This window comes from Myxococcales bacterium, assembly GCA_016717005.1.
Taxonomy (GTDB): domain Bacteria; phylum Myxococcota_A; class Polyangia; order Haliangiales; family Haliangiaceae; genus UBA2376.
Genome location: JADJUF010000039.1, coordinates 57,672 through 287,446, shown reverse-complemented (window position 1 = coordinate 287,446; position 229,775 = coordinate 57,672). Strand labels below are relative to the sequence as shown.

The 229,775-nt window shown below is 73.8% G+C and carries 193 protein-coding genes, 1 tRNA gene and 6 pseudogenes (2 of these 200 cut by a window edge); 89 read left to right on the top strand and 111 right to left on the bottom strand.

All coding sequences use genetic code 11. The features are described 5' to 3' along the window. From IPL61_32245 to IPL61_32210, 8 genes are all read right to left on the bottom strand, one after another. Positions 1-2,163, bottom strand: the 5' portion of a protein-coding gene (locus tag IPL61_32245; GenBank protein MBK9035870.1) for a hypothetical protein. The gene continues 129 nt to the left of window position 1, outside the view; the window shows 2,163 of its 2,292 coding nt (coding positions 1-2,163); the start codon lies at positions 2,161-2,163; the stop codon falls past the left edge of the window. Continuing rightward, positions 2,157-2,642 carry a hypothetical protein gene (locus IPL61_32240; GenBank protein MBK9035869.1) on the bottom strand — a complete coding sequence of 162 codons (486 nt, stop codon included), beginning with the start codon at positions 2,640-2,642 and terminating at the stop codon, positions 2,157-2,159. Before IPL61_32240 ends, IPL61_32245 begins: the two co-directional genes overlap by 7 nt. Positions 2,643-3,130: 488 nt before the next feature. After that, positions 3,131-4,018 carry a hypothetical protein gene (locus IPL61_32235; GenBank protein ID MBK9035868.1) on the bottom strand — a complete coding sequence of 296 codons (888 nt, stop codon included), beginning with the start codon at positions 4,016-4,018 and terminating at the stop codon, positions 3,131-3,133. Positions 4,019-4,305: 287 nt separating this feature from the next. Then, positions 4,306-6,168 carry a S8 family serine peptidase gene (locus IPL61_32230; GenBank protein ID MBK9035867.1) on the bottom strand — a complete coding sequence of 621 codons (1,863 nt, stop codon included), beginning with the start codon at positions 6,166-6,168 and terminating at the stop codon, positions 4,306-4,308. 27 nt (positions 6,169-6,195) lie between these two features. Next, the gene (locus tag IPL61_32225; GenBank protein MBK9035866.1) at positions 6,196-6,435 is read right to left on the bottom strand and encodes a hypothetical protein; all 240 of its coding nucleotides are present in this window, start codon (positions 6,433-6,435) and stop codon (positions 6,196-6,198) included. A 7-nt stretch (positions 6,436-6,442) separates the two neighbouring features. Further along, on the bottom strand, positions 6,443-6,979 hold the full coding sequence (locus IPL61_32220; GenBank protein ID MBK9035865.1) for a hypothetical protein: 537 nt from the start codon (positions 6,977-6,979) through the stop codon (positions 6,443-6,445). Continuing rightward, the gene (locus IPL61_32215) at positions 6,976-7,410 is read right to left on the bottom strand and encodes a hypothetical protein (protein ID MBK9035864.1); all 435 of its coding nucleotides are present in this window, start codon (positions 7,408-7,410) and stop codon (positions 6,976-6,978) included. The genes IPL61_32220 and IPL61_32215 overlap by 4 nt, the downstream gene beginning before the upstream one ends. Next, positions 7,407-8,102: a hypothetical protein gene (locus IPL61_32210; GenBank protein MBK9035863.1), complete on the bottom strand. Its 696-nt coding sequence runs from the start codon at positions 8,100-8,102 to the stop codon at positions 7,407-7,409. Before IPL61_32210 ends, IPL61_32215 begins: the two co-directional genes overlap by 4 nt. Positions 8,103-8,494: 392 nt before the next feature. On the opposite strand from IPL61_32210, the gene IPL61_32205 reads away from it, so the two are divergent. Then, the gene (locus IPL61_32205; GenBank protein ID MBK9035862.1) at positions 8,495-8,917 is read left to right on the top strand and encodes a hypothetical protein; all 423 of its coding nucleotides are present in this window, start codon (positions 8,495-8,497) and stop codon (positions 8,915-8,917) included. 53 nt (positions 8,918-8,970) lie between these two features. Here the strand turns inward: IPL61_32205 and IPL61_32200 are convergent, their stop codons facing one another. After that, positions 8,971-9,633 carry a hypothetical protein gene (locus IPL61_32200; protein ID MBK9035861.1) on the bottom strand — a complete coding sequence of 221 codons (663 nt, stop codon included), beginning with the start codon at positions 9,631-9,633 and terminating at the stop codon, positions 8,971-8,973. On the opposite strand from IPL61_32200, the gene IPL61_32195 reads away from it, so the two are divergent. Then, on the top strand, positions 9,626-10,018 hold the full coding sequence (locus IPL61_32195) for a hypothetical protein (protein ID MBK9035860.1): 393 nt from the start codon (positions 9,626-9,628) through the stop codon (positions 10,016-10,018). The two genes, IPL61_32200 and IPL61_32195, sit on opposite strands and share 8 nt — an antisense overlap. Positions 10,019-11,420: 1,402 nt before the next feature. Here the strand turns inward: IPL61_32195 and IPL61_32190 are convergent. Together IPL61_32190 and IPL61_32185 are read right to left on the bottom strand one after the other, a co-directional pair. Next, on the bottom strand, positions 11,421-13,418 hold the full coding sequence (locus IPL61_32190) for a hypothetical protein (protein MBK9035859.1): 1,998 nt from the start codon (positions 13,416-13,418) through the stop codon (positions 11,421-11,423). A gap of 58 nt (positions 13,419-13,476) precedes the next feature. Continuing rightward, positions 13,477-14,013, bottom strand: a complete 537-nt coding sequence (locus tag IPL61_32185; GenBank protein MBK9035858.1) for a hypothetical protein — start codon at positions 14,011-14,013, stop codon at positions 13,477-13,479. Positions 14,014-14,194: 181 nt separating this feature from the next. Here IPL61_32185 and IPL61_32180 point away from each other — a divergent pair, with 181 nt between their 5' ends. Then, the gene (locus IPL61_32180; protein ID MBK9035857.1) at positions 14,195-14,446 is read left to right on the top strand and encodes a hypothetical protein; all 252 of its coding nucleotides are present in this window, start codon (positions 14,195-14,197) and stop codon (positions 14,444-14,446) included. 119 nt (positions 14,447-14,565) lie between these two features. Here the strand turns inward: IPL61_32180 and IPL61_32175 are convergent, their stop codons facing one another. After that, a complete protein-coding gene (locus IPL61_32175) occupies positions 14,566-15,729 on the bottom strand; it encodes a thiolase family protein (protein ID MBK9035856.1) in 1,164 nt (387 codons plus the stop codon). 11 nt (positions 15,730-15,740) lie between these two features. After that, positions 15,741-18,110, bottom strand: a complete 2,370-nt coding sequence (locus IPL61_32170) for a 3-hydroxyacyl-CoA dehydrogenase/enoyl-CoA hydratase family protein (GenBank protein MBK9035855.1) — start codon at positions 18,108-18,110, stop codon at positions 15,741-15,743. Positions 18,111-18,383: 273 nt separating this feature from the next. Between IPL61_32170 and IPL61_32165 the strand changes: the two genes are divergently transcribed. Continuing rightward, on the top strand, positions 18,384-21,242 hold the full coding sequence (locus IPL61_32165) for an insulinase family protein (GenBank protein MBK9035854.1): 2,859 nt from the start codon (positions 18,384-18,386) through the stop codon (positions 21,240-21,242). 157 nt (positions 21,243-21,399) lie between these two features. Here the strand turns inward: IPL61_32165 and IPL61_32160 are convergent, their stop codons facing one another. Beyond that, a complete protein-coding gene (locus tag IPL61_32160; protein ID MBK9035853.1) occupies positions 21,400-22,935 on the bottom strand; it encodes a sigma-54-dependent Fis family transcriptional regulator in 1,536 nt (511 codons plus the stop codon). A 450-nt stretch (positions 22,936-23,385) separates the two neighbouring features. Here IPL61_32160 and IPL61_32155 point away from each other — a divergent pair, with 450 nt between their 5' ends. From IPL61_32155 to IPL61_32140, 4 genes are read left to right on the top strand one after another with little or no spacing between them, the layout of a single operon-like run. Then, the gene (locus tag IPL61_32155; GenBank protein ID MBK9035852.1) at positions 23,386-24,600 is read left to right on the top strand and encodes an RtcB family protein; all 1,215 of its coding nucleotides are present in this window, start codon (positions 23,386-23,388) and stop codon (positions 24,598-24,600) included. 5 nt (positions 24,601-24,605) lie between these two features. Beyond that, a complete protein-coding gene (locus IPL61_32150) occupies positions 24,606-25,253 on the top strand; it encodes a peptide chain release factor-like protein (GenBank protein ID MBK9035851.1) in 648 nt (215 codons plus the stop codon). A 58-nt stretch (positions 25,254-25,311) separates the two neighbouring features. Then, the gene (locus IPL61_32145; GenBank protein ID MBK9035850.1) at positions 25,312-26,130 is read left to right on the top strand and encodes a hypothetical protein; all 819 of its coding nucleotides are present in this window, start codon (positions 25,312-25,314) and stop codon (positions 26,128-26,130) included. 40 nt (positions 26,131-26,170) lie between these two features. Next, positions 26,171-26,734 carry a hypothetical protein gene (locus IPL61_32140; protein MBK9035849.1) on the top strand — a complete coding sequence of 188 codons (564 nt, stop codon included), beginning with the start codon at positions 26,171-26,173 and terminating at the stop codon, positions 26,732-26,734. Between the two features lie 70 nt (positions 26,735-26,804). On the opposite strand, the gene IPL61_32135 is transcribed toward IPL61_32140, so the two are convergent. Further along, a complete protein-coding gene (locus IPL61_32135; protein MBK9035848.1) occupies positions 26,805-27,878 on the bottom strand; it encodes an acyltransferase in 1,074 nt (357 codons plus the stop codon). Between the two features lie 127 nt (positions 27,879-28,005). Here IPL61_32135 and IPL61_32130 point away from each other — a divergent pair, with 127 nt between their 5' ends. The 6 genes from IPL61_32130 (at position 28,006) to IPL61_32105 (ending at position 33,129) form a co-directional block, all read left to right on the top strand. Next, on the top strand, positions 28,006-28,668 hold the full coding sequence (locus tag IPL61_32130) for a response regulator transcription factor (GenBank protein MBK9035847.1): 663 nt from the start codon (positions 28,006-28,008) through the stop codon (positions 28,666-28,668). Beyond that, positions 28,665-30,110 (top strand): HAMP domain-containing protein, encoded by a 1,446-nt coding sequence (locus IPL61_32125; GenBank protein MBK9035846.1) that lies wholly within the window; start codon positions 28,665-28,667, stop codon positions 30,108-30,110. The genes IPL61_32130 and IPL61_32125 overlap by 4 nt, the downstream gene beginning before the upstream one ends. Positions 30,111-30,128: 18 nt before the next feature. Next, positions 30,129-30,731 (top strand): hypothetical protein, encoded by a 603-nt coding sequence (locus tag IPL61_32120; GenBank protein ID MBK9035845.1) that lies wholly within the window; start codon positions 30,129-30,131, stop codon positions 30,729-30,731. 183 nt (positions 30,732-30,914) lie between these two features. Then, positions 30,915-31,475 (top strand): hypothetical protein, encoded by a 561-nt coding sequence (locus tag IPL61_32115; protein MBK9035844.1) that lies wholly within the window; start codon positions 30,915-30,917, stop codon positions 31,473-31,475. Between the two features lie 42 nt (positions 31,476-31,517). Further along, the gene (locus IPL61_32110) at positions 31,518-32,504 is read left to right on the top strand and encodes a DUF3829 domain-containing protein (GenBank protein MBK9035843.1); all 987 of its coding nucleotides are present in this window, start codon (positions 31,518-31,520) and stop codon (positions 32,502-32,504) included. A 145-nt stretch (positions 32,505-32,649) separates the two neighbouring features. Further along, entirely contained in the window at positions 32,650-33,129 is a 480-nt protein-coding gene (locus IPL61_32105) for an FxsA family protein (protein MBK9035842.1), read from the top strand. A gap of 92 nt (positions 33,130-33,221) precedes the next feature. Here the strand turns inward: IPL61_32105 and IPL61_32100 are convergent, their stop codons facing one another. The 4 genes from IPL61_32100 to IPL61_32085 form a co-directional block, all read right to left on the bottom strand. Then, a complete protein-coding gene (locus IPL61_32100) occupies positions 33,222-33,653 on the bottom strand; it encodes an MgtC/SapB family protein (GenBank protein ID MBK9035841.1) in 432 nt (143 codons plus the stop codon). 101 nt (positions 33,654-33,754) lie between these two features. Beyond that, the gene (locus IPL61_32095) at positions 33,755-33,973 is read right to left on the bottom strand and encodes a hypothetical protein (protein MBK9035840.1); all 219 of its coding nucleotides are present in this window, start codon (positions 33,971-33,973) and stop codon (positions 33,755-33,757) included. Next, a complete protein-coding gene (locus tag IPL61_32090; GenBank protein MBK9035839.1) occupies positions 33,957-34,160 on the bottom strand; it encodes a hypothetical protein in 204 nt (67 codons plus the stop codon). The genes IPL61_32095 and IPL61_32090 overlap by 17 nt, the downstream gene beginning before the upstream one ends. Positions 34,161-34,233: 73 nt before the next feature. Beyond that, positions 34,234-35,058: an endonuclease/exonuclease/phosphatase family protein gene (locus tag IPL61_32085; protein MBK9035838.1), complete on the bottom strand. Its 825-nt coding sequence runs from the start codon at positions 35,056-35,058 to the stop codon at positions 34,234-34,236. A 148-nt stretch (positions 35,059-35,206) separates the two neighbouring features. Between IPL61_32085 and IPL61_32080 the strand changes: the two genes are divergently transcribed. Further along, a complete protein-coding gene (locus IPL61_32080) occupies positions 35,207-35,644 on the top strand; it encodes a hypothetical protein (protein ID MBK9035837.1) in 438 nt (145 codons plus the stop codon). 29 nt (positions 35,645-35,673) lie between these two features. Beyond that, positions 35,674-37,074 carry a hypothetical protein gene (locus IPL61_32075; protein ID MBK9035836.1) on the top strand — a complete coding sequence of 467 codons (1,401 nt, stop codon included), beginning with the start codon at positions 35,674-35,676 and terminating at the stop codon, positions 37,072-37,074. Positions 37,075-37,163: 89 nt separating this feature from the next. On the opposite strand, the gene IPL61_32070 is transcribed toward IPL61_32075, so the two are convergent. The 7 genes from IPL61_32070 to IPL61_32040 form a co-directional block, all read right to left on the bottom strand. Continuing rightward, positions 37,164-37,829: a glutathione S-transferase N-terminal domain-containing protein gene (locus IPL61_32070; GenBank protein ID MBK9035835.1), complete on the bottom strand. Its 666-nt coding sequence runs from the start codon at positions 37,827-37,829 to the stop codon at positions 37,164-37,166. A gap of 51 nt (positions 37,830-37,880) precedes the next feature. Beyond that, positions 37,881-39,470, bottom strand: coding sequence for a TolC family protein (locus tag IPL61_32065; protein MBK9035834.1), 1,590 nt, complete (start codon positions 39,468-39,470; stop codon positions 37,881-37,883). Positions 39,471-39,554: 84 nt separating this feature from the next. Next, positions 39,555-40,793 carry an ABC transporter permease gene (locus tag IPL61_32060; GenBank protein ID MBK9035833.1) on the bottom strand — a complete coding sequence of 413 codons (1,239 nt, stop codon included), beginning with the start codon at positions 40,791-40,793 and terminating at the stop codon, positions 39,555-39,557. Continuing rightward, positions 40,790-42,076, bottom strand: coding sequence for an HlyD family efflux transporter periplasmic adaptor subunit (locus IPL61_32055; GenBank protein ID MBK9035832.1), 1,287 nt, complete (start codon positions 42,074-42,076; stop codon positions 40,790-40,792). The genes IPL61_32060 and IPL61_32055 overlap by 4 nt, the downstream gene beginning before the upstream one ends. Then, a complete protein-coding gene (locus IPL61_32050) occupies positions 42,073-43,266 on the bottom strand; it encodes an HlyD family efflux transporter periplasmic adaptor subunit (protein ID MBK9035831.1) in 1,194 nt (397 codons plus the stop codon). Before IPL61_32050 ends, IPL61_32055 begins: the two co-directional genes overlap by 4 nt. Beyond that, entirely contained in the window at positions 43,263-44,468 is a 1,206-nt protein-coding gene (locus tag IPL61_32045) for an HlyD family efflux transporter periplasmic adaptor subunit (protein MBK9035830.1), read from the bottom strand. The genes IPL61_32050 and IPL61_32045 overlap by 4 nt, the downstream gene beginning before the upstream one ends. Next, positions 44,465-45,133, bottom strand: a complete 669-nt coding sequence (locus IPL61_32040; GenBank protein ID MBK9035829.1) for an ABC transporter ATP-binding protein — start codon at positions 45,131-45,133, stop codon at positions 44,465-44,467. The genes IPL61_32045 and IPL61_32040 overlap by 4 nt, the downstream gene beginning before the upstream one ends. A 345-nt stretch (positions 45,134-45,478) precedes the next feature. Here IPL61_32040 and IPL61_32035 point away from each other — a divergent pair, with 345 nt between their 5' ends. From IPL61_32035 to ylqF, 6 genes and pseudogenes are all read left to right on the top strand, one after another. After that, positions 45,479-47,449 (top strand): hypothetical protein, encoded by a 1,971-nt coding sequence (locus IPL61_32035; protein ID MBK9035828.1) that lies wholly within the window; start codon positions 45,479-45,481, stop codon positions 47,447-47,449. Next, positions 47,446-48,327 carry a serine/threonine protein kinase gene (locus IPL61_32030; GenBank protein ID MBK9035827.1) on the top strand — a complete coding sequence of 294 codons (882 nt, stop codon included), beginning with the start codon at positions 47,446-47,448 and terminating at the stop codon, positions 48,325-48,327. Before IPL61_32035 ends, IPL61_32030 begins: the two co-directional genes overlap by 4 nt. 32 nt (positions 48,328-48,359) lie before the next feature. Continuing rightward, positions 48,360-51,122, top strand: a complete 2,763-nt coding sequence (locus IPL61_32025) for a serine/threonine protein kinase (GenBank protein ID MBK9035826.1) — start codon at positions 48,360-48,362, stop codon at positions 51,120-51,122. Further along, a pseudogene (locus IPL61_32020) lies at positions 51,119-51,673 on the top strand (DTW domain-containing protein). The gene IPL61_32025 and the pseudogene IPL61_32020 overlap by 4 nt, the downstream one beginning before the upstream one ends. A gap of 655 nt (positions 51,674-52,328) precedes the next feature. After that, complete coding sequence (locus tag IPL61_32015) at positions 52,329-52,913, top strand: Uma2 family endonuclease (protein ID MBK9035825.1); 585 nt, start codon at positions 52,329-52,331, stop codon at positions 52,911-52,913. A 36-nt stretch (positions 52,914-52,949) separates the two neighbouring features. Continuing rightward, positions 52,950-53,810: a ribosome biogenesis GTPase YlqF gene (gene ylqF, locus IPL61_32010; protein ID MBK9035824.1), complete on the top strand. Its 861-nt coding sequence runs from the start codon at positions 52,950-52,952 to the stop codon at positions 53,808-53,810. Here the strand turns inward: ylqF and IPL61_32005 are convergent. Further along, positions 53,795-55,108 (bottom strand): serine/threonine protein kinase, encoded by a 1,314-nt coding sequence (locus IPL61_32005; GenBank protein MBK9035823.1) that lies wholly within the window; start codon positions 55,106-55,108, stop codon positions 53,795-53,797. The genes ylqF and IPL61_32005 overlap by 16 nt on opposite strands. Continuing rightward, complete coding sequence (locus IPL61_32000; GenBank protein ID MBK9035822.1) at positions 55,108-56,511, bottom strand: wax ester/triacylglycerol synthase family O-acyltransferase; 1,404 nt, start codon at positions 56,509-56,511, stop codon at positions 55,108-55,110. Before IPL61_32000 ends, IPL61_32005 begins: the two co-directional genes overlap by 1 nt. Positions 56,512-56,570: 59 nt before the next feature. Here IPL61_32000 and IPL61_31995 point away from each other — a divergent pair, with 59 nt between their 5' ends. Both IPL61_31995 and IPL61_31990 read left to right on the top strand, forming a co-directional pair. Then, complete coding sequence (locus tag IPL61_31995; protein MBK9035821.1) at positions 56,571-57,533, top strand: tRNA-dihydrouridine synthase family protein; 963 nt, start codon at positions 56,571-56,573, stop codon at positions 57,531-57,533. Between the two features lie 12 nt (positions 57,534-57,545). Continuing rightward, positions 57,546-58,880, top strand: a complete 1,335-nt coding sequence (locus IPL61_31990; protein MBK9035820.1) for a peptidylprolyl isomerase — start codon at positions 57,546-57,548, stop codon at positions 58,878-58,880. A 61-nt stretch (positions 58,881-58,941) separates the two neighbouring features. On the opposite strand, the gene IPL61_31985 is transcribed toward IPL61_31990, so the two are convergent. The 5 genes from IPL61_31985 to IPL61_31965 form a co-directional block, all read right to left on the bottom strand. Beyond that, positions 58,942-60,126: an HlyD family efflux transporter periplasmic adaptor subunit gene (locus IPL61_31985; protein MBK9035819.1), complete on the bottom strand. Its 1,185-nt coding sequence runs from the start codon at positions 60,124-60,126 to the stop codon at positions 58,942-58,944. 2 nt (positions 60,127-60,128) lie between these two features. Beyond that, on the bottom strand, positions 60,129-62,480 hold the full coding sequence (locus IPL61_31980) for an ABC transporter permease (protein ID MBK9035818.1): 2,352 nt from the start codon (positions 62,478-62,480) through the stop codon (positions 60,129-60,131). Next, the gene (locus IPL61_31975) at positions 62,480-63,196 is read right to left on the bottom strand and encodes an ABC transporter ATP-binding protein (protein ID MBK9035817.1); all 717 of its coding nucleotides are present in this window, start codon (positions 63,194-63,196) and stop codon (positions 62,480-62,482) included. The genes IPL61_31980 and IPL61_31975 overlap by 1 nt, the downstream gene beginning before the upstream one ends. Positions 63,197-63,312: 116 nt before the next feature. Continuing rightward, a complete protein-coding gene (locus IPL61_31970) occupies positions 63,313-63,777 on the bottom strand; it encodes a hypothetical protein (protein MBK9035816.1) in 465 nt (154 codons plus the stop codon). A 53-nt stretch (positions 63,778-63,830) separates the two neighbouring features. Continuing rightward, complete coding sequence (locus IPL61_31965) at positions 63,831-66,527, bottom strand: HAD-IC family P-type ATPase (GenBank protein ID MBK9035815.1); 2,697 nt, start codon at positions 66,525-66,527, stop codon at positions 63,831-63,833. A gap of 180 nt (positions 66,528-66,707) precedes the next feature. On the opposite strand from IPL61_31965, the gene IPL61_31960 reads away from it, so the two are divergent. The 3 genes from IPL61_31960 (at position 66,708) to IPL61_31950 (ending at position 69,795) form a co-directional block, all read left to right on the top strand. Next, positions 66,708-68,090 (top strand): spondin domain-containing protein, encoded by a 1,383-nt coding sequence (locus IPL61_31960; GenBank protein ID MBK9035814.1) that lies wholly within the window; start codon positions 66,708-66,710, stop codon positions 68,088-68,090. 84 nt (positions 68,091-68,174) lie between these two features. Continuing rightward, positions 68,175-69,275 carry a serine/threonine protein kinase gene (locus tag IPL61_31955; GenBank protein ID MBK9035813.1) on the top strand — a complete coding sequence of 367 codons (1,101 nt, stop codon included), beginning with the start codon at positions 68,175-68,177 and terminating at the stop codon, positions 69,273-69,275. Between the two features lie 118 nt (positions 69,276-69,393). After that, a complete protein-coding gene (locus IPL61_31950) occupies positions 69,394-69,795 on the top strand; it encodes a hypothetical protein (GenBank protein MBK9035812.1) in 402 nt (133 codons plus the stop codon). 40 nt (positions 69,796-69,835) lie between these two features. Here the strand turns inward: IPL61_31950 and IPL61_31945 are convergent, their stop codons facing one another. From IPL61_31945 to IPL61_31925, 5 genes and pseudogenes are all read right to left on the bottom strand, one after another. Then, complete coding sequence (locus IPL61_31945) at positions 69,836-70,987, bottom strand: glycosyltransferase family 4 protein (GenBank protein ID MBK9035811.1); 1,152 nt, start codon at positions 70,985-70,987, stop codon at positions 69,836-69,838. Positions 70,988-70,991: 4 nt separating this feature from the next. Beyond that, on the bottom strand, positions 70,992-72,149 hold the full coding sequence (locus IPL61_31940; GenBank protein MBK9035810.1) for a glycosyltransferase family 4 protein: 1,158 nt from the start codon (positions 72,147-72,149) through the stop codon (positions 70,992-70,994). Positions 72,150-72,304: 155 nt separating this feature from the next. Beyond that, the gene (locus IPL61_31935) at positions 72,305-73,645 is read right to left on the bottom strand and encodes a hypothetical protein (protein MBK9035809.1); all 1,341 of its coding nucleotides are present in this window, start codon (positions 73,643-73,645) and stop codon (positions 72,305-72,307) included. Between the two features lie 258 nt (positions 73,646-73,903). Continuing rightward, positions 73,904-74,971: a long-chain fatty acid--CoA ligase gene (locus IPL61_31930; protein MBK9035808.1), complete on the bottom strand. Its 1,068-nt coding sequence runs from the start codon at positions 74,969-74,971 to the stop codon at positions 73,904-73,906. Between the two features lie 94 nt (positions 74,972-75,065). Next, a pseudogene (locus IPL61_31925) lies at positions 75,066-75,455 on the bottom strand (acyl--CoA ligase). A gap of 90 nt (positions 75,456-75,545) precedes the next feature. Here IPL61_31925 and IPL61_31920 point away from each other — a divergent pair. After that, entirely contained in the window at positions 75,546-75,839 is a 294-nt protein-coding gene (locus IPL61_31920; GenBank protein MBK9035807.1) for a DUF3556 domain-containing protein, read from the top strand. 12 nt (positions 75,840-75,851) lie between these two features. Here the strand turns inward: IPL61_31920 and IPL61_31915 are convergent, their stop codons facing one another. Continuing rightward, positions 75,852-77,834 carry a VWA domain-containing protein gene (locus IPL61_31915; GenBank protein MBK9035806.1) on the bottom strand — a complete coding sequence of 661 codons (1,983 nt, stop codon included), beginning with the start codon at positions 77,832-77,834 and terminating at the stop codon, positions 75,852-75,854. Positions 77,835-77,922: 88 nt separating this feature from the next. On the opposite strand from IPL61_31915, the gene IPL61_31910 reads away from it, so the two are divergent. Continuing rightward, positions 77,923-79,098: a hypothetical protein gene (locus tag IPL61_31910; GenBank protein MBK9035805.1), complete on the top strand. Its 1,176-nt coding sequence runs from the start codon at positions 77,923-77,925 to the stop codon at positions 79,096-79,098. Between the two features lie 33 nt (positions 79,099-79,131). On the opposite strand, the gene IPL61_31905 is transcribed toward IPL61_31910, so the two are convergent. The 3 genes from IPL61_31905 to IPL61_31895 are packed head-to-tail and all read right to left on the bottom strand — an operon-like array spanning position 79,132 to position 81,048. Continuing rightward, a complete protein-coding gene (locus IPL61_31905) occupies positions 79,132-79,794 on the bottom strand; it encodes a spermidine synthase (protein MBK9035804.1) in 663 nt (220 codons plus the stop codon). 7 nt (positions 79,795-79,801) lie between these two features. Further along, positions 79,802-80,776 carry an NAD(+) synthase gene (gene nadE / locus IPL61_31900; protein MBK9035803.1) on the bottom strand — a complete coding sequence of 325 codons (975 nt, stop codon included), beginning with the start codon at positions 80,774-80,776 and terminating at the stop codon, positions 79,802-79,804. A gap of 8 nt (positions 80,777-80,784) precedes the next feature. After that, the gene (locus tag IPL61_31895) at positions 80,785-81,048 is read right to left on the bottom strand and encodes an acyl carrier protein (protein MBK9035802.1); all 264 of its coding nucleotides are present in this window, start codon (positions 81,046-81,048) and stop codon (positions 80,785-80,787) included. Positions 81,049-81,130: 82 nt separating this feature from the next. Here IPL61_31895 and asnB point away from each other — a divergent pair, with 82 nt between their 5' ends. The 6 genes and pseudogenes from asnB to IPL61_31865 all read left to right on the top strand — a co-directional run bounded on the left by asnB (position 81,131) and on the right by IPL61_31865 (position 88,535). Next, a complete protein-coding gene (gene asnB / locus IPL61_31890) occupies positions 81,131-83,092 on the top strand; it encodes an asparagine synthase (glutamine-hydrolyzing) (protein ID MBK9035801.1) in 1,962 nt (653 codons plus the stop codon). Positions 83,093-83,796: 704 nt separating this feature from the next. Continuing rightward, positions 83,797-84,054: pseudogene (locus IPL61_31885) on the top strand (hypothetical protein). 16 nt (positions 84,055-84,070) lie between these two features. Continuing rightward, the gene (locus IPL61_31880) at positions 84,071-84,982 is read left to right on the top strand and encodes a hydroxyacid dehydrogenase (GenBank protein ID MBK9035800.1); all 912 of its coding nucleotides are present in this window, start codon (positions 84,071-84,073) and stop codon (positions 84,980-84,982) included. Positions 84,983-85,109: 127 nt separating this feature from the next. Further along, complete coding sequence (locus IPL61_31875) at positions 85,110-85,790, top strand: succinate dehydrogenase cytochrome b subunit (protein MBK9035799.1); 681 nt, start codon at positions 85,110-85,112, stop codon at positions 85,788-85,790. Positions 85,791-85,802: 12 nt separating this feature from the next. Beyond that, positions 85,803-87,734 (top strand): fumarate reductase/succinate dehydrogenase flavoprotein subunit, encoded by a 1,932-nt coding sequence (locus IPL61_31870; protein MBK9035798.1) that lies wholly within the window; start codon positions 85,803-85,805, stop codon positions 87,732-87,734. A 15-nt stretch (positions 87,735-87,749) separates the two neighbouring features. Further along, the gene (locus IPL61_31865) at positions 87,750-88,535 is read left to right on the top strand and encodes a succinate dehydrogenase/fumarate reductase iron-sulfur subunit (protein MBK9035797.1); all 786 of its coding nucleotides are present in this window, start codon (positions 87,750-87,752) and stop codon (positions 88,533-88,535) included. Between the two features lie 116 nt (positions 88,536-88,651). Here IPL61_31865 and IPL61_31860 read toward each other — a convergent pair whose 3' ends face one another. The 3 genes from IPL61_31860 to IPL61_31850 all read right to left on the bottom strand — a co-directional run bounded on the left by IPL61_31860 (position 88,652) and on the right by IPL61_31850 (position 91,313). After that, positions 88,652-89,077 carry a type II toxin-antitoxin system VapC family toxin gene (locus IPL61_31860; protein MBK9035796.1) on the bottom strand — a complete coding sequence of 142 codons (426 nt, stop codon included), beginning with the start codon at positions 89,075-89,077 and terminating at the stop codon, positions 88,652-88,654. Next, positions 89,074-89,334, bottom strand: a complete 261-nt coding sequence (locus tag IPL61_31855) for an antitoxin (protein MBK9035795.1) — start codon at positions 89,332-89,334, stop codon at positions 89,074-89,076. Before IPL61_31855 ends, IPL61_31860 begins: the two co-directional genes overlap by 4 nt. Before the next feature lie 296 nt (positions 89,335-89,630). Beyond that, entirely contained in the window at positions 89,631-91,313 is a 1,683-nt protein-coding gene (locus tag IPL61_31850; GenBank protein MBK9035794.1) for a serine/threonine protein kinase, read from the bottom strand. 231 nt (positions 91,314-91,544) lie between these two features. Here IPL61_31850 and IPL61_31845 point away from each other — a divergent pair, with 231 nt between their 5' ends. Next, positions 91,545-92,351 carry a zinc-dependent peptidase gene (locus IPL61_31845; protein MBK9035793.1) on the top strand — a complete coding sequence of 269 codons (807 nt, stop codon included), beginning with the start codon at positions 91,545-91,547 and terminating at the stop codon, positions 92,349-92,351. A 73-nt stretch (positions 92,352-92,424) separates the two neighbouring features. Here the strand turns inward: IPL61_31845 and IPL61_31840 are convergent, their stop codons facing one another. The 4 genes from IPL61_31840 to IPL61_31825 form a co-directional block, all read right to left on the bottom strand. Next, positions 92,425-92,781 carry a hypothetical protein gene (locus tag IPL61_31840; GenBank protein ID MBK9035792.1) on the bottom strand — a complete coding sequence of 119 codons (357 nt, stop codon included), beginning with the start codon at positions 92,779-92,781 and terminating at the stop codon, positions 92,425-92,427. 35 nt (positions 92,782-92,816) lie between these two features. Then, positions 92,817-92,899, bottom strand: a tRNA-Leu gene (locus IPL61_31835). A 31-nt stretch (positions 92,900-92,930) separates the two neighbouring features. Next, positions 92,931-94,199: a hypothetical protein gene (locus IPL61_31830; protein ID MBK9035791.1), complete on the bottom strand. Its 1,269-nt coding sequence runs from the start codon at positions 94,197-94,199 to the stop codon at positions 92,931-92,933. Then, positions 94,196-95,551 (bottom strand): hypothetical protein, encoded by a 1,356-nt coding sequence (locus IPL61_31825; GenBank protein MBK9035790.1) that lies wholly within the window; start codon positions 95,549-95,551, stop codon positions 94,196-94,198. Before IPL61_31825 ends, IPL61_31830 begins: the two co-directional genes overlap by 4 nt. A 185-nt stretch (positions 95,552-95,736) precedes the next feature. On the opposite strand from IPL61_31825, the gene IPL61_31820 reads away from it, so the two are divergent. After that, positions 95,737-96,297: a fasciclin domain-containing protein gene (locus tag IPL61_31820; GenBank protein MBK9035789.1), complete on the top strand. Its 561-nt coding sequence runs from the start codon at positions 95,737-95,739 to the stop codon at positions 96,295-96,297. Positions 96,298-96,513: 216 nt separating this feature from the next. Here the strand turns inward: IPL61_31820 and IPL61_31815 are convergent, their stop codons facing one another. The 9 genes from IPL61_31815 to IPL61_31775 form a co-directional block, all read right to left on the bottom strand. Next, entirely contained in the window at positions 96,514-97,197 is a 684-nt protein-coding gene (locus tag IPL61_31815) for a hypothetical protein (protein ID MBK9035788.1), read from the bottom strand. A 30-nt stretch (positions 97,198-97,227) separates the two neighbouring features. After that, positions 97,228-98,067, bottom strand: a complete 840-nt coding sequence (locus IPL61_31810) for an ABC transporter permease subunit (protein ID MBK9035787.1) — start codon at positions 98,065-98,067, stop codon at positions 97,228-97,230. Further along, entirely contained in the window at positions 98,064-98,537 is a 474-nt protein-coding gene (locus tag IPL61_31805; protein MBK9035786.1) for a hypothetical protein, read from the bottom strand. Before IPL61_31805 ends, IPL61_31810 begins: the two co-directional genes overlap by 4 nt. Further along, a complete protein-coding gene (locus IPL61_31800; GenBank protein MBK9035785.1) occupies positions 98,527-99,405 on the bottom strand; it encodes an ABC transporter ATP-binding protein in 879 nt (292 codons plus the stop codon). The genes IPL61_31805 and IPL61_31800 overlap by 11 nt, the downstream gene beginning before the upstream one ends. A gap of 2 nt (positions 99,406-99,407) precedes the next feature. Beyond that, positions 99,408-100,745, bottom strand: a complete 1,338-nt coding sequence (nosD, locus tag IPL61_31795) for a nitrous oxide reductase family maturation protein NosD (protein ID MBK9035784.1) — start codon at positions 100,743-100,745, stop codon at positions 99,408-99,410. Between the two features lie 14 nt (positions 100,746-100,759). Beyond that, on the bottom strand, positions 100,760-102,718 hold the full coding sequence (gene nosZ, locus IPL61_31790; GenBank protein ID MBK9035783.1) for a Sec-dependent nitrous-oxide reductase: 1,959 nt from the start codon (positions 102,716-102,718) through the stop codon (positions 100,760-100,762). 56 nt (positions 102,719-102,774) lie between these two features. Continuing rightward, positions 102,775-103,191 carry a c-type cytochrome gene (locus tag IPL61_31785; protein ID MBK9035782.1) on the bottom strand — a complete coding sequence of 139 codons (417 nt, stop codon included), beginning with the start codon at positions 103,189-103,191 and terminating at the stop codon, positions 102,775-102,777. A gap of 219 nt (positions 103,192-103,410) precedes the next feature. Beyond that, on the bottom strand, positions 103,411-104,961 hold the full coding sequence (norR, locus tag IPL61_31780) for a nitric oxide reductase transcriptional regulator NorR (GenBank protein ID MBK9035781.1): 1,551 nt from the start codon (positions 104,959-104,961) through the stop codon (positions 103,411-103,413). Between the two features lie 65 nt (positions 104,962-105,026). Then, positions 105,027-105,959, bottom strand: a complete 933-nt coding sequence (locus IPL61_31775) for a D-alanyl-D-alanine carboxypeptidase (protein MBK9035780.1) — start codon at positions 105,957-105,959, stop codon at positions 105,027-105,029. Between the two features lie 165 nt (positions 105,960-106,124). Here IPL61_31775 and IPL61_31770 point away from each other — a divergent pair, with 165 nt between their 5' ends. The 3 genes from IPL61_31770 to IPL61_31760 all read left to right on the top strand — a co-directional run bounded on the left by IPL61_31770 (position 106,125) and on the right by IPL61_31760 (position 109,994). Continuing rightward, positions 106,125-107,942: a protein kinase gene (locus IPL61_31770; protein MBK9035779.1), complete on the top strand. Its 1,818-nt coding sequence runs from the start codon at positions 106,125-106,127 to the stop codon at positions 107,940-107,942. Positions 107,943-108,020: 78 nt separating this feature from the next. Then, positions 108,021-109,235, top strand: a complete 1,215-nt coding sequence (locus IPL61_31765; GenBank protein MBK9035778.1) for a hypothetical protein — start codon at positions 108,021-108,023, stop codon at positions 109,233-109,235. Between the two features lie 51 nt (positions 109,236-109,286). Then, on the top strand, positions 109,287-109,994 hold the full coding sequence (locus IPL61_31760) for a PH domain-containing protein (GenBank protein MBK9035777.1): 708 nt from the start codon (positions 109,287-109,289) through the stop codon (positions 109,992-109,994). A 34-nt stretch (positions 109,995-110,028) separates the two neighbouring features. On the opposite strand, the gene IPL61_31755 is transcribed toward IPL61_31760, so the two are convergent. Both IPL61_31755 and IPL61_31750 read right to left on the bottom strand, forming a co-directional pair. Continuing rightward, positions 110,029-111,141, bottom strand: a complete 1,113-nt coding sequence (locus IPL61_31755; GenBank protein MBK9035776.1) for a hypothetical protein — start codon at positions 111,139-111,141, stop codon at positions 110,029-110,031. Positions 111,142-111,245: 104 nt separating this feature from the next. After that, complete coding sequence (locus IPL61_31750) at positions 111,246-112,481, bottom strand: tetratricopeptide repeat protein (GenBank protein ID MBK9035775.1); 1,236 nt, start codon at positions 112,479-112,481, stop codon at positions 111,246-111,248. Between the two features lie 160 nt (positions 112,482-112,641). On the opposite strand from IPL61_31750, the gene IPL61_31745 reads away from it, so the two are divergent. Further along, positions 112,642-113,628 carry a hypothetical protein gene (locus IPL61_31745; GenBank protein MBK9035774.1) on the top strand — a complete coding sequence of 329 codons (987 nt, stop codon included), beginning with the start codon at positions 112,642-112,644 and terminating at the stop codon, positions 113,626-113,628. Between the two features lie 204 nt (positions 113,629-113,832). Here IPL61_31745 and hppD read toward each other — a convergent pair whose 3' ends face one another. Together hppD and IPL61_31735 are read right to left on the bottom strand one after the other, a co-directional pair. Further along, positions 113,833-114,879: a 4-hydroxyphenylpyruvate dioxygenase gene (gene hppD, locus IPL61_31740; protein MBK9035773.1), complete on the bottom strand. Its 1,047-nt coding sequence runs from the start codon at positions 114,877-114,879 to the stop codon at positions 113,833-113,835. After that, positions 114,876-116,003 (bottom strand): homogentisate 1,2-dioxygenase, encoded by a 1,128-nt coding sequence (locus tag IPL61_31735; protein MBK9035772.1) that lies wholly within the window; start codon positions 116,001-116,003, stop codon positions 114,876-114,878. Before IPL61_31735 ends, hppD begins: the two co-directional genes overlap by 4 nt. Positions 116,004-116,069: 66 nt before the next feature. Between IPL61_31735 and IPL61_31730 the strand changes: the two genes are divergently transcribed. The 8 genes from IPL61_31730 to IPL61_31695 all read left to right on the top strand — a co-directional run bounded on the left by IPL61_31730 (position 116,070) and on the right by IPL61_31695 (position 125,132). Further along, entirely contained in the window at positions 116,070-116,939 is an 870-nt protein-coding gene (locus tag IPL61_31730; protein ID MBK9035771.1) for a LysR family transcriptional regulator, read from the top strand. Positions 116,940-117,209: 270 nt separating this feature from the next. Next, on the top strand, positions 117,210-117,596 hold the full coding sequence (locus tag IPL61_31725) for an MAPEG family protein (protein MBK9035770.1): 387 nt from the start codon (positions 117,210-117,212) through the stop codon (positions 117,594-117,596). A gap of 33 nt (positions 117,597-117,629) precedes the next feature. Continuing rightward, complete coding sequence (locus tag IPL61_31720; protein MBK9035769.1) at positions 117,630-119,273, top strand: adenylate/guanylate cyclase domain-containing protein; 1,644 nt, start codon at positions 117,630-117,632, stop codon at positions 119,271-119,273. Positions 119,274-119,400: 127 nt separating this feature from the next. Continuing rightward, positions 119,401-120,129: a hypothetical protein gene (locus IPL61_31715; GenBank protein ID MBK9035768.1), complete on the top strand. Its 729-nt coding sequence runs from the start codon at positions 119,401-119,403 to the stop codon at positions 120,127-120,129. A gap of 131 nt (positions 120,130-120,260) precedes the next feature. Then, complete coding sequence (locus tag IPL61_31710) at positions 120,261-122,447, top strand: hypothetical protein (protein ID MBK9035767.1); 2,187 nt, start codon at positions 120,261-120,263, stop codon at positions 122,445-122,447. Continuing rightward, entirely contained in the window at positions 122,444-123,202 is a 759-nt protein-coding gene (locus tag IPL61_31705) for a ferritin-like domain-containing protein (GenBank protein MBK9035766.1), read from the top strand. Before IPL61_31710 ends, IPL61_31705 begins: the two co-directional genes overlap by 4 nt. 2 nt (positions 123,203-123,204) lie before the next feature. Then, entirely contained in the window at positions 123,205-124,917 is a 1,713-nt protein-coding gene (locus IPL61_31700) for a carbamoyl transferase (GenBank protein MBK9035765.1), read from the top strand. Beyond that, on the top strand, positions 124,914-125,132 hold the full coding sequence (locus tag IPL61_31695) for a hypothetical protein (protein ID MBK9035764.1): 219 nt from the start codon (positions 124,914-124,916) through the stop codon (positions 125,130-125,132). Before IPL61_31700 ends, IPL61_31695 begins: the two co-directional genes overlap by 4 nt. A gap of 13 nt (positions 125,133-125,145) precedes the next feature. On the opposite strand, the gene can is transcribed toward IPL61_31695, so the two are convergent. After that, the gene (can, locus tag IPL61_31690) at positions 125,146-125,781 is read right to left on the bottom strand and encodes a carbonate dehydratase (protein ID MBK9035763.1); all 636 of its coding nucleotides are present in this window, start codon (positions 125,779-125,781) and stop codon (positions 125,146-125,148) included. A gap of 146 nt (positions 125,782-125,927) precedes the next feature. On the opposite strand from can, the gene tig reads away from it, so the two are divergent. Then, positions 125,928-127,307, top strand: coding sequence for a trigger factor (gene tig, locus IPL61_31685; protein ID MBK9035762.1), 1,380 nt, complete (start codon positions 125,928-125,930; stop codon positions 127,305-127,307). Between the two features lie 128 nt (positions 127,308-127,435). On the opposite strand, the gene IPL61_31680 is transcribed toward tig, so the two are convergent. Both IPL61_31680 and arsM read right to left on the bottom strand, forming a co-directional pair. Further along, complete coding sequence (locus tag IPL61_31680; GenBank protein ID MBK9035761.1) at positions 127,436-128,170, bottom strand: hypothetical protein; 735 nt, start codon at positions 128,168-128,170, stop codon at positions 127,436-127,438. A gap of 187 nt (positions 128,171-128,357) precedes the next feature. Next, complete coding sequence (gene arsM / locus IPL61_31675) at positions 128,358-129,791, bottom strand: arsenite methyltransferase (protein ID MBK9035760.1); 1,434 nt, start codon at positions 129,789-129,791, stop codon at positions 128,358-128,360. Positions 129,792-130,185: 394 nt separating this feature from the next. Here arsM and clpP point away from each other — a divergent pair, with 394 nt between their 5' ends. The 3 genes from clpP to IPL61_31660 all read left to right on the top strand — a co-directional run bounded on the left by clpP (position 130,186) and on the right by IPL61_31660 (position 132,729). Beyond that, on the top strand, positions 130,186-130,803 hold the full coding sequence (gene clpP, locus IPL61_31670) for an ATP-dependent Clp endopeptidase proteolytic subunit ClpP (GenBank protein ID MBK9035759.1): 618 nt from the start codon (positions 130,186-130,188) through the stop codon (positions 130,801-130,803). A gap of 9 nt (positions 130,804-130,812) precedes the next feature. Then, a complete protein-coding gene (gene clpX / locus IPL61_31665) occupies positions 130,813-132,078 on the top strand; it encodes an ATP-dependent Clp protease ATP-binding subunit ClpX (GenBank protein ID MBK9035758.1) in 1,266 nt (421 codons plus the stop codon). Between the two features lie 186 nt (positions 132,079-132,264). Then, positions 132,265-132,729 carry a cupin domain-containing protein gene (locus IPL61_31660; GenBank protein MBK9035757.1) on the top strand — a complete coding sequence of 155 codons (465 nt, stop codon included), beginning with the start codon at positions 132,265-132,267 and terminating at the stop codon, positions 132,727-132,729. A gap of 549 nt (positions 132,730-133,278) precedes the next feature. Here IPL61_31660 and IPL61_31655 read toward each other — a convergent pair. The 6 genes from IPL61_31655 to IPL61_31630 form a co-directional block, all read right to left on the bottom strand. Continuing rightward, positions 133,279-133,848, bottom strand: a complete 570-nt coding sequence (locus tag IPL61_31655) for a metal-dependent phosphohydrolase (GenBank protein MBK9035756.1) — start codon at positions 133,846-133,848, stop codon at positions 133,279-133,281. A gap of 263 nt (positions 133,849-134,111) precedes the next feature. Beyond that, positions 134,112-134,939, bottom strand: a complete 828-nt coding sequence (locus IPL61_31650) for a hypothetical protein (protein MBK9035755.1) — start codon at positions 134,937-134,939, stop codon at positions 134,112-134,114. Beyond that, positions 134,936-136,240, bottom strand: coding sequence for a hypothetical protein (locus IPL61_31645; GenBank protein MBK9035754.1), 1,305 nt, complete (start codon positions 136,238-136,240; stop codon positions 134,936-134,938). The genes IPL61_31650 and IPL61_31645 overlap by 4 nt, the downstream gene beginning before the upstream one ends. After that, positions 136,237-137,037 carry a hypothetical protein gene (locus tag IPL61_31640; GenBank protein ID MBK9035753.1) on the bottom strand — a complete coding sequence of 267 codons (801 nt, stop codon included), beginning with the start codon at positions 137,035-137,037 and terminating at the stop codon, positions 136,237-136,239. Before IPL61_31640 ends, IPL61_31645 begins: the two co-directional genes overlap by 4 nt. After that, complete coding sequence (locus IPL61_31635) at positions 137,034-137,561, bottom strand: hypothetical protein (protein ID MBK9035752.1); 528 nt, start codon at positions 137,559-137,561, stop codon at positions 137,034-137,036. The genes IPL61_31640 and IPL61_31635 overlap by 4 nt, the downstream gene beginning before the upstream one ends. 543 nt (positions 137,562-138,104) lie before the next feature. Next, entirely contained in the window at positions 138,105-140,681 is a 2,577-nt protein-coding gene (locus tag IPL61_31630; GenBank protein MBK9035751.1) for an SUMF1/EgtB/PvdO family nonheme iron enzyme, read from the bottom strand. Between the two features lie 192 nt (positions 140,682-140,873). On the opposite strand from IPL61_31630, the gene IPL61_31625 reads away from it, so the two are divergent. The 3 genes from IPL61_31625 (at position 140,874) to IPL61_31615 (ending at position 144,741) form a co-directional block, all read left to right on the top strand. After that, complete coding sequence (locus tag IPL61_31625; protein MBK9035750.1) at positions 140,874-142,094, top strand: hypothetical protein; 1,221 nt, start codon at positions 140,874-140,876, stop codon at positions 142,092-142,094. A gap of 69 nt (positions 142,095-142,163) precedes the next feature. Continuing rightward, on the top strand, positions 142,164-142,766 hold the full coding sequence (locus IPL61_31620; protein ID MBK9035749.1) for a hypothetical protein: 603 nt from the start codon (positions 142,164-142,166) through the stop codon (positions 142,764-142,766). Between the two features lie 223 nt (positions 142,767-142,989). Then, a complete protein-coding gene (locus IPL61_31615) occupies positions 142,990-144,741 on the top strand; it encodes an ABC transporter ATP-binding protein (GenBank protein ID MBK9035748.1) in 1,752 nt (583 codons plus the stop codon). Positions 144,742-144,857: 116 nt separating this feature from the next. Here the strand turns inward: IPL61_31615 and IPL61_31610 are convergent, their stop codons facing one another. Both IPL61_31610 and IPL61_31605 read right to left on the bottom strand, forming a co-directional pair. Next, the gene (locus IPL61_31610; GenBank protein ID MBK9035747.1) at positions 144,858-149,951 is read right to left on the bottom strand and encodes a tandem-95 repeat protein; all 5,094 of its coding nucleotides are present in this window, start codon (positions 149,949-149,951) and stop codon (positions 144,858-144,860) included. A 96-nt stretch (positions 149,952-150,047) separates the two neighbouring features. After that, positions 150,048-150,647 carry a hypothetical protein gene (locus IPL61_31605; GenBank protein MBK9035746.1) on the bottom strand — a complete coding sequence of 200 codons (600 nt, stop codon included), beginning with the start codon at positions 150,645-150,647 and terminating at the stop codon, positions 150,048-150,050. A gap of 148 nt (positions 150,648-150,795) precedes the next feature. Between IPL61_31605 and IPL61_31600 the strand changes: the two genes are divergently transcribed. Continuing rightward, positions 150,796-151,503 carry a hypothetical protein gene (locus IPL61_31600; protein ID MBK9035745.1) on the top strand — a complete coding sequence of 236 codons (708 nt, stop codon included), beginning with the start codon at positions 150,796-150,798 and terminating at the stop codon, positions 151,501-151,503. Positions 151,504-151,530: 27 nt separating this feature from the next. Here the strand turns inward: IPL61_31600 and IPL61_31595 are convergent, their stop codons facing one another. Beyond that, positions 151,531-152,208, bottom strand: a complete 678-nt coding sequence (locus IPL61_31595; protein ID MBK9035744.1) for a DUF542 domain-containing protein — start codon at positions 152,206-152,208, stop codon at positions 151,531-151,533. Positions 152,209-152,267: 59 nt separating this feature from the next. Between IPL61_31595 and IPL61_31590 the strand changes: the two genes are divergently transcribed. From IPL61_31590 to IPL61_31560, 7 genes are all read left to right on the top strand, one after another. Then, a complete protein-coding gene (locus IPL61_31590; protein MBK9035743.1) occupies positions 152,268-152,603 on the top strand; it encodes a metal-sulfur cluster assembly factor in 336 nt (111 codons plus the stop codon). Next, entirely contained in the window at positions 152,600-153,670 is a 1,071-nt protein-coding gene (locus IPL61_31585) for a hypothetical protein (GenBank protein ID MBK9035742.1), read from the top strand. Before IPL61_31590 ends, IPL61_31585 begins: the two co-directional genes overlap by 4 nt. 75 nt (positions 153,671-153,745) lie before the next feature. Continuing rightward, positions 153,746-154,582, top strand: a complete 837-nt coding sequence (locus IPL61_31580) for a hypothetical protein (protein ID MBK9035741.1) — start codon at positions 153,746-153,748, stop codon at positions 154,580-154,582. A gap of 129 nt (positions 154,583-154,711) precedes the next feature. Next, on the top strand, positions 154,712-156,220 hold the full coding sequence (gene nirK / locus IPL61_31575; GenBank protein MBK9035740.1) for a nitrite reductase, copper-containing: 1,509 nt from the start codon (positions 154,712-154,714) through the stop codon (positions 156,218-156,220). 17 nt (positions 156,221-156,237) lie between these two features. Next, a complete protein-coding gene (locus tag IPL61_31570; GenBank protein ID MBK9035739.1) occupies positions 156,238-157,026 on the top strand; it encodes a formylglycine-generating enzyme family protein in 789 nt (262 codons plus the stop codon). Between the two features lies 1 nt (position 157,027). After that, positions 157,028-157,660, top strand: a complete 633-nt coding sequence (locus tag IPL61_31565; protein MBK9035738.1) for an SCO family protein — start codon at positions 157,028-157,030, stop codon at positions 157,658-157,660. Positions 157,661-157,670: 10 nt separating this feature from the next. Then, positions 157,671-158,426: a Crp/Fnr family transcriptional regulator gene (locus IPL61_31560; protein ID MBK9035737.1), complete on the top strand. Its 756-nt coding sequence runs from the start codon at positions 157,671-157,673 to the stop codon at positions 158,424-158,426. 2 nt (positions 158,427-158,428) lie between these two features. Here the strand turns inward: IPL61_31560 and IPL61_31555 are convergent, their stop codons facing one another. From IPL61_31555 to IPL61_31520, 8 genes and pseudogenes are all read right to left on the bottom strand, one after another. After that, a complete protein-coding gene (locus IPL61_31555; GenBank protein ID MBK9035736.1) occupies positions 158,429-160,336 on the bottom strand; it encodes a VWA domain-containing protein in 1,908 nt (635 codons plus the stop codon). Then, positions 160,333-161,106, bottom strand: coding sequence for a CbbQ/NirQ/NorQ/GpvN family protein (locus IPL61_31550; GenBank protein MBK9035735.1), 774 nt, complete (start codon positions 161,104-161,106; stop codon positions 160,333-160,335). Before IPL61_31550 ends, IPL61_31555 begins: the two co-directional genes overlap by 4 nt. Further along, positions 161,103-162,473 carry a cbb3-type cytochrome c oxidase subunit I gene (locus IPL61_31545; GenBank protein MBK9035734.1) on the bottom strand — a complete coding sequence of 457 codons (1,371 nt, stop codon included), beginning with the start codon at positions 162,471-162,473 and terminating at the stop codon, positions 161,103-161,105. The genes IPL61_31550 and IPL61_31545 overlap by 4 nt, the downstream gene beginning before the upstream one ends. 9 nt (positions 162,474-162,482) lie before the next feature. Then, a complete protein-coding gene (locus IPL61_31540; GenBank protein MBK9035733.1) occupies positions 162,483-163,166 on the bottom strand; it encodes a cytochrome c in 684 nt (227 codons plus the stop codon). 82 nt (positions 163,167-163,248) lie between these two features. Beyond that, on the bottom strand, positions 163,249-163,782 hold the full coding sequence (locus IPL61_31535; GenBank protein ID MBK9035732.1) for a hypothetical protein: 534 nt from the start codon (positions 163,780-163,782) through the stop codon (positions 163,249-163,251). A 168-nt stretch (positions 163,783-163,950) separates the two neighbouring features. Next, a pseudogene (locus IPL61_31530) lies at positions 163,951-165,586 on the bottom strand (fumarate hydratase). A gap of 37 nt (positions 165,587-165,623) precedes the next feature. Continuing rightward, positions 165,624-166,349 carry a metallophosphoesterase family protein gene (locus tag IPL61_31525; GenBank protein ID MBK9035731.1) on the bottom strand — a complete coding sequence of 242 codons (726 nt, stop codon included), beginning with the start codon at positions 166,347-166,349 and terminating at the stop codon, positions 165,624-165,626. Between the two features lie 4 nt (positions 166,350-166,353). Beyond that, positions 166,354-167,586 (bottom strand): LL-diaminopimelate aminotransferase, encoded by a 1,233-nt coding sequence (locus IPL61_31520; GenBank protein MBK9035730.1) that lies wholly within the window; start codon positions 167,584-167,586, stop codon positions 166,354-166,356. A 112-nt stretch (positions 167,587-167,698) separates the two neighbouring features. Here IPL61_31520 and IPL61_31515 point away from each other — a divergent pair, with 112 nt between their 5' ends. After that, positions 167,699-168,376 (top strand): hypothetical protein, encoded by a 678-nt coding sequence (locus IPL61_31515; protein ID MBK9035729.1) that lies wholly within the window; start codon positions 167,699-167,701, stop codon positions 168,374-168,376. Between the two features lie 8 nt (positions 168,377-168,384). Here the strand turns inward: IPL61_31515 and IPL61_31510 are convergent, their stop codons facing one another. Next, entirely contained in the window at positions 168,385-169,236 is an 852-nt protein-coding gene (locus IPL61_31510; GenBank protein MBK9035728.1) for a hypothetical protein, read from the bottom strand. Between the two features lie 153 nt (positions 169,237-169,389). Between IPL61_31510 and IPL61_31505 the strand changes: the two genes are divergently transcribed. Beyond that, complete coding sequence (locus IPL61_31505; GenBank protein MBK9035727.1) at positions 169,390-169,995, top strand: 2-hydroxychromene-2-carboxylate isomerase; 606 nt, start codon at positions 169,390-169,392, stop codon at positions 169,993-169,995. A 396-nt stretch (positions 169,996-170,391) separates the two neighbouring features. Here the strand turns inward: IPL61_31505 and IPL61_31500 are convergent, their stop codons facing one another. The 6 genes and pseudogenes from IPL61_31500 to IPL61_31475 all read right to left on the bottom strand — a co-directional run bounded on the left by IPL61_31500 (position 170,392) and on the right by IPL61_31475 (position 181,279). Then, positions 170,392-171,036, bottom strand: coding sequence for a hypothetical protein (locus IPL61_31500; protein ID MBK9035726.1), 645 nt, complete (start codon positions 171,034-171,036; stop codon positions 170,392-170,394). Positions 171,037-171,288: 252 nt separating this feature from the next. Continuing rightward, complete coding sequence (locus IPL61_31495; GenBank protein MBK9035725.1) at positions 171,289-173,760, bottom strand: hypothetical protein; 2,472 nt, start codon at positions 173,758-173,760, stop codon at positions 171,289-171,291. Further along, entirely contained in the window at positions 173,757-176,483 is a 2,727-nt protein-coding gene (locus IPL61_31490) for a hypothetical protein (GenBank protein MBK9035724.1), read from the bottom strand. The genes IPL61_31495 and IPL61_31490 overlap by 4 nt, the downstream gene beginning before the upstream one ends. A gap of 413 nt (positions 176,484-176,896) precedes the next feature. Then, positions 176,897-178,245: pseudogene (locus IPL61_31485) on the bottom strand (sigma-54-dependent Fis family transcriptional regulator). Further along, on the bottom strand, positions 178,245-179,498 hold the full coding sequence (locus IPL61_31480) for a HAMP domain-containing histidine kinase (GenBank protein ID MBK9035723.1): 1,254 nt from the start codon (positions 179,496-179,498) through the stop codon (positions 178,245-178,247). Before IPL61_31480 ends, IPL61_31485 begins: the two are co-directional and overlap by 1 nt. A gap of 146 nt (positions 179,499-179,644) precedes the next feature. Further along, a complete protein-coding gene (locus IPL61_31475) occupies positions 179,645-181,279 on the bottom strand; it encodes an acyl-CoA/acyl-ACP dehydrogenase (GenBank protein ID MBK9035722.1) in 1,635 nt (544 codons plus the stop codon). Positions 181,280-181,409: 130 nt separating this feature from the next. On the opposite strand from IPL61_31475, the gene IPL61_31470 reads away from it, so the two are divergent. Next, a complete protein-coding gene (locus IPL61_31470; GenBank protein MBK9035721.1) occupies positions 181,410-181,751 on the top strand; it encodes a DUF3060 domain-containing protein in 342 nt (113 codons plus the stop codon). On the opposite strand, the gene IPL61_31465 is transcribed toward IPL61_31470, so the two are convergent. Further along, on the bottom strand, positions 181,744-182,211 hold the full coding sequence (locus IPL61_31465; GenBank protein ID MBK9035720.1) for a low molecular weight phosphotyrosine protein phosphatase: 468 nt from the start codon (positions 182,209-182,211) through the stop codon (positions 181,744-181,746). The genes IPL61_31470 and IPL61_31465 overlap by 8 nt on opposite strands. Here IPL61_31465 and IPL61_31460 point away from each other — a divergent pair. Then, a complete protein-coding gene (locus IPL61_31460; protein ID MBK9035719.1) occupies positions 182,150-183,613 on the top strand; it encodes a hypothetical protein in 1,464 nt (487 codons plus the stop codon). The genes IPL61_31465 and IPL61_31460 overlap by 62 nt on opposite strands. After that, positions 183,613-184,782 (top strand): hypothetical protein, encoded by a 1,170-nt coding sequence (locus IPL61_31455; GenBank protein ID MBK9035718.1) that lies wholly within the window; start codon positions 183,613-183,615, stop codon positions 184,780-184,782. Before IPL61_31460 ends, IPL61_31455 begins: the two co-directional genes overlap by 1 nt. Before the next feature lie 89 nt (positions 184,783-184,871). Here IPL61_31455 and IPL61_31450 read toward each other — a convergent pair whose 3' ends face one another. Continuing rightward, positions 184,872-185,417, bottom strand: coding sequence for an HNH endonuclease (locus tag IPL61_31450; protein MBK9035717.1), 546 nt, complete (start codon positions 185,415-185,417; stop codon positions 184,872-184,874). 120 nt (positions 185,418-185,537) lie between these two features. Between IPL61_31450 and IPL61_31445 the strand changes: the two genes are divergently transcribed. Both IPL61_31445 and IPL61_31440 read left to right on the top strand, forming a co-directional pair. Beyond that, complete coding sequence (locus IPL61_31445; GenBank protein MBK9035716.1) at positions 185,538-185,762, top strand: ferrous iron transport protein A; 225 nt, start codon at positions 185,538-185,540, stop codon at positions 185,760-185,762. Between the two features lie 1,701 nt (positions 185,763-187,463). Continuing rightward, entirely contained in the window at positions 187,464-187,874 is a 411-nt protein-coding gene (locus IPL61_31440; protein ID MBK9035715.1) for a hypothetical protein, read from the top strand. A 24-nt stretch (positions 187,875-187,898) separates the two neighbouring features. Here the strand turns inward: IPL61_31440 and IPL61_31435 are convergent, their stop codons facing one another. From IPL61_31435 to IPL61_31420, 4 genes are all read right to left on the bottom strand, one after another. Continuing rightward, a complete protein-coding gene (locus IPL61_31435) occupies positions 187,899-188,828 on the bottom strand; it encodes a hypothetical protein (protein ID MBK9035714.1) in 930 nt (309 codons plus the stop codon). Between the two features lie 30 nt (positions 188,829-188,858). Next, complete coding sequence (locus IPL61_31430) at positions 188,859-190,469, bottom strand: NAD(P)/FAD-dependent oxidoreductase (protein MBK9035713.1); 1,611 nt, start codon at positions 190,467-190,469, stop codon at positions 188,859-188,861. After that, entirely contained in the window at positions 190,460-191,125 is a 666-nt protein-coding gene (locus tag IPL61_31425) for a hypothetical protein (protein MBK9035712.1), read from the bottom strand. The genes IPL61_31430 and IPL61_31425 overlap by 10 nt, the downstream gene beginning before the upstream one ends. Before the next feature lie 63 nt (positions 191,126-191,188). Next, the gene (locus tag IPL61_31420; GenBank protein MBK9035711.1) at positions 191,189-192,643 is read right to left on the bottom strand and encodes a PLP-dependent aminotransferase family protein; all 1,455 of its coding nucleotides are present in this window, start codon (positions 192,641-192,643) and stop codon (positions 191,189-191,191) included. A 176-nt stretch (positions 192,644-192,819) separates the two neighbouring features. On the opposite strand from IPL61_31420, the gene yedA reads away from it, so the two are divergent. After that, a complete protein-coding gene (gene yedA / locus IPL61_31415; GenBank protein MBK9035710.1) occupies positions 192,820-193,728 on the top strand; it encodes a drug/metabolite exporter YedA in 909 nt (302 codons plus the stop codon). On the opposite strand, the gene IPL61_31410 is transcribed toward yedA, so the two are convergent. Together IPL61_31410 and IPL61_31405 are read right to left on the bottom strand one after the other, a co-directional pair. Continuing rightward, positions 193,729-194,565, bottom strand: coding sequence for an SDR family NAD(P)-dependent oxidoreductase (locus IPL61_31410; protein MBK9035709.1), 837 nt, complete (start codon positions 194,563-194,565; stop codon positions 193,729-193,731). Then, positions 194,562-195,488 carry a metal-dependent hydrolase gene (locus tag IPL61_31405; GenBank protein ID MBK9035708.1) on the bottom strand — a complete coding sequence of 309 codons (927 nt, stop codon included), beginning with the start codon at positions 195,486-195,488 and terminating at the stop codon, positions 194,562-194,564. Before IPL61_31405 ends, IPL61_31410 begins: the two co-directional genes overlap by 4 nt. A 112-nt stretch (positions 195,489-195,600) precedes the next feature. Here IPL61_31405 and IPL61_31400 point away from each other — a divergent pair, with 112 nt between their 5' ends. Next, positions 195,601-196,320: a TetR/AcrR family transcriptional regulator gene (locus IPL61_31400; GenBank protein MBK9035707.1), complete on the top strand. Its 720-nt coding sequence runs from the start codon at positions 195,601-195,603 to the stop codon at positions 196,318-196,320. A 130-nt stretch (positions 196,321-196,450) separates the two neighbouring features. Here the strand turns inward: IPL61_31400 and IPL61_31395 are convergent, their stop codons facing one another. Together IPL61_31395 and IPL61_31390 are read right to left on the bottom strand one after the other, a co-directional pair. Continuing rightward, positions 196,451-197,560, bottom strand: coding sequence for a hypothetical protein (locus IPL61_31395; GenBank protein MBK9035706.1), 1,110 nt, complete (start codon positions 197,558-197,560; stop codon positions 196,451-196,453). Next, positions 197,557-198,906 carry a hypothetical protein gene (locus tag IPL61_31390; protein MBK9035705.1) on the bottom strand — a complete coding sequence of 450 codons (1,350 nt, stop codon included), beginning with the start codon at positions 198,904-198,906 and terminating at the stop codon, positions 197,557-197,559. The genes IPL61_31395 and IPL61_31390 overlap by 4 nt, the downstream gene beginning before the upstream one ends. A gap of 238 nt (positions 198,907-199,144) precedes the next feature. On the opposite strand from IPL61_31390, the gene IPL61_31385 reads away from it, so the two are divergent. After that, on the top strand, positions 199,145-200,101 hold the full coding sequence (locus IPL61_31385; protein ID MBK9035704.1) for a calcium/sodium antiporter: 957 nt from the start codon (positions 199,145-199,147) through the stop codon (positions 200,099-200,101). Positions 200,102-200,426: 325 nt separating this feature from the next. On the opposite strand, the gene lon is transcribed toward IPL61_31385, so the two are convergent. Continuing rightward, positions 200,427-202,847 (bottom strand): endopeptidase La, encoded by a 2,421-nt coding sequence (gene lon, locus IPL61_31380; GenBank protein MBK9035703.1) that lies wholly within the window; start codon positions 202,845-202,847, stop codon positions 200,427-200,429. A 259-nt stretch (positions 202,848-203,106) separates the two neighbouring features. Between lon and IPL61_31375 the strand changes: the two genes are divergently transcribed. From IPL61_31375 to IPL61_31360, 4 genes are all read left to right on the top strand, one after another. Then, complete coding sequence (locus IPL61_31375) at positions 203,107-204,747, top strand: PilZ domain-containing protein (protein MBK9035702.1); 1,641 nt, start codon at positions 203,107-203,109, stop codon at positions 204,745-204,747. Positions 204,748-204,914: 167 nt separating this feature from the next. Next, a complete protein-coding gene (locus tag IPL61_31370) occupies positions 204,915-206,078 on the top strand; it encodes a low temperature requirement protein A (GenBank protein ID MBK9035701.1) in 1,164 nt (387 codons plus the stop codon). Positions 206,079-206,145: 67 nt separating this feature from the next. Further along, on the top strand, positions 206,146-208,125 hold the full coding sequence (locus IPL61_31365; protein MBK9035700.1) for a DUF1592 domain-containing protein: 1,980 nt from the start codon (positions 206,146-206,148) through the stop codon (positions 208,123-208,125). Further along, positions 208,122-209,432 carry a DUF1552 domain-containing protein gene (locus IPL61_31360; GenBank protein MBK9035699.1) on the top strand — a complete coding sequence of 437 codons (1,311 nt, stop codon included), beginning with the start codon at positions 208,122-208,124 and terminating at the stop codon, positions 209,430-209,432. Before IPL61_31365 ends, IPL61_31360 begins: the two co-directional genes overlap by 4 nt. A 13-nt stretch (positions 209,433-209,445) precedes the next feature. Here IPL61_31360 and IPL61_31355 read toward each other — a convergent pair whose 3' ends face one another. From IPL61_31355 to IPL61_31330, 6 genes are read right to left on the bottom strand one after another with little or no spacing between them, the layout of a single operon-like run. Further along, positions 209,446-209,883: a hypothetical protein gene (locus IPL61_31355; protein MBK9035698.1), complete on the bottom strand. Its 438-nt coding sequence runs from the start codon at positions 209,881-209,883 to the stop codon at positions 209,446-209,448. After that, positions 209,880-210,605, bottom strand: a complete 726-nt coding sequence (locus IPL61_31350; GenBank protein ID MBK9035697.1) for a hypothetical protein — start codon at positions 210,603-210,605, stop codon at positions 209,880-209,882. Before IPL61_31350 ends, IPL61_31355 begins: the two co-directional genes overlap by 4 nt. Before the next feature lie 5 nt (positions 210,606-210,610). Beyond that, a complete protein-coding gene (locus tag IPL61_31345; protein MBK9035696.1) occupies positions 210,611-211,717 on the bottom strand; it encodes a hypothetical protein in 1,107 nt (368 codons plus the stop codon). A 29-nt stretch (positions 211,718-211,746) separates the two neighbouring features. Further along, positions 211,747-212,166, bottom strand: a complete 420-nt coding sequence (locus tag IPL61_31340; protein ID MBK9035695.1) for a hypothetical protein — start codon at positions 212,164-212,166, stop codon at positions 211,747-211,749. Positions 212,167-212,204: 38 nt separating this feature from the next. Further along, complete coding sequence (locus IPL61_31335; protein ID MBK9035694.1) at positions 212,205-213,725, bottom strand: matrixin family metalloprotease; 1,521 nt, start codon at positions 213,723-213,725, stop codon at positions 212,205-212,207. Next, positions 213,725-214,642, bottom strand: a complete 918-nt coding sequence (locus tag IPL61_31330) for a hypothetical protein (GenBank protein MBK9035693.1) — start codon at positions 214,640-214,642, stop codon at positions 213,725-213,727. Before IPL61_31330 ends, IPL61_31335 begins: the two co-directional genes overlap by 1 nt. 265 nt (positions 214,643-214,907) lie before the next feature. Here IPL61_31330 and IPL61_31325 point away from each other — a divergent pair. From IPL61_31325 to IPL61_31310, 4 genes and pseudogenes are all read left to right on the top strand, one after another. After that, positions 214,908-217,014, top strand: a pseudogene (locus IPL61_31325) (DUF4157 domain-containing protein). Between the two features lie 837 nt (positions 217,015-217,851). Beyond that, entirely contained in the window at positions 217,852-218,076 is a 225-nt protein-coding gene (locus IPL61_31320) for a hypothetical protein (protein MBK9035692.1), read from the top strand. Further along, positions 218,073-218,606, top strand: coding sequence for a hypothetical protein (locus tag IPL61_31315; protein MBK9035691.1), 534 nt, complete (start codon positions 218,073-218,075; stop codon positions 218,604-218,606). The genes IPL61_31320 and IPL61_31315 overlap by 4 nt, the downstream gene beginning before the upstream one ends. Before the next feature lie 140 nt (positions 218,607-218,746). Beyond that, positions 218,747-219,709, top strand: a complete 963-nt coding sequence (locus IPL61_31310) for a hypothetical protein (protein ID MBK9035690.1) — start codon at positions 218,747-218,749, stop codon at positions 219,707-219,709. A 238-nt stretch (positions 219,710-219,947) separates the two neighbouring features. On the opposite strand, the gene IPL61_31305 is transcribed toward IPL61_31310, so the two are convergent. Further along, the gene (locus tag IPL61_31305; GenBank protein ID MBK9035689.1) at positions 219,948-220,559 is read right to left on the bottom strand and encodes a DUF4333 domain-containing protein; all 612 of its coding nucleotides are present in this window, start codon (positions 220,557-220,559) and stop codon (positions 219,948-219,950) included. 80 nt (positions 220,560-220,639) lie between these two features. Between IPL61_31305 and IPL61_31300 the strand changes: the two genes are divergently transcribed. Further along, positions 220,640-221,005, top strand: coding sequence for a VOC family protein (locus tag IPL61_31300; protein ID MBK9035688.1), 366 nt, complete (start codon positions 220,640-220,642; stop codon positions 221,003-221,005). Positions 221,006-221,048: 43 nt separating this feature from the next. Here the strand turns inward: IPL61_31300 and IPL61_31295 are convergent, their stop codons facing one another. The 3 genes from IPL61_31295 to IPL61_31285 all read right to left on the bottom strand — a co-directional run bounded on the left by IPL61_31295 (position 221,049) and on the right by IPL61_31285 (position 223,354). Beyond that, positions 221,049-221,774, bottom strand: coding sequence for a hypothetical protein (locus IPL61_31295; protein MBK9035687.1), 726 nt, complete (start codon positions 221,772-221,774; stop codon positions 221,049-221,051). A gap of 102 nt (positions 221,775-221,876) precedes the next feature. Then, positions 221,877-222,662, bottom strand: coding sequence for a metallophosphoesterase (locus IPL61_31290; GenBank protein MBK9035686.1), 786 nt, complete (start codon positions 222,660-222,662; stop codon positions 221,877-221,879). Between the two features lie 20 nt (positions 222,663-222,682). Then, on the bottom strand, positions 222,683-223,354 hold the full coding sequence (locus tag IPL61_31285) for a hypothetical protein (protein MBK9035685.1): 672 nt from the start codon (positions 223,352-223,354) through the stop codon (positions 222,683-222,685). Positions 223,355-223,444: 90 nt separating this feature from the next. Between IPL61_31285 and IPL61_31280 the strand changes: the two genes are divergently transcribed. The 3 genes from IPL61_31280 to IPL61_31270 all read left to right on the top strand — a co-directional run bounded on the left by IPL61_31280 (position 223,445) and on the right by IPL61_31270 (position 226,532). Next, positions 223,445-224,377, top strand: a complete 933-nt coding sequence (locus tag IPL61_31280) for a haloalkane dehalogenase (protein MBK9035684.1) — start codon at positions 223,445-223,447, stop codon at positions 224,375-224,377. 270 nt (positions 224,378-224,647) lie between these two features. Further along, on the top strand, positions 224,648-225,475 hold the full coding sequence (locus tag IPL61_31275) for a hypothetical protein (protein ID MBK9035683.1): 828 nt from the start codon (positions 224,648-224,650) through the stop codon (positions 225,473-225,475). Between the two features lie 115 nt (positions 225,476-225,590). Next, entirely contained in the window at positions 225,591-226,532 is a 942-nt protein-coding gene (locus tag IPL61_31270) for a hypothetical protein (GenBank protein ID MBK9035682.1), read from the top strand. A gap of 67 nt (positions 226,533-226,599) precedes the next feature. On the opposite strand, the gene IPL61_31265 is transcribed toward IPL61_31270, so the two are convergent. After that, a complete protein-coding gene (locus IPL61_31265; protein ID MBK9035681.1) occupies positions 226,600-227,226 on the bottom strand; it encodes an outer membrane beta-barrel protein in 627 nt (208 codons plus the stop codon). A gap of 134 nt (positions 227,227-227,360) precedes the next feature. Between IPL61_31265 and IPL61_31260 the strand changes: the two genes are divergently transcribed. From IPL61_31260 to IPL61_31250, 3 genes are all read left to right on the top strand, one after another. After that, a complete protein-coding gene (locus IPL61_31260) occupies positions 227,361-227,942 on the top strand; it encodes a DTW domain-containing protein (GenBank protein MBK9035680.1) in 582 nt (193 codons plus the stop codon). A gap of 74 nt (positions 227,943-228,016) precedes the next feature. Beyond that, positions 228,017-229,576 carry a SpoIIE family protein phosphatase gene (locus IPL61_31255; GenBank protein MBK9035679.1) on the top strand — a complete coding sequence of 520 codons (1,560 nt, stop codon included), beginning with the start codon at positions 228,017-228,019 and terminating at the stop codon, positions 229,574-229,576. After that, positions 229,573-229,775, top strand: the beginning of a protein-coding gene (locus tag IPL61_31250) for a TonB-dependent receptor (GenBank protein MBK9035678.1). 1,813 nt of this gene lie beyond the right edge of the window; the window shows 203 of its 2,016 coding nt (coding positions 1-203); its start codon is at positions 229,573-229,575; its stop codon lies off the right edge, out of view. The genes IPL61_31255 and IPL61_31250 overlap by 4 nt, the downstream gene beginning before the upstream one ends.

Genomic DNA, 229,775 nt, shown 5'->3' with positions numbered 1-229,775 from the left:
TCTGTCTGAGCGTGAAGAAGATCGCGGTCGGGGACATCCCCGCGGCCATCGCCGGCTGGGTGGGCACCTTGGTCGGGATCCCCTGGTGGAAGAAGTGCACGTCGAGTGACAGCTCGGCGGTGGCGGGGGTGAAGCTGTTGTCGACTGTTGCCTTGCGCAGGCCGTCTTTGATGGTGGTGGAGACATGCGTTGTGCCGCCGCTCTGCCGTGGGCGCTTGTCATCGATCTGCCATCCCGCGATCTGCGCATCGGGGTCGGTGCCCGCGTAGAAGTCGGGGACGATCTCGTCGCGGTACTTCGGTGGGGCGTCGGTGGGGCGGGGCCGACGTGGGGTGACGGGGCGGCGGGGTCGCGGGCGAAGCGGCCGTGCGCGGGCGACCAGAGGCGCGGCGGGTGGCCGACGTAGCGGAGGGTGCCGTCGGGCGCGAGCTCCCAGCGGTAGCCGGGCTCGGCCTTGGCCCGGCCGCGGTAGGCGGCCTCGCGGTCGGCGTCCCAGGGCTTGGCTGGATCCGGGCGGGTGACGTCGGCGGGGCGGCGCTCGGCGCGGTCGCGGTGGTCCTCGAGGGCGTAGCCGAGGTCGACGGCGTCGATGGGCGAGCCGTCGGTGAAGTGCTCGGGGACCGTGAGGGCGATCCGGCCGTCGTCGTCGACGCCGGCGCGGACCTCGCCGCGGCCGGGGGCCTCGCGGACGACGAGCGCGGCGGGGTCGAGGCCGAGGATCGCGAGCGCCTGGGCGCGGGCGGCGGCGAGGAGCTGCTGGCGGGCCGACGGTGGGGGCGCGCTGCGGTCGTCGGCGGCGATGCGGCCGCGGGGCGTGGCGGCGTCGCGCAGGGCGGCCTCGTGCTCGGCGAGCTGATCGAAGAGACCGCGGACGTAGGCGTCGATGGCGGCCGGCGTGAGCGAGCCGTCGGCGAGGCCGGCGTGGACGCCGCGCATGTAGTCGGCGAGCTGCTTGGGCAGCTTCTCGAGCTCGACGCGGGCCTCCCAGGCGCGGGTCTTGCCGACCTTGAGGGACGGATCGCGGGCGAAGAAGGCGCGGGCCCAGTCGAGGAGCGTGCGGGCCTTGCCGAGGACGCCGGTGAACTTGAAGAGCTGGCGGGCGGTGGCGGCGTGGGCCGGGAGCTGGGCGGCGCCGGCGCGCGGGCCCAGGGCGATGTAGACCTCGGCGATGAAGCCGTAGGCGTCGAGCACGTACCGGACCTCGGCGGTCATGCCGGCGAGCGCGGGATCGACGAGGACCAGGACGTCGCGGCCGGCGCCGGCGCGCGCCTGGGCGTGGACCTCGGCGCTGGCCGGCTTGAGCTCGGCGGGGATCGAGCGCGCGCGGACGGGTGGCAGCTCGGTGCTGGCGGGCAGGACCTCGGGTCCGAGCGGATAGCGGCGCGGGTCGAGGCCCTCGTGCACCATCTGGCCGTAGGCGCGCATCGCCAGCGCGTGCCCGACCATGACGCCGTCGTTGACGAGCTTGTTGGCGACCGCCATCGTCATCGCCAGGCGGCGCTGGTTCGGGAGCAGCGACTCATCCCGCGCGATCGCCTCGAGCTCGTCGAAGAACTGGCTGGTGCCGAGGACCAGCCCGAGCCCGTCGGCGCCGTGGCCGGCGAACTGGACCACCTTCGCCAGCCGGGTCAGCTTGAGCGCGCCGGCGCCGGTCTGGCTCACGCCGAGCACCGAGCTGGCGATGTTGACGATGTCGAGCGCGGTCTCCATGTCCCACGCGAACGTGCCCTCCTCGTTCCGCTTGACCAGGCGATACGCCGAGGGGATGGCCCCGATCACGCCCAGCGGGATCAGCAGGGCGAGGCTGGCGCCGCCCGTGAACGGCGCCGCCAGGAGCGCGAGGATCGACACGACCAGCGCGCTGCCCTCGATCAGCTCGGTCATGAGCGACGCCGTGTCGAGATCGACCCGGAACGTCGCCCGCTCGTGGGCGTCGAGGCCGGACCGGCCGCTGGTCGGGACCAGGATCGTGCAGTAGCCGCGACCGTAGCCGGTCACGCTGTTCTCGAGCAGGCTCAACAGCGCCGCGCGGATCGCGCCCACGCGGGTCGTCGCGGTCCGCTGCTCCCAGCCGCTCCGGGTCGCGGTGGCGTCGACGACGTGGACCGTGGCCGACGTCGACGTGATCGTCACGTCGATGGCCTCGATCATCAAGGTCAGCACCGGGCCGGGTCCGTGACCAGGACCGCGAAGACGCGGTACGGGGTGCCCGTGGCGCGGGCCAGGTTGTCGCCGCGCTGGCGCAGGATGCGCGATCTCGTCGAGCCGCTTGCGGAGCCTCGATGCGCGCGGTCTCGGGGTCGGCGCTGGCCTGCCGCAGGACGCCGTCGTCGGCGAGCGCGCGCTCGAGTTCTTGCGCTGCAGGCCGTAGGCGCCGGCGCGCGGCCGTCGACCGCGGCCGGGATCGCCTCGATCGTGTCGCGCGCCTGCGCCAGTTCGTCGCCCGCGAGCGCGTCAGCGGCCACCAGGGCCTCGAGGTCGACGACGTCGAGCGCCTGCGTCCGCAGTCGCTCGAGCGCCGCCTCGGCCTGGCGGCGCGAGAGCTCGGCGGGTTCGACCACGTAGAGGAGCTGGTAGGCAGCGCTCGGCACCCGCACCAGCGCGCCGCTGCGGTCGGGATCGCCCGCCGAGCACCGCAGCACGTACAGGCCGGGACCGGGCAGGACCAGGCTCTTCTCGTACAGCTTCTCGAAAGATCGCGCGCAGGGCGTCGTGATGGCGGTGCCCGGCCATCCGCAGATGCCCGGCAGGCGGCGACGGTGATGGCCCCGATCCCCGTCGGCCCGTAGACGCTCGCGAACTCCCTGCGCAGGCGCTGGCAGTCGGTCCAGGTGTAGCCGACCTCGCGATCGAGCCGCCGCTTGAACGAGGTCCAGCCCGACGCGGACACGGCGACGAGGTCGGTCGGCTCGACCCGGGCGGTTCCCGCCAGTACCGGTGTCCCGCGGGCTGAACCAGTGATCGGCGCGGACGCCCATGATGGCGGCGACCTCGGCGCCCGGCAGGTTACAACGGGCCCGGCAGCGCGACCCGCCGCGGGCTCGGGAACAACGGCGTTGGCCCGGGCGATCGTGAACTCAGCGCGTCGTCGCCGGCGGCGCTCGGCGTGCTCCCAGTCGACGGCAGCGCCCTAAGTCCCCGCGGGCATGTCGACGAGGCTCGCGGCGCGCGCCTGGTCGTCGACCGCCCGCGCCGCCAGGGCGGCGTAGCGCCCGAGACAGACCTCGATGAACCGAACCCGCGCGGCGTGGCCGCTGGGCGGCTTGGGCTGCGCGTCCCCGGCTGGCGCCGCGGCCGTCGCGTCGACGATCTCCGGAAACAAGTAGTGCATGCCGGGGTGGGCGCGCAGGGTGGCGTCGCGCCAGGTGGCGTTGAGCGGATCGGCACCGCGGTTGAACTCGTCCCAGAGGGCGCCCATGGCCTGGTCCTGCGCGTCGAAGCTCGGCGTGCCGGCGCCGCTCGGGTGCGCATCGAAGGCCAGCATCGCGACCCGCAGCGCCTCGACCTTGGCGCCGAGGCTCCAGGCGATGTCGATGAACAGCGACCGCGACACCCACCAGTGGCGGTGCGTCGACGGGAACGCCGCGACGTCGGTGCGCACGACGCCGCCGGCCGCGGCGCCCTTGGTCTGGTCGTAGACCGTGATCCACGCGCGCTCCACGGCGACCGCGTGCTCGAGGCGGCGCAGGCGTCCGTCGTCGAGGCGGAGCGGCAGGCGCCGGTCGTCGCGCAGGTACCGCACCACCTCGAGGCCGACCATCGCCGTGGTCGTGCCGAAGCCGCCACGGTCACCGGCCATCGCCTCGCCGTCCTCGGCGAGCCCGGCGAGCCCGGCGATCTTGAGCCCGAGCTTGGCGGTCAGCTCCTCCGCCAGGAGCGGGGTGTAGGCGTCTCCGACCAGCGTCCGGACCCACGCGGCCAGCGCCTGCTGGGTCCGGTCGGCGCCGGTGACGTACCTGGCGTCGGCGCCCAGGCGCAGGAACATCCCGCGGCGGCCGACGTCGATCGTGCCGACCACGGGCGTGTCGAGGAACCCGCCGATCGCCTCCGCCGGCGCGGCGCTGCCGCCGCGCTTGGGCCGGCGTGGCGCTGCGCCGGGGGCGGAGCCGCTGGCGCGCCCGGGCCGGCGTATCGCTGCGCCCGGGGCCGATCGCCGTCGCCGACCGGCGAGGCCCGGGGGGCGCGCCGGCGACGCGAAGCGCCAGGCGGTCTGCGACCGCGGCTGCGCGGACGACCACGCGCGCGTGGCGGGGCGCCGTGGCGTCGGCCAGGTCGTCTGCAGCGAGGACGGTGAGCGCGGCACCGTCACCCCTCGCCGAGGGCGCGCTCGATGAGCCAGTCGCCAGGGCGGAGGTCGAGCGTCGGGGCCGCGCCGGCGGCCGCGACCAGCGCCACGTCGGGCAAGGCGAAGCGGGCGGCGGCGCGCGCTGGGGCGGTGAAGGCGTCGAACAGCGCGGCCGGTGCCACGCCGGCCGGCCCGTCGGGGGCGGCGCGCGCGGCGCGCACCGCGGCGGCGAGATCGATCGCCGCCGCCGCCCGTCCGGCGCGGATGCCGAGGAGGTCGCGCACCGCCGCGATCGTCAGCGGGCGACCGGCGGCCTCGTAGATCACGGCGACGGCGCCCGTGCCGTAGGGCGCGGCCATGCTGGTGCCGGACTTCCGCGTGAGCAGCGGGGCCGCGACCGCGTCGTCGGCGGGGGTCGATCGGGCGGCCACGATGCCCACGCCGGGCGCGAGCAGGTCGGGCTTGATCCGGCCGTCGCGGGTCGGGCCGGCGCTCGAGAACGGCGCGACCCGCCCGGTGGTCGCGTCGACGGCACCGACGACGATCGTGAAGTGGCCGTTGGCGATCGTGCCGGTCGTGGACGCCGGGCTCGCGTCGGGGGCGCGCAGGCGCGACTGTGAACCGCGGCCGGCCTCGTCACGCTCGATCCACGCGTGCCAGCGGTCGCCGGTCGCCGCGACGCGCAGCGGCTCGACCTCGACGCGCCAGCGCGCCGCGCTCCCACGAGGTTCGAGCACGAGGGCGACGTGATTGTCGCCGTTGTTGGGGTCGAGCGTCCGGTGCGCGAAGCGCCCGATGACGTCGCCGTCGTCGACGACCGGGCCGTGGCTGTCGGGCGTGGCCCGCGCGACCACGCGCCCGTCGTCCGCGCGGAGGCGCACCTCGAGCCGGTCGCGCCCCGGGTACCACAGGTCGAGCTCGTTGGTGGTCTCGTCGCCGGCGCTGACCACCCACTCGAGGACCGCGCGGTCGCCGCGGGCCAGCGCGCCCGTCGCATGGACCGGGGCCCGGCGGTAGTTTCCGGCGCTCTGGACGATCGCGCGGCCCGGGCGCGCGGTCACGAACGCGTCGAGCGCTTGCTCGACCAGCGTCGAGCCGTCGTGGGGGCCGGCGTGGCTGCCAAGGCTGAAGTTGACGACGCACGGCCGGTCGCCGGCGACGCGCGCGATGAAGTCGAGGCCCTCGAGGAGGCTGACCGAGTTGCCGATGCTGCGCGGGCCGGTCGGCTCGGACGCGAGGTGCACGAACACCAGCTCGGCGCCAGGGGCGACGCCGCCCGGGCCGATCCGCGGGGCCCCCGCGGCGATGTCGAGCACGTGCGTGCCGTGCGTGCCGTTGCCATCGACGTCAGCGTCCGCGGGGTCGTAGCCGAGCGTCGCGAACGGATCCCGGGCGCCGAGCGCGGCGTCGAGCTGTCGCCGGGACCAAGCGCGGCCGTAGCCGTACGGGGGCAGGCCGCCCGCGCGCCGCCGCCGTTGGTCCCACAGCGCGAGCAAGCGCGTGCGCCCGTCATCGCGCACGAAGTTGGGGTGCGTGAAGTCCACGCCCCAGTCGATGACCCCGACGACCACGCCCCGACCCGACGGCCCGGCCGCCAGGCCGCGCCGCGCCGCGCGTCCGAGGCGTCGTCGCGCGGCGGCCCCCGCGCCTGCGACCGCCGGCTCGGGGCGGAGCTCGCAGGCGGCCTTGAGGCTGACGACCACCGGATCGTCGTGGACCGCGATGATCGCCGAGCGCGCGATCCGTGCGGTCGCGACGTCGCCGAAGCGCGCGACGATCTCGAGCCCGCGCGGTGGCGCCGCGTCGGCGCGGAGCCGCACCAGCACCGCGACGACCTCGGTCGCGGCGCCGCCCTCGATCGTCTCCCACAGGGCGGGATCCATCGTCGCCTCTGCGGTGGCTGCGGCGGCCTACTTGGCGGTTGGTCGGTTGCCCAGCAGGTCGTCGAAGGCCGACTCGGTGCCCTTGGGATCGGTCGGCGCGGGCGCCGGCGTCGCCGGCTTCTCCTGCCGCGCCATGATCGCCGCGAGCAGCACGCCCTGGTACCCCGGCATCATGCCCGCGACGAGGCCGAGCTGCGTCGAGCGCTCCTCGCCGAGGTCACGGGTCACGGCCTTGCCGACCAGGAACGACATGACGTTCATGTTCATCGGGTCCTCACTTTCCGCTCAGGGCGAGCGCCAGCACCATCATCATCATGCTGTTGTCCGCACCGCCGGACGCGCCGCTCCCGGACCCGCCCATCCCGCCCATCATCATCAGGGGCAGGAGCATCGTCATGGTGTCGTTGCTGTCGACCATGAGCTTGGTCGCGTTGCGTTCGGCGGCCGGCAGCGCCGCCAGCTCGGCGACCGTCTTGGACTTCTTCATCAACATCGGCAGGAGCGCCATCATCTGGCTGCTCTGCGACGTCGTGTTGTTGACCTTCTTCAGCTCCTTGGCGAGCCGGTCCTCCAGATCCTTCTGCGTCGCGGCGAGCTTGCGCACGTCGGCCGCGACGCGGGCCAGGGCGGCCTGCATCTGGGTCTGGTTGACGGGGCTGTTGTCACGCCGCGGCGACGCGTAGCCGCGGCCGCGGACGCGCGCGCGTCGGCGCCGCCGGCGCTCGGACAGGTCGTCTTCGCTCAGCGCGTCGTCGATGTCCTCGTCGTCCATCTCGTCCAGGTCCTCGTCGATGTCTTCCGCCAGGCTCATTCGGTGCTCCCTTCCTTCGGTTGGTTCCGGGCCCGACGTCTCACCGCCGGGGTCACGAGTTCGTCGAACAGTCCGTCGTCGGGGGCGCGCCAGCCGGGGCCGCCGCGCCCGCGGCAGGTCGGGCACGCGTCGAGCTCGCCCCAGCAGTCACCACAGGCGCCGAGCGCCGCCGCGAGGTCGCCCAGCAGGCTGTGCGCGCCGGCGAGCGCGTCCTGCAGCTCGCGCACGTGCGTGCGCACGCGCTCGACCCTGGCCCGGCGCGTCTCCTCGCGCGACTCGGCCTGGCCGCGCTGAGCGGTCATCATCTGCATGACCATCGCCATCATCGGGTTGGCCGCCGCGAGCTGGCCGACGTTGGCCTCGGCGAGCTGGCGCGCGGCGTCTGGATCGCGCTGCATCAGGGCGAGGAGCTGGGCGGTGTCGTCGCTCATTCGGCCTCCAGTCGGTCGATGTCCTCGAGGTCGCGCTGGGCCATCGCCTCGCTCCACGAGTCGTCGACGTCCGCGAACTCATCGACGTCGGCGAGGTCGTCGTCGGCGGCGTCGGCGAGGAGCGCCACCAGCGCCTCCGCACGGGCCCGCGGCGCCGTCGCCCCGGCGCTGTAGGCGGGCGCGACCGCTGCTGGCGGGAGCGTGGCGTGATGCTGGGCCGCGGCCTGGTTGGCGAGCGTGCCGAGCATGTTCGCGAACGCGGCCACCGGCACAGGCGTGCCCGCGACCGGCACGCTGGCCGCGCCGCTCGAGCCCAGCGCCATGGCGCCGAGCGCCTGGATCACCTCGGGGCGCAGGATCGCGGCGAGCAACTGGATGGCCGCGGCGTTGCCGACCGACGCCGTGGTCGGTGCGCCCGCGGCCGGGGCGGCACCGAGGCGCGAGCCGACGCCGCCGATCACTGCACCCGCCGCGGCTCCGGCAGGCCCCCCGGCCATGAAGCCAGTCAACGCACCTTGCAGCGCGCCCGGCGCGGTCGCCTGCAGCTCGCGACCGACGGTCTTGATCCACTGACTGGCGCCCTCGATCAGCGCGATCGTGTCCTCGAGATCAGGGCAGTCGTGGAGCAGATCGTCGACGTCGTCGTACGCCTCGCCGATCGCCCCGACCACGACCGAATGCCGCATCGCCACGCCGAAACGCTAGCAGCGTCCCTGCGACGCCGATAGCCAGTTATGGTCCGAAAAAGCGCGCGCGTCGGCTCAAGGCAACAATGCCATTTTCAGGGTGACGTCGGCATCCTGATGCGCCACGTGATTACGGGCCTATGCCAGCGATCGTCGTCTGGCTGGATCACCCTTGATGGGTGATCTGCTTCCGGATCTGGAGCCGGACTCCCGCAGCGCCAGTCGCCGCCGCGGCCTTCACCACGCCGCGGTCGCGTCTCGATCTGCGCGGGCCCGTGGCCGGCTCGCCGGATGCGCCGTCGGGCGCCGCCGCCGAGGGCGCGGCGCGGCGCGACCGAGCGTCGTCCGGCCGGACCGGCCGCGGGCGTGTCGACGGGGCCAGTGCTACGTTCCGGCGCATGATCGACACGGGTGATGTGCGGATGAGGTGCGTCGCGGCGGGGCTCGTCGGCGGGCTGGTGGCGAGCGTCGGATGCTCGACGGCGGGTTCGGCCGGCCCGCGCGCGCCGACGTCGGCGGCCGCCGGGCCGACGGCGACCCGGCCGGTGTGCGGAGTCCTCATCGACCTCGCCTCGGCGGCCGACCCTGACCGCACGGCGTTCCTCTGGCCGACCGCATCCGACGCGCCCCAGGTCCGTCGGTACAACGTCGTCAACAAGACCCGTCACCCCGCGCCGCTCGTGGTCTACGCGGGCTGGTGGATGTGCGTCACCGCGGGGAAGATCATCGCCGAACCGGGGGATGACTACGCGCAGTACGGCACGATCGAGATCGCGGACTTCACGATCGATCAGTTCAGCCCCGAGCGTGGGCAGGAGTGACGAGCGCGCCGACCGGGTGATCGTCGTCCGTCCGACGGTGGCCGGTCCGATCGCTACGGTGCCCCGAGGGACTGGTGGGTCGCGCCGCCGACGTCCACGACCCCATCGCTGGTGAGGGCGTCGATCGCCAGCTGCGTGGCCGGTGTCATCGTGCCGGTCGCGGCCCCGGTGAGCTTGCCGTGCGCGATCAGCGCCGTCTGCACCGCCCGCACGTCGCTCGTCAGGTTGGCGGCGCGCTTGCCCCGGCCGACGGGCGCGTGGAGCGCGACCGCGCCCTTGGTGACCGCGGGGAAGATGGCCTCGACGGTGCTCTCGGGGAAGCTCTCTCGCCGAAAGCGCCCGGCGTGCTTGGCGACGCTCGAGATCGACTTCAGTCCCGCCACGAGGTCAGCTTCCGAATAGAGCTGGCGCAACGCCTGGTACATCGTGAGTCCGTCGGCGCGCTGGTAATGCCACCACTCCTGCTTGTTGTAGCCAGTGCCGGTCTTGGTCCAGCCGTCCTGGGCCGGGATCCGGGCCCAGCCGTGGCTGGCCGCCAGCGCCGTCACATCGACGAAAGGCCACGACGGATCGACCGTGCTCCACCAGGCGCTGTGGAACGTCGTGCCCTTGGGGAACGTGACGATGCCCGGCGGTGACGCGGCCGTCGTGAGGTCCTTGTGCCGCAGGTACAGCCGGAAGTACGTGTCGGTCCCAGAAGGCTCCTCGATGATCAACCACCGTGCGTCCTGCCACAGGTCGACCGTCCGCCCGGTCTTGTGCCAGGTGACCGTGTCGGCGCCGACCTTGGTCGTCGTGAACGTCAGCGCGCGGGTCGTGTCGCCAAAATCGCGGTCGAGGTCGACGTCGGTCGACGCCTTCACGTCCGCCGCGAAGTCGCGGAAGCTCTGCACGACGGCGTCGCTGAGCTTGCCGTTGGTCGGATCGGCCGTGTTGATGATCACCAGCTTGTTCGGCGCGGCGGCGGCAGTGGCGGCGGGCGCAGGCGTCACCGCGGGCGTCACAGGGGCGGGCTTCGGCGGCGCGGGCGCGGGCGACACCACGGGCGGCGCCGCGGCGGGCTTCGGCGGCGCGGGCGCGGGCGCTGACGCGCCGTCGTAGCGCGGCAAGGCCGTGATCTCGACCTGGTACTCGCTGGCGGAGTGGGCCTGCACGGTCACCTTGAAGCCGACCTCGGCGAGGGCGTCGGCCCGGCGCTGGGCGCTGGCCTTGAGGTCGAAGACGAAGCCCGCGTCGAGGCCCTTGGTCGTGGGCAGCGCCGGTCCCTCGGCCATCACGCGCGACACGCGGCAGTACCAGCTGCCGCCCCGGGCTTGCTGTTTGACCGCGACGACGAAGCCATAGGCGCGGAGCACGCGCGCGCGCCGTTCGGCGCTAGCTTGGAGCTTCCACAAGAGCGTGTCGTCGAATGGCGGCGACGTGGTCGGCACCGGATCGCGGTACTTGACCTGCCACGCGCCACTCGGCAGCTGCTCCAGTTCGAGATCCAGATAGCGCTGCTGGAGCGTCCGCGCTCGCACGACCGCGCCGCCGCGGTCGCTGTAGCTCATCGAGTCGGTCGTCCACGGATCGGCCTCGGCCAGGCGCGATCGCCTGCGGGTGGTCCGCCGCGGTGACCGCGGCGGCGCCGGTGGGTCGAGGTACCCCGACTCACCCAGGCGCGCCAGCGTCAGCATGTCGTGCAACTGGGCCTGTTCGTCGTGGCTCCGTGCCGACTGGCTGCGCGACCGACGGCGTGGTCGACGCCTCGACCAGGCCCGCGAGCTGCCGCGACGGGGCCGCGCGCACGCGCGGCGCGGACGCCGGCGCGCCGACGCTGGCCCCCACGACGCGACGAGCGCCCCGCGCGAGGCGCCGCGCCGGCACCTGCGCGACCCCCCGGCGCCGCGACGACACCGCCCACGCGCGCGCGCGCGCACGGCCACCGCCCGCCGAGCGCGGCCGTTCCAGATCGCGCCGGGCGATGGCAGGTCGGTGCCTTCGACGCCGCCGTCGCCGGGCCGGTGCCGCTGACGCGCACCGACGAGCCGGGGCTCCCCGACCTGCCTGGCCTCGCGTCCCCGGTCCGCGTCGAGGCCACCTGCTTCCTCACGCGCGGGCAGGGCGCCCTCGACGGCGATCTGTCGTTCGCGCTCGGGCTGGTCGCGCCGGTCATGGCCACCACGCCCGCCCAGGTCGCCGTCGCGTTCCGCGATCGGCGCGGCGCCCTGCTCGAGCGGAAGCGCCTCGACGTGATCCTGCCGGCCGACGGCAGCACGCGCGAGCCGCGCTGCGCGCGGCGCCGCGACGCCCGAGACCCGCGCCGCCGACCCCGCCGCCCCCGCCCCTGCCGGAGGGATCGCCGGCGAGGTGACGGCGGCGGCTCCGGGCGGCGCAGGCTCCTGGCCCGCCGCGAGATCCGGCACCGCGGCACCGGGTCGCGCGGTGCGGCCATCAGCCGGGCGGCGCGCGGGTCCGCGCGGACGAGCGCGAGGTCGGCGGTGTCGCGGCGGGACCCTCGGCGTCAGCGGCGCAGGCTGTAGACGAAGCTGGCCTTGGGCGCGCGCAGCCAGCGCTCGGCGATCGTCGCGCGCAGGTCGCCCCAGGCGTCGGCGCCGTCGACGAACGTGGCCTTCATCGCGAGCGCGTCCTTCTTGTCGCCCTTGCCCTTGGCGGCCAGGACCCGCGCGGCCAGCTTGTCGACCGCGGCCGGCCACGCGTCGAGGTCGAGCTCGAAGCAGCCGGTGTCGGTGCCGTTGGCGGCCTGGGCCTCGGGGTCCCACTGCAGCACGCCGGCGGCGAACAGCGTGCCGAGCTGGATCGCGGCGAGCTGCGAGTAGGTCTTGGGCGAGCCGTTGCTGGCGTACATGCCGTTGGCGACGTGGCCGAACGCCCACGCGACGTCGCGCACGTGCGAGGTGCCGACGAGGTCGGCCGGCAGCGCGCCCTGCTTGGCCAGCCAGTCGACGAAGTACAGCGCCGCGGTCTGGGCCTTGAGCTCCTCCATCATCGCCGCCATCGGGCCGCCGAAGATCGCGTCGTCGGTCTTGCCCTTGACCTTGTAGTCGTGGGACGGGCCGAGGTTGTGCGCGGCCTCGTGCAGGACCGTCGACATCAACGCCACCGACGGCTCGGTCGAGACCTTGGCCTGGGTCGCGGCGCAGAACAGCGACGAGGTCTGGGCGGTGAGGTTGGCCGCGCTGTCGGCGTCGGTGTAGAGGTTGGTCATCGCGACCGTGCGGCCGCCCGCGTCGGACACCTTGCCCCAGTTGGGCAGCGACTGGCCGATCGTCGCGCCGATGTTCGAGCGCGCGTCGCCCGCGTTGACGATGATGTCGATGAAGTCGGGCAGGCGGAAGCCGACCTTGCGGGCCTTGTAGGGCTTGCCGGCCAGCTTGGCCAGCGCCTGCTCCATCTTGTCCTTGAGCGGGGTCAGGCGATCGCGCCACTCGACCGAGCCCGGGTTGATGTACGCGAAGCCGAGGTGGAAGCCGGCCTTGAGCGCGCACGGCTCGTAGTAGACCTCGTCGGGGCCGACCCGCAGGTACCACTTCGAGCCGGCGTCGCCCATCGCGGCCCACGCCACGTCGGCGCGCTCCCAGTCGTTGTCGCGGAACGCCTGCGCGGCGGCGGTGAGGTAGGCCTTGAACGCGGCCTCGTCGTCGGTGGTGATCGCGGCGGCCGCGGCCTCGAGCTCGACCGCGATCGCCTCGAGGTCGTCCTTGTAGGCGACGTTGTAGGGTACGGCCTCGAGGCCCTTGGCGCCCTCGACCACGACCGCGAAGTGATCGGCGAGCGGGCCGGTCATCTTGGCGCAGAACTTGGGGTTGGCCTGGAGCGCGGCCGGGTACAGCCCGACCGGCGGCTTGGTGACGCCGGCGACCGCCGTGCAGGCCGGATCGCTCTCGGTCTTGGGCGCCAGGCACACCGGGCTCTGGTTGCGGAAGAACACCATGCGCGAGACGGTGTCGCCGGCCGGGATCTTGTCGGCCATGCCGAGCACGCCGTTCTGGCGAGCGTGGACGCGCTCGATCAGCGTCGCGGCCTTGGTGATGTGATCGATCAGCGCCAGGTCCTCCTCGGAGGCGGCCCGGAGATCGGTCTCGACCAGGGTCGGGGCGCCCTGGGCCAGCTCGGCCAGCAGCGCGGTCTGGCGCGCGCGATCGGCGGCGGGCGCGGCCGCGGGATCGATCGGCTTGGTCAGCGACGCGTAGATCGCCTCGAACGCCGGGGTGAAGGCGCCGCCCTTGATCAGCGTGTCGAGGGCCGGGCCGTCCCAGCCCCACAGCGCGACCAGCTCGTCGGGATCGAGCGTGTTGTCGCCATCGGCGTCGGTGCGCCAGAACAGCGGCAGCGCGCGGGTGGCGGCGCGCTGGTTGAAGTCGGCGCGGGTGACGGCGTCGTAGCGCACCGCCGGCTTGGGCGGCGGCGGCGGCTCGTTGGGGGTCTTGGGCTTGCCGGCGCCCGAGGAGCATCCGGCGGCGAGGGCGGTCGCGAGCAGTGCCTGAGCGACGAGCTTCATGGTCGGGGTGGTAGCGCATGTGGGCGCCGCGCACCACCGGCGGCGGCCGCCGTCGACGTCAGCGGCCCTCGGACCGGCACTCGAAGAACTGCGGCCAGCAGGCGCCGCTCGCGTCGCACACCTGCTTGTGCAGCGCGATGCAGTCGTTGCGGGCCGAGCACGACCACGAGTCGAGGCCCTCGCACGCGCCGGCCGAGAACGTCTGCGACAGCGAGAAGCAGCCGAGGAACGCGGTCAGCGCCGCGCAGTCCTGGGTGCCGGTGTAGCAGTCGTAGTCGTAGGCGGCGCGGCACTGGTCGTCGACCATGCAGTCGAGCTCGCCGAGCACGTCGCACGGCCCGCCGCACACGCCCCACCCCGGCGCCGGCGCCTGGTCGGCCGAGTCCGAGAGCGGGCACGGGCAGCCGGGCGGGCACTGACCGCCGCCGAAAGACACGCACTCCAGGTTGTCGGGGTTGCGCAGCTCGAGCGGGGGACCGGTGTCGACCGCGCCGCAGGCCTCGCCGGCGTCGGGGACCGCGTCGCCGCCGTCGTTGAAGTAGAGCGAGCAGCCGGCGAGGGCGGCGATCGAGAGCAAGGCGACGGCGCGGACCATGGCCGACCGTACAGCAAGGCGCGCGCCACCGTCGCGCCGGGCCAAGCGCGCGGGATCCGAGGGGACCGGGCCCGCCGCCGCGGTGGCGTTCCGTGACCGCGGCGCCGCGGCTCCTCGGAAAACTGAGGGCCGGGGATCGGGTGACGACGGTGCGCGGGGCGTGCGGTAGACTGGTCCCGCGATGCGCGCCGCGGACACCGCGGTCGAGGCCCACGCCGTCCAGATGGCGGTGCTGGCCGCGATGACGCCGTCGCAGCGCCTGGCGCTGGCGGTCGAGATGTCCGACGCCGCGCGGCGTTCGGCGCGCGGTGGAATCCGCGCCCGCCACCCCGCCTACGACCAGGCCACCGCCGTGCGCGCGCTGGTGCGGCTCCTGTACGGCGACGACCTGTGTCGGCGCGCGTGGCCGACCCAGCCGCTGCCGGAGCCATGACCGCCGGCGGCGTGGTCCGGGTGGATCGTCGAGACCACCCCTACCTCGACCGCTGGATCGCCGAGCTCGACCTGGCCGCGCTGTGGGCCGAGGCCCAGGCGCTGGCCGCGGGCTGACCGCTACGCCCGCTCGAACAGGCCGGCGGCGCCCTGGCCGCCGCCGATGCACATCGTCACGATCGCGTAGCGACCGCCGCGGCGGCGCAGCTCGTACAGCGCCGTCGCGGTCAGCTTGGCGCCGGTGCAGCCCAGCGGGTGACCGAGCGCGATCGCGCCGCCGTTGACGTTGAGCTTGTCGTCGGGGATGCCCAGCTCGCGCTGGCAGTAGACCGCCTGCGACGCGAACGCCTCGTTCATCTCGAACAGGTCGATGTCGGCGACCGTCAGGTTGGTCTTGGCGAGCAGCTTCTGCACCGCCGGCAGCGGGCCGATGCCCATGATCGCCGGATCGACGCCGACGGTCACGAACGAGCGGAAGTAGCCGAGCGGCTTGACGCCGAGCTCCTTGGCCTTGGCCGCCGACAGCACCAGCGCGGCGGCCGCGCCGTCGGAGATCGGCGAGGCGTTGCCGGCCGTGACCGAGCCGCCCTGCGCGAACGCCGGCGGCAGCTTGCCCAGGCCCTCGAGCGTGGTCTCGGGGCGCGGCAGCTCGTCGACGGTGAAGTCCCGGTAGACCTTGTCGCCGTTGGCGTCGAACGAGACCGCGCGCACCGGCACGATCTCGTCGTTGAACGTGCCCTTGTCGAGCGCGGCCTTGGCCTTCTGCTGCGACCACAGCGCGAACTTGTCCTGATCGGCCCGGGTGATCCCGAACTTCTTGGCGACGTTCTCGGCGGTGATGCCCATCGGCGTGTTGGCCGACGGCAACGACGCCATCAGCTCGGGCGAGGCCGAGATGTGGAAGCCGGTCATCGGCACGTAGGTCATCGACTCGACGCCGCCGGCGATGACCGCGTCGCACGAGCCGATCGCGATCGCGCCGGCCGCGGTGGCGATGGCCTGCAGGCCGCTCGAGCAGAACCGGTTGATGGTCTGGGCCGAGACCTCGATGCCGAGGTCGGCCGACAGCGCGATCAGGCGCGCGACGTTGAGGCCCTGCTCACCCTCGGGCATGGCGCAGCCCATGACCACGTCGTCGATGTGGCCCCGGGCCTGGGGCACGCGCGCGAGCAGGCCCCGCAGCACGTCCGCGGCCAGCTCGTCGGGGCGGCGCTGCGACAGCGAGCCCTTGTGACCGCGGCCGACCGCGGACCGAACAGCTTCAGCGATGATGATGTCGTTCATTGGTCGGCTCCTCAATTCCGAAGCGGCTTGTTGTTCATGAGCATGTACTGCATGCGCTCCTGGCTCTTGGGCTCGCCGCAGAGCGACAGGAACGCCTCGCGCTCGAGCTCGAGCATGCGGTCCTCGCCGACCGGGCCGACGCCGCCCGAGGCGCCGCCGCACAGCACGTTGGCCAGCTTCATGGCGATCTTGCCGTCGTGCTCGCTGGCGTAGCCGCCGGCGACGAGGGTGTTGACCATCATCAGGAGCGTGGCGATGCCGCTCTCGCCCGGGAGCTTGTAGGCGCGCGGGGTCGGCGGGTGGTAGCCGCTCGCGGCCAGGCCGATCGCGCGCTGCTTGGCCTCGTAGAGCTGACGGCTGCGATCGAACGACACGCCGTCGTTGCCGCGGAAGAAGCCGAACGCCTTGGCCTCCTCGGCCGAGGTCGCGACCTTGGCCAGCGCGATGTTCTTGAACGTCTGGGTGACGAACGCGTAGGTGTCGACCTCGACGCCCTCGGGCACGCCCTCGAGCGAGCGCCAGAGCATGTTGAGGGTGCCGGCGCCGCCGGGGATCAGGCCGACGCCGACCTCGACCAGGCCGGCGTAGGTCTCGAGCGCGGCCTGGACGCTGTCGCAGCCGTAGCAGAGCTCGAGGCCGCCGCCGAGCGTCATGTTGTACGGCGCCGCCACGACGGGCACGGTCGCGTACTTCATGCGCTGGGTCGCGTACTGGTAGCCGTGGATCATCTCGCGCAGGCCGTCCCACTGCTTCTGCTGCGCGGCCATCACGACCGCGAACAGGTTGGCGCCGACGCAGAAGAACTCGCCGGTGTTGGCGATCACCAGGCCGCGGAACTCGGCCTCGGCCTTGGCCACGGCGTCGTGCAGCATCTTGATGACGTCGGCGTCGATGCTGTTGGCCTTGGTCTTGAAGGTCAGGCCCAGGATGCCGTCGCCGAGATCCCACGCCTCGGCGCCGTTGTTCTTGAGCACGGGCGCCTCGCCGCGCCGCATGATCTCGAGCGGGACCTCGCGCGGGTCGGTGGCGCGGGCGACGTAGGCGCCGGCGGTGTGCGACCAGATCTCGCCGCCGCGGTAGAAGCCGGTGGCCCCGGCCGCGACCATCTGATCGACCCAGGCCGGCAGCGCGATGCCCTCGGCCTTCATGCGCGCGGTGGTCGCGGCGAAGCCGAGCGCGTCCCAGGTCTCGAACGGGCCGAGGTCCCAGTTGTAGCCCCACTTCATGCCGTCATCGATCGCGGTGACGTCGTCGCAGATCTCGCCGAGGCGCCGGGCCGAGTAGGCCAGGCTCTTCGACAGCGCCTGCCAGGCGAACTCGCCGACCACGCCGGGCGCGGCGACGAGCTTGCCGACGCGCTCGCGCACGTCCTCGATCTTGCCCAGGCCCTTGCAGGCCTTGATGATCGCCTCGGTGCCGCCCTTGGCGCGGTACTCGCCGGTGGTCGGGTCGAGCGTCTGGACGTCCTTGCCGACCTTCTTGTAGAAGCCGCCCTTGGTCTTGTCGCCGAGCTGGCCGCGCTCGACCATGGTCTTGACGTACGCCGGCAGCGTGAACACCTCGCGGTCCTCGTCGCTGGTCAGGCTGCGGTAGCAGTTGTCGACGACGTGGGCCAGGGTGTCGAGGCCGACCAGGTCGGCGGTGCGGAAGCTGGCGCTCTTGGGGTGGCCCATCGGCACGCCGGTCAGCGCGTCGAGGTCCTCGGGCGTCAGGCCCTTGTCGGCCATCAGGTGGATCGACGCCATCATCGCGTGGGTGCCGATGCGGTTGGCGACGAAGTTGGGCGTGTCCTTGGCCCAGACGATGCCCTTGCCCATCTGGTCCTTGCCCCAGTGGGTGACCCGGGCCTTGCAGGCGTCCGAGGTGTCGGGGCCGGCGACCAGCTCGAGGAGCTTCATGTAGCGCGGCGGGTTGAAGAAGTGGGTCACCAGGAAGTGCTGGCGGAACCGCTCGCTGCGGCCCTCGAGCATCTCGACGATGCGCAGGCCGCTGGTGTTCGAGGCGATGATCGTCTCGCCGGTCAGCAGCGCGTCGAGCTTGGTGAACAGCGCGCGCTTGATGTCGAGCCGCTCGATGATCGCCTCGACGATCAGGTCGCAGTCAGCGACCTTGGCGAGATCGTCGTCGAAGTTGCCGGTCGAGATCAGCGCGGCGTTGCGCACGTGGCTGAACGCCGCCGGGCGGGCCTTCTTGAGCTTGGCCAGCGCCCCGACGGCGATGCCGTCGCGCGCGTCCTTGGACCCGCGCTCGGCGTCGCTGAGCTTGGGCGGGACGATGTCGAGGAGGAGGACCGGGATCCCGGCGTTGGCGAGGTGGGCGGCGATGCCGCCACCCATGACGCCAGAGCCGAGGACGGCGACCTTGCGGATCGGTTTGGTCATGTGCGCTTCCGTGGTGCGAGACGTGGTCGGAGTGATCGGGCGCAGCCTACCGCAAGAAACCAGGGCCGCCGACGGGATCGCGGCGCTCGTGGCTGCGACGCAGCGGCGCGGGGCGGTCGAACCGGGCTCACACCGGCCGGCGACGGTCCGGGCCGGGCCACGCGCGGGTCGCAGGTGTCGCACGTGTCCCGTCGACGACGGGCCGCGCCTGGTCAGCCACTGTGATCTCGACTTGCGGGGGCGCGCTGGTAGGTTGCACGCCGCGTGTCACTCATGCCCAGGAACCCGATGCCCACGTCCCGCCGCCCCAGCCACCCGCGCACCCGCGCCTCTCTCGCCCTGACCGCGCTCGTCGCCGCCGCGGCGCCGGCGCTGGCCGCGCCGCCGCCCAAGGTGGAGATCGCGTACGACGAGTTCAAGCTGCCCAACGGGCTGCGGGTCATCGTCCACACCGACCGCAAGGCGCCGATCGTCGCGGTCAACCTCTGGTACCACGTCGGCTCGAAGAACGAGCCGCGCGGCCGCAGCGGCTTCGCGCACCTGTTCGAGCACCTGATGTTCCAGGGCTCGGAGCACCACGCCGGCGAGTTCTTCGAGCCGTTCGAGCTGGTCGGCGCCACCGACCAGAACGGCACGACCAACAGCGACCGCACCAACTACTTCGAGAACGTGCCCACCACCGCGCTCGACATGGCGCTGTGGATGGAGTCGGATCGCATGGGCCACCTGCTCGGCGCGATCGACCAGGCCGCGCTCGACGAGCAGCGCGGCGTGGTCCAGAACGAGAAGCGCCAGGGCGAGAACCAGCCCTACGGCCAGGTGTTCGATCTGCTCGGCGCCGCGAGCTACCCCGAGGGCCACCCGTACCACCACACGACGATCGGCTCGATGGCCGATCTCGACGCCGCGACCCTCGACGACGTCAAGAACTGGTTCCGGAGCTGGTACGGCCCCAACAACGCGGTGCTGGTGCTGGCCGGCGACATCGACGTCGCGACCGCCAAGGTCAAGGTCGCGCGCTACTTCGGCGACATCGCGCCGACCGCGTCGGTGCCGAAGATGAAGCCGCAGATCGCCGCGCGCAAGGCGTCGACCCGGGCCGAGGTCGCCGACCAGGTGCCGCAGACCCGGATCTACCGGGTCTGGAACGTCCCCGGGGCCGGCACCGTCGACGCCGACCGGCTGCAGGTGCTGGCGTTCGTGCTGGGCGGCGCGCGGTCGTCGCGCCTCGACCGCCGGCTGCTCCACGCCGACAAGCTCGTCGATCGCGTCAGCGCGGCGGCGTGGGCGTCGGAGCTGGGCGGCACGTTCTTCATCTCGGCCGACGTCAAGGCCGGCGGCGATCCGGCGGCGGTCGAGCGGGCCATCGCCGAGGAGCTGGCGGCGCTGGTCAAGGCCGGCCCGACCGCGGCCGAGCTGGCCCAGGCCAAGACCGTCATCGCGGCCAACTTCACGCGCGGGCTCGAGCGCATCGGTGGCTTCGGCGGCAAGGCCGACACGCTGGCCGAGTGCGCGGTCTTCACCGGCAAGCCCGACTGCTACAAGGCCAGCCTCAAGACCATCGCCGGCGTGACGCCGGCCCAGCTCAAGGCCGTCGGCAAGAGGTGGCTCAGCAAGGGCGACCACACGCTGGTCGTGCAGCCGGGCGCGCGCACGCCGCTGGTCGAGCCGGCGGCGATCCCGGACCTGCCGCCGACCAAGGTCGCGGCCGCGGATCGGCGGCTCAAGGCCGTGGCCTCGGACGTCGATCGCTCCAAGGGCGTGCCGACGACCGACACCTTCCCGGCGCTGGTGTTCCCGACGGTGGCCCGGGCCACGCTGTCGAACGGCCTCAAGGTGGTGCTGGCCGAGCGCCACGGCCTGCCGCTGGTGCAGCTGACCCTCGACGTCGTCGGCGCCGGCACGTCGTCGGATCCGGCCGGCAAGCAGGGCCTGGCGGCGTTCGCGATGGGCATGCTCGACGAGGGCGCCGGCGGCTACAGCGCGCTGGCGCTGGGCGATCGGATCGAGGCGCTGGGCGCGCGGCTCGGCGCCGGCGCGTCGCTCGACCAGGCCAGCGTCTCGCTGGCGGCGCTGACCTCGAACCTCGAGCCGTCGCTGGCGGTGATGGCCGACGTGCTGCTCCGGCCCACCTTCGACGCCGCCGAGCTCGAGCGCGTGCGCGCGACCTGGCTGGCCGGGCTGCAGCAGGAGAAGGCGCGGCCCAGCTCGCTGGCCCGGCGCGCGATGGCGCCGCTGCTCTACGGCGCCGGTCACCCCTACGCCGCGCCGCCGAGCGGCACCGGCACCGAGGCGTCGATCGAGGCGCTGACCCGCGCCGAGCTGCAGGCGTGGGTCAAGGCCAGGCTGACGCCCGACCAGGCGACCTTGATCGTCGTCGGCGACACCACGCTGGCCGAGCTCACGCCCAAGCTCGAGGCCGCGCTCGGCGGCTGGCAGGCGCCGGCGACGCCGAGCCCGGCGGTCGCGGTGCCGACGGTCAAGCTGCCGACCGCGCCGCGGGTGTTCCTGATCGATCAGCCCGGCGCGGTCCAGGCGACGATCACCGTCGCGCAGCTGGTCCCGTCGTCGAAGGACGCGCGCGCGATCGAGCTCGAGCTGGCCAACTCGGTCCTCGGCGGCGAGTTCAGCTCGCGCCTGAACATGAACCTGCGCGAGGACAAGCACTGGTCCTACGGCGCGTACTCGGGCGTCGCGGGCGCGCTCGGCCAGCGGCCGTGGGGCGCGAGCGCGTCGGTGCAGATCGACAAGACGATCGAGTCGATCAAGGAGCTCGACCGCGAGATCCGCGAGTTCGCGACCGGCAAGGCCCCGGCCAAGCCGGCCGAGGTCGCCAAGATCCAGGTCAACGAGGTCCGCGCCCTGCCGGGCTCGTACGAGACCGCGGGCTCGGTGCTGGGCACGCTCAGCGGCATCGTCCTGTACGGCCGGCCCGACGACTACGCGGCCAAGCGCGCCGCGGCGATCTCGGCGCTGACGCCGGCCCAGGTCCAGGCCGCGGCCGCGGCGATCAAGCCGGCGGCGCTGACCTGGGTGATCGTCGGCGACCTCGGCAAGATCGAGGCGGGCGTCCGCGCGCTCAAGCTCGGCACCGTCAAGGTGCTCGACGCCGACGGCAAGATCCTGCGCTGAGCGATCGGCGCGGTCAGCGGCGGCGCGCCGGCGTGGCCTTGAGCTTGCGCTTGAGCGTGTCGCGCTCGCCGAGGGACCGGCGCGGTCAGCGGCGGCGCGCCGGCGTGGCCTTGAGCTTGCGCTTGAGCGTGTCGCGCTCGCCGAGGGATCGGCGCGGTCAGCGGCGGCGCGCCGGCGTGGCCTTGAGCTTGCGCTTGAGCGTGTTGCGCTCGATCCCGAGCGCGCGCGCGGCCGGCGCCAGCTTGCCGTCGTGGGCGGCGAGGGCAGTGGCGATCGCGGCCTGCTCGGCGGCGTGGACCGCGGCGGCGAGCGTGGTCGGCGGCGGCGGCGCGGCGCGGGCGCGGGCCGTCGGCTGGGCGACGTGGCCGCGGAGCTCGGGCGCCAGATCGGCGACGTCGACCTCGTCGTCGCAGAACACCGCCCAGCGCTGGACCTCGCTGCGCAGCTCGCGGACGTTGCCGGGCCAGGCGTAGGCCGCGAGCGCGCGCAGCGCCGCGGGCGTCACCGGCAGGAGCCGTGCGCGCGGGCCGACGGTGGCCTCGTGCAGGAACGCCTTGATCATCGCGGGCAGGTCGGCGACCCGCTCGCGCAGCGGCGGCACCTGCACGACCGCGCCGCGCAAGCGGTAGTACAGGTCCTCGCGGAAGCGCCCGGTCGCGACCATCTCGGCGAGGTCGCGGTGGGTGGCCGCGAGGACCCGGACGTCGACGCGCAGCGGCTGCTCGCCGCCGACTCGGCGGACCGTGCCCTCCTGCAGCACCCGCAGGAGCATCGCCTGCACCGGCGCCGCCAGCTCGGCGACCTCGTCGAGGAAGATCGTGCCGCCGTGGGCCTGCTCGAACAGCCCGCGGTGGCGCGCGGCCGCGCCGGTGAACGCGCCGGCCTCGTGGCCGAACAGCTCGCTGGCCAGGACGCTGTCGGCCAGCGCGCCGCAGTTCTCGGCGACGAACGGCCCGGCCGCGCGCGGGCTGCCGTCGTGGATCGCCCGGGCGACCAGCTCCTTGCCGGTGCCGGTCTCGCCCAGCACCAGCACCGGGAGCTCGCTCCGCGCGACCCGCACCACCCGCGCCATCAGCGCGCGCATCGGCTCGCTGCCGGCGATCAGCCGCGCGTCGCGGACCCGGACCTCGGCCCGCAGCCGCGCGACCTCGGCCCGCAGCACCCGGATCTCGGGGAAGCCCTCGACGTCGAGCGACACCACCCGGACGGCGCGCGGGTGCGGGTGCGGCACGAACGCCGCCGGGATGACCTGCAGCATGCGCGCGCGCAGCACCGCGGCCTGGATCAGCAGCACCCAGACGGTCTGGGCCTGGGGCGTGCCGGCTGACAGCAGCACGTCGATCTGCTGTCCGCCCGGCGGCGCGGCGCGCTCGAGCTCGGCCGCCAGCGGCGTCAGCTGCCGCCACAGCGCCCGGTAGTCCGAAGGATCGTCGAGGGCGACCTCGCGCACCTCGACGGCGCCGACCTGCGCCGCCATGTCGCGCGCCAGCGCCTCGGCGCGGGTCCGGCCGCGCGGGATCGTCAGGACGATGGCGCGGTGGTAGCGGTGGCGGCGGTCGGTCTCGTCGAGCAGGCGCAGGACCGGGCCGCGATCGCCGGCGGGGCGGGCGGCCTGGTGCGCGGGCGCCGGACCGTCGATCCCGCGATCGGCCCAGGTGAGGAGCAAGCGCCGAGCTGGTTCACGATCGACCATGAATGGTTCACTATAGACCATTTCGAATGGTTCAAGATGAACCATATCGAGCAGTCGTCGTCGAGGATCCGGGAGGTTGCGGATGCGCGGCGGCCTGGCACGCGGCGCGCAATGCCGCCGGCCATGGACACCGCATCGAGCACCGACGCCGCGCGCGTGGCCCTTCCGGCCGCGCCCGCCACCGCCACGACCACGACCGCGCGCACCGCGGAGACCACCGCCATGACCACGCCGACCATCACCGCGACCACCGCGGAGGCCACCCCCGCGACCACCGCCGAGGCCGCCGCCATGACCACGCCGATCATCACCGCGACCACCGCGGAGACCGCCGCGGAGACCACCGCCATGACCACGCCGATCATCACCGCGACCACCGCGGAGCCCACCGCCATGACCCGCGCCGCGATCGCGCCGACCACGCCGACCAGCGCCACGACCACCACCGCCATGACCACCGCGACCACCACGCTCATCAGCGGCCCCGACGTCTGGATGGAGGGCGACGCGACCTACCAGCTCGCCGCGGTCGCGGGGCTCGCCGGCTGCGTGCGCGCGGTCGGCATGCCCGACCTGCACCCGGGCCGTGGCTATCCGATCGGCGCCGCGGTCGCGACCCGCGAGGTCGTGCACCCGCAGCTCATCGGCGGCGACGCCGGCTGCGGCGCGCGCCTGGTCGTGACCTCGGTCGCGCGGGTCACGCCCGATCAGCTCGAGCGCCGGCTGCGCGCGCAGTTCGAGGCGCCGGTCGTCGACGCCGCCGATCCGGCGGCGCTGTTCGCCGCGGTGTGGGCTCGGGGCGCCCGCGGGCTGGCCGAGGTCGAGGGCCTCCCGGACGGCTTGCGGTGGCTGGCCGAGCGCGAGCCGATCGACGAGGGCGCGATCGCCAGCGGCGACCCCGGGCCCTACGCGCTCGACGTCGCGCGCGTGCTCGGCACCGTCGGCGGCGGCAACCACTTCGCCGAGGTCGCGCGCGTGACCACGGTCGCCGACGCCCCGGCCGCGGCGCGCCTCGGGCTGGCCCGCGACGCGCTCGTGGTGCTGGCGCACGCCGGCTCGCGCGGGCTCGGCGCCGCGCTCGGCGTCCGCTGGGGCACGCGGCCGCTGCGCGACGCCGAGCGCGCGACCTACCTCGGCGAGCTCGCGGGCGCGTGTCGGTTCGCGCGGGCCAACCGCCTGGTCGTGACCTACCGCCTGCTGGGCGCGCTGGGCGCGCTGCGCGATCACACGCTGCGCGGCCGCCTCGATCTCACCCACAACGACGTGCGGGCCGAGCCGGTCGACGGCGCCGACGCGTGGATCCACCGCAAGGGCGTCGCGCCGGCCCACGCCGACGCCGCGACGATCGTGCTCGGCAGCCGCGGCGCGCCGTCGTGGATCCTGCGCGGCACCGGCGCCGAGGCCGGCCTGCGCTCGGTCGCCCACGGCGCCGGGCGCAAGATGAAGCGCAGCGAGGCGCTGGCCAAGCTCAAGGATCGCTACCGCCGCCGCGAGGTCGTGCGCTCGAGCCTGGGCGGCCGCGTGATCTGCGACGACCCGACGCTGTTGTTCGAGGAGCACCCCGACGCCTACAAGCCGATCGAGCCGGTGATCGCCGCGCTCGAGGCCCACGGCCTCGCGACCCGGATCGCGGCGCTGACCCCGCTCGTCACGGTGAAGCTGTGACCCCCGTGACCGCGCACATCCTCCAGATCAGCGCCGGGGTCGGGCCGGTCGAGGCCCGCCGGTTCGTCTCGCGCCTGGCCGCGCGGCTCGAGGCGCGCGCGCGCGCGCTCGGCCTCGACGTCGCCGAGGTCGTGACCCGCGGCGCCGCCGACGCGCCGCGCTCGATCGCGCTGCACCTGCGCGGCGACGCGACCGCCGGGCTGGCGGCGGAGCTCGGCACCCACGCGCTGATCGAGCGCAGCGCGCGCCGGGGGCGGGCCGCGCGCAAGCGCTGGTTCGCGGCGGTGACGCTGCACCCGGCGGCGGCGCCGCCGGTCGCGCGGGTCGCGCCGCCCCGGGCCGAGCTGATCATCACCGCGTGCCGCGCCGGCGGGCCCGGCGGTCAGCACGTCAACAAGGTGTCGTCGGCCGTGCGGGTCCAGCACGTGCCGTCGGGCCTGGCGGTGCGGAGCGCCGGCGAGCGCTCGCAGCAAGCCAACCTCGACCTGGCGCTGGCCCGGCTGGCGGCGCTCCTGCAGGACGTCGCGGCGGCGCGCGTGGCCGCGGCCGGGGCCGCTCGTCGGCGCGCGCACGTCCGGCTCGAGCGGGGCGCGGCGGTCCGGACGTACACGATCGGCGCCGACGGCGACCTGCTGGCGCGGAGCCGGCCGTGACCGCCGCCGAGCACGTGGCCGCCGCCGACGCCGCCGACCTGGTGGCGCGGAGCGAGCCGTGACCGGCGCCGCGCGCGCGGTCGCCGCCGACGCCGCCGCGAACGCGCGCGGGCTCAAGGTCCACCTGCGCCTGGTCGCCGTCGGTGGCGTGACCTACCGCGTGGTGTCGCCGCGCCCGGCGACGGTCGCGCGGTGGAGCACCAACTACTTCCACGACACCTGGCACATCCTCACCGGCGGTGCCGGCGCGCTGGTGCTGGGCCGGCTGCTGTGGGGCCTGGCGTTCCAGCGCCAGCCCGACACGCTGGTGGTGATCGATCGGCCGCACCTGACGCCGACGCCGTTCGAGGCCGACCAGGCCGACCCGATCGCGCTGATCCCGGCCGGGCTGACCGCCTTCGACGTCGACCGGCTGACGGTCGTGCGCCGGCGCTTGGCCGGGGTCGCACCGACGACGATCCGCTGGCACACGTTCGGCCTGCCCCAGGCGCTGGCGGCGCCGCGCGGCCCGCGGTTCGATCCGCACGCGGCCCAGCGCGGGCGCGAGCAGATGGCCCGGCGCGCCGGCATGGTCTGCTACACCGCGCCGCCGGCGATCCTGCGCGAGGCCGCGGTCGACGTCTACCGGCAGCGCGGGTGCGCGGACATGACGTACGTCCCGCTGGCCGAGGGTGATCGTCGACAGTGGCAGCCCGCGGGCGAGGTCCAGGTGTTCGGGCGCTTCGACGACGAGGTCGCCGCCGCCGTGGTCGCGCGCCGCGAGGTGGTAGCCGCGCCGGCGCGGCCGCTGTCCGACCAGGCGGTGCGCCACGCGGTGTGGGCACGGCGCGACGACGTGATCGCGCGCCGGCGCGCCGCCCGGGCCCGAGCGCGCTGAGGTCGTGCACCGCTCCGCGCCCGGTGGCACACTCGCGCCCGTGCCCACCGACGACGAGATCGTGAACGCCGCGAACAAGTTCTTCCGCACGGTCGGCAGCGCCGTCAAGAAGGCCGGCACCAGCGCGGTCAAGGCCGGCCAGTCGGTCACCGGGCTGGGCCGCGGCGACGTGCGCGTCACCCTCGACGCGCTCCGGGCCCGCGCCGGCGCCGAGCTGCGCGGCACGGTCGCGCTGGCGTTGACCGAGCCGATCGACGCGCGCCGCCTGGTGGTCGAGCTGCGCGCCAGCCAGCGCGGCGTCGAGACCCGCGGCGGCGTCCGCGCGCCGACCGCGACCACCCTCTACAAGTTCGAGCACGAGCTCGGCGGCGCCCAGCGCTACCACCGCGAGCAGCTCGCGTTCACGCTGCCGGTGCCGCGCGAGCTCGGCGGCGGCCGCGCCGCGCCGCCGGCCGGGCGCCTGGGCGACGTCGCCCGCGCGGTCTCGGCGGTGGTCGCGCCCACGACCGGCCCGGTCGAGTGGAAGGTGGTCGCGCGCCTGGTCGTGCCGCTCGGGCGCGACCTCGACCACGCGGTCGACGTGCTGATCGACGGGCTGGCGTGAACGCGCGCGTCATCCGCCGCGATGGTGCTGAGCGCGGACCGGCCGGCCGACCGAGGTCACGTGGACGTCGTCACGATGGCGTGAGCGGCGCCGCCGCCGCGCGCCTGCGGGCCGCGACCCGGCCGCGCCAGTCGAGGACCGGCTTCTCGATCAGGTAGTACGAGGTCACGGCGCACAGGCACGCGAGCACCAGGTTGAGCGGGTAGGCGTTGGCGAACGACCGCTGGTTGTGATCGAGGAACGGCTCCTGCCACAGGTACAGCGAGTACGACAGCGTGCCCACCCACACCAGCGGCCGCCAGTTGAGGACGCGGCCGAACGGGTCGTCGTGCATCCGCACGGCGCGATCGATGAACACGGCGATCGCCAGGTTCTCGATGGTGGTCCCGACGGTGTACTGCAGCGCCGGGTGGGCCGGGTACTGGGTCACCGCGATCACCACCGGCACCGCGAGGAACAGCGGCGAGCGCAGGAAGCGCTGGTACCACCCGGCGGTGTCGAGGCGGCCCTGGATCCCGGCCATCAGGCACCCGACGGCGATCGAGTCCATCACGCACGGGTAGGCCTCCTCGACCAGATCGTCGGACCGGAAGTAGAACCAGGCGGCGGCGCGGCACGCCAGCGCCAGGACGATGATCACCGTCGCGGTCGACACCACCCGGGCCCGGCCGGCCAAGACGAACAGGAACGGCCAGACCAGGTAGAACTGCTCCTCGATCGACAGCGACCAGATGTGGCCGAGCTGCCACGAGCGGTCGTAGTGGTAGTTCATCGTGTAGGTCACCGCCGCGATCAGATCGCGGCGCGACAGGTCGACGGCGCCGAGCTGCCACGCGACGACCATCGCGATGATGAACGCGTAGAACGCCGGGAAGATGCGCCAGACCCGCCGCACGTAGAACCCGCGCAGCGAGATCGTGCCGCTGCGGTCGTGCTCCTTCATGAGCAGGCGAGTGATCAGGTAGCCCGAGATCACGAAGAACACCTTCACGCCCAGATAGCCGAAGTCGCCCACGGTCCCGAGCGCGCGCGGGCCGTAGGGGAAGCCCTGGGTGCCCAGCAGGTGCGACAGGATCACCAGCGCGATCGACAGCGCCCGCAGCCCGTCCAGCGACGGGATCCGTTGGGGCGAGGCGGCGGACATCGTGGCGTGACCTAGCACGCGCGCGCCACGGCGTGCCAGGGTCCGACGCCAGGTCTGCGCGGCCGCCCCAGGCGCGCCCCCAGGACGGGTTAAGCTCCGCGTAGGATCACCGCTCCAGGGTCTTGCCATGGCCGACCGCGTGCTGCTCATCGAGGACGACCGCGAGCTGGGAGCCCAGATCGTGGCGACCTTGCAGCGCGCCGGCCTCGGCGTCACCTGGTGGACCGAGGGCCGCGTGCCCGACCCGGCCGAGATCGATCTGCTGATCGTCGATCTGATGCTGCCGGGCGTGTACGGCCTCGACATCCTCAAGGCGCTGCGCGCGCGCTCGGACACCCCGGCGCTGGTGCTGTCGGCCCGCAACGACACCAACGACAAGATCCGCGCGCTCAAGCTCGGCGCCGACGACTACATGACCAAGCCGTTCTGGCCCGAGGAGCTGGTCGAGCGGGTGCGCGCGCGCCTGCGCCGCCCGACGCTGGCGCGCAGCGACGTGATCGAGGTCGGCGACCTGCGCATCGGCGTCGCCGAGCGCCAGGCCTGGGTCGCCGATCGGGCGATCGAGCTGACCCGCGCCGAGTTCGATCTGCTGGCGGCGCTGGCGCGGCGGCCGGGCGCGGCGGTGACCCGGGCGGCGCTGGTCGACGCGGCGCTCGACGCCGAGCGCGACGGCGCCGAGCGCACGCTCGACGTGCACGTGTCGCGGCTGCGCAAGAAGCTCGGCGACGCCGGCCTGATCCAGACGGTGTGGGGCGTGGGCTATCGGCTGGCCACGAGCGCGCCCGCGTGAACCTGCGGCCGCGCCTGGCGCTGACCACGGCGGCGGTCGCGGTGCCGCTGGTGCTCGGCCTGGTCTGGCTCGACGCGCGCAGCCGGCACCGCGCGGCCGAGCAGGCGCTGGCGCACCTGGCGCAGAGCCGGGTCGAGCGGCCCGACGAGCAGGCGCGGTGCGAGGGTGATCCGGTCCGGTGGGGGCGACCGCTCGGCCTCGGGCCGGGGCCGGGCCGTCATGACGGGCCCGCACACCGACCGCCGCCGCCCGGGCCGCGCGCGGCGCCGCCGGAGTTCTTCGCCTACGACGCCACCCTGGCCAGCGGCGACGCCCGGGCGCCGGGGCTCGCGCCCGCCCGCGTGGCCGCGCTCGCGCAGCAGGCGTGGATCGCGATCGATCGCGCGACCTTCGACGAGCGGGTGTCGGTGCTGGTGCGGACGCCGTGGCCCGACGGGCCGTGCGCGTACGTGCTGGTGCGCGGCACGTCGCCGCGCGGGTTCATCGGCGCGATCTTGCCGGCCAGCGAGCTGTGGCTGGCGCCGCTGGCGGCGGTGCTGGTGGCCGTGCTGATCGTGGTCGGCCCGGTGGTGCGCCGGGTGCGTCGGCTCACGGCCGAGGTCCGGCGCTCGGCCGCCGGCGGCTTCGTCGACGCGCCCACGCCGACCGGCACCGACGAGGTGCGCGCGCTCGGCGACGCGTTCGTCGCCGCCTCGGCCGAGGTCCGCCGCCAGCTCGCGGCCCGCGACGATCGCGAGCGCGCGCTGCGCGAGTTCCTGGCCAACACCACCCACGACGTGATGATCCCGCTGACCGTGCTGACCCAGCACCTGGCCTCGCTGCGCGCCGGCGTGCGCACGCGCGAGCCGGCCGAGCTCGATCAGATCGTCGCGCAGGCGATGGACGAGGCCCACTACCTCGCGGCGCTGCTCCACAACCTGTCGGTGGCGGCCCGGGTCGACGTGGCCGAGCCGCGGCTCGAGCGCTCGCCGATCGATCTCAACGCCCTCGTCGCGCGGGTGATCGCGCGCCATCGCCCGGTCGCGGTCGAGCGCGGCATCGAGCTCGACAGCGGCGTGCCCGAGCGGCCGGTCATCGTCGACGCCGATCTGACGATGCTCGAGCAGGCGGTGTCGAACGTGGCCTACAACGCGATCCGGTACAACCGCCGCGGCGGCCACGTCGCGGTCGTGCTCGATCGCGCCGACGACGACTTCGTGCTGCGCGTGCTCGACGACGGGCCCGGGATCCCGCCGCCCGACCTCGGCAGCCTGATCGGGCGGGGCTTCCGCAGCGACGCCGCGCGCACCCGGACCACCGGCGGCCACGGCGGCCACGGCATCGGCCTCCACATCACCCACACGGTCGCCCGCCTCCACGACTACCGCCTGACGTTCCGCAACCGCGAGCCGACCGGGCTCGAGGTCGAGCTGGCGGGCGCGGTCGCGACGCGCTCGGTCTGACCGCGTACACTCGCGCCGATGGTCCGGCTCGCCACCTGTGCGCGCGCGGCGGTGCTCGGGCTGCTGATCGGCGCAGCCCTGGGGGGCTGCCGCGGCCGCCGTCGGCCGCCGCCCGACGCGCCGCTCGCTGTCGACGCCCCGCCGCCGGTGGTGCTGACGCCGGCGCTGATCGCGCGGCTCGCGAGCCTGGCCGTGCCGGGCCACGACGTGCGGGTCCTGGCCCGCGGCGAGCGCGACGTGGCGCTGGCCGTCAGCGCCGGCGACGTGCGCGCGACGGTCACGGTCGCCAGTTGCCTGGCGTGCGTCGCGATCGACGTCGCGGCGTGGCAGGCCGATCGGGCGGCGCTGGCAGCGTTGTGGGCCCCAGCGGCGGAGGCCGGACCCGCAGCGTCCGGCGCGGCGCTGACGCTCGCGGCGCTCGCGCTCGCCGACACGACCGCGATCACGATCGACGCCCGCCGCGGCGCCGGCGCCGGCGCGACCTACACCGGCTACTGGAACGACGGCGCGACCCAGGTCCTTGCGACGTGCGAGGTGCCGGCGCTGGCGGCGGGCGCGACGTCCCCGTGCGCGCCGGTGGTGGCGACGGCGCTGGCGGCGGCGGTCGCGGCCTTGCGGTGAGGACCCCCTGACGGGCGGCGTCGAAGGCTCGCCGGTGAACGGCTGACACTCGGGCGCAACCAATCGAGATCACTAGCCGGATCCACTGGTCCGACCTTCGCATCTCCGACGGGCATCATGCGCAACGTCCTCTCGCTTGTCGCCCTCGCGGTCGCTCTCGGCTCGACTGGATGTGATCACTCGATGGTGGTCGCGCGGCCCAAGGAGCAGAAGCTCGACTCGGCCTACACGACCATGTGGGTCCGCGATCTGCGCGCCCACGCGCAGGACGGTGACATCGTCCTGCGCCGCGGCTACGCCGTCTTGTCCGACGTCATCTTGCTGGTCACCGTCGGCGCGCCGATGAGCCACGCCGCGATCTACGACGGCGAGACCGGCACGCTCATCGACGCGGTGTCGAGCGGCGTGCGCGAGGTCCCGGCCGAGCGCTTCCTCGACGCGGCGCACCGGTGGATGATCGTGCGGCCGGCCAACCGGACGCCGGCGCAGCGGCGCGCGGCGGTCGCGCGGGCGCGCGCGTCGATCGGCACAGGCTTCGACTTCGCGGGCTTCGTCGGCATCGACAACCCCGACCGCTTCTACTGCTCGGAGCTGGTGGCCTGGGCGCTCGACGACCGCGACGGGCTGTTCGCCGACGATCTGCTCGTGACCCCGGCCGAGCTGACCGCGGTCGGGCCGACGATCTACGCCTCGGCCGACCGGGGCGGGCTACCGACGACCGAGGTCGACCCGTACTGGCGGTAGCCCTGCCAGCCCTTGCCGCACGGTCTCGGTTATCGTGCCGGCATGTCGCTCGTTCGCCACCGCATCATCACCGCCGTCATCGTCGCCGCCGCGCTCGCGGGCGGATGCAAGAAGCCCAACCCCGCCGCCAAGGATCAGCCCGAGGCCGAGGGCTCGACCAAGGACCTCGCGAGCGATCGCTCGATGCAGGTGATGAACTACTACGTCGAGTACTTCAACGACATGATCGGCGAGCTCCCGTCGCTGACGCGCAACTACTGGGATCGCGCCGGGGACGCCGGGCTCGACGTCGAGACCATGACCAAGTGGGGCAACGTGATCTGCGCCGGCACCGGCTGGATGAAGATGAAGCGCGACAAGGCCAAGGAGCGGGTCGCCCAGGTCGAGCGCCAGTCGAGCGGCGAGTTCGCGAAGATGCCGCCGCTGGCCAAGGCCATGTTCGAGACCGCCGTCGCCTACGCCGACCAGCGCGACGCCATGTGCGCGTACGTCAAGGGCGGCGGGTTCAAGGCCGACAGCGGCGCCAAGGCCAAGGCCATCCACGACGACCTCGGCAAGGCCCGCGACACCTTCGACGCGTCGGTCGAGGCGCTGGCGACCGAGCTCGAGCGGATCGAGGACGCCCAGAGCAACGCCGAGCTGGCCAAGCACGAGGCGGCCAAGAGCTACGGCTACTGGTTCCGGTTCGCGACCATCCGCGCCAACGAGTTCCTGCGCTTGGCGCGCCGGGACGCGGTCAAGGGCGAGGCGGTCCTGCCGCAGCTCGAGGAGGCGATGACCGGCTTCGCCGCGTTCACCACCGCCCAGGGCGCCAAGGCCCACGCGTCGTTCGTCGGCTTCGGCAAGCAGGTCGAGCGCATGCAGAAGGCGATCGCCAAGCTCAAGCCGGCGCTGGCCAAGGCCAAGACGCCGGCGGCCAAGGACGCGGCGATCGCGGCGGCGATGGACGATCTGCTGTCGATCTACAACACGATGGTCAGCCTCCACAACACGCTGATCGGGCTCGAGAGCACCGGCCAGCTCAAGTAGCCGACGGGCCGACGGACCGGCGCGCCGACGGGCCGACGGGCCGACGGGCCTGCGCCGACGGTGGCGGGTGGCCGACGCGGTCGCGCGCCCGTGCTGACCGTGGCGGGTGGCCGACGTGGCCGCGCGCCCGTGCTAAGGGATCAGCGTGCGCTACGTGGTCCTGTTCTTCGCGGCGATCGCGGCCGAGATCGCCAGCGTGGTGATCGCCGCCGACCTGATCGGCTGGTGGACGCTGGCGGCGCTGGTCGGCGCGGTCGGGCTGGGCGTGGTGGTGCTGACCGGCCGGGGCGTGATGATCGTCAGGGACGTGACCGCCGCGCTCGGCGCGGGCTCGTCGCCGACGCCGGCGATCGTCGACGGCGCGCTCGCGGCCGTCGCCTGGGTCCTGCTGATCACGCCCGGGTTCGCGTCCGACGCCGTGGCCCTCGCGCTCTTGCTGCCGCCGGTCCGCGCGCTGGTCCGCGATCGCCTGATCGCGCGGGTCCGCACCGGCCTTGAGGCCAACGGCGTGGTCACCGGCGGCGGGTTCGGCGGCGTCGGGCCCGACGGCGCGATCGACGTCGACGGTGTCGAGGTCCGGGTCGAGCCGCCGCCGCGCCCGACCTTGCCCGACGCGCTCAACTGAGCGACGCCTGGCGCGCGCCGCGGGCACACGGGCGGCACGCCCGGCCGGCGCCCGAGCAGCCCGGCGACCGGTGCTCCGGCGCGCAGGTCGGCTCAGCGATCCTGGTCCTTCTTGGAGATGTGCGGGATGCGCGGCACGACGATGGCGTAGACCGTCGCGCCGAGCGCGATCAGCAGCCAGCCGAAGCCGATCGCCATGCCGATCGCGGCGGAGAACCAGACGCTCGCCGCGGTGGTCAGGTTGGTGATCTTGCCGCCCTCGTCCTGCTTGAGGATCATGCCGGCGCCGAGGAAGCCGACCCCGCTGACCACCTGGGCGGCGATCCGCGCCGGGCTGGCGGGATCGATCGCCAGCGAGATGAAGGTGAACATCGCGGCGCCGCCGATGACGAACGAGTTGGTGCTGATGCCGGCGGGCTTGCCGCGGGCCTCGCGCTCGACGCCGATCGCGAAGCCGCAGAGGAGCGCCACGCCGAGGCGGACCAGGAAGTCGACTTCAAGGCCGGTGGTCAGTTCGAGCGTCACGGGCGTCACGTAGCACGATCCGGCGGCGTGGCAGGTCTCCGGGCCGGGCGGACCCCGGGCGACCATCCGTCGCGGCCAGGCGCTCGACTCGCCCGACGCGCTCACCGGATCGTCCACGCTCGCGAGCGCGCCGGCGCCACGCGCGAGCGCACTTCGACGACCGCGCCCGGAGAGGCCACGAGGAGCGAGCTCGCGCAGCTCTCGAGGAAGGCGGCCGTGGACGCCTGCCGCTCCGCCACGCGGAGCTCCTCTTCATAGCGCCGCTCGTCGGGGATGATGTTGACGAGCTGGATGTCGTTCGAGTTACGAATGAAGGTCATCGTCAGCAAGCGTCCAGGCCCGCGGGGCGTGCGCACCTGCACGATGTCCTCCCTCGCCGAGGCCGGTCGCGTCGGCCAGTGAAGGCTGGGAAGGTCGTCGCACCCACGCCTCCGGGCGCACGCTCCAGATCGCGTTCCAGCGCGCGAGCGTCCGCTGCACATCGAGCACGCGGATCGAGCGCAGCACCCCGGGGACCATGTCGTGACTCGATCAGCTCGACGTGCCGGGGCTCGTCGCCTGTCGATCGGGGACCGAGCGATCAGCCCGCGAGCGCGACCCGCGCGGTGACCGGGTTGTGGTCGGACAGGCCGCCGGCGTCGACGACGGCCGCCGCCAGGGGCCGCGCGCGCACCGCGATCACGTGGTCGATCGTCGTCGACTTGCCCGCGGGGTCGGTCCGCGGTCGCGTCGGCAGCGCGGGCTCGGCGGGCAGCGCGAACGCGTGCGCGAGGCCGAGCGCGGCGCCGACCGCGGCTCGGTCGGCGTTGAAGTCGCCGCCGATGATCACCGCGCCGGGGCCCGCGCCAACCGCCGCCGCCACCCGCGCGAGCTGCCCACCGAGGCGGCTGCCGTACGTGACGTGGGTCGACATCAGCAGCGCGCCGGTGTCCTCGAGCTCGACGGCGAGGTAGCCCTTGCCCGGATCGTCGTCGAAGGCGGCGGCGGCGCGCGGGCGCGCGGCCAGCCCGGCGCGACACACGATGACCAGGTGCTCGCCGGGGTCGCGCAGGGTCGCGCGGTGGGTGGTCCCGGCCCGCGGCGCCGGCACCCGGGGGTAGCGCATCGCGAAGACGCTCGCGCCCGGCGCCAGCGCCGCGCGCAGGTCGGCGAGCTGATCGCCGGAGACCTCCTGCAGCAAGAAGGCGTCGCCGCCACCAGCGAGCCAGGCCGCCAGGCGCCCGGTGATCGCCGCGACGCGCGCGTCCTCGTCGCCACGGATCCCCGGCACGTCCTCGCCCCAGTTCTCGGCGTGGATCCGGTGCAGGAGGTTCCACGTGACCAGCGCCAGCTCGGTCGCCGCGGCGGCGGTGGCAGCGGGAGCCCGAGGCGCGGCTCGATCGTCATGGCGGCGGTGCGTCGTCACCCTGGACTGGTACCACCTCGGCGCCGCGGTCGCCGAGCCTCGCGCCACCAGGTTCCGTTCCGGCTCCGGCTCCGGTTCCGGCTCCGGTTCCGGGTTTGGCTCCGGGTCGTGCACCGCCGGCACAAGGTTGCGCCGATCGTGCGCGACGGTGCGCCGCGCGGGCGCGCTCGTCGGCGCTGCGCGCGGATCCAGCGCGGTACGCGGCGTGCACTTACCGGTGCGCATGAAGCGAACTCCACCTGCGCGCCGCACCGCCGCGGCGTCCTTGCTGCGCCGTGCTCTGCCAGGGCTTGCCAGCCTGCTCCTGCTCGGCGCCGCCGGCGCGTGCGGCATCGTCCACCCCGACGCCACCGACGGCGGCCCGCCGCCCATCGACGCGCCGCAGGAGATCGACGCCGGCGTCGACGCCGCGCCCGACGCGACGCCGCAGCCCCCGCCGACGGCGAGCCGTGCGCTCGTCACCGGCGCCGGCCGCATGACCAGCGCGACCTACACGTTCGAGGTCGAGCTCGGGCACCCGGTCGATCAGCGACCGGCGCGCGGCGCCACCGTCACCCTCGAAGGCAACACGGCGATCGAGCCGTGACGTCGCAACGAACCCACGGAGCATCGACCATGACGTTGAAGACCCCGCTCATCGCGCTCGCGCTCATGCTCGCGGCCGGCACCGCCCACGCCGTCCCCGAGTCCACCACCTTCGCCGGCCGGCTGCGCACCGCCGCCGGCCCCGTCGACGGCGCCGTCGACGTGACGTTCACCTTCTACAGCACCGCGGTCGGCGGCTCGTCGCGGTGGTCCCAGACCCTGAACCTGACCGCCGACCAGGGCCTGGTGTTCGCGGTGCTGGGGTCCGCGAGCAACCCCCTCGACCAGACCGTGTTCGACGGCGGGCCGCGCTACCTCGAGCTGGTGGTCGGGGGCGAGACGCTGTCGCCGCGCCTGCCGATCGCGTCGGTCCCGTACGCGGTCCACGCCGGCGTCGCCGACTCGGCCGACCGCCTCGGGGTGCTGGCGCCCGACGACGTGCAGCTCCGGGTCGCGGGCACGTGCCCCGCCAACCAGGCGATCCGGGCGATCGGCGCCGACGGCACCGTGACGTGCGAGGTCGACGACGTCGGCACCGGTGACATCACCGCGGTGACCGCCGGCGCTGGCCTGACGGGCGGCGACATCACCGGCGCCGTGACCCTGGCGGTCGACCCGAGCTACGTGCAGCGCCGGATCAACGCCAGCTGCCCGGCCGGCCAGGCCATCCGGGCGATCGCCGTCGATGGGACCGTGACGTGCGAGGTCGACGACGTCGGCGGCAGCGGCGGCATCACCGGGGTGACCGCGGGCACCGGCCTCACCGGCAGCGGCACCAGCGGCACCGTCCCGGTCGCGATCGACGGCACCGTCGTCGCGCGCAAGGACGCGGCCGGCGGCAACCAGACCTTCGACGGCGGCACGCTGCACCTGGACTACGGCGCCAACCGCGTCGGCGTCGGCACCACCGCGCCGGGCTACCCGCTCGACGTCAGCGGCACCGTCCGCGCCGCCGAGTTCCGCTACGCCACGCCGCGGACCCACACGTACTTCGTCGCCGGCTCCGCGTTCACGCCCTCGCCCGATCTGTCGCCGTGGTCGGCCCAGCAGCTCAAGGGCCGGCTGCTGAGCGGCGCGTCGCAGCGCCTGCACGCGCCGGTGAACCTGCCCAACGGCGCGACGATGACCGACCTGAGCTGCTACGTGATGGACAACGAGCCGTCGGCCGATCTACAGGCCGGCACCCGCGCCTACCTGACGACCTGGCAGTACGGCGGGGCCGAGGTCATCAACAACCTGAACAACGTGGTGCTCGGCACCACCGGCGCCAGCACGACCACCCAGACCAAGTCGGTCGCGCTGGCGCTGGCCTTCAACAACACCGCGGCGGGCTACTTCCTGAACGTGAGCTACGCGTGGACCGCCAACACCACCGGCGCCAACGCGTTCTTCGGCTGCAAGATCACCTACACGACCGACGGCGCCGAGTGAGCGCGTCGCCTGCGGCCGGGAGCGCTACACCGCCGCGTGACCGCGGGGGCCGATGACCGTGGGCGCGAGCCAACCGCGGGCCGCGCGGCTCACTTGACGATGATCGACGCGCCGACCTTGGCGACGTCGTCGGCGGTGGGGCGCTGGGCGGTCGGCACCAGGACGCCGCGCTGGCACGCCGGGCGCTCGGCCATCGCCGCCATCCAGCGCTGCAGGTGGGGCAGCCCGTCGACGGTGACGCCCGACCACGGGTGGGTCCGCACCCACGGCCAGGTCGCGATGTCGGCGATCGAGTAATCGCCGGCCAGCCACTCGACCTCGCCCAGCCGACGATCGAGCACCTCGAACAGCCGCCGGCTCTCCTTCTGGTAGCGCTCGATCGCCGCCGGCAGCTTCTCGGGGAAGTACCGGAAGAACACGTTGGCCTGGCCCATCATCGGCCCGACCCCGCCCATCTGGAACATCAGCCACTGCAGCACCGTCGAGCGGCCCTTGGCGTCGGTCGGCATCAACCGGCCGGTCTGCTCGGCCAGGTAGATCAGGATCGCGCCCGACTCGAACACGACGAAGTCGTCGGCGCTGTGATCGACGATCACCGGGATGCGCCCGTTGGGGTTCAGCGCCAGGAACTCGGGCTGCTTCTGCTCGCCCGCGGCCAGCGACACCGCGCGGACCTGGTACGGCAGGCCCAGCTCCTCGAGCGCGATCGAGGCCTTGTGCCCGTTGGGGGTGGGCGCGGTGTGCAGCGTGATCATGGCGCGACCGTACCCCAGGCGGCGCCCGGTCGCCGTGACCGCGCCGCGCGCTCAGCGCGGCGCCGCGGCCAGGGTGATGCCGCGCTCGCTCAGGAGCACGCCGGTGGCGTGGAGGCGGGTGGCGGTGGCCTTCTGGTGGTCGAGCAGCGCGGTCAGCTCGGCGACCTGGGCGATGGCCAGCTCCTCTTGCCGCTGCGCGATCAGGAAGTTCGACGACGAGCCGTTCAGGAACTTCCGCTGCTCGAGCTCGAGGCCGTCCTCGGCCAGCTCGCGGAACCGCGCGGCGGCGGCGACCTGTCGGGCCGCGCTGGCCTGGATCCGCACCGCGTCGCGCACCTCGATCCAGATGCGCTGCAGCGCCGCCTCGCGCCGGGTCGCGACGATCTGCCGCTGGTGGCGCTGGATCTCGACGGCGGCGCCGCTGCGGCGGCCGAGCGGCGTCCAGGTGAGGTCGAGCATGACGGTCCACCCGCGGGCGTCGGCGCCGCCGAGATCGCTGAGGCTGGCGCCGGCCGACGGCGCCTGGCCGATGAGCGTGCCGGTCAGGCCGAGGTCGATCTTCGGCAGGCGATCGTTTTGGGCCTGGCGGACCCCGAGCCCGGCGTCCTGCACGTCGACGTCGAGCTGGGCCGGCTCGGGCCGGTTGGCCAGCGCCACCGCCAGCTCGTCCTCGGCGGTGAGCGGGCTGGGCGCGAACGCCGGGCGCTCGACCGGCACGATCGCGCGGCCCCAGTCGGCGCGCGGGAGGTTCATGACCGCGCGCAGCCGATCCCAGGCCGCGTCGACCGCCTGCTCGGCCTGCACCTGCTGGAGCTGGCGCTGGGCCAGCGTGCCCTCGGCGCTGATCAGGTCCGACGGCGGCAGCACGCCGGCGTCGATCTGGCGCTGGGTCAGCGCGAGCTGGTCCTCGGCGCGGCCGGCCGAGCGCACGCTCAGGTCGTGGCGGTACAGCGCCGCGACCACGTCCCAGTACGCGGTCTCGGTCCGCAGCACGACGTCGGCGACGACGACCTCGAGCTGGCGGCGCTCGCGATCCGACGCGAGCTTGGCGCGCAGGATCGACAGCCTCGGGATGACCAGGTCGAGCGAGAACCCGCGCAGGAGCGGCTGCGACACCCGCAGGTTCGCGGTCGAGCGCACGTTGAGGTCGGCGACCGCGGCGGTCGAGCTCGAGCGATCGCGCGCCAGGTCGAAGTCGGCGCTGAGCGTGAGGCCGGTGGCGAACCGCTGCTGGTAGGTGAGCGCGAGCGTGTCGGCGACCGAGGTGTTGATCGTGTCGGGCGAGCCCTCGAGGATGCTCGACGACGGCGACCGGACGTCGCCGTGGCGGTAGCTGACGCCGAGCACCGGCTCACGATCGCCCAGCGCGACGTCGATCCCGCGGGCGGCGATGGCCACGGCCTCGCGCTCGAGCACGACGTCGAGGTTGTTGCGGACCGCGACCTGGATCGCGTCGATCAGCTCGAGCTGCCACGCCGACGCCGGGTCGACGCCGGCCGGCAGCGTCGGGGCGGTCGTGACGAACTCGGGCGGCTGGTAGGGCGCGGGCGCGGTCGTCGCCGGCTGGGCCCCGGCCGACGGGACGGCGACGGCCGCGGCGAGCGCGGCGGCCAGGAGGTGGGCGCGGGGGACGAGAGGCATCACGAGCGGCTCCGGGGCGAGAGGGACGGCGCGGCGACGCGGGGCGGTCGCTGGGCAGCGCGGGGCATGGCTGGGCAGCGCGGGTCATTCGCTGTGCAGCGCGGCGATGGGGTCGAGGCGGGCGGCGCGCACCGCCGGGTACAGGCCCGACGCGACGCCGACGGCGATCGACACGCCCAGCGACAGCGCGATCGACCACGTGGTCACGACCGTCGGCCAGCTGGCGTAGGCCGCGACCGCGCGCGCGATGCCGACGCCGATCGCGACGCCGAGGAGGCCGCCCAGCATCGCCAGCGCGAACGCGGTGACCAGGAACTGGAAGCGGATGTCGGCGCGGCGGGCGCCGACCGCGCGCCGCACGCCGATCTCGCGGGTCTGCTCGAGCACCGACGCCAGCATGATGTTCATGATCCCGATGCCGCCGACCAGCAGCGAGATGCCGGCGATGAGGCCCATCACCAGGCTGAACAGCCGCTGGGTCTGCTCGCTGTGCTGGAGCAGCGCCTCGGGCACCACGATCTCGTAGTCGCCGACGCCGCCGTGCAGGCGATCGAGCAGCGTGCCGACCACCGCGCCGGTCTCGCGGGCGGGCGCGCGCGGCGTCAGCCGGACCACGATCTCGGTCAGCGGCGACTTGAGCGGATCGCGATCGAGCTTGCGCAGCGCGGTCGTCAGCGGCAGGTAGATCTCGCGCTCGGTCGAGCTGACCGCGATGCCCTGGACCGAGGTGGCGGCGGTCGGCTCGGGCGCGAGCACGCCGACGACCTCGACCCAGACGTCGTTGATCTTCAGATCGCGGCCCAGCGCCGGGTCGGCGCCGAACAGCTCGCGGCGGACCGCGGCGCCGATCACCGCGACCTGGGCGTGGTGGGTCTCGTCGGCGGCGTCGAAGAACCGGCCCTCGGACAGCGCGAACGGCGTGACCTCGCGGTGGCGGTGGCCGACGCCGTAGACCCGGGCCTTGGTCTTGCCGCTGCCCGACAGGATCTTGTAGGGCTCGATCTCGAGCCGGGCCGCGGCGAAGTCGACCCCGGGCACCGCCTCCTCGATCGCCTCGACGTCGCGCTGCGACAGGCCGATCGACTTCTTGCGGATCTCCTCGAGCTCGTCGGGCTTGTACGACTTGGCGCGCACGACCACGTTGCGGGTGCCGAGGCGATCGATCAGCGCCAGGGCCTGGCGCTCGGCGCCGGCGCCGATCGACAGCATCGCGATCACCGCGCCGACGCCGAACATCATGCCGAGCGTGGTCAGGAGCGTGCGCAGCTTGTGATCGGCGAGGTTGTCGAGCGCGACCCCGAGCGCGTCGAGCAGCCGCCTCACGGCGCGCCCTCGCCCGCGGCGGCGCCGGCCGAGCCCGAGCCCGAGCCGGCCAGGGCCGCGTCGGTCGTGACCGTGGGATCGCGCAGCGCGATCCGGTCGCCGGCGGCCAGGCCGTCCTTGACGACGACCCGGCCGGCGGTGGCGGCGCCGAGCACGACCGGCACCGGCTCGAACCCGCGCGGGCCCTTGCGGTAGACCAGGTTCTGCTCGCCCTTGCTGATCACCGCCTGGCGCGGCACCACCAGCGCGTCCTCGTCGGCCAGGGTCAGCGTCGACTGCACGCGCTGGCCCGGCTTCATGACCGCGCGCTCGGTCGTGTCGAGCTCGATGACGACCGCGAAGTACTGGACCGGCGAGCTGGCCAGGCGCGGCTTGGCCAGCTTGTCGACCAGGCGGATCTTGCCGGCGAAGACCCGGCCGGGCCGGGCCTCGATCGTGACCTCGGCCGGCTGGCCCTCCTTGAGCCCGCTGGCGTCGACCTCGAGCACGAACACCTCGGCCTCCATGTCGTCGAGCAGCGGGATCTCGGCCACGCCCTGGCCGGGCCACAGCTGGTCGCCGACCCGCGGCACGGTCCCGCGCCAGCCGCGGCGCAGCACCAGGATGCCGTCGTGGGGGGCGCGCACCTCCATCCGCTCGAGCGCGGCCTTGGCGTGGGTGATCGTCAGCTCGGCCTTGGCGCGCTCGACCCCGATGACGCCGGCCTTCGACCGCGACAGCGACCGCTCGATCTGCTTGACCTGCTCGGCGTGGGCCTGGCGCGCGCCGGCCAGCTTCTCGTCGATCTCCGACTCGACGATCTGGTTGTGCGAGAACACGTCCTGATCCTTCTGCTGGAACGCCCGGGTGCGGTCGAGCTCCTGCCCGGCCAGGGCCGCGGTGGCGTCGCGGCCGGCGACCGCGGCCCGCGACTTGATCTGCTCCTGGGTCAGGCGGGCGTCGGCGACCGCGAGGTCGGCCTGGCCGTCGCGCAGGGCCCGGGCCGGCTCGCTCTGATCGAACCGGATCACGACCTCGCCGGCCTTGACCAGCGAGCCGTCCTCGGCGAGCCACGCCAGCTTCATCGGGCCGCCGCCGCCGCCGCTCTGCGGGACCGACAGCGGCGTGGCCTTGACCGCGCGCAGCGCGCCCTCGGTCGTGACCTTGCGGACGAACCGCTCGCTCGTGACCACCACGGTCGGGACCTCGGCCGGCGCCGCGGTGCGCGTGACCCGGCGCCAGCCGGCCCAGCCGCCCGCGCCGACGAGCGCCACGACCACCAGCGTCAGCAGGACCTTCTTCATGGCGCGCTCCGGGCGGGATCGATCCGCGACACGCGGTCGCCGATCGCGAGCCCGGCCACGACCTCGATCGTCGTGGCGTTGCGGCGGCCCAGGGTCAGCGGCACCGCGGTGACGTCGTCGCCGCGGACCCGGTACGCGACCGGCCCGGCCGCGGTCACGAACACCGCCGCGACCGGGATGACGACGACGTCGGCGACGCGCGCGGTCTCGATCTCGCCCCGGAAGCGCATGCCCGGGCGCAGCGGCTGACCGTCGGTGTCGGTGAGCTGCAGCTTGACCTGGGCGACCTTGCTCGGATCGTTCTGCGACCGCGCGCCGACGTTCTTGGCGATCTTCTCGACCTGGCCGTGGAGCTGGACGTCGGGCAGGGCGTCGAGCCGCAGGCTGACCGCCTGGCCCTCGGCGACCCGGGCCAGGTCGACCTCGTCGACGAGCCCGCGCCCGATCATGCGGTCGAGGCTGACGATCTTGAGCACCGCCTGCATGCGCCAGACGCTGTCGCCGACCTTGCTCTTCTCGCCGCGCCACGTGGTCGGGTAGACGACGGTGCCGGCGCGCGGCGCGGTGATCGCCATGCGCGCGATGTTGCCCTCGACCCCGGCCAGGCGGCCGGTCGCGTAGGCGAGCTGCTCGGTCAGGCTGGCGAGCTCGGCCGCGTCGGCCCGCGTCGTGGCGGCGGCGTGGTTCTTGGCGCGCTCGAGCGCCATCTCGGCCAGCTGGTGGTCGGCGGCGAGCAGCTTGAGCTCGACCGCCGCGGTCTGATCGGCGATCGCGCCGGCCTTGAGCGCGGCCTTGCGCAGGTTGGCCTCGGCCTCCTCGAGCCGCAGCGCCTCGTCCTTGCGCGCGAGCGCCGCGTCGATGCGGCGCTTGGCCAGCTTCTTCGACGCGGCGTCGGCCTCGTTGCGCAGCGAGTCGAGCTCCTGCTCGAGGTTCGAGGCGTCGAACGCCACCACCGGCGCGCCGGCCGCGACCTCGTCGCCCTCGTCGGCGAGCTGCGCGATCTTGAACTCCCACACCTCGGGCAAGGGCGGGGGCATCACGTCGGTCGAGTCGACGGCCTCGAGCTCGCCGGTGACCTCGACGGTCAGGACCAGGTCGGCGCGCGCGATCACGACCAGCTCGTCGCCCGACGGCGCGCCGCCGCAGGCCGCGATCAGCGCCAGCGCGGCGAGCAGGCACCGGCGGCTCACGGCGCACCGCCCAGCTCGACCGCCTCGTCGACGGCGAGGCCGCGGGTCACCACGCACGCCTGGGCGTCGCACGCCCCCAGCTCGATCGCGCGGGTCGCGCCGCCGGGCAGCCGGGCGACGGCGCCGGCCGCGGTCACCCGGACCGCGCCGCGCGGCACCAGCGTGGCGCCGGTGATCGGCGGCGGCCGCAGCTCGACCTTGACCGACATGCCGGGCCGGGTCTCCTGCCCGGCCCGCGGCGTCAGCGCCAGCGTGACGTCGAACGTCTTGCGCAACGACGTCCGGCTCTTGCTGCGCGCCACCGGCGTGATCGACCGGACGGTGCACGGCAGGGCCGCGTCGGGGAACGCGTCGAGCACGCAGCTGCCGACCACGCCGACGTCGATCTTGCCGTCGTCGACGTCGGACAGCTCGGCCTTGACCTCGAGCCCGCCCGCGAGATCTGGCAGCGTGATCACCTGCCACCCGGGCTGGGTGGTGTCGCCGGTGTGCAGCTTGCGGCCCTCCCACGGGTGCTCGGCGACGACGATCACGCCGTCGCGCGGGGCCATCAGCACCAGCTCGCCCATCGCCTGGGTGGCGTCGTCGATCCCGCGCTGGGCCTTGGCGAGCTCGATCTGCTTGACCCGCAGGTCGAGGCCGGCGGCCTTCCTGGCCGCGGCCAGATCGAGCTCGGCGGCGGCGACCGCGGCCTCGGCGCGACGGAGCTCGAGCTGTCGCTCCTGGGCGGTGCGCCCGGCCAACAGCTCGGCCGGGACCGCCGCGAGCACCTGGGCCTTGGCCAGCGCCACCGATCGCTCGCGGACCTCGGCCTCCTTGTCGGCCAGGGACACCGCGGTCAGATCACGGTTGCTGCGCAGGTCCATCTCGGCCTGGCGCACCAGCAGCTTCTTCTGCTCGAGCTGGCTGGTGAACGCCGAGTTGTCGAACTCGAGCACGCGCTCGCCGGCCTTGACCAGCTCGCCGTCCTCGGCCATCCACCGGATCGAGAGCTGCCAGGTGTCGGTGCGCGGCGTGGTCAGCTCGATCGCGGTGGTCGCGCGCAGCTCGCCGGTCAAGACCACCCGCGGCGCCAGGTCCCCGGCGGTGACCCGGCCGCGTCGGGGCCCGGCGCCGTCGCCGTCGCCGCTGGCCCGCGCGCGATCGCACGCGCCGGCCGCGACCGTCAGCGCCGCCGCCACCAGCGCCCGCGTCGCGATCACGCCGGCACCGCCGCGTAGGCCACGTCCTTGCCAGGGCCGTCGGCGACGATGCGCCCGTCGGCGAGCCGGATCGCGCGCTGGCACCGGGCCGCGATCGCGGGCTCGTGGGTGACGATCAAGATGGTGTTGCCCTCGCCGTGGAGCCGGTGGAACAGCGCCATGATGTCCTCGCTGGTCGCCGAGTCGAGGTTGCCGGTGGGCTCGTCGCACAGGAGCAGCGACGGATCGGTCACCAGCGCCCGCGCGATCGCCGTGCGCTGGCGCTGGCCGCCCGACATCTGGTTGGGGCGGTGGCGGGTGCGCTCGGCCAGGCCGACCTTGGCCAGCGCCGCCGCGGCCCGGGCCAGGCGCTCGCGGGCCGGCACGCCGCGGTAGACCAGCGGCAGCGCCACGTTCTTGACCGCGGTCGAGCGCGGCAGGAGCTGGAAGCTCTGGAACACGAAGCCGATCTGCCGGTTGCGGGCGCGGGCGCGATCGTCGTCGGACAGGTCCTGCACGTCGGTGCCGTCGAGCCGGTAGTGGCCGCTGGTCGGGGTGTCGAGGCAGCCGAGGATGTTCAGCAGCGTGCTCTTGCCCGAGCCCGACGTCCCGATGATCGCGACCATCTCGCCGCGCGCGATCTCGAAGCCGACCCCGGCCAGGGCGGCGATGCGCTCATCCCCCATCTGGTAGTAGCGGGTGATGTCGCGCAGCTCGATCAGCGGTCCCGGCACGTCTCATCTCCAAGCATGCTCATCCAGTCCACATTCCCGTTGATCCCGTTCACTGCACACCGCACGGTCGATTTCGCCTCAAGCAGCGTTCGTGCCAGCGCTGGGGCCGCGCTGGGCCCGTGCGCGGCGCTGGCGCCCAGGCGACGGTGCCATTGTGGCAGACCTGAGGTCGACGTGTCGCCATCCGACACCGCGTACGACCAGCGGTTGCGCCGTCCGTGACGCAGGATACGGTGGGGGCCCGCGGAGCGCCTCGGGGCGGCGCCGGGCCGCGCGTTCCGGGGTAAGGTCCGCGCCGTGAGTCAGATGTCATTTGGTCCGCGCCTCGCGGCGGTGCTCCTCGGCCTCAGCGCCACGCTCCTCGGCTGCGGCGGTGACGGCGGCGGTGGTCCGATCTTCGCCGACGATCACCCCCGCATCTACCTGCAGCGCAACCGCGACCGCCTGGCGGCGCTGGTGACCGCCGACGCCGCGAGCTGGACCCGGTTCAAGCGCATCGTCGACCTCCAGCTCGATGGCGCCGACATCTACGCGTTCCAGGCCTGGTACGCGGCGCTGGTCGGCCAGCTCACCGGCGAGCCGCGCTACTGCGCCGCCGCGGTCGAGCAGATCGACGCGTTCGTGTCGGACGAGGAGGACAAGATCAGCGCCGGCGACCGGCCGGCCGCGGCGTTCGACAGCTACCTCGAGGTCGGCGCGCTGGTCGGCGATCTGGCGCTCACCTACGACTGGTGCTTCGACGCCACGTCGGCGAGCCAGCGCACCCGCTGGATCGCCTACGCCAACCAGGCGGTCTGGAACGTGTGGCACCCCGACGACGCCAACTGGGGCGGCCCGGTCATGGCGTGGAGCGGCTGGTCGATCGACAACCCGTCGAACAACTACTACTACTCGTTCCTGCGCGCGACGATGTTGCTCGGCATCGCCACCCGCGGCGAGACGCCCGAGGGCGAGCAGTGGATCGCCAAGTTCCGCGACGACAAGATCGGCGGCCAGCTCCTGCCGACGTTCGAGCGCGACCTGGTCGGCGGCGGCTCGCGCGAGGGCACCGGCTACGGCGTCGCGATGAAGAACCTGTTCGAGCTCTACGACTTCTGGCAGGGCTCGACCGGCGAGGCGCTGGCCGACACCACCGGGCACAGCCGCGCGTCGATGCTGCACATGATGCACGCGACCGTGCCGACCCTCGATCGGATCGCGCCGATCGGCGATCACTCGCGCGACTCCGAGGCGCTGTGGTTCGACTACCACCGCCACTACCTGCAGACCCTGACGTACCTGTTCGAGGACGACCCCCTCGCGGCCCGCGCCACCTCGTTCCTGGCGGCGACGTCGGTGCCCGAGATGGACCAGCCGTTCATGTACGTCTACGACTTCCTGTACTCGACGACGATCACCCCGGCGCCGTTCACCGATCTCGGCCGGGCCTACTACGCGCCCGGCGTCGGGCAGCTGTACGCGCGCTCGAGCTGGGCCACCGACGCCACCTGGCTGTCGTTCATCGCCGGGCCCTACACCGAGTCCCACGCCCACCAGGATCAGGGCTCGTTCATGATCTACAAGGGCGCCTGGCTGGCCTACGACGGCGTCGTCGACTCGCAGGACGGCCTGCGCCAGGAGCCCGAGGCCCACAGCCTGCTCCGGTTCGAGCGCGGCGGCGCGACGATCGGCCAGCGCGAGGGCACGACCTCGCAGATGGCGGCGGTCGCGCGCGGCCCGGGCTGGCTCCACGCCGCCGGCGACCTGACCGCGGCGTTCGGCAGCTCGGCGCCGATCGATCGGTGGCAGCGCGAGCTGGTGTTCCTCGAGCCCGACGTGGTCGTGATCTACGACCGGGTCACCGCCGCCGCCGACGTCGCCCAGGTGTGGCAGCTGGTGGCGCCGGCTAGCTTCACCGTCGCCGGCGCCGCCGCGACCACGACCAGCGGCGGCCACGCGCTCCGGGTGCAGCGCCTGCTCCCGGCGACCGCGACCGGCACCGCCGGCGGCCTCGGCGGCGACTTCACCGGCGGCTTCCGCTACGACGAGCGCTCGATGGGCACGACCCACCACCTGCACGTGGTCTCGCTCGACGGCGCGGTCACCGCGGCGACCGCCGCCGACGCGGCCGGCCAGGACGGCGTCGCGCTGACCCTGGCCGACGGCCGCACCGCGACGGTGCGCTTCAGCCAGGACGCGCTCGGCGGCACGCTCGCGATCCGCGGCGGCGCCGGCGACGTCGACGCCACCCTGCGCGCGGGCGTCACCGCGCTGCCCGAGCGCGAGTGAGCCTGCTGGCGGCCGGCGCGACCGTCGCGGCGCGCTATCGCGTGCGCGGCGTGCTCGGCCACGGCGGCATGGGCGCGGTCTACGCCGTCGAGGCCAGCGACGGCCGCCGGTTCGCGATGAAGACCGCGCTGCCAGATCTCGACGACGGCGGCGAGGCGGCGCGCCGGCTGGCGCGCGAGGCCAACGCGTTGCAGCTGCTCGAGCACCCCAACATCGTCGGCGCGATCGAGCTGGTCGTCGACGGCGGGCGGCTGTACCTCGTCGTCGAGCTGATCGAGGGCCGGCCGCTGTCGGCGCTCGGCGTCGACGGCGCGCTGCCGCCGCGCCGCGCGCTGGTGCTGACGCGGCAGCTGCTCGACGCGATCGAGCACGCCCACGGCCGCGGCGTGGTCCACCGCGATCTCAAGCCCGACAACGTCCTGGTCACCGCGGTCGGGCCGGCCGACGATCCGTTCGATCGGGTCAAGGTGCTCGACTTCGGGCTGGTCAAGCTGCTCGACGACGCGGCGGCGATCGTCGGCGGCGATCGCCTGACCCGGACCGGGATCGCGTTCGGGACCCCGGCGTACATGGCGCCCGAGGCCGCGCTCGGCCGGGCGATCGATCGCCGCGTCGACCTGTACGCGGTCGGCGTGATCCTGTTCGAGCTGGTCACCGGGCGGCTGCCGTTCGTCGGCGACGACGCGCTGACGCTCTTGCGCGCGCACGTCGGCCAGGCGCCGCCGCGGCTCGCCGACGTGGTCGGCCCGGCGCCGTGGTGCACGCCGGCGTTCGAGGCGCTGGTGGCCGGCGCGCTGGCCAAGGCGCCGGCCGATCGGTTCGCGTCGGCGACGATCATGCGGGCCTGCCTCGACGACGCGTTCCTGAGCCTGCCGTGACCGCGGGGGCGCGGGCGTAGTAGAGTCGACCTTTGCGGACGATCCTCGACGACACCGTGGCCGCGCCCGACGCCGGCGACACCGCGCGCGACGACACCGTCGCGGCCGACGACACCGCGCGCGACGACACCGTCACGGCCGACGACCCGTCGCTCGGTCGCGCCTCGTCGTCCCGGATCCGTCCGTCGACCGCGGCCCCGGCCGCGGCCCGGGCCGACTATCCGCAGCTGGTCGAGGTCGACCCGGCCCACTACGTGGTCGAGCGCGAGATCGCGCGCGGGGGCATGGGCCGGATCCTGGTCGCGCGCGACCGCCGGCTCGGGCGCGACGTCGCGGTCAAGGAGATGCTGGTCAGCACCGGCCGGGTCGCGCGCCGGTTCGAGCGCGAGGCCCGGATCTCGGCGCGGCTGCAGCACCCGTCGATCATCAGCGTCCACGAGGCCGGCACCTGGCCGTCGGGCGAGCCGTTCTACGCGATGCGCCTGGTGACCGGGCGCTCGCTCGATCAGGCGATCGCCGCGGCGCGGTCGTACGCGGAGCGGCTGGCGCTCCTGCCGAGCGTGCTGGCGGTGGCCGACGCGATGGCCTACGCCCACGGCCAGGGCGTGATCCACCGCGACCTCAAGCCCCGCAACGTCGTCGTCGGCGAGTTCGGCGAGACGGTCGTGATCGACTGGGGCCTGGCCAAGGAGCTCGGCGGCGCCGACCTCGAGGTCACGCCCGACCCCGACCGGCCCATGCCGGTGAGCGGCGGCGACGCCGGCCCGAGCGGCAGCGCCAGCTTCGGCGACACCGTCGTCGGCGAGGTCCTCGGCACCCCGGCGTACATGCCGCCCGAGCAGGCCAACGGCGTCGCGGTCGACGCCCGCGCCGACGTCTACGCGATCGGCGCGCTGCTGTATCACCTGCTGACCGGGCGGGCGCCGTACCAGGCCGACAGCACCGCCGAGCTGCTCGCGGCGGTGTTCGCGGGCCCGCCGGTGGCGCTGCGGGCGCTCGCGCCCGAGGCCGCGTCCGAGCTGGTCGCGATCGTCGAGCGCTCGATGGCGCGGGATCCGGCGGCGCGGTACCCGACGGCGCGCGACCTGGCCGAGGACCTGCGCCGGTTCCAGAACGGCCAGCTGGTCGGCGCGCACCGCTACTCGCTGCGGCACCTGGTCCGGCGCTGGATCCGCCGCAACCGGACCCTGCTGACAGCGGTGGCCGCGGCGGCGGTCGTCGCGATCGCGATCGGCGTGGTCGCGATCCGCCGGGTGGTCGCGGCCGAGCGCCAGGCCCGGGCCGAGCGGGCCAGCGCGGTGCGACACCAGCAGGACGCCGAGGAGCTCATGCAGTTCATGCTGGGCGATCTGCGCGAGAAGCTGGCGCCGGTCGGCAAGCTCGACCTGCTCGACGCGGTCGCGCGCCGGGCGGTGGCGTACTACGACGCCCGCGGCGGCGCCGACGCCGCCGAGGATCACTTCCTGGCGGCGACCGCGCGGATCGCGCTGGGCAGCGTGATCGAGGCCCGCGCCGATCTGCCGGGCGCGCTGGCCGAGTACGAGCAGGCCGCCGCCGTGCTGGCGGCGCTGGTCCGCGCGCACCCCGACGTCACCAAGTACGAGCAGCGCTCGATGGACGCCGACAACAGGATCGCCGACGTGCGCCAGGAGCAGGGCGACCTCGCCGGCGCGCTGGCCAGCTTCCTCGACCTGCGGGCCCGGGCCGAGCGCCAGCTCGCCCTCGATGCGACCGACGACAAGGCCCTGCAGGTGGCGGCCCTCTACCGCGGTCGCGTCGCCAAGGTGCTCGAGCGCCAGGGCGAGCTCGAGCCGGCGCTGACCGAGTTCCAGGCCGCGCTCGCGCTGGCGATGCGGCGGGCCGAGCTGGCGCCGTCGGCGTCGGCCGACAAGTCGCTGGTCATCGCGCACAGCCACGTCGCCAGGCTCCTGGCCGACGCGCGCCACGACCTGCCGGGCGCGCTCGCGGGCTATCGCACCGGGCTCGCGATCGGCGAGCGCCAGGTCGCGCGCGCGCCCACCGACCCGCGCTGGCTGCAGGACGTCGCGCTCAGCCACAACGAGGTCAGCGCGATCTTGATGGAGCAGCGGGACCTCGCCGGGGCCCTGGCCGAGGTCCAGGCCGCCCGGCGCATGATCGACCGGGCGATCGCGATCGATCCGACCAACATGGAGCGGCTGTCGACCGGCGCCACGATCGGCGAGCGGGCCGGCATGATCTACCTGGCGCAAGGGGACCTGACCAACGCGACCGCCGAGTTCACCGCGTGCGAGGCGATCTCGACCGAGCTGGCGGCGCGCGACCCGTCGAACCTTGAGTCGCAGCGCGCGCGCACGCTGATCGCCAACAAGCTCGGCGACGTGCGCATGAAGGCCAAGGACCCGCGGGGCGCGCTGGCGGCGTATCGGAGCGCGCTGCCGATCCGCGAGCGCCTGGTCGCCACCGATCCGACCAACGCCGGCTGGCGGCGCGATCTGTTCTACAGCCACTACAAGATCGCCAAGGCGCAGCGCGAGGTGCCTGATCGCGCCCAGGCGATCTTGTCGTTCCGCGCCGCGCTCGCGATCGCCGAGGTGACCCGGGCTGCGCACCCCGACAACGAGACCTTCGCGCGCGACGAGGCCGAGACCCGCGGCGAGCTCGCGCTCGACCTGCGCGCCGGCGGCGAGGTGGCCGCGGCGCGGGTCGAGGCCCGGGCCGCGCTGGCGATCGCGCAGCAGATGGCGGCGCGGCCCAACGCCAGCGCCGCGTGGGTGGGGGTGGTCGACGAGCTGACCAAGCTCGCGGCGCCGTGAGCCGGTGCGCGCGCTGCCGCCGGCCCGCGGCGATGTGCTACTGCGCGCTGCTGCCGCGCCTGCCGACGCGCACCCGCGTCCTGCTGCTGCAGCACACCCGCGAGCGCGACATGGCCCACGGCACCGCGCGCATGGCCAGCCTGTGCCTGCCCGACGCCGAGCTGCACGTCGGCGTCGACTGGGCCGCGCGGGCGCCGGTGGTGCGGGCCCTGTCCGATCCGGCGCGGCCGGCGATCCTGCTGTACCCGGGGCCCGACGCCGTCGACATCTTGACCGCGCCGCCGACCGGGCCGGTGACGCTGGTCGTCGTCGACGGCACCTGGGCCCAGGCGCGGCGGGTCGTGCGCGACAACCCGCTGCTCCAGGCGCTGCCGCGCTACGGCTTCGTGGCGCCGACGCCGTCGCGCTACCGCATCCGCCGCGAGCCCGCGGCGGCGTACTGCTCGACGATCGAGGCGCTCGCGCACGTGCTCGGCGTGCTCGAGGGTGAGCCGGTCCGGTTCCAGGCGTTGCTGGCGCCGTTCGAGGCGATGATCGACCGCCAGCTCGCGTGCGAGGCCAGCGGGCCGAGCCAGCGCGATCGGCGTCCACGCCCGCGGACCGCGCCGGGCCCCGCGCTGCCCTCGGAGATCGCCGCGCGCTGGGACGCGCTGGTGTGCGTGGTCGGGGAGCCCAACGCCTGGCCGGCGCGCCTGCGCGCGACCGCGCCGCCTGACGAGCTGATCCACTGGCTCGCCTGGCGACCGAGCGACGGCGCGCTGTTCGACCAGATCGTCGCGCCCACCGGCGCGCTGGCGCCGCACACCGAGCTCCACAGCGAGCTGACCGCGACCCAGCTCGCGGCCGGCGTCACGCACGCCGAGCTGATCGCGCGGTTCGCGGCGTTCGTGCGCCCGACCGACGTGGTGTGCGCGTGGGGGCCGCGCTCGCCGGCGCTGTTCGCGGCGGCACGGCGGCGCGCTGCCCGCGGCCCGCCTCGACCTGCGCGCGGTCGCGCAGCGCTACGCCCGCGCCAAGGTCCCCAGCCTCGAGGCCCTGGTCGGCCCGACCCCGGCGCTGGCCGGCGGCCGCGGCGGTCGGCGCCTGGCGATGCTCGATCGGCTGGTGCGCGGCTGGCGCGCCCAGCTGGTCGCCGCGGGCGCATGACCGGGCCATGGGGCCGCGCTCGCGCCGTGCCGCGAAGCGACGTAGACTGGGCATCGAGCGATGCGCGAACCGGTCCGACGTCAGGCCGTGGTCGATGACTTCTGGGCGATCCCAGAAGCCGAGCGGTTCCACGAGTTCATGGGCGGCGAGCTGATCGAGAAGGCCGCCCCGAGCGGCGAGCACGGGACCGCCCAGGCCGGCGTCGTCGGGGCGGTGCACGCGCCGTTCCAGCGCGCGCCCGGTCGAGGTGGCCCCGGCGGCTGGTGGATCGCCACCGAGGTCGAGGTGCGCTTCGCCACAGGTGAGATCGTGCGTCCCGACGTCCTGGGTTGGCGTCGCGACCGGTGCCCCGATCGGCCGGTCGGGTTTCCCGTCGACGTCGCGCCCGACTGGATCTGCGAGGTGGTCTCGCCTGGCAACGCGACCGACGACACCATCAAGAAGCTGCGCCTCTACCATCGGGTCGCGATCCCGCACTACTGGCTGGTCGATCCGCGCGAGGCGACGCTGACGGTGATGCGGTGGAGTCCCGATGGGTACGTCACGGTCGTGCGGGCCGAGCGCGGCGAGGTCGTGCGCGCCGAGCCGTTCGACGCCATCGAGCTCGCCGTCGGCACGCTGTTCGGCGACGAGCCACCGGCGTGAGCCCACGGGCGGCGCGCCTGTGGCATGGTGCGCGGGTTGTCGCTGCAGTGGTACCCCGGACACATGACCAAGGCGCGGCGTGAGCTCGCCGAGCGCATGCCGTCGCAGGACGTCGTCGTCGAGATCCTCGACGCGCGCATGCCGTCGGCCAGCGCCAACCCGGTCATCACCGAGCTGCGCGGCGCCACGCCGGCCCTGAAGATCCTGACCCGCAGCGATCTGGCCGATCCGGCCGTGACCGCGGCGTGGCTGCGCTCCCTCGAGGCCGCGCCCGGCGACACCGTGCGCGCGTTCGCCGCGACCTCGACCCAGCCCGGCGAGACCCGCCGCCGCTTCGCCGACGCGCTCAAGCGTTTCGGGCTGGCGTCGTCGAGCGGCCGGCCGGTGCGGGCGCTGATCGCCGGCGTGCCCAACATCGGCAAGTCGACGCTGATCAACACGCTCATGGACCGCGCCGTCGCCAAGGTCAGCGACAAGCCCGCGGTCACCAAGATCCAGAAGACCGTGGCGCTGCCGACCGGCACGTTGCTCACCGACAGCCCGGGCCTCTTGTGGCCGCACATCGTCGACGAGTCGATCGCGTTCCGGCTCGCGCTCGGCGGCGTCATCCCCGACACCGCGATCGACTACCTGACGATCGGCCGGTTCGCGGCCGAGTACCTGCGCCAGCACTACCCGGCCGAGGTGGCCGCGCGCTTCAAGCTCGGGCCGCTCGGCCCCACCGGCGACGACGTGCTCGCCGAGCTCGGGCGCCGCCGGGGCTGCCTCCTGCCCGGCGGCGCGATCGATCTGCACAAGGCGTCCGAGCTCCTGGTCCACGAGTTCCGCGCCGGCCGGGTCGGCCGGGTCAGCCTCGAGACGCCGCCGGCCGACGCCCCCGCTCAATCGCCGGCGTGAGCCTCGAGCCAGGCCCGCAGCCTCAGCGTCTCGGGGCTGACGCCGCGCTTGCGCTCGAACCCGCGCAGCTTGTTCAGGGCCTCGCGCAAGTCGCCCGCGCGCACCTTGTCGGCGATCTTGGACCAGTCGCGGGCGCCCTTGTCGTCGAGGTCGGCCGGGGGATCGAACCGCACCGGGAGGTCGTCGCCGCGCGGCGCCAGCCCGGCCGCCGGGGCCGGACCCGCGGCCGGGCCGCCGGTGTCGTCGCAGCGCAGGCCCAGGCCGATCAGCCCGAGCACGAACACGGCGGCGACCGCGATCGCGAGGCCGCGGGTCGCGCGCGGTGACCAGGTCGCGGTCAGCCCCGGCGACGAGTGCGCCGCCGGCGCGCCCGCCGCCGGCGGCGTGATCAAGGCCAGCGGCGTGGTGGCCCCGGTCGAGGACGGCGTCGGCGGCGTGACCAACGCCGGCGGCGCGGTGGCCTCGGTCGAGGACGGCGCCGGCGCCGCCGCCTCGACGCGCGCGGCCAGGAGCGCGGCCAGCCCGGCGGCGTCGGGGCGGCGATCGGGCACGATCGCGAGCCCGGCCACGATCGCCGGCGCCAGCGGCCCCAGCCGCGCCAGCGCCGCGGGCTCGACCACCGGCGCGTCGCTCTTGGCGATCACGTCGGCCAGCGTGAGATCGGCGCGGGGCTTGGCGCCGGTGGCGATCTCGAGCAGCGTCGCCGCCAGCGCGAACACGTCGGACTGCGGGCTGGTGCGCCCGAGCGTCAGCGCCTCGGGCGCGGCGTACGACGGCGTGCCGACGAACTGACCGGCCAGGGTCACGTCGGAGTCGGGCAGGTGCGCGACGCCGAAGTCGACCAGCTTCCAGGTCCCGTCGGCGGCGCGCACGACGTTGGCCGGCTTGACGTCGCGGTGCAGGATGCCGCGGGCGTGGGCGGCCTCGAGCGCGCGCGCCAGCTGGATGCCGATCGCGATCACCTCGCCCGCGGGCAGCGGGCCGCGCCGCGCGAGCTCGTCCTTGAGGCTGGGGCCGGCCAGCAGCTCCATGACCAGGTACGGCTCGTCGTCGGCGACGCCCGAGTCGTAGACCGCCACGACCCCGGGGTGCGACAGCGCGGCCAGCGCGCGCGCCTCGGCCTCGAACCGCGCCAGGAAGATCGCCGCGGTCAGCCCGCGCACGTTCTTGACCCGCTTGATCGCGACCTCACGCCCGAGCCGCTCGTCGCGCGCGCGCACGATCGTCCCCATCGCGCCGGCGCCGAGCGCCGCCAGCACGCGGTAGCGTCCGATCATCGCCGCCGGCGCGTCGGCCATCACCCGGCCTGCGCGACCACGCCGAGGTCGCGCTCGAGCGCGCTGACCTCGTCACCGCTGTAGACCGCGAGGCGCTGCAGGCTGGGCACCGCGTCGCGGCAGCCGGTGAAGCCGATGTTGAGCGTGCCGGCGTAGCCGTTGATCGTGATGTTCAGGCCCTGGCCGTGGTACGGGATCGACAGCGGGTACAGGGCGTCGAGCCGCGCGCCGCGGAAGTACAGCGGCTGCTCGGGGCCGGGCACGTTCGAGACGACCACGTTGAACGTCGGGCGCAGCCAGCTGGCCGCGGTCGGCAGCTGCTGCATGACCAGCGGCGCCATCAGCGCGGCGCTGTACTGCATGATCGCCGAGCGCGACAGCCCGGCCAGCTGCTCCTTGGCCCGGCGGGTCGAGGCGATCACCGCCGCCAGGCGCGCGCACGGATCGTCGATGTCGGTGGCCAGCGAGCACAGGATCGCGCCGACCGCGTTGCCGCCGCCGGGATCGTCCTTGGGCCGGATGTTGACCGGCACCATCGCGGTCAGCGGCTCGTCGGGCAGGCCGTCGCGCTCGTGCAGGTACCGGCGCAGCGCGCCGCCGCAGACCGCGAGCGCGACGTCGTTGATCGTGCCGCCGCCGGCCTTGGCCACGGCCCGCAGGCGCTCGATCGGGTACTGCTGGGTCGCGAACCGGCGGTTGCGCGAGATGCGCCGGTTGATCAGCGTCCGCGGCGCGCCCATCGGCGCCACCAGCGTGCGGTCGCCGTCGCGCCGGGCCCGGACCACGTTCATGATCGCGCGCCCGGCCTCGCGGGTGGCGCCGAGCTGACCGCGCACCGCCTCGAGCACGCGCTCGAAGGTCGGGGCCGGCTCGGACTCGGCGGTGATCGACCGGGCCCGCGGCGGCCGCGCGAAGAACATCGGCGTGTCGCGATCGTCGGCGTCGTGGGCCAGGCTGCGGGCCAGGAGCTTCATGCTGGTGTAGCCGTCGACCAGCGCGTGGTGGATCTTGAAGTACATCGCGAACCGCCCGCCCTCGAGGCCCTCGATGAAGTGGACCTCCCACGGCGGCCGGTGGAAGTCGATCGGGATCGAGTGCAGCCGCGACACCAGGATGCCGAGCTCGCGCTCGTCGCCGGGCGACGGCAGGGCCGAGCGCCGCACGTGGTACTCGAGGTCGACGTTCGGCTCCTCGATCCACGCCTGCAGCGGGTTCTTGAGCAGCTCGGGCGTCCACAGCCGCAGGTTCCACGGCGGGTAGATCTCGACCGACGCGCGCAGCTCGTCGGCCAGGTGGCGCAGGAGCTGCGGGTGGGCGTCGGGCGGCGGCGTGAACACCAGCAGCCCGCCGACGTGCATCATCGCCTCGCGGGTCTCGGCCGCCAGGAAGAACGCGTCGAACACCGAGAGCTTCTTGCCAGCCATCGAGCCTCCGCCGGCATTGTATCCCGGGCGGCGCGAGGCCGTGCTACATGGCGCCCCCCATGTCGCACGCCGAAACCATCGCCGCGCTGTGGCGCGCGTCGCCGGTCATCCTGGCGCCGATGGAGGACGTCACCGACGCGGTCTACCGGCGCGCGTGCCGACAGCTCGGCGCCGACCTGTGCGTGACCGAGTTCGTGCGCGCCGAGCAGATGATCGCGCGCAGCAAGCTGGCCCGGCGCAAGGCCACGCTCGGGCCCGACGACCGCCCGACCGCGATCCAGATCTACGGCGCCGACGCCCGGCTGCTCATGGAGGCGGCCGAGATCGCGGCCGCGGCGGCGCCGGCCTACGTCGACGTCAACTGCGGCTGCTGGGTGCCGCGGATCGCCCGCGGCGGCGCCGGCGCGGCCTGGCTGCGCGACCCGGCCAAGATGGTCGCGATGGCGCAGCAGGTCGTGGCCGCGGTCGGGCTGCCGGTGACGGTCAAGACCCGCATCGGCTGGGGGCCCGAGTCGGACATGCCGATCGTCGATCTGGCGCGCCGGCTCGAGGACGTCGGCGTGGCCGGCCTGACGATCCACTGCCGCACCGCCCAGCAGGGCCACGGCGGCGCCGCCGACTGGAGCTGGGCCCGGCGCGCGCGCGAGGTCGTGGCGATGCCGGTGACCGTCAACGGCGACGTGGCCACCGCCGACGACGCGGCGCGGGCGCTGGCCGAGACCGGCTGCGCCGCGGTGATGATCGGCCGGGCCGCGGTCAGCTACCCGTGGGTGTTCCGGGAGGCCCGGGCCTGGCTGGCCCGCGGCGCGCGGGTGGCGCCGGCGACCGCCGATGAGCGCCGGGTCATGTACCGCGATCTGCTGGCCGCGAACGTGGCGGCGCGCGGCCCGGTGTTCGGCGTGCGGGTCACCCGTCGGCACGTGCCGATCGTGGCGCCGCTCCTGGACGAGGCCGCCCGCCGGGCCCTGTACGTCGCGCCGACGGTTGACGAAGCGCTCGCGCTGGTCGGGATCGCGGCGTAGACTGCGCGCCTCATGGCACCCCTACCTACGTCTCATCGGTCGCCGCGCTGGACGCGCCTCGGCGCCGTCGTGGTCCTCGCGACCAGCCTGCTCGCCGGCGCGTGCCAGCGCGAGAAGGCCAAGAACAAGTCCGGCGGCTCGGCGGCGACGACCGTCACGGTCGCCGATCTCGGCCAGCCCGGCCCCGACGGCGTCTACGACATCGACTCGAAGGACATCCTGGCGCGCGACAAGACCGCGGCCGCGGTCGACGTCAAGCACGTGCTGATCGGCTGGGACAAGCTGTCGGCCGTCTACGGCGGCCGCATGGACCCGCGCGCCGCCAAGCGCTCCAACCAGGACGCCGCGCTCCTGGCCAAGCAGGTCGCGGCGCAGCTCAAGGCCGCGCCCGATCGGATCGACGAGCTGGTCAAGCAGCACTCCGAGGATCCTGGCTCGCAGTCCGGGGAGCCCTACCAGATCACCTCCGAGGCGCCGTTCGTGCCCGAGTTCAAGAAGCTCGGCCTGCGGCTCGAGGTCAAGGAGGTCGGCATCGTCAAGACCCAGTTCGGCTACCACGTGATGGAGCGCATCGCGCCGCCGCCGCCGGATCCGCTCGAGTCGGCGGACATCCTGGCCCGCCCGGCGGGGACCGAGACGGTGATCGTCCAGCACGTGCTGATCGGCTGGAAGGACGTGCCGATGGCCAAGCAGCGCCCCCTCGATCCGCGGGCGCAGAACCGCACCAAGGAGGAGGCCGACAAGATCGCGCAGGACGTGCTGGCCAAGGTCAAGGGCGGCGCCGACATGACCGCGCTGATGAAGGAGTTCTCCGAGGACCCGGGCTCGAAGGACGGGAAGTCCTACGACGTCGGGCCCGCGACCGGGTTCGTGCAGCCGTTCAAGGACCTCGCGCTGCGCCTGCAGCTGGGCGAGGCCGGCCTGGTCAAGACCGGGTTCGGCTGGCACGTGATCAAGCGCGTGCCGCCGCCGCCGCCGGATCCGCTCGAGTCGGCCGACATCCTGGCGCGCGCGCCGGTGACCGAGAAGTGCAAGGTCAAGCACATCCTGCTGGGCTGGTCCGAGGCCAACGCCGGCGACGAGCGCGGCAAGAAGCGCACCCGGGCCGAGCTCGACGCGCTGGTGGCCAAGACCGTCGCCGCGCTCGCCAAGGGCGACAAGATCGAGCCGCTGATGAAGTCGCTGTCCGAGGATCCGGGCTCGGCCGCGACCGGCAACAGCTACGACGTCGATCCCAACGCCGGCCTGGTCGCGCCGTTCAAGAACCTGTCGCTGCGGCTCAACGTGGGCGAGGTCGGCGTGGTCAAGACTCAGTTCGGCTTCCACATCATCCAGCGCACCGAGTAGCGCGCGCGGCAACCCGCGGTCGCGCCCCGTCGGCGCGGTCGCCGCGCCGTGGGCGGCGTGGTCATCGTGCGCGCACGCGCACGCCGTCGGTGATGCGCTCGCCCGGGTGCAGGATGACGCGCTCGCCGACCGCGAGGCCTGCGGTGACCTCGCCGACCTCGGCGTTGCGCTGGCCCAGGGTCACGACCCGCCGGCGCGCGACGCCGTCGGCGACGACGTAGACCGACCAGCCATCGCCGGCCCGGCGCAGCGCGCCCAGCGGCACCGCGGTGACCTCGGGCAGCTCGACGGTGACGATCGCCACCTCGACCCGCCAGCCGTCGCCGAGGCCGGCCCAGGCCTGGGGCGGCGCGGTCAGATCGATCACGACGTCGACCCGCTGCTCCTCGACGCCTAGCGCCGACAGCCGGGTCGTGGCCGACGGCTCGACCCGCCGGACCCGGCCCGCGACCGGCGGGCCGCCCCAGCCGGTGATCGTCGCGCTGGCGCCGGGCTGGATCGCGACCGCGTCGGCGGTCAGCACGTCGGCGACGATCTCGAGGTGGTGCGGATCGCCGAGCTCGAGCAGCGGCGTGCCCGGGGCGACCGCGCCGGCGCTGGGCACCAGCACCCGCAGCACCTGGCCCGACACCGGGGCCTCGACCAGCACGTCGTCGCCGTCGCCGCGCTGGCCGGTCCGCGCGGCCATGGCCTCGGCGGTGGTGAGGGCGTGGCGCGCGACCGCGGCCGCGAACTGGGCCGAGCTCAGATCGCGCGCGGCGATCTCGGCGGTGAGGTCGGCGCGATCGAGCTCGATGCCGGGCACGGCCTGCTGCGCCACCAGCGGCCTCAGGCGATCGCGCTCGCGCGCCGCGTACTCGGCGTTGATGCGGGCGCGCTCGACCGTGGCCTCGGCCTGGCGCCGCTGGGCCCGGGCCACGTCGACCCGGCCGGTCAGCTCGACCCGGGTGCGCGGGTCGAGCAGGGGCGCCGGCAGCGGCGCGATCCGCGCGACCACCGCGCCGGCCGCGACCGGGTCGCCCGCGCGCAGCTCGATCCGCCCCAGCGTCCCGGCCAGCGGCGCGGCCACCAGGTAGCGATCCTCGACCCGGGCCCGGCCGTCCTCGTCGACGGTGATCCGCAGCGGGGTGCGCGTGACCGGCGCGACCTCGACCGGCACCGGCTGTGGCCACATCGACCACACCAGCACGGCGACGATCGCGAGCAGCACCGCGCCGACGATGATCCGGGTGATCCAGCGTCGCATGGTCAGTCCCTCGCTTTCATGGCGTCGATCAGATCCAGGCGGTCGAGGCGGCGCCGCACCAGCGCCGCGGTCGCGAGCGCCGCGCCGCCCACCACCAGCGTCGCGAAGCCGTAGGTCTGGGCCGAGATCACCACCGGGAACCGGTACTGCTCCGGGTCGGCGGTCGCCATGAGCGCGCTGGCGAGCGCCCAGCCCGCGACCAGGCCCAGCGGCACCGCCAGCGCCACCTGGAACGCCAGCTGCCCGATCAGCACCACCGCGACCTCGCCGCGGCGGTAGCCGAGCACGCGCAGGGTCGCCAGGTCGCGGGCGCGCTCCGACAGCGCGACCCGGGCGTTGTTGTAGACGACGCCGACCGCGATCACGACGCCGAGGCCGACCACCAGCCACGTGAAGAACGTCATGCTGTCGCCCGACTGCGCGGCGAACGCGTCGCGGAAGCTGGCGACCTCGATCACCTCGACCACCGCCGGCACCTGCGCCAGCGTGGCCAGCAGGTGATCGCGCTCGCGCGCGTCGATCGCCAGGAGCACCTGCGATAGCTGCGGCGTCTCGTGCAGCGCCGCGGCCAGCGCGTCGAGGTCGAGGTAGGCGCTGAGGCCGAGGCGGTCGTCGACGGTCGCGGCCACCGGCAGCGTCAGCCGGCGGCGGTCGCCGTCGCGCCGCTCGATCGCGAGCCGGTCGCCGACGGCGACGCCGAGCCGGCGCGCCAGCACCTCGCTGATCAACAAGCCATCGCGCGGCACCGGCACCGGGCGGCCGCGGCCGTCGAGGATCCGCCGCAGCCGGTCGCCCGGGCGCTGGCCGGTCAGCACCAGGTCGCGGTGACCGCGCGGCCCGGTCATCCGCACCGGCACCGAGCGCACCGGCTCGGCCGCGAGCACGCCCGGCGCGTGCGCGAACCAGCCGAGGTCGGTCACCGGCGCCGGCCGCGCCAGCACCACGGCCACGTCCTCGCGCATGGAGCGCGCCATGACGTCGTCGAGCAAGAGGTCGAGCGAGTCGCGCGAGAACCGGCCGAGCACGACGATCGCGACCGCGAAGCCGACGCCGACCACCGACAGCAGCAGCGCCAGCGGCTTGCGCTCGATCTCGCGCACGATCACGCGCCCGAGCGGGCCCGCGACCCGGGTCAGGTGCAGCCACGACAGCAGGCCGGGCCGGTAGCGCGCCGGCGCCGGCGCCCGCATGGCCTCGGCCGGGGCCAGCCGCAGCACCCGGCGCATCGCCACGAACGCGCCGGCCACGGTCGCGCCCGCGCACACGACCAGCGCGATCGCGATCAGGTCGGGCTCGAGGTGGAACGCCAGCTCGGGGAAGTGGAAGAACCGGACGTAGAGCTGGGTCATCGCCGACCCGAGCGCGGCGCCGGCGCCGACCCCGAGCGCGCCGCCGGCCAGCACGATCACCGCGGCGAACCCGCCGACGTGGCGGGCGATGGCGGCGCGCCGGTAGCCGAGCGCGCGCAGCACCGCGAGCTGCTCGCGCTGGAGCTGGATCAGCCGGCCCAGGACGACGTTGAGCAAGAACGCGGCGACCAGCAGGAACACCACCGGCACCCGGGTCGCGAGCACCTCGAGCTGCTCGAGCTCCTGGCTGACGAAGCGGTGCGACAGCTGCTGGTCGCGGCCGTACGCCCCGAGCCCGCCCCACGGGGTCAGCTCGCGGTCGATCGCGGCGATGACGACGTCGGGCTTGGCGTCCTCGGTCAGGACGAAGGTCACGTCGTCGAACGCCGCGACCCGGCCGGTGCGCGCGGCCAGCGCCCGGCGCGGCATCCACACCACCACGACGCCGGCCGGGTTGATCACGCCGCCCGCGACCGGGAACACGTGCTCGGGTGACATGACCGTGCCGACCACGCGCAGCCGGTGGCGGCGGCCGGCCATGACCACCTCGAGGCGATCCCCGGGCGCGAGCTGGTGCACGGCCGCGAAGCTCTCGAGCACGACCACCTCGTCGGCGCGGCCCGGCTCGGGCCCGCGGCCCTGGCGGAGCACCAGCCCGCGCAGCGAGCCGTCGTCGGGCAGCGACACCGCGGTGCCGGTGGCGGGCCGCGCCTGCCCCGGCATCCACGCCGCCAGCGGCTCGACCAGGCGCGGCGTCACCGCCGCGACGCCCGGGATCGCGGCCAGGCGGTCGCCCACGACGTCGGGCGCGCGCTCGAGGTGCACGAACAGATCGGGGAAGCCCTGGGCCGCGTAGTAGTCGTCGCGGGCGGCGCCGAGCGCGCGGTAGGTGCCGGTCAGGCTGATCGTCGCCGCGACGCCGGCCGCCAGCACCAGCGCGATCGTGATGACCTGGCCGCGCATGCGGCCGAGGTCGCGCAGCAGCTTGCGATCGATCGCCCGCATCACCAGTCCAGCTCGGCCGGGGGCCGGCGCGCGGGGTTGACGCGGGTGTCGCCGATGCGCCCGTCCTTCATCGTCACGACCCGATCGGCCATGTCGCCGATGACCGCGTTGTGGGTGATGATCGCGGTGGCGGTGCCGAAGCGCCGGTTGACCGCGAGCAGGGCCTCGAGCACCAGGCGCCCGGTCTTGCCGTCGAGCGCGCCGGTCGGCTCGTCGCACAGGAGCACCGCGGGGCGCTTGGCGATCGCGCGCGCGATCGCGACCCGCTGCTGCTCGCCGCCGGACAGCTGCGCCGGGAAGTGGTCGAGGCGCGCGTCGAGGCCGACCACGGCGAGGGCCTCGGCCGGCGGCATCGGGGCGGCGACCAGATCGGCGGCGAGCTGCACGTTCTCGCGCGCGGTCAGGCTCGGCACCAGGTTGTAGAACTGGAACACGAAGCCGATGTGCGCGCGCCGGAACTCGGTGAGCTCGTCGTCGCTGGCGCGGGTGAGGTCCTGGGCGCCGTGGTGGAGCGTCCCGCTGGTGGCGGCGTCGAGGCCGCCGAGGATGTTGAGCAAGGTCGACTTGCCGGACCCCGACGGCCCCAGCAGCACCAAGAGCTCGCCGGCGCGCAGCTCGAAGTCCACGCCGTCCAGCGCCCGCACCTCGGTCAGCCCGGCGCCATAGACCTTGGTCAGCTGGCGCGCGCGCAGGACGGTCTCGACAGGCGCGGTCACGCCCCCTCCAGACGCAAGCGGCACGCCAGCGACCGCGCGCGCTGCGCCCGCCGCGAGCGCAAGGCTGGCGGTTGCCGCGCGGCGACACGCACGGCTTGCGCAGCCGCGGGGAGGCGTCAGTGCGCCGCGGGGTCGAGCCACTGGATGCGCTCGCGGGTCTGGGCCTCGAGCGCGGCCGCCTGGCTGGGATCCTCGGCCAGCATCACGATGCGCACGCCGCCGCCGATCTCGGTGACCGTCACGCGCGTGCCCTTGTGCACGACCGGACAGTGGCCGACGTCGCCGGGCCCGCCGTGGGCGCCGGTGTGCGGCATCGCCGCGGGATCGGGCGCGCCAGCGGCGGCGTGGTGGGTGGCGCGGGCCACGATCTCGCGGGCCGCGCCGAGATCCGGCGACGTGATGTCGAGCGCGACGCCGCCCGAGACCGGCGTCATGAGGGTCACCGCGCCGTCGACCGCGCTCGGGCAGTTGCCCATCCGGCCCTCGAGCTTGCCGGCGGGCCCGCTCGGCGGTGGTGGCGCTGGGGCAGCCTTGCAGGCCGCCAGGAGCATCAGGGCGATCAGGCCGCAGGTCGTGCGCATGTGAACCTCCTCGAGCTCGTGCGCACCCAGGAGGAGCAAGGCGCGTGCCGGCGTCAGCGCTGCCGTCGGCGGACGATCAGCTTGCGCAGCTCCTCGACCCACAGCACCAGGCTCCCGACCGCGCCCAGCGCCACGGCCACCTCGAGCCCGAACGGCGTCGTGTAGAACCGCTGGCCCAGCGGCGGCCAGAACACGACCGCCGCCTGCAGCAGGTTGCCGATCACCAGCCCGCCGATGAGCCAGCGGTTGCGCAGCACGTCGGTGTGCAGGGCCGAGCGGGTCTCCGAGCGGCAGTTGAGGACGTTCCACCACTCGCAGATCGCCAGCAGCGTGAACGTCTCGGTGCGGACCTGGTCGTGGGGGACGCCGGCGGCGGTGCGCCACAGGAACCAGCCCAGGGTCACGGCGACGATCGTCGGCACCATCACCGCCATGCGCGCCAGCAGCACGCGGGTCAGGAGCGGCTCGCTCGGCGAGATCGGCGGCCGCGTCATCTCGTCGCCCTCGCGCTCCTCCATCACCAGGTTGACCGTGATGAGCCCCTCGGTGACCAGGTTGTTCCACAGGATCTGCACCGCGACGAACGGCGGCGGGTAGCCCAGCACCATCGCCAGCAGCAGCACCAGCACCTCGGCCGCCGAGGTCGAGAACAGCAGCAGCACCGCCTTCTTCAGGTTGCGGTAGACGACGCGCCCCTCCTCGGCGGCCGCCGCGATGCTGGCGAAGTTGTCGTCGATCAGCACGATCTTGGCCGCCTCCTTGGCGACCTCGGTGCCGCCCAGGCCCATCGCGACGCCGACGTCGGCCTTGACCAGCGCCGGCGCGTCGTTGACGCCGTCCCCGGTCATCGCGACCACCTCGCCCCGGGCCTGGAGCGCGCTGACGATGCGCAGCTTCTGGGCCGGGTGGACCCGGGCGAACACCGCGATGCGATCGATGCGCGCGGCCAGCTCGGCGTCGGTCAGCGCCGCGAGCTCGCGCCCGTCGAGGGCCTCGCTGTCCGCGCCGGCGATGCCGAGCGCGGTGGCGATCGCCAGCCCGGTCGCCTTGTGGTCGCCGGTGACCATGACCGTGCGGATGCCGGCGGCGCGACAGCGCGCGACCGCGTCGGCGACCTCGGGCCGCGGCGGATCGTGCTGGCCGATCAGCCCGAGCAGCGTCACCCGCCCCGCCAGCGCCGCGAACCCGGCCTCGGGCGCGAGCGTCGCGCCGGCGATGGCGCCGACCGCCAGCACCCGCAGGCCCTGGGCGGCCATGCGCTCGGCCGCCAGGCGCAGCGCGCCGCGGTCGTCGTCATCGAGCGCGACGTCGACGGCGCCCCGGCGCGCGGTCGCGCACTGCGCCAGCAGCTCCTCGGGCGCGCCCTTGACCAGCACCTGGCGCGCGCCGTCGGGGCCGACGTGCGCGGTCGCCATCAGCTTGGCGGCCGGGTCGAACGGCAGCTCGGCCGCGCGCGCGTGCGCGGCGCGCACGGCCGTGACGTCGACGCCGCCCTTGAGCGCCAGCGTCACCAGCGCGATCTCGGTCGGGTCGCCGACGGTGCGCCAGCCGGCGCCGTCGGCGTGGACGTGGGCGTCGTTGCACAGCGCCGCGGCCTCGAGCAGCGCGCGCACCGGCGCGTCGTCAGCCGCCACCGCCGCGCCGGCGGCGTCGAGGATCGCGCCGGCCGGGGCGTAGCCGACGCCGGTCACCGTGAGCGCGCGATCGTCGGGCAGCCACAGCGCGGTCACGGTCATCTCGTTGCGGGTCAGCGTGCCGGTCTTGTCGGTGCAGATCACCGTGGTCGAGCCCAGCGTCTCGACCGCCGCGAGCCGGCGGACCACGACGTTGCGGCGCGCCATCCGCTGCACGCCCAGCGCCAGCGCGATCGTCATCGCGACCGGCAGGCCCTCGGGGATCATGCCGACCACCTGGCTGATCGCGATCATCACGACCTCGGCCATCGGCACGCCGCGCGCGGCGCCGACCCCCAGCACCAGCGCGAACGTCACCGCCGCCGCGCCGATGAGGTAGCGTCCGAACTGCGCGATCCGTCGCTCGAGCGGCGTGGCCGGCTGGACCGCGGCCGCGGCCATCGCGGCGATCTGGCCGATCTCGGTCCTGGTGCCGGTGGCGACGACCACGGCGCGCCCGCGGCCCGCGGTCACGAGGGTGCCGGCGTGGAGGAGGCACGTCCGATCGGCCAGGGCCGCGTCCGCGGCCACGGGCTCGGGGGCCTTGGTGACCGCGACCGACTCGCCGGTCAGCGCGGCCTCGCTGACCTGCAGCGCGGCGGCGTCCAGCACCCGCGCGTCGGCGGTGATCGCGTCGCCGGCGTCGACCACGAGCACGTCGCCGGGCACCAGCGCGCTCGCGGCGATCTCCTCCTCGCGGCCGTCGCGCACCACGCGCGCGCGCTGCGTCGCCAGCTCGCGCAGCATCGCCAGCGATCGCTCGGCCCGGCCCTCCTGGAACGCGCCGATGATCGCGTTCGTGACGACGACCACGCCGATCACGATCGCGTCGCTCGGGTGGCCGAGCACCAGCGCCACGGCCGCGGCGCCGAGCAAGAGGTAGATGAGCGGGCTCGCGAACTGCGCGCCGAGCACCGCCAGCGCCGAGCGGCGGCGGGCCTCGGGCAGGGCGTTGGCGCCGTGGCGCGCGCGCCGGGCGCGGACCTCGGCCGCGGTCAGGCCGGTCGCGGGCACGACGTCGAGGGTCGTCGCCGCCGCCTCGGCGGTCTGGGCGTGCCACGGCGCGGCGTCAACCATGCTCGAGGTGTACCGCGATCCGCGCGTCAGGCTCGGCCGTGACCGCGCGTTCAGCGCGTCGGCGCCAGCGGGCACTACGCCGCAGGCGCGCCCTGGTTACGGCCCGCGCGATCGCGACGATCGCGCTGTTACCGATGACGGTCGGCCACGTACTGCGGGGGTCACCAGGAGAACCCAGAGATGAAGAAGACCGCTGTCATGTTCACCGCGCTCGCCGCGCTCGCCGCCTGTGGCGACGCCGACGAGCCCGAGCTCACGCCCGACGCGGGCGCCACCACCGACGCGGCGCCGACGCCGACCACGTTCACCGTCCGCGTCGACAACGTCGCGCCGTGGACCGTGCTCAAGGCCGGGCTCGCGTCGACCAAGCTCGTGGCCACGCCCGGACCGCTGGCCTCCGGCGAGGCCTACGACTTCACCTTCACCGCCGGGCGCGGCCAGGCGCTGTCGTTCGCGACGATGTTCGGCGAGTCCAACGACTGGTTCTTCGCGCCGGGCCCGGCCGGCATCGCGCTCTACGACGGCGACGGCGCCCCGGTCAGCGGCGACGTCACGGCCCAGGTCGAGCTGTGGAACGCCGGCACCGAGCTCGATCAGGAGCCCGCCGTCGGCGACAGCACCGGTCCGCGCCAGAGCGGGCCCGACGCCGGCGCCCCCGATCCCGATCCGACCGTGCGCTCGATCCCGGTGACCGCGCCGCTGTCGAGCGGCGTGATGTTCACGCGCCCGGCGATCGACGCCGTGATCCGCGTGACCGTGACCCCGGGCGCCAACCGCCAGTTCACGGTGCGCCTGCAGAACGTGTCGACCGCGACCACGCTCGTGACCTCGGCCGGCAGCCGCGACGTCCACCTGTCGCCGGCGGTGTGGGCGCTCCACGCCGCGCCCGGACCGCTGTTCACGCCCGGCGCCGCCGACCGCGCGCAGGGCCTGGAGCAGGTGGCCGAGTCGGGCCGCGGCGCCGGCCTGGTCAACGTCCTCGGCGTGCTCACCGGCGTCGCCACGCCGGCGTCGCCGCTGGTCTGGGCGGTCCACCGCGGCGGCACCCCGCTGTACGATCTCGGCGTCGCCGATCGCGGCGACGGGCTCGAGCGCCTCGCCGAGCGCGGCGACCCGCAGGTGCTGGCGGACTCGCTCGACGCGTCGCGCACGGGCCTGGTCGGCGCCGGCGTCCTCGCGGTCCCGGTCGGCGCCGCCGGCCCCGGGCCGGCCCGGCCGGGCCAGGCGTACGAGGCCGAGATCTCCGCGCTGCCCGGCGACCGGCTGTCGTTCGCGACCATGTTCGGCATGTCGAACGACTGGTTCTTCGCGTCGGACCCCGCCGGGATCATGCTGTTCAACCCCGACGGCTCGCCGATGAGCGGCGACGTCACCCACATGGTCGGCATCTACGACGCCGGCACCGAGCTCGACGAGGAGCTCGGCATCGGGCCCAACACCGCGCCGCAGCAGGCGACGCCCGACAGCGGCGCGCCCGACCCGATCCGGCAGGTGCGCGCGGTCGGCGCGCGCTACCCGGCGCCGGCCAGCGCCCACCTGCGCGTGACGCTGACCCCGCGCTGACCTGGCGCTGACCCCGCGCCGACGCTGGCGCCCGCGTGGATCGCCCGCGCGGGCGTCGCCGTGCGCGTGGTACGATCGTCGACCATGCGCGCGCGCTACACGACTCTCGAGCGGCTGGGCGGCGGCGGCCAGGCCGAGGTGTACCGGGGCGTGGCCGAGACCCTGCAAGGCTTCCGCAAGACCGTCGCGATCAAGCGGGTGCTGCCGTCGCTGGCCAACAACCCGCGGTTCGTGTCGATGTTCCTCGACGAGGCTCGGCTGTCGCTGTTCCTCCAGCACGCCAACGTGGTCCAGGTCTTCGACATCCACCGCGCCGTCGACGACGCCTACCTGCTGATCATGGAGTTCGTCGACGGGTGCGACCTCAAGGCCGCGCTCGAGCGCGAGGCCCAGCGCGGGCGCCTGCTCGAGCCGCGCCTGGCGCTCCACATCATCATCGAGTGCTGCAAGGGCCTGCACTACGCCCACGTGCTCGACCACCCCGAGACCAACCAGCCGCTGCACATCGTCCACCGCGACGTGTCGCCGCCCAACATCATGCTGTCGAAGAACGGCGAGGTGAAGATCGTCGACTTCGGCCTGGCCAAGGCCAACAGCCAGGTCGAACAGACCGACCAGGGCGTGGTCAAGGGCAAGTTCAGCTACCTGTCGCCCGAGGCCGCGTGGGGCCTCGAGGTCGACGCCCGCACCGACGTGTTCGCGATCGGCATCATCCTGTGGGAGATGCTGTCGGGGCGGCGCCTCTTCTACGGCGACACCGCCTACGCCACGGTCGAGCTGGTGCGCGAGGCGCGCGTGCCGTCGCTGACCGCGCTCAACCCCAACATCGACGCCGAGCTCGACGGCATCGTCCGGCAGGCGCTCGCGCGCGATCCGGCCCAGCGCTTCCAGTCGGCCGCCGACGTCGGCGACGCGCTGTCGCAGTACCTGTTCTCGCGCCAGTGGAAGGTGATGTCGCGCGACGTCGCCAACCTGGTGCGCGACGGCCGGGTCGCGGCCGCGCGCGGCGCCTCGAGCCGGCTGTCCTTGATCGACGCGCTGGTCGCCGACGAGCGCGCCCAGATGCTGGCCGACGTCGCCGCCGACCTGGCCGCCGGCCCGAGCCGGCCGACCGAGGCGTTCGGCCACGAGACCACCGAGTCGCGCGACTGGGTCGCCGAGCTCGGGCTCGACCAGCTCGACTAGCTCGACCAGCTCGACCAGCTCGACCAGCTCGACTAGCTCGACCAGCTCGACCAGCTCGACCAGCTCGACTAGCTCGAGCGGGCGTCAGCGCCGACCGGCGCCGGTGTAGACTCGAGGCATGGAGTCACCGCCGACGCTGCAGGGGCCGGTCGCGACCGCCTACGCCGCCGCGCTCCACGCGGTCGCCGTGGCCGACGGCGAGATGCAATCGCTCGAGAGCTCGCGGCTCGACCTGATCCTCGAGCGGCGCTGCCCGGGCGTCGATCACGAGTCGCTGTTCTTCGAGCGGGTCACGCCCGAGTCGTTCGCGGCGTCGGTCCGCGCCCACGCGGCCGACCAGCTCCAGGCGATCGGCCTGACCTTCGTCGGCGACGCCGTCGAGCTCGGCACCGTCGACGGCGAGCTGCGCGCGGTCGAGGCCCACGTCATCCTGCGCTGCGCCCGCGCCCTGGGCCTGTCGCAGTTCGACGTCGGCAGCGTCACCCGCGACCTCGACGAGTGGCTCGGCAGCCTGGCGTGAGCGCGGCCCGCGGCGGTGGCGCGCGCGCGGACGTCGACGCTCAGCGCCCGTCCGCCACGGCCCGGATCGCCCGGTAGAACGCGCGCAGCCGCTGCCGCCGGATCGTCGCGCCGAAGTCGCGCGCGGTCTCGCGGTTGGCCCCGCCGAGGCGGGCGCGGCGCGCCGGATCGTGCGCCAGCGCGTCGAGCGCCCTGGCCAGGCCGGCGACGTCGTCGACGGCGACCTGGGCCTCGGTCGGCAGCAGCTCGGGGACGCCGCCCACCGGGGAGGCGAGGCACGGCAGCCCCACCGCCATCGCCTCGATGAGCGAACGCGGCAGGCCCTCGGTCCGGGTCGGCAGCACGAACAGGTCCGCGGCCCGCAGCTGGTCGAAGACCGCATGGGCGGGCACCGTCCCGACGAACTGGACCCGCGCGGCCAGGCCGCGGGCGGCGGCGTCGGCCTCGAGCGCCGGCCGCAGCGCGCCATCGCCGACCACGGTCAGCCGGTGGGCGTCGCGGGTCCGCGCGAGCGCGGCCAGGAGGACGTCGAGCCCCTTGTACGGCCGGGCCAGCGAGCCGACGAAGACCAGGTCCAGCGTCGGTCCGGGCGCGATCGCCACCGGCGGCTGCGCGAACACGTCGTCGGGCAGCTCGAGATCCGACGCGCCGATCGTGAACGTGTCGGGCCGCGGCGGGAAGCGGCGCTGCAAGACCCGCTGCGTGACGAACCGGCTGGCGCTCACGCCGGCGACCTGGCGGCGCAAGAGCCAGCGGCCGATCGTGGCCAGGCGCACCAGCGAGCCGCCGGCCGCCACCAGGCTCTCGCCCGGATCGCCGACGACCTCGATCGCGTACGGCCGTCGGGTCGCGCGGGCGGCGGCGTGGACCGCGGTCGCGACGACGCCGGGCGCGCGCACGAGCACGACGTCGACGGCGCGCGTCGTCGCCACGGCGGCGCGCACCAGCCCGGGCGCGCGGGTGACCAGGGCCCCGGGGCCGACGAAGTCAGGCACGGCGACCACGCGGACGCCGGGCCCGTCGACGCGCCGATCGCCGGCGCGCGCCGGCCGGTCGCCGACCCGCGCCAGCAGCACGACCTCGTCGAAGACGTCGGCGAGCTCGGACCAGAACTTGTACGGGTAGCTGGCGTCGGTGTAGACGCCGTCGGCGCCGCGGACGAAGTGGTACTCGGAGCTGACCGCGATCTTCACGCGGTCACCGCCGACCGCGACGATGGCCGCTGACGATCTGGTGGTAGATGCGCGCGACCTCGGCGCCGGTCCGGCGCACGTCCATCACCTCGCGCGCCAGCGCCTCGCCGGCCGTCGCCAGCCGCCGCGCGCGCTCGGGTGAGGCCAGGGCCTCGACGATCGTGTCGGCGAGGGCGCCGGGGCTGCGCGGCGGCACCAGCCAGCCGGTCTCGCCATCCCGGACCAGGTCGGGCAGGCCCCCGACCCGGGTCGCGATGGTCGGTCGACCCAGCAGCAGCGACTCCGACGCGCCGCCCAGGTTCTCCGAGTGCGACGGGTGCACCACCAGCTCCATCTCGGCGTAGAGATCGGGGACGTCGGTGCGGGTGCCCAGGAACAGCGCGGCGTCGCCGAGGCGCGCGCGGCCCAGGGCTCGGACCCGGCGCTCGTAATCGACCGCGCCGGCCCAGGCCCCGCCGACGAACACGCCGATCACGTCGTGGCCGCGGGCGCGCACCCGGGCGAGCGCCTCGATCAGATCCTCGTGGCCCTTGAGGCCGGCGCGCTGCCCCAGCCACCACCGCGGCGCGTACATGAACGCGACCAGCCCGACCAGGTGACTGTCGGGCGCCAGGCGGTGCTCGGCCCGCAGCTGGCCCGGCGCGCGGCGCGGCACGAACTGCTCGACGTCGACGCCGTAGACCGAGTGGAAGACCCGGCTCGGCTCGATCCCGCTGGCGAGGTAGCGGCGGCAGGTCCACTCGCACGAGCCGATCCAGTAGTCGGCCGGGCCGGCGACCGCGAGCTCGCCGGCGCGCGTCACCGGGTGCTCGAGGTGGAGCGGCCCCGGGACCTGGAACACCCTCGGGATCGGGTGGTCCGGTCCCAGCGCGAGCCGCATGGTCAGGGTCGTCGACACGAAGTGGCTGTGGATCAGCTCGGGGCGGATCTCCGCGACCAGCGCGCGCAGGCGCGCGGCGGCCGCCACCGACCGGCCGGGGTGGCGCACGCTCGCGCCGACGTCGGCGATGTGGACCGTGGCGCCGGCGGCGCGGTAGCGCGCGACCATCGGGCCGTCCGGGACCGCGACGTGGAGCTCGACGCCGTGCGCGACCAGCTGGGCGATCTGACGCTCGGCCCACGTCGCGCCGGTGCCGATCTTGATGAGCTGCAGGACGCGCACGCGCCGCTACTCTACACCGGACGCGCCCGGCGCCGCCCGCCGGCGATCCAAGGCGCCATCCGCCACGGCCGCTCGACGATCACCGTCGGCGGCGCTGACGCGATCGGGGGCGCCACGTCACCGACCTCGTCCGGCCGCGCGCGATCGCCGCGCCGCTACTGGCCGGGGCCGCCGGCGGCGGGGGTGACCTCGTCGCCGACCGGGGTGTTGTCGCTGCGGTCGACGCGCAGGCTGTCGCGCTGCGGGATCTCGGCGGCGAGGCGCTCGGGGAAGCGGAACGTGGCCTGGACCACGAACGTCGTGCGGTCGTACTCGAGCGCGGCGCTCGCGACGCCGGTCGAGGTGCCGGGGATCTGGCGCAGGTGCTGGGCCCGCAGCGTCACGGTCACGTCGCCGCGGGGCGCGTAGGTGAGCGCGACGTCGGCGTTGACGACGTTGACGCTCGAGGTCACCTGATCGCCGCGCACGATCTGGTTGCGGCTCGCGCCGAGCGCGCCCGACGCGACCAGGCGCGGCAGGTTGGGATCGTCGGTCAGCCACGGCAACGGCAGGGACGCGTTGGCGATCGCGCTGTCGCTGATCGTGTTCTCGGCGATGTACAGGTTGGGCGCCATCGACCGGCGCAGCGCCAGCCCGGCCGAGCCCCACACCGGCGTGTAGCCGACGTTGATGCCGAACGTGGGCTGGATCATGCTCGGGGCGTCGTCGAGCGACGCGATCCACGCGCCGCCGACGTCGGCGAGCGCGGTCCAGCGCGGCGTGAAGTCGCGGCGGAACGACAGCACCAGGTTGCTGTTGATCGAGCGGGCGTCGGTGGCGCCCTGCTCGAGCGTCACGTACCGGGCCTGGCCGTGGATCGCCAGCGCGCTGCGCTTCCAGCCGCGGTCGGCGCCGAGGCTGCCGCCGACCTCGTAGCCGCCGCTGTCGCCGCCGCCGTCGATCGAGGTCGAGAACCGCCGGGCCGCGAGCCCCTGGGTCAGGCGCAGCTCGGGCGTCACGCCGAAGTTGAGCCCCTGGCCGGCGTCGAGGCCCCAGAACGTGCCGTTGCCGCTGACGGTCGCGACCGGCTGGCCCTCGGACGGCGCCGCCTGGGTCGACAGCGCCGCGAGCGTGCCGGCCGAGAACGTCACCGACGAGTTCAGCTCGGTCCGGGGCGAGGTCAGGTAGAACCCGCGCCAGGTGGCGTGGTGGCCGAGCGACCGGGCCTCGTCGTGGGCCAGGTACAGGTTGGCCTCGAGGTCGTACTCGAGGTTGTGCGTGGTCCGCTGGGTCTCGTAGGTGCCGAGCACCCCGGGCCGGAACTGGATCTGGAAGTCGCCCTCGTGGGGCGGCAGCGGCGCGACCGCGTCGTCGGGCACCGCGAACAGGTTGTCGGTCCACGACACCTGGGTGGTGCCCACGACGTGCAGGCTGTAGTTGGCGTCGGCGCGCGCCGAGCCGCCCGCGAGCGCGCACCCCAGCCCCGCACCGACGATCGAGAGCGAACGGACCCGCACGATGGCGCCACGCTAGCACGAGGTCGGCGGCGCGGCCCCGCGACGCGGTGACTCAGCGGCGACTGGCGGCCTGCCGTCGGAACCTCAGCGCTTGTAACTTTTTCGGTCGAGCACCGAGCCGGGCGCCGGGAGTTTCGCGTCCTGGGTGGGGGCCCTCATCGGGGCTTGCCCCCGAGATGCCGACCCGATTCAGGCGAGACCTCGGACGTCGGAGCACCCCCTGCACCTGCCTGGGTTCGGCGACGAACCCGCTGGAACTCAGCCCGGCTCGCGCAGCGCCTCCTTCATGATCTTGCCGCTCGAGTTCTTGGGCAGGTCGTCGCGCAGCTCGATCTGCGCCGGGATCTTGTAGGCCGGCAGGCGGCCCTTGAGGAACACCCCGAGGGTCGCGGCGTCGATGCCGCCCGGGCTGCACGGGACGACGAACGCGCGCAGCTTGTCGCCGAGCAGCTCGTCGGGCACGCCGAGGACCGCGCACTCGTGGACCGCCGGGTGCTCGAGGATCGCGTCCTCGATCTCCTTGGCCGACACCCGGTGGCCGCCGACCTTGAGCAGGTCGCGGGCCCGGCCGACCAGCCACAGGCGCCCGGCGCTGTCGCGCCGCGCCAGGTCACCGGTGCGGTAGCCGTGGGGGCCGAGCACGCGCGCGGTCTCGTCGGGATCGTTCCAGTAGCCCTCCATCAGGTTGGGCCCCTCGGCGTAGAGCTCGCCCGGCTGGTCGACCGCGCACGGGGCGCCGTCGGGATCGCGCACGGTCAGGGTCACGCCGGGGATGGCACGGCCGATCGCGCCGACCGCGTCGGGCAGCTCGGCCGGCGGCACGTACGCCAGCCGGGCCGAGGCCTCGGTGGCGCCGTACATGACGAACAGCCGGCGGGCGCCGACGGCGTCGAGCACCGCGCGCGTGAGCGTCGGGCTCATGCCGCCGCCGGCCTGGGTCAGCCAGCGCAGGTCGGGCAGGCCGGCGCCGAGGCGGGCCGCGAAGTCGGTCCGGTGCATCAGGATCGCGTAGGTCGACGGCACGCCCGAGATCCCGGTGACCCGCTCGCGCGCGAGCGTGTCGAGCGCGGTGGTCGGGTACTGGAAGCGGTTCTCGACGACGACGGCGCCCGCGACGGCGAACGTCATCGTCAGGATCGACAGGCCGTAGACGTAGAAGAACGGCAGCAGCGCCAGCGCGCGCTCGTCGTCGCCGAGCTCGAGGTAGCTGACGATCGAGCGCACGTTGGCGATGATGTTGCCGTGGCGCAGCACCGCGCCGCGCGGGCGCCCGGTCGAGCCCGAGGTGTAGATGATCGCCGCGCGATCGGTGGGCGCGATCGCCACGGTCGGCGTCGACGCGGGACCCGCGCTCGCGGCCGGCACGACCGTCGCTGGGTGTCACCGCGGTCGCGAGCGTGGCGGCGCTCGCGGCCGGCGCGACGATCGTGATCGCGCCCAGCGCGGCCCCGGCCTGGGCCACGATCCGCTCGAGCCGCGGCCCGACCAGCAGCACCTGGGCGCCGCAGTCGGTGACGTAGTGCACGAGCGAGTGCGGATCGGCCGCGGTGTTGATCGGGACCGCCACGGCGCCGGCCGCGAGCGCGCCGAAGAACCCGGCCACCCAGGGCAGGCCGTTGTGGGCCAGGAGCGCCACGCGATCGCCCGGCGCGACCCCGAGCTCGCGCAGCTGGTGCGCGACCGTAGCGGCCGCGGCCGCGACCTCGGCGTAGGTCCAGCGCCCGGCGCCGGGCTCGTGGGCGACCAGGGCCTCGCGCGCCGGCGCGCGGGCCGCGGTCGCGAACAGGAGGTCGTGGACCAGCTCGCTCATCGCCGGCGATGGTAGCGCGCTCGCGCCCGGGCGATCACCGCGGCGGGGCCCTGCGCGCGATCCGGATACGGCCGCGCGCTGGCCGAGCTGGTGCCGCGCGCGGTCGATCGCCTCGAGGACCACGAGTGGGTCGACGGCGAGCTGGTCGCCGGGCTCGCGCTCGGCTGGAACTTCGGCGACGGCCACCTCCACGACGAGGGCCTGATCGCCGCGCTGCAGGCCCAGTGCGAGTTCGCGCCCGGCGAGCTGCGCTGCGTCCTGGTCGAGGCCCAGCCGCTGTGCCGCCCGACCCTGGCCTGGCGCATCGTCGACGCGGCCACCGGCGAGGTCGACCGCGGCACGCTCGCGATCGCCGACCTGCGCGCGCGCCAGCCCTGGGGCTGAGCGCGGCCGCGATCAGCGCGCGAACGTGGCCGTGAACGTGTCGGTGAAGCGCGCGAAGCCGGGATCGAGGTTGAGCGCCCAGCCGGCCTCGATCGCGCACGCCTCGAACCGCACCTGGGCCGCCAGATCGGCGACGCCACGGGCGCGGGCCACGACGTCGACCACCTCGACGCCGGTGGTCGCGACCTCGACGTCGAGCACCCACGGATCCGCGTCGAGGCCGACCGCGCACCCAGCCACGCGCTCGGCCAGGAGCGAGCGCAGCTCCGGCCGCGGCGGCCCCAGGCTGGCCTGGCCGACCAGCACGCTGGGCATGCTGTGGCCGTACGTCGAGCTCGAGCCGCCGCAGATCGACGAGATGCTGACGCCGGCCGGCTCGAAGCCGTCGTCGGGCAGGCCGCCCGGCGTCCAGGCCGCGCGGTCGGCGAGCAGGCTGGTGAACGCCGTCACCGCGCCGGTCAGGTGGGCCAGCGCGAGGACGTCGGCGTCGTCGAGCGCGAGCCCCAGCCCCAGCGCCAGGCGCCCGGCGCGGATCCGATCGGCCGGCCCGGCGGCCACGGTCGGCGACCACGTCCGGCCCCAGATCAGGCCGGCGACGGCCCCGGCGTCGGCGTCGATCGCGACGTGCCGGTAGCCATCGCCCTCGCGGACCTCGTCGACCAGGGGCGCGCCGCCGAGCGTGAGCTGCTCGATCCGGATCGGCCGCACCAGCTCGAGCAGCGGCGCCGGATCGCCGGCGCCGGCGACGGTGGCGACGATGCCGCCCCAGCCGTCGATGACCTGGACGAGGTGGTGGTCGAGCTCGCGCACCACCTCGGCCGCGCCCACGGTCGGCAGGATGGCGTGGGCGACCGCGTCGAGCGGCAGCGGCGCCAGGGCCTGGCGCAGGTCGGCGTCGGCGAGGTCCGGGCGCAGGCGATCGTCGGTGAACGCGACCAGCCGGCGCGGCCCCGACGCGGCGGCCAGCACCGTCGCCGCCAGCTCCAGCCCGCGGTCGAGGTGCGAGCCGTTGCCGACCGCGAGCGCCTGCGGCGGCAGCGCCGCGAGGCGAGCCGCGACCTCGCGCGCCGGCACCAGCTCGCCGAACAGCCGGCGCGCCGCGCGCCGCACCACGACCAGCTCGACCCGCGCGTCGGGCGCGTGCGCGAGGTAGCCGCGCACGATCGCGAGCTGATCGGCGACGCCGTCGGCGCCTTGGCTCTTCGACGCGTCGATCACGAACACCACCGCGGCTCGGCGCGGGACCTCGGCCAGGCGCGGCGCCACGGCCACGTCGACCGCGGTGATCGTCTGGCTCGCGGCCCGCACCGACGTCACCGTCCCGATCGCGCCGGGGCCGCTCGGGCCGCGCCAGGTGAGCACGACGTCGTCGGGCTGCGCGTCGCTGACGCCGAACCCGACGCACGCGTCGCCCACCGGCACGCCCAGGCGCTTGCTCGTCAGCGCGGCCGCCTCGATCCGACCGCCGGGCGCGGTCAGCGTCGGGGCGTCGTCGAGCTGCGGGAAGATCACGAGCCACTCGCCGCGGGCGTAGCAGGCCGGCACCACCGCCTCGTACTCGACGCCGACCCGCCCGCGCGCCGGCACGTGGGCCAGGGCCAGCTCGTGGACCCCGTGGTCGCCGGTCAGGAGCGCCGCGCCCCGGGCCGCGACGAACGGCGCGTCGAGGTACGCCTCGAACCGGCCCGCGGCGGCGTCGGCCGCCAGCAGCCGACCCGGGACCCAGTCGCCGCCGACGCGCTGGCGCAGGCCCACGACCACCGCGCTGGCCGGCAGCTCGAGCTGCACCGCGGCGCGGTCGGCGAAGCGCGAGCGGTTGAGCACGTCGTAGCGGACCCGCAGGTGGACGGTCCCGTCGACCAGCTCGCCGGAGACGCGGTAGCTCGCGAGCGCCAGGTCCGCGCCGCGCTCGGGCGAGGTGACGATGTCGGCCCGCGCCGCCGACGCCACCGTCGACGCACCGAGGGCCACGAGCAGACCGAGCAGCGGGCGCACGGGCCGTCTGACACCGTCGCGCGCGAGCGGTTCCCGCCGATCGCGGTCGGGGTCGCGCCGCGGCGTGGCGCGGGCGATACTGCCCGCGATGATCGAGCTGCTCGACGACTGCGAGGACGACGCGGTGACCCGGCGCGCCGTGGTGGCTGGGTTCGACGATCACCTGCGCGCCGCGATCGCGGCCCGCGGCCAGGGCGACGGCGCCGTGGTGCCGCGGGTCGAGGCCGCGGTCGCCGCCGATCCGGCGGGCGCGATCCGCGTCGATGCCAGCGGCGCGGCGACCGTGACCGCGGGCGGCCGACGCTACGGCGGCGGTCGGTTCGAGGTGCTGCGCCTGTGCGAGCTGCGGGCCCGGGCGCTGACCGCGCGCGCCCGCGCCGGCCGCCCGAGCGCCGCGCGCCGGCTGTGGGTCCTCGACGGCGCGTCGCCCGCGACCGACATCGGCGCGCTGCAGGCCGCGGCCGCGCCCGGCGGGCTGTTCCAGGTCGCGTCGCAGTTCAACTGCCTCGAGTCGCCCGGCAGCTACGTGACGCCGGTCGCCGACTACGTCCACGATCCGACCCAGGGCCCGCGCGCGTCGATCTCGGCGTTCCCGGCGACCCTGGTCCGGCACTACGCCGCGCCCGGGGCCGACGGCGCGCGCTTCGTCCAGCGCACCGATGGGCGGCAGCTCGATCTCCTCGCCGACGTGTGCGACCCCGGGGTCGCCGCGGTCCGCAGCGGCTACCTGCGCGCGAGCGACGTCGCGCAGCCGGTCGCGTTCGCGCGCGCGCTCGAGGACCGGTTCGAGGCGATCGCCGTCGGCGTCCACGATCGGGCCGAGGTCGTGCTCGGCGCCGACTGGACCGGCCGCGTCGACGGCGCGCCCCACCGCACGATCGCGCAGGTGCTGACCTCGACCATCGCCGGCGGCATGTACGGCGGCCTCGACGCGGACGCGGCCAGCGCGACGATCTGTCGCCAGCTCCAGCGGGCCGCGTACCTCGGCACGCTCCTCGCGGCGGCCGCGCTCGGCAAGCGCCGGGTCGCGCTGACGCTGATCGGCGGCGGCGTGTTCGCCAACCCGATCGCCGTGATCTGGGACGCGATCCTGTGGGCCGCCGACGCGGTCGTCGCGCACCTGCACGCCGATCTGTCGATCGTGGTCAACGGCCGCAACCTGGGCAGCGAGCTGCCGCCGGCCGCGCTGGCGACGGCGGCCCGGGCCCGCGGCGGCGAGCTGATCCGCTTCGACCGCGGCGGCGCCCGCTTCGCCGACGCGTGACCAGCCGCGGGGCAGGCTCGGCGCCGGCGCGGCTCAGGCGCGGACGCCGAGGTAGACGACGTGGGCGCGGCCGCCCTTGCCCGGGCGGTGCGTGGTCACGGTGAAGCCGGCGGCGCCGAACCGCCGCGTGAACCCGGCGTCGGGATCCTCGGACCACACCGCCAGCACGCCGCCCGGGCGCAGCGCCGCGTGGCTCGCGGCCAGCGCCGCCGGGCCGTAGAACGGATCGTCCTTGCGCTGGGTCGCGGCGTTGGGGCCCTCGTACAGATCGAGCAGGATCGCGTCGTAGCTGGCCCGGGCGCGCGCGATCACCTTGGCGACGTCGTCGAGGATCACCTCGACCCGCGGATCGACCGTGGCGGCGTCGGTCAGCACCGCGAGCGGGCCGCGGCACCAGTCGACGACCGTCGGCGTCAGCTCGGCCACCGCCACGCGCGCGTCAGGCCCGAACGCGTCGAGCGCGGCCCGCAGCGTGTAGGCCATGCCGAGCCCGCCGATCAGCACGCGCGGCCGGGCGCGCCCGCTGATCTTGGCCGCGGCCAGGGTCGCGAGCGCCTCCTCGGACCGCCGCGCGGCGCTGGTCATCAGCACGCGTCCGCCGACGACGATCAGGAAGTCGCGCGGCCCGCGCTGGCGCAGCTCGAGCGGCCCCTCGGCGGTCGGGACGGTCGCGAGGGTTTGCCAGGGCTGGGCCATCGCGCGGTCAGTGCTTGATCTCGGGCACGTCGCCGACCAGCTGCGGCGCCAGGCCGAGGTAGCGCGTGGTCGCGCGCTTCTGATCGATGTCGCGGTAGACGCGCTCGACCTGATCGGCCGTGAGCCCGACGGTGGGAGCGACCTCGGCCGGCGCGACGCCGTGGTTCTTGCCCCACAGACAGAGATCCATCTGCGGGTACGGCAGCGCGAAGTAGAACTCGTCCTGGCCCTGGGGCAGCGAGTAGGTGTCGGTGGTCGGGGCCCGGGTGCAGATGTCCTCGGGCACGCCCAGGTGCCGCGCCATCGCGTAGACCTGGGTCTTGTAGAGGTGGGCGATGGGCTTGAGATCGGCGGCGCCGTCGCCGTTCTTGACGAAGAAGCCCTGGTCGTACTCGAGCCGGTTGGGCGTGCCGCTGACCGCGTAGTGCAGGCGGTCGGCGTGGAAGTACTCGAGGGTCTTGCGGGTGCGCTGCTTGAAGTTGGTGGCGGCGACGATCTGCAGGTACGCCGGCAGCGGCAGCCGCTGCTTGTCCATCGTGCCGTCGGGCCGCTGGACCACGAGCGAGTAGACGTTGAGCTCGCCGCCGGCCAGGCCCGGCAGGACGATCTTCGACTTCCAGCCCGGGCCGAAGTCCGGGTAGACCATGCGGATGGCCTCGTCGCGGCGGCGGTAGCAGCCGTAGCCGTCGAGGATCGGCGTGATCTCCTCGAGCACCGAGTCGAAGCCGAACGTGTCCGACACCGACGTCGACAGGCGCAGGGTCTCGGCCGACGAGTCGCGCTCGGGCATGTGCACGCCGAACACCTTGGCCTTGCCGAGCGCGCGGGTCGCGAGCGCCGCGACGCACGAGCTGTCGATGCCGCCCGAGAGCGCCACCACCAGGCCGCGGCGCTTGCACTCGTGGGCGATGATCCGGCGCAGCTCGCCGGCGATCCGGGTGGCCTCGGCCTCGTAGTCGAGCGCGAGGACGTCCTTGGACATCGCCACGGTCAGGCCGCCTTCCGGACGACGAACGCGGCGAGGTTGTCGACCGAGTCGAGGTGCTCGGGCACCAGCTCGTCGTCGCCGACCTTGATGTCGTAGGTCGACTCGACGAACGCCACCAGCTCGAGCACGCCGGTCGAGTCGATGAGCCCGGTCTCCATGAACGAGGCGCCGGGCGCGGGCGCGTCCGCGGCGTTGCCAAAGAGGAAGTTGTCGACGATGAACGTGGTCACCGCGCGCGCGACCGCGCCGGCTTCGAGGGCTGCCATCTCCACCGCGTATCGCGCCGGGCCGATGAAATCAAGGTCGGGCCTGAGAATCGCTCCCAGGGGGTCTGCTACGATGCCTCCGATGTGCGGCATCGGCGGAATCGTCGGGCTCGAGCCCGGGCCGCCCCCGGGGCGCGACGAGCTGGCGCGGATGCTCGGGGCCATGCACCACCGCGGGCCCGACGAGTTCGGCCTGTACCGCGACCCCACGGCGGGCCTGGCCCACGCCCGGCTCTCGATCATCGACCTCGCCAGCGGCCAGCAGCCGATGGCCAACGAGGACGAGTCGCTGTGGATCGTCTTCAACGGCGAGATCTTCAACTACGTCGAGCTGCGGGCCGAGCTCGAGGCCGCCGGCCATCGGTTCCGGACCCGGAGCGACACCGAGGTCATCGTCCACGCCTGGGAGCAGTGGGGCGAGGACGCGTTCGATCGGCTCAACGGCCAGTGGGCCATCGCCCTCTGGGACACCCGCGCCGCCCGGCTGGTCCTGGCGCGCGATCGAGTGGGGGTGCGCCCGCTGTATTACTGCGTCCACCGCGGCCGGCTGATCTTCGCCAGCGAGGTCAAGGCGATCTTCGCCGCGGCGCCCGACCTGCCGCGCCGGTTCGATCCGATCGGCATCGACCAGACGTTCACGTTCTGGACCGCGGTCGCGCCGCGCACGGTGTTCGCCGGCGTCAGCGAGCTGCCGCCGGGCCACGTCCGCACCTACCAGGGCGGCGACGTGCGCGAGCGCGCCTACTGGACCCCGAGCTACGCGGCCGACTTCGCGGGCTCGCTCGACGAGGCCACCGAGGCGGTCCGGGCCGCGCTGGCGCGCGCGACCGAGCTGCGCATGCTGCGGGCCGACGTCGACGTCGGCAGCTACCTGTCCGGGGGGCTCGACTCCTCGGTCATCGCGACGCTGGGCCTGGCCGCCAAGGGCGCCGGCTTCCACACCTTCTCGCTGCGGTTCGCCGACGCCGAGTACGACGAGGGCAGCTTCCAGCGCCTGATGAGCGAGCGCCTCGGCACGACCCACCACGAGCTCACCGTCACCCGCGGCGACATCGCCCGGGTGTTCCCGAAGGTGATCTGGCACGCCGAGCGGCCGATCTTGCGGACCGCGCCCGCGCCGATGTTCCTCTTGTCCGGGCTGGTGCGCGAGCACGGCATCAAGGTCGTGCTGACCGGCGAGGGCGCCGACGAGATGTTCGCCGGCTACGACCTGTTCCGCGAGGGGGCGATCCGGCGGTTCTGGGCCCGGGCCCCGCAGTCGACGCGGCGGCCGTTGTTGCTCGACAAGCTCTACCCGTACCTGGCCCGGTCGCCGGTGGCGCAGCGGGCCATGGCCCAGCGGTTCTTCGGCCAGGGCCTCGAGCGCTGGCGCGAGCCGGGCTTCGGCCACGACCTGCGCTGGCGGACCACCGCGGCGGTCAAGCGCCTGCTGGCCCCGGCGATGCGGGGGGCGGGCGACGCGGTCGCCGCGCTCCTGGCCGACCTGCCCAGCGAGTTTGGCGGCTGGGGCGCCCTGCAGCAGGACCAGTACCTCGAGGTGCGCACCCTGATGTCGGGCTACCTGCTGTCGGCCCAGGGCGATCGCATGCTCATGGGCAACTCGGTCGAGGGCCGGTTCCCGTTCCTCGATCGCGAGGTCATGGCGCTGGCCGGGCGCCTGCCGGCGTCGTACAAGCTGCGCGGCCTCGACGAGAAGCACGTGCTCAAGCGCATGGCGCGCGATCAGATCCCGGCCGAGATCCTCGCCCGACCCAAGCAGCCCTACCGTGCGCCGGACGCGCTGGCGTTCCTCGGCGACGGCGCCGGCTGGTGCGCCGAGGTCATGTCGTCGGAGCTGGCGGCCCGGGCCGGGGTGTTCGAGCCCAGCGCGGTCGCGCAGCTGTGGAGCAAGTGCCGGGAGCGGGCGGCGACCCAGTTCTCCAACACGGACAACATGGCCGTGGTAGGTGTGATGTCGACCCACGTGGTGTGGCGGGACCTGATCGACGCGACGCCCAGCGTGCGCGTACCCGCAGAAATCCGCACGGTGGTCGAGCGCATTTGACCCCGGCGCGTTTTGCGCGTGGGGCGCCTTGATGGCGGGCAAATCTGCATGCTTAGAATTCCGACGTGGAGCCAACCAGCGTTCAGCAAGGACTCGTCGAAGTTCAGAACCGTCCGGAGCGCGAGATGATGGAGACGACCTGGATCGATGTCGCGGCGTCGCTGATGACGCCGGCGCTCGCGCCCGCGCTGCTCGAGCGCTGGGCCGACGGCGACGAGGACGAGGACGAGGAGCACGGCGCGCGCTGGCGAAACGTCGATGACGACGACGACGACGACGACGACGACGACGACGACGACGACGATGACGATGACGATGACGACGACGACGACGACGACGACGACGACGAGGCCACGAAGAAGAAGAAGGCGCTGAAGAAGGCGAAGAAGAAGAAGAAGGCCGGCGTGGCGGCGGACGACGACGACGACGACGGCCCGTCGGCGGTGTCCGATCGCTGGGTCGACGACGACGAGGAGCCCAAGTGGGCTGCCGCCGACGACGAGGAAGAAGAGGAGGAGGAGGAGGAGGAGGTCGAAGCGACGGCGGTCGCCGAGGACGACGCGCCGGCGTGGGCGCGGGGCGATGACGACGGCGTGAAGGTCGTGGACGACGACGACGACGACGACGACGACGACGACGACGACGACGACGACGACGACGACGACGACGACCTCGTCGTGGACGAGGACGCGGACGACGAGGATCGGCCCGCGCCGCGCGCATCGGTGAAGCCTGCGGTCCGCGCCGGGGCGACGAAGCCTGCGGCGGCGAAGCCCGCGGCGGCGGCGAAGCCTGCGCCGGCGCCCAAGGCGGCGAAGCCCGCAGCCGCCCCCAAGGCGGCGAAGCCCGCAGCCGCCCCCAAGGCGGCGAAGCCCGCGGCCGCGCCCAAGGCGCCGAAGCCCGCGGCCGCGCCCAAGGCGGCGAAGCCCGCGGCCGCGAAGAAGCCGCCCGCCAAGAAGAAGTGAGCCGGGCCCGGCCGTGGAGCTCTTGTTCTGCGGCTCGGGCTGGCCCGCGATCGTCGAGGTCATCGGCGCGCGGCTCGCGCCAGGCGATCGGATCCGTCGCTGGGATCGCCGGGCGCCGCTGGTCGAGGTCGTCCGCGCGGCGCCGCCGGACGTGCTCCTGCCCTCCAACGGGCACATCGACGCCGCGGTGATCGCTGCGGCGGTGCCCCGCCTGCGCCTGATCCAGCAACCCGCGGCCGGGACCGACGGCATCGACGTCGCCGCGGCGCGGGCGCACGGCGTCCCGGTCTGCAACGCGCCCGGGGCCAACCACGTCGCGGTCGCCGAGGCCGCGCTGCTCCTGTTGCTGGCGCTCGCCCGACGCTGGCCGCTGGCGCAGCGCGCGTTCGCCGCCGGCGCGATCGGCGAGCCGCTCGGCGTCGAGCTGGCCGGCCGGCGGCTCACCATCGTCGGCCTCGGCAAGACCGGCAGCGCCCTGGCGGATCGGGCCCGCGCCCTCGGGCTGCGGGTCACCGGCGTGACGTCGCAGACGTCGCGGCCCGAGCTGCTGGCGCACCTGGCCCAGTCGGACGCGGTGTCGCTGCACTGTCCGCTGACCCCGGCGACGCGCGGCCTGCTCGACGCAGACGCGCTGGCGGCGCTGCCCGCGCACGCGCTCGTGGTCAACCTGGCGCGCGGGCCGGTCATCGATCGCGCGGCGCTGGTCGCGGCCCTGGCGCGGGGGCACCTCGGCGGGGTCGGGCTCGACGTCTTCTGGGATGAGCCCTGGGACCCCGGCGATCCGTTGTTCGACGATCCCCGGGTCGTGACCCTGCCTCACGTCGCGGGCTCGACGACCGAGGCGTTCGGCCGGATCGCCGAGATCGTCGTCGGCAACGTCGGCCGGCTGCGACGAGGCGACGAGCTGATGCATCGGATCGCCTGACGCCCACGCGCGCGCCGCGACCCGATGCCCCGCCCCCGCGCGTTGCCGGAATCGTCGGATTGTGTTTACCTTCGCGCGCTTGCCCTGGCGCACGGCGTCGGGGCCCTCCCTCTACGAAGGATCCGTCATGAGCTGGTTCGTCAGCTACGTCCGCTCCTCGGTCGGCGCCAAGCAGATCATGGCCGTCACCGGGCTCGGCCTCATCCTGTTCGCCCTGGTCCACATGATCGGGCACCTCGGCATGTTCAAGGGCCGCGACGCCTACAACACCTACGCCCACTTCTTGCAGGGCCTCGGGAGCATCAAGTGGCTGGCCCGCGGCGGCCTGCTCGCGATCCTGATCGTGCACATGGTGACCGGCGTCGGCCTGGCCCGGGCCAACGCCGCGGCCCGGCCCCAGAAGTACGTGATGCAGCGCTACACCCGCACCAGCTTCTACGCGCGGACCATGGCGCTGACCGGCCTGGTGGTGCTGGCGTTCATCGTCTACCACCTCATGCACTTCACGCTCGGCTGGATCCAGCCCGACTACTTCCACCACCTCGACGACAAGAACCGCTACGACGCGTACTCGATGTTCGTGATGGGCTTCAAGAACACGCCCATCCTGATCTCGTACCTGATCGCGGTCACGCTGCTGTGCCTGCACCTCGCCCACGGCGCCGGCAGCTGGCTGCAGTCGCTCGGCCTGAGCCACCCGAAGTACGAGGGCGTCACCTCGAAGGCCGGCCCGGCCATCGCGCTGATCCTCATCGCCGGCTACGTCGCGCCGCCGCTGGGCGTCGCCTTCAACCTCATCAAGCTGTGAAGTGAGCTGGTCATGAACCTCGACCCACGCATCCCGAGCGGTCCGATCAGCGAGAAGTGGAACAAGGCCAAGTTCGACCTCAAGCTCGTCAACCCGGCCAACAAGCGCAAGTACAGCGTGATCGTGATCGGCAGCGGCCTGGCCGGCGGCGCCGCCGCGGCCACGCTCGCCGAGCTCGGCTACAACGTCGCCTGCTTCTGCTTCCAGGACACGCCGCGCCGCGCCCACTCGATCGCCGCGCAGGGCGGCATCAACGCCGCCAAGAACTACCAGAACGACGGCGACAGCGTCCACCGGCTGTTCTACGACACGGTCAAGGGCGGCGACTTCCGGTCCCGCGAGGCCAACGTCCACCGCCTCGCCGAGGTCTCGGTCGACATCATCGATCAGTGCACCGCGCAGGGCGTGCCGTTCGCGCGCGAGTACGGCGGCACGCTCGCCAACCGCAGCTTCGGCGGCGCCCAGGTGTCGCGCACGTTCTACGCGCGCGGCCAGACCGGCCAGCAGCTGCTGATCGGCGTGTACCAGGGCCTGGCCCGGCAGATCGCCGCCGGCAAGGTCAAGATGTTCACCCGGTCCGAGATGCTCGACCTGGTGACCGTCGACGGCCGCGCCGCCGGCATCGTCGTGCGCGATCTGGTCACGGGCAAGGTCGAGTCGCACTCGGCGCACGCCGTGATCATGGCCAGCGGCGGCTACGGCAACGTCTTCTACCTGTCGACCAACGCGATGGGCTCGAACGTGACCGCGTCCTACCGCGCGTACAAGCGCGGCGCCGCGTTCGCCAACCCCTGCTACACGCAGATCCACCCGACCTGCATCCCGGTCAGCGGCGACTACCAGTCGAAGCTGACGCTCATGTCCGAGTCGCTCCGCAACGACGGTCGGGTCTGGGTGCCCAAGAAGCCCGAGGACGTCGCCAAGGCGTCGAAGGATCCGTCGTCGATCCCCGACGGCGATCGCGACTACTACCTCGAGCGCAAGTACCCGTCGTTCGGCAACCTGAGCCCGCGCGACATCGCCAGCCGCGCCGCCAAGGAGGCGTGCGACGACGGCCGCGGGGTCGGCCCCGGCGGCCGCGGCGTCTACCTGGACTTCCGCGACGCGATCAAGCGCGACACCCAGCCAAAGATCGCGGAGAAGTACGGCAACCTGTTCGACATGTACGCCCGGATCACGGGCGAGGATCCGTACAAGCAGCCGATGCGGATCTACCCGGCCGTCCACTACACGATGGGCGGGCTGTGGGTCGACTACCACCTGCAGTCGAACATCCCCGGGCTGTTCGTCCTGGGCGAGGCCAACTTCTCCGACCACGGCGCCAACCGCCTGGGCGCGTCGGCGCTCATGCAGGGGCTGGCCGACGGCTACTTCATCATCTCGTACACCCTGGGCCACTACCTGGCCGGGCTGGGCGCGGCCGACAAGGTCGGCACCGACCACGCCGACTTCAAGCGGGTCGAGACCGAGGTCAAGGGCCGGGTCGACAAGCTCATGACCGTCGGCGCCAAGGGCAAGCGCACGGTCGACTCGTTCCACAAGCAGCTCGGCACGATCATGTGGGAGAAGTGCGGCATGGCCCGGACCCGCGCGGGCCTGGAGCAGGCGCTCAAGGAGATCCCCGAGCTGCGCGCCGAGTTCTGGCGCGACGTCAAGGTGCTGGGCGAGCGCGAGACCTTCAACCAGTCGCTCGAGAAGGCCGGCCGCGTCGCCGACTTCCTCGAGTTCGCCGAGCTGATGTGCCGTGACGCCCTCGAGCGCGAGGAGAGCTGCGGCGGCCACTTCCGCACCGAGTACCAGGACAACGGCGAGGCCAAGCGCAACGACGACGACTTCTGCCACGTCGCCGCCTGGGAGTACCAGGGCGACGACGCCAGGCCGACCCGCCACGTCGAGCCGCTGACCTTCGAGACCGTCAAGCTCGCCACCCGTTCGTACAAGTGACGTGAGGACCAGACCATGAGCGACATGAACCTCACCCTCCACATCTGGCGCCAGGCCAAGGGCTCGGCCGCCGGCGCGATGAAGACCTACAAGGTCACGGGCATCAGCGCGCACGCGTCGTTCCTCGAGATGCTCGACGTGCTCAACGAGCAGCTGCAGGACAAGGGCGAGGAGCCGATCGCGTTCGACTCCGACTGCCGCGAGGGCATCTGCGGCATGTGCTCGCTGGTGATCAACGGGCGGCCCCACGGCCCCGACGCCGGCACCACGACCTGCCAGCTGCACATGCGGCGGTTCAAGAACGGCGACGAGATCTACGTCGAGCCGTTCCGGGCCGGCGCGTTCCCGGTGGTGCGCGACCTGTGCGTCGACCGCAAGGCGTTCGACGACATCATCGCGGCCGGCGGCTTCGTCTCCGCCAACGTCGGCTCGGCGCCCGACGCCAACGCGGTGCCGATCCCCAAGGTGCAGGCCGATCGCGCGTTCGACGCCGCCGCCTGCATCGGCTGCGGCGCGTGCGTGGCCGCGTGCCCGAACAGCTCGGCGATGCTGTTCACCGCCGCCAAGGTCGCGCACCTCGCGAACCTGCCGCAGGGCCAGCCCGAGCGGCTGCGGCGCGTCAAGGCGATGGTGACCGCGATGGACGCCGCCGGCTTCGGCAACTGCACGAACCACTACGAGTGCGAGGCCGCCTGCCCCAAGGGCATCAGCAAGGACTACATCGCGCTCATGAACCGCGACTACGCCAAGAGCGTGTTCGTGGCCCGGGACGAGAAGAGCGGCGGCGACGGCGGGAGCTGAGGCGGGGCGGCCGGGCGGCGGTCAGGGGCTGCGCGTGAGGCGGCCGGTCGCGGCGGTTCCGACGCGGACTTGATCGTGCGGCGCGGCGACGGCCGTTCCTCATCTCGAGCCGGAGTTCACAGCGGGTCGCGCCAGCGCAGACCGGGGAACCGGGAGAAGTCGGCGTCGTTCGAGTGCAGCTCGCACTGATGCTCGATCGCGAGCGCGGCGAGGTGCGCGTCGGTCGTGAGGTTGCCAGCGGTGCCGGTCGCGATGAACATGCGCTCCAGGATGTCCAGGTGCCGTAGCCCTGGTTCCAGGGACTGGACGTTGGGTCGTGCGAACCAGGACCGCACGTGCACCATCGCGCCCGCAGCCGTCATCGGATGGATCAGCACCGACCGGTGGGTCATCAGCCGGACGAACCCGAGCACGACGACCCAGGGCACGGCGACCGGTGCGGTGCCATTGAGCAGGCCTTCCCACCATGCCCGCGCCGCCACGTGTCGTGGCGCGTCCTGGTTGTGCGCGTACACGACGAGGTTCAGGTCGGGGACGATCATCGTCGGGCCTCCGCGACGAAGTCCTCCACCTCGAGCTGGTCGACGAGCTGGTTGAGCTTCCCGGGATCCACGCCGGGGCGGAACCCGCCGCGATGCGGCTCGACCTGGTAGCGCAGCTGGGCACCGGGCGACGGCCGCCGCGATAGCCCCTGCCGGATGAGGTCGTTCAAGACCTGCTTGAACGACAGGCCGCGACGGTGGGCGAGGTCCTTGACCTTCGCCACCAGGTCCGGCTCCAGGGTCACCGTCGTCCGCATGGAAGCATCATGATGCTTCACCGCTGTGCTGTCAAGATGCGCCTCGCCACCGGGCGCGCCAGGACCCAGGCCCGTCGCGGTACCATCAGGCGATGAACGTCGCGCGCGGGATGTCCACGATGGCAGCGCTGGTTGGATGCGGCGGGCCGTCGGCGCGGCCGGCGCCGGCGCCGAAGCCTGTCGTCGCCCAAGCGCAGGTCGTGCGCGATGCGAGGCAGGTCGTGCGCGATGCGAGGTCGGCGGTGGCGGGCGCGCATCCGTGCAGGCGATGAGGCCTGTCGGCGACCGCCGACCGGTCAGAACACGAACGGGTAGGCGAACGTCCCGCCCAGCTGGGTCTTCGCGAAGGTCGCGCGCTTCATGGCCGCGGCCGCGCAGGCGCCGAGGGTGGGATCAGGAGACTGCTTGACGGCGACGTCGGCGACACGACCGCTGCCGTCGACCTTGACCGACAGCTTGACGGTGCCCTTGGCCGAGCTCTTGGCGCCGCAGGCGGCGGCCGCGCCCTTGATCTTGCCGACGCCCGCGAGGATCTGCTCCCTCGTCAGCGACTCGTCGAGCCCCGGCGGTGGCGGTGGCGGTGACACCTTGCCGCCGCCGTAGCGGGCGCAGCACGCCGGCCGCGGGTCGGCGAGCATGCACGCGACCTCGTCGAGACAGCTACCGTGGGTCGCCTTCGGCGCGTCCGCCGACTTCGGCACGGTCGCCGACCGGCGCGGGTCGGTCGCGCGCGCGCTCGCGGCGCGGCCTGCATCGACGACCTCGGCGACCTCGGCGACCTCGACGCCGGCGTCGACGGCGGGGGCCTCGGCGATCGCGACGCCGGCGTCGATGGGGACCTGGCGCACCACGACCGCCGCCGCCGCGTCGACCGTCGTCATCGCCGCGACCTCGACCGGCGCCGGCCCCGGGGGCGGCGGGTCGGGCGGATCGCCACCCGAGGCGAGGACCGCCACCGTCACGCCGACGGCGGCGAGCGCCACCGCGAGCCCGCCGATCAGCAGGCCCGATCCGCCCTTCGCGGCCGCGGATGTCGCCGCCACCGCCGCGGCGCTGCCGCCGAGCGTGCTCGGGATCGGCGCGGCCGAGGCCGTTGACGGCACCATGGTCGGGGCGGTCGCGGCGGTCACGGCGGGGCGCTGCATCGAGATCCCGCCACCGGGCAACGCGGCGATCAGCTCGTCGAGCGACGCGAACCGATCGTCGGCCGACTTGGCCATGGCCCGGGCCAGCAGCCCGTCGAACGGCGCCAGCGCCGGATCGAACGCGCTGGCCGCCGGGACCGGCGCGAACCGGTGCTGATCGATGAACTCGGTCAGGCCGGGCCCTGGGAACGGCAGGTGCCCGGTCAGCATCTCGAACAGGATGACGCCGAAGGCGTAGACGTCGGTGCGGGCGTCGACGCGGCCGGCGCTGGCCCACTGCTCGGGCGACATGTAGCCGGGCGTGCCCATCGGCATCTGGGTCATCGTCTTGACCCGGCCGCCCTCGCCGAGCTTCGCGATCCCGAAGTCGAGCACCTTGATGCGCTCGCCGCCGGGCACGTCGGGATCGGACACGATGAACAGGTTGTCGGGCTTGAGGTCGCGATGGATGATGCGCTGGGAGTGGGCCTTGCCGACGGCGCGCGCGGCCTGGCGCACGAACGTGAGCGCCCGGTCGACCGGCACGCGGCGGTCGCGCGCGAGCCGGTCCGCGAGCGACTCGCCCTGGAGGAACTCCATCACGATGTACGCGCTGCCGTCGGCCAGCACGCCCTGATCGAAGATCCGGACGACGCCGGGATCGTCGAGGGCCGCGGCCGCGGTCGCCTCCTGGAAGAACCGCTGGACGATGTCGTGGTTGGCGCTGTGCTCGGGCAGCACCTTCTTCACGACCGCGCGCTGGCCCATGGTGCGGTGCTGCGCGGCGTAGACCACGCCCATGCCGCCGCGCTTGAGCTCGGCGACGACCTCGTAATTCCCGATGATCTCTCCCACCGCCCGCTACCGTACCCGTGCCCCGGTGGCGCCGGCAAGCGCGTCGAGCGGGCCGGCCCGCGGCGCGGGCGCGCAGCGGGATGACGCGCCGACGCAGCGAGGGCGCGGCCGTGGCCGCGACCAAGGCGACCAGGCCGCGTCCGGTCGGGCGCGCCGAGCGCAGCGACCGACCGCCTCGACCTCCCCGATCGGGGGACTCCCGGGCGCCCGCCGCGGTCTTACGTTGGCCGCATGCTCGGTTGGCTCCGCGCCCGACGGCGCACCCGCTTGATGGCCCAGCCAGTCCCGGCCCGCTGGGACGGCTACCTCGACGACAACGTCGCGCTGGCGCGCGGCCTCGACCCGTCGGCCCGGCGCGAGCTCCTGGCCCGGGTGTCGGCGTTCATCGGCGAGACCACCTGGGAGGGCTGCGGCGGGCTCGAGTTGACCGAGGAGGTGCAGGTGACGATCGCGGCCCAGGCGTGCTTGCTGACGCTCGGTCGCGACGAGGATCTGTACACCGACGTCGACACGATCCTGGTGTACCCGTCGACGCTGGTGCGGCCGCCGCGGCCGCTGGGGCTGTTCGAGCAGCCGCGCGCGCCGATCGGCCACGGCCAGACCGTCATCGGCGAGGCCATGCTGCGCGGGCCGGTGGTGCTGGCGTGGGACGCGGTCGTCGCCGGCGGCCGCGGCCACGTGCCCGGCAACGTGGTCCTGCACGAGTTCGCCCACAAGCTCGACATGGCGACCGGCCACGTCGACGGCACGCCGCCGCTGCCCACGCGCGCGGCCCGGGCCCGCTGGGCCGAGGTGTGCACCCGCGTCTACGCTGAGCACCGGTACCGGGTCGACGCCGGCTGGCCCACGGCCATGGACGCGTACGGCGCGACCAACGAGGCCGAGTTCTTCGCGGTCGCGACCGAGACCTACTTCACGCGGCCGCTGGCGCTGGCGTGGGAGCACCCGGCGCTGTACGAGGTGCTGGCCGACTTCTACCGGCTCGACCTGACGCCCGCGATCCCGGCGCCGGCGTTCCCCGCGCTCGCGGCGGCGTGAGCGCTGGCGGCGTCCGCCTCGCCCGTCGCGCAACGTGCCGAGGTCGAGCCAGCGCGCCCGCGACCCGGCCGCGCTACCTCGCGGGGCCGGGCGGCGGTCCGGACGCGGCGGGCGCGTCGCGGGCGGGCTCGCGCACGACGTGCAGCACCCCGACGACGATCCCGATCGACGCGAGCAAGACCAGCAGCAGCACGAGCAGCACGTAGGCGCCGCCGCCGCCGCCGCGCGGCTCACCCACCTGGCTGCGGTCCGCCAGGCGCTGCACCGGCGTGCGCTGCGGGACGCGCGCCTGCTCGGCGGCCGTGGCCCGTCGCTCGGCGGCCACGGCGCGTCGCTCGGCGGCGATGGCGCGCTTGCGCTCGCGCGTGAGCTCGCGGGTGAGCGCCGCGGCTCGGGCCAGCGCTGCCTGATGATCGTCTCGGTGTGCCATACCCGCCCTCCTGTTGTGTCGTCGCAAGAACCGTGTGCGAGAGAGGGGACTCGAACCCCTACGGGTGATGCCCGCTAGTACCTAAAACTAGTGCGTCTACCAATTCCGCCACTCTCGCGTGGGCCGACGTGTAGCACGGCGGCGCGCGGTCAATCCACCGCGACGACGCCCAGGTGCCACAGCGCCGGACCGCGGAAGCTGGGCGTCGCGACCACCTCGCGGCTGGTGCGGGCGCGGCCGACGAGCGCGATGGCGTCGCCGCGCAGCGTGCCGCCGCCGACGGCGCGCGCCGGCTCGCCCACCGCGCCGTCGGTGTCGTAGAGGCGCGCGCCGTCGAAGCCGGCGCGGAACCAGCCGGTGGTCCGGTCGAGCTCCAGCCAGGTCAGGCGCTCGATGAGCAGCGTGCCGGGCCCGAGGAGCGCGTCGGCGTCGTCGCTGCCGGGCGGGACCACCAGCCCGCGGACGCCGCCGTTGGGGAGCAGGCCGCGGAGCGCCGCCTCGCGATCGTCGAGGCCGAGCCCGACCGCGACGCCGCGGGTGATCAGCGGGAACCGGCGGACCGCGTCGCCGTGCTCGCCGAGCGGGGCCGAGGCCCAGCCGAACGGCAGCGTGCCGTCGCTGGCGAGCGTCAGGGTCGCGCCCTCGGCGATCGGCTGGCCCTGGTGGTACCGGACCAGGCCCTGGCGCTCGAGCCGCGGGTCGGCCTGGGCCGCGAACGCCGCCAGGAGGCCGAGCTCGCCGTGGATCAGCGCGGCCGCGGCGAGGGCCACCGGGTAGCGGCCCGACGGCACCGGCGGCGCGGCCGGATCGCCGGCGACCAGCGCGGCCGCCGCCGTCAGATCGAGCTCGGCGAGGCGCCGCGCCCGGCTGGTGAACGTGCGGGCGCGATCGCCCGCGGCCACGGTCGCGGTGACGGTGACGGCGGTCTCGCGCCAGCGCGCGCGCTGGCCGCGGCGCGTGAGCAGCTCGACGTCGTCGATCGCCAGCGCGAGCTCCGCGCTGGTGACGGTCGCGGGCGCGGCGGCGGCCGTCAGCGCGGCGGCCAGCTCGGTCAGCGCGACGTCGGCGCGCTCGGGATCGATCGCGGGATCGGCGACGTCGACCCGGGCCGGCGCGGCCGGCGCCGGGCTGGCCCAGGCCGGGCCGATCGCCGCGTCGGCGCGGTCGATCGCCTGGGTCAGCGCGGCCCGGGCGTCGCCGGCGCTCGTCAGGGTCAGCCGCGCGCTGCCGCGCCCGCTGGCGCCGTCGCGGTGCAGCTCGGCGGCGATGGTCGCGCGCACCTGCGTACCGACGCTGACGTCGACGCCGAGCGCGCGCCACGCCACCTGCGAGGTCACCACCCGCACGGTCCAGTCGGCGAGATCGCGCCGAGCGCGCAGCGCGGCCAGCAGCGCGGCGCGATCGCCGGCGACGGTCACGTCGGCCCTCGCGCTGGCACCAGATCGGCGCGGGTGAGCAGCGGCGGGGTCACCACGGCCCGCGGCGGATCGTCGTCGGCGCTCACGACCGTCACCGCGCGGTCGCCGACGCTCGTGGTGGCGGCCAGGATCGCCGCGGCCGAGCCGCGCAGCTCGACGTCGCGCCAGGCGTGGCCGGTGAGGCGCCCGCGCGCGACCCGCCGGACCCGCGTGGCCCGCACCGCGACCGCGTCGCCGACGCCGCCGCCCTCGGCGAGGCCGTCGATCACGAACCCGTCGTCGACGCTGGCGATCAGGTCGGTCGCGGTGCCGGGGGCGACCACCAGGTTCGAGGGCGTGGCCTGCAGGCGCCCGTGCGGGCCGCCGCGGCGGCGGCGCTCGGCGACCTCGCCGGGCGCGACCAGGCGGCCGAGCCCGTCGAAGACGTAGCTGGCGTAGCCGGGCGTCCCGGCGGTCGCGAAGGCCGGGTCGTCGACGACGGTCACGCCCGCGGTCGCGGTCCGGGGCCACGCGCGCTCGACGAGCGCCGCGACCACGTCCGGCGCCAGGATGACCGCGGCCCCGGCCTGCGCGGCGAACGCGCCCGGCGTGGTCAGCGCCAGCGCGTCGCGGTTGGCGCGGGCGAGCTCGTCGTTCGTGAGCCGCTCGGTCTCGGGCCCGAACCCGCCCGCGACCTCGACGTGGCCGGCGATGGGCGCGCTGCCATGCCACGCGACCGCGAGCGCGCCCACGCGCGACCGCACGAGGCGCTGGTGGCGATCGACCTCGGCCGAGACCACCCACGCGTGCTCATCGTCGGTGATCGCGTAGGTGGCCCGGTAGACCACGCGGCTGTTGCTCCCGACGTCGGCGCGCGCGGCGAGGTCGTCGATGCGCGTCCGCCAGTCGCTGACCGCGAGCGCCGCCGGATCCGTCGCGACCGCGGCGACGTGATCGGTGGCGGCGCTGGTGGCCACGGGCGCGCTCGCGCCGGCCGGCGCGGTGGCGATCAGCGCCCGCGCAGCGGTGACGATCAGCTGCGGGTCGGTGCGATCGAGCGTGCGCTCGCGCCAGGTCCCGTCGGCGGCGCGACCGGCCAGGACGACGAGCGTGGCGGTCTCATCCCAGACCTCGCGCTCGAGCAGATCGACCACCGCGCGCACGCGCCGGCGCACCTGCGCGAACGCGACCGGCTCGCGCAGACGCGTGGCCAGGATCGCGACGGCCGCGTGCAGCGCCGGGCGCAGGCCGAGGTCGAGCGCGCGGGGCGGCGCCGCGCCGCGGGTCGCCGATCGACCGCAGGCCAGGGACGCCACCACCGACGCGGCGGCGCCAACGCCAGCGGCGCGGAGGAGCTCGCGGCGGGTCCACACCCGGCGGAGCGTACCACCAGATGGTCGCGGGCCGGGTCGTGTGATCGGGACGACCGGCCGTCGTCGCCGCCACCACCGCGGGCGATCGCGCGGGCCTGCTCGACGAGGATTCGGGGCGTCTGGCTGGTACGGGCGATGCACGCAAGACCGCCGTGGCGTCGTGTGGCGCCCGCTGGAGGCTACTCATGAAGCGGTTCGTCATTCCGTTCGCGCTCACCCTCATCCCGCTCGCGGGGTGCAAGAAGAAGGACGAGGCGCCCGCACAGCCGCCGCCGGCCGCGGCGCCCAAGGCGGCTCCGGCCAGCTCGATGCCGCCGCTCGATCCCACCAACATCGCGAGCATCGCGATGGGCTCCAAGGACCACACGACCCTGGTCGCCGCGGTCAAGGCCGCCGACTACGTGCCCTCGATCGCCAACTCCGGGCCGTTGACCGTGTTCGCGCCGACCAACGCCGCGTTCGAGAAGCTGCCGCCCGGCACGGTCGAGGGCCTGGTCAAGCCCGACAAGCAGGCCGACCTGCGCGAGATCCTCAAGTACCACGTGACGACCTCGGTCTACGAGACCAAGGACCTGAAGGACGGGATGACGCTCGGCATGGCCAACGGCGCCAAGGTGACGATCCACGTCGGCGCCGACGGTCAGGTCTCGGTCAACGACGCCAAGGTGCTGGCGTCGATCCGCGCCTCCAACGGCATCGTCCACGTCATCGACACGGTGCTGCTGCCGCCGCCGCCGACCCCGTAGCGGCGCGGCCGATCACGCCGGCGCCGCCGACGACCGGCGCGGCCGATCACGCCGGCGCCGCCGACCCCGTCGCGGCGCGGCCGATCCCGCCGTCGCGGCGCGGCCCATCACGCCGCGCCGCCGACGACCGGCGCGGCCGATCACGCCGGCGCCGCCGACCCCGTCGCGGCGCGGCCGATCACGCCGGCGCCGCCGACCCCGTCGCGGCGCGGCCGATCACGCCACCGCGGGCCCGGGCTCGGCGGCGGCCTTGGCCGCGGCCCGGCTCGCCCGCACCGACGCGAGCCGCCCGGCGATCAGGTGCCAGGCCGCGACGCCGATGATGCCGGTCGCGAACACGCCGATCAGGATCGTCCCGCTCTGCGGGTAGCTGCTGGTCGTGAAGTTGGCGACGTGCTTGGTGCCGAAGATGGCCGGCGTGAACGGCTTGATCTTGATCGGCGCCTCCGGGTCGAGCTCGTGCCCGAACACGTACAGCTTGTAGATGAACCGCCCGAACGCGAACAGCGAGATGTAGCCGGTCATGACGACCAGATCGAGCAGCGCCCGGACGTTGCCGATCGCCGCGCACCGCAAGGTCAGCACGACCAGCAGGCCGATCGCGAACGGGATCCAGTCGAGGTCCTTGAGCTCGGCCCGATCGATCTTGTGCATCCCGATGTAGTGGTTGAGCGTGTTGATCTCCTTGATGTCCTGGTTGTCGTGGCCGCCATCGACCTTGTACGTGTAGACGTCCATGTACAGGCCGGCCGGGTACTGCGGCGCCTTCATCGAGATGCGCCACAGCGGCCGGGTCACGCCGAGCAGGAGCGGGATCACCAGGAGCGCCAGCAGCAAGCGTGACGACAGGAACAGCGGGCGGTCGAGGAACTCGTAGAACCGATCGAGGGCTTGGCGCATGACGTACTCCTGAGGTGAGCAGCGGGTCGGCTAGACCAGATCGCTGCGGCGGAAGCTGGCGTAGGCGAACGTCCACGAGCCGACGCCGACGGCGGCCGGCCAGACCACGCCGAGCAGGTACAGCGCCGCCGGCCCGATCTTGTTGGCGAGGTAGAACCCGACCGGGCCGAGCGTCGTCAGATCGGGCTCGAGCCCCGACAGGAGCGCCATCCGAGCGTCCTGGACCGGGTTGATCGCGGCGAGCGTGAACACGGCGTGGGGGTTCAGGCGCCAGCGCAAGAGCACGCCGATCAGCCCGAAGTCGAGCAGCGCCACCGACAGCGCCCACGCCAGCACGATGTACGTGGTCACGCGCGCGGGGTTGCGCACGACCGTCGAGATCGCCAGGCCGATGCCCGCGAACGCGGCCAGGAGCGCGGCGCTGACCACGAGCGCGCGCGTCAGGAACGCCCACGGCACGTCCTGATCGAGCGCGAGCTGGCCGTAGGCCGCGAGCCCGACCATCAGCACGACCAGCGGCACGACCAGCACGGCGTAGCGGGTCAGCGACACGCCGATGAACCACGCGCTGCGCCGCAGCGGCTGGCTGAACAGGAGCTCGAGGCTGCCGTCGTCGCGGGCCCGGCCGATCACCGGACCGAGCGCGGTCAGCGCCAGCAGCGGCAGGATCAACAACAGCGCGTGGCACAGCGACAGCAACACCCGGCCCATGCCGGTGAAGCCCATCACCGTCGACTCGCGCAGGCCGACCAGGACGAACACGGTCGCGAGCAGCAGGTAGGCGCCGGCGCAGAACAAGAGCCAGCGCGAGCGCAGCACCTCGGCGAGGTCGAGGCGCGCGACGGCGAGCACCTGGCGGGCGAAGGTCATGGGCGTCCTTGGGCCTGGGCGCCGGCGTCGCGGGTCGCGACGTAGGCCCGGGCGGCGGCGAGATCGAGCGTGGCGGCGCCGCGGTCGGCGGCGACCAGGCCCCAGCCCATCGGCGTGGTCGCGTCGGTCTGGAACCCGACCTCGTCGGGGCCCAGCCAGCGGTCCTCGCGCGGGTGGTGGAACCACAGCCGGTGGATCGCCGGGTGGCGCTCGTCGAGGTAGCGCAGCAGGCAGCCGGGGTCGTCGAAGTTGACGACCTCGCCGGTAGCGGTGATCAGCTGGGCGGCGTAGCGGGGCTCGCCGACCGCCATCCGGCAGTGCGCGCAGCTCTCCTTGTTCCACACCACCGGCACCGGCCCGTCGGGCACGCGGTCGCCGCCGCGCACGACGACGACGATCAGCGCCGCCACCGCCGCGAGCAGGGCCAGGCCGACGAGCGCGCCCCAGGGCGTGCGGCGGTCACGCGGCATCGCGCGCCTCCTCGAGCTCGAGGCGATCGGTGTCGCGGACGACCAGATCGTCGACCGCGCCGCCCAGCGCGGCCAGCGCCGCCGGGATCAGCGCCAGCTTGTCGCTCGGCGACACCGCGCGGCTCCACCAGCCGCCGACGCCGGGGCGGAAGCCGTGGTCGCGCAGCCAGCTGGGATCGTCGCCGCGGTAGCGCAGCTCGATCACCGCGGCCAGGCGCTGGGCCAGGTACGCGGCGGCCGGGCCGTCGTGGGCGACCCGGCCCTCGGCCATGACCACGACGTGGTCGACCAGGGCCCGGAGCTCGTCGAGCCGGTGCGAGCACAGGATCACGGTGGCGTCCTTGGTCGCGGCCGCGAACCGGTCGAGGAAGCGGGCCCGGGCCGCGGCGTCGAGGCTGGCGGTCGGCTCGTCGAGGATGAGCAGCTCGGCCTTGCTGGCCAGCGCCAGGGCCAGGAGCAGCTTCTGGCGCATGCCGCCCGACAGCGCCCGCAGCGCCCGGCCGCCGATGGCGTCGAACTCGAGGCCGAGCTCGACCGCGAGCGCGCGGACGTCGGCCGCGGCCAGGCCGCGCAGCTCGCACACCGCGCGCACGATCTCGCCGACCGACGCCGCCATCAGCGGCGCGATCTGCGGCACGTACGCCAGCCGCCCGGCGATCTGCATCCGATCGGTCATCGGCCGGCCGTCGATCGCGATGTCGCCGTCGCAGCGCAGGAGGCCCATGATCGCCCGGGTCAGCGTGGTCTTGCCGGAGCCGTTGGGCCCGAGCAGCGCGACCTTGGCGCCGCTGGCGATCGTCAGGTCGACGTCGACGAGCGCCTGGGTGCGGGCGAAGCGCTTGCCGACCTTGCGCAGCTGGAGCTCCATCGTCAGTCCTCCCCGCGGCCAGCGTGGCTGGCCGTCGGCTGCATCCGCGGCCTGGGATCGATCAGCACCGGCTTGGGCCGGAACAGCGGATCGAGGTGCGCGGCGGCGTCGGCCAGGGCCAGCGCCGGGGTGCCGTCGAAGAACCCCAGGTTGGGGTGCGCGGTGATCAGCGTGCCCGCGAACGAGCGCAGCTCGAACGGCACGTCGCCGGTGCCGTCGCCGTCGAGGTCGTAGCCGGTGTAGTCGTCGAAGTAGTTGCCGGCCCAGGTCACGTCGAGCGCGTCGCCGCCGCCGTCGACGCGGCTCTGGACCTCGTTGCCGGCGAAGTCGTTGTCGAGCACGTCGGTGTGGTGGGCGCTGGCGTGGAACACGAGCGCGGTGCGGCACAGCCGCAGCTGGTTGCCGCGGATCGTCATCCGCTCCGTCGGGCGTTGCGGCGTGCCGTCGAGGTAGATGCCGATCTGATCGTGGACCAGCAGGTTGTCGGCGATCGTCACCGTGCCGGAGTCCTTGAGCCCGATCGCCATGCCGGCGGCGCCGGCGGCGTTGGCGATCACGTTGCCGCGCAGCGTGACGTCGTGGCTGTACATGACGAACACGCCGACGGTGACGTCGAGGTAGCGGTTGTCCTCGACGTCGCTGTCGTGGCTGTACATGAAGTGCGTGCCGTAGCGGCTGCGGACGATCCGGTTGCCGACGACGCGGTTGTTGCGCGAGTACCAGACGACCATGTCGCGGCCGTCCTCGAGCAGGTTGTTCGAGATCTCGGAGTCCGAGGTCTCCCAGATCCGCACGTTGTCGCCGCGCAGGCCGATCGAGGGATCGGTGCCGCCGCGGACGTGGTTGCCGTGGATCCGGACCCGGTGGGCCTTCTCGACCAGCAGCCCGTAGACCGCGTTGACGATCGTCACGCCCTCGACCACGACGTCGTCGGCGCTCACCAGGACCGCGCCGTCGAGCTTGTCGTAGCGCCCGCCCGACCCGTCGACGGTCACGCCGAGCAGCCGGGCCCCGGCCGCCTGCACCCGCACGGTCGTGCCGGTGCCGTCGGAGGTGATCGCCGCGGTCGGCGGGCCCCACAGCGTCACCGGGCGCGCGATCACCAGCGGGCCCGGGTAGCGCCCCGGCGCCAGGCACAGCGCCGCCCCGGGCGCGGCCGCGTCGACCGCGGCCTGCAGCGCCGCGCCGTCCGCCAGCTCCTGACAACCCGCGGGCCGGGGCGGCGAGACCGCCTCGGTCATCGTCGCGTCGTCGGCGACCGCCCGGCTCGGGGCGCAGCCGCCGAGCGGACCGAGCGCGGACAGCGCGGCCAGCGCGGACAGGCCCAGGGACAGGCGCACGGCACGGCCTCGGCTCACTTGGGCTCGACGAGGAGGTACCCGGCCATCTCGAGGTGCAGCGCCGAGCAGAACTCGGTGCAGTACATCGGGAACACGCCGGCCCGGTCGGCCAGGAACGTCATGTCCGAGTGCTCGCCCGGCTCGACGCTGACGTTGATGTTGTACGAGTTGATCGCGAAGCCGTGGGTCGCGTCGTACGCCTGCTCGAGGTTGGTCAGGTGCAGGTGGACCAGCTCGCCCTCCTTGACCCGGATGATGTCGGGCGTGAAGTGCGAGCGGATCGCCGTCATGTAGACGTGGACGCCGTCGGGCTTGCGCTCGATCCGCTCCTTGCCGCCCTCGACCGCGTTGGTCGCGAGCTCGCCGGTGATCGGATCCTCGCCCGGCTTGTAGACGTCGACCGGGTGGAGCTTGTCGGCCTTGATCATCTGGGCGTAGTGCGGCTCACCCAGCGGGATCGGCATGTCGTAGAGGAGCGTCATCTCCGGGCCGGACAGATCGACCAGCTGGAAGTTCTGCGGCAGGAGCGGGCCGACCTTGGTGTAGCGATCGATCGCCCACTTGTTCATCGCGATGAGGTACTTGCCGTCGGGGCTGACCGTGTCGCCCTCGGCGGCCAGCAGGTGGCCGATGTTGTAGTGGCTGGGCAGCTTCTGGACGACCTTGAGGTCCGCCAGCGACCACTTGGCCACCGCGCTCTCGATGAACAAGGACGTGTACGCGAAGCCCTTGTCGTCGAACTGCGTGTGCAGCGGGCCCAGCCCGAGCTCGACCTGGCCGCGGATCGAGTCCTTGTACGACAGGATCGGGACGCCCCAGTCGTCCTTGCCGTCGAACGTCCCGGCGTCCATCAGCGCCTTCATCTTGGCGAAGTTGTAGACGGTGCCGTGGGTGTCGAGCTTGCCGCCGACGACGATCTCGGCGCCGTCGGGCGTCACGTCGACGCCGTGCGGGCTCTTGGGCTCGGGCACGAAGTACAGGAGCCCCTCGCTGACCGCGGTGGCCAGGCGGATGACCTTCATGTCACCCATCATCTCGAACTTGCCGGCCTTGATGACCTCCTCGGCCTTCCGCCAGTTGACGATGTGCATGTAGTCCATGTCGTTCTGCGACATGCCGGACTCCATGGGCGGGTTGCCCTCCATGTCCCCGCCCCACGACAGCTCGGTGTTGATCGAGTTGAAGAACGCGTAGCCGTCGCTGACCTTCTTGCCGGCGTCGGCGAGGTCCTGCGTGTACGGCGGGAACTCCATCATGAACGAGCTGGACTTGTCGATCCGGCCCTTGGCCTTGTCGAACTTCCAGAACACCACGCCGCCGCGGTACTTCTCCTTGTAGTCGGTCTTGGGGTCCGCGTAGCCGCCGCCGAGCGGGGCCGCGTACTGCGCGGTCTCGATGACGTAGTCGGTGTCGGGGGTGACGAACGAGGCGCCGTGATCGGACACCATCAGCTCGGTGGTCACGATCTGCTTGGTCGTGAAGTCGGCGAGGTCGATCAGCGCGATGCGGGCGTTGGCCTTGTCGCCGATGAACAGGTACTTGCCGTCGTAGTCGCCGCCGGACTCGGACAGGGCCGGGTGGTGGGTGTCGGCCCAGGTCACGTCCTTGCCGAAGCGCTTGCCCTGGTCGAGGATGGCCTTGGTCTGATCGTCGAAGCCGTAGCCCTGCCACGGCTCGGGCGTGAACACCGCGATGTACTTGAGGATGCGCATCGACGGGACGCCGATGACGATGACCTGGCCCGAGTGACCGCCCGACGCGAACGTCAGGTACTCGTCGAGCTTGCCGGTCGGGGTGTAGGTCTTGAGCGCGGCCGCGACGTCCGCTTCGGACAGGCCGCGGGCCTTCATGAGATCGGTGATGCCGCCGCCGGCGGCGCCCCCTCCGGTCGGTGCGCTGGGTTTGGTGCCGCCGCAGGCCGCGACGAGGATGCCGGCGGTGAGCCAGCCGAGACCAGACAATGGCAGACGCATGCTGCCCTCCTTGGTGCGGGCTCGAGGCCCGGTGATGCCGGCGCGGCCGGCGACGGTTACTTGCCGCTGAGCTCGCGGATGTGGGCGCGCAGCGCCGCCACGACCGCCGGGTCGCTGAGATCGGGGTTGGCCGGCATCGCTGGCGACTTGCCGACCGCCGCGCCGCCGTACTTGATGATCTTCTCGATGTGATCGTCGGTGACCGAGGCCTGCCACTCGGCGTCGGTGAAGTTGCGCGGCGGCGGCGTCAAGGTCTTCGACGCGACGCCGTCGCCCTTGCCGAGCGCGCCGTGGCACGGCGTGCACCGGGTCGCGAAGAGCTCGGTCGCCTTCGCGGTGGCGTCGCCGGCTGGCTTGGGCGCGGGCGCCGGCTTGGGCGCGGGCGCCGGGCCGGGGGGAGGATCGGACTTGGAGCCGCACGCCGTCGCGAGGACGGCGGCGGCCAGGAGGGTGAGGAGCTTGCTCGTGGACATCGCGCTCGCTGCTTGAGCAAGGTCGATGCCGATCCAAACCGCGCAAGATGCGGCGACGGGCCTGCGCGAGGCGCAACGCCTGCGCGGATCAGGCGTGCAGGCCGCGGCGCTCGGCGGTGCGGTGCAGCCCCGCGCCAGGCGCAATAGCTGCGCGGATCATGCGTACAGCCCGCTCGGCGGTGCGGTGCAGCTCCGCGCCAGGCGCGACGCCAGCGCGGATCAGGCGTGCAGGCCGAGGCGCTCGGCGGTGCGGTGCAGGTTGCCGCGATCGAGGCCGAGCATGCGCGCGGCCGCCGCCCAGTTGCCCCCGGAGGCCTCGACCGCCCGCTTGATCTGGCGCCGCTTGAACTCGTCGACCGCGTCGGCCAGCGGCAGCGGCAGCGGCCCGACGGCGTCGAGCGGCGCTGGCGACGACGTCCGGCGAGGCAGATCGAGGTGCTCGGCGTCGATCGTCACCGGCTGCCCACGCCCGCGGCCGGCCGCGCGCAGCGCCGCGCGCACCAGCGTGTGCTCGAGCTCGCGCACGTTGCCGGGCCAGTCGTAGCCGCTCATGGCCTGGCGCGCCGCGCCGGTGAGCTGGATCGGCCCGAGGCCGAGCCGGCGGCGGGACTCGTCGAGGAAGAACCCGGCGAGGATCGCCACGTCGTCGGCGCGGTCGCGCAGCGGCGGGACCGCGATCGGCAACACGCTCAGGCGGTGGAACAGGTCGCTGCGGAACCGGCCCGCGGCGACCTCGGTCGGCAGGTCGCGGTTGGTCGCGGCCATCAACCGGACGTCGACGTGGATCGGGTGGTCGGCTCCGACCCGCTGGATCTCGCCCGACTGGACCGCCCGCAGCAGCTTGGCCTGGAGCGCCAGCGGCAGCTCGCCGATCTCGTCGAGGAACAGCGTGCCGCCGTCGGCCACCTCGAACTTGCCGGCCCGGGTCTCGATCGCGCCGGTGAACGCGCCGCGGACGTGCCCGAACAGCTCGCTCTCGGCGATCGACTCGGGCAGCGCCGCGCAGTTGACGTAGATCAGCGGACGGTCGCGGCGTCCGCCGGCGGCGTGGATCGCCCGGGCCACGACCTCCTTGCCGACGCCGGTCTCGCCGCTGATGAGCACGGCCAGATCGGTGCGGGCCGACATCGCGACGTCGTCGCGGAGCGCGCGCATCGCCGGCGAAGCGCCGACCAGATCGTCGCGGCTGCGGGCCCGGGCCTCGGCCAGCAGATCGGCGGCGACGCGGGTCGAGCGCGACGCGACCTGCTCGAGCGCGTCGATGAGCTGGCTGGTGCGCATGCACGCGGCGGTCAGCGCCGCGGCGGTCGCGACCTGCTCGTCGGTGAGGTCGTCGAACGCGCTGGGCGCGAGGGCGTCGACCGTGAGCACCCCGATGAGCTCGCCAGCCACCGTGAGCGGGCTGCCCATGCAGGCGTGGACCCGGCTCAAGCCCTCGGGATCCGCAAGCAACAAGCCGTCGAAGGGATCGGGCAGGTGGCTGTCCTCGAACCGGATCGGCCCCGGCGCCCGCAGGATCTGCGCGAGTCGTGGGTGTTCGGCGAGGGCGTAGCGCCGCGCCATCGCCTCGGGCGCGAGGCCCCGCGCAGCGACGGGCGTCAGCGCGTGGCCGTCCAGGCGCAGCAGCGTGACTGCGTCGCAAGGCAAGAACCGCTGGAGGGCGTCGACGAGCCGCTCGTAGCGGTCGATCGCGGTGAGGTTCGCGGCCAGGTCGACCGCGATCTCGGCCAGAGGTGCGAAGTCGCTGTTGTCGCGACGACGTGTTGTGATTCTGAAGGCCCGGGCGGTTGTCACGCCGACGCGGTATTGCACTGGCTGGGCCAGCGACCGGCGCGTCAGCGCTTGACGGTGCCGGTGACCCGGCGGCGGGCCCCGGAGGCCTTCGCGCGCGCCTGCGACGACCCGGGCTTGACCTTCGCGCCGGGGGCCCCGGCGTCGAGCCAGGCCGCCACCCGGCCGAAGTCGGCGAAGCGGGTGGGCTTGGCGTCGGCCCCGAGGAACGAGATCAGGTAGCGGTGGCCGCCGATCTCGGCGGCGGTGATGTAGCAGTAGCCCGCCGCCCGCGTGAACCCGGTCTTGCCGCCGGTGACCTTGTAGGTGCCGGCGACCATCGGCTGGTTGGTCGAGCCGTAGGGGATCTTGTTCATGCCCGAGCGCGACTTCACGACGTAGAAGGTCGTGCCCATGATCTCGGCCAGGACCGGGTCGCGGTGGGCGGCGCGCAGCGCCAGCGCCATCTCGCGGGCGGTCGAGACGTTGCCGCGCAGGCCCGACGAGTCGGTGAACTTGGTCTTCTTGAGGCCCAGGTCCTTGGCGAGCTTGTTCATCTCGGCGATGAGCTGCGCGCGGGTCATCCCCGCGGCCCGGCCCAGGGCGGTCGGTGCGCGGTTGTCGGACGAGATCAGCATCGCCCGGAGCAGGTCGTGGTTGCGAAACGACTGGCCGACGTCGAGCCGGGTGCGCGACCCGCCCTTCGCGGCGCGGGCGTCGTCCTGGGTGATCTCGGTCCAACCGTCGAGCGCGAGCTGGTGCTTGCGGACCGCCATGGCCACGAAGATCTTGGTGGTCGAGGCGATCGCCCGCACTGAATCCGCGTCTTTTGCGAGGATCTCGGCGCCGGTATCCGCGTCGAGCACCACCGCCGATCTGGACTTGATCTCGGGTAATTCCGAGAGCTTGTCAGCATTCGCGGGCGCCGGACGGAGGCCAGGCGCGCCAAAAATGATCCCGACCGCCAGGACCGACGTCACGAACATGGTCGCGCGCATCCAACCAGATGTACCATGCTCGGTTGGACGACGCGAAAATCCGGCAGTACGCCGCCCAAGCCCGCTGACCGCTGGGGCGTCGAACCAGCCGCACCACTGTTTGCCACCGACATGACGCGCCGTCCTGCGGCCGGATGCGTTACACTCGTGACTGCGGGAGGACCCATGGATCCGAACTACCCCGGGGGGCCACCACCGCCCGACCCGATCATCGGCCTTACGATCGGCAACTATCAGGTTCGACAGAAGCTCGGTGAGGGCGGCATGGGCTCGGTCTATCTGGCCGAGCACCCCCACATCGGGAAGAAGGTCGCGCTCAAGGTCCTCCACGCCGAGTTCGCGTCCAACACCGACGTCGTGACCCGCTTCTTCAACGAAGCCAAGGCGGTCAACGACATCGGTCACCCGAACATCGTCGACGTGATCGACTACGGCGTGCTCCAGACCGGGCCCACCGGCGAGGGGCTCGTCTACTTCATCATGGAGTTCCTGCCGGGGTTGACCCTCGGGCAGCTGCTCCAGCGCGAGGCGCCGCTGGCGCCCGAGCGCGCGCTCGGCATCGCGCTGCAGGTGTCCGACGCGCTCGCGGCGTCGCACAAGAACAACATCGTCCATCGCGACCTCAAGCCCGACAACATCATCCTGATCCAGCGCGGGCGCGAGCACGACTTCGTCAAGCTGCTCGACTTCGGCATCGCCAAGCTCACCGGCGATCAGCCGGGCTCGCGCCGGACCCGCACCGGGCTCGTGATGGGCACGCCGGCGTACATGTCGCCGGAGCAGTGCGAGGGCCGCGGCAACGTCGACCACCGCTCGGACATCTACGCGCTCGGCGTCGTGCTGTACGAGATGATCACCGGCCGGGTGCCGTTCTTCGGCGAGGGCTACGGCGAGGTGCTGGTCCAGCACCTGACCGCAGCGCCGCCGCCGCCGTCGACGATCCGCGGCATCATCCCGCCGCACGTCGAGCAGGTGATCTTGAAGGCGCTCGAGAAGCGTCCCGAGATGCGGTTCCCGACGATGGACGAGATGTCCAAGGCGATGGCCGATCCGGTCGGCTACGTCGAGGCCCACGGCGGCATCGGCCAGTTCCTGGCGACGCCGCTGGTGCCCACCAACGATCCGATCCCGATGGTGTCGCGGCTGACGCCGTCGCCGTTGATCAGCCCGCTGACGCCGGTCCCCGGCCAGATGACGACGCCGACCACGCTCGGCGGCGCCGCCGGCACCGCGATCACCGAGCGGCGCAAGAAGCCGCTCGGGCTGTTCATCGGCATCGGCGTCGCGCTCGCCGCGGCGGCGGTGGCCGTGGTCGTCGTGACCAGCGGCGGCGGCTCCGGATCGGGCAGCACCGATCCCGGCACCGGCACCTCGGCCGGTCTCCAGCCCGGCACGGGCACCGCCGTCGAGCCAGGCACCGGCACGGCGGATCCCGGCACCGGCACGGCCGGCACCGACCCCGGCCCGGGCACCGCCGGCACCGGCACCGCCGATCCTGGCACCGGCACCGCCGATCCCGGCACCGGCACCGCCGACCCGGGCACGGGCACCGCGGATCCGGGCGCCGGCAGCGGCACGGCGGGCGCGGGCACCGGCACCGCGGACCCGGCCGGCGGCAGCCAGGTGGCCGCCAAGATCTCGATCACCGTCGCGTCGTCGCCGTCGGGCGCGTGGGTCACGTTCGGTGACGAGACCGATCCGCGCGGCAAGACGCCGATCACGTTCACCGTCGACAAGGCCGACGCCGACGCGATCATCGAGATCGATCTGCGCGGCTACAAGGTCGAGGAGCGCAAGGTCCGGCTCAGCGGCCAGGTCGACCTCGAGGTCGCGCTCAGCAAGGCGCGCGGCTCGCGGCCGAGCGGCTCGAACTCGGGGTCGGGGTCGGGTTCGAGCGCGGGTTCGAGCGCGGGCAGCGGCAGCAGCACCGGCCCGGTCGGCGACGACATGATGGACCCGTTCGCCAAGAAGAAGACCAAGTAGCCCCGTTCTGGTCGCGCGCACCGCACGCGCGCGAGTCCTGGGGCGCCACGTGGCGCCCTCTCTGCACCCACGATGATCATGATGCAAGCCAAGCACAGCCTCGCCGCATTCCTGTCGTTCGCCCTCGCCGGTGGAGCGCTCGCCCCGACCTCGGTCCAGGCCCAACCCCTCGACGAGATCAAGCCGGACGATCCCGAGATGGTCCCGCCGGCCAGCAAGGATCCGACCGAGCGGGCCCGCGAGTTCTACACCCGCGGCCGCAAGAACTACGATCTCGCCCGGTTCCGGCGCGCGATCGCGCTGTTCACGAAGGCGTACGAGGAGCTGCCCGACGGCGCGTTCCTGTTCAACATCGCGCAGTCGTACCGTCAGCTCGACGACTGCAAGCAGGCGCTGTTCTACTACAAGCGCTTCCTGTCGGTGCAGAAGGACATCTCGGCGGTCCAGCGCAAGGAGGTCGACGGCCACATCGAGTCGCTGACCAAGTGCGTGAAGGATCAAGACGCGATCCGCAACCGTCCGCCGGACGGCACCAGCCCGCCCGACATCGGCGGTGGCGGCGGTAACGACGGCGGCGGCACCACCGGCGGCGGCGGTGACGGCGGTGGCACCACCGGCGGTGGCGGCGGGACCGATGACGGCGGCGGCCGCGTCGGGGACCTCGGCGGCGGCGGCGACGGTGGTGGTGGTGGTGGTGGTGGTGGTGGTGACGATATCGACGATGGGGGCGACGACGGCGCCGGCACGCCCAGCGGCCGACCGAAGACGATCGCGGTGTTCGCCCGCGGCGGCGGCGCGCGGTTCGCGGCCGGCAGCCTGACGCCGACCTTCGTCGCGGCCGCTGGCCTCTCGGCCGGCTACCCGCTGACCATCAACGACAAGCTCGCGCTCGACCTCGGCGGCGCGTTCGGGTTCATGCCGGTGGCGTGGAACGGCGCGATGTCGTCCTCGGGCACCTCGTCGCTCATCACCGTCGGCGCGCACGCGGGCGTGACCTACACCGTGGCGCCGAAGATCGGGGTCCGCGGCGAGTTCGACGTCGGGGCGCTGCTGATCACGGGCCTCGAGGCCGGCAACCCGTTCACGCTCAACGCCCAGGCCGCCACCGGCGCGCTGTCGATGCTGTCGATCCGGGCGGGGCTCGCGGCCGAGTACGCGTTCAATCCGAACCTGTCGCTGGTGGTGACGCCGATCGCGTTCTCGTTCAGCCCGGCCTCGTCCGACAGCTTCACGTCCGAGGTGGACTCGTTCACCCGCCTCGAGTTCCTGGCGGGCCTCGGCTACCGCATGTGAACCCGGCCGCCGGCCGCGGCGGCGCCACGTGAGTGATAGGATGGTCGGGCGATGAAGAAATGCCCGTTCTGCGCGGAAGAGATCCAGGAAGAGGCGATCAAGTGCCGCTTCTGCGGGTCGTTTGTGAGCGCGGCGCCGCCGTCCTCGGCCCCGGCGGCCGTCGCGCCGCAGCCGGTCGCCGCGCCGGCCCCAGCGCCGGCGCCGGCCCCGGCGAACGCGCCGCCGTTCGCGCAGCACGCGACCGGCCACGAGCCGCCGCGCGAGCGCAAGACCCTCTACGACGGCGCCCCGTCATGGCGGGCGTATTTCGGCCACTACTTCTTCGGCGCGCTGGTGACGCTGCTGGTGCCCGTGACGATCTCGTTCAAGATCCTCAAGTGGTTCGACGCGTCCCAGGCCAACAAGTTCATGGTGTTCCTGGTGCTGCTGGCCTGTTGCGCGATCTACTTCGCGGGGCTGTACTTCTATCGGAAGTCGATCCGGTTCCGGGTCACCAGCACCAACATCGAGACCGAGCGCGGGATGCTGTCGAAGAAGATCGACATCCTCGAGCTGTGGCGCTGCCGCGACGTCCGCTACAAGCAGAACCTGCTCGATCGGCTGCTCGGCATCGCGCACATCGAGATCTTCACCGCCGACGTCACGTCGCCGCACATCGAGATCACCGGGTTGCCGGCGTCGCGCCAGCTGTTCGAGCAGATCCGCGACAGCATCGAGCTGCAGCGCCAGGCGCGCAACGTCTACGGCGTCGTCAGCTGAGCCGGCAGCCCGACCGCGGGTGAGGCGACCGCGATCAGGGCGACCGTAGCTCGACGGGGGGCTCACGGTTGTCGGGGAGATCGAACATGCCGAACAGCGCGGTCGCGCCGTCGATCGTGCCGGTGACCACGCCGCACAGCCGCGCGCGGGCGCGCTTGACCAGGTCGCCGGTCGCGCCCGCGGCGAGGAACGTCACCCGATCCCCCTGCGCGGTGCGCATGGCCCCGACGAAGTACGTGCGGTCGTCGAGGTCGCGGCGCGTGATCCGGTCGAGCTCGCCCTCGACGCACAGCTGCTTGCCCTGCTCCGAGATCGGGTCCTTCTCGACCTTGGCGATCGTCGTCTCGTCGGGGCGGTCGAGGTCGGCCCACGTCACGCGGTAGCGCGCGAGCAGCGCGGCGCCGCTGGGAAAGTCGCCCGTCGACACCGGCGTCAGCGCGGGCTGCGCCAGCGCCATCGCGGCCCGCAGATCGTCGGCGCGGGCGACGCGCGCCTCGACGGTCTCGGGGACCGGCGGCGGCGGCGTCATCGTCGGGCGGGCCTGCGGCGGGGGCGCGCGCGGGGCCGGGGGACTGGCCGCCGGCGACGTCGAGTCGGGCTTGCAGCGCAGCGCGACGATGGCGCCCAGACCCGCGAGCGCGACGAGCATGGCGGCGACCAGTCCACCACGCCCGCGCGCGCTCGGTGCCTGGCCCGGCGCCGCCGCGCGCTCGCGCCGCCGCGCCTCGCGGCGTCCCTGCGCCGAGGTGGCGTCGACCAGGGGCCGCCGGGTCATCGGGACCTCCTCGACGAGCGAGTCGTCGTAGGGGGAAGGGTCGGCCTTGCGCCGCGCCGACGCGACCTCGAGCGCGGCCTGCACCCACCCCCACTGCACGTCGTTGGGGACCTTGCTCGACGTCCGCCTGCGGTCCTCGAGGCGCCCGGTCCAGCGCGCGGTCGCGATCACGGCGAGCTCGCTGGGCCCCTCGCGGGGGCTGCCGACGGCGGCCTGGATGATGACGAGCCCGCGCGCGTCGCACGTCACCTTCCACACGAACGTGGTCTTGGGTCGCCGCTCGCGGTCGGGCACGAACCGGAGCGTGTCCGAGACGATCCGATCGGTGGCCTCGTTGACGAGGTCGAGGAGGAAGGTCAGGTAGGCGGCCACGTGTCCATCGTAGGTGAAACCGCCCGCGACCGGCGCACGCCGACGCTGGGGCCGCGCCCAGGCCGCGGCCGCGTCGCCACACACGGCGCTCGACCGCGGGGCGCTCAGCGCATCCCGGCCTTCTTCTTGAGCGCCTTGATCTCCGCGGCGGCCTTCGGGCGATCGCGGTCGTCCTTGGCCGCGAGCTCGAGGTAGCGCTCGAACGCCTCGACGCCGAGCCGGTACTTCTTCTGGGCGCTGTAGACCCAGCCGAGGTTGTAGTACAGCGACGAGTTCTGCGGATCCTTGGACAGGCTGTCGGTCAGGAACACCTCGGCCTCGGGGTACTCGCCGGCCTCGTACAGCATGAAGGCGTACTTCGCGGCCGCCTTGGGGTGCGGCGGGGTGGCCTCGATCGCCTTGCCGTAGGCGTTCTTGGCGTCCTGCGGCTTCTTGTTGATCCGCAGCATCTCGCCGTAGACGTACCAGTACGATGAGATCCGCGGCGCCAGGGCGGTCGCCTTCTCGGCGCTGGCTTCGGCCTCGAAGTCGTCGCCCATCTCGTTCTGGGCGATCGCCAGGTTGAACCAGGCCTCGGCGTAGCTCGGGTCGGCCTTGGTCGCGCGCACCAGCCACCCGACCGCCTCCTTGGCCTCGAACTGGAGCCGGCGGACCACGCCCATGTGCATCAACGCGCGCGGGTCGTTGTCGTCGAGATCGACCGCGGCGCGGATCGCCAGCGCCGCCTCGTCGATCTTGTTGGCCTTCTCGAGGCCGATCCCGTACGAGAGCACGTAGGTCAGCTGCTTGGGCGCGAGGTCGCGGGCCTTGCGCAGATCCTCGACGCCCTCGTCGAGCTTGCCGGCGCCGATCAGCGCGCGGCCGCGGGTCTCGAACCCGGCCGGGTTCTCGGTCTCGAGATCGACCACCTCGCCCGCGACCTCGATCGCCGGGAAGAAGTCCTCGGCGCCGATCAGCGCGTTGGCGTAGACCAGCGAGCCGTTCGAGTCGGCGGGCTTGGCCTCGTAGTACGCGCGCGCGATCGCGACCGCGTCAGTGGCGCGGCCGTGGGCCGCGAGCAGCGCGACGTGCTCCTTGACCGTGGCCAGGGCCAGGTCGAGCTTCTCGGCCTCCTTGTACTTCGCGTCGGCGGTGTCGACGTCGCCGGCCTTGGCGGCGGCCCGGGCCTTCGCGAGGACCTCGTCGGCCGAGGGCGCGGGCGGCTTGGGATCGGGCTTCGCGACCTTCTTGGTCGACTTGCCGCCGCACCCCGTGACCGCGACGACCGAGGTCGCGGCGACGGGCAAGGCGGGGCTGGCGGCCAGGGCGGCGGACACGAGGAGGCGGCGGAGCGTGGTCACGCCCCGAGGCTAACCGCTGGGGGCAATTCACGCAAAGCCGGAGGCCTCGATCCAGGCGGCGCCGGACTGGTGTAGGATCGGACCCACGATGGCCCGGATCCGGATCGTCGACGCCTGGCTACGCTCTCCAGCGTCACCGCCGACTCACTATCGATCGATCATGGTCGTGGCCGAGCGGTGGGCGGAGCAGCGCGTGCTGATGCGCGCCTACGCCGAGAGTCCGGATCAGACGAGACCGACGATCGTCCTCCACGGCGCCGAGCTCGCGATCGGCCCGGCCAGCACCGATCCCAACGGCTCGTGGGGCGTCCACGTGCAACCGCCGGTCGACGGTCGCGCCCAGGAGCTGCAGGCGCAGCTCGAGCTGGCGGCCCGGCGCATGGCCGGCTCGAAGAACAACCCGCCGCGCCTCGAGGACGAGAGCGGCACGTTCGAGCGCAAGCGGACCAACAACTGGGCGCCGGGCTCGCCCAAGGACGTGCCCGAGGCGCCGCTGCCGCGGGCGTCGTGGGATCCGGCGGTGGCGGCGTCGCAGCACCTGCCGGCCTACCTGGCGGCGAGCCCCGGCGCGTCGACGATCGCCCCGGGCCAGGTCGCCGCGGTCGTCACGCGGCCCGCGGCCGTGGCGGTGCCCGCGGAGCCGTCGGCGTCGTACGTACCGGCGGCGCCGGCCGCCGAGGTGGTCGCGCGGGGACAAGCCAGCGAGTCGAGCCTGGCGGTGATGCCGGCGACCAACGCGCTCCTGCGTCTCACGCCGGTGCCGTCGCGGCAGGAAGGGGGCCGCGCGCGTCGTCAGACCGCGGGGCCGCGGGTCGCCCGCACCGCGCTCGGCTACAGCTCGGGCGCGGGCGCCCAGAGCGCGATCATCCGGCTGGGCCTGCGCCCGGCGGCGGCGGCGCGCCTGGGGCGGCTGGCCGACCGCACGGTCCCGGCCGACTTCCAGATCTCGTCGGCCGAGCGCGACGTGCTGAACCTGCTGGCCGAGCGCGAGCGCGTGAGCGCGCGCGCGGTGCGAGAGCTGGTCGGGATCATCGACGCGGTCGCGTGGATGGAGGCGCTGATGGCCAAGCTCGAGAGCTTCGGCCTCGATCTGATCGCCCCCGGCGACGCCGACGGCAGCGAGCCGACCTACCGGCTGCGCTGGTAGGCGCGCGCCGCCCTCGACCGACCGACGCACCCTGCGCCGGCCAGCTTCGGTCGGCGGGGCCGCCGGCGCGCGCCCGGTCGGCGGCGACGGATGCCACCAGGCCTTCAGGTCGGCGCGGCGCACCTGGTCGCGCTCGAGCGGGCGCCGGGCGCCCGCGCCCGATTCAGGCCTTCCGGTCGGCGCGGCGCACCTGGTCGCGCTCGCTCAGGCCTTCAGGTAGCCGCGGCGCTCCTGGTCGCGCTCGATCGACCGGAACAGCGCGCCGAAGTTGCCCTCGCCGAACGACAGGTGGTTGTGGCGCTGGATCAGCTCGATGAAGATCGGGCCGATCAGGTTGCGGGTGAAGATCTGCAGCAGGTAGCCGTCGGCGTCGCCGTCGACCAGCACGTTGCGGCGCGCGATCTCGGCGCGGTCCTCGCGCACGTTGGGCACGCGATCGAACACGCCCTGGTAGTAGTCGGCGTCGATGTCGAGGAACTCGATCGGCGCGCCCTCGAGCGCGCGCAGCGACGCGAGGATGTCGTCGGTCAGGAACGCCAGGTGCTGGATGCCGGGGCCGCGGTACTCCTCGAGGTACTCGTCGATCTGGCTGCCGGTCTCGGTGCCCTCGTTGATCGGGATGCAGAACGTGCCGCACGGCGAGCGCAGCGCGTACGAGGTCAGGCCGGTCTTGACGCCGCGGATGTCGAAGTACCGGACCTCGGTGAACCCGAAGACCTCGCGGTAGAACGCCGACCAGCGCGGCAGCTCGCCGCGGCCGACGTTGTTGGTCAGGTGATCGATCGCGGTGAAGCCCTTGCTCGGCACCACGTCGGGCGCGGCCAGGGGCGCGAAGCCGAGCGCGGCCCACGGGTCGGGCCCCTCGACGAAGTACAGGAGCGAGCCGCCGATGCCCTGCACCGCGGGCACCGGCGCGCCGGCGGCCGCGCGCAGATCGCCGTCGGCGGGCCGGGCGCCGCGCGCGACCGCGGTGGTCGCGGCCCGGGCCGCGTCGCCGGCGTAGAGGCCGAGCGCGCAGATGCACGGGCCGTGGGCCGCGGCGAAGCCGGCGCCGAAGCCGTCGGGCGCGCGATCGAGCATGAGCGCGATGCCGCCCTGCTGGTACAGATCGACCGGGCGGACCTGGTGGCGCATCGTGCGCGAGAAGCCGAACGCGACGAGCAGGCGGTGCAGGACGTCGGGGTCGGGCCCGGCCAGCTCGGCGAACGCCAGGCCGCGCAGGTCGCACGGGTTGCGGTGGTCGGCGGTCATCGCGCGGCCTCCGGCTGCCAGCTGCGCCAGTAGTCGACCTGCTCGAGCGCGGTCGCGGGCGCGCACACGTCGAGCGGGCGGCGGGTGTCGATCATCACGGCGACCTCCTCGGTGCGCTTGGCGCCGCCGGTGCGCTCGAACGCGCGCGCCTGCGGGCCGTGGTGGATGCCCTGCGGGTGGAACGTCAGCATCCCGGGCCGGATGCCGTCGCGGCTGAAGAACTCGCCGGCGTGGTAGAAGAGCACCTCGTCGTAGTCGATGTTCGAGTGGTAGAAGGGGACCTTGACGGCGCGCGGGTCGCCGTTCTCGAGCGGGCGCGGCGCGAACGTGCAGATCGCGACGCCCGGCGCCAGGAGCGTGGTGTGGGCCGACGGCGGCAGGTGGTAGCGGTCGCTCGACACCGGCCGGATGTCGCGGACGTTGAGCTGCCAGGCGGTGAGCGTGCCCTTCCAGCCGACCGTGTCGAGCGGGCAGTGGCGGTAGAACACCGAGGTCAGCGCGCCCTGGCGCTGGATGACGACCTGCCACTCGTCGGGGCGGCTGGCGCCGTGGCCGGCGGCGAGCGTCGAGGCCTCGTCGGGCGACGGCACGCGGATGACCGCCGGATCGAACAGCGCGTGCTGGCCGAGCATGCCGCGGTCGGGCACGGCGAGCTCGCCGGCGGTCTCGACCACGAGCAGCCGGGTCGGCGTCGTCGGCGCCAGGCGGTAGAGCGTGCCGCGCGGGATGACCAGGTAGTCGCCGGGCTCGTAGGCCAGCGGGCCGAAGTCGGTCTCGAGGCGCCCGGCGCCGGCGTGGACGAACAACAGCTCGTCGCCGTCGGCGTTGCGGAACAAGTACGGCATCGGCGCGGCCAGGTTCGCGGCCAGGATCCGGGCGTCGGCGTTGGCGAGGAGCGGCACGCGCGCGGCCAGGTAGTCGTCGGCGCCGAGGCCGGCGAGGTCGTAGAGGCGCGGCCGCAGCGGGCCCTCGATCCGCGACCACGCCACCGGCGGGTGGGTCCGGTACAGGTGGGCGTAGCGGCCGAAGAAGCCGTTGCGGGCGTACTCCTCCTCGACCGTGCCGTCGGGGAGGCCGACGTGGGCCTGCTGGGCCACGCGGCCGCGAACGTACGGGATGTCCATGGGCCCAGCGTGGCCAGCGTGGCGCTGCAATGATAGAACTATGTTTGCACCAACAATGTGCACATCATGAACAAGGTCGAGGTCACGCTCGAGCAGCTCCGGGCGCTCGACGCGCTGGCGCGGACCGGCACCTTCGCCGCCGCGGCCGCCGCGCTCGGGCGCGGGCACACCTCGGTGCTGTACCTGATCCGGACCCTCGAGGACGCGCTCGGGTTCCCGGTGGTCGACCGCTCGGGCTACCGGACCGCGCTGTCGGCGCACGGCCGCCGGGTGCTCGACGGTGGCCGCGCGGTGCTGGCGGCCGAGGCCGACCTGGCGGCGGCGGTGGTCGAGCTGCGGGCCGGGTGGGAGCCGACGCTGACGGTGGTGTTCGACGGCATCGTGCCGATCGAGCCGCTGCTGATCGCGGTCGGCCGGCTGGCGGCCGAGCGCGCGCCGACCCGGATCGACGTGCGCGCCGACTTCCTGGCTGGGGTCGAGGACGCGTTCGTGCGCACCGCCGCCGATCTGATGATCGCGGTGGTGCCGCCGCGGGTGGCGCTGACCGCGGTCGCGCTGCCGGCCCTGCCGGCGTCGCTGGTCGTGCGGGCCGATCACCCGCTCGCGCACGGCCGCCACGACGTCCGGGCGCTGCGGCGGCACCTGCTCGTGACCGTGCGCGGCTCGGACCCGCGGCTCGAGCTGCCGACCTCGGCGATCGAGGCCCACTCGACCGTGCACCTCAACGACTTCACGGCGAAGCGCGCGGCGGTCCTGGCGGGCATCGGCTACGGCTGGCTGCCCGACGCGCTCGTCGCCGACGACCTGACCCGCGGACGCCTGCGCCGGATCCGCTGGACCCGCAGCGCGCGGCACGTGTTCCACCCGCGCCTGTACCACCGCGGCCAGCCGGGCCCGGCCGCGCGTCGGCTGATCGCGGCGCTGACCGGCGGGTGACGCGCGGTGGTGGTGCCGACGCTGGTCTCCACGTCGGCGCCGAGCGCACACGGCAGGGTGGTCGCTGGGCCATCGGGGGACGCGGCGAGCCCACGCGCCGATCCCGGTGGCGGCGCGTCGAGGGTGCCGAGCGGTGGCAGGCGCCGACCCCGGTGGCGGGCGCGTCGAGGGTGCCGAGCGGTGGCAGGCGCCGATCGAGGTGGCGGGCGCGTCGAGGGTGCGTCGCCGCCAGGAAGTTGCGGCGCGATCGGGCGGGCCCGACCATGCGCCATGACCACCGACGTGCGGCTGCTGGCCTACTCCGCGATCCTGACCTGGTTGATGGTGCTGACGGCGTCGCTGATCCGCGCCGGTGGCAACGTCGCCGTCGCGTTCGGCAACCGCGAGGACCTGCCGCCGCCGACGCCGCTGGCCGGCCGCGCCGAGCGCGCGGCCCGCAACATGATCGAGAACCTGGTCCTGTTCACGGCGATCCTCATGGCCGCGCAGATGTCGGGGCACGGCGGGCATGATCGGGTCGTGCTGGGCGCGCGGCTGTTCTTCTTCGCGCGGGTGGTCTACTTCCCGACCTACCTGGCCGGCGTCCAGTACGTGCGCACCGGCCTGTGGGCGGTCGCGGTCGTGGGCATGGGGCTGATCGCCAGCTCGATGCTGTGATCGCGGGCGGCCGCGGAGGTACAGTGCAGGCGCGTGGCTGAACCCTCGACGACCGACGGCCTGCGCCTGTGGCAGCGCTTCCACGTGCGGCTGTCGGTCATGTACGGCGGGCTGGTGCTGGCGGTGTTGCTGAGCGTGGCGGGGTTCTTCTACCTGCGCGGCGTCGAGCGCGAGCTGACCGCGCTGCAGGCGCGGCTGAAGATCGCGGCGATGACGCTCGCGGCGTCGATCACCGCCGACGACGTGGCCGCGATCCGCACGCCGGCGGACGTCGACGGGCCCACCTACCAGCGGCTGGCGGCGCGGTTCCGCGCGGTCGCGGAGGCCGAGCCCGACTTCTCCGACCTGTACGTGATGCGGCGCGGGCCCCGGCCCGACGCGCTCGAGATCGTCATCGACGTGGTGATCCGCGCCGACGCGGCGGCCGGGCTGCCCGGGGAGGCGTACCCGCTCGGCCGCGCGACCGCCATGGTGCGCGGGTTCGAGCGCCCGACGGTCGAGGACACGCCCTACCGCGACGCCTGGGGCAACGTGCTGTCGGGGTACGCGCCGATCCGCGACGGCGGCGGCGCCGCGGTGGCGATCGTCGGCGTCGACGTGCGCGCCACCCGGCTGGCGGCGATCAAGCGCGAGGCCGCGGTGGTGGCGCTGGCGGTGCTGGCGATCGCGCTGGTCGCGCTGGTGGTGCTGGCGATGGTGGTCGCGCGCAGCGTGCGGACGCCGCTGGCGCGGATGGTCGAGGCCACCAACGCGATCGCGTCGGGGCAGCTGCAGGTGCGGGCCGGGTTGCACCGCTCCGACGAGTTCGGGGTGGTCGGGCGTCGCTTCGACGAGATGGCCCACGGGCTCGAGGAGCGCGAGTTCATCAAGGCGACGTTCGGCCAGTACGTGTCGCCCGAGCTGGTCGAGCGGATGCTGGTCGATCGGTCGCAGGCCGTGCGCGGCCAGCGCCGGCACGCCGCGGTGATGTTCGTGGACGTGCGCCGCTTCACGACGCTGGCCGAGGGGCTGGCGCCGGAGGAGGTGGTCGCGTTGCTCAACGACTACCTCGACCAGATGACGACGGTGATCACCCGCCACGGCGGGCGGATCGACAAGTTCATCGGCGACGCGATCATGGCCGACTGGGGCTCGCTCGACGACGGGGCCGCGCCCGAGGCGGCGGCGGTCGCGGCGGCGCTCGCGATGCTGGCGGCGCTGGCGACCTGGAACCGCGCGCGGATCGAGCGCGGCGCCGCGCCGGTCGAGGTCGGCATCGCGATCCACGCGGGCGACGTCGTCGCGGGCTCGATCGGCAGCGCCCGCAAGCTCGAGTACACGGTCATCGGCGACGCGGTCAACGTCGCGTCGCGGCTCGAGGGGCTGTGCAAGACGTTCGGCGCGCGGCTGGTGGCGTCAGGGACCCTCGTCGCCGCCGCCGGCGCCCAGGCCCGGGCCCGCTGGCTCGACACGCTGGTCCTGCGTGGCCGGGCCGAGCCGACCGAGGTCTACGAGCTCCTCACCGACGACGACCCGCGCCACGCCACGCTCGCCGACTACCGCGCCGCCGTCGCGCTCGTGCGCGCCGGCGACCGCCCCGCCGCCCACGTCGCGCTGACCGCCCTCGCGGCCCGCGGCCCCGACGCCGCCGTCGCCTACCACCTTGAGCGCATCGATGAGATCACCCCGTCGGGATGAATTCACAGACCAAGAATGACACCTTTTGAGTAATATCGATCCAGTTTGTATAAGTAGTTGTCGTGCTGTGAGATCGGCACGAAGCTCGCATTCACGTAACGGACCCCACAACATTTACGAGGTCCCCGTGAAGCTGACGACCCTGTTTGCGACCTTCGCTCTCCTGACCGCCTGTGCCTCCACCGAGCTCGAGTCGCCAGCGCCAGCGCAAGGCATCCAGGTCTCCGTCGATCCCACGAGCGGCCTCGCTGTGCGCGTGGTCTCACCCGAGGTCAGCTTCGTGCTCGAGGGACACTTCGGCGACACGGGCGCGAGCTCGACCTTGCGCACGCTCGACGGCAAGGTCCTGACGCAGATCGACATGCCGTTCGATGTCGGCGCCTACGGCAGTGACGAGATGATGGCGGTGGTCGACGCCGCGGCACAGCGCGCGACCGTCGGCGACGCGGCGACCTACGAGGCCGCGGTCGAGGCCCTGGTGCCGTACTTGACGTCGCTCGGTGGCGCCGATCAACCTGACCTCGATACCCACGTGGCGCTGGTGTTGCACCAGGTGCTGGTGCTCCGCGCGATCGCTCACGCCGGCACGAGTGAGGCGGCGCCGTGCCCGGAGTACCTGGCCAACCCGACGACGCAGGCCTACCACACGGCGGCCGATCACCAGGCCCAGATCGCGATGCTGCCGGCGAGCGCCGCGGGCAAGCTGGCGTGCGCCTGGTACAACCCGTGCTGCCTCCACGACTACGCGTGCATCACCTGCGGGGCCGGGATGGGCGTCGCGTATGAGCTCATGTGTGGCTGGGACTGCGAGGTCAGCATGGACTGCATGGGGCGGTGCGGCGGCGGCTGCGGCTGAACTGCCGCCTCGATCGAAGGGCGCCCGGCTGTCCGCGGGCGCGCCGCCGGCGGACGGCGTATCCTGGTCGCGGGCGTCCGAGAAATTATCCTCGGCGCTCCGGCGTTGCCCGACCACGTCGCCGCCTACCCATGGACGCTGCCGCTGCCTCAACGACGCCGACGCCGGCCGCGACCCCGGTGACCCCGGCCGCGCCGACCCGCCGCCGACGCTGGCCGCGGCGCGTGGCGATGGTGGTGGCTGGCCTGGTCGTGGGCCTGGTCGCGGCGGAGTGGATGTTCCGCATCCGCGACCACCACGGCTTCCCGAAGCTCAACGTCTACGTGGCCGACCGCGCGCTCGGCGTGCGCCTGCGGCCGGGCGCGCGCCAGCGCTTCGTCTACCCCGACAACCCCATCACCAGCGTGCGCATCAACCGCGCCGGCTACCGCGGCCCCGACTTCGCGCCGCCGGGGCCCGACGACGTGCTCGTGGTCGGCGACTCGCAGGTGTTCGGGCTCGGCGTCGAGGAGCACGAGGCGTTCGCCGCGGTGCTCGAGCGCACGCTCGGCGACGGCGCCGTCGGCGCGCCGCCGGCGCGGCCCGCCGGTGACCCGGTCCGCCGCCACGTCCTCAACGGCGGCGTGCCGACCTACGGCCCCGCCGAGTACGCCGCGGTCGCGCGCGAGCTGATCGCCAGCCGCCAGCCCAAGACGCTGGTCTTCACCGTCAACATGGTCAACGACCTGTTCGAGGTGACGCGCCCCAACGCCGCGCGCCACGTGGTCCGCGACGGCTGGGCCGTGCGCGCCGAGGTCGCCGGCGACGTGATCGACTTCCCCGGCCGCGGCTGGCTGGCGCGCAACTCGCACCTGTTCTACGCGCTGCGCCGGGCCTGGCACCGCCGCACCGACGGCGAGGCGGTCGCGTCCGAGGGCACCTGGCGCGACCTGGTCGACATCGGCGCGCAGACGGTCGCGCGCGAGGCCGCGGCCCAGGCCGAGCGCGATCAGCGCACCGTCGCCGTGCGCGCGACCGAGGCCGAGCTCGAGCGCCGCACCGCCGAGCTCGATCAGGCGATCGTGCGGTTCCTCGGCGACGAGCTCACCAACGACGAGCGCGTCGCGCTCCGGGCCGCGCACCTGCAGCCGGGCGACACCGTCTACGACGCGGTCCCGGGCGCGGAGGAGTCGCGCTCGGTGGTCGTGACCGCCGGCCACATGCGCAAGGGCGCCGCGCTGCGCGCCAAGCTGCGCGCCAAGCTCGAGCGGGTGATGACGACCGCGCGGGCGCCCGATCGCGCGTCGGTGCTGGCGAGCGTGACCGATCTGCCGGCGCTGCAGGCCCGGCTCGACGAGCTGACCGTGGCCCGGCTGCAGCAGGCGCTCGAGACGCCGCTGGCGCCGGTCATCCGCGCGCTGAAGCAGTTCTGCGATGAGCGCGGCGTGCGCCTGGTGCTGCTGGTCCTGCCGATCGACGTGGCGGTGTCGGCCGACGAGTGGAGGAAGTACCGCGCGACGCCGATCGACATGACCAGCGTCGCGGCGCTCAACGACGAGGTGGTCGCGCTCGGCGCCCAGCTCGGCCTGTCGACCCTCGACGCCACCGCGGCGCTGCGGGCGGTCGAGCCGGGCGCGTTCCTCGATCACGACATCCACATGACCCCGCGCGGGCACGCGGCGGTCGCGGCCGCGCTGGCCCGGACCCTGGCCAGCACCCCGCCGGCGCCACGGGCGGGCCCGACGGTGGCGCCGGTGCCGCTGCCGGCGCAGTGGCGCGAGGTGCCCGAGATCACCGTGGCCGGCTCGAGCGCGGCCCGGTGCGAGACCAAGCGCCTGCGCGCGTGGCTGCGCATCCTGTGCATCCCCGATGGCAACGCCGACAGCGTGCCGCGCGCGATCACCGTCACCCGCGACACCTCGGGCACCGCGATGGTCGCGGTGATGCCGGGCTCGGGCGCGCTGACCGTCGCGGTCGGCCCGGGCGACACGGTCACCGCCGAGTTCGCGTGGGCGCGCGTGCAGCGCCGGCTCGACGTCACCTGGCCCGCGGGCGCCGCCGCGCCGACCGCGGCCTTCACGGTGGTCGCGCAGCAGCCCGACGCCCCGCGCGACTACCAAGCGGCGCCGTTCGCGTCGGACCAGGCCCGCGAGCTGTGCCGGTGCTGGCAGGAGGTCTACCTGGGCGAGCGCTACCGCGGCAGCGGCGAGCCGTTCTGTCCCGGCGTCTACGGCGCGGTCGATGACGGCTGCGCGGCCTACGCCACGTGCGCCGATCGGGTCGCGTGCGCGCTGCGCGATCCGGCCCGCCCACCGCGCGCCCCGGCCGCGGCGCCATGATCGACGCGGTCCGCGGCCTGCTCGTGCGCGCGACCGCGCCGCTGGTGTGGCGCTTGCCCGGGCACGCGCCGCGCAAGCTCGAGGCGTTCGCGCGGGCCGAGGAGGGCAGCCGGATCGATCTGCTGGCCGCGGCCCACGCCACGCCGTCGCTGGCCCGCCGCGCGCGCTACCTGCGCCACGCGCTCGACGAGACCCGCCACGCCGCGATGTTCACGCGCCGCGCGGCCGAGCTGCGCGCCGCCGGCGGGCTGGCGCCGACCGGGCCGCCGCGGGCTGACACCGAGGCGCTGTTCGCGCGGCTCGGCGAGCTCGGGTTCCTGGCGTTCGTGCACCGCGGCGAGCGCCGCGGCCGTCGCCAGTTCGAGGTCTACGCGCGCACGTTCGCGCGCCGCGGCGACGCCCGCACCCAGGCGCTGTTCACCGCGATCCTCGCCGACGAGCGCGACCACGAGGCCTACACGCTCGACCTCTTGCGCGACCTGTCCCCGACGCCGGCGGCGGCCGCGCGCGCGCTGCGCCGGGCCGGCTGGTGGCAGGCGTGGCGCACCTGGCGGCGGGCCGGCCGCGCGCTGGCCCACGCGCTCTACGCGGTCGCGATGACCGCGGTCTACCTGGTGATGGCGCCGCTGGCGTGGCTGCCCCTGCGCCGGCGCGCCCGCGCGACCCGCCGGCGGTGGCTGCCTTCGCCCGCGGTGGTCTCGCCCGCGGTGGTCTCGCCCACAGCCGTCGCGCCCGCGCCGCCGGCGGAGCCCTGAGCGTGGCCGCCGTCCTCGGCGTCTCGGGCACGTACCACGACGCCGCCGCCGCGCTGGTCGTCGACGGCGCGCTCGTCGTCGCGATCCAGGAGGAGCGGCTGTCGCGCGTGAAGAACGATCCGTCGCTGCCGCGGCAGGCGATCGCCGCGTGCCTGGCCCACGCTGGCCTCGACGCGGCCGCGCTCGATCGCGTCGTGTTCTACGAGGACCCGTACGCCAAGCTCGAGCGGGTCTTGACCTCGACGCTCGGCAACTTCCCGCGCTCGCTGCGGCAGTTCCCGCGCGCGATGGCGACGCAGCTGGGCGCCAAGGTCTGGGTGATCGATCAGCTCGCCGATCTGCTGGGCCTGCCGCGGGCGCGGATCGGCCACGTCGCGCACCACCACGCCCACGCCGCCAGCGCGTTCTTCGCGAGCCCGTATCCGGAGGCCGCGGTCATCACCGTCGACGGCGTCGGCGAGGCGGTCTCGACCGCGCTGTGGCACGGGCGCGAGCGCGCGCTCGCGTGCCTCGGCGAGCTGCACTACCCGCACTCGCTCGGGCTGCTGTACGCGGCGTTCACCGCGTACCTGGGCTTCGAGGTCAACGAGGGCGAGTACAAGGTCATGGGCCTGGCCGCCTACGGCGCGCCGCGGTTCGAGGCCGAGCTGCGCAAGGTCATCCGCCTCGCCGACGACGGCTCGTTCGAGCTGACGCTCGCGTACTTCGGCCACCTCGCGGACCCCGAGCTCGGGTTCGGGCCCGCGCTCGAGCGCCTGCTGGGCCCGCGGCGCCGACCGTACACGCCCTGGGACCTGGCGGGCTCGGCCGCCGATCGGCGCTACGCCGACATCGCCGCGAGCCTGCAGCGGGTCACCGAGGACGCGCTCCTGGGCCTGGCCCGGGCCGCGCGCGCGCGCACCGGCTGCGACGCGCTGTGCCTGGCCGGCGGGGTCGCGCTCAACGCGGTCGCCAACGCTCGGCTGGCGCGCGAGGCCGGGTTCGCGCGGGTGTTCGTGCAGCCCGCGGCCGGCGACGCCGGCGGCGCGCTCGGCGCCGCGATCCTGGGCGCGCTCGAGCTGGGCGATCCACGGCCCGCCGCGCTCACCGCCGCCGCGCTGGGCCTGCCGATCGCCACCGGCGACGCGGTCGATCTGGCGCGGGCCCTGGGCCTGACCGCGACCACGCTGGCCGAGCCCGCGGCCGAGGTCGCGGCGCGGCTCGACGACGGCGCGATCCTCGCGACCTGCCACGGCCGGTTCGAGTGGGGCCCGCGGGCGCTGGGGCAGCGCTCGCTCCTGGCCAGCCCGCGCGATCCCGAGATCCGCGAGCGGCTCAACCGCGCGGTCAAGCGGCGCGAGCCGTTCCGCCCGTTCGCCCCGGCGGTGCTGGCGACGGCCGTGGCCGACCACTTCGACGCGGTCGCCGACGAGCTGACCCCGTTCATGACCACGGTCGCGCCGGTCCGCGCCGACGCGCGCGACCTGGCCGCGGTCACCCACGTCGACGGCACGGCGCGGCTCCAGACCGTGACCGCCACCTCGGCGTCGGCGCTGCACGACGTGCTGGTCGCGCTGGCCGCGCGCGGCCGGCCGCCGATCGTGCTCAACACCTCGCTCAACGGGGCCGGCGAGCCGATCGTCGCGCGCGCCGCCGACGCGCTCGGCTTCCTGCTGGCGCACCCGATCGACGGCCTCGTCGTCGCCGACGTGCTGATCACCCGGGGGCCGGCGTGACCGCGCCCGCGCCCCCGCAGGCGGCGTCGGGCCGCGGCTTGCTCCGGCGGCTCGGCTCGCGCCTGGCCACGGTCGCGCGCATCCTGGCGCACTTCGCCGGGCGCGGCCGGTGGTTCTTGCTGCCGGTGGTGATCGTGCTCTTGCTCGCCGGCGTGCTGCTGCTGGTCACCAGCGGCCTGTCGTACGTGGCGCCGTTCGTCTATTCGATCTTCTAGCGCCCGTGGGCGCCTACGCGAACAGCCGGTACTCGGGCGGGACCTGATCGGGCGACGACACCGTCGTGCCGAGGTCGCGCAGCAGGCCGTCGGCCAGCGCGTAGATCCAGCCGTGGATCGTCAGCGCCTGGCCGCGGCGCCACGCGTCCTGGACGATCGTCGTGTGGCAGACGTTGGCGACCTGGACCTCGACGTTGATCTCGGCCAGGCGATCCATGCGCTTGGCCGGGTCCTCGATCGCGGTCAGCTCGGCCCGGTGCCACAGGTGGACGTCACGGATGTGGCGCAGCCAGTTGTCGATCAGGCCGTGGGGCTGGGTCGCCATCGCGGCGCGCACCCCGCCGCAGCCGTAGTGGCCGCACACGATCACGTGCTTGACCTGGAGCACGTCGACCGCGAACTGCAGCACCGACAGGCAGTTGACGTCGGTGTGCCCGACCAGGTTGGCGACGTTGCGGTGCACGAACAGCTGGCCCGGGGCCCGGCCGATGATGTCGTTGGGCGGCAGCCGGCTGTCCGAGCACCCGATCCACAGCAGCTCGGGCCGCTGGATGGCCTCCAGGCTCCGGAAGAAGTCGGGGTCCTGGGCCACGGCCGCCGCGGCCCAGCGACGGTTGGCGGCGAAGCAGTCGTCGAGGAGGTTGCTCACGGGATCCTCGTAGCACGGGGGCCCCGGCCCCGGGATCCATGCAAGGCGTTGAAAGTCCGAGGGGCGGCGCCGGCCGACGTCGCCCGCGCGCGCGGGGCACGTCCCCGGTTCGTTTTCGCGCGGGCATGTGGTAACCACGCCGCCCCATGCAGGTCCGCATCGAAGACGTCTCCCCGGTCGAGAAGAAGCTCATCGTCGAGGTCCCGTGGCAGACGGTGGCCGATCGGCTCAACGTCGCCTACCGCGAGCTCGGCAAGGGCGTCGCGCTGCGCGGCTTCCGCAAGGGCAAGGCCCCGCGCTCGGTGCTCGAGCAGATCTACGCGCCGCGGGTCCACGCCGACGTCGCCGAGCAGCTCATCCGCGAGTCGTTCGCCAGCGCCAACCGCGAGCACGGCCTGGGCGCGGTCGCCGAGCCGCGCGACCTCGAGGGCGCGCAGATCAAGCGCGGCGAGCCGTTCGCCTACGCCGCGATCGTCGAGATCAAGGGCGCGGTCGAGCCGACCGGCTACGAGGGCCTGGCCATCGAGCGCCGGCGCCTGAGCGTGCCCGAGGACGAGGTCGACAAGGCCCTCGAGCAGCTGCGCAAGGAGCACACCGAGCTGGTCCCGATCGAGGGCCGCGAGGTCACCGCCGCCGGCGACGTGGTCATCGCCAGCATCGCCGGCACGATCGGCGAGCACCCGGTCAACCAGCCGCGGTTCGGGGTCGACCTCGACGACGCCGAGCGCGAGCCGTTGCCGGGCCTGCGCGCCGCGCTGACCGGCCTGCCGTTCTCGACCGCCGATCACGCGCTCGAGATCGAGATCCCGGCCGACCACGCCGACGACAGCCTCAAGGGCCGCACCGCCAAGCTCACGGCGACGATCGTCGAGGTCCGGGCCAAGAACGTGCCGAACCTCGACGACGACTTCGCCAAGGACACCGGCAAGGCCGAGACCATCGACGGCCTGCGCGCCGCGATCCGGACCGACCTCGAGGCGCGCGAGAGCTCGATCATCACCCAGGAGGCGCGCCAGCACGCGCTGCGCGCGCTGGTGAAGGCCAACCAGATCCCGGTGGCCCAGACCCTGGTCGAGCGCGCGGTGTTCGCGCAGTACAACCGCCTGCGCCAGATGCTCGGCATGCCGGCCGACCGCGAGGGCCAGGGCCTGACGCCCGACCTCGTGGCCAAGATGGCCCCGGGCGGCGCCGACGAGGTCCGCGGGCAGCTCCTGCTCGAGGCGATCGCCGACAAGCAGGAGATCACCGTCGCCGAGCAGGAGCTCGACGTGCAGGTGGCGATGGCGGCCAAGTCGAAGAACCAGTCGCCGCAGAAGCTCAAGGCCGAGTGGCTGCGCGACGGCCGCCTCGACAACGCGCGCTGGTCGCTGCGCCAGGACAAGGTCCTCGACTTCCTCGTGAGCAAGGCCGCGATCACCGAGGTCGACAAGCTGACCGAGCCGGTCGCGCCCGAGGCGACGGCCGACGGCCCGATCTCCGACGAGCCCGGCCACGTCCACGGCCCCGACTGCGATCACGACCACTGACGCCTGCGCCGGGTCCTTCTCGGGGAGCCCCGGGCGCCACCGGCCGAGCGGTCGAACACCGCCGGCGGCACCGCCGACCACCGGCAGCGCGGCCGGTCGGCGGCCGCGCCGCGCCGACGTCGACGGCGTCAGAACAGATCGAGCGTCGCGCGCACCCCGCCGATGAGGGCGATCGGCAGGCGGTCGGCGATCGCGACGTCGCCGCGCAGGTACAGCTCGGCCACCGGTGTCCAGGCCTGCCCGAGCGGCGTCAGGCGTAGGCTGGCCTCGAGGCCTGGGACCACATCGGTGTCGCCGCTGGCGCGCTGCACCGCCAGCGCCACGCCGATGCTGGCGCGGCCGACGCCCTTGCTGATCACCAGCCGGGTCTGGAAGCCGCCGCCGGGTGAGGTCCGGATCGCCCCCTCGAGCACGGCGCCGAAGCGCGGCCGCTCGAGCGTGCGCCGCGGCGGCGGGCGGCCCGCGATCTCGGCCTTGACCTCGGCCGCGACCTCACGCGCCAGCTCCGACAGATCGGTGGGCGCGGTGCCGCCGGCGGCGACGATGTCCGCGACCCGCTCGCGCACCCGTTGGCGCACGGTCTCGACCACCAGCTCCCGCAGGTCGAGCACGGTCGTGATCTTGAACGCGTACAGCGCCAGCCCGAAGGTCACGCCGTGGAGCGCGTCGCCGCCATCGACGGCGATCCCGCCGAAACCACCGACGTGGGGGCCGATCACGAACGCCCGCCGCACCCGCTGGACGCTGCCGATCGCGAAGTCGCCGACGGCCGTGGCCTCGGCCGAGGTGTCGGCGTGGGCCGGCGCGATGGCCATCGCCGCGACGGTGAGCGCCATCGTGGTAGCGAGCATGGTCCGGCGCATCCCCGGCACGGTAGCGTGACGGCGCGGCGGTCGCCAGACGCCGGGCGCCGCGGGTGATGGGCGCAGCGCAGTGGCAGGTCGCGGTCCACCCGCGTCGCCCGCGCCAGCATCCGGACGGGCCGGCACGACGACCTCGCGCCCGCGCCGGGGGAGCGGCCAAGGTTGGCGCGCCGCGCGAGGTGACGGTTCAGCAGCCGCCCAGGCGGCAGCTCGGCCGCGGGGTCACCTCGACCACCCGGCCGCGCGCGTCGACCGCGATCTCGCAGCAGGCCTCGAGCGCGGCCCGCAGCATCGCCCGGCCGCGCTGGACCCGGGACTTCATGCCCGAGGTCGAGATGCCGGCCAGCTCGGCGGCGGCGCGCGCGGTCAGGCCCTCGAGCTCGACCAGCGTCACGGCCTCGCGGTACGGCGACGGCAGCCGCGCGACGAACGGCGCCAGGCAGGCGGCCAGGAGCCGGGCCGGGTCGTCGTCGACGGGCGTCGGCTCGATCGCCGCGTCGGGGGCGGCGTCGGTGCGCGGCAGCGGGTGGCGGGCCCGGGCGCGCCCGGCGTCGGCCAGGGCCGAGCGCGCGATCTTGTACAGCCAGCCATCGAAGCGATCCTCGTCGGCCAGGCCCGGCAGCCCGCGGTGCATCCGCACCAGCACGTCCTGGAGCACGTCGTCGACCTCGGCGGCGTCGATCCGCGCGGCCACGAACGGCCGCAGCCGCGCGCGGACGTCGGTCCACGCCACCGGGGCGATCACGCGCAGCACCCCGGCGCGCAGCACGGCGCGGCGGCGGCGACGACGGCGTCCTCGGACGCGGCCCCGGCCCCGGCCCTTGGCCCGCGGCGCGCCGCCGGGCTTGGTCGCGGCGATCGTCGCCGACGCGATGTAGCGATCGGCGCCGGGCAGCCAGCCGTTGACGATCGCGGCGCTGCCGGCCGTCGGCTCGACCGCGACGTCGACGAAGCCGAGCCGGGCCAGGGTCGCGCGCACCTCCTCGATCGGCGCCGCGCCCGACACGCACGCGGTCAGCGCCACGGCCTGGGCCCGGACCTCGGCCGGGACCTCGCCGATCGTCACGACGTCGCTGATCGCCAGGCGCCCGCCGGGGCGCAGCACCCGCCAGGCCTCGGCGAACACCGCGGCCTTGTCGGGCGCGAGGTTGACCACGCAGTTCGACACGATCACGTCGACCGAGGCGTCGGCCACCGGCAGGTGCTCGATCTCGCCGAGGCGGAACTCGACGTTGGTGGCCGCGAGCTTGCGGGCGTTGGACCGCGCCAGCGCCACCATGTCGGGCGTCATGTCGACGCCGATGACCTTGCCGGTGGGGCCGACCTGGCGCGCGGCCAGGAAGCAGTCGAAGCCGCCGCCGGCGCCGAGGTCGAGCACGATCTCGCCGGGCGCGAGCGAGGCCAGCGCGGTCGGGTTGCCGCAGCCCAGGCCGAGGTTGGCGTCGGCGGGCACGGCGGCCTCGTCGTCGGCGGAGTAGCCGAGCGTGGCCGCGCCGGTGCCGCACGCGGGGGCGGTCGGCCCGCAGCAGCCGGTGGCGCGGCCCTTGGCGACGGCGCCGTAGTGGTCGCGCACGAGCGCGCGGATGTCGTCGGGATCGGTGGGCGTGGTGAGCTCGGTCATCGGAACCTCCACGGGACAAGACGGGGTCGGCGCCGAAAGGACGCAGGTGATCGTGCGGTCACGCGCCGAGCCGCGGTGGTGGCCCGACGCGCCGAGGCGCGCGCCATGGACGCACCGAGGGCCAGGGGACGTCGGCGCGCCGCCGCGGGCCGAACGCGAGCCACGGTCAGCGTCACGCGGCGCGGCGCCAGGGCGGCCAGGGGCAACGACATGCAGATATTGTGATGTGCGAATGTCACAGCGTCCACCGGGCGCGGGCGCGGCATGGCGCCGCGACCCGGCCCGTCGGCTCGCGTGGCCGTCCGACCGGCTGGGATCCCCTCGACTCCCGCCCGAAAGGGCAGGTCCGGGGCGCGTTGCGTCGGGGGCGGTCGCCCCGTACAGTCGGGGTCAGATGGACATCAAGAACTACCTGGTGCCGACGGTCATCGAGCAGACCCACCGCGGCGAGCGGGGCTGGGACATCTTCTCGCGGCTCCTGAAGGAGCGGATCATCTTCCTCGGGTCGGGGATCAACGACGAGATCGCCAACGTCGTCATCGCCCAGCTCCTGTTCTTGGAGTCCGAGGATCCGGACAAGGACATCATGATCTACATCAACTCGCCGGGCGGCCACGTCACGGCGGGGATGGCCATCTACGACACGATGCAGTACGTGCGCTGCGACGTGGCCACGATCTGCATGGGCCAGGCCGCGTCGATGGGCGCGTTCCTGCTCGCGGCCGGCACCAAGGGCAAGCGCTACGCGCTGCCGCACTCGCGGATCATGATCCACCAGCCGCTGGCCGGCTTCCAGGGCCAGGCCACGGAGATCGAGATCCACGCCCGCGAGCTGCTCAAGACCCGCGAGACCTTGAACAAGCTGCTCGCGAAGCACACCGGCCAGCCGATCGAGAAGATCCAGACCGACACCGAGCGCGACTACTTCATGGGGTCGGAGGCGGCCAAGGACTACGGGCTCATCGACGAGGTCTTCACGCGCAAGAAGCCCGAGGGCAAGGACGCCAAGTAGGGCGTGGCCATGGCCGTCGATAAGCGCGACTCCTCGCTCACGTGCTCCTTCTGCGGCAAGTCGCAGAAGGAGGTCAAGAAGCTCATCGCCGGGCCGACGGTGTACATCTGCGACGAGTGCATCGGCCTGTGCAACGACATCATCGCCGAGGAGATCGAGAAGGATGATCCCGGCTACGGCTCGGGCGTGATCCCCAAGCCGGCCCAGATCAAGAAGGTCCTCGACGAGTACGTCATCGGCCAGGACCGCGCCAAGAAGATCCTGTCGGTCGCGGTGCACAACCACTACAAGCGCATCGACCAGAAGAGCGACAAGCTCGACGACGACGTCGAGCTGCAGAAGTCGAACATCCTCCTGCTCGGGCCGACCGGCTCGGGCAAGACGCTGCTCGCGCAGACGCTGGCGCGCATCCTCAACGTGCCGTTCGCGATCGCCGACGCCACCAACCTGACCGAGGCTGGCTACGTCGGCGAGGACGTCGAGAACATCATCGTCTCGCTCCTGCACAACGCCGACCACGACATCGAGCGCGCGCAGCGAGGCATCGTCTACATCGACGAGATCGACAAGATCGCCCGCAAGAGCGACAACCCGTCGATCACCCGCGACGTGTCGGGCGAGGGCGTGCAGCAGGCGCTGCTCAAGATCATCGAGGGCACGGTGGCGTCGGTGCCGCCCAAGGGCGGGCGCAAGCACCCGCAGCAGGAGTTCCTGCAGGTCGACACGTCGAACATCCTGTTCATCTGCGGCGGCGCGTTCGTCGGGCTCGAGGACATCATCGAGAACCGGATCGGCCAGAAGATGATCGGCTTCGGGGCGGCCATGAAGAACGGCCCGCCCAAGATGACCCAGTGGGAGCTGCTGCAGCAGGTGCAGCCCGAGGACCTGCTCAAGTACGGGATGATCCCCGAGTTCATCGGCCGCCTGCCGGTGATCGCGCCGCTGCACGAGCTGTCCGAGGAGGCGCTGGTGCAGATCCTGACCCAGCCCAAGAACGCGCTGGTCAAGCAGTACCAGAAGCTGTTCGAGATGGACGGCGTCAAGCTCAAGTTCGGGCGCGGCGCGCTGTCCAAGGTCGCGCAGATGGCGTCGACGCAGAAGAGCGGGGCCCGCGGCCTGCGCGCGATCCTCGAGAGCGCGCTGCTCGACATCATGTACGAGATCCCGGGCCAGCCGGCCAGCGAGGTCATCGTCAACGAGGACGTGATCGAGAAGCACGCGACGCCGCTGATCACGTACGCCAAGGACAAGGAGCCTCGGACCGCCGAGGCGTAGGGACGACGGCTGGCGGGGCGCGAGCCCGGCCGCGGGCGTGGGGCGTTCGGGCATGGGTGGCGGCGGCGCGGGTGCGGACACCGGCTCCGTGCATGCCAGGGCAGCCGCGGGGCGTGGTCGCCTGTCCGCGGGCGCCGCCGCTCGGGTGGCTTGCCACGATGGATGGGTGCGTGGCATCGAGTGGTCATGCCGAAGATCGACCGAGCGACCGCGCCGCGCGGGCAGGGCACCCGCTACCCCGAACCGTTCGCCGCGCCGTGCCGCGCGCGGTCGTGGCTGCGGCTCGGGGACGCCGCGGGGCTGACCCAGTTCGGGGTCAACTTGATGACCCTTCCGCCTGGCGCGTGGTCGAGCCAGCGCCACTGGCACTCCCACGAGGACGAGTTCGTCCATGTCGTCGCGGGCGAGGTGGTGCTGGTGACCGACGCCGGCGACGAGGTCCTGCGCGCCGGCGACAGCGCCGGGTTCCCGGCGGGACGCCCCGACGGCCACTGCCTGCAGAACCGCAGCGGCGCCGACGCGCAGGTGCTGGTGGTGGGTTCGCGCGTGGACGCCGACCAGGGTGCGTACCCCGACATCGACCTGGCGGTGGCGCCGGGGCGGTACCGCGGGGCGGTGAGCTTCCGGCGCAAGGACGGCACGCCGTATTGATCGTGCGTGGGCGCGCTGGCCCAGGCGGGCGCTGCCCGAGGCGCAGCTGCTCCCGCGGCGCTGGCGCGCGCGTGGTCGCTTGGTGGCGTCCTCGCGAGCGAGCCGGCAACCGGCGCCGCCGCGCGGAACCCGGCAACCGGCGCCGCCGCGCGTCGAGCTTGCGTCAGACGCTGCGCGGATCCTTGGTGGCGGTGGACGGATACCGGCCAGGGACGTGACGGCGCTCCTGTCCGGGCGCGGCCGGATGCCGGACAGAACGGGCCGGATCTCGGACGGCCGTCCGGCCGGCCGGCCGCGGAGGACGCGGGATCGCCGGGTTGGCGTCGGCACGGGGCGTGCTCTTGCTCGGGCTCATGCAGGGCTCGGCTCTCGGATCATGGTGGCAGCGCGAAGGCGATGGCGCGCTGCGACGGGCGAGCGGGTGGTGACGGAGGTCGGCGGGTTGGTCGGTGGTGCGGGCGTTGGGGGACGCGTGGGCGTGGGGTAAGGCGTGGGCGTGGGCAGGACGAGGTGACGATCCGAGGGCCGAGGGCCGGCGTTCTCTGACATTCACACGGCGCGGCCGACGAGGCCGAGCTCGGCGGCGTGCGGTCGCAGCGCGGCGATGAGGAAGGCGAGGTGGTCGTCGAGGGTGACGTCCAGCAGCCGGGCGCCGGCCGCGACCTCGTCGCGATCGACCGTGGCGGCGAAGCGCTTGTCCTTCAGGCGCTTCTTGACCGAGGCCACCTCGAGCGAGGCGATGCCGTCGGGCCGCACCAGGCAGCAGGCCATGACGAAGCCGGTCGGCTCGTCGCAGGCCAGGAGCGCGCGATCGAGCAGGCTGTCGTAGGGCACGCCCCAGCGGGTGTAGTGCGCGGACACGGCGTGCGCGATCGCGTCCTCGCCGCGCTCGCGCAGCCACGCGACCACGCGGTGCGGGTGTTCGTCGGGCCAGCGCTCGTAGTCGGCGTCGTGGAGCATGCCGGCGATGCCCCACCGCTCGACGTCGGCGTCGGGCGCGCCGTAGTGATCGGCCGCGGCGCGCATGACCAGCTCGACCGCGCGGGCGTGACGGCGCAGGGACTCGCCCGGGGTCCAGTCGATGAGGAGCGTCCAGGCCTGGTCGCGGGTCAGCGGCATGGCGCCGAGGCTACCGCGTCGAAGGGGCGACGCACGCGTGCGGTGGCGCGCCGTGCGTCGGCGGCGCGCGCGTGTCCGGGTGGCGAGCCGGCGGCGGTGCGCGCGTGTCCGGGTGGCGAGCCGGCGGCGGGCCGTGGGTGGCCGCGACCGCGGTCGGCGCCGGCCGCGCGCGACCGTGTGGGCGACGACCGTGCGTGTCCCCGGCGGTGGGCGCCGTCGACGGGGCGGTGCGTGTTGGTACGCGGCGCAGGGCGGCGGCGCGGTCAGTGGGTCGGGAACGACACCGTGCCGGCGGCGTACCCGCACATCGCGTCGGAGTCCCACGCGCTCATCGCGATGTCGCACTGGAAGGTGGTGAACTCATCGAGGCCGCGCAGCCAGCCGTCGGGGTCGCACAGCTCGATCGGGCCGTTGAGCTGGTAGGTGCGCGACTCGATGAACGTCATCGACACCGTGCGGCGATCATTGGGGTCGGTGTTCTCGAGCTCGCTGATGCGGCGGGTGAGGCCGGCGCGCTGGGCCGGATCGGTGGCGTGCGCGAGGTCGGCCTGGAGCAGCGCGAGCCGGGTCGCGCGGTAGCCGGCGGCGTCGGCGCTGCCGATCGCCTCGACGAGGAGCTGGGTGCCGAGGACCACGTCGGCGGTGCGGCGGGCGGCCAGGAGCTCGGGCGGCGCGGTGTAGACGGTCAGATCGGGGCGGGCCGGATCCAGGAAGTCGCGGCGGCGGAAGCAGAACCCGCCCTTCGTGAGCTCGAGATCGAACGGCTCGAGCGCCTCGACGCCCTGGGCCATGACCACGTCGTTGACCGACTCGAACATCGGTCCGCTGCGCAGGTCGACCTGACCGCCGAGCAGCGGGTGGTCCGAGACCGCGGTGCCGTCGACGGTGACCGCGCGCACGACCAGGCCGACCGCCGGGCCGTGGCTGCGCGGGGCGACCGGGTCGCGGGTGCGCACCAGCCGATCGAGATCGGGCTCACCCGGGAGCGCGAAGGTGTAGCCGCTGACGCCGCGGCCCTCGTCGGGCGGGTCGGGGTTGGTGGCCAGGCGGACCTGGAACCAGCCGGCGAACGAGCAGACGATGACGCTCATGGGTTGGCCGCCACGTAGGCGCGGATGCGCTCGGTCACGTACGCGACGTTCTTGGCGACGAAGGCCATCCGGGCCGGGACCTCGGGCTCGCGCGCGAGCGCGGCGAAGCCAAGGGCGAGGTCTTCGAACCGCTCGACGAGCTGCACGTGGAAGCTGGCGCGATCGCGGTACGCGCGGATCGGTCCGTCGAGCTCGAACGTGAACGCGGCCGCGTGATGACCATCCCCGGCGGGGAGCTGGACCAGCATCTCGCTGACCGGGCGGACGACCGTGGTCATGAGCGGGAAGAACGCGATCGCCTGGTACATGGCGAGGTCGGCCGGGGTCGCGTCGCTCGCGCCGTACTGGCGCGTCAGCATGAGCAGCATCAGCTCGTAGGCGCGGACGCCGAGCGTGGCCAGGGCCACGGCCCGCGGATCGCGGAACAGGCACACGGTCGCGTCGGGATCGACGTCGCCGTGCTGGTAGCTGATCGGGTTGGCGGGCACCGGCCGCAGCGCGGCGGCGCGGGCCGCGGGCAAGAGCGCGTCCCAGGCCTGGTGCATCGCGACGACGCGCGCGTAGTGCGAGGTGGTGTCGGCCTGGACGTCGAGCAGCATCGGCGCCGCCAGCACCGTCGGCGTCGCGCCCTCCCCCTGGATCCGGATCAGATCGATCGCCGCGAGCGCCGAGGTCAGATCGGTCACGCGCGCGAGCGTGATGTCGTACCAGATCTGACCCGGGGCGGCGCCGAACGAGGTGTTCTCGAGCTGCGGCGCCTGCGGCCCCAGGAACAGCGTGGCCGCGGTCGGCGCGCCGGGGCTGCCGAGCGTCACGAAGCCGGCGCGCAGCCGCTCGTAGACCTCGGCGATCGACGTGTAGTACGGGTGCGGCGGGTGATCGGGCGGCTCCTCGCACGGCGCCTCGAGCCGCGCCGCCAGCTCCAGGAAGGTCGCGCCGAACGGCACCAGCGCCAGCGGCAGCTCGAGCTGGTAGTACATCGGCGGCAGCGGCAGGTTGGGCCGATCGAAGTTGGGGGGCGCGCCGATCGCGACGAGCAGGTTGGACACCAGGCCCAGGTGCTCCATCTCCTGCCGGGCGATCAGCAGACAGCCCATCATGAAGCCGCGCACGGTCTCGCTGTCGGCCGGCGTCAGCGCCGGCGCGCTCGGGTCGAGGGAGAACGCCGCGTACAGGTACTGGCACATGATCGCGTGCTCGAGCTCGGCGGCGCGGCCGAGCGCGTCGATCAGATCGGCGCGCGTGCGGATCGGCGCGATCGGGGGCGGGGCGGTGATCGCGGCGATCGTGGCCAGGCTCACGTGGGACCTCCCAGGCCGAAGCGGCGGCCGTCGAGGCCGAGGCGCGCGACCATCGCGGCGTCGGCCGCGCGCCGCTCGCGCGGGGGCACGAACAAGGTCGACGCGGTCGACAGCGGCACCGCGGGCAGGTCGCGCAGGCGGACGTGGTCGATCCGCGGGGCGCACACCGGCAGCTGCGCGGCCTCGTAGACCACGACGACGTGATCGTCGCCGTAGGTCGGGGTCAGCTCGTCGACCAGGACCCGCAGGTTGTCGGCGTTGGTCCGGTTCGGGTTCCAGGTCAGGTCGCCGACCCCGCCGATCTGCCACAAGATCAGCGCCGCCGAGGGATCGAGCCGCCGGCGGTACACCAGGAAGTCGGTCGCCTCGTACTGCGCGCAGCCGACGACCGCCGGATCGAGGCCGAGGTCGGCGAACAAGCAGTCCTCGGCCGAGACCCCGGGCTCCATGATCGCGCGCAGGCCCTCGGCCCGGGCTCGCCGGACGGCGTCGTGCGACGGGTAGACGAACACGCCGGGGTGGCCGTAGAACGCGGCGCACACGGTCCGGCCGGCCCGCACGCCCGTGAGCAGCGTCTGCACCATGGCCTCGTAGGTCTCGTGGCGCGCGCGCCCGACCGCGTAGAACCGCGCCAGCGACTGCGCGCCCGGGTGGAGGCGATGGATCTCGGCGGTCGTGATCGCGTCCGCGACGACGTAGTGGACCTCGTGCGCGCGCGCGATCCACGCGCGGGCGTCGAGGGTCAGCTGGCCGACGGCCTTGATGCCGGTGCCGACGACGACGAGCAGGCCGCTCACTTGTCGGCGGGGTCCGGCGTGGGCGGCGCCTCGGCGGCGTAGACGAACGGGGCCTGCTGCTGGGCGCCGGCGGCGTAGACGAAGGCCGGGGCGGCGCCGGCGGCGTAGACAAAGGCCGGAGCGGCGCCGGCGGCGTAGACAAAGGCCGGAGCCTGCTGCTGGGCGCCGGCGGCGTAGACGAACGGAGCCTGCTGCTGGGCGCCGGCGGCGTAGACGAACGGCGCTTGTTGCGCGCCAGCGGCGTAGACGAACGGGGCCTGCTGCTGGGCGCCGGCGGCGTAGACGAACGGAGCCTGCTGCTGGGCGCCGGCGGCGTAGACGAACGGAGCGGCGTAGACGAACGGGGCCTGGTGCTGGGCGCCGGCGGCGTAGACGAACGGAGCCTGCTGCTGGGCGCCGGCGGCGTAGACGAAGGCCGGAGCGCAACCGGCGGCGTAGACGAACGGGGCCTGGTGCTGGGCGCCGGCGGCGTAGACGAACGGAGCCTGCTGCTGGGCGCCGGCGGCGTAGACGAGCGGGCGCAACCGGCGGCGTAGACGAACGGGGCCTGGTGCTGGCGCCGGCGGCGTAGACGAACGGCGCCTGCTGCTGGCGCCGGCGGCGTAGACGAAGGCCGGCGCCGGCGGCGTAGACGAACGGCGCTGGCGCCGGCGGCGTAGACGAACGGCGCTTGCTGACCGCCGGCGGCGTAGACGAACGGGGCCTGGTGCTGGGCACCGGCGGCGTAGACGAAGGGCGCCTGCTGGGCGCCGGCGGCGTAGACGAACGGCGCTTGCTGGGCGCCAGCGGCGTAGACGAACGGCGCGGGCGGGGCCGCCGCGTAGACGAACGGCGCCGCGGCGCCATAGACCAGCGCGGCCGCGACGTGCTGGCCGAGCGCGGCGTGGATCTGGTTGGCGTCGCGCGACCGCAGCACCTCCTTGTCGGCGTCCGAAAGATCTGCGGCGGTGATCGCGGTGTCGGGATCCTTCGCGAAGGTCTCGCGCGCCGTGGGGTCGTTCGCCAGATCGGCCAGGTACTGGAGCAAGGTCTGCATGGTTCTCCGAGTGCGAAGGTGCCAGAGCGCGTCAGCGCTCGAACGAGCGGGCGAGGCGGAACCCGACGGACACGTCGCGGATGATCGACGTGGAGTTGTGACGCGTGGCGCCTCGAAGCAGGAACGAATCGAAGAGGAAGCACCCGCCGCGCAGGGTCCGCTCGGCCGTCGGCGCGGCCGAGGTCAGGTCGGTCGGCGCGACGTACCGGCCGTCGGGCAGCGCCGGGCCTTCGCGCCGATACTCGTCGCCGCACCACTCGCACACGTTGCCGGCCAGCCCGCGCGCCCCGTAGGGGCTGGCGTCGACCGGGAACGCCTGGACGCTGACCGGCCGGAGCCCGTCCTCGGTGCTCAGGCGCATGTTGGCCCAGGTCGGATCGAAGCTGTCGCCCCACGGGAACGCGCGGCCGTCGACGCCGCGCGCGGCCTTCTCGTACTCGAGCTCACCGGGCAGGCGGTACGCGCGGCCGGTCTGCGTCGACAGCCAGGCCGCGTACGACAGCGCGCCGTGCCAGTTGATCATGAACGCGGGCAGATCCGGTCGCCAGACGATGCCCTCGTCGTCGGTCGTCAGCTCGAAGCGGCCGTCGGCCGCGCGCGGCCAGATCAGCGTGCCGGCCTCGCCGGCGCTGGCCCCGCGATGCCGCGGCACGACGGTCAACGCCAGCGCCTCCCCCTCAGCCGTGCGCTGGTCGATCAGCGCGTTGACCATCGCCAGGAGCTCGCCGCTGGTGACCGGGTGGCGGCGCAGCACGAACGAGTCGACCCACACGCGCTGGCGCGGCATCACCTCGCCGGCGGCCTGAGGATCGCCGCCGCACCCGTACGGGCCGCCGGCGACGAACACCTCGTCGTCATCGAGCTCGCCCAGGCGCGGCAGCGCCACCGGGGTCGACGCGGCGTCGCCGGGCCGGATCGGATCCCAGTGCTCCTGGCGGCCGATCGCCACCGGGTAGCGGACCTCGTGGTGGCCGGGCGCGCGCAGGATCAGCAGGTAGCTGCCGCGCTCGAGCTCGAGCGCGCGGATCGGCGCGGTGCCGAGATGGCGGACGTGCTCGTCGACGAGGCGCCGGCCGCGCAGCTCGTAGCGCCGCAGCTCGACCTCGGCCGGCGGCTCGGTGTGCAAGGTCAGCGCGCCGCGGCCGGCCAGGTACGCGGCGTGCTCGCCGCGGTCGTGGTTGCGCAGCTCGACCTCGATCGCGCGCGCGCTCGGATCGCGCCGCTGCTCGGCCGCGGCGTGCAGCGCGCGGTAGTGGCGCGCCAGCATCGCGTGGGCCTCGGGCAGCTCGGCCTCGATCAGCGACAGGTCGATGATGCGGTTGCGCTCGACCGTGGCCAGCTCGGCCTCGAGGCGCTTGGCGGCGGCGGTGTCCTCGAGCTCCCAGCCGGGCTCCTTGACCTCGCTGGGCGCGGCCGGCGGCAGCGGATCGAGGACGGCGCGGGCCTGGCGCTCGAGCTCGACCGCCTCGCGCTCGAGCTCGGCGATGCGCGGCTGCAGCGCCTCGGCCTGGGCCAGGAGCTCGCGCGCGCGCTCGCGCTTGCGGGCGCCGTCGAGGAACTCGCCGACCGCCACGGCGATCTCGCCGGCGTCGGTGAAGCGCGCGGCCGGGTCGAGCGCGGTCGCGCGCGCGGCGATCTGGACCAGCTCGTCGGGCAGCGGCCGCTCGGGCGCGCCCTCGATCGGGGCCAGCACGCCCATGCGCTCGGGCAGGCCCGGCGGCGTGCCCAGCAAGATCTCGCGCAGGATCATGCCCAGCGCGTAGACGTCGGCCGGGGGGCCGAGCGTGAGGTCACCGGCGGCCTGCTCGGGCGACATGTAGCCGGCGGTGCCGGCGATCGCCCCGGCCTGGCTCATCAGCGAGGTGTCGTCGCTGCGCGTGGTCGACGGCGCGGCGACCTCGCCGAGCGCCTCGCGGCCGATGCGGGCGAGGCCCCAGTCGACCACCAGCACCTCGCCGAACGGCCCCAGCATGATGTTGTGCGGCTTGAGATCGCGGTGGACCACGCCGCGGACGTGGGCGAAGCCGACGCACTCGCACACGCGGTGGAAGGAGTCGATCAGGCGCCGGAACGACACGCCGCCCGCCTCCGCGGCCCAGCCGTCCCGCGACGCCGCGTGCACCGCCTCGATCACCGTCGCGAGCGTGCGGCCGCGGATCTCGGCCATCGTGTAGTAGGGCCGGCCGTCGTCGAGCGTGCCGATCTCGTGGACCGGCACGATGCTCGGGTGCTGGAGCTGCGCCGTGACCTGGGCCTCCTGCACGAACCGCGCGATCGCCACCGGATCGTCGCACCACCAGTCGCCCAGGATCTTCATCACCATCTCGCGGCGGAGCTGGCGGTCGAACACGCGGTAGACGTCACCCTGGCCGCCGCCGGCGAGGTGGGTCCCGAGCTCGTAGCGCGCGGGCGGGTGGAGCGGCGTGTCGGGCGAGATCTGGCGCGGACGCGCGTCGAGGGTCTCGGCGTTCCGGATCGCGCTGCCGTTCGCGATCGTCTGCGCCGCCGACGCGAGCCGGCGGTCGCCACGGCGGGGCGTGGTCTCGGCCCCGCTCGGCACCGGCGCGGCGGGCGCCGGCTCGCCTGGTCTCCCCTTGGACTCGGTCACGCACGGTAAATCTAGCAGCGTTGCCGCTGCGCCCGGTAGCACCGCGACGGAGATCTGGCCGCTTGTCGTCGCGGGCGACATCGCCGCTCGCGGCGCCGGCCAGCGCGGTAGCCAGCACGCCGCGCGCGACTTGCATTTCAGTAACTTGGCGGGTCGAGCCAGTGGAACGCACCTTGCTCTAGCCGCGTGTCGATGTCGCTCCGCCGTCTCGCCGTCACGTCCTTGCTCGCGCTCCTGGCCGCCTCCGCATGCGTCGAGGTCGACGACTCATCCTCCAAGGGTGAAGAGGAGGAGGTGCCGGCCGACGGCAAGCTCGACTCGTTCGCGCGCCCGACCGATCACGGCGCGGTGCCGTTCGCCACGCCGGTCGAGGCGACCTTGACCGCGACCGCGCGCCACCACACGTGGACCTTCGCGCTGACCGGCGACGCGTCGATCCACGCGTTCACCGGCCCCGGGCTGGCCAGCCGGCAGATCGTCGACACCGTGCTGTACCTGTACAAGCAGCGCGCCGACGGCAGCTGGGGCCCGTACGTCGCGCGCAACGACGACTACCAGGGCTCGCTGTTCTCGTCGCTCACCCGCACGCTCGGCGCCGGCACCTACCGGATCCTGGTCAAGGGCTACGCCGCGTCGACCCGGGGCCCGTTCATGGCGATGGTCGAGTGCACCGGCGCCGGGTGCGCGCCGGCCGACACCTGCCTGTTCGGCGCCACCTTCGGCGACCTGCTCGAGAGCACCGCCTACGCGATCACCGGCGACCGCGAGCTGCGCGCGACCGACTGGCTCGGCCCGGTCGACCAGGCGCGGGTCGTGCGCGCGGTCCAGCAGTCGGCGCACACCGACGTCATGACCGCGGCCGAGGCGTTCGCGGCGGTCGACGGCCAGGTCATCCGTCGGCTCGACCTCTACGACGAGGCCGGCGGCCGCGCGTTCGTCGCGCTCGAGTACGGCGCCGGCGACAACAGCTACGGCGCGGTGTTCGGGTACGACTCGGCCGAGCTGGTCTCGAAGATCCACGACGGCGATCTCGAGGCGTGCACCGCGCGCGCGCAGGTGTGCGGGCTCGGCGCCGACTACAGCACCACCCGCAACGGCGGCGACTTCACGCTGATCAGCGCCAACGTGGTGTCCGCGGCCGGGCAGCTCAGCGGCGTCGACGCGACCGACGCGCTGGCCGCCATCCGGGTCGCCTACGCTGAGGCCACGTCCCTGGCCGACGGCCTGACCCGCGTCGACGGTCGCACGCTCAACGTCGTCGACCTGCGCCACGGCGCCACCGGCACCATCGTGCGCGCGTTCGAGTACGGCGCCGGCGACAACGGCTACGGCGCCATCTTCCGGGCCGGCACGGCCGAGCGGCTGGCCTCGATCGTCGACCTGACCTACTACGACTGCGCGTTCGCGCCGTGATCGCGCCGCGCGCGAACGGCGCGCGCCCGCATTGACCGCGGCCGGCCCGGCGACCACGCTCGGGCTATCATGATCATCGCCAGCGACCTGGTCGGCACCCGCGGCGGCGTCGAGGCCGATCTCGAGGTCATCAAGAACGACGCGTGGAACGACGCGATCGACGCCGGCGAGCTGGTCGTCCACGACGGCGGCGTGGCGCTCGACGACGACTTCAGCGCCTCGGGCGCGGCGGTCCTGATCAAGGGCGATCTGACCGTGGCCGGCACCGTCAGCCTCGACGAGACCGGCACGCTGATCGTGACCGGGCGCCTGCGCTGTAAGAACCTGGCGTGCGAGGGCAACCTCGAGATCCAGGGCGACGTCGACGTGGGCGAGACGATCTTCGGGTACTACCAGGCCGGCGTCAGCTGCTTCCACGGCGCGGTCCGGGCGGCGCTGTTCGTCCAGGGCGACCACGCGTTCGAGTACGACCCCGCCCAGCTCGCGGTCGGCGCGCACCTGGCGTTCACCAACTTCGGCGGGCTCCGCGTCGGCACCGCGGCCGAGGCCAGGGCGGCCCTGTCTGACGACGCCTACGCGGCGCTGGCGCGGCTGATGGGCCTGGCCGCCGACGGGCCGTCGGGCGGCGACGCGATCCGGCTGCTCCGCACCGACGGCTTCCGGCGCGGCTGACCCGTCGGCGCGCGGCGGCGGCGGCGCGCGGCGACGCAGCGGCGGTCTCGGCACGCAGGTCCCGACGCGCGCCGACGCGATCCGGCTGCTCCGCAGCGACGGCTTCCTGCGCGGCTGACGGGCGGCGCGATCCGGCTGCCCCGCACCGACGGCTTCCGGCGCGGCGACGTGACTGATGCGACGGCTTGCGGCGGCGGCGCGGGTCGGCCACGGTGCCGGCCTCATGCACCCCATCGTCCGCCTGTGGCGCTACGCCCGGGCCTACCGCACCCGCATCCGGCTCGCGGTCGTCTACACGGTCCTCAACAAGCTGTTCGACGTGCTGCCCGAGGTCCTGATCGGCATCGCGGTCGACGTGGTCGTGCGGCGCGAGGGCTCGTGGCTGTCGGGGTTCGGGATCGAGCGCGTCGAGTCGCAGCTGTACCTGCTGGCCGGCCTGACCGCGATCATCTGGATGAGCGAGAGCGGCTTCGAGTACCTGTACGAGGTCGCGTGGCGCGACCTGGCCCAGGCGCTGCAACACGACCTGCGCATGGACGTGTACCGGCACGTGCAGGCGCTCGACGTGGCCTACTTCGAGGACCGGCAGGCCGGCGCGATCCTGAGCACGCTCAACGACGACATCAACCAGCTCGAGCGGTTCGTCAACGACGGCGCCTCGCAGATCATCCAGGTGGTGGCGTCGACGGTGCTGTGCGGCGTGGCGTTCATCGTGCTGGCGCCCGGCACCGCGCTGTTCGCGCTGGCGCCGATCCCGGTGATCCTCTACGGCGCCTACTGGTTCCAGGGGCGGCTCGAGCGCCGGTACCTGAGCGTGCGGGGCGAGGCGGCGCGCCTCAACGGCCTGGTCGGCAACAACCTGGGCGGGCTCGCGACGATCCGCGCGTTCGGGCGCGAGGACCACGAGGCGGCGCGGGTCGACGTGCAGAGCGCGGCTTACCGCAGCGCCAACGGCGCGGCGATCCGGCTGTCGAGCGCGATCACCCCGATCATCCGCATGGCGATCATGATCGGCTTCATCGCGACCCTGGTCGTGGGCGGGCGGCTGACGCTCCAGGGCGAGCTGGCGGTCGGCGCCTACTCGGTGTTCGTGTTCCTGACCCAGCGCCTGCTGTGGCCGCTGACCCGGCTGGCCCAGGTGACCGACATGTACAACCGCTCGCTGGCGGCGATCCGGCGCGCCTTCGAGCTGCTCGACACCGAGGTCGCGCACGCGGTCGGGACCGAGCCGCTCGGCGGCGCCGCCCGCGGCGACGTCGAGTTCGATCAGGTCGAGTTCGCGTACGACCCGGCGGCGCCGGTGCTGCGTGGGCTGACGTTCACCGCCGCGGCCGGCCGCACCACCGCGCTGGTGGGCACCACCGGCGCCGGCAAGAGCACGGTCATGAAGCTGCTCATGAAGTTCTACCGGGCCACCGGCGGCGACGTCCGCCTGGGCGGCCGGGCGCTGGCGCCGCTCGACGACGCCGCGGTGCGCGGGGCCATCGGCTACGTCGGCCAGGACGTGTTCCTGATCGACGGCACGATCGGCGACAACATCCGCTACGGCCGGCTCGACGCCAGCGACGCCGAGGTCGAGGCGGCGGCGCGGGCGGCGGCGGCCCACGAGTTCATCGTCGCGATGCCCGACGGCTACGCCACCCGGGTCGGCGAGCGCGGCCAGAAGCTGTCGGGCGGGCAGCGCCAGCGCCTGGCCATCGCCCGGGCGCTGGTGCGCGACCCGGCGATCCTGATCCTCGACGAGGCCACCAGCGCGGTCGACAACGAGACCGAGGCGGCGATCGCCCGGGCGCTGGCGCAGATCACCGCCGGCCGGACGACGCTGATGGTCGCGCACCGGCTGTCGACGATCCGCCACGCCGACCAGATCTGCGTGCTCGAGGACGGCCGGGTGATCGAGCGCGGCACCCACGACGACCTGGTCGCCGCCGGCGGCGCCTACGCCGCGCTGTGGCGGCTGCAGACCGGCGCGTAGGCGGGGCGGTGCCGAGCGGGCGGCAGGCCGCGCCGCCGTCGCCGAAAATGCGCCGGCCCGCCGGCGAGGCGCCGACGGGCCGGGTGGGCGAGCGGGTCAGTTGGGGAGGCCGGGAGTCACTGGCCGCAGCACGAAGTCGCTGCGGTTGTCCTGGAGTCCGGCGCGTTGGGGGGGACCGCGACAGCCCCTCCCCATCGTTCGTGCCGGTGTCTGCGACTGCCCCGATCCCTTCGGAGATGGACACGGCGATGGGGGTCGCAGCAGCGATGGTGCCGGTCGTCATCGAACCTTCGTAGCTGAGCGCGTCGATCACGGTCGGGGTCGCGCTCATCTGGATCAGGGCGAGCCCATCCGGGGCGCCGTTCTGCAGCCAACCAGCGCCCGTAACGGTGACGTTGATCCGGGACGCCGCGGCAGGCGTGACGATCGTGGCGGGGCCGGTGACGAGCAGGCCGGCCGCCGGCGAGGCTCGTCGCCGGTACCGCCGCGGCGGTTGGTGGGATCCGCTTGCCGGCGTTGGACGCGCCGACGGTGCTATCGAAGAAGTACTCCAGTCCGGCGGCGGAGCTGCCGTTGAACAAAACCAGCGCGACATTCGAGAGGTCTGCCGCGGCCGTGCCGGCGTTGTAGATCTCGACGAACTCGGCGGTGTCGGTGCCCGCCTGATCATAGTCGATCTCGTTGATCACGAGCTTGGCGCAGGTGGTCGGCGCCGTGCCGCTGCACACCGCCCCCGCCTCGATCTGGCACGTCGACGAGCAGCCGTCGCCGGAGACGGTGTTGCCGTCGTCGCAGGCCTCGCCGACCGCCGCCTGCAGCGTGCCGTCGCCGCACGGCGACGCGTCGAGCTCGCAGATCCAGCCAATGGTGAAGCCGACGAACGTGCAGCTGGTGTCGTTCCAGGTGCCGGCGGTGCCCGAGGGCGAGACCGCGGTGGAGAACAGGTTGACGCAGTCCTCGGGCTCGCCGCCGTCGGGCTGGCCAGGCTCCCAGTTGGTGAACGTGAGCAGCTCGCCGGTGATCCAGCCGAAAGAGCCCTCGACCAGCGCGTCGGTCAGGCCGATCCACGGGTTCTGCGCGGTGTTCTGCACCGACTCCACCAGCGCCTGCTCGGGCGCGCTGGTGATCGACGCCAGGTGGCCGGTGACGGCCGCGCACGCGAGCTGGGCGTCGGCGAACGTGAGCTGCTCGTCGTCGAACGACACGTAGCAGTGGCCGGTGGCCGGATCGGTGGCGAAGCGGTCGCCGCCGACGATGACCGACGTGCAGACCGCGCCGGCGACGCACTGGGTCGTGCAGCCGTCGGTGTCGACCCCGTTACCGTCGTCGCAGGCCTCGCCGCCGACGACGATGGTGTCGCCGCAGATCTCGGTGCACACGCTCGGCGCCCCGGCGCAGCTCCAGCCGGTCTCGGTCTGGCACGTCGCCGAGCAGCCGTCGCCGTCGGTGTTGCCGGCGTCGTCACAGGTCTCGGCGCCCTCGACCAGGCCGTCGTTGCAGACCGCGACGTTGTTGATGGTCAGGGTCACCGCGGCCGCGCCCGAGGTCAGGGCTCCGTCGTTGGCGGTGAAGGTGAAGCCGTCGCTGCCGTCGAAGCCCGCGGTGGGCGTGTACACGACGGTGGCGGCGAACGCGCCGGTCGGGGTGATCGCGCCGAGGGTGCCGGTGGTCGGCGCCGTGGCGATGGCGAAGGTGACCGCCGGCGAGTCGACGTCGGTGGCGGCCAGCGTGATCGTGACCGGGACGTTCTCGTCAGTGGTCGCCGAGGTCGCGATCGCCACCGGCGCGTCGTTGACCGGGTCGACGGTCACGGTGACCGTCGCGGTCGCGGCGTCGCCGTCGCCGTCGGTGATCGTGTACGTGAACGTGTCGGTGCCGGCGAAGTTGGGGGCCGGGATGTAGAGCACGTTGGCCGCGCCGGCGGTGGTGGTGCCGTTGGCGCCGGCGGTGGCGGTGATCGTGATGCCGCCGTCGCCCAGGCCGGTGTCGTTGACCAGCACGTCGACGAACACGCCCAGGTCCTCGGTGGTGAACGCGGCGTCGTCGACCGCGACCGGGAGGTCATCGACCGGGTTGACGGTGACGGTGACGTGGCCGACGTCGGTGAGGGTGCCGTCGGAGATCGTGTAGTCGAAGCCGGCGGTGCCGCTGAAGTTGGCGTCGGGCGTGAACGTGACCGTGCCGACCGCCAGGAGCACGGTGCCGTTGGTGGCGTTCGACACCGCGCTGACCGACAGCGGGTCGAGGTCGACGTCGGTGTCGTTGCCCGACAGGGTCGCGGCGGCCAGGACCACCGGCAGGTCCTCGTCGGTGACGGCGACGTCGTCGACCGCGACCGGGGCGTCGTTGATCGGGTTGACGGTGACGGTGACGTGGCCGACGTCGGTGAGGAAGCCGTCGGTGACGGTGTAGTCGAAGCCGGCGGTGCCGCTGAAGTTGGCGGCGGGCGTGAACGTGACCGTGCCGAGCGCCAGGATCACCGTGCCGTTGGTGGCGTTGCTCACCGCGCTGACGGTCAGCGGGTCGAGGTCGGGGTCGGTGTCGTTGGCGGACAGGGTCGCGGCCGCGAGGACCAGCGGCACGTCCTCGTCGGTGGCGGCGGCGTCGTCGACCGCGACCGGGGGATCGTTGGTGTTGCCGATCGAGATCACCACCCGGCCGATGTCGGTCAGCGCGCCGTCGGACACGGTGTACTCGAACGACCCGACGCCGACGAAGCCGCCGTCGGGCGTGAAGGTCGTGACGCCGGCGGCCCGGGCTACGGTGCCGTTGATCGGGTTGCCGACCGCGGCGATCGACAGCGCCGGGCCGTCGACGTCGGTGTCATTGGCCAGGAGCGCCGCGTCGGTGAAGGTCGCGTCGACGTCCTGGCTGGTGGTGCCGGTGTCGTCGCCCGCGACCGGGGCGTCGTTGACCGCGGTGACCGTGACGGTGACGTGGCCGACGTCGGTGAGGGCGCCGTCGGAGATCGTGTAGTCGAAGCCGGCCGTGCCGCTGAAGTTCGCGGCGGGCGTGAACGTGATCGTGGTGCCGGCCAGGGCGACGGTGCCGCTGGTGGCGGCGCTGACCGCGGTGACCGTGGGCGTGCCGTCGACGTCGGTGTCGTTGGCGAGCAAGGTCGCGGCCGGGATGGTCGCCGCGGTGTCCTCGTCGGTGGTGACCGCGTCGTCGACCGCGACCGGGGCGTCGTTGACCGCGGTGACCGTGACGGTGACGTGGCCGACGTCGGTGAGGGCGCCGTCGGAGATCGTGTAGTCGAAGCCGGCGGTGCCGCTGAAGTCCGCGGTCGGCGTGAACGTGACCGTGGTGCCGGCCAGGGCGACGGTGCCGTTGGTGGCGGCGCTGACCGCGGTGACCGTGGGCGTGCTGTCGGGGTCGGTGTCGTTGGCGAGGAGCGTCGCGGCCGGGATGGTGGCGGCGGTGTCCTCGGCGGTGGTGGCGGTGTCGTCGACCGCCACCGGGGCGTCGTTGACCGGGGTGACCGTGACGGTGACGTGGCCGACGTCGGTCAGCGTGCCGTCGGAGATCGTGTAGTCGAAGCCGGCGGTGCCGCTGAAGTCCGCGGTCGGCGTGAACGTGACCGTGGTGCCGGCCAGGGCGACGGTGCCGTTGGTGGCGGCGCTGACCGCGGTGACCGTGGGCGTGCTGTCGGGGTCGGTGTCGTTGGCGAGGAGCGTCGCGGCCGGGATGGTGGCGGCGGTGTCCTCGTCGGTGGTGACCGCGTCGTCGACCGCGACCGGGGCGTCGTTGACCGCGGTGACCGTGACGGTGACGTGGCCGACGTCGGTGAGGGTGCCGTCGGAGACCGTGTAGTCGAAGCCGGCCGTGCCGCTGAAGTTCGCGGCCGGGGTGAACCTGACCGTGGTGCCGGCCAGGGCGACGGTGCCGTTGGTGGCGGCGGTGACCGCGGTGACCGACAGGGCCGGGCCGTCGACGTCGGTGTCGTTGGCGAGGAGCGTCGCGGCCGGGATGGTCGCGGCGGTGTCCTCGGCGGTGGTGACCGCGTCGTCGACCGCGAGCGGGCCGTCGTTGACCGGCGTGACCGTGACGGTGACGTGGCCGGTGTCGGTCAGGGTGCCGTCCGAGACCGTGTAGTCGAAGCCGGCCGTGCCGCTGAAGTTGGCGGCGGGCGTGAACGTGACGGTGGTGCCGGCCAGGGCGACGGTGCCGTTGGTGGCGCCGGTGACCGCGGTGATCGACAGGGCCGGGCCGTCGACGTCGGTGTCGTTGGCGAGCAGCGCCGCCGCGGTCAGCGTGGCGGCGGTGTCCTCGGCGGTGGTGGCGGTGTCGTCACCGGCGACCGGGCCGTCGTTGACCGGCGTGACCGTCACCGCGACCAGGCCGACGTCGGTGGCGACGCCGTCGGACACCGTGTACTCGAAGCTGGCGGCGCCGTTGAAGTCGGCGGTGGGCTGGAACCGGACCTCGCCGGCGATCAGCGTGACCGTGCCGTTGGTGGGGTTGCCGACCGCGGTCAGCGACAGCGTCTGGCCGTCGGCGTCGGTGTCGTTGGCGACCAGCGTCGCCGGCTGGATCACCAGCTCGGTGTCCTCGGGCGTGGTCGCGGCGTCGTCGACCGCGACCGGCGGATCGTTGGCGCCGCCGACCGCGAGCGTGACCGTCGCGGTGTCGGTGTCGGTGCCGTCGGACACCGTGTACTCGAACGTCGCGTCGCCGACGAAGTTGGCCGGGGGCGTGAAGGTGATCGTGTCGCCGGCGAGGTCGACCGTGCCGTTGGTGGCGGCGGCGACCGCGGTGATCGTCAAGGTGTCGCCGTCGACGTCGGTGTCGTTGGCCAGGAGCGCCGCGGTGGCGATCGCCGCGGCCACGTCCTCGTTGGCCGCGAGCGCGTCGTCGACGGCGATCGGGGCGTCGTTGACCGGCGTCACGGTGATCGTGACCGTCGCGGTCGCGGTGAGGTCGCCGTCGCTGACGGTGATGGTCGTGCCGTCGGCGCCGTTGTAGTCGGCGGCGGGCGTGTACGTCAGCGTCGCGCCCGCGACCGTGATCGTGCCGTGGGCCGGCGTGCCGGCGGTGATCGCCAGCGGCTGGCCCTCGGGATCGGTGGCCTCGAGGGTGAACGAGACCGGTGTGTCCTCGGCGGTGGTCACCCCCTTGTCAGCCACGGTCGGCGGCTGATCGCCCTTCAGGTTGTCACCACACGCGACCAGGGTCGCGGCCACGGACAGGACGCACAGGTAGGACCTCATCGCCGCGGACAATAGGCGAAACTCTGGCCCGGCGGAAGCGACGTCAGGGTGACGCTTGGGTGATCCGCGGGGGTCAGGTTGGTGACCACGATCACGCTACTTGGCAGCCTCCTGGACGCCCTCGCCGTCGAGCTTGACCCAGCGGCGGTCCCGCGCCTTCCAGACCTCGCTCTGGATGCTGGACTTGGCCGGCGCGTAGCCGCCCGACTCGTCGGCCGCCATCCGGGCCGAGGTCTCGATCGTGCGCGCGAGCGTGCGCGGCAGCCGGGTCTTGCCGAGCGTGAAGGTGTTGGCGGACGACGGGCTCGGGCGGTGCGAGTCGATGCAGAACACGTCGAGGCGCACGGTGACGGTGGCGCCCGGCGCGACCGCGACCGAGGTCGCGCGGGCGTCGCCCTCGTCGCTGGCCAGCTGCAGCGGGCCGACCGCGCCCAGCCGCTGCGGCGCGGTGTCGGGGTCGCCGTCGGGCACGAAGTACAGGCCCTCGGCCGAGAACCGCTGGGCCCGGGCCCCGGTGTTCTTGATCTGGACGGTCAGGACGCCGTTGGTCGACCCGTCGTAGGCCACGGCCTTGACCGCGAGCCCGCGGGCCTTGCCGCCGGTCGGCACCGGGTGGAACTTCTGGTCGGCGGCCGCGGTGCCGATGACACCGACGACGGCCAGGATGAACGCCAGGATCGCGATGGACGTGCGCATGTCCTGGCGAACGTCCAGCGATCGATCTCGATCCACCTGCGACAATTTGTGGCAGCGCGCGCAACCGCGCAGGTCGACAGGTGTCCTCGTCCGGTTCCTCGACGGCGCGACGCTACCAACCCGTCGACGCGAGGCGTACGATCGTGGCGTGCGCCATCCGCTCGCGCGGCTCTTCCTCGCATCCCTGGCCGTCACCACCGGCGCGTGTTCGCTGCACGTCCTGGCCGGGGCCGACCGCACCAGCCACCCCGACGGCCAGGGCTACGGCTGGCACCTCGGGTTCGGCGCCGGGCTCGCGTTCGATCCGCGGGCCAAGGGCGCGGTCGCGGTGTCGGCGTCGCGGCGCGCCGATCACCCGGGCACGGGCTACACGACGTACCGCACCGACGGCTGGGAGGCGCGGGGCGAGCTCGATCTGCCGTGGCCGGCGTGGCGGGTGAGCGCGGCCGCGCGGCTCGCGACGGGCGAGCAGGGCTACCGCGACGGCGCGGCCGGCGCCGAGGACGGCGGCGACGCCTGGGGCCTGGCGCTCGGCGTCACGCGCTACTGGCCGATGCTGGCGCAGGTGATCGAGCTGTCGGTCGGCCCCGCGGTCTCGAGCTGGGACGCCAGCGTCGGCTCGGTCCGCGCGCTCGGCCTCGAGGCGCGGCTGACGTGGACCTTCGACGGCATGCTCAAGGTCTGGTCGCGGTGCGACGCCGCGTGCCAGACCGAGATCGCCGCGTTCAAGCCGAAGGGCTCGTCGGTCGGCGCGCACTCGTGGTTCTCGTCGCCGAAGCGCGGCAGCGCCGGTTGCTACTACAAGGACGTGACCGACGCGCGCGGCAACACCAGGTCGGTGTGGACCTGTCCGTGACCGACCGTCGTGGGGCCGCGTCGGGCGTCACCGCGACGCGAACCGCGGCATGAGCGCGTGGTTCTCGAGGTGGACGTGGCGGAGGATGTCACCCTCGAGGTGGACCAGCTCGGCCAGGAGCGTGCGGTAGCTGCCGCACGCCCAGTCGGGCGGCGCGAAGTCGTCGGCGGCGTCGCGCAGCCGCGCCAGCAGATCGCCGACGACCAGGTGGTCCTCGGCCATCGCCGCCAGCTCGGCCGCGACCTGGCGCTGGTCGACCGGCTTGGCGATCAGCGACGGGAACAGGCGCTCCTCCTCGTCGTCGAGGTGCGACCCCAGCGTCGCGTCGAGCGCGACCACCAGCTCGTCGACGTCGACCAGCTTCGGCGCGCGGGCGCCGTGGACCCGGCGGACCTTGGCCGCCAGGCCGAGCACGAACGGGAGCGTCTTGCGCAGGTAGTCGTGGTGGGTCGCGACGATGTGGCCGATCAGCGCGGGCGTGTCGAGCGACGCGGCGTCGACCTCGTGCCCGGTCCGCGCCGCGATGGCGTCGTCGAGCTCGGCCACGACCTGATCGACCGGGACCCCGCGATCGGCGCAGGCGACGGCGATCGATCGGTCGCCGTGACAGCAATAGTCGATGCGATGCCGCTGGAACACCGGCGCGCACGCGGAGTGATCGAGGACGACCTGGGCGACCGTGGACTGAGGATCGAGCATGGTCAGCTCCAGAGCAACGGCCGTGCCGTCGGCCCTGGCCCGGCGGGTGCAGTCGCTCGGCGTCGATGTCCGTCGACCTGAGCGTGACCAGCGATGATCCCGCGGTCGTAGCGCCCATTCGCGCCGCGCTAGCGCAGGTGCTGGACCCCGAGCTGGGGATCGACATCGTCGAGCTCGGGCTGGTGCGTGTTGTGCTGGTGACGACAGGTGTCGTGCAGGTGACAATGACCACCACCAGCCCCGCGTGTCCGCTGGGCGAGACGCTCGTCGACGAGGTCGTGGCGCGCGTGCGCGCGGTGCCGGGCGTGGTCGAGGTCGACGTCGCGCTCGAGTGGGAGCCGCCGTGGGGGCCCGACGACATGAGTGAGGCCGCGCGCGTGGCGCTCGGCTGGGTGTCATGACCGCGTCGCCGTGGGGACGGCGCGGTGTCCTGCTGGTGATCGCGGCCGCCGCCGCCGTCGCGGTCCTGGCTGGGCTCAGCCGGATGGGCGTCGCGGTCCCGGGCGGCGGCGTGCGCGCGGGCGAGCACGGTCCGCTGCTGGTCGTCGGGGTGTTCGTGACCGTCATCGCCCTCGAACGTGCGGTCGCGCTCGCGCACCCGGCGGCGTGGCTCGCGCCGCTCGCGGGCGCGGCGACGGCGATCGCGCTGGTGCTCGGGCGGGTCGCGCCGGCGCGCGGCGCGGCGGTGATCGCGGCGGTCGCGCTGGTCGCGGTCAACGTCGCGATCGTGCGGCGCCAGCGCGCGGCGTTCACGGCGATCATGCTGCTCGGCGCGGTGGTGCTGGTGGCGGCCGCGATCGCGTGGGCGCGCGGCGCGTGGGTGTTCGCGGTCGTGCCGGGCTGGATCGGCTTCTTCGCGCTGACGATCGTCGCCGAGCGCATCGAGCTGTCGCGGCTGGCGCCGACGCCGCGGTGGGCGCGCCGGCTGATCGTCGTGGTCGCGGTGGCCCTCGCGAGCCTGGCGATCGCGGCGATCGACCGCGGCCCGGCGTGGCAGCGCGGCCTCGGCCTGGCGATCGCGGCCGCGGCCGCGTGGACCCTCCGCTTCGATCTCGCGTGGCGGACGATCCGTCGCCCGGGCCTGCCGCGCTTCGCCGCGGTCGGTGTGCTGGCGGGCGCGGCCTGGCTGTTGCTCGGAGGGCTCGGCCTGGTGGCCGTGGGGCTGCCACCGGCGGGGCCGCGCTACGACGCGATCGTGCACGCGATCCTGGTCGGCTTCGTGCTGTCGATGGTGTTCGCCCACGCGCCGATCATCCTGCCCGCGGTCGCGCGCATCGAGGTCCCGTTCACGCGGGCGCTGTACGCGCCGCTGGCGCTGCTGCACGGCGGCCTCGGGCTCCGGATCGTCGGTGACCTGGCCGGCGCCGCGGCGCTCCGTCGAGGTGGTGCGATCGCCACCGCGGTCGCGCTGCTCGGGTTCGCGGCGACGGTCGTGGTCGCGCGGATCTCGACGCCGCGCCGCGGTTGATGGCGTGGCCCGGGGCTTGCTCTAGCGGCGCGATGCCGGCGCGGCCAGGTGCCGCGACGTGGAAGGAGCACGCAGATGACGTCGAGGTACCTCACGCTCACGACCCTCGTGGTCGCGCCCACCCTGGTCGCGTCGACCGCCGCCGCTGACGAAGCATCACCGAAGCCGCCGCCCGGCCTCACGTTGCCGGCGGGCAAGCTCAACGTCGCGGTCAACCTCGAGATCGCGATGACCGCCGATCAGGTCGCCAAGCCGATCTCGATCTCGCCGGACGTGAGCTATGGCGTTACGTCAGATCTGACCGTCGCGCTCGTCCATTCACGGTTCGCGACCACCGGGTTCCGCGCCGGCGTCGGCGGCGGTCTGTGCGTGACCGGCACCGACGGCGGGTGCGCCGAGGTCTACGACAACGTCGGCGTCGAGGGCTGGTACAGCCTCGCGCGCGGCGCGCTCGCGGTCGCGGCCGGGGGCGGCGCCCACGCGGTCAAGCTCCACGACGGCTTCTACGATCTCAAGGCCGGGGCCAAGATCCGCTACGCGGTCATCGACAAGGTCGCGCTGCACGTCCAGACGAACCTGCTGATCGCGGTCACCAAGCGCGAGGACGCCGCCGGCGCGCGCCTCAACAAGGACTCGCTGTGGGTGCCCGTGGTGGTGACGTACAAGGCGACCCCCGAGCTCACCGTAGGCCTCGGCTCAGGGATCAAGGGGCCGCTGTCGGGCTTCGGTGACGCCTGGCAGGTGTCGCTCGGCGCCCTGATCACGTACGCGATCGATCCCGCTACCGGGGTCGGCGCGTCGTGGATCTTTGGCCAGGTGCTCAGCGGCGCCACCAATCCGCCCGCACCCGGGCCGGCCGTCGAGGGATTCGACTTCCGCGGCCTGCAGATCTGGGGCACGCTGATGTTCTGACGACGGCGCCCAGGGGCGTTGTGGGGGGCACGACGATCTCATGACTCACGCTGCGCCGCCGTCGAGCGCTCACCACAGGCGACGGCGCACACCTTGCAACCGGTCACGGCGGTGTGGAGGACATCCAATATGCTCGCTTCTCGTTCATGGTTGTTCGCGGTGGTCGTCGCAGCCGCCCTCGGCTGCAAGGGCGGCAGTAACAACACCGCCCCCGGACCAGCGCCGGCGCCGGCGCCGCCACCCGCGGACGTCACCAGCGCGCCGCAGGGCGACGCGGTGATCGCCGAGCTGACCGCGCCGCCCAACGTGCCAGCGCCGATCACCCGCACCAAGCCCGCCAAGGTCATCGTGCGCCTCGAGGTGCAGGAGAAGGAGCTGCCGATCTCCGACGGCGTCCGCTACACGTTCTGGACCTTCGGCGGCACCGTGCCGGGCAGCTTCATCCGGGTGCGCCAGGGCGACATGATCGAGTTCCACCTGCAGAACCACCCGTCGAGCAAGATGCCGCACAACATCGACCTGCACGCGGTGACCGGGCCGGGCGGCGGCGCGGCCAGCTCGTTCACCGCGCCCGGCCACGAGTCGCAGTTCTCGTTCCGCGCGCTCAACCCGGGCCTGTTCGTCTACCACTGCGCGACCGCGCCGGTGCCGATGCACGTCGCCAACGGCATGTACGGCATGATCCTGGTCGAGCCCGCCGGCGGCCTGCCCAAGGTCGACCGCGAGTACTACGTCATGCAAGGCGACTTCTACACGGTCGGCAAGTACCGCGAGAAGGGCCTGCAGCCGTTCGACATGCAGAAGGGCATCGACGAGAACCCGACCTACATCGTGTTCAATGGCTCCGAGGGCGCGCTGGTCGGCGACCAGGCCCTGACCGCCAAGGTCGGTGAGACGGTCCGCATCTACTTCGGCGTGGGGGGACCCAACATGACGTCGAGCTTCCACGTCATCGGCGAGATCTTCGACCGGGTCTACACCGAGGCCGGCGCCAACGTGCAGGAGCACGTCCAGACCACGATGGTGCCGGCCGGCGGCGCGACGATGGTGGAGTTCAAGGTCCAGGTGCCGGGGACGTACATCCTGGTGGATCACTCGCTGTTCCGCGCGTTCAATAAGGGCGCGGTCGGCATGCTCAAGGTCGAGGGGCCCGAGGACAAGCTGGTGTACTCGGGCAAGGAGGTCGACTCGGTGTACCTGTCGGACAAGGCCGACCCGAGCGCGGCCACCGCGGTCGCGGCCGCGAGCGCGTCGGCGGCGGCCGGCACGCTGACCCTCGATCAGCAGATCGCCGCGGGCAAGGGGCTGTTCGCCGGCACCTGCTCCGCGTGCCACCAGCCCGACGGCAAGGGCCTGGCGCCGACGTTCCCGCCGCTCGACCACTCGGACTACATCGCGCGGACCCCGCGCGACACGCTGATCGGCGGCGTGCTCAACGGGCTGACGGGCGCCGTCACGGTCAACGGCGCCGAGTACAACGGGCTGATGCCGCCGATGTCGCACCTGACCGACGACGACATCGCGAACATCCTCACGTTCGTGTTCAACTCGATGGGCAACAACAAGGGGCCGGTCAGCGAGGCGGACGTCGCCAAGGTCCGGGCGTCGACCCCGCGGCCGCCGGGCGCGGCCAACTGACCGCGAGCGCAGCCGCCATGTCGAGCCGCGCCATCACCCTGCTGTTCGTCGCGCTGGTCGCCGCCCCGGCGGCCGCGGCGCCGCGCGTCGTGATCGGGCCCGGCACCTATCGCCCGCTGTTCCCGACCTCGCCGGGCGAGACCGAGGTGGCGGTCGCGGCGTTCGCGCTCGACGCGACGCCGGTGACCAACGCCGACTTCCTCGCGTTCGCGCGCGCCAACCCGGCCTGGCGGCGCGGGCGCATCAAGACCGTCCGCGCCGATCGCGACTACCTCGGGCACTGGGCCGGGCCCCTCGAGCTGGGGCCGCGCGCACCCGCGGCCGCGCCGGTCGTGCGCGTGAGCTGGTTCGCGGCCAAGGCCTACTGCGCCTGGCGCGGCGGGCGGCTGCCGACCGAGCGCGAGTGGGAGCTGGCAGCGCAAGCCAGCGCGACCGCGCGCGACGGCACCGACGATCCAGCCTGGGAGGAGCGCGTCCTGGCGTGGTACGCGGCGCCGACGCCGACGGTGCTGCCCGCGGTCGGGCAGGGCGAGGCCAACGCCTGGGGCGTGCGCGAGCTGCACGGGCTGGTGTGGGAGTGGGTCTACGATTTCGGCGCGGCGCTGGTCGCGTCGGACGATCGCGGGCGCGGTGACGCCGACCGCGCCAAGTACTGCGGCGCCGGGGCCGCGCTGGCCCGGGATCCGGGGCAGTACGCCACGTTCATGCGGCTCGCGTTCCGCAGCTCGCTGCAGGCGCGGTACACGACCGCGAACCTCGGGTTCCGCTGCGCGGCCGACGTGCCGCCGACGCGAAAGGAGCGCTGACATGCGCGCGGTGATCGGGATCGTCGTGGTGGTCGTGGTCGCGAGCTGCGGCCGCGGCCAGTCGAGCGCACCGCCGGCTCCGTCGGGCGAGGCCGGCCCATCGGCGCCAGCGGTGGCGTCGGAGCCGACGATGGCCGGCGACTGGGCGTCGCCGCTCGGCGACGGCTCGATCTACGATCTCGAGCTGAGCGTGCGCGGCCCCGACGGTGCGCCGCTGGCGCTGGCGTCCCTGGCCGGCGCGCCGATCGTGATCTCGATGTTCTACGCGAGCTGTCCGGCCGCGTGCCCGCGGCTGATCGACGACCTCAAGGGCGTCGAGCGCGACCTCGATCCCGCGGTGCGCGCGCGGACCCGGTTCGTGCTGGTCAGCTTCGACCCCGACCGCGACACCCCGGCCAAGCTCCAGGCGCTGGCCGCCGAGCGCGCGCTCGGCGCCGGCTGGATCCTGACCGCGGCCACCGACGACGTCGCCCGCGAGCTGGCGGCGGCGCTGGGGATCAAGTACCGCGTGCTCGACGACGGCGAGTTCTTCCACACCTCGGTCCTGACCGTGCTCGACGACGCCGGCCGGCCGCGCGCGCGCGCCGAGGGGCTCGGCCTGGGCCACGACGCGATCGTGGCGGCGCTGCGTTGACGGAGCGTCCATGGCCCCCGCTCCGTCCGCCCTCGCCCCGCTGCCGCTCGCGTCGCCACCGCCGCCGGCGGGCGCGCGGCTGGTCGCGCTCTTGCGCACCAGCCACTTCCTGCGCACGGTGCCCCCGCCGGTGATCGAGCGGCTGGCGGGGCGCGCCAGCGCCCGCGGGCTGGTCGCCGGCGCGCACCTGTGGCGCGAGGGCGATCGCGCGACCGGGTTCCACGTGATCGTCCACGGCCTGGTCACGGTGCGGCGGACGTTGGCGTCAGGCGCCGAGGTGATCGTCGCGATCTTCGGGCCGCGCGAGAACGTCGGTGACACCGCCGCGCTCGAGGACGCGCGCTACCCCGCGGACGCGGTCGTGACGTCGGACACCGCCACGGTGATCCGCCTCGATGCGCAGCGCGTGCTCGAGCAGTCGGCGCTGTGCCCGGCGCTGTCGCTGGCGCTGCAGCAGGCGCTGTGTCGCCACGCGGCGGCGCTGCGCACCAAGGTCGAGATCCTGGCGGCCGGCTCGGTGCGGGCGCGGCTCGCGAGCCTGTTCGTGCACCTGGCGTCGCGGTTCGGCGACGAGCTGGTCGACGGCACCGTCGCGGTGCCGGTGTCGCTGGCGCGGACCACGCTGGCCAGCCTGGTGTCGGCGCGCACCGAGACCGTGATCCGGGCGTTGCGGCCGTGGGAGCGCGACGGCGTCGTGGTCACCGGGCCCGGCGGCTTCATCCTCGGCGATCTGCCGGCGCTGACCGCGTGCGCCGCCGCCGGTTGACGTCAGCGCGCGAGCCGCTGCTGGTACAGGCGCCCGACCGCGACGACCAGGTCCCGGGGCTGGGTCACGACCGCGAAGCCGCCGGCGCCGAACATCTGCGGCAAGTGGTGGCGCGCGCGCCGATCGAGGGCGACGGCGAAGACGTGCACGCCCTGGCGGTCGGCCTCGGTGACGGCGCGGTGGACGTCGGCGACGCCGTAGCGGCCCTCGTAGCGATCGTAGTCGGTCGGCTTGCCGTCCGAGAGCAGCACCAGCAGCTTGCGGCGCGCCGGCTGCCGGTCCAGCAGCGCGGTGACGTGGCGCAGCGCCGGGCCGATGCGCGTGTAGCCGGACGGCTCGAGCGCGGCCAGCCGCGCGTGGGCCGCGGCCCAGGGCGCGTCGAAGTCCTTGAGCATGGCCAGGCGGCAGTCGCGCCGGGTGTAGCTGGCGAACCCGACGACCGCGGTCCGGGTCGCCAGCGGCGCGAGCGCGTCGCCGAGCGCGACCAGGGCGCTGGTGCCGACGTCGAGGACGCGCTGATCGGCGACCCAGGCGTCGCTCGACAGGCTGCGGTCGAGGACCAGCGCCACCGCCAGCTCGGGCGGCTGCCGCCGCGGCGCGACGTACAGCTTCTCGGGGCCGCTGGTGCCGTGGCGGAGCGCGCCGTGGCGCTCGACGATCGCGTCGACGTCGATGTCGGGGCCGTCGGGCTGGCGGCCGAGCCAGCGCGGCTGGAGGTCGAGGCGCGCGAGCTGGGCCGCGAGCTCGGCGCGCTCGCGGCGGAAGCGGCGGCGGGCGGCGGCGACGAACGCGACGGTCGCGGCCGGCGTCGCCCGGAGCGGCGCGTGCTCGACGTGGACCTGGCACCAGGCGCGCCGGTAGCAGCGGCCGCCCTCGTCCCACTCGTCGTAGGTCAGGGCGTCGATCGACGGCGGCGTCGCGTCCGCGCCGAGGTCGCCGGGCTCGGTCATGCCCAGCGCGTCGGCGCGGTACACCGAGCTGGTGCTGGTGCGGCTGCGGACGACCTCGTCGAGATCGAGCTCGTCGAGCGCGTCGCCGTGGGCGTCGAGCTCGTCGGCGCCGTCGATGCGCTTGCGGCCGCCCTGGTACTTCTCGAGCGTGTGGACCTTCTCGAACGAGTGCACCAGCGGGTTGTCGCCGCGCGCGCGCTCGTCGAGCTGGCGGCGCCTGACCCGGTCGTGGGCCCGGCCGGCGCGATCGCGGCCGCCGCGGCTCGGACCCGCGTCGGCGCCCAGCGGCGTCGCGTCGTCATCATCGAGGGTCGGCGGCGCCAGCCAGCCGCACAGCGGCACCGCCGGGCCGCGGCCGCCCTGCGCCGGCCCCAGCTCGACGTCCAGGCGACCGTCCGCGATCGCCTCGAGCCAGGCGGTCGGCGCCGGGGCGGCGGCGGCGACCTCGGTGATCTCGGCCCCGAGCGCGATCTGGGTCGCGGCCGCCAGCGCGCGGTCGGCGGGCGTGCGGCCCGGCGCCGGCCCGCGCAGGCCCCGGAGCTGCGGCAACACCGTCGCCAGCAGCGCCGCGGCGCCGGGCAGCTCGGCGCCGATCTGGGCGCGGGCGCGGACCAGCGCGACCAGCGTGCGCAGGCGGCGCGCGTCGTCGCTGGCGGGCAGCGGCGACGGATCCCGCGCCATCATCGCCCCGACGATCACGCGCGCGCGCAGCAGCGCGAGGTTGGCCGCGGGCGTATCGAAGACCGCGATCAGGGGCGGCATCACCAGGTTCGCGCCGCGCACGCCACCGTCGCCGTTGGCCACGAGCACCGCCATCGGTCGCTCGGCGATCGCGCTGGCCAGGAGCGCGAGCCGTCGTCGGAGCGGCCCGACCTCGACCCCTCGGGCCGCGACCGCGCGGGTCCGCCGCTGCCGCAGCCGGGCCAGCACGCGGCCGAACAGGCGCTCGTCCCAGCTCATAGCGCGAGGTCGACCAGGTCCTGCAGCGCGTGCTGGGTCTCGACGTCGTCGGACAGCGGCGCGACCACCGCCACCGCGCACGCCCGCCTCGGCGGCACGCCGGCGCCGATCAGCCGGCCGGCGTTGATCAGCAGGCGCGTCGACACGGTCTCGGCCAGGCCCAGCTCCTCGAGCGTCCGGATCTTGCCGGCGAGCGCGACCAGGCGCCGGGCCACCGCCGGCTCGAGCTGCGCCTCGGCCTCGACGATCTCGGCCTCGACCTCGGCCGCGGGGTAGCCGAACCGGATCGCGATGAACCGCTGCCGGGTCGACGGCTTGAGCTCCTTGAGGCCGCGGCGATAGCCGGGGTTGTAGCTGGCGACCAGCATGAAGCCGGCGCCGGCGTCGAGCGTCTGATCGAGCCGGTCGATGTGGAGCTGCCGGCGGTGATCGGCCAGCGGGTGCAGCACGACGATCACGTCCTCGCGAGCCTCGGCGACCTCGTCGAGGTACAGCACCGCGCCCTGCTTGACGGCGCGGGTCACCGGGCCGTCCTGCCAGACGGTGTCGCCGCCCTTGACCAGCCAGCGGCCGATCAGGTCGTGGGCCGAGGTCTCGTCGTTGCAGGCGACCGTCACCAGCGGGCGGTCGAGGCGCGCCGCCATCGCCTCGACGAAGCGCGACTTGCCGCAGCCGGTCGGGCCCTTGAGCAGGACCGGGGTGCGGGTCGCGTGGGCCGCGGTGAACGCCCGGACCTCGTCGCCGACCTCGCGGTAGTACGGCGTCGTCATGCCGGCTCGGCCCCGGCGCCCGCGGCCTCGACGCTGGGCGCGCCGTCGAGCTCGGCGACCGGCTTGCCGTGGCGGATGAAGTTCCAGATGAACGCGCCGATGCCGAGGATGAACAGGCCGGCGGCGAGGATGAGGCCCCAGAAGTGGATCTCGATCTCCTTCTGGACCGTGACGAAGTCCATCCCGATCCGGCGCTCCATCACGACCTGGGTGATGCCGGCGACGGCGAACGCGAGGGTCATCGCGATCATGCCGATGTTGCTGGTCCAGAAGGCGAACGACGCCGCCGGCGTGTCGTGGCGCTTGCGCCCGGTCAGCAGCGGCAGCGCGTAGCTGATGATCGCCAGCACCAGCATCGCGTACGCGCCCCAGAACGCCATGTGCCCGTGCATCGCCGTGACCAGCGTGCCGTGGGTGTACTTGTTGACCGCGGGGATCGTGTGGGCGAAGCCGAGGAAGCCGGCGCCGACGAACGACATCACGGCGCACCCGATCGTCCACTGCAGCGCGATGCGGTTGGGGTGCGCGCGCCCGCCCCGGCGCGCCATCGAGATCGCGTAGATCGCCATCGCGAGGAACGCCAGCGGTTCGAGCGCGCTGAACACGCCGCCGATCAGGAGCCAGTACCGCGGCGTGCCGATCCAGTAGTAGTGGTGGCCGGTGCCGAGGATGCCCGACAGGAACGTGAAGCCGACGATCACGTAGAGCCACTTCTCGATGACCTCGCGGTCGACGCCGGTCAGCTTGATCAGCAGGAACGACAGGATCGCGCCCATGATCAGCTCCCACACGCCCTCGACCCAGAGGTGCACCACCCACCAGCGCCAGTACGAGTCGATGGTCTGGTTGTCGGTCGGGATCATGCCCGGCAGGTACAGGAGCGCGGCCATCAGCAGCCCGAAGAACAGGACCATGCTGGTGGTGGTCATCCGCCGCCCCTTCCAGATGGTCATGCCGATGTTGGCGATGAACAGGAGCACGTCGACGACGACCAGGACGTCGAGCGGGCGCGGGATCTCGAGGAACTTGCGGCCCTCCCACCACTGCAGGTGGAAGCCGATGATCGCGGTCACGCCGACCGCCACCAGCGCGATCAGCTGGACGTAGGCCAGCTTGGGCCAGTACAGCTCGCGATCGGCCTCCTCGGGGATGATGAAGTAGGCCGCGCCCATGAAGCCGGTCAGGAGCCAGACCACGAGCAGGTTGGTGTGGACCGCGCGGGCGACGTGGAACGGGATGATCGGGTGCAGCGGATCGTGGCCGGCGTGGGCGTAGGCCATGATCAGGCCGTAGACCAGCTGCAGGGCGAACAGGAGCATGCAGGTGGCGAAGAACCACCAGGCGACGCGCTGTGATTCGTACTTCATGGTGGTCTCCTACTTGAGCGTCGACAGGAAGGCGGTCAGCTCGTCGAGCTGGCCGTCGGTGAGGGGCAGCTTGGGCATCGCGGTGCCGGGCTTGACGCTGGGCGGATCGCGCAGCCACGCGGTGATCTCGGGCGCGGTCTTGCGGTTGCCGACGCCGTCGAGCGCGGGCCCGACCGCGCCGCCCTGGCCGCCGAGGGAATGGCAGGCGACGCACAGCTGGTTGAAGATCTGCGGCCGATCGGTGGTCCCGGCCATGCCGGTCGTGGTCGCGACCCGGCCCAAGGTCGGCTTGGGCGGCCAGCCGTTCAGGTCCATCTCGCCGATCCAGGTGAAGAACGCGATCAGGTCGTCCTTGTCGCGCTCGGAGAAGTCGTACTTCCACATGCGCCGCTGGCCCGGGTACATCTTCTCGGGATCGGTCAGCATCGCGCGGATGAACACCGGCCCGCGGCGCTCGATCACCCGTGTCAGCTCGGGCGCGTAGTACGCGCCCTCGCCGAGCAGGGTGTGGCAGCCCATGCAGTTCGAGCGGTCCCACAGGTCCTTCCCGCGGCGGACCGAGTCGGTGATCTTGCCCTGGTGGGTCTGACCGGGGATGCGCGCGAACGTGTCGACGGTCAGGCCGATGAAGGCGACGACGCACAGCGCGGTCCCTCCCAGGAAGAACGCGCGGGCGGCGGACTTGGACAGCATGGATGCTCCTTGCGATAGGTCCGGGCGGGCAGCGACGCGCCGCCGGACCATCGGCGCGTGGGACGTGGAGGACGCGGGCGGTTCAGGTCGGCGGCGGCCGCGCCAGGCGCCGCTCGCGCGCGCGCGCCAGCGGGTACACGGTGCGGTCGGTGAAGCCGCGGTGCGCGGCCAGCGCGCAGGCGAGGTCGTGGGCGTGCGTGACCACCACCGCGCAGGTGGGGCACGCGATCATCGTCATCAGCATGGCGATCAGGTCGTCGGTCGCCTCGCGGCACGCGCGCTGCTCGCTGGTCACCACCGGCCACGGCGCCGCGATCGACGCGAACACCGTGTGGTCGGGCGCGCCGGCGGCCAGCGCCCGCAGGTACGGGACGATCACGCGGGCCTCGCGCGCCAGGTTGGCGCCGACGACCGCCTCGATCCGCTCGGTCGTCGCGGCCAGCACCGGGCCGTGCTCGCCGGTCAGGTGATCGCGGTGCGCCGCCAGCGCCGCCAGCGCCTGGCGCAGCGCCGCGTGGTGCACCGTCGTCAGTCGATCGAGCGCGGCCTCGAGCAGCGCGTCACCTGCCGCGGGGCTCGCGCGGTCGTGCGCGGCAGGCGTGGGCGGCGTGACCATGGCGCCACCCTGCGCCGGCCGCGATCGGGCCGCGATGACATTTGTCAGTCGGCCGTCAACGCCGCGATCCGGACGGCGCTGGAGTCGACCGGCCGCGCCGGCGCTCGGCCGGGTCCGGCGGCGGTGTTCGCCGCGATCGGGATGCGCTGATCCGCCTCGATCCGGAGCTCAGCGCACGACCTTGAGGCTGCCCTCGATGTCGGCGAAGAAGTCGTTGCCCTTGTCGTCGACGACGATGAACGCCGGGAAGTCGACGACCTCGATCCGCCAGACCGCCTCCATGCCGAGCTCGGGGTACTCGAGCACCTCGACCTTCTTGATGCAGTCCTGGGCCAGGCGCGCGGCCGGCCCGCCGATCGAGCCCAGGTAGAAGCCGCCGTGGGCGGCGCAGGCCGTGGTCACCGCCTTGCTGCGGTTGCCCTTGGCCAGCATCACCAGGCTGCCGCCGTGCCGCTGGAACAGCTCGACGTAGCTGTCCATGCGCCCGGCGGTGGTGGGGCCGAACGAGCCCGAGGCCATGCCGGTCGGGGTCTTGGCCGGTCCGGCGTAGTAGACGCAGTGATCCTTCAGGTACTGCGGCAGGCCGGCCCCGGCGTCGAGCCGCTCCTTGAGCTTGGCGTGGGCGATGTCGCGCGCGACGATCATCGGGCCCGACAGCGACAGCCGGGTCTTGATCGGGTACCGCGACAGGGTCGCGCGGATCTCGCTCATCGGCCGCGCCAGATCGATCGCGACGCACTCGCCGCCGAGGTCGTCGGCGGTCGGCAGCGGCAGGTAGTGGGCGGGATCGCGCTCGAGCGCCTCGAGGAACACGCCGTCCTTGGTGATCTTGCCCTTGGCCTGGCGGTCGGCCGAGCACGACACCGCGATGCCGATCGGGCACGACGCGCCGTGGCGCGGCAGCCGGATCACCCGGACGTCGTGGCAGAAGTACTTGCCGCCGAACTGCGCGCCGATGCCGGTCCGCTGGGCCAGCGCCAGGACCTCGCCCTCGAGCGCGACGTCGCGGAACGCGTGGCCGAGCTTCGAGCCGGCGGTGGGCAGGTGGTCCAGGTAGCGGGCGCTCGCCAGCTTGGCGACCTTGAGCGTGGTCTCGGCCGAGGTGCCGCCGACGACGACCGCGAGGTGGTAGGGCGGGCACGCCGCGGTGCCGAGGCTGCGCAGCTTCGACTCGACGAAGGCCAGCAGGCTGGCCGGGGTTCAGGACCGCCTTGGTCTCCTGGTACAGGTAGCTCTTGTTGGCCGAGCCGCCGCCCTTGGCCATGAACAGGAACCGGTAGCTGTCGCCGTCGTCGGCGTACAGCTCGATCTGCGCCGGCAGGTTGGTGCCGGTGTTGACCTCCTTGTACATGTCGAGCGGCGCGAGCTGCGAGTAGCGCAGGTTCGAGGTCTGGTAGGTGTCGAAGATGCCGCGGGCGATCGCCGCCTCGTCGCCGCCGCCGGTCATGACGAACTGGCCCTTCTTGCCCATCACGATCGCCGTGCCCGTGTCCTGGCACATCGGCAGCACGCCGCCGGCGGCGATGTTGGCGTTCTTGAGCAGGTCGAGCGCGACGAACCGATCGTTGGGCGAGGCCTCGGGATCGTCGAGGATGGCGCGCAGCTGCGCCAGGTGCCCGGGCCGCAGCAGGTGGGCGATGTCGCGCATCGCCTCGGCGGTCAGCAAGGTCAGCGCCGCCGGCGCGATCTCGAGGAAGGTGCGGCCGCCGGCGGCGAACGTGCCGACGTGATCGGCGGTGAGCTGGCGGTACGGCGTGGTGTCGTCGCCCAGCGGGAGCAGTTCGGAGAACGCGAAGTCGGGCATGGCGCGGCGACCGTACCAGGATCCCGGCGGCCGGCGATCAGGCGTAGGCGGCCGCCAGCATCTCGCGCAGCGGGTGGGCGACCGCGGTCGCGGCGCGACGCAACGCCGCACGGTCGAGGTCGACCTGGATCGAGGTGACGCTCGCGCGCCCGCCGGCCAGCTCGACGATCGCGTACTGGGCGTGATCGAGCAGCCGCGGCGGGCCGCCGTCGACGAACTCGCGGATCGCCAGGCCGACCGAGCCGGGGTTGACGATCAGCGCGGCGTGGTGCTGCCGGACCAGCGGCAGGTGGGTGTGGCCGCCGGCCAGGACGGTCGCGGTGCGGCCGGCGAGCATCGCGTCGACGTCGGCGCCGGGCGTGGTCGCGAGCAGGTTCTCCATGTGCGACCGCGGCGTGCCGTGGAACAGGTGCAGACTGGCGCCGCCGGCGGTGATCGTCCGCTCGGGCACGAACCCGCGCAGCTCATCGAGCTCGGCCGCGGTCAGCTGGTCGCGGCACCACGCCACGGCGGCGTGGATGATCGGCGCCTCGGTGTACTGGTCGAGCAGCGCCGGGTGGAACAGGAACTCGTCGTGGTTGGCGAGGATGGTCGGGCCGTCGAGGTCGCGCAGCCGGGCCAGCACCTCGCGCGGGTGCGGCCCCAGCGTCGCGACGTCGCCCAGGCACACGATCTGATCGACCCCGCGCCGGCGGGCGTCGGCCAGGACCGCGTCGACCGCCACCAGGTTGGCGTGGAGGTCCGAGATCAGCGCGACGCGCACGCGCTCACCCGAACGCCTTGCGCAGCCGCGCGACCGCCTCCTCGACGTTCGCGCGCGAGTTGAACGCGCTGAGCCGGAAGTAGCCCTCGCCGGCGGGGCCGAAGCCCGAGCCGGGCGTGCCGACCAGGTGGGCGCGCTCGAGCAGCTGATCGAAGAAGTCCCACGACCTCATGCCGCCGGGCGTGGCCAGCCAGATGTACGGCGCGTGCTCGCCGCCGAACACCTCGAAGCCGGCCGCGGCCAGGCCCGCGCGCAGGAGCCGGGCGTTGTCCATGTAGAACCCGACCTGGCCCATGGTCTGGGCCAGGCCGTCGGGGCTGTACGACGCGGCGGCGCCGCGCTGGACGACGTAGCTGGCGCCGTTGAACTTGGTCGAGTGGCGGCGGCTCCACATGGCGTTGAGCGAGACCCGCGCGCCGTCGGCGCCGACCCCGTGCAGCTCCTTGGGCACGACCATGAACGCGCAGCGCACGCCGGTGAAGCCGGCGCGCTTGGAGAAGCTGCGCAGCTCGATCGCGCAGGTGCGCGCGCCCGGGATCTCGAAGATCGAGCGCGGCAGCGCCGGGTCGGAGATGTACGCCTCGTAGGCGGCGTCGAAGACGATCAGCGCGTCGTGGGCCTGGGCCCACTCGACCCACGCGGTCAGCTGGGCCCGGGTCATGACCGCGCCGGTCGGGTTGTTGGGCGAGCACAGGTAGACCACGTCGATGCCGCCGCGGTCGGGCGGCGCCGGCACGAAGCCGGTGGCCGCGGTCGACGGCAGGTACACCAGGCCCGGGAACCGGCCGTCGGGGCCGGGCGCGCCGGTGCGGCCGGCCATGACGTTGGAGTCGACGTAGACCGGGTAGACCGGGTCGGCGATCGCGATCACCGCGTCGGCCGCGAACAGCTCCTGCAGGTTGCCGCTGTCGCACTTGGAGCCGTCGGACACGAAGATCTCGTCGGCGCCGATCTCGACGCCGCGGCTGCGGTAGTCGTGCGCGCGGATCGCGTCGAGCAAGAAGTCGTAGCCCTGCTCGGGGCCGTAGCCGCGGAAGGTCGCGCGCACCGCCATCTCGTCGACCGCGGCGTGCATCGCCGCGACGATCGCGGGTGCCAGCGGCTCGGTCACGTCGCCGATGCCGAGGCGGATCACCGCGGCGTCGGGGTGCGCGGCCGTGAACGCGCGCACGCGTCGACCGATCTCGGGGAACAGGTAGCCGGCCGGGAGCTTCTGGAAGTTCGGGTTGGCGCGCATCGAGGCGCGACCATACACGCGTGGCGGCGCCGGGCTCAATCGACCCGCCGCGCGCGGCCGGTCGGCTGCGGGATCGGTTGCGCGTGGATCCTCGCCGTGGCATCCCGTGCGCGTGCGCGCGGCCGTCGTCCTGGTGTGGCTGGTGGCCTGTTCGGGGTCGGATCGACCGACCGCGACGTCCGGCCCGATCGAGAGCATCGTCCACGTCGGCCCCACCTCGGCCCAGCTGCTGGCGGTCCACCACCGCCTCGAGCTCGACCAGCTGCCGATCGACGCGCCGCTCGGCCTGCCCCTGACCGGCACGATCGAGCTCGACGCCGTCGTCACGATCCCGCTGAGCCTCCTGCGCCCCGACGTGGCCAACACCTCCGGCCGCGCGGCGGTGCGGTGCGTGGGCCGCTGTCGGCTCGGCGACGATCGCACGCGGCTGCGCACCGGGCTCGGCGACGTCGAGTTCTCGCACCTCGACCTCGACGGCCTGGAGGCCGAGGTGGAGGTCCGCGCCGGCGTCGTCCGGATCACGCGGTGGGCCCTGGCGTCGCCGGATCTCGAGGCCACGGTCGGGCTCGAGGTCCGGCTCGCGCGCGCGCCGACCGCGAGCGTCCTCGACGGCTGCGTGCGCTTCCGCCCGACCGCCGCGCTCGCGGCGCGCGATCCGGGCCTGCAGACCGTCGTCGCCCTGGCCGCGTCCGCCGACGCCGACGGCTGGCGCCGGCTGCGGATCGCGGGCACCGTCGGCGCGCCGCGGCTGATCGCGACGGCGTGCGAGCCCGCCACCGCCCCGCGCTGACCCCGTCCTCAATCGACGCGCAGCTCGCGCTGGATCGCGAACTCGATCGACGGTCGTCGATCACCGGGCTGGTAGCCGGCGCCGAGCCGGAGCTGCATCGCGCGCACGGTGCCGAGCAGGCCGGCGCGGACGACCGGGCGGTCGGCGTCGGCGCGGCTCCAGCCGCCGGCGACGTAGGCACCGAGCGCGGCCCGCGGGTACAGGCCGACCCGCTCGCGTCCGAACGCGCGCTCGAGCGCGAGCTCGCCGACCAGGCCCCCGTGGGTGCTGCGGTCGCGCCAGCCCAGGGTCAGCTCACCTGTGACGGCGGCGCGCGCGCGCAGGCGCGCGGTCGGCCACAGCGCGACGCCCAGGCCGAGGCCCGTGCCGATCTCACGATCGCTGACGAGCTGGACGCCGTGGAAGGTCAGCCGCGGCCCCGGGGCCGGGGCGAGCGCGTCGATCTGATCGGCCGGCACCAGGGCGCCGTCGCGGACGATCGGGCTGGCGAACAGGCCGTCGGTGGCGCCCAGCACCAGATCACCGACGCCCGACATCGCGACGGCCAGGCCGACCGTGCCCAGGAGCGCGCGCCCGGCGAGCTCCTTGCCGGCGTCGCCGAGCTGGTCGGTCACCGACTCGGAGTCGGACGTGTTCTTGATCGGCGCGTACAGCACCAGCGCCGCGAGCCCGGCGCCGACGATCACCTCGAGCGGTCCGCCGAGCAGCGCGAGGCGTCGGCGATCGTGGCGACGGGCCTGCTCGGCCGCGACGGTCGCCGGGTAGTTTCGGTAGCCGTCGCCGTGGCGCTCCAGCGCGTTGCGTGAGTAGAGGCAACCCGACAGCGAGGCGAGCAACGCGACGACGGCGACCGGACGCATGGTCCGACCTCGAGCAACTCGCGTGCCGCGCGTCGAGCCGCCCGTCGACGCCCCGGGCGCGCATCGCCGGCGAGGCTTCACCGCGCCCGGCGGCGCGGGTGATGAACCGTCACCGGTCGGAGCGCTCGCGACACCAGCGTGTATCGTCGCCCGATGACCGCCCGCGAGATCGAGTTCTTCTTCGACATCGGCTCGTCGTACAGCTACCTGGCGGCGACCCAGATGGCGGCGGTGGCGGCGCGGACCGGCGTGCCGGTGCGGTTCCGGCCGTTCCTCCTCGGCGGGGTGTTCAAGGCCGCGGGCAACGACCTGCCGATCCGGGTCCCGGCCAAGGCCCGCTGGATGGTCCACGACATGACCCTGTGGGCGCACCACTACGGCGTCCCGTTCCGGGTGCCGAGCCGGTTCCCGATGATCACGCTGCGGACCCAGCGCGCGCTCGCCGCCGCCGAGCGCCTGGCCGGAGCGTCGGCGCTGCCCGCGTTCGCGCTGGCGCTGTTCCGGGCCTACTGGGCCGAGGACCAGGACGTCACGACCGATCCGGTGATCGCGGCCGCGGCCGGCGCGGCCGGGCTCGACGCCGACGCGATCCTGGCGGCGATCGACGCGCCCGAAACCAAGGAGCTGCTGCGGGCGACCACCGATGAGGCGGTCCGCCGCGGCGCGTTCGGCGCCCCGGCGATGTTCGTCGGCGACCTGCTGTTCTGGGGCAACGACCGCTTGCCGTTGCTCGAGCAGCACCTCGCCCGCACCGCGTGAACGTCGCCGCCGCCGCCCTCGCCAGCGCGCGCAAGTTTCGGTCGAGCACCGAGCCGCGCGCCGGGAGTCTCGCGTCTCGGAGGGGAGGCTCGTCGGGCTTGCCCCGACGAGGGGAGGCCTGGCGACAGGCCTCCCAGGAAACTCAGAGCTTGTCAGTTTTTTGGTCGAGCACCGAGCCGCGCGCCGGGAGTCTCGCGTCTCGGAGGGGAGGCTCGTCGGGCTTGCCCCGACGAGGGGAGGCCTGGCGACCTGGCGACAGGCCTCCCAGGAAACTCAGAGCTTGTCAGTTTCTTGGTCGAGCACCGAGCCGCGCGCCGGGAGTCTCGCGTCTCGGAGGGGAGGCTCGTCGGGCTCGCCCCGACGAGGGGAGGCCTGGCGACAGGCCTCCCAGGAAACTCAGTACCAGTTGAAGCCGACGCCGATCGAACCCGCGGACACGTCCTGGCCGCCGTCGTACGAGCCGACGATCATGCGGAGCTGCGCGTCGATCGAGAACCGCGGCGCGCTCAGGAGCTCGTAGCCGACCGCGCCCATCGCGGCGCCGCCCTCGGCGACCGACTTGCTCTCGGGGGTGTTGTAGCCGTCGTCGTAGCTGTAGCCGAGGTTGGCGCCGCCGAGGCCGCCCTTGATCCATAGCTGCGGCGTGAGCCAGTACTGGATCGCGACCATCGCGCTGGCCTGGACCAGGCTGGTGGCGCCGTTGCCGTTCTCGGCCACGGTCTGGGCGTTGCCCTGGGCCTCGAACAGGATCGCGAGGCGCTCGTTGAGCATGCCGCCGATGTGGAAGTCGAACTCGCCGGCGACCGGGTCGTAGTCGCAGCTATCGCAGTTGACCTTCTCGTCGCCGATCTTCAGACCGCCGAGGCCGAGCGAGAAGCCGAGCGTGAGCCGACCGCCGCGCTCATGGAACCCGCCGGCCGTGGGCGGCTGTGGGTTGGCCGGGGTGTAGCCGATCGGCTGCGGCTGCGAGGCCATGGGCTGAGCGATGGCGACGGCAGGCGCGAGGACAGTGGCGGCGAGGATGAGCGTGGAGATCTTCATGGGACACCCCTTCGTAGGAGATCGTAAGGTCGTGGCGTCGTGATGTGCAAGCGCGAGCCCACTCCGGGCACGTTCACCGTGGGCACGATCGCACCCTTTGGCAATCGATAGTTAGCCGCCATCTTCGAGTGGTTCGGCCATTGGCTGTGAACGGGCGTTGGGAGCGTGACGCGCGCATGAGGTGCGCGTGCCACGCCACCGCGCCCAGGCGCCCGTCGTTGAGGCGCGGCCCGGCGGCTCAGCGCAGCGCCGTCATCGGCAGCAGCGGAACCCGACGTTCGGGAAGAAGAACGTGTCGCTGGCCGAGGTGAACGCCAGGTCGCAGGTGATGCCGGTGCCCTCGTTGTTCGACGCGCCGCCGCGGAGCGGGTTGATGCCGGGCATGCGCGCCATCGTCCACTCCTTGACGTTGCCGGACATGTCCTGGATGCGGTTCGCGCCGCCCCAGTTCGCGTAGCAGCTCGCGCGGTCGCCGCCGACCAGGATGTCGTCCTGATCGCCGGCGAGGGCGCCGTTGGTGTCGTAGTTGTCCTCGTTGCAGACGCCGAGCTGATAGGTCGTGTTGTTGGACGCGTACGACCAGGTGCCGCCGTGGCCGCGCAGGTCGGCGGCCGTCGGCGCGGTCCCGCTCTGGCGGCTCAACGCGACCATGTCGACCTTGACGCCGTCCTCGCGCATCCACAGGCTCACGTAGCGGTTGCCGCCCGCCGCCGGGATCGAGAACGCCGCCGACACTACCCACTGCCAGGTCCCGTTGGTCGCGGTCACCATCAACGCGCCGGCGGTGCCGGGCAGCGTCGTGTTGATGCCGGGGTAGATCGTGTCGTCGGCGCCGACCGGGCTGTACATCCGCACCCAGACGTAATAGTTCGTCGCCGAGGCGGTGGCCGGGAAGGTGAACTGGTAGTCGAGCCGCGGCGCCTGGGTCGGCGCGTTGCCCTGGGACACGTTGGCGCCGAGGTTCGGCGACGCCCGCAGCGCCGAGACGCCGGAGTAGTTGGACGGGGCCGAGTCGGGCACCCAGGCGTGCAGGCCGGCGCCCGTGCCGGTCGAGGTCGCGGTCGTCGAGCTGAGGAAGTCCTCGGCCTCGACGAAGACGAAGCCGCTGGCCGCGGCCGGCGCGGCCAGCGGGAAGGTCGACTTGGTGACCACCGAGCAGGCGCGGTGCCAGTCCTGCTCGGTGCAGAGGTCGACGCCGGCGCCCAGCGCCTGGCACGCGGCCCGCGCGTCGCCGTACGTCACGCTGGTCCACGGCAGGACGCCGCCCTTCGAGCACACCTTGGTCGTGACCGCGCCGGGGTTGGTCGGGGTGGCGTCGGGGTGCGACGCCTCCCACTTCATCACCTCGCGACCGCCGCCGATCGACACCCAGTCCTGCGCCGGGTTGTCATCGACGACGCCGTCGCAGTCGTTGTCGAGGTTGTCGCACAGCTCGGCCGACGCGGTGCCGCCGGGCTGGGTGACGTTGCAGGTCACCGGCGCGGTCGGGGTGGCGCCGCACACGTACGTGCCGCGGCCCTGGCACACGCCGACGCCGCTGTCGCCGCAGGCCTGGCCCTTGAGCGGGTGGCCCTCGTCGACCCGGCCGTCGCAGTCGTTGTCGATGTTGTCGCAGCGATTCTCAGGGACGATGTCGCCCGCCGCGTCGGTCGTGACGTTGGGGCCGTAGGCGCAGTCCCAGCCGGTGGCGGTGCAGGTCGCGACCGTGCCGGCGCACGCACCCTGGGTCAGGCAGATCGGCGGCGGGGTCAGGCCCTCGTCGACGACGCCGTCGCAGTTGTCGTCGCGCTGGTTGCAGGCCTCCTGGTTGCCCTGGAACTGGCAGGCGTACTCGCAGCCGTCGACCGGATCGTTGTTGACGTTCCAGAAGTCGGGGTCGCAGGTGGCGACCGTGCAGTTGCCGCCGGCGCAGCCCTCGGTGGCGTGGGGCAGGTTGCAGACCCGGTTGCAGGTGCCGCAGTTGCGCGGGTCGGTGTTGAGGTTGAAGCCGTTGGTCGGGTTGCCGTCGCAGTCCTGATCGAGCGCGTCGCACAGCTCGAGGGTCGGCCCGATCTCGCCGACGCAGGTCGGCGTGCCGCCGACGCAGGTCAGCGCGCCGAGCGCGCACTCGCCGACGCCGGTCGTGCCGCACGAGCCCAGGGGCGGCAGGCCCTCGTCGAAGTTGTTGTCACAGTCGTTGTCCCGGCCATCGCAGATCTCGGGGACGGCGCCGGGCGTGCCGATCGCGCCGACGCACTCGACCGCGCCGTTGGTGCACATCGTCCGGCCGGCCACGCACTCGCCGACGTCGCTGCCGCACGGCACGCCGCCGCCGGGGTTGCCCTCGTCGGTCATGCCGTTGCAGTTGTTGTCGAGGTCGTCGCAGGTCTCGGGGCTGCCGCCGACGCCGGTGCAGCGCAGCGCGCCCGCGGCGCACTCGATCACGCCGGCGGTGCACTCGCCGACGTCGGTGCCGCAGGCGTCGCCGACCGTCGGCACGTCCTCGTCGACCCGCAGGTCGCAGTCGTCGTCGAGGCCGTTGCAGAGCTCGGCGCCGGTCGGGGTGCAGCCGTCGAACGGCGTGACGTCGCCGTCGCCGCCGTCGCTGGCGTCGCCGATGATCGCGTCGCCGTCGCCGCCGTCGTTGGCGCAGTTGAGGCAGTAGTCGTTGACCCCGCAGGCGGTCGTGGTCAGCGCGAGCCCGAGGGCGGCCAGCGTCAGCAGGAGGTGGGGGCGCAGGCTCACGAGCGACCTCCGCCCGTGCGCGGCGCGCGTCGGCGCAGGATCGCCGTCAGCGCCAGCGCCAGGACGCCGAGGCCGGCGCCGCCGTCCCCCGAGGTCTGGCAGCCGCCGCCGCCGCCGGTGGTGACGCGGTCCTCGTCGACCGGCCCGGCGTCGATCGGCGGTGGCGGCGTGAAGCAGGTGCCGTTGGCGCAGACCTCGCCCGTGTTCGGGCAAGTGACGCCGAGGCAGGGATCCTGCTCGCACTGGCCGTTCTGCGAGTTGCAGGCCTGGCCGACCGGGCACGGCTGGCCCAGGCACGGATCGTTGACGCAGGTGCCGCTGGTCTCGTCGCAGATCCGGTTGCCGGGGCACGGGCCGCCGCACGGATCGGTCTCGCACATGCCGCGATCGCAGCGCTCGCCGGTGGGGCAGGTGACCCCGGTGCACGTGCCGACACACTGGCCGGCCTGGCAGTACTGGTCGCTGCCGCAGGTCACGCCGGCGCAGGGGTCGCTGACGCAGGTGCCGGCGACGCACTGCTCGGACGCGCTGCACCGGTCGGGGAAGGTCGTGCAGTTGTCGGGGCGGCACTGGCCGAGCGCGCCGACGCAGACCTCACCGGCGGCGCAGGTGACCGCGTCGCAGGCGCGCACGCAGGTGCCGGCGTCACAGACGGTCTGATCGCCGCTGGGCAGCGGGTCGCAGGTGACCCCGAAGCAGGGGTCGGCCAGGCAGAAGCTGTCGACGCACATCCGCCCCTCGGGGCACGGGAACTCGCCCGAGGCGCACGGCAGCGCGCACTGGCACGCGGTGCAGGTGGCGCCGGGGCCGCACAGCGACCCCTCGTCGACCTGGTTGTCGCAGTCGTTGTCGTCGCAGTCGCAGATCTCGGTCATCGCGGGCTCGCCGCCCTGGCACACGAACGTGCCGCCGACGCACCGGAGCACGCCCGGCATGCACAGCGGCTGGCCGTCGGGGGCGATCGTGCACGGGCCCATGTCGGCGACGTCCTCGTCGACGGTGCCGTCGCAGTCGTCGTCGAAGTCGTTGCAGATCTCGGGGCCGCCGCCGACCGAGCCCTCGCAGGTCAGCACGCCGTTCATGCACACGGTCTGGCCGACGCCGCACGAGCTCGAGCAGTCGGCGCCGCCGGTGCCCTCGTCGACGGTGCCGTCGCAGTCGTTGTCGATCGTGTCGCAGGCCTCGGCGGTGGGGCCGACCTCGCCGATGCACGAGCCCCACATGGCGGCGGTGCAGGTCTGCATGCCCGGGTGGCACACGCCGACGCCGGGGTTGCCGACGATGACCGAGCAGCTGCGGACCTGGCCGTCGATCACGCCGTCGCAGTCGTTGTCGAGGCCGTCGCAGATCTCGGTCTGGGGGCCGGTGCCGGAGCACGCGCCCCAGGCGCCGGTGGTGCACACCTGGGTGCCGGTCGAGCACACGCCGACGTCGGTGCCGCAGCCGCGCGTGAGGCCCTCGTCGATCAGGTTGTCGCAGTCGTCGTCGAGGCCGTTGCAGATCTCGACGCCGGTGCACGAGCACGACAGCCCCTCGTCGATCAGGTTGTCGCAGTCGTCGTCGATGTTGTTGCAGGTCTCGGTCGACGGCGTGCCGCCGGGCGAGGTGATGCTGCAGATCGTGCCCGCGCCGCCGGCGGTGCAGACGTAGGTGCCGGTGCCGCGGCAGCGGCCGACCAGGCCGTTGTCGCAGGCGGCGCCCTTGTTCGGGAAGTCCTCGTCGACCAGCACGTCGCAGTCGTCGTCGAGGTCGTTGCACAGCTCGAACTTGACCGCCTCGGCGAGGATCGACGAGATCGCGACCTGGAGCTGCTCCTCGTTGGCGGCGTAGAGGCCCTCGTTGACCCCGGTCACGTCGGGCGCGCCGCCGGCGTGGGCGATGCCCTCGATCGACGCGTCGCCGGGGGTGACGCCGAACCCGATCGCCTTGGTCTCGATGCGGTAGGAGCGCGCGTCGACCGTGGTCGTCAGCAGCGACGCCGCCGCGGCGGTCGTGTTCGAGAACTGGGTGCAGCTCTCCTCACCGTCGGTGAGCGAGATGACGATGTACGGGCGGCACTGCCGGCCGCTGGGCAGGAACACGTCCTTGAGCGGGTCGTTGCGGATCGGATCGAAGCCGGGCTGGCTCGAGGCCAGGAGCGTGGTGCCGTCGGTGGCCTGCAGGCCCTGCCAGTAGCGCTTGGCGCCCTTGAGCGAGCCCGCGATCGGGGTCCAGCCACCGGCGTAGATGTCGGGGTTGAGGGCGACGTTGGTGCTGGTGCAGGTGCCGGCGGTGAAGTCGTTCCAGGTGACCAGGTCGCTGTTGTTGCCGTCGTACATGCCGGTGAGCACCTCGAGCCGGGTGTCGCTCCAGAGCGCGGCCGTGCAGTTCGGGCCGGTGAGCCCGGCGTTCCAGCAGTTGTTGCAGTCGACGCCGCTCATCGAGCAGCCGTTGGCGGGGTTGGTGTCGGTCGAGCTCTCGCGGAACCGCCCCAGGCCGAACACCATGTCGCCGTAGCTGTTGGCGATGCCGGCGATGGCGCACTTGGCGTGGTCGAGGCGGGTGTCGACCGAGCCCGGGCAGCTCGGCGGACCGAAGCCGGTGGCGTTGTCGATCATCGACCCCGAGGTGTCGACGATCAGGAACACGTACGGCTTGAGGGGATCGCCGGCGAACGACGACTTGGCCAGCAGGCACAGCGTGAGGAACGTGGCCGTGGCGCGCCACGAGATCACTCGTTGCATAGCCTTTCATTCTATCGTGATCATTCGGCGGTCGCGCCTCGATCGGGATCACACCTACCCCACCGGCTCCCCAGGGCCGGAGGTAGGTGTGCGTGGGTATCGCGCGCTGCGGATCAGCCTCTTCGGTCACGCAGCGGCACGCGCCGGGCGTCTCGCGTCGTGGGTGGTCGTGGCAGGGGGCCCTGTCGGGGCTTGCCCGTCGAGGTGCCGCCGTGGCCTGGCGACGCCGCGGACCTCGGAGTCCCCAGCACCTGCCTGGGCTCGGCGATCAACCCTCTGAAACTCAGATTAGAGCTTGTCAGTTTTTCGGTCGAGCACCGGTCCAGGCGCCGGGAGTCTCGCGTCTCGGAGGGGAGGCTCGTCGGGGCTTGCCCCCGACGAGGGGAGGCCTGGCGACAGGCCTCCCTGGAAACTCAGTCGATGCCGTAGCGCTTGAGCTTGTCGTAGAGCGTGCGCTCGGCGATGCCGAGCACCTCGGCCGCCTTGCGGCGGTTGCCGGCCACCGACGTCAGGGCGGCGACGATCGCCTCGCGCTCGAGCTCGACCAGCGGGCGGGCCGCGGCCGCGATCGCCGGGGCCGCGGGCTCGGGCGCGCCCGGCGGCGGGGCGCTGGCCTCGAGCCAGATGTCGGCCGCGCCGATCACGTCGCGCTCGCACAGGATCGCGGCGCGCTCGAGCGTGTTGGCCAGCTCGCGGACGTTGCCGGGCCAGTGCCAGCCCAGCAGCCGCTGCTCGGCGTCGGGGCCCAGGGTCAGCACCCGGCCGCGCACGCTCGGGCCGATCCGCGCCAGCAGCGCCCGCGCCATCGGCACCAGATCGCCCTTGCGCTCGCGCAGCGGCGGCAGCCGGATCGGGAACACCGCGAGCCGGTGGTACAGGTCCTCGCGGAACCGCCCGGCCGCCATCATCGCGCCGAGGTCGCGGTTGGTCGCGGCGATCCAGCGGACGTCGACGTCGAGGCTGCGGCTGCCACCGAGGCGCTCGAACTTGCGCTCCTGGAGGACGCGCAAGAGCTTGGCCTGCAGCTCGAGCCGGAGCTCGCCGACCTCGTCGAGGAAGAACGAGCCGCCGTCGGCCAGCTCGAGCTTGCCCCGGCGGCGCTCGACCGCGCCGGTGAACGCGCCGCGCTCGTGGCCGAACAGCTCGCTCTCGAGCAGGTGCTCGGCCAGCGCAGCGCCGTTGACGGCGAGGAACGGGCGGGCGCTGCGGGCGCTGCGGGCGTGGATGGCGCGCGCCGCGACCTCCTTGCCGGTGCCGGTCTCGCCCAGCAGCAGCACGCTGGCGTTGGTGCGGGCGACCTTGTCGATGGCCGAGACCACCGCGGTCATGGCCGGGTCGCCGTAGGTCAGCGGCGGCACGCTGTCGTCGGCGCTGACGCCGGCGCGGGCGTCGAGCAGGCGGCGGCGCTCGAGCGCGCGCTCGACCACGAGCCGGAGCTCGTCGGGGCCCCCAGCGGCTTCTGCAGGTAGTCGAACGCGCCCAGCTTCATCGCCTCGACCGCGGTCTCGACCGCGCCGAACGCGGTCATGACGATCACCTCGACCTCGGGCTGCTCGGCCTTGACCTTGCGCACCAGCGCGAGGCCGTCGACGTGCGGCATCTTCAGATCGGTGACGACGAGATCGAAGCCGCGCTCGTCGAGGTGGCGGCTCGCGACCCGGCCGTCCTCGGCCTCGACCACGTCGTGCCCGGCCAGGCGCAGCACGTCGCCGACGAACTCGCGCAGCCCGGGCTCGTCGTCGGCGACCAGCACCCGCGCCATCACGCCACCGTCCGCGGCAGGTCGATCGTGAACTCGGCGCCGCCGCCGACGGCGTTGCGCGCGGTCAGGGTGCCGCCGTGGAGCTCGACCAGGCGCTTGCACACCGCCAGGCCCAGGCCGGTGCCGCGGGTCCGCTTGGTGTAGAACGGCTCGAAGATCCGGGCGAGGTCGCCGTCGGGGAAGCCGGGGCCGTGATCGCGCACGACGTAGCGTAGCCCCAAACGCCCGCGCGCGACGGTCGCGGTCACCCGGCCGTCGCTCATCGCCGCGGCGTTCTCGAGCAGGTTCACCAGCACCTGGCGCATGCGGTCGGCGTCGAGCGGCCAGGTCCGGGGCGCGTCGTCGTCGACGACGTCGACGCGGTCCGCCGCCACGTCGGCGGCCGCGGCCCGGAGCAGCGCCGCCGGCTCGGCCGGGGCCGCGCGGATCTCGCCCGAGCGCGCGAACGCCAGCAGGTCGTTGGTCAGGTGCTCGAGCCGGACCGCCTCGTCGACCACGCGATCGGCCTTGGCGCGGCTGCGCTCGCCGGCGGGCAGCGACTGCGCCAGCAGCTGGGCGTTGCCCTTGAGCGACGCCAGCGGGTTGCGGATCTCGTGGGCCAGCACCGCCGACATCTGGCCGAGGTTGGCCAGGTGCCGGGCCTGCTCGTTGGCGCGGACCGTGGCCTCGCGCCGCAACGACCAGCGCACGAGCACCAGCGCCAGCACCATCAGCACCGCGGCCGCGGTCACGCCGATCGCCAGCGACCAGGTCGCGACGGTGTCGAGCTGGTCGACCGGCGCGGTGTCGATCTCGATCAGCAGCTCGGGCGGGCCCCGCGGCGGCATGCGGCCCATCCGCGGCGGCGGGCCCAGGCGGTGGTACGCGACGCGGATGCGGTCGCCGATCACGACCGGCTGGGCCGGCGGCGCGTCGACGAACCACGCGGCCAGCTCGGCCGGCGAGCTGGCGCTCGCGCCGGCGTCGGCGATCAGCCGGGGGCCCTCGAAGAGGGCGACGTAGCGGACGTGGAGCGGGCCGGCGGCCTCGAACGCCGCGGCGATCCGCGCCGCCGGGTCGTCGCGATCGAACTCGACCATGCGCGCCCGCATCGAGCCGGCGGCGTCGGCCGCGAGCCCGCGGATCATCGTGGCGCGGGCGTCGTTGACGCTGCGGTGGGTCGTCCACACGATCGCGATCAGCGCGGCGCCGATCGCCGCGATCGCGGTGACGACGGCGATGCGCGACCAGCGCGGGATCCAGCCAGCAGACACGAGGGCGCGCACTGTACCGCGGAGTAGCAAGGGCCTGGCCAGCGTCGCGCCCACGGAGGTGCACGGCGGCGCGCCTCCGGCCCCGCGCGGGACACCACCTCGGCGGATGTTGCAGGTCGTCCTGCGGACCTCGCAGGCTCGGGGCGTCAGGCCCGGCCGGCGAGCAGCGCGCGGCCGACCACCTTGAGCGCGAGGATCGGGCGCACGCCCTCGAAGATCGGCAGCACCAGCGCGTCGACCACGTAGCGGCTGATCGGGTACTCCTCGGCGTAGCCCCAGCCGCCGTGGAGCACCTGGCCGAGCTGGGTGATCTCGACCGCCGCGTCGCAGGCGAACAGCTTGGCCTGGGCCGCCAGCGGCGCGGCGGCGCGCTCGTCGGCGTCCATCGCGATCGCGGCCTCGTACGTGATCGCGCGGGCGGCGGCGAGCCGGCACGCCATGCGCCCGAGCTGGTGCTGGGTCAGCGGGTACTCGATGATCGGCTGGCCGAACTGGCTGCGCGCGGTCACGTACTCGGCGGTCTGCTCGAGCGCGGCCTGGGCGACGCCGCACGCGCGGCCGCCGGTCTGCAGGCGCCCGGCGGCGAAGCCGGCCATCTGCAGGTAGAAGCCGCGCCCGAGGCCGGCGTCCTCGCCGACCAGGTTGGTGGCCGGTACGAACCAGTCGTCGAACGCGAGCGTGAACGAGTGCATGCCGCGATACCCGGGCGTCCGGTCGGCCTTGCCAGTGAGCCGGCCGCCGCCGGGCTGCTGGGCCTCGAACTCGTGGCCGTCGAACCGGGGCTTCTCGACGATGAACAGCGACAGGCCCTTGGCGCCCTTGGCCAGGTCGGGATCGGTGCGGGCCAGCAGCGCGATCACGTCGGCGCGCCCGGCGAACGTGCACCAGGCCTTGGGGCCGGTGATCGCATAGCCGGCGACGCCGTCGACGGTGGCCGGCGTGGCGCGGCACGCGACCGCGGCGACGTCGGAGCCGACGTTGGGCTCGGTCACCGAGATCGCGACCATGTGCTCGCCGGCGGCGATCCGCGGCAACCAGGTGCGCTGCTGGGCCTCGGTGCCGCCGGCCAGGAGCGCCTTGGCCAGGATCTCGGGCCGGGTGATGAGCGAGCCGGCGCTGGCCAGCGAGCCGCGGGATAGCTCCTCGGTGGTGAGGATCATGGCCAGGTTGCCGAGCTCGTGGCCGCCGAACGCCTCGGGCACCGACAGCCCGAAGTAGCCGAGGTCGGCCATCGCCGCGATGAAGCGATCGGGCACCAGCGCGTCGTCGCGGTGGATGTGCTCGGCGTGCGGCGCGACCTCGCGATCGGAGAACTGGCGCACGCTGGCGCGGACCTCGGTCAGGGTCGGGTCGAGGGGCCAGGCGTTCTTGCCGCGGTTGGCGGCGACCGCGCGGCCGATCGCGCACACCGCGTCCTGGTGGCCGAGGCGATGGATCGCGGCGCGCTCGGCGGCGTCGTAGGCCGGGTCGGGCAACGCGAGCTCGGCGGCGATCGGGTCGAGGCGCTCGCGGGCGCTGCGGGCCAGGTCGGCGATCGCCACGCGGACCGGCTCGGCGAAGCCGTCGTCGCTGGTCGGGTTGGCGGCCAGCGCGGCGAGCAGCGAGCGGGCGACCCGGGCGTCGGTGGCGGCCGACGCCACCTTCTCGACGACGACCTGGTGCTGGTCGAGGCGCTCGCCGGCCGCGGTGAGCTCGATGGCCGCGGCCAGGGCCGCGCCGGTGTAGCGGTCGAGCGCAGAGGCGACCGCGCGGGCATCGTCGTCACGGGTGGGCAGCGACATCGCCGTCAGCCTACCTGGTCTGACGCGGTGTGGCAGCGGCCGTCATCGCGAACCGGCGTCAGCTTCCGGCCAGGGATCGAGGTACGGTGGGGCAGCGGTCGAGTGGCCGCGATCCCGCCCGGAGATGCCCATGACCAGGTTCGCCCTCGCCCTCGTCCTCGCGCTGGTGCCCGCCGTCGCGCTCGCCGACGCGCCCGATCACGTGATCAACAACTCGGCGAAGACCGTCACCGTCGCTTGCGGTGACGGTGGCCGCGTCGTGGTCAACGGCTCGACCAACGTCGTGACCGTCACCGGCGGCTGCGCCAAGGTCGTCGTCAACGGCAGCAGCAACACCGTCGCCATCGACGCCGCCGACAAGATCGCGATCACCGGCAGCAGCAACAAGGTGACCTACAAGAAGGGCCACACCCGCAAGGCGCCCAAGATCACGCAGCTCGGCAGCGGCAACCAGGTCGCGCGGGTCAAGTAGGCGGCGGCAGCGCCGCGAGCAGCCCCCGGCACGCCGCGGCGCACACGTCGAAGACCTCGTCGAACGCGGCCTGACCGCCGTAGTACGGATCGGGCACCTCGGCGCCCGGCGCGGCGCTCGGGTCGAAGCTGCGCAGCAGGCGGACGCGCCCGCGGGCCGCGTCGTCGGGCGCGAGGCCTTGCAGCGCCCGCTGCACCGGGATGTCGACCGCGAGGATCAGGTCGAAGTTCGCGAAGTCGGCGCGGGTGAACTGCTGGCCGAGGTGCTCGATGGGCACGTCGCGGCGGCGGGCGGTGGCGATGGCGCGCGGATCGGGCGGCTCGTCGACGTGCCAGCGGCCCGTGCCCGCGCTGGCGACCGTGATGTCGGTCCGTCGCGCCGCTTGCAGCAGGTGTCGCATGATCGCCTCCGCCGTCGGAGAGCGACAGATGTTGCCGAGGCAGACGAACACCACGCGCATGGAGGGCCCAGTCGATCGTGTACCATATCGCCCGGAGGCCCCGATGCGCCGACTGCTGTACCTGTTCGTCTTCGGGCTCGCCGCCGCCTGCTCGTTCACGCCGAGCGGCGCGGCCCAGATCGACGGGGCGGCGGATGGGATGGCCCTCGATGGCGCCGTCGACGCCGACTCCGACGGGCCCGCCATCGACGCCGCGATGACCGACGACGCCGGGACCGACGCCGCGATGGTCGACGCCCCGGTGATCGACGCGCCCACGATCGACGCGCCCACGATCGACGCGCCCACGATCGACGCGCCCACGATCGACGCGCCGGGCATCGACGCCGCGCCGCCGGTGGTCGTCGCGTACCTGGCCGCGGCCGACGCGACCGTCGGCACCGGCGATCTGGCGATCCCGACCACGGTCCTCAACACCGACAACCTGACGTTCATGCCGGCCGTGGTGTTGCCGACCGGCGTCACGCTGACCGCGGGCACCCTGACCGCGGGTGGGACCGCCGCGGTCTTGCACGTCGCCAACCTGACCGTCGCCGGCGCGCTGTCGGTGCGTGGGAGCAGGCCGCTGGCGATCGTCGCGGGCGGCGCGGTGTCGATCTCGGGGGCGATCGACGCGGCCGCGGAGTTCGCGCGCCCTGGCGGCGGCGGGTTCGGCGGAGGCATGGGGCCCACCGCCGGCGGGGTCGGCGTGACGAACAACAACACCGACACCGGCGGTGGCGGCGGCGGCAACGGCGGCGCGGGCGGGCGCGGGGGCAACAGCGCGGGCGGCAATGAGCCGGCCAGCGGCGGGACCGCGGGCGCGGCGATCGGCCCCGGGGTCCCGACGGTCCTGCGCGGCGGCTCGAGCGGCGCGCGCGGCGCGCGACCGTGCACGACCACCGCGAACAACGGCGGCGGTGGCGGCGGCGCGGTGTTCGTGTTCTCGACCCTCGGGATCTCGGTCACCGGGGCGATCCAGGCCGGCGGTGGCGGCGGCGTCAACGGCGTCAGCTGTGGTGGCTCCAACGGTGGTTCGGGCGGGGGCGCCGGCGGCCAGATCGATCTGCAGGCGCCCGCGATCACAGGCGCGGGCACGCTCGCGGCCAACGGCGGCAGCGGCGCGGGTGGCGACGAGACGGGCAGCACCAACCGCGGCGCCAACGGTCGGAACGCCAGCCTCACCAACGTCGGCGTCGCCGGCGGCTCCGGCGGCTCCGGCTCCGGCGGCACCAACGGCACCGACGGCGGCGCCGGCGCGCCGGCGGGGCTGGCCGCCCGCAACGGCGGCGACCTCAACAGCAACGGCAACACCGGCGGCGGTGGCGGCGGCGACGGCGTCATCGTGCTGCGCTACCTCGGCACCTTGCCGGCGATGGATCTGGTCACGACCAGCCCCGCGCCGCGGCGTACCACCTACTGATGGCCGGCTGGCTCCGTCTCCTCGTCGTCGCGGCGCTGGCCGGGTGCGCGTTCGATCCGACCGGCTCGACGGCCGGCGGCGACGGACCGGCGTCCGTCGATGCCGCCGGGGACGACGCTCCGCCACCGACGGACGCCCCGCCGCAGGAGGACATCCACCACGTCGCGCTGGCGCAGGAGTACCTCGGGGCCGACGACGTGACGATCGACGGGACGGTCGTGGTCGACACCACGACGCTCGCGATCACCAGCGGCACGGCGCCGGGGCTGACGCTCATGCAGGCGGCCCAGGACGGCGGGGGCCCCGACCTCGCGATCGTGCACGTCCGCGACCTGACGATCACCGGCGCGCTACGCGCGGTCGGCGGCCGGCCGCTGGTGATCCTGGCGCGGACCATCCGCGTCGACGGGCGCATCGACGTGGGCGCGCGCGGCGGCACCGCCGGCGCCGGCGGCAGCGGGCCCGCCAGCGGCGACGGGCGCGGCGCCGACGGCCAACGCCACGGCACGTTCCTCGACACGGGCGGCGGCGGGGCCGGGTTCGCGATCGCGGGTGCCCTCGGCGGCAACGACGGCAACGGCGACGGCGGCGGCGGCCCGGCCTACGGCGACCCCGGCCTGACGATGTTGCTGGGCGGCTCGGGCGGCGGCAGCAGCGACGGCGACTGCAGCGAGCCACCGCCGGGCGCCGGCGGCGGCGCGGTGCAGCTCTACGCGAGCGCGTCGATCGAGATCCGCGCCGGCGGCGGGATCAACGCCGGCGGCGGCGGCGGCGGCGGCGGCAAGGGCTGCGCGTTCCAGTACACCGCCGGGCGCGGCGGTGGCAGCGGCGGGGCGATCTACCTGCAGGCGCCGCAGGTCGTGGTCGACGGCGAGGTCGCGGCCAACGGCGGCGGCGGCGGCGGCGGCGCCGACTTCAACGACGGCGGGGCCGGCGGCGACGGCGCCCTCGGGACCGCGGCCGCCGTCGGGGGTGATCGCGGCGGCAGCGGCTACGGCGCCCGCGGCGGGGCCGGCGGCACCGACGCCGCGCCCGGGCCCGGCGATGACAACGGCGGCGACGGCAACGGCGGCGGCGGCGGCGGCGCGGCCGGGCGGATCGTCGTGCGCGCGCGCAACGCGCAGGTCACCGGGGTCGTGAGCCCGACCGCGATGGTCGCCACGTACTGAGGCAGGCGCGGGGCCTCCGCGGTCCGAGGTCACGGTCGAGTCACGTCGACCCTTCGGCCGAGTCTCCGCGCCGCGCGCCGTCCGGCGCGTCAGGTGCGGTCGAGCTCGCCGGTCCAGTACAGGTAGTCGCGCCAGGCGTCGGGGACCGAGCGCAGGCTGACGCGGATCGTCACCGCCGGCACCCAGTTGGGCTGGGTCGGCTGGGCGCGCAGGTGCATGCCGGCCTGGCGCGGCGTGCGGCCGCCCTTGGTGCGGTTGCACTCGTGGCAGCAGGTCACGATGTTGGTCCAGTCGGTCGTGCCGCCCTGGGACCGCGGCGTGACGTGGTCGTAGGTCAGCTCGGCCACGCTCAGGCGCACGCCACAGTACTGGCAGGTGTAGCTGTCCCGGGCGTAGATGTTGACGCGCGAGAACTTCACCGGCTTGTGGTGGCGGCGGAAGGCCCGCAACAGCCGCACCACCGCCGGGATCTTGATGATGAACGACACCGACCGGACGTCGGCGGCGTACTCCTCGATCACCTCGACCTTGCCGAGGAACAAGAGCGTGATCGCCCGCTGCCACGAGATGACCTTGATCGGCTCGTAGCTCTGTGAAAGGAGGAGCGTCGCGGTTTGGGCCGTCGCACCGTCCATGCCCCGAGACCATAGCATCGAGGTCCGCCAGCGCGGTGCGGACCTCCAGACCGGGCCCGCGACGATCGGCCTCGGTCAGTGAACTTGAAAACGACTTTCAGTTTTGCTAGACCTCCGGCGATGCTCACGCTGGCCGAGGTCGAACGCCACGCCCAGGTCGCCATCGTCGCGGTCGACGGCGAGCGCGGCTTCCGGCGGCGCCTGCTCGAGCTGGGCCTGTGCCCGGGCACCCAGGTGGCGATCACCAACGTCGCGCCGCTGGGCGATCCGCTCGAGATCGAGGTCCGCGGCGGCCGCCTGTCGATCCGCCGCGACGAGGCGGCGCAGATCCACGTGCGCCGATGACCGACGCCCCGACACCGCGGCGCCAGGTGGCGCTCCTGGGCAACCCCAACACCGGCAAGACCTCGGTGTGGAATCGGTTGACCGGCGGCAGCGCCAAGGTCGGCAACTACCCGGGCGTCACCGTCGAGCGCCGCGCCGCGGCCCTGCGCGGCCACCCCGAGATCGAGCTGATCGACGTGCCCGGGGCCTACAGCCTGGTGGCCCGCTCGGCCGACGAGCAGATCGCGCTCGACGTCGCCCTCGGGCTGACCGCCGGCGCGCCCCCGGCGGCGGTGGTGGTGTGCGTCGACGCCACCCAGCTGGTGCGCAGCCTGTACTTGCTGGTCCAGCTCCAGGAGCTGGGCGTGCGGTGCGTCGTGGCGTTGACGATGGCCGACGAGGCCGGCGCGGCCGCGCCCGACGCCGGCGACCTGTCGCGCGCGCTCGGCTGCGCGGTGATCCCGGTGGTCGGTCGCACCGGCGTCGGCGCCGACCGGCTAGCGACCGCGATCGTGACGGCGGTCGCCGATCGCTCGACGCCCGCGCCGGTGTGGCGGTGGCAGCCGTCGGCCGCGCTGGCGGCGCAGATCGCGGCCGTGCGCGCGGCGCTGCCGGCCGCCTGGCCCGCGTCCGACGGGCTGGCGCTGTGGGCGCTGCAGTGCGTCGGCGACGACGAGCTGGCCAACATGCCGGCGACGGTGCGGGCCGCGGTCGCGGCGGCCGCGCCCGACGCCAGCATCGACGACGAGGCCGTGACCGGGCGGTACCGCTGGCTCGACGCGCGCGTCGCCGGCCTGATGAAGGCCAAGGTCGATCGCCGACGGACCGCGCGGGTCGATCGCGTGCTGCTGCACCGCGGCCTCGGCCTGGTCATCTTCGCCGCGGTCATGTTCGTGCTGTTCATGTCGCTGTTCGCGTGGTCGGAGCCGGCGATCGCGCTGGTCGAGGCCGTGTTCGCGTGGGTCGGCGGGCAGGCGCGCGCGATCCTGCCCGACGGCGCGATCGAGGACTTCGTCGTCGACGGCCTGATCGGCGGCGTCGGCTCGGTCGTCGTGTTCTTGCCGCAGATCCTGCTCCTGTTCTTCTTCCTCGGTCTGCTCGAGGACTTCGGCTACCTGGCCCGGGTCGCGTACCTGATGGATCGGATCATGCGGTCGATGAACCTGCACGGCCGCGCGTTCGTGCCGATGCTGTCGGGGTTCGCGTGCGCGGTGCCCGCGGTCATGGCGACGCGCACGATGGAGCGGCAGCGCGACCGCATCCTGACGATGCTGGTGATCCCGCTGATGACCTGCTCGGCCCGCCTGCCGGTCTACACGCTGGTGATCGCGGCCCTGTTCCCGAGCCAGACCCTGGGCGGGCTGTCGACCAAGGGCCTGCTGCTGGTGGCGATGTACGCGTTCAGCGTGCTGACGTCCCTGGCCGCGGCCTGGGTGCTGTCGCGGGTGGTCAAGCCGCTGCGGGCCAAGCGCCTGCCGTTCGTGATCGAGCTGCCGCCGTACCGGGCGCCGCGGCTGCGCGACGTCGTGCGGATGATGGGCACCAAGACCTGGGCGTTCCTGCGCGAGGCCGGCACGGTGATCCTGGCGTGCACCGTGGCGCTGTGGGCGCTGCTGTACTTCCCGCGCGAGCTGCCGGCGACCGCGCCCGACTACGCGGCCGAGATCGCGCGGGCGCCGCGCCCGAGGCCAGGCGCAGGTCGAGCACGCCCGCGACGGCGCGCTGCTCGAGCACAGCTACGGGGCCCGCCTGGGCCACGCGATCGAGCCGGCGATCGCGCCGCTCGGCTTCGACTGGAAGATCGGCGTCGGCATCATCGGCGCGTTCGCGGCCCGCGAGGTGTTCGTCTCGACGCTGGGCGTGATCCACGGCGTCGGCGACGACGAGGGCTCCCTGCGCGAGCACCTGGCCGGCGAGCGCCGCGCCGACGGCTCGGCCCGGTACACGCCGCTGGTCGGGCTGTCGCTGATGATCTTCTTCGCGCTCGCCTGCCAGTGCATGAGCACGCTGGCGGTGATCAAGCGCGAGACCGGCGGCTACCGCTGGCCGCTGTTCGTGTTCAGCTACATGACCGTGCTGGCGTGGATCACCAGCTTCGTCGTGTTCCAGCTCGGGTCGCTGCTCGGGTTCTGACGGCGAGCGCCGCGTGACGGGGCGCTACGGCGCCGGCTGCGGGATCGACAGCACCACCGGCAGGTGGTCGCTGACCACGCTCTCGTAGCGCGGGTACTGCTGGTCGAGGCGCGGGATGATCGCGGCGGCGCCGCCGATCTCGGGGTCGAGCCCGGCGGTCGTGACGATGTGGTCGATGACCGCGCCCGACGGGATGAAGCTGGCGCCGCCGGCGCTGGCGATCGCGGCGGTGCGGACCCGGTAGACGTCGGTGGCCATGAGCGGCGCCAGCACCTCGGCCCCGGTGATCGAGGTCAGGGTCTCGTTGTAGTCGCCGAGCACGATCACCTGATCGTCGCCGGCGCCGGCGAGCTGGCCGCGCAGGTAGCTGTCGAGCGCGCGGGCCGCGGCCGCGCGGCGATCGGCGTCCTCGGGCGCGCCGCCGGCCTTGAGGTGGACGCCGATCACGTCGAGCGTGAGCGCGCCGACGGTGACCGGCACCCGGAACGGCGGCCGCGGGAACGCGTAGCTGTCGGTGACGAACAGGAGCTCGGGGGGACCGACGGTGACCAGGCCGGTCCGGTAGATCAGGCCGATCTTCTGGTACGAGGTCGGCGTGTAGCGGTGCGTGGACAGCACGCCGTCGTGGTCGGGCAGGCGAGCGAGGAGCTCGTTCCAGGCCGCGTCGCTGGCGATCTCCTCGACGACGACCAGGTCGAGGTCGAGGCTGACGATCAGATCGGCGACGATGCTGGCGGTGGCCGGGCTGGCGGGAAAGTTCTCGATGTTCCAGCAGGCCAGGTCGAGGGTCGTCGCCGAGCCGACCGCGGGCACGACGCCGACGTGGGGCGCGGGGTAACCGTCGACGCCGCCGTCGCCGGCGGCGGCCGCGTCGACGCCGCTGCCGCCGTCGGCCAGATCGCACGCGGTGAGCGCGGCGAGCGTGGCGAGGATCACGGCCGCGACGACGCGCATGGCCTCGCGTACCACGCGCGCCCGCACCTGTCAGCGACTTCCGACGATCGCGCGCGCGACGCGGATGCCGTCGAGCGCCGCCGACACGATGCCGCCGGCGTAGCCGGCGCCCTCGCCCGACGGGTACAGGTCGGCGACGCCGGGGCACGCCAGCGTGGTCGGATCGCGCGGCACCCGCACCGGGCTCGACGTGCGCGACTCGACGCCGACGACGATCGCCTCGCTCGACACGTACCCGCGCAGCTGCTGATCGAACTTGGTCAGCGCGACGCGCATGCGCGCGGCCAGATCGAGGCCGGACGCGGCCAGGACCTCGCCGACGTCGGTCGCGGTCACGCCGGGCACGTAGCTCGACGCCGGCGCGGTCGACGAGCCGCGGCCGGCGACGAAGTCGAGCACGCGGGTGGCGGGCGCGCGCAGGTGGCCGCCGCCGGCCACGGCCGCGGCCTGCTCGACCCGGCGCTGCAGCTCGACGCCGGCCAGCGGGCCGGTCAGGCCGAGCGCGGCGAGATCGGCCAGCTCGATCGCGACGACCAGGCCGCTGTTGGCGAACGGCGAGTCGCGGCGCGACAGGCTCATGCCGTTGACGACCACGCCGTCGGCCTCGGTCGCGGCCGGGACGATCCAGCCGCCGGGGCACATGCAGAACGAGAAGACGCCGCGCGCGCCGCCGGGGCCGTCGGTGGTGTGGGCGAGGCGGTAGGGGGCGGCGGTCAGGCGCGGGTGCCCGGCGGCGCCGCCGTACTGCGCGCGATCGATCAGCGCCTGCGGGTGCTCGATGCGCACGCCGAGCGCGAACGGCTTGGCCTCGAGCGTGGCCCCGGCGTCCTGCAGCAGCGGCCAGACGTCGCGGGCCGAGTGGCCGGTCGCCACCACCACCGCGCGGCCGGTGAGCTGGCGGCCGTCGGCGAGGCGCACGCCGGCGACCCGCCGCACGCCGCGGTGGTCCTCGACCAGGAGCTCGACCACCTTGGCCGGCAGCTCGAACCGGACGCCGAGCGCGACCAGGCGCTCGCGCATCGCCGTGAGCACCTTGGGCAGGCGGTTCGAGCCGATGTGCGGCCGGGCGTCGACCAGGATCTCGGCCGGGGCGCCGTGCAGCGCCAGGATCTCGATCACGTCGCGGACGTCGCCGCGCTTGTGGGCCCGAGTGTAGAGCTTGCCGTCGGAGTAGGTGCCGGCGCCGCCCTCGCCGAAGCAGTAGTTGCTGTCGGGATCGACCCGGCCGTGCTGGGTCAGGCCCTTGAGATCGCGCCGGCGCGCCTGCACCAGCTTGCCGCGATCCACGACGATCGCGGCGACGCCGTGGCGGGCCAGCTCGTACGCGCAGTACAGGCCGGCCGGGCCGGCGCCGACGACGATCACCGGATCGCCGGCGACCGCGCGCGGGTGGGGCGCGGCCAGCTCGGCGGCGACCGCGGGCCGGGCGCCGACGGTCAGGTGGAACCGGACCCGGCGGTGGCGCGCGTCGATGGCGCGGCGCCGGACCTCGAGCACCGGCAGCCCGGCGGGATCGACCGAGAGCTTGGCGGCGACCGCGGCCCGCACCGTCGCCGAGTCGCCGTCGAGGCTGGGCGCGTCGAGCGGCAGGTCGAGCTCGAGCTCGAGCTCGTCGTCCCAGACCACGTCGGTCACGGACATCGGGCGCCGCCGTCGTGGACCGTGACCTGGTCGAGCGCGAGCGCCGCGTCGAGCGCGGCGTAGCTGGCGCGCAGGCCGACGAACCAGTCGATGTGCAGGCCGACGATGCCGCCGCCGGTGTCGGCCGCGATCACGCAGCCGTCGTGGACGAAGCCGCCCCAGGGCGGATCGCCGGGCACCGCCACGCCGTCGAGCTCGGCCACCCACAGCGCGGTGCCGTAGGGGATGACCGTGCGATCGACCGCGATCGAGCGGTACGGGACCAGCGCGCGATCCTGGACCCCGGTGCCCCACGGGTGATCGGCCGGCGCGACCACGTAGCAGGGCGAGCGCGCGCAGCCGCAGGTGCCGTCGACGTTGATCAGCCGCCCGTCGGTGAGGCGGCCGGTGCCCTCGATGTCGAGGCTGGACGCGAACCGGGCGCGCACGGTCGCCAGCGCCGCGCAGCCGGGCTGGTAGAGCGTCGTGTCGGCGACCCCGGCGTAGTCGTCCTCGGCGGTCACCCAGTAGTAGGTGAGCTCGAACGTGCCGCGGACGGCGCCGGCCGGGGGCCGGGGCGCGTCGATGGCGGCGTCGACCTCGACCGGCGCGTCGGGCGCGGACGCGGGCGCGCCGCTGCAGGCGACCAGCACGAGCGCGACGGCGAGCGAACGCATCGGCGGGCATCCTGCCACAGGCCCTCGCGCGGGTGCGGATCGCTTGCCGGCGATCGCCCGCGGTCAGGCGGTGGCGCGGTGGGCCCGGACCCCGCGGGTGGCGAGGTCGTGGGCGAGGTGGGCGATCAGATCGAGCGCGGCGGTGATGCGCGGCGTCAGCGGCTGGCCGCACGACAGGCGCAGGCACGTGCTGAAGCGCTGCTGCCGGGCCGAGAAGATCGGCCCCGGCGCGATCGCCACGCCGCGGGCGAGCGCGCGCTCCTGCAGCACGAGCGTGTCGAGCGAGCCGGGCAGCTCGACCCACAGCACGAAGCCGCCGCGGGGCGCCGAGACCCGCGTGCCCTCGGGGAAGCGCGCCAGCACCTCGTCGCGGTAGCGCGCGACCTGGCCGGCGACGACGTGGCGCAGCCGCCGCAGGTGGCGGTCGTAGCTGCCCGACGCCAGCATCTCGGCCACCGCCATGCCGGTCAGGGTCGGGCACGCGAGCGACTGCGAGAACTTCAGCCGCTCGACGTCGTCCTGGTACCGGCCCGGCGCGATCCAGCCGACCCGGTAGCCGGGCGCGAGGGTCTTGGACACCGAGCCGCACAGCAGCACGCGGCCGTCGCGGTCCCAGGCCTTGATCGTGCGCGGGCGGCTGCCGTCGAAGCACAGCTCGCCGTAGACGTCGTCCTCGATGATCGGCACGTCGTGGCGCACCGCCAGCGCGTACAGCTCGGCCTTGGCCTCGTCGGGCATGATCGAGCCCAGCGGGTTGGCCGCGGTCGGCATCGTGACGATCGCGCGGATCGGCGTGACCCGCAGCGCGTCGTCGAGCGCGCCCAGGTCGATGCCGGTGCGCGGGTGGGCCGGCACCTCGACCACCTTGAGGCCCAGCGCCTCGATGGCCTGGAGGATGCCGAAGTAGGTCGGCGACTCGACCGCGACCGCGTCGCCGGGGCGGGTGGTCGCGCGCAGCGCCAGGGTGATGGCCTCGGTCGCGCCGATCGTCGCGACGAAGTCGTGCTCGGTCAGCGGCGCGCCCCAGCCGACCGAGCGGCGCGCCAGCGCGCGGCGCAGCGTGCCGAGGCCGGGCGGGGTGTCGTCGCGCGAGCCCAGGGTCGAGACCTCGCGCGCCAGCGTCGACGCGATGCGGTTGAGCGCGGCGACCTTGAGCGTCGACGGATCCAGGTAGGCGGCGGCCAGCGGGACGACGCTCGGGTCGCGCAGCGCCGCGATCAGCCGGGCGATGCCGTCGGACACCGCCGGGCGGGTCGGGGTCACGGACTTGCGCGGCGGCCGCGGCGCGGCGCCGTCGTCGGTGCGCCGCCGGACGAAGTACCCCGACTTGGGCCGGGCCTCGATCAGGCCGGTGCCCTCGAGCACGGTGTAGGCTTGGACCACGGTCGCGACCGACAGCGCCCGGTCCTCGGCCAGGCGCCGGACCGACGGCAGCCGCTCGCCCGGGCGCAGCGACCCGCGCTCGATCGCGTCGCCGAGCTCGGCCGCGAGCTGCTCGTACAGGTAGTCGCCGTGCATGTCGGTATTGTACTGATCGACTCCCCAGGCGACCAGCACAGACGCCATCTCACCCGTCGCTACACCTGGCGCCACGGTTGTACTGGCGCGAAGTTCATGGGCGCCGATCTGTGCTGGTGGGCGCGATCGGTTCTGTCCTTGGCGACCCGCGCGACCGCTGCCAAGCTGGCGACCACATGCGCGCACCGTCGATCGCTCCCGAGGTGGCCCCGGCCCGCGCGGCGTCGACGCTGCTCGCGGCGCTGGCCGCGGTCTACGTGATCTGGGGCTCGACCTACCTGGCCATGCGGGTCGTCGTCGAGTCGATGCCGCCGCTGGGCATGGGCGCGGCGCGGTTCACGGTCGCCGGCGCGATCCTGCTGGTGGTCGCGCTGGCGTCCGGCACGCCGCGGCCGCGCGCGCGCCACTGGCTGGCGGCGATCCCGGTCGGCGCGCTGATGTTCGTCGGCGGCAACGGCCTGGTGGCGATCGCCGAGACCGAGGTGTCGTCGGGCGTGGCCGCGCTGGTGTGCGCGACGATGCCGCTGTGGATGGCGCTGTTCACGGCCGCGTCGGGCGAGCGCCCGAGCGGGCGCGAGTGGCTGGGGATCGCGGTGGGCGTGGCCGGCGTCGGCGTGCTGGTGGGCGGCGCCGAGCTGTCGGCGACGCCGCGCGCGGCGCTGATCCTGGTCGGCTCGCCGCTGGCCTGGGCCCTGGGCTCGGTGCTGGCGCGGCGCCTGCCGACCGCGCCGGGCCTGGGCGGGCCCGGCACCCAGATGCTGGCCGGCGGGCTGGCGCTGTTCGTCGCCGCCGCGATCCGCGGCGAGAGCGTGCCGGCGCACCCGAGCGCGCGGTCGCTGGCGGCGCTGCTGTACCTGCTGGTGCTGGGCTCGCTGGTCGGCTTCACCGCCTACAGCTGGCTCCTGCGCAACGCCCGCCCGGCGCTCGCCAGCAGCTACGCGTTCGTCAACCCGGTGCTGGCGGTGCTGCTCGGCGTGCTGTTCGGCGGCGAGGCGCTGGCCCGCCCGACGCTGATCGCCGCGCCGCTGGTGGTCGCCGCGGTGGTCCTGGTGATCAGCGGCCGCGGGCGCGCCGCCAAGGCGTGATCAGCCGGCGGGCGGCGCGGGCGTGCGGTGCTTCTCGAGGCGGCGGGTCATCAGGCGGGTCAGGCGATCGCTGATGAGCCGCGGCGCCAGGCGGGTCAGGCCCCAGGCGAACCAGGCCTCGGGCCCGACCGGGCGCACCGCGGTGTCGGTGCCGAGCACGCCGACGATCGCGTCGGCGACGCGCGACGGCGGCCAGCCGCGATCGCTGAACGACTGCGCGACCGGCCCGCGCAGGCCCTGGTTGCGCGCGCTGAAGCGGGTGTCGTCGACGATCGCGGTGTTGATCATGCCGGGGCAGATCGCGGTCGCGCGCACGCCCGAGCCGGCCAGCTCGCTGCGCATCGACAGGGTCAGGCCCAGCACCGCGAACTTCGACGCCTGGTACGCGATCACCCACGGCGACGGCATGAAGCCGAGCATCGACGACACGTTCACGACGTGGCCGCGGCCGCGCGCGACCATGGCCGGCACGAAGTAGTGGCAGCCGTAGACCGTGCCCATCAGGTTCACGCGCAGCGTGAAGTCCCAGTCGTCGAGCGAGGTGTCGAGCACGCCGCCGGCCTGGCCGACGCCGGCGTTGTTGACGAGCACGTCGACGCCGGGCTGGATCGCGTGGCAGGCCTCGGCCAGCGCGGCGACCTGGGCGCGATCGCCGACGTCGACGACCCGCGCCAGGACCACGGCGGCGCCGAGCTCGCGGGCGACGTCGTCGAGGCGGGCCTGATCGATGTCCGAGATCACCAGGCGCGCGCCGCGGGCGGCGAGGGCGGCGGCGGTGGCGCGGCCGATGCCGCTGCCGGCGCCGGTGACGACACAGAGGGCGTTGTCGAGGTTCATGCGGGCACCGGGGTGGCGGCGGCCGCCAGCTCGGCGCCGGCGGCCTCGGCCTTGGCGAGCAGCTGCGCGGCCAGGTGGTAGTTGTCGTCCTGATCGGGGTGGAAGTCCCGGCGCAGGTACGCCCGGATGCCGCGCGCGAACACCCGCCGCGCGATCGGCTCGGTCGGGCGCTGCCGGCGGAGCTCGCGCAGGTTGCGCGCCGCCTGCCACGGCGTGACGCCGTCCTGCCACAGCAGGTACAGGGTCGCGCTCCACCACATCGAGACCAGCATCGCGGTCGACATCGCGAGGCCCGCGAGCCGGAGCGCGTACGAGGAGTTCACGCGCTGCAGCACGTCGAACGCGACCGACTTGTGCTCGAGCTCCTCGGCCGCGTGCCAGTACAGGAGCTGACGCATCGCCGGGTGGGCCAGCTCGAGCGGCACGTCGGCGGCGGCGCCGGCCGCCATGATCGCGGTGTAGTGCTCGGCCGCGGCGGTCGCGGCCAGGCGCAGCGCCGGCGGCGCCAGGCGCTCGAGCAGCGTGAACGACAGCCACTCGTAGACCTTGAGGAAGCGATCGATCTCGTAGCCGTGGCCGCGCATCGTCGCGAAGAAGTCCTCGTGCGAGCGGGCGTGGCGCCCCTCCTGGCCGCCGAAGCCCTTGATCGCCGCCTTGAGCGCGGGGTCGTCGATGCGATCGAGGTAGTAGTAGACCGAGCGCACGAAGAAGCGCTCGCCGGCGGGGAACAGCAGGTTCACCCCGTTGGAGACCTGGGTCGGCACCGCCAGGCCCGCGAACCAGTGCTTGGGCACCGCGCCGAAGTCGCGCGGCCCGGGGCGCGGTGTGATCGGCGGTCGGGCGGCGCGCGGCTCGACGGGGACCCCGCCGGCGGGCGCGGGCGGGGCGGTGGGCAAGGAGGCGGCGATCGAGGGGTTCGTCATCTTGCTCGCCCAGGATGGATCGCTATTGACCGTTAGTCAATAGGTGATCGCCGGCCCGCGGGCCTCGGGTCGGCCTGTTGCGTGGACGGCGCGGGCCGCGGTACCCATGGGCGTGGCATTGGTTCGCACTCCCGGGCGGCGCGTCGCGCGGGCGGCCGCCAAGGTCGAGCGGGTGGTCGCCAAGGCCGAGCGCGCGGTCGCGCGGCGGCCGCGCCGGCGCATCCGCCTCGACAACGACGCCCGCCGGGCCCAGCTGCTCGAGCTCGGCCAGAGGGCGTTCGCCGAGCGGACCTACGACGAGGTGTCGATCGACGACATCGCGCGCGCCGCCGGGATCTCGAAGGGCCTCCTCTACCACTACTACCCGACCAAGCGCGATCTGTACGTCGCCGGGCTGCAGGCCACCGCCGACGACCTGCTCGCGCGCACCGTCGCCGCCGCCGATCCGAAGCTGCCGCCGCTCGAGCGCATCCGCGCCGGCCTCGACGCCTACCTCGACTTCGTGGTCGCGCACGCGCGGCCGTTCGCGGCGCTCCTGCGCGGCGGCATCGGATCGGACCCCGAGGTCGCGGGCGTGATCGAGGGCACCCGCACCCGCTACGTCGAGCGGCTGCTGTCGGACACCGAGAACACGCCGCTCGCGGCGATCGCCGCCAGCGAGGTGCCGATGGTCCGGATCGCGGTGCGCGGCTGGCTCGGCTTCGTCGAGGCCGCCAGCCTCGAGTGGCTGATCCGCGGCCAGGCCGAGCGCGTCGCCCTGCGCGACCTGATGGTCGACACGCTGCTGGTGACCCTGCGCGGCGTGCTGGCGCCGGTGACCGGGAGCTGGTGACGCGCGACGCGCGGCGGCCGTCGGCGCGGCGCCCGTGCGTGCTCGGTCGAGGCTTGGTCGGCGCGCCGGGAGGCTCGCGTCGCGGGCGTGGGCCCGCTCGGCGCTTGCCCCGTGACGCGCGAGCCGAGGTTCAGCGGCACGCGTCGATCGCGGCCGGCGGCGTCCGCCAGCGCACGATCGTGGCGGTCCCGGGCTCGGTCGGGACGCGGTCGCGGCGCGGGAACTCGTCGGCGATGAACACGTAGACCAGCTCGAGGTTGAGCGGCTCGTCGGGCTCGGCGTCGGCGTCGCCGTCGGCGAGCGCGGCCAGGTCGACGGTGAAGCGCCGGGTCTCGCGCGGGTCGAGGCCCGAGTCCCAGACCGTGCGCTTGCCGCCGTCGGCGGCCAGCTCGAACCGTCGGCCGAAGAACGCCTCGAACACGCCGGCCGGCGCCGACGACCGCCACACCCGCAAGAGCAGGTGGCGGTGGATGTCGCCGGTCGGCACGCGGTGGCCGGCGGCCGCGTTGGTCAGCTCGACCTCGAGCGCGGCGCCGCGACGACACCACGCCACGTCGTAGGCGCCGGCCAGCATGTCGGGCGCGTGGCCGCCGGGGAACGCGTGGCCGTGGCGTGAGCCGTGGCAGGTCAAGCAGCCGTCGGGCTCGGCCGCGTACGGACCGGCCGCGAACGACGTCACCGTCGACTGCATCGGGTGCGGCGTCAACGCCAGCGCGACCCCGTCGGGCGCCAGCACCGGGAACGTGAAGTCGTGGCAGTCGGCGCAGAACGCCGGCGAGCCGAAGGTGGGATCGACGACGGTGGCGTGGGGCGAGGCCGCGGCCCGGCGCGCGGCGACCAGCCGCCCGCCGCGCACGTGGCAGGTCGCGCAGCTCACGCCCTGATCGGCGAGCCGGTGGCCGCCGGCCGCGAGCTCGGCCTGCTGCGGCGGCGTCGGCGCGTGGCAGTTCACGCACCACGGCTTGGGCGCCTCCTGGTACTCGCGCTGGAACAGCCCGTTGGTCCAGGCCAGGCCGTGGCGGCTGCCGCGCCACTCGGCGGCGATCTCGGCGTGGCACGCGCCGCAGCGCTCGGCGTCGACCAGGTCCGGATCGGCGGTGCCGAGCTCGATCCCGCGCAGGCCGCCCGGCCCGCGCACGCGCCACGCCGGCGGCGGCGGCTCACCGCTGACGACGGTCGGCGCCGGCGGCCCGCACGCCGCGAGCGCGCCGAGCGCGAGCAGCGCACCGCGTCGGATCACGGCGCGATCTTGACCGCGTCGAGCTCGCTGCCCTGGCCCAGGAGCGCGTGGCCGCCGCTGATCATCGGCCGCCCGTCCTCGGTCGCCCAGCGGTAGGCGTCGATCGCCCCGCCGCTCACGACCACCACCGCGCGGCCGTCGGCGTCGTAGATCACCAGCTGCAGCGCGGCGGTCGGGTAGTAGCCGTCGCGGGCCTCGACCATGCCGCACGTGCCGACGACCAGCGCCCGCACCTGGGCCGGCGCGTCGGCCTGGGCCGCCGGCAGGCGCTTGACCCAGACCGCGTCCTTCTTGCACCTGCGGTCGTTGGCCTCGGCGAACTGCTGGGGCGTGCGCGTGCGCTTGACGTCGAGCACGCGCAGATCGCCAGCGTTCATGATCGCCGCGGCGGTCACGACCGGCAGCCGCAGCACGCGGTCGCTGTACCAGGGGCCCTCGCTGCCGGCGAGCTGATCGAGCTCGGGCCGCTCGAAGCCGTCGGCCAGCGGCAGCTTGGTCTTGGACCGGGGCGCGAGCTGGGCCTGGGGCAGCGTGTCGAGCTCAGCGACGACGGTCTTGCCGAGCGCCAGCGCGGCCTGCCAGTCCTTGAAGTCGGGGTCGGCGGCCGCCGCGGCGATCATGTCGGCGAGATCGCAGTCGCTGCACACGTTGGCGCGATCGGTGGTCGTGATCTGGTAGCTCGGGTGCAGCGGCAGCGCGACCTTGCCGCCGCCGTAGGCCTTGGCCGCGGCCAGGCGCGCGGCGCGCCACGCCAGCAGCGCCTTCTTCTTGCTCTTCTCGAACGTCGGGTTGTCGGGCGTGGTCGCGGTCGCGAACACCTGGACGTCGCTCACGCACAGGTCCTGGTACTTCGTGCCCTCGTAGACCGACCCGATCTTCAGCTCGATCGCGCGCATCGGCCCGCTGGGCTGCGCGACCGTCAGCTCCTGCCAGCCGTCGACGTCGGTCAGCGTGGCCTTGGTCTCGACCTTCGAGGGCAGCAGCCGCACGACCACGTCCTTGGCCCGGGCGTTGGCCGCGAACAGCGCCTTGGACTTCTGGTAGCCGTTCCTGACCTTCAGGCGCACCCGGGTCGTGCCCTCGAGCGGCGTCACCTGCAGGCGCAGCCACTGGCCGGCGCCGCTGCCGGGGCTGCCCTCGACCCACGCGGTCTTGGGGTCGTCGTCGCCGACGTAGTTGGGGTGGTAGTTCTCGATGAACCGGTTCCAGTCGCCCCACAGGAACGAGCTGGCGTCGACGGTGTCGGGGTACAGGCGGCGCTCGGTCGGCTCGCTCGCGGCCGCGGTCCCCACCGCGAGCGAGAGCACCAGCGCGACCACGAGGCGAGAGGCGAGGCGGGCGTTCATGGCCGACATCCTACCCCCTGGACCCGCGGATCGCCGCCGCGACCGTCGGGGCCCGGCCGATCGCCGGCGGCGTCGCATGATCGGTCGGTCGTCGTCCGGTCGCGCCGATCACGGCCCGCGGCGTCGAGGGGCGGTCGACCGTCGGGGCCCGGCCGATCGCCGGCGGCCTCGAAAAATCGGTCGGTCGTCGTCCGATCGCGCGAGCGGGGGTCGGGGCCAGTGGTAATTGATGACGCCCATGGATGTGGTGTTCCTCCTGGCGGGCCTGGCCCTGCTGTACTTCGGCGCCGAGTGGCTGGTGGCTGGCGCCGCGGGCCTGGCGCGGTCGTACGGGCTGTCGGCGCTGCTGGTCGGCCTGACCGTCGTCGCCTACGGCACGTCCGCGCCCGAGCTGGTCGTCGGGGTGCGCGCGGCCGCCACCGGCCAGGGCGCGATCGCGCTCGGCAACGTGATCGGCTCGAACATCGCCAACCTCGGCCTGATCCTCGGCATGACCGCGCTGATCCTGCCGCCGATGATCGATCGCACGCTGGCCCGGCGCGAGCTGCCGGTGCTGGTCGGCGCCACCGCGCTCTTGCCGATCGTGCTGCTCGACGGCGAGATCGCGCGGTGGGAGGCCGGCGCGCTGGTCGCGCTGGCGGTCGGCTACTCGCTGTGGATGATCCGGTCGGCGAACATCGGCTCGGTGATCGACGCCAGCGCGTTGACCGACGCGGCCGAGTCGGCCGGCGGGCTCCCGCACCGGACCTCGCGCAAGCGCATGGCGCTGCGGGCCCTGGTCGGCCTGGGCCTGTTGATCGTCGGCGGCGATCTGCTCGTGCGCGGCGCGACCGGCCTGGCCCGGGACGCCGGCATGAGCGATCGCCTGATCGGCCTGACGATCGTCGCGGTCGGCACCTCGCTGCCCGAGCTGGCGACGTCGCTGGTCGCCGCCTCGCGCGGCCACTCGGACATCGCGATCGGCAACGTCCTGGGCTCGAACATCTTCAACGTGCTGCTGATCGGCGGCGCCGCCGGGCTGGTCGGCCCGATCGGCGCGCCGCTGGGCACGGTCGCCGGCGACCTGATCGTCCTCGGCGCGCTCACGCTGTTCGCGGTCGCGGTGATGGCGCTGCGCCCGAAGTTCGGGCGGCTGGCCGCGACCGTGCTCGTGCTCGGCTACGTCGCCTTCCTGCTGTCGCTGATCATCGCCTGAGCCGGCCGCGCCAGGGCGCGCCGGCCGCCGCGGCAGCGCTGTCACGCTTCGGTCGCGTACCGGTCCACGCGCCGGGAGTCTCGCGTCGCCGAGGGGCGGCTCACCGGAGCTCGACCCGAGCTACCGCCGTGGTCCGGGCGCGACCTCGGACCTCCGCGCACCCCCTGCACCTGCCTGGGTTCGGCGACGAACCCTCTGAAGCTCAGTGCTTGTAAGTTTCTCGGTCGAGCACCGAGCCGCGCGCCGGGAGTCTCGCGTCTTGGGTGGGGGCCCTGTCGGGGCTTGCCCCCGACGGGGGAGGGTTCGGCGACGAACCCTCTGAAGCTCAGTGCGCCGCCTGGGGATCGGCCGGCGGCAGGGCCTCGACCACGCGCCAGTCGACGACGCCCGAGGGCTCGCGCAGGAACTCCTCGGGGTTGGCGACCGCGAGCGCGATCCGCAGCACCTCGTCCATGTGCTTGACCGGCATGACCGTCAGCTCGGCCAGGACCGCCTCGGGGATGTCCTTCAGGTCCTTGACGTTGTCCTCGGGGAACAGCACCGTCGTGATGCCGGCGCGGTGGGCCGCGAGGATCTTCTCCTTGAGCCCGCCGATCGGCAGCACCCGGCCGCGCAGCGTGACCTCGCCGGTCATCGCGATGTGCTGGCGCACCGGCACCCGCATCAGCGCCGACGCCATCGCGGTCGCCATCGTGATGCCGGCGCTCGGGCCGTCCTTGGGGATCGCGCCCTCGGGGAAGTGGACGTGGATGTCGACCTTGTTCTGGAAGTCGCGGGGCAACCCCAGCGTATCGGCGCGGCTGCGCAGGTAGGTGATCGCCGCCTGGGCGCTCTCCTGCATCACGTCGCCGAGCTTGCCGGTCAGCGTCACCTTGCCCTTGCCCGGCACCACCGTGACCTCGGCCGGCAGCAGGTCGCCGCCGACCATCGTCACCGCCAGGCCGTTGGCCAGGCCGATCTCGTCGGCGCCCTCGCGCTGGGTCTCGCGGTACTTCTCGACCCCGAGGTACCCGCCGAGCGAGTCGGGCGACACCTCGTAGCTGGCGCCCGCGGGCTTGCCGGCCGCCAGCCAGGCCTTGGCGATCTTGCGGCACACCGTCGCGATCTCGCGCTCGAACGAGCGCACGCCGGACTCGCGGGTGTAGCGGTGGACGATCCGGGTCAGGGCCTCGCCGGTCCAGGTCACCACCAGGTCCTTGACGCCGTTGGCCTCGGCCTGCTTCGGGATCAGGTACTGGCGCGCGATCGCGATCTTCTCCCACTCGGTGTAGCCGGGCAGCTCGATGATCTCGAGGCGGTCCTGCAGCGGCAGCGGGATCGCGTGCTGGTTGTTGGCCGTCGTGATGAACATGACGTCCGACAGGTCGTAGTCGAGGTCGAGGTAGTGGTCGTTGAACGTCGCGTTCTGCTCGGGGTCGAGCACCTCGAGCAGCGCCGCGGCCGGGTCGCCGCGGAAGTCCATCGCCATCTTGTCGATCTCGTCGAGCAGGAACACCGGGTTGTTGGTGCCGACCTTCTTGAGCGACTGGGCGATCTTGCCGGGCAGCGCGCCGATGTACGTGCGCCGGTGGCCGCGGATCTCGGCCTCGTCGCGGACGCCGCCCAGCGACTGCCGCACGAACTTGCGGCCGGTGGCGTGGGCGATCGAGCGGGCCAGCGAGGTCTTGCCGACGCCGGGCGGGCCGACCAGGCACAGGATCGGACCCTTCAGGCGATCGACCAGGGCCTGGACCGCCAGGTACTCGAGGATGCGCTCCTTGACCTTGTGCAGGCCGTAGTGCTCGGCGTCGAGGATGCGCTCGGCCTCGGTGATGTCGTGGCGATCCTCGGACTTCTCCTCCCACGGCAGGGCCAGGATCCAGTCGAGGTAGTTGCGCACGACCGTGGCCTCGGCCGACATCGGCGACATCATCTTGAGCTTCTTGAGCTCCTTGCCGCAGCGGTCCTTGGCCTCCTTGGACATCCGCTTGGCCTTGATCTTGGCCTCGAGCTCGGCGATCTCGTTCTTGAACTCGTCGCGGTCACCCAGCTCCTTCTGGATGGCCTGCATCTGCTCGTTCAGGTAGTACTCCTTCTGCGACTTCTCCATCTGCTTCTTCACGCGGGTCCGGATCTTCTTCTCCACCTGGAGGATCTCGATCTCGGCCTGCATGAGCTCGTAGAGGCGCTCGAGGCGCCGGGTCGGAGAGTTCGTCTCGAGGAGCTCCTGCTTGTCCTTGAGCTTCAGGTTGACGTGGGCGACGATCGTGTCGGCCAGCCGGCCGGGCTCCTCGATCGTCTGCACGCTCATCAGCATCTCGGGCGGGATGCGCTTGTTGAGCTTCACGTAGGTCTCGAACACGCCCTGCACCGAGCGCACCAGCGCCGCCAGCTCGACCGATCGCTCGTCGGGGTCGGGCATCGGCTCCACCTCGACCGAGAAGTGCGGGACCGACGCGTCGAACCGGGTGATCTCGCACCGGGTCTTGCCCTCGACCAGCACCTTGACCGTGCCGTCCGGCAACCGCAGCAGCTGGATGATGTGGCCGATCGTGCCGACCGCGAAGATGTCCTCCTCGCGCGGGTCGTTGGTCTTGGCCTTCTTCTGGGCCGCCAGCACCAGCTCCTTGTCGCCGGCCATCGCCTCTTCGAGCGCGCTGACCGACTTCTCGCGGCCCACGAACAGCGGGACCACCATGTGCGGGAACACGATGATGTCGCGCAGCGGGAGCAGGGGCAGCGTACGCACAGGGGACTTGCCGCTCATTGCGCCTACTCTATGCCGCCGGACGGGGGAGGCAAGTTCGCGTTCGGGCATGTGGGGACAGGTCGTCGCTCCCGAACATCAAGAATCCTGGTTCCTTGCAGGCGTGGTGGGAATACCACGCCCGCTGTGGTGCCGATGCCGCGATCCTCCCGATGGGGTGGCGTCGCGGGGCGAACGATCATGCACACTCAGGAGCCAGTGCGCACGTGGGCTTACGCTTGAGAGGGTCGGTATGGGAGCTGCTCATAAGCGCAGCAAGATGGAGTCAGCCCGCGCGATCTTCCTTGTCGTCGACAGCGCACGCGGGCAGGCGTTGACCCGGGCGTGGGAGCGCTTCGACGATCCCGCGGTCGCCGAGGTCGACCTGTACTTCCGGGCCGCGAGCGACGTCGCGCTGGTCGGCGTCGGGCTGCGCAGCGGCAGCGATCGCGGGCGGTGGATCGGCCGGGTCGTGGCCAGCGGCGTCGCGGTGATCGACCCGGCGCGCATGAGCGAGGGCGATCGGCGGGCGTTCTACGGGAGCTACCTGGCGAGCTACGAGCAGGTCGCGACGGGCTGCGCCGGGATCGCCGCGGCGATGACCGCGCTGCGGTGGCGGAGTCAGACCCCGAAAGCGGGCGCGCGCGGCACCGGCCCCGCGGCGGCGGTCACCGAAGCGACGCTCGCGCCGCCGCCCGCGGGCGAGGTCGCGCGGGGCACGCCACCCCCGCCGCTGCCGCCGACGCCGCCGGTGGGGCGCGGCGATCCGACCCGGGCGACGGCGCTCGGGCTCGGCGCGATCCGCGAGCCCGGCCACGAGGTCGAGGTGCCGGCGATGCCGTCGCTGGCCGACGTCCGCAAGGCGCTGCCAGTGGCGCGCAGCCACGAGCGCGCCCGGGCGCCGACCGTCAACCTGCGCGCGCCCGACGCGCTGCCGGCGCCGCCGCGGCCGGCGAGCGAGGCCGACCGCACCAACACCGTCGCGGTCCGGTTCCTGCGCGGCGGGCAGTGGTCCCCGGCGCGGCTGCGCGCGCTGTCGGCCAAGGGCGCGTACCTGGTCACCGGCGCGCCGCCGCGCCTGAGCGACGAGGTCTACGTCGCGCTCGATCTCGACGAGCGCTCGGCGCTGGTGCGCGGCACCGTCTACCACGTGACCTCGGCGCGCGACGCCTCGGCGACCGGGTCGTCGGGCTTCGCCGTCCGGTTCGCGCCCGAGCCGTGCGCGGCGCGGACCCGCCTGCTCGAGCTGTTGCAGGACGCGCGCGCCCGGGGCGTGGTGATCAAGCCGCCGCCGCCGCGGGCGAGCATGCGGTTCCCGGTGCGCTGGGCGGTGGCGCTGCGCGGCGCCCACCCCAGCCACGTCGACGCGCTCGACGTCTCGGCCGGCGGGCTGTTCGTGGCGGCGCCGAGCCTGCCCATCGACGCCACGCTCGGCGTGACCGTGCCGGTCGACGTGGGCGATCCGCCGATCGACCTGGTGGCGAAGGTCACCCGCGTGGTCACGACCGGCGCCGCCGAGGCCCGCGGCCTGGCCCCGGGCGCGGGCCTGCTGATCACCGAGATGTCCGAGGGCGATCGCGTGCGCTGGACCCGGTTCCTGGCGCGGGTCGAGCGGCGCACGACCCGGACGGTGGTGGTCGGCGCGTCCTTGCCGCGGCTCGAGGCCATCACCCGGGTGCTGGCCGACGCCGGCTACGCGGTGGCGGCGTGCTCGGACCCGGGCTCGCTGTTGCGCGCGGCCGAGCGCGGCTCGCTCCCCGACGCGGCGGTGATCGACGACAGCCTGCTGGCCCAGGGCGTCGCCGCTGGCTGGCTCGAGCAGATGTTCAGCGCGCACCAGGTGCCGTGCATCACCCTGCGCGGCGAGGTCAGCCGCGCCCGGCTCGTCGTCGATCGCCTGCTCGCGGTCGGGATCGGGTAGCGCCGCGCGCGCCCTGTTTCCGGGGGGCCTGTCGCCGCGCTCAGGCGGGTGCTGGGGCGCGCCATGGTCCGCGGTCTCGCCCGATGGACCCCGAGGGGCGAGCCCCGATCGCGCGTCGACCTGCGCTCGACCGAAAAGGCGAAGCGCTCTGCGCTAACGTGGGCGCGATGCACGAGCCCTCGCCCGCCGCGCTGGACCCGGTCGACGAAGAGCGCCACGCCACCAACCTCGAGCTGTTCCTCGACCTGGTGTTCGTGTTCTCGGTCACCCAGATCACCGGGCTGCTCGCCCACGATCTGACGATCGCCGGGGCCGGCCGCGCGGCGCTGCTGGCGCTGCTGGTGTGGTGGCTGTGGTCGCAGTACACGTGGGCCGGCGCCGCGGTCGATCTGCAGGAGCGCGCGGCGACGCGCCTGCTGGTGCTCGCGACGATCCCGGCCGCGCTGGTCATGGCGATCGCGCTGCCGACCGCGTTCGGCGCCGGCGGCCGCTGGTTCGGCGTCAGCTACCTCGTCGTGCAGTGGCTGGTGCTGGCGATGCAGGGCGCCGACGCGGTCAAGGCGCCGGACACCCGCCGGGCGTTCCTGGCCTACGCCTCGGTGGCGTCGATCGCGCCGGCGCTGGTGCTGATCGGCGGCTTCCTCGACGGCGACGCCCGCCCGATCGCGTGGGCCGGCGGGGGGCTGGCCTACCTGGTCGCCGCGCTGCGCGGGGCCTCGGGCGCGTGGACGCTCAACCCCGGCCACTTCGCCGAGCGCCACGCGCTGTTCGTGATCATCGCGCTGGGCGAGGTGCTGGTGGCGGTCGGCGCCACCGCGACCGACCTCGGCCTCGACGGCACGACGCTGCTGGGCGTCGGGGTCGCGGTCGCCGGCGCGTGCGTGATCTGGTGGACGTACTTCGCGTTCATCCCCGAGGTGGTCGAGCACGTGTTGCTGACGGCGCAGGGCGCGCGCCGGGGCGTGCTGGCGCGGGACCTGATGACGCTCGGCCACTACCCGATCGTGGCCGCGCTGATCGCCTACGCCGTCGTCGCCAAGCACGTCAAGCACCCGCACGACCCGCTGGGCGTGGCCGATCGCTGGCTGCTGGCGTCGTCGGTGGCGCTGCTGATCGGCGCCTACCTCCACATCCAGCTCCGGGCGGTCAAGCGGATGGCGCCCGAGCGGCTCGCGGCGATCGCGGTGGTCGCGGTCGCGTGCGGCGTCGGGGGCGCGCTGCCGGGCGCGGCGCTGCTCGGCGGCGCCGCCGCGGTCCTGGGCACGGCCCAGGCGATCACCTGGCGGCGGTTCCGGACTGGCGAGCTAGCTCACATCGGGCGCAACCGCTGATCGCGGTTCGACCACGTCGACGGTGTTTCGGCGCCCGCGGGCGCGCGCGGTGCGATACCCTCGCGCGATGCGCTGGCCAATCCTCGTGCGCGTCGCCGCGCTGCTCGTCGTCGGCGCGTGCGCGGGCGACGGCGACGGCGGCGATCCGGGGCGGGTGACCCTGCACCGCCTCAACAACGTCGAGTACAACAACACCGTCCGCGATCTGCTGGGCACGACGCTCACGCCCGCGGTCGACTTCCCGGCCGACGATCGCGGCTACGGCTTCGACAACGTCGCCGACGTGCTGCGGCTGTCGCCGCTGTCGCTGGAGCTGTACGAGGCCGCGGCCGAGGCGCTGATCGCCGACACGCTCGCGACGCCGACCGCGTCGACCACGCAGTCGTTCGAGATCATGGGCGACGCCTCGGTCGGCAACATGTCCGGCACCGGCTGGCTGTTCTTCTCCAGCGGCACCGCGTCGATCACCGTCGCGACGCCGATCGCCGCGACCTACCGCGTCACCGTGCGCGCCTACGGCCAGCAGGCCGGCCCCGAGCCGGCGCGGCTGTCGATCGAGGTGCCCAACCAGCCGCCGGCGATCATCGACGTCACCGCGGTCGCGGCCAGCCCCGGCGACTACGCGATCACCGTGCCGCTGCCGGCCGGCAACGCGCTGGTGACGGTCGGCTTCGTCAACGACTACTACGACGCGACGCTGGGTGATCGCAACCTGTGGATCGACGGCGTCACCGTCGAGGGGCCCCTCGACGGCCCGGTCATCGACGGCGGCCGCCGCGCCCGCGTGCTGATCTGCCCGGCGCTGGCCGACCGCGCGTGCCAGGCGTCGATCGTCACCGGCTTCGTGCAGCGGGCGTGGCGGCGGCCGCCGACGCCGGCCGAGGTCGCGCAGCTGCTGGCGCTGGTCGACGTGGCGATCGCCGACGGCGACACGCCCGAGGCCGGGCTGCGCCTGGCGCTGCAGCAGACCCTGGTGTCGCCGCACTTCTTGTTCCGGGTCGAGGTCGATCCGGAGCCGGGCTCGCTGGTGCCGCACCCGCTGACCGGCTGGGAGCTGGCGACCCGGCTGTCCTACTTCCTGTGGAGCAGCATGCCCGACGACGAGCTGTTCGCGGCCGCGGCCGCGGGCACGCTCGACGATCGCGCCGAGCTGGTGCGGCAGGCCCGGCGCATGCTGGCCGATCCCAAGGCGGTCGCGCTCACCGACAACTTCGCCGGCCAGTGGCTGTTCATCCGCGCGCTCGGCGACCAGGACCCCGACTACCAGCTGTTCCCCGAGTACGACCAGGCGCTCGAGGACGCGATGCGGGCCGAGACCCGCCGCTACTTCCAGGCGTTCCTGACCGAGGACATCCCGATGGATCAGTTCCTGGTCGGGGACTTCACGTTCGTCAACGACCGCCTCGCCGAGCACTACGGCCTGCCGCCGGTCGGCTCCGACGAGCTGGTCCGGGTGTCCCTGGCCGACTCGCCGCGGCGCGGGTTCCTGATGCAGGGCAGCTTCCTGCGGGTGACCTCGCGGCCCAAGCGCACGTCGCCGGTGCTGCGCGGCAAGTGGATCCTCGACAACCTGCTGTGCACGCCGCCGCGCCCGCCGCCGCCCGGGGTCGAGGGCCTGCCCGACGGCATGACCGCGACCGGCTCGATCCGTGACCGGCTCGAGGCCCACGTCAGCAACCCGATCTGCGCGAGCTGCCACCGGGTCATGGACCCGCTCGGTTTCGGCCTCGACAACTTCGACGCGATCGGCCGCTACCGCACGATGGACGCGGGCTACCCGATCGACGCGTCGGGCGCGCTCGCCGACGGCGAGGCCTTCACCGACGGCCGCGAGCTGGCGCAGTTGCTGGCCGCCAACCCGGCGGTCTACCGGTGCATGGTCGAGAAGCTCTACACGTACACCGGCCGGTCGCCGTTCCGGATCGAGGCCACCGAGCAGATCGACGCGCTGACCCAGCGCTTCATCGATCACGGGTACATCCTCGGCGACCTCATCATCGATCTGGTCACGTCGCCATCGTTCGTGTCGCGCCGAGGTGAGCCATGAGCGTCAGCCGTCGTCGATTCCTGGGTGGGGCCGGGGCGTTGATCGCCCTGCCGTGGCTCGCGTCGCTGGGGCCGCGCACCGCGCGCGGCGCCGCCGCGGCCCAGCGCAAGCGCTTCCTCGCGTTCTACCTGCCGTGCGGCATCGTCATGAGCAACTGGACGCCGGCGGCCGAGGGCCCGGCCTGGTCGTCGCCGATCCTGGCGCCGCTCGAGCCGTACCGCGCGCACACGCTGGTGCTGACCGGCGTCAACAACACGCCGGGGCGGTCCGACGGCGGCGGCGATCACGCGGCCGGCACCGGCGCGTTCTTGACGGCGACCCACGTGCGCAAGACCGCGGGCGCCGACATCTTGAACGGCGTCTCGGTCGACCAGCTGCTGGCGCCGGTCCTGTCCGAGGGCCGGCCGTACCCGTCGCTCGAGCTCGGCACCGACGGCGGCGCCGCGGTCGGCGACTGCGACACCGGCTACAGCTGCGCCTACGCGCGCTCGATCGCCTGGGCCGGCCCGACGACGCCGCTGCCCAAGCAGACCAACCCGGCGGCGGTCTTCGATCGCCTGTTCGCCGGCTACGATCCTGACGCGTCGGCCGCCGAGGTCGCGCGGCGCCAGCGCTACCGCACCAGCGTGCTCGACACGTCGCTCGACCAGGCCACGTCCTTGCGGGCGTCGCTGGGCAAGACCGATCAGGCCAAGCTCGACGAGTACCTGACCTCGGTGCGCGAGCTCGAGGGCCGGGTCGCGCAGCCGGCCAGCGTGTGCCGCCCGGGCGAGCGCCCGGCCTCGGGCCTGTCGTTCGCGGCGCGCTCGCGGGCGATGATCGATCTGATCGCGATCGCGTTCGAGTGCGATCTGACCCGGGTCGCGACGTTCATGCTCGGCAACGCCGGCTCGGGCAACGCCCACCCGCAGATCGGGATCACCGAGTCGCACCACGAGCTGTCGCACCACATGGGCAACACCTCGAACCTCGACAAGCTGACCCAGATCAACACCTGGGAGATCGGCGAGCTGGCCTACCTGGCCGGCAAGCTGGCGGCGATCGACGACGGCGACGGCGCGACCGCGCTCGACAACAGCGTCGTGTTCTGCTCGTCGGAGATCGAGGACGGCGACGCCCACCGCCACTCGAACCTGCCGGTCGTGGTGCTCGGCGGCGGCGGCGGCACGATCGCGACCGGCACCCACCGGCGCGCGGCCGGCGCGGCCATGGCCGATCTGTTCATCGCGCTGATGACCGGCCTGGGCCGGCCGACCACGACCTTCGGCGACGACGGCACCCGGCCGCTGCCGGGCGTGCTGGTCTAGGTCCGTCTCCGCGCTACGGCGGCGCCGGGAACTGGGTGTAGTCGAGCCAGACCCCGGCCAGCGGGGCCTGGGCGTGGCAGCGGTTCCAGCACGCCGCGCTGTGAGTCTCGGCGCCGCCCGGGGTCGCGGCCTTGGTGAACAGCCAGCCGCCCTCGTCGGCGGGGTCGGGGCCGGCTCGCAGCTTGCGCATGATCGCGACGTAGCGCAGCGCGCCCGGGCGGCCGCCGTCGTCGTCGCGGATCTCCTTGACCAGCACCGCGTCGGCCTCGATCGGGCCCGAGGTCCGGGCGACGTCGTTGACGTAGATGACGCGGTAGCTGGCGCCGTGGCCCGGCGCGTCGCCGTAGGTGTCGACGCGGTACCAGGTGGTGTAGTCGCCCAGCGGCGGCGGCGACACGTCCTCGGCGCACGCGGCCACCGTCAGCGCCAGCGCCGCGGCGATCGCCCTCACCGCAGCCCCGCGGTCACGGTGATCTGGCCGAGCCCGATCTCGATGAAGTCGTCGGTGCCCTCGGGGCCGTCGACGTCGGCGCCGTCGTCGAGGCGCGCGGTCAGCAGGTACGTGCCGGGCGCGATCGCGGCGGTGTCCCAGGTGACGACCGCGCGGCCGCTGAGCAGGTCGGCGATCGGGCCGACGCCAGCCTGGCCCTGGGCGTTGACGACCGGGCCGAGCACGCTGCCGACCACCAGATCGCGATCGGCGTCGCGCAGCTCGTACGCGAACGTGATCACCGCGCCGGCGCGCCCGACCTCGGTGAAGGTCAGGGTCGGCGGCGTGTTGTCGGGGCGGCCGGGGCCGCGCGGCGCCTTGAGCGAGCCGTCGACGAGGCCGGCCCAGTTGCGCAGCACCGCGATCTCGTCGTCGCCGAGCGTGCGCCCGGGCGGCATCGCCAGCTCGCCGGGCGCGCGGATCGCGGCCTTGGTGCGGCGGGCCAGGATCGTGGCGTTCTCGCCGGCGCCGCGGATCAGATCGCCCGAGGCCAGGAGCGTCGCGCCGTAGGAGTCGAGGCGGAAGCCCGGCGTGGCGAAGCCGCTGGTCGGGTAGCCGTGGCAGCGCACGCAGTTCGCGGCCAGCACCGGCATCACGTCGACCTGCCAGCTCGGCTGGCTGGGCACCGGATCGGTCGCGCACGCGAGCGTGACCACGAGCGGCGTGACGAGCAGGGCGCGCATCGTCCTCACAGGTAGTAGTGGAGCTGGAGCAGCGCCAGCAGGTTGGGGTGGGTGGTGTCGCCGCCGGTGGCCTCGGCCCGGCCCAGCAGGTGGGCCTCGACGTGGGCCCACGGGAACGCCTGCAGGTTCAGCTCGAGCGCGTTGCGGGTGGTGCCGCCGAAACTGACGTCGGGCGCGAACCGCTGCACCGCGACGCCGACGAGGTAGCCGGGCAGCATCACGCGCGTGACGCCGAGGTAGCCGACCAGCTGGTAGCGCGTGAAGCCGCCGTCAGTGATCGTCTGGCGCTGCAGGTCGACCTCGGCCAGCGCCATCAGCTTGGGCCCGGCCAGCCAGCGCTTGGCGACCGCGCCGACCAGGTAGCGATGATCGGCGGGACCGAACGTGACCCGGGCCTGGCCGGCGAGGGCGCCCTCGCCGTCGGCGATCAGCCGCTCGGCGTAGGCGGTGCCGCCGCGCGCGCCGGCGCCGCCGCCGGTCGCGGGGATCGGGTTGCCGACGAACGCCGACGCGAACAGCTCCCAGCGGCCGCGCGCCAGCGTGCCCTCGAGCGCGTAGGGCTCCTCGAGCAGGTACATGTCGAGGTGGCGGCGCGGGTACGCGGTGTGATCCTGCGTGCGCACGCCGAGCGTCGGGAAGAACCGGCCGGCCCGCACCGACCACGCGGCGCCGTCGGGCTGGTACGCGAGGTAGTGCTGGCGCGACGCGAGGTAGTTGAGCGCCGTCGCGCCGGCCGGGCGCCCGCGCGCGGCGCCGTTGCCGCCGACGGTCAGGTTGAGCGACACCGGCCCCAGCGCGGCGCGCGCGTAGAGGTCGGCCTGCATCGGGAACGCCAGCACCTCGGCCGCCTCGCCGTCGAGCTGCTTCCCGCCCAGCGCCAGGCGCACGTCGCCGCCGAGCGCCAGCCAGCTCGGGGGCGCCCAGGCGCCGTGCAGGAGCGCGCCGTCGCCGCCGAGGCTGATCGTGTCGCCGACCTCGCCGCGGCCGTAGTCGGTGAGCAGGCCGCCGCCGCTCGGCGCGACGTGGCACTCGCTGCAGCGGGTGGCGCCGGTCGAGAGCTGGAGCTGCGGGTACGCGGCCGCGGCGCTGGCCAGCGCGGTGAGCGTCAGCACGATCAGCGCGAACTGTACGGCCCGCGCGGTCAGTCGCACGTCGCGCCCTCGAGGATCCAGCGCTCGATCACCGCGATCTCGCCGTCGGGCAGCGGCACGTCGGGCGGCATGATCGTCGTGCGCTCGCCGCGCAGCAGGTACATCAGGCGCGAGCTCTCGGGGTGACCGGGCCGGACGAAGTTGCCGATCGGATCGCCCGGCAGGACCGGCGCGCCGCACACCCGGCCCACCAGCACCGCGTAGGCCGAGGCGCTGGTCGACAGATCGACCGCGGCCCGCGCGGTCGCGCGGCTGTGGCAGCCGGCGGTCGCGCACGCCGGCTCGAGGACCGCGGTGTGGACGTAGGCCCACGACGCCGGGCGATCGTCGGCGGTCTCGCACGCCGCCAGCGCCAGCGCGAGCGCGAGCGCGGCGACCCGCGCGCGGGCGTGAGGACGTTCCGTCGACAAGGGCCGCAGGGTAGCGCAGGTCGTGCGCGTCGGGGCGGTCAGCGGCGGCGACGTCGGCGGCTCGCGACCGCGGCCACGATCAACGCGAGCGCGCCCGCACCGGCCGGACCGGACCCGGCGCCGCAGCCACAGCCGCCGCCGTCGCCGCCGCCGGGGCCGGCGACGCAGCGGCCGCGCGGATCGCACAGCTCGTCGCGCGGACAGTCGTCGGTGGTGCGGCAGTCGAAGGTGCAGGCCGCCATCGTCGAGCAGTACTGGCCGGCCGGGCAGGCGTCGTCGCCGGGGCAGCCGGTGGACGCGTCGGTCGGCGGCGGCGGCTGGGCGCCAGCGAAGCACACGTTGACCGGCATCGACCCGGCCGAGGCCGGCGCGCAGTGGTGGCTGAGCGGGCAGTCGGCGTTGCTGTCGCAGAAGCGCGAGCAGTAGCCGTCGGACAGGTCGGCGACCGTGAACAGGCAGAAGTCGCCGCACTCGACGTAGTCGTAGTTGCACGGCGCGCCGATCGGATCGATCGCGCCGTCGCACAGCCGGCCGGCCGCCGTGGTCGTGCAGGTCTGGCCGGTCGGGCAGCCGCTGCCGGCGGCGGCGCACTCGTCGCCGGCGGTCGGGTAGATCGTGCACAGGCCGAGCTTGTCGTCGGCCGACGGCACGCGCTGGCCGGCCCACGGCGTCCACGAGTAGTACATCGTGTCGTGGGCGCGCTGGGTGTGGCCGAGGCCGCTGAAGTGCCCGAGCTCGTGGGTCAAGACCGCCTGCAGATCGAACGTGCCGCTCGCGGCCAGCGCGCCGCTCGGGCCGATCGCCCAGTGGAACTGCTCGCCGTTCATCGCGACGTCGGCGGTCTGCTGGCCGTCGAGGATCGTCAGCGCGGTCGCGCCGGCGGCCTCGGCGCCGTAGATCCAGCCGCTCTCGATGAACAGGATCGCGTTCTGGCCGTCGATCGCGACGCCCAGCGTGGTCGGCCCGGCGTCCTGGAACGTCAGGGTCGAGCACGGCACGTCCTGCCAGGTCTGGAACGCGGCGTGGATCGCGGTGGTGACCTCCGGCATCGTCAGGTCGTCGCTGCCGGCCGAGTTGATCAGGTACGGCACCGGCATGCGCGCGGCCGGCCAGATCATGCCGTTGTGCGCGAACGCGGCGTCATCGGGCCGCGGCCCGGGCAGGAACACCGGCACGCCGGCGATCGTGCGCTGGTCCCACTTGCCCTGGCTCCAGCCGTAGACCCGCCAGGTGACGCCGCCCGGGTTGTGGCGCAGGTAGAAGCGCGCGCGCTCGCCGACGCGGTAGCGCGGCATGCCCAGGATCTCCTGGCGTACGCGGCCGAGGTCACCGCCGGGCTGCACGATCGTCAGCGCGGCGCCGTCGTCGGCGGCCAGCGTCACCACCGTCTCGACCCGGGTGCCGTCGGCGCTCCAGCGCGGGGCCAGGGCGGTGACCGTCGCGGTCGCGACCCGCTCGGCCCCGGCCTCGAGGTCGGCCGGCGTCAGCGGCAGCACGACCGACGCCGCGGCCGGCGCCGCCAGCGCCGCCAGGATCACCGCCGCCAGCGCGCGCCGCATCAGGCCTTGCGCCGACGCCGCGTCACCAGCAGCCCGACCGCGCCCGCCAGGCCCAGCGCGCCGAGCATGCCGCCGGTCGTCGTCGCGCCGGTCGAGCAGCAGCCGCCGCTGTCGCCCTCGGCCGCCAGGCACTGGCCGAGGCTGTTGCAGGTGCCGCCGCCACAGTCGTCGCTGGTCCGGCACTCGAACGTGCACGTGTGCAGCTGCGTGTCGCAGAACTGCCCGACCGGGCACTCGCTGTTGCCGTTGCAGCCCGTCGTGCCCCCGTCGGGGGCGCCGGGGCCTGCGTCCGGCGAGCCGGGGCCCGCGTCGGGGCCGCCCGGGCCCGCGTCGGGGCCGCCCGGGCCCGCGTCGGGGGAGCCGCCGGCGTCGCTGACGATCGCGCGGAGGATCCAGTCGCCGGTGAGGCCCAGCGTCTGGGATGTCACCCAGCCGATGCCTTGCGCGAGGATGAAGTTCCTCCCCGCGCTGATGCTGCCGTCGTCATCGCGCGCGATCGACGGCAGTCCGGCGTGCTGGAACTCGATCCCGACGCGGAACTGCATCGGCACCACGACGTTCATCCCGGTCAGGTCGAGCGACGACAGGTTGTCGTTGGAGCCGGTGAGCTGGAAGTCGCCCTGGAACAGCTCCGCGCCCGGCGTGGTCGCGCCCGCCGAGTCGTCCCAGACATGGAGCGTGATGGTCTGGGTCGAGCTGGCGCCGCCGAACAGCAGCACGACCGACTGCAGCGTGCGGCCAGCGGACGGCGCGATGAACCGCGACGCGCCGATCTCGGTGGCGACGAAGCCGCCCTGGAAGCCGGCTGCCTGACCGTTGACGAAGCCGTCGTTCTTCAGCTCGAGCTGCGCCCGGGCCTGGTTGGCCCCGAGGCACAGCGCAGCCATGACCGCGATCGCGGTGAAAAGTCCCTTCATCCGATCGATCCTGCGCCCAGGAGCCGGCGCGACGCAACAGCCTGATGCGGCAGGCCGGTTCGGCGTGACGCGACCGGCACGTCGGTTCGGCGTGACGCGACCGGCACGTCGGCGCATCGACCGGCTCACCCCGTCGCCCGCAGATTTCAACATTCGGCGCACGAGACGCAACCGCCGCGCCGAGCGGTCGATAGCCAGGGTGACCCCCCTCGACCCAGTTCGACGTACGATGAGCGGCCCCCGCAGGGACCGCGGAGGCAGCTCGATGAGCCACGACCGCATGCAGGGCAACGGCAACACCGGCGCGACGACAGACACCTGGACCGGTGACCGGACACGGTCGCCCGAGGTGATCACGCCCGAAGCCGAGGCCGCCCACCAGGCCTGGTGCAACGAGAAGCTGGTGCAGCTGATGGCCGAGCCGATCCCGGGCCGCGATCCGTCGACCGTCCACAGCGCCGCCGAGCGCGGCGTCGCCGCACCGACCACCGCGCTCCCGCACGCCGACCCGATCCAGCGGGCCTTCGGCGATCACGATCTCTCCGGCGTCCAGGCCCACGTCGGCGGTACCGCCGCCGACGCCTGCGCCGACATGGGCGCCACCGCCTTCGCCTCCGGCAACCACGTCGCCTTCGCCGACGCAGCCCGACCTGCACACCGCCGCCCACGAGGCCGCCCACGTCGTGCAGCAGCGCGCCGGCGTCCAGCTCTACGGCGGGGTCGGCGCCGCCGGCGACGCGTACGAGCAGCAGGCTGACGCCGTCGCCGACCGCGTGGTCGCCGGCCAGTCCGCGGCGGACCTGCTGGGCCCGGCCGCGACGAGCCCGCGGGGGCCCAGCGCCAACGTGCAGCAGCGCAAGGCGAATGGGACTGAAGCGAGCGACGCTGGCTTCCATCCGGAGATCAAGCCCGCGACGCAGACCGTCACGCTGAAGAAGGGTGAGCGTCGATCGATCCGCTTCGACGTCACGAACCGCGACGAGGCTCCCACGGGGACGAAGTTCCACTGGGAGCCCGAGCCCGTCACCGACCCGGACACGGTCTCGATCCTGAAGGTCGAGGAGCGCGAGAGCGCCGCGCCGACGCTGGTGGTCAAAGGGCGCGCGGCGGGGATCTCCGACGTCGCCCTCGGCGTGCTGATGACCGACCACGAGTGCCACCGCCACAGCCTCGCGTCGCCGCGCGTCCGCGTCGAGGTGGGGCCGCACCTCGAGCGAGCGAACGCCGAGCTCGAGGCCATCGATCGCCGGCGGCTCGACGGCGAGGAGGTCGACGAGGTCCGCGAGCTAGCGGCGAGGAACGAGGCGATGAGCGCCACCTCCGAGGAGATCAAGAAGACGGGCCACGGCGAGCACGCCTCGACGAACCGGATAGCCGGCAACGTGCTCCGGAACCTCAACATCATCCGGAACGCTCGAGCGCAGGGCTACCACAACGCGTTGACCCACCTGAGTCTCGCGCAGCTGGACTCCCGCGATAGCTCGAGCACCCGAGCCTTTGCGCTGTCCCTGGCGGGCAACCTGACATGGGCGCTCTCGGGGCTGCTCGCGATCACGCCGGCCGGCGCCCCGGCGGCCCTGGCAGGGTTCTTCGCCATGCAGGCCGCGACCCGCGCGACCTTGCTCGCGACGGCGGTGGGCGCCGGCGGCGCAATGCTCGCCCAGTTTGCCAATGGTCTGCCGGCCTCGAGCACCGGCGGCAACGTTTCGGGGCCGACGATCGCGCTGGAGAATCAGCTCGCCGCGATCAACACGATCGTCTGCAACCAGGCAGAGCATGACTTCTACCATCTCCTGACATCGCTGATGATCGCGTATCCGCCGACCAAGGCCCACGACGCAGAGCAGTACGAGGCGGAGCTCCAGCTCTGGATCAGCCACATGCTCTATGGCGACATGCTCGTCCGCGCGGGAGCCGACGCCGCGAAGGTCGGCGATGATGTCGTGGCAACCATCGCCAGAGATGAACTGCTGCGTCATCTCGCGATCTCGACTGGGACGATCGGCGCAGGCGGCGACGTGGTCTCGACCCGGCTGGATGCAAACGGGATGGGCAAGCTCACGGAGTCCGCCGTCGGGCTGCTCGGCGGGTCGGCGCAACTGGAGCTCGGGCGCTACGAGCTGGTTCACGAGCAGATCGACCGGTTCTTCCGCGAGTTCGGCATCCAGGCGCCGATCGATCGCGGCGCGATGGACCAACAGCTCAGCGCCGGGCACGACGTGGTGCTCCCGATCTCGTGGTACCCCGAGGCGATGGAGAGTCCCCTTGCCGGCGGCCTGCCAAATCGATGGAAAGGGATGGTCGAGCGGCAAGGCGGATTCGATCCTGATCATGCGACGAGCCGGACCGCCTTCCGATGCTTGGCGGCGTAGGGCTGCCATGCAGCTGTCCACCGGTCGGACAGCGCGAGCCCGCGCATCGCGAGGACGCCGGCAAGGCCAACCTCCCATGCTTGACCGGGGCGCTTGACGCGTTGCTGCATCTGCCAGCAGGTCCGGGCGCCCCCGATGGGCAGGTTCCGGCGTAGTGCTCGCGTAGCGCATCCGGGCTTGCGTGGCGGATGGCTGAGGGCGGCGCACCCCGGCGCCACGGTGCCACGGCCTGGGAGCTTCGCGGCAGGCGGCGCACTCCGCCGGGTGGCGAGGCCCGCGCAGCTCGGTACCAGCCCTTCCAGTCGTGATCCCCGCTGCGGCATCGACGACCCGTCGAGGTAGCCCATCAGGTGCTGAGTCGACGAGCACGACCGACGAGAGGGGAGGCGCAAGCCACGCCCCACGTGCCGCTGCGACTCGCATTTGAGAGCCCCGACCCATGCCATTGATAGTGGTGGTCCCGGCTGCCGGCCCGCCATCCGATGGCCGCAGCTGACGGACCCGTGCGAGTGACATCCCGGCCCAGCCGGGACCCCAGTGTTTTTCGAGGAACCCCTGGCCCGACGATGCGCGGTCTGGCGACGCCGGCTCCGCGGCCCAACCGCGACCCGAAGCCCCGGAGTGGTGGCGCCCCGCGACCTAGGTCCGACGAGCTGCGCACGACCCACCCCCGCACCATCCACACCACCGATGACCTGGCGAGGCGACGCGCGTCCTCAGACCGCACGGCGCCGGCGCCCACGGTCCCGCCCCCAACGCAGCTAATTCCCCCCCAGGAACCGGTTCGCCACCCCACCCCGGATGACCCCTTGGGTGGTCTCGATGCGACCCTCGGTCATGTTGCTCGAGGCGTTCGTGGGCAGCGAGTTCTCGCACGGCTTTCAGGTCTCGCTGTCGACGAAGGACCTCGAGAGCGCGGCAAACGGCAAGGACGGCGCGACGGCGTACAGCGCCAAGCGATTCAAGCTGCGGGCTCGTGCGGTCGAGGGCGACCGGGGCGACCCCGTGTGGCCGCACGGCCCCATGCCGTCGGGGGACGTGGAGATCGAGTACCGGACATGAAGACCTCAATCCGCGTTGGTCTCGCCGTGGTCGTCGTGTCGTGTGGTCGCGGGAGCGTGCCGCTGGTAGAGCCGCCATGTCCCATTGGCGCGGTTCCTGTCAAGGGCATCGTGGGAGCGCCAGGCTACGTGGAAGACTGCTTGCTGCGCGGCCCGATGGTGCCTCACGGGCCCTACCGCTACTGGGAGGCCTGGGACGGTCGTGGGGCGCAGCCGGCGGCATCGATCGAGTACGTCAGCGTGTTCGGGAAGATCGATGGAGAGTGGGTCCACCGCCGCAGCGACGGAACACTGGAGAAGCAAGGACGCTATCGGTTCGGTACCCGAGTCGGGCCGTGGCATGAAGACGACGAGGCTGGTCGGCGGATCCAGGAATGGACCTTCGACGATCAGGGCCGCGTGCACGGCCTCGATATCGCGTGGCGCGACGGCACCCTGGTGTCGGTCTGGTGCTATTCCCACGATACCTGGGTGTGGGGGACCGGCCCCGACGTGCCACTCGAGCAAGCTCGGAGCCGGCCGTGTCCGTAGGGCGCGCCGTGGCCGTTCCGGTTGCTGGCCGCCTCGACCAGCGTGGCAATGACCCGAGCGGGCGGTGGATCCCACGGCGAGTCGATCGTGGTGCGCGACTTCTCCTACGACGTGGACGGGAACATCGGCCGTCGGACACCATGAAGCGGCGTCGTGCGGTTGTGCCGTCGGCGGTCGTGGCCTTTACACTCGCCGCCTGCGGTCAGAGCCGGTCACAGCCGCCGCCTCCGCCGCCTGAGGTCGAGTTCGAGGAGCTGATCGCAGCAAACGCAGATCGCGTCGCATGGCTCGATGCACTTCGCCCAGACCGAGGGCGCGGTTGCGACGCTGAACAGATCGCCACGGCGATAGAGATCGCGGCCGGCACCTACGCGTGGGACGACGCCATCAGCCGCCACCCGGATGAGCCACGGTCTCGGGTCTTCCAGCGGGAACTCGCCGACCGGGCGACCGCGCGCATGTTCGTCGACATCGACATGTGCCTCATACAGAAGCCGCGTCCCGCTGCGCTGGCGCTGCGCGGCGCGCTTGATGCCGCGCTGGCCGCGCCGGCACGGCAAACGGCGCTGACGACGATGATCGACGCTGGCGGCGCGGCCCGCAGCAAGGCCCTGACCTGGCTCACGCGCGCGCCCACCCGGGAGATGCGCCCGCGGTTGGCGCGCCTCGTGGAGTCCGATGGCCAGCTCGCCCGCGGGGCATATCTCGCCTCGGTCGAGATCGGTGAGGCATTTCCGGCCAGCGACGACTGGCGGGCGTGGATCCGTGACCGGCTCGTCGACGACCAGCCCGAGGCCATCGACGCGCTCCTGGCTGCCGGCGCCGGCGGCTCGCCTGATGGAGCGCCGCGAGTTGTGGACCTCGGGGCACGGCAGGCGGCGATGCAGGCGGCCGTGGTGGCGCTTGCGCTGGCGTCCGGACCGACTCCGGCGGGGCTTTGGCCTGCGATCCTGACGTTGTCGCAAGATCCGGATCCGGTCATCCGACGGTACGCGGCCCGAATGATGACGACCCGCGACCCCGAACAACGCCGCCGCTTGGATGAGTTGCGCCACGACCCCGACCGACTGGTGCAGCTCACGGCGGCGTGGGTCGGCGGGTGAGTGCGCCGGGCTCGGCGCAGTCCATCGCGGGGAGAGGGGACGGTGTCAACTTTGACAACTTTTCCCCGAGGGCGCGGCCAGCCGTCAGCGATTCCGCTCGGCGACGTTCCGCGCGTGGCCGGCAGGGCGTGATCCTCACCGGCGCGTCCGGGCCGGCCGCGGGCTGGACGGCCCGAGACGTTGTCAAAGTTGACACCGTCCCCTGCCCCCCTGACCCCTGCCTTGACGGGCGGCGGCGTCAGTCGTCGTCGGTGCCGGCCGGCGGGTCGGTGTCGTCCGCCTCGTCGCCGTCGTCGGCGGCGGGGGCCGGATCATCGGCCGCGGGGGGCGCGGCGCCGCCGGCGGGCTCGGCGATCTTGAAGTCGACCGCGCCGAGCTTGTCCTTGACGGTGATCCCGATCGTCAGCGTGTCGCCGTCGGGCGCCAGGGCCGAGCAGGTGAAGGTCTCGCCGGGGACCGACGCGCGGAACGGGGCGCCGCAGGTGACCTTGGCGGCGACGCCGTACTGCTGCTGGATCCGATCGACGAGCACGCCCTCGAGCTTCGCGCCGATGAGGAAGCCCTCGACCAGCTCGAACTCGACCGCGCCCTTGTCGTCCTTCTGGGTGACCTTGACCTTGCCGGTGGCGCCGCCGACCACCGCGGTGCAGTCGAACGTGTCGCCCTGCTTCGCCTTGATGCCGGTCGGGCACGAGACCGTGGCGTCGAGCCCGCTGGTCGCGAGCATCTTGACGATCGCGGCTTCGCCCTTCTTGCTGTCGACCGTCTTGCCGCCGCAAGAGGCGTGGAAGGAGCAGCCGCTCACGCACACGATCCAGAGCGCGCGCAGCGCCATCCGTCGTTGGGTCATGGGCCGATGGTAACCCAGCGCGGCGCCGGCGCGACCTTCGCCGTCGGGTCAGCGTCAGCCCCCTGCGCGACGCTGTCGCCATGCACAAGAGCCGGCTCTGCGCGATCGGGATCGACTGTCAGGACGCGGACCTCACCACGGCGGCGGCGTTCTGGAGCGCGGCCCTGGGGCGCGCGGTGGCCGAGGTCGAGGGCAACTACGCGGCGCTCGAGGATCGCGCCGGGCAGCCGAGCGTGTTCGTCCAGCGGGTCGCGCACCCGAGCCGGACCCACCTCGACATCGAGAGCGACGACGTCGAGGCCGAGGTCGCGCGGCTCGAGGCGCTGGGCGCGACGCGGGTCGCGCAGATCCAGACGTGGTGGGTGATGGAGGCGCCGACCGGCCATCGGTTCTGCGTGGTGCGGCTCCAGCGCGGGCCGCTGGGCGACGACGCTCGCACGTGGTGACGCGGCGACCGCGACCGGCGCCCCGCCCGCGGCGCCGCGGGGTTCAGCGCGGGCGCGCGGCCTGGGCCGCGGCGACCAGCTCGGCCTCGTCGGCGAAGACCTCCTCGACCGCCTCGTGGTCGACGAGCAGCTCGAGCAAGGCGTCACCGAGCGCGGGCGCCAGCGTGCCGACCTGATCGTGGGCCTCGAGCAGCGCGGCGATCCGCCGGAGCGGCAGGGCCTCGCCGGTGGTGTCGAGGCGCTCGGACGCGCGCAGGGCGTCGACCAGCGCGCTGGCCCACTGCTCGTGCAGCGGGTTGAGGGTGGGCTTCGCGGCGCCCTTGCGCTTGAGCGGCATCGCGCCGCCGCCCATCGGGATCGCCGGCGGCGGCGGCGGCGGCCGCACGTCCTCGGCGCAGACGAGCGCCAGATCGAGCGCGGCGACCTCCTCATCGAACGGCGCCCCCGGGTCATCGGACACGGTCGCGAGCCACGACGCCAGGAGCTTCGTCATCTCGTCCGACAGGTCGCGCTCCTCGGTCGCGGGCACGGTGTAGCGGCGCGCGCACAGGCCCGCGCCGCGGCCGCCCAGCGGCAGCTCCACCTCGATCACCGTGAGCCGTGCGCCCAGCGCCGCCTGGACGGCCGCGATCGCCTTCCTCGGCGCGTCGGCCAGATCCACCCACGCGAGGGTGTTGCGCTCGGCGGGCTCGTACGTGCCGGGCCGGGCGCGCGCGAGGGCGGCGACCAGCTGGGCTTCGGGGACGCCTCCGATGAGGGCGAGCTTCATGGGCCGTTGGTACAGCGAAACCGGTGCGCGTGGGCTGTTAGCGTCACCTGGATCGATGACCGGGCTGCTCGGCCGCGCGCGGGCGGCGACCGGCGCGACGGCTCAGGCCGGCACCAGCACCAGCACCCGGGTGTCGACGTTGAGGATCTGTCCGCCGGTGTGCCGGGCCAGGGGCCGGTCCCAGTGGACGTGGCCGCAGATCGTCAGCGGCACGCGCGCGCGCTCGACCACCGCGCGGATCAGCGGGTGGCCGGGCTGGTCGTCGTCGCCGCCGGGGCCCTCGTGCAGCAGCAGCAGATCGAGGTCGCTGGTGGCGATCACCTCGATGCGCTCGAGCTGATCGTCCTCGGCGCGACGGCCGCGCTTGGCGGGGTTGCCGGCGATCAGGCCGACGCCGCCGATGCGCAGGCCGCCGCGGTCGATCAGGTCGGTGTCGAGCACGTGGACGTGCGGCGCCCGGCGCACGGTCGAGACGTCGTCGTGGTTGCCGGCGACGCCCGCGACCCAGGCGAACGACTCGGCGAACGCGGCCCACACCGGCGCGACCTCGCCGTGGCCGCCGCGCTTGTTGGCGGCTGGCACGCTGTACAGATCGCCGGCCAGGACCACGCCGGTGTGATCGGCCGCCGGCAGGACGCCGTCGAACGCCAGCTCGGCCAGGAGCTCAGCGGTCGCGACCCCGAGCAAGATCGACGCGCGCGTGTGCGGCTCGATCACGATGCCCTGCAGGTCGCTGGTGGCGATCACCGCGTCGAGATCGGGCGGCAGGCCGCGTACGCGCGCGCGCTCGACCACCAGCGTGCGTCGCTCGGTGCCGCCGCCCCGGGCCGCGTTCAGGTAGGGCAGGCCCGCCACCGGCTCGCCCTCAAGCTCGACGATCTCGATCACGGCCGGACGATAGCGCGGGGCTACGTCGCCGTCGCGGGCGGCGGGGTCGGCGGCCGGAACCGGGCGCGGGCGCGGGCGTAGCCGATCGCGGTGAGGGCCGCGGCGACGAGCAGGCCGATCCCGGCCAGGAGCATCATGTGCGCGCCGCCGCGCAGCGCGAACACCGAGCGCTCGACCTCGGCGTTGGCCTCGCTGACGATCCGGCTGAGCACGAGGTAGACGGCGATCGCCAAGGTCGCGGCGATCACCGCGACCGCGACCGCGCCGGCGATCCGCAGGCGGCGCGACGTCGCGTCGACGCCCCACAGGAGCGCGATGACCAGCAGGTTCACGCCGAGCGAGGTCCACAGCACCGCGACGATGATCGCGCCGACCGTGTCGATGTCCTTGTCCTGGATGCTGTCGAGCGTCGCGACCGCGTCCTGGAGGTCGCTGGCGCCGGAGCCGAGCCGGCCGCGCAGGCGCGGCGCGACCTTGTCGAGCACCTTGACCCCGAGCTTCTTGCCGAGGCTGGACCGGTACCGGTGCAGGAAGTCCTTGGCGGCGTCCTTGCTCGCGCCGAGCTGGTACAGCGACGCGGTCCGGCGGTGGGTCGACACCGGCGTGCGGATCGCGAGCTCGCCGGCGGGCAGGAACGCGCCGACGACGCACAGGATGGCGCACAGCATGGCGGCGCGAGCGGCGAGTTGCACCGCCCGATCCTGCGTCGGCCCCGGCGCGGCGCCAAGCGGATCGCGCGCCGATCTGGTCGCGCGCCCGGTCCGGCGCGTACAGTCGCGGGCATGGATCGCCTCCGCACCCCCGATGAGCGCTTCGCCGACCTGCCGGACTTCCCCTACGCGCCGCACTACCTCGAGGTCCCCGCCGGCGACGGCAGCCCGCCGCTGCGCATGGCCTACGTCGACGAGGGCCCGCGCGACGCGCCGGTGGTGCTGATGCTCCACGGTGAGCCGTCGTGGTCGTTCCTGTACCGGCACGTCATCCGCGCGTGCGTCGCGGCCGGGCTGCGCGCGGTGGCGCCCGATCTGATCGGCTTCGGGCGCTCGGACAAGCCGACCGCGCGCACCGACTACACCTACGCCAGCCACCTGGCGTGGCTGCGCGCCTTCATCGACGGCGCCGGGCTGCGGGCGATGACGCTCGTGTGCCAGGACTGGGGCGGCCTCCTGGGCCTGCGCCTGGTCGGCGACGAGCCGGCGCGGTTCGCGCGCGTGGTCGCGGCCAACACGTTCCTGCCGACCGGCGACCAGAAGCCGCCCGACGCGTTCTTCATGTGGCGCCAGTTCTCGCAGACCGTGCCGGAGTTCGCGACCGGCCGCATCGTCAGCGGCGCGGTCGCGCGCGGCATGGCGCCGGAGGTGGTCGCGGCCTACGACGCGCCGTTCCCCGACGAGTCCTTCAAGGCCGGCGCCCGGCAGTTCCCGTCGCTGGTGCCGGCGGCGCCCGACGATCCCGCGAGCGAGGGCAACCGCGCGGCCTGGCGCGGCCTCGAGCGGTTCCCGCGGCCGTTCGTCACCGCGTTCGGCGACTCGGATCCGATCACCCGGGGCGCCGATCGCCCGCTGCAGACGCGGATCGCCGGCGCCGCCGGTCAGCCGCACACGACCCTGACCAAGGCCGGCCACTTCTTGCAAGAGGACGTCGGCCCCGAGCTGGCGCAGGTCGTGATCGACCTGATCGCGGCCACGCCCGACGCGGCGGCCGAGCTGCCGTGATCGCGGCCACGCCCGACGCGGCGGCCGAGCTGCCGTGATCGCGGCCACGCCCGACGCGGCGCTGTGACCATCGGTCCACACCACACTTCGACCCGAAACGTGACACCCACGTCCGAGCTTCGACAGCGTCGGCGGCGCGCGGAGGCGGGTTCACGCGGGTTCGCGGGGAGTTAGCGCGACGCGGCGACGGTGGCACGAAGGCTGCTCTGGGTCCGGGCGCTCGTCGTCGCATCCGCGTCGACGAGGTCCATCCCCTCAACGGAGCCTTCCATGATCCGCACGCTCACCACTCGTTCGACGTTGCTCGCTGCGCTCTCTGCCTCGCTGGTCCTCGGTGCCTGCACCGACGAGACGGACCACACCTCCGCGAAATTCAGCTCGGCCGACGCGGCCCACCTCGAGCGCGCGCTCGACGTCGCCGCCGCCAGCGATCTCGGCCAGCTGTACGTGGTGGGCGCGTTCATCGCCGGTGCCAACGAGCCCGGCTGCCCGAGCTTCGTCACCACCGGCAACGTGACCACGGTCACCGGCGGATGCACCAACGACGACGGCACCCGCCTCGAGGGCCGGATCATCGCGACCAACGTGCAGGGCATCTTCACGACCAACCCGTCGTACGACCCGAGCAAGCCGAGCACGGTCGAGGCCGAGGCCTGGACCGCGACCGACCCGGGCGCGCCGGCGGAGTCGATCGACGGCAAGGTGACGCTCACCAACGTCGGTGGCGTCGCCGACAACGGTGAGGTGTTCGATGGCGCCGCCGACGCCGCCCTCGGCGGCATCGCGGCCCACTCGGAGATCGCGTTCACCTGCGACGCGACCCACCTGTGCACGCACAGCGAGGACAGCTGGGTCGACATCGACGGCGTCGGCGCGGCGACCCTGGCCGGCACCTGGCGCCTCGGCGAGCCGCGGACCGGCACGATCACCGCCACCGGCGCCGAGACGCTGGTGCTCGACATCGGCGCCTCGACCGACGAGTGCCGCATGTACCGCATCGACGGCGGCGCCACGCAGATGGTGTGCGACGCCCCCGATCAGAGCGCGCGCCTCGCGCCGAGCGCGGGCAACCGCTGGCTCCGGTCGATCGGCCGCTGATCGCGGCGGTGGGGCGGCGGTGTCGCGGATCGCGCGCCGACGCGGCGATCCGCGCGGCGCAAGTGCGTGTGATCCGCGCGGCGGCGCTGGCGCGCGCGCTGCAACGGTGGCGCAGGTGCGCTCATTCATCTCCGTCATGGTCGCCGCCACCGCGCTCGCGCCTGGGCCGGTCGCCGCCGAGAACTGCGCGGGCTCCGACGTGGCGCCGCGCGAGGGCGGGCACCCCTGCGGCGGTGTCGGCACCAGCCTGGGCCGGGTCGAGGTCTGGCGCGGGCCCGGCTTCGTCGACGTGCGCGTCAGCTTGCTGCGCTTGATGCTGTACGACCCCGGCGGCGGCGCCGGCTTCGAGCTCGGGTCGTGGGAGGCGATCGGCGACGGGGGCGGGGACGGGCTCGAGGCGCCGCGCGACTTCGGCGACCGCTCGGCGTTGCACGTGCTGACGTGGCGCCAGCAACACGACGCCGACGGCTGGGGCGCGTACGTAGCTGGCGATCTGGTCACGCGCTGGTTCGGGCACCTGCGCCTGGCGACCCCGCGGCTGGGGCTCCGGCTGGGCCGGTTCGATCGCGCGGCGCTGGTGGTCGAGGCCCAGCTGGCCGGCGCGTTCGCGCTCGGCGACTACGACCGCTGGTCGGTGACCGACGACGTCGACGTCAGCGCGCGCTTGACCCAGGTCGTGGTCCGGCGCCTGCGGCTCGAGGCCCGCGGCCGCTACCGCGATCTCACCGCCGCCGACGGGCGGCGCCTGCGCGACGTCACCGGCGCGATCGGCGTCGAGCTCGAGGCCAGCCCCGGCCGCCCGCCGTCGACGCCGACCTCCTGGCGCGTGATGACGGTGTTCGTCGGCGTGGCGGCGCGGCGGGCGCTGATCGACGTCGACCCCGCCGATGCCCTGAGCGGCGCCGCGCTGATGCGCGCCGGGACCCCGTCCGCGCCGAGCGGCGCCGCGCTGATGCGCGCCGGGACCCCGTCCGCGCCGGTGGCGCGCGCGCCGTGGCAGGTCATGGCGTGGGTCGACCTCGACTTCGTCATCAACTCGGCCCGCACGATCTGGTGAGGGCGGAGGCTCGCGGCCGGCCGCGGCCATCGCCGGGCGGCACCTGCGGCAGGCCGCCAGCGCCGCGTCAGAAGTCGGCGCCGACGTTGAAGCCGATCGTCAGGCGCGTGAAGCGCGCGTCGATCGAGCGCTCGGGACCGGTGACCGCGTGCAGGCGATCGAACTCGACGCCGTGGTCGATAAAGATCGCCGCGTCGACCTTGGGCCCGGCCGGGACGAAGAACAGGGGCCAGTACAGGAACCCCAGCGCCCGGACCTTGCCGCGGAGCTGGACGCCGGCGCCGCCGCCGAGGCCGCGGCCCTCGAAGTCGCGCTCGGCGTAGCGCCCGTCGCCGTACGACGACAGCGTCGCCGACACCTTCGACAGGCCGCCGCGGACGTAGACCTGCAGGCCGCTGGACACCGGCAGCACGTAGCGGGCGTCGACGCCGAGGCGGAGCGCCGAGTAGGCGTAGGGCGCGTCGATCTCGGTGTCGCCCTCGGGCGCGATGTAGCCCTCGACCGCGATGTGGCCGACGCGGTGGCCCAGCGCGAAGCGCGCGTGGATGGTGTCGCGGACGTAGGCGCCGAGCTCGTCGGACACCTCGCCGGGGCCCATGCCCATGGAGAAGTAGGTGCCATCGGCGTGCGCCGGCGCCGAGTGGAGGGTGACGGCCGCGAGGAGGGTGAGGGAGGCGGTGGCGAGGCGACGCATGCCGACCAGTACAGCAACCTCGGTGCCACGCCCAAACGATTGGATCCTCACGGACGCTGACCGCGCGGAGGCGCCGAGCCGCGACAGCGATGTCGCACGCCACCCGCTGGCTCGCGTCGTGATACACGCGGGCCATGGACGATCCCGGCCGGTGCCCGCGCTGCCTGTACCGGCGCGAGCTCTGCCTGTGCCCGACGCTGGCCGCGCTCGGCCCGATCGTCACCCGCACGCAGGTCGTGATCCTCCGCCATCACACCGAGCGCACGCGCTCGAGCAACACCGGGCGCCTCGCGCACCTGGCGCTGCCGGCGAGCACGCTGATCGACATCGGCGCGCCGGATCGGGTGATCGTGACGCCCGAGCTCGGCGAGGGCACGTGGCTGGTCTATCCGGACGGACCGGCCCGGACGATCGCGCCGGTCCCGCCGCCCCGCGCGCTGGTGTTCCTGGACGCCACCTGGCAGCAGGCGCGCCGGATGCGGCGGCGGCTCCCGTACCTGCGCGGGCTGCCGACCCTGACGCTGGCGCCGGTGCCGGCGGCGGCCCGGCTGCGGAACGCGCCGTCGCCCGGGCAGGTGTCGACGATCGAGGCGATCGCCACCGCGCTGCGGCTGGTCGAGAGCGACGCCGTGGCCGAACCACTCGAGCGGTTGTTCGCGACCGCGGTCGAGCACGCCCAGGCGGCGGGGCGGCGCTCCCCGGCCGCGACGGGTTGACACACTTCGGTCTGCTGCCGGAGGATCGGTCCGTGTCTGGGTCGCGCACCGGGGTCCCGCTATCCGTCCGCCTGATGCTGACCACGTCGATCGTGGTGGCGGTGGCCGTAGCGATCTCGGCGTGGTTCGGACAGCGCACGATCGCAGAACTTGCGCGCGATGATGTGGCCGCCCGTCGTACAACTGGCGAGGCAGCGATCATCCGGGAGTCCGAGCTGCTGGCGCGAAACGTCGCGACCGCCGCGGCGATCCCGATGGCCCAGCAGGCCTACGGCGAGGTGGGGCCGCTGATCGCCGCGACCCTCCAGGCCTACCCGCGGATCCAGTGGATCGCGATCGCCTCGGAAGGCAAGCTGGTCGCGGCGACCGAGGGCGCCCCGGCGGTCGACTTCGGCGATCTGCCGGACGCGCGCAACACGATCGGCCACCGCCGGGTCGCGCCCGACCGCCCCGACTGGATCTACGGCACCGCGATCGGCCTGGGCGAGCAGACGGTCGGCCAGCTCCGGCTCGGGGTCTCGACCGCCGATCTGGACGCCGAGCTGACCCGGGCGGTCGCCACCGCTGACGCCAAGGCCAAGGCCTCGATGCGCACGGTCTGGCTGGTGGCGCTGGCGCTGCTGGCGATCGGCGTGATCCTGGCCGCGGTCCAGGGCATCCGCGCCGGCCGGCCCCTGCGCGCCCTCGCGATCTCGGCCGAGCGCATCGCCGCGGGGGATCTGCGCCAGCGGGTCGACGATCGCCGGGGCGACGAGATCGGCGCGCTGGCTCGCAACTTCAACTTCATGGCCGATCGCCTGGGGCAGCTGATGATCGAGCAGGCCGCCAAGGCGTCGATGGAGCGCGAGCTGGCGCTGGCCCGCAGCGTCCAGCAGGGCATGCTGCCGCCGCCCGACGTGGTCGAGCACGGGCGCTTCCGCGTGGTCGGCCACTGCGAGCCGGCGTCGAGCTGTGGCGGCGACTGGTGGACCTACCGCCAGCTCAGCGGCGGGCGCCTCTTGCTGGTGATCGGCGACGCGACCGGCCACGGCGTCCACTCGGCCATCGTCGCCGGCACCGCCCGCGGCGCGGTCGAGGCCCTGGCCGAGGCCGACGAGCGGCTGCTGTCGCCGGACCAGATCCTGCGCTCGATCGACGCCGCGATCCGCAACGTCGGCGAGGCGTCGCTGCTCATGACCGCGTTCGTGGCGGTGCTCGACCCGGTCTCGGGCACGATCCAGTACGCCAACGCCGGCCAGAACTTCCCGTACGTGATGCACATGGAGGCCGACCGCCGGCTCGACAAGAGCACGATCATCGCCGCCAGCGGCAACCCGCTCGGCGACCGCGTGCTCAAGCTCGACATCCGGCGCGGGTCGATCCAGCTCCGGGCCGGCGATCTCTTCGTGGCGTTCACCGACGGCGTGGTCGAGCGGCAGGCCCCGAGCGGCAAGCTGTTCGGCGATCGCCGGCTGCGCAGCATCTTCACCGGGCGCGCGATGGGCGCGGACCGCGAGGCGCTGGCGGCGCTGCGCGACGAGGTGCGCGACCAGATCGACGAGTTCGCCGGCGGCACCGAGGCCCAGGACGACATCACGTTCGTGCTGTGCCACTACGATCCCATCCCGGCCGGCGCGCTCGGGGCGACCGGATGATCCGGGCGCTGACGATCGCGCTGACGCTGCTGGCCGCGGCGACGGTGGCGGGCGCCGACACGCCCCACGTCGACGTCGACGACCTGCCGCCCTTGCCCGACGACACCACCGCCGACGCCCAGACCCAGCTGGCGGTGGCGTCGGCGGCCGCGGTCGAGGAGGACGTCGTGGTCGGCGCCGCCAAGCGCGAGCAGTCGCT

Bases quoted from the DNA above. Each gene is read 5' to 3' on its own strand.
- IPL61_32230 (MBK9035867.1), bottom strand. From the start codon at position 6,168: ATGGATCCCGCCCTGTGGGAGACGATCGAGGGCGGCGCCGCGACCGAG.
- IPL61_32225 (MBK9035866.1), bottom strand. From the start codon at position 6,435: ATGAACATGAACGTCATGTCGTTCCTGGTCGGCAAGGCCGTGACCCGT.
- IPL61_32220 (MBK9035865.1), bottom strand. From the start codon at position 6,979: ATGAGCCTGGCGGAAGACATCGACGAGGACCTGGACGAGATGGACGAC.
- IPL61_32215 (MBK9035864.1), bottom strand. From the start codon at position 7,410: ATGAGCGACGACACCGCCCAGCTCCTCGCCCTGATGCAGCGCGATCCA.
- IPL61_32205 (MBK9035862.1), top strand. From the start codon at position 8,495: ATGATCGACACGGGTGATGTGCGGATGAGGTGCGTCGCGGCGGGGCTC.
- IPL61_32195 (MBK9035860.1), top strand. From the start codon at position 9,626: ATGATCAACCACCGTGCGTCCTGCCACAGGTCGACCGTCCGCCCGGTC.
- IPL61_32190 (MBK9035859.1), bottom strand. From the start codon at position 13,418: ATGAAGCTCGTCGCTCAGGCACTGCTCGCGACCGCCCTCGCCGCCGGA.
- IPL61_32185 (MBK9035858.1), bottom strand. From the start codon at position 14,013: ATGGTCCGCGCCGTCGCCTTGCTCTCGATCGCCGCCCTCGCCGGCTGC.
- IPL61_32180 (MBK9035857.1), top strand. From the start codon at position 14,195: ATGCGCGCCGCGGACACCGCGGTCGAGGCCCACGCCGTCCAGATGGCG.
- IPL61_32175 (MBK9035856.1), bottom strand. From the start codon at position 15,729: ATGAACGACATCATCATCGCTGAAGCTGTTCGGTCCGCGGTCGGCCGC.
- IPL61_32170 (MBK9035855.1), bottom strand. From the start codon at position 18,110: ATGACCAAACCGATCCGCAAGGTCGCCGTCCTCGGCTCTGGCGTCATG.
- IPL61_32165 (MBK9035854.1), top strand. From the start codon at position 18,384: ATGCCCAGGAACCCGATGCCCACGTCCCGCCGCCCCAGCCACCCGCGC.
- IPL61_32160 (MBK9035853.1), bottom strand. From the start codon at position 22,935: ATGGTCGATCGTGAACCAGCTCGGCGCTTGCTCCTCACCTGGGCCGAT.
- IPL61_32155 (MBK9035852.1), top strand. From the start codon at position 23,386: ATGACCACCGCGACCACCACGCTCATCAGCGGCCCCGACGTCTGGATG.
- IPL61_32135 (MBK9035848.1), bottom strand. From the start codon at position 27,878: ATGTCCGCCGCCTCGCCCCAACGGATCCCGTCGCTGGACGGGCTGCGG.
- IPL61_32130 (MBK9035847.1), top strand. From the start codon at position 28,006: ATGGCCGACCGCGTGCTGCTCATCGAGGACGACCGCGAGCTGGGAGCC.
- IPL61_32120 (MBK9035845.1), top strand. From the start codon at position 30,129: ATGGTCCGGCTCGCCACCTGTGCGCGCGCGGCGGTGCTCGGGCTGCTG.
- IPL61_32115 (MBK9035844.1), top strand. From the start codon at position 30,915: ATGGTGGTCGCGCGGCCCAAGGAGCAGAAGCTCGACTCGGCCTACACG.
- IPL61_32110 (MBK9035843.1), top strand. From the start codon at position 31,518: ATGTCGCTCGTTCGCCACCGCATCATCACCGCCGTCATCGTCGCCGCC.
- IPL61_32095 (MBK9035840.1), bottom strand. From the start codon at position 33,973: ATGACCTTCATTCGTAACTCGAACGACATCCAGCTCGTCAACATCATC.
- IPL61_32075 (MBK9035836.1), top strand. From the start codon at position 35,674: ATGACGTTGAAGACCCCGCTCATCGCGCTCGCGCTCATGCTCGCGGCC.
- IPL61_32070 (MBK9035835.1), bottom strand. From the start codon at position 37,829: ATGATCACGCTGCACACCGCGCCCACCCCCAACGGGCACAAGGCCTCG.
- IPL61_32065 (MBK9035834.1), bottom strand. From the start codon at position 39,470: ATGCCTCTCGTCCCCCGCGCCCACCTCCTGGCCGCCGCGCTCGCCGCG.
- IPL61_32055 (MBK9035832.1), bottom strand. From the start codon at position 42,076: ATGAAGAAGGTCCTGCTGACGCTGGTGGTCGTGGCGCTCGTCGGCGCG.
- IPL61_32040 (MBK9035829.1), bottom strand. From the start codon at position 45,133: ATGGGGGATGAGCGCATCGCCGCCCTGGCCGGGGTCGGCTTCGAGATC.
- IPL61_32015 (MBK9035825.1), top strand. From the start codon at position 52,329: ATGCGCGAACCGGTCCGACGTCAGGCCGTGGTCGATGACTTCTGGGCG.
- IPL61_32005 (MBK9035823.1), bottom strand. From the start codon at position 55,108: ATGGCCGACGCGCCGGCGGCGATGATCGGACGCTACCGCGTGCTGGCG.
- IPL61_32000 (MBK9035822.1), bottom strand. From the start codon at position 56,511: ATGGCTGGCAAGAAGCTCTCGGTGTTCGACGCGTTCTTCCTGGCGGCC.
- IPL61_31995 (MBK9035821.1), top strand. From the start codon at position 56,571: ATGTCGCACGCCGAAACCATCGCCGCGCTGTGGCGCGCGTCGCCGGTC.
- IPL61_31990 (MBK9035820.1), top strand. From the start codon at position 57,546: ATGGCACCCCTACCTACGTCTCATCGGTCGCCGCGCTGGACGCGCCTC.
- IPL61_31985 (MBK9035819.1), bottom strand. From the start codon at position 60,126: ATGCGACGCTGGATCACCCGGATCATCGTCGGCGCGGTGCTGCTCGCG.
- IPL61_31980 (MBK9035818.1), bottom strand. From the start codon at position 62,480: ATGCGGGCGATCGATCGCAAGCTGCTGCGCGACCTCGGCCGCATGCGC.
- IPL61_31970 (MBK9035816.1), bottom strand. From the start codon at position 63,777: ATGCGCACGACCTGCGGCCTGATCGCCCTGATGCTCCTGGCGGCCTGC.
- IPL61_31965 (MBK9035815.1), bottom strand. From the start codon at position 66,527: ATGGTTGACGCCGCGCCGTGGCACGCCCAGACCGCCGAGGCGGCGGCG.
- IPL61_31960 (MBK9035814.1), top strand. From the start codon at position 66,708: ATGAAGAAGACCGCTGTCATGTTCACCGCGCTCGCCGCGCTCGCCGCC.
- IPL61_31955 (MBK9035813.1), top strand. From the start codon at position 68,175: ATGCGCGCGCGCTACACGACTCTCGAGCGGCTGGGCGGCGGCGGCCAG.
- IPL61_31950 (MBK9035812.1), top strand. From the start codon at position 69,394: ATGGAGTCACCGCCGACGCTGCAGGGGCCGGTCGCGACCGCCTACGCC.
- IPL61_31910 (MBK9035805.1), top strand. From the start codon at position 77,923: ATGATCGAGCTGCTCGACGACTGCGAGGACGACGCGGTGACCCGGCGC.
- IPL61_31905 (MBK9035804.1), bottom strand. From the start codon at position 79,794: ATGGCCCAGCCCTGGCAAACCCTCGCGACCGTCCCGACCGCCGAGGGG.
- nadE (MBK9035803.1), bottom strand. From the start codon at position 80,776: ATGTCCAAGGACGTCCTCGCGCTCGACTACGAGGCCGAGGCCACCCGG.
- IPL61_31895 (MBK9035802.1), bottom strand. From the start codon at position 81,048: ATGGCAGCCCTCGAAGCCGGCGCGGTCGCGCGCGCGGTGACCACGTTC.
- asnB (MBK9035801.1), top strand. From the start codon at position 81,131: ATGTGCGGCATCGGCGGAATCGTCGGGCTCGAGCCCGGGCCGCCCCCG.
- IPL61_31875 (MBK9035799.1), top strand. From the start codon at position 85,110: ATGAGCTGGTTCGTCAGCTACGTCCGCTCCTCGGTCGGCGCCAAGCAG.
- IPL61_31870 (MBK9035798.1), top strand. From the start codon at position 85,803: ATGAACCTCGACCCACGCATCCCGAGCGGTCCGATCAGCGAGAAGTGG.
- IPL61_31865 (MBK9035797.1), top strand. From the start codon at position 87,750: ATGAGCGACATGAACCTCACCCTCCACATCTGGCGCCAGGCCAAGGGC.
- IPL61_31860 (MBK9035796.1), bottom strand. From the start codon at position 89,077: ATGATCGTCCCCGACCTGAACCTCGTCGTGTACGCGCACAACCAGGAC.
- IPL61_31855 (MBK9035795.1), bottom strand. From the start codon at position 89,334: ATGCGGACGACGGTGACCCTGGAGCCGGACCTGGTGGCGAAGGTCAAG.
- IPL61_31845 (MBK9035793.1), top strand. From the start codon at position 91,545: ATGCTCGGTTGGCTCCGCGCCCGACGGCGCACCCGCTTGATGGCCCAG.
- IPL61_31840 (MBK9035792.1), bottom strand. From the start codon at position 92,781: ATGGCACACCGAGACGATCATCAGGCAGCGCTGGCCCGAGCCGCGGCG.
- IPL61_31820 (MBK9035789.1), top strand. From the start codon at position 95,737: ATGAAGCGGTTCGTCATTCCGTTCGCGCTCACCCTCATCCCGCTCGCG.
- IPL61_31815 (MBK9035788.1), bottom strand. From the start codon at position 97,197: ATGCGCCAAGCCCTCGATCGGTTCTACGAGTTCCTCGACCGCCCGCTG.
- IPL61_31810 (MBK9035787.1), bottom strand. From the start codon at position 98,067: ATGACCTTCGCCCGCCAGGTGCTCGCCGTCGCGCGCCTCGACCTCGCC.
- IPL61_31805 (MBK9035786.1), bottom strand. From the start codon at position 98,537: ATGCCGCGTGACCGCCGCACGCCCTGGGGCGCGCTCGTCGGCCTGGCC.
- IPL61_31800 (MBK9035785.1), bottom strand. From the start codon at position 99,405: ATGGAGCTCCAGCTGCGCAAGGTCGGCAAGCGCTTCGCCCGCACCCAG.
- nosZ (MBK9035783.1), bottom strand. From the start codon at position 102,718: ATGCGTCTGCCATTGTCTGGTCTCGGCTGGCTCACCGCCGGCATCCTC.
- IPL61_31785 (MBK9035782.1), bottom strand. From the start codon at position 103,191: ATGTCCACGAGCAAGCTCCTCACCCTCCTGGCCGCCGCCGTCCTCGCG.
- IPL61_31775 (MBK9035780.1), bottom strand. From the start codon at position 105,959: ATGCGCGCGACCATGTTCGTGACGTCGGTCCTGGCGGTCGGGATCATT.
- IPL61_31770 (MBK9035779.1), top strand. From the start codon at position 106,125: ATGGATCCGAACTACCCCGGGGGGCCACCACCGCCCGACCCGATCATC.
- IPL61_31765 (MBK9035778.1), top strand. From the start codon at position 108,021: ATGATGCAAGCCAAGCACAGCCTCGCCGCATTCCTGTCGTTCGCCCTC.
- IPL61_31760 (MBK9035777.1), top strand. From the start codon at position 109,287: ATGAAGAAATGCCCGTTCTGCGCGGAAGAGATCCAGGAAGAGGCGATC.
- IPL61_31745 (MBK9035774.1), top strand. From the start codon at position 112,642: ATGGTCGTGGCCGAGCGGTGGGCGGAGCAGCGCGTGCTGATGCGCGCC.
- hppD (MBK9035773.1), bottom strand. From the start codon at position 114,879: ATGACCGCCGACCACCGCAACCCGTGCGACCTGCGCGGCCTGGCGTTC.
- IPL61_31735 (MBK9035772.1), bottom strand. From the start codon at position 116,003: ATGGACATCCCGTACGTTCGCGGCCGCGTGGCCCAGCAGGCCCACGTC.
- IPL61_31730 (MBK9035771.1), top strand. From the start codon at position 116,070: ATGAACAAGGTCGAGGTCACGCTCGAGCAGCTCCGGGCGCTCGACGCG.
- IPL61_31725 (MBK9035770.1), top strand. From the start codon at position 117,210: ATGACCACCGACGTGCGGCTGCTGGCCTACTCCGCGATCCTGACCTGG.
- IPL61_31710 (MBK9035767.1), top strand. From the start codon at position 120,261: ATGGACGCTGCCGCTGCCTCAACGACGCCGACGCCGGCCGCGACCCCG.
- IPL61_31705 (MBK9035766.1), top strand. From the start codon at position 122,444: ATGATCGACGCGGTCCGCGGCCTGCTCGTGCGCGCGACCGCGCCGCTG.
- tig (MBK9035762.1), top strand. From the start codon at position 125,928: ATGCAGGTCCGCATCGAAGACGTCTCCCCGGTCGAGAAGAAGCTCATC.
- IPL61_31680 (MBK9035761.1), bottom strand. From the start codon at position 128,170: ATGCGCCGGACCATGCTCGCTACCACGATGGCGCTCACCGTCGCGGCG.
- arsM (MBK9035760.1), bottom strand. From the start codon at position 129,791: ATGACCGAGCTCACCACGCCCACCGATCCCGACGACATCCGCGCGCTC.
- clpP (MBK9035759.1), top strand. From the start codon at position 130,186: ATGGACATCAAGAACTACCTGGTGCCGACGGTCATCGAGCAGACCCAC.
- clpX (MBK9035758.1), top strand. From the start codon at position 130,813: ATGGCCGTCGATAAGCGCGACTCCTCGCTCACGTGCTCCTTCTGCGGC.
- IPL61_31660 (MBK9035757.1), top strand. From the start codon at position 132,265: ATGCCGAAGATCGACCGAGCGACCGCGCCGCGCGGGCAGGGCACCCGC.
- IPL61_31655 (MBK9035756.1), bottom strand. From the start codon at position 133,848: ATGCCGCTGACCCGCGACCAGGCCTGGACGCTCCTCATCGACTGGACC.
- IPL61_31650 (MBK9035755.1), bottom strand. From the start codon at position 134,939: ATGAGCGTCATCGTCTGCTCGTTCGCCGGCTGGTTCCAGGTCCGCCTG.
- IPL61_31625 (MBK9035750.1), top strand. From the start codon at position 140,874: ATGTCGCTCCGCCGTCTCGCCGTCACGTCCTTGCTCGCGCTCCTGGCC.
- IPL61_31620 (MBK9035749.1), top strand. From the start codon at position 142,164: ATGATCATCGCCAGCGACCTGGTCGGCACCCGCGGCGGCGTCGAGGCC.
- IPL61_31615 (MBK9035748.1), top strand. From the start codon at position 142,990: ATGCACCCCATCGTCCGCCTGTGGCGCTACGCCCGGGCCTACCGCACC.
- IPL61_31610 (MBK9035747.1), bottom strand. From the start codon at position 149,951: ATGAGGTCCTACCTGTGCGTCCTGTCCGTGGCCGCGACCCTGGTCGCG.
- IPL61_31605 (MBK9035746.1), bottom strand. From the start codon at position 150,647: ATGCGCACGTCCATCGCGATCCTGGCGTTCATCCTGGCCGTCGTCGGT.
- IPL61_31590 (MBK9035743.1), top strand. From the start codon at position 152,268: ATGTCCGTCGACCTGAGCGTGACCAGCGATGATCCCGCGGTCGTAGCG.
- IPL61_31585 (MBK9035742.1), top strand. From the start codon at position 152,600: ATGACCGCGTCGCCGTGGGGACGGCGCGGTGTCCTGCTGGTGATCGCG.
- IPL61_31580 (MBK9035741.1), top strand. From the start codon at position 153,746: ATGACGTCGAGGTACCTCACGCTCACGACCCTCGTGGTCGCGCCCACC.
- nirK (MBK9035740.1), top strand. From the start codon at position 154,712: ATGCTCGCTTCTCGTTCATGGTTGTTCGCGGTGGTCGTCGCAGCCGCC.
- IPL61_31570 (MBK9035739.1), top strand. From the start codon at position 156,238: ATGTCGAGCCGCGCCATCACCCTGCTGTTCGTCGCGCTGGTCGCCGCC.
- IPL61_31565 (MBK9035738.1), top strand. From the start codon at position 157,028: ATGCGCGCGGTGATCGGGATCGTCGTGGTGGTCGTGGTCGCGAGCTGC.
- IPL61_31560 (MBK9035737.1), top strand. From the start codon at position 157,671: ATGGCCCCCGCTCCGTCCGCCCTCGCCCCGCTGCCGCTCGCGTCGCCA.
- IPL61_31555 (MBK9035736.1), bottom strand. From the start codon at position 160,336: ATGAGCTGGGACGAGCGCCTGTTCGGCCGCGTGCTGGCCCGGCTGCGG.
- IPL61_31550 (MBK9035735.1), bottom strand. From the start codon at position 161,106: ATGACGACGCCGTACTACCGCGAGGTCGGCGACGAGGTCCGGGCGTTC.
- IPL61_31545 (MBK9035734.1), bottom strand. From the start codon at position 162,473: ATGAAGTACGAATCACAGCGCGTCGCCTGGTGGTTCTTCGCCACCTGC.
- IPL61_31540 (MBK9035733.1), bottom strand. From the start codon at position 163,166: ATGCTGTCCAAGTCCGCCGCCCGCGCGTTCTTCCTGGGAGGGACCGCG.
- IPL61_31535 (MBK9035732.1), bottom strand. From the start codon at position 163,782: ATGGTCACGCCGCCCACGCCTGCCGCGCACGACCGCGCGAGCCCCGCG.
- IPL61_31520 (MBK9035730.1), bottom strand. From the start codon at position 167,586: ATGCGCGCCAACCCGAACTTCCAGAAGCTCCCGGCCGGCTACCTGTTC.
- IPL61_31510 (MBK9035728.1), bottom strand. From the start codon at position 169,236: ATGCGTCCGGTCGCCGTCGTCGCGTTGCTCGCCTCGCTGTCGGGTTGC.
- IPL61_31505 (MBK9035727.1), top strand. From the start codon at position 169,390: ATGACCGCCCGCGAGATCGAGTTCTTCTTCGACATCGGCTCGTCGTAC.
- IPL61_31500 (MBK9035726.1), bottom strand. From the start codon at position 171,036: ATGAAGATCTCCACGCTCATCCTCGCCGCCACTGTCCTCGCGCCTGCC.
- IPL61_31490 (MBK9035724.1), bottom strand. From the start codon at position 176,483: ATGCAACGAGTGATCTCGTGGCGCGCCACGGCCACGTTCCTCACGCTG.
- IPL61_31475 (MBK9035722.1), bottom strand. From the start codon at position 181,279: ATGTCGCTGCCCACCCGTGACGACGATGCCCGCGCGGTCGCCTCTGCG.
- IPL61_31470 (MBK9035721.1), top strand. From the start codon at position 181,410: ATGACCAGGTTCGCCCTCGCCCTCGTCCTCGCGCTGGTGCCCGCCGTC.
- IPL61_31460 (MBK9035719.1), top strand. From the start codon at position 182,150: ATGATCGCCTCCGCCGTCGGAGAGCGACAGATGTTGCCGAGGCAGACG.
- IPL61_31465 (MBK9035720.1), bottom strand. From the start codon at position 182,211: ATGCGCGTGGTGTTCGTCTGCCTCGGCAACATCTGTCGCTCTCCGACG.
- IPL61_31455 (MBK9035718.1), top strand. From the start codon at position 183,613: ATGGCCGGCTGGCTCCGTCTCCTCGTCGTCGCGGCGCTGGCCGGGTGC.
- IPL61_31450 (MBK9035717.1), bottom strand. From the start codon at position 185,417: ATGGACGGTGCGACGGCCCAAACCGCGACGCTCCTCCTTTCACAGAGC.
- IPL61_31445 (MBK9035716.1), top strand. From the start codon at position 185,538: ATGCTCACGCTGGCCGAGGTCGAACGCCACGCCCAGGTCGCCATCGTC.
- IPL61_31435 (MBK9035714.1), bottom strand. From the start codon at position 188,828: ATGCGCGTCGTCGCGGCCGTGATCCTCGCCACGCTCGCCGCGCTCACC.
- IPL61_31430 (MBK9035713.1), bottom strand. From the start codon at position 190,469: ATGTCCGTGACCGACGTGGTCTGGGACGACGAGCTCGAGCTCGAGCTC.
- IPL61_31425 (MBK9035712.1), bottom strand. From the start codon at position 191,125: ATGCGTTCGCTCGCCGTCGCGCTCGTGCTGGTCGCCTGCAGCGGCGCG.
- IPL61_31420 (MBK9035711.1), bottom strand. From the start codon at position 192,643: ATGCACGGCGACTACCTGTACGAGCAGCTCGCGGCCGAGCTCGGCGAC.
- yedA (MBK9035710.1), top strand. From the start codon at position 192,820: ATGCGCGCACCGTCGATCGCTCCCGAGGTGGCCCCGGCCCGCGCGGCG.
- IPL61_31410 (MBK9035709.1), bottom strand. From the start codon at position 194,565: ATGAACCTCGACAACGCCCTCTGTGTCGTCACCGGCGCCGGCAGCGGC.
- IPL61_31405 (MBK9035708.1), bottom strand. From the start codon at position 195,488: ATGACGAACCCCTCGATCGCCGCCTCCTTGCCCACCGCCCCGCCCGCG.
- IPL61_31390 (MBK9035705.1), bottom strand. From the start codon at position 198,906: ATGAACGCCCGCCTCGCCTCTCGCCTCGTGGTCGCGCTGGTGCTCTCG.
- IPL61_31385 (MBK9035704.1), top strand. From the start codon at position 199,145: ATGGATGTGGTGTTCCTCCTGGCGGGCCTGGCCCTGCTGTACTTCGGC.
- lon (MBK9035703.1), bottom strand. From the start codon at position 202,847: ATGAGCGGCAAGTCCCCTGTGCGTACGCTGCCCCTGCTCCCGCTGCGC.
- IPL61_31375 (MBK9035702.1), top strand. From the start codon at position 203,107: ATGGAGTCAGCCCGCGCGATCTTCCTTGTCGTCGACAGCGCACGCGGG.
- IPL61_31370 (MBK9035701.1), top strand. From the start codon at position 204,915: ATGCACGAGCCCTCGCCCGCCGCGCTGGACCCGGTCGACGAAGAGCGC.
- IPL61_31365 (MBK9035700.1), top strand. From the start codon at position 206,146: ATGCGCTGGCCAATCCTCGTGCGCGTCGCCGCGCTGCTCGTCGTCGGC.
- IPL61_31360 (MBK9035699.1), top strand. From the start codon at position 208,122: ATGAGCGTCAGCCGTCGTCGATTCCTGGGTGGGGCCGGGGCGTTGATC.
- IPL61_31350 (MBK9035697.1), bottom strand. From the start codon at position 210,605: ATGCGCGCCCTGCTCGTCACGCCGCTCGTGGTCACGCTCGCGTGCGCG.
- IPL61_31335 (MBK9035694.1), bottom strand. From the start codon at position 213,725: ATGCGGCGCGCGCTGGCGGCGGTGATCCTGGCGGCGCTGGCGGCGCCG.
- IPL61_31330 (MBK9035693.1), bottom strand. From the start codon at position 214,642: ATGAAGGGACTTTTCACCGCGATCGCGGTCATGGCTGCGCTGTGCCTC.
- IPL61_31320 (MBK9035692.1), top strand. From the start codon at position 217,852: ATGTTGCTCGAGGCGTTCGTGGGCAGCGAGTTCTCGCACGGCTTTCAG.
- IPL61_31315 (MBK9035691.1), top strand. From the start codon at position 218,073: ATGAAGACCTCAATCCGCGTTGGTCTCGCCGTGGTCGTCGTGTCGTGT.
- IPL61_31310 (MBK9035690.1), top strand. From the start codon at position 218,747: ATGAAGCGGCGTCGTGCGGTTGTGCCGTCGGCGGTCGTGGCCTTTACA.
- IPL61_31305 (MBK9035689.1), bottom strand. From the start codon at position 220,559: ATGACCCAACGACGGATGGCGCTGCGCGCGCTCTGGATCGTGTGCGTG.
- IPL61_31300 (MBK9035688.1), top strand. From the start codon at position 220,640: ATGCACAAGAGCCGGCTCTGCGCGATCGGGATCGACTGTCAGGACGCG.
- IPL61_31295 (MBK9035687.1), bottom strand. From the start codon at position 221,774: ATGAAGCTCGCCCTCATCGGAGGCGTCCCCGAAGCCCAGCTGGTCGCC.
- IPL61_31280 (MBK9035684.1), top strand. From the start codon at position 223,445: ATGGATCGCCTCCGCACCCCCGATGAGCGCTTCGCCGACCTGCCGGAC.
- IPL61_31275 (MBK9035683.1), top strand. From the start codon at position 224,648: ATGATCCGCACGCTCACCACTCGTTCGACGTTGCTCGCTGCGCTCTCT.
- IPL61_31265 (MBK9035681.1), bottom strand. From the start codon at position 227,226: ATGCGTCGCCTCGCCACCGCCTCCCTCACCCTCCTCGCGGCCGTCACC.
- IPL61_31260 (MBK9035680.1), top strand. From the start codon at position 227,361: ATGGACGATCCCGGCCGGTGCCCGCGCTGCCTGTACCGGCGCGAGCTC.
- IPL61_31255 (MBK9035679.1), top strand. From the start codon at position 228,017: ATGCTGACCACGTCGATCGTGGTGGCGGTGGCCGTAGCGATCTCGGCG.